This window comes from Cellulomonas sp. P2_F12, from assembly GCF_056403775.1.
The window spans coordinates 114,852-335,823 of sequence record NZ_JBFUEV010000004.1; the positions used below are offsets into that span (position 1 = coordinate 114,852).

Genomic DNA, 220,972 nt, shown 5'->3' on the forward strand with positions numbered 1-220,972 from the left:
CGCCAGCAGCGCGAGCGTCCGGTCGGCGTCCGCCAGCGGCAGCCAGTCGGGCAGCGCGACCAGCGCGAGGATCGACGCGCCGCGCAGGTACGGATACGCGTCGAACGTCAGGTCCAGCCCCTCGGCCAGGGCGTCGTCGACCAGCGGTCCCAGGCGTCCGGCGGGCCCGTGGTAGTGCGAGACGTGGGTGCCGACGCCCGTCGCGCGGGCCAGGTCGAGCAGCTCCGCGAGGGCCGCCGGGGCACGGTCCTCGTAGCCCCGCATGTGCGAGACGTGCGGACGGCCCCGGCGCGCGAGCACCTCGCACAGGGCGACGAGCTCGTCCCGGTCGGCCGAGGACGCCGGGGCGTACTCGAGGCCGGTCGACATCCCGCGGGCGCCGTCGTCGAGACCCTGCCCGAGCAGCCGCACCATCGCCGCGACCTCGTCGGGCCGCGCGGGCCGGTTGTCGGCGCCCATGACCGCGTACCGCAGGGTCCCGTGCGGTACCAGGTACGCCGTGTGCACCGTCGTCGTGCGGTCGTAGGTGCCCAGCAGGTCGGACACGGACCCGCCGCGGAACGTCGGGTGGGAGCCGTTGATGGCGGCGAAGTACCGCTCGGCGTACTCCGACGCCCCGGACCCCGCCGGGGAGGGTGCGAACGAGACGCCGTCCTGGCCCAGCACGACCGTGGTCACGCCCTGGTGGGTCAGCGCCGCCTGCACGTCCGGGTCGAGCACGGCCGCGTCGCCGTGCGCGTGCGCGTCGACGAAGCCGGGCAGCACGAGCAGGCCGTCGGCGTCGAGGACGTCGGCACCGTCGACCGGCAGGTCCGGACCGATCTCCGCGATGCGGTCGCCCACCACCCGCAGGTCCGCCCGCACCGGCTCGTCGCCCACCAGCACCCCACCGCGCACCAGGATCACCGGTCGATCATGCCCGCTGGAACGCATCGGGATTGACGATGGATTCGCCGCGGAGCACCGTGATCGTCATGACCGAACCGACGCCCGCCGACGACCCGCAGGCCTTCGCGCGCGCGTTCGAGGCGGCGTTCCAGCAGGCCTACCTGCGCTTCCACCGTCGAGACGGTAAGCGGGCACAGATGTCGGGAGCGTCCCGGGCGGTCCTGCTGCACCTCGCGCACGCCGGTCCGCTCACCGTCGGCGAGGCGGCCAAGCACCTCGACCGCGCGCAGTCGGTGGTCAGCGACATCGTCAGCCAGCTCGAGGCCAAGGACCTGCTCGCCCGCGAGCCCGACCCCGACGACCGCCGCCGGACGCTGGTCTGGCTGACCCCGACCGGGTTCGACGCCCTCGACCGCGAGCGCCAGGTGCTGTCCACCGAGCTGCTGGCCGGTGCGGCGGCGCGCCTCTCCCCCGACCAGCGCGCCGCGCTCGTCGGCGCCCTGGAAGCCCTCAACGAAGGAGCACGACCATGAGCCACGACCTGCACTGCGACAGCTGCGGCATGCCCATCGAGTCGGGCCGGTACTGCGCGTACTGCACGGACGCGGACGGCAACCTGCAGGCCTTCGACGAGCGCTTCGAGCGGATGGTCGGCTGGCAGGCGCGCCACAACCCGTCAGCCCCCCGCGAGCAGCTCGAGGCCGAGACGCTCGCCCACATGGCGACGCTGCCGGCGTGGAAGGACCACCCGCGCGTCGTCGGCCGCTCGGCGTGACCACGGTCGTCGCCCTCACGCCCGAGCTCTGGCCGGTGCTCGAGGAGCTCCTGGACGCGGGCGGACCGGCCGCCCGATGCTGGTGCATGGCGTACCGGATCGGGCCGTCCTACCGCCGCCGGCCCGCGGCGGAGAATCGCGCGGACCTGCGCGAGATCGTCGTCACCGGCCCTCCGCCCGGCCTCCTCGCCTTCCGGGACGACGTCGCGGTGGGCTGGTGCCAGGTCACCCCGCGCGACGACGTCCCCGCGCTCGACCAGCAGTGGCGGGTGCGCCGCGTCGACGAGGTGCCCGTCTGGGCCATCACCTGCTTCTACGTGCGCAAGGGTCACCGCCGCGACGGGGTGATGTCCGCGCTGATCGCCGGGGCGCTCGACCTCGCACGGGCGGCCGGAGCGCCCGCGGTCGAGGCGTACCCGCTCGACGGCTCCGTCTCACCCAGCGCGACCAGCATGGGCTACGCGACGACGTTCGCCGCCGCGGGGTTCGCCGAGGTGGCCAGACGCTCGCCGGAGCGGCCGATCATGCGGTATCTCCTCCTCGGCCCTGGCTAGAGAAGCCAGGTCCCGCCGAGAAACAGGGCCGCCAGGCAGACGAGCAGCAGGATGACCACCCAGACGCCGCCGGGCAGGTGGGTCAGGCGGGCCAGCAGACCGGCGTCGGACGTGTCGGCGACGCCGCGGCGACGGGCCCGGCGGCGCTCCGACTGCATCTCCAGCACCGCGCGCGGCGCGCCGAGCAGCAGGAACCACGTCATCGCGTACGCGGCGATGCCCTGCACGGTCGCCGAGCCCCAGACGGTGATCGCGACCAGCAGCGCGCCGGTCACCAGCACCGCCCACAGGCCGTACCAGTTGCGGATCTGCACCAGCACGAGCACGAGCACCACGAGCAGGATCCAGAGCAGCGCGACCGCGTACCCGCGGGACAGCAGCCACGCCGCGCCGACGCCCAGCACGGCCGGCCCGATGTACCCCGCGGCGGCCGTCGCGACCATGCCGGGACCCCTGGGCTTGCCCACCGAGACCGTGAGGCCCGACGTGTCGGAGTGCACCCGGATGCCGGACAGGCGTCTGCCGACGAGCACCGCCACGCCCGCGTGCGCGGCCTCGTGCACGATCGTCAGCCCGTGCCGGGCGACGTGCCACGCGGTCGGCACCACGAGGACCAGCAGCACCGCCCCGGCCGTGATCAGGACCGTGGTGCTCGAGGGCACCGGCTGCGGCGTCGTGAGGTCGTGCCAGGCGTCGCCGAGCCAGTCCACGGGCACTGTCCTTCGGTCCGTCGTCGTCCGACCGGGCGGTCGGGCTGCACGGACCTTACCCAGCGGGCGGAGCCTCGGCGGGGAGCACCACGTCCGTGCCCGTGGCCGTGATCCGGACGCCGGTGCCCACCACGGTCGCCCCGGACAGCTCCAGGCCCTCGGGCAGCCCGCTGACCGGGATCTCCACGTCGGTGAGCCGCTTGCCGATCGCGTTCGGCAGGTCGTCCACGGACACCGTGAGCCCCGCGATCTGCACGTCCTCGACGTTCACCAGCAGCTTGCCGTCCTCGACCCGCGGCACCAGGTTGGCCGCCAGCGTCAGGCCCAGCACCTTGCCCGACGCCTTGAGCGACGTTCCGTCGACGGCGACGGTGACGTCGAGCTGGGACTTGTCCTTGACGATCTGCTCGATCGACGCCGTCGGCAGAGTCGCCTCGATGGTCGCCGTGCCGAGGGTGTACGGCTCGGACGTGCTCACGTCCTGGGCCTCCACGGTCACGTCGGTGGCCTTGATGCCCTCGAGCGTGACCCCGTCCACCTGGCCGGAGACGTCGTTCAGCGACCCCGACAGCAGCTGGGTGAGGAACGGGAACCCGCCGATCTCGATCGTCGGCGTGCCGACGACGCCGTCGAGGTTCTGCTCGATGGCGTCGGCCACCCGCTGCTCGGCGGTCGCCTCCGTCACCCGGTCGGCGACGAACACGCCGCCCACCAGCACGACGACCGCGACGACCCCCACGACCACACCGCGTCCGCTCACGGGCCTCACGCTAGGGCCTCGCGGCTCACGGGCGCCTCTCGCACCCGATCCCGTCGTTGTCGCGGTCCAGCTTGGGCGCGTAGCCGGGGTCGCCGACGTGCACGGGCGCGGCGCCGGCGGCCCAGGCCTCCGTGCAGTTCTGGAAGGGCCCGGTGACGGCCCCCGGAGCCGCGGGCGGCTGCTCCACGACCGCCGGTGGTGCTGCCGGGGCGACCACCGCGGGCGGCGCGGGCACGACGACGGCCGGCGCCGGCTCGGCCACCGCCGACGGCGGCACCGCCGACCCCACCGGCAACGGCTCGGTCGGGCACGTCGACAGCACCCGGACCATCGCGTCCTGCTCCGCCTGCGTCACCCAGAGCCCGTAGGTGTACTTCACGGCCACCTGGCGCGCCACGTACGGGCAGCGGTAGGCCAGGTTCGGCGGCAGCCACGTCGCCGCGTCCCCGTCGCTCTTCTGCATGTTGAGCGGACCGTCCACGGCGAGCAGGTTCAGCGGGTCGTTGGCGAACGCCTCGCGCTTGCCGGTCTCCCACTGCTGCGCGCCCTTCTGCCACGAGTCCGACAGCGCGACGACGTGGTCGATCTGCACCGCCGTCGAGGTGTCCTGCCCGCGCACGAACGCGATCGCCGTGCCCGAGTACGGGTCCTGCAGCGTCCCCGACGCCACCACGCAGCCGTTGGTCCCGGCCTTGAGCACCTGGTCCGTGAGGTCCCGTCGCAGGATGTCGTTGCGGGTGTCGCAGCCGTTGCGGTCCACGTCCTTCCACGCCTGGCCGTACAGGTCCCGGTCGTACCCGGTCTTCGGCGCGCGGCCCTTGACGGGGAGCAGCGCCACGGTGGCCAGCGCCGTCGGTAACTGCGCGGCGTCGGCGGGCGGAGCAGGCTCGGGCGTGGGCAGGGCGGTGGTCGGGTCCGTGGGGCTCGGGCTCGGGCTGCTGGTCCGGGTGGGACTCGGCCGCTCGGTCGTCGGCGAGGCCGACGCCGTCGGTGCCGCTGCGTCCTTGGCGGGCGGCGCGACGGCGGCGCGGACGACGAACGCCAGGCCGATCAGCGACGCCAGCACCAGGGCGACCACGACCAGGATCCGGACCGGCGCCCGACGCGACCGCGTCGGGGGCTCCTGGGCCGGCGGGTCGACGACGGGGTCGTCGTCCCACCACGCGTCGCCCGTCGGTCCCGTCACCTCCTGAGTATCGGCACGTCGCGGACCACCCGTGACGGACGTAGGTCACGAACGGGACGTGATCCGTCCCACGTGCTGGACACCTCGGGAAGATGCTTGCGCCCCGCAACCTTGGGTCTGGCATGGCCCGGATCCCCGCGACGCGTGTGAGCGTCGGCTTCGTCCTCCTGCTGTCGGCGCTCACGGCCGTCGGCCCCCTGACGTTCGACACGTACCTCGCCGCGTTCCCGCAGATCGCGGCCGACCTGCACGCGCCCGCCGCGGCCGTGCAGCTCACCATCGCCGCCTCCCTCGCGGGCCTCGCCCTGGGTCAGCTGCTGTTCGGCTCGATCTCGGACGCCTTCGGCCGGCGCCGCCCGCTGCTCGGTGCGCTGTCCGTGTACGTGCTCGCCTCCGTCGGCCTCACGCTCGTGCAGAACATCACCGCGTTCACCGCGCTCCGGTTCGTGCAGGGCTTCACCGCGGCGGCCGGCATGGTGATCTCGATGGCGATCGTGCGCGACAAGTACGAGGGCCTCGCCGTGTCCAAGGTTATGGCGCGGCTGATGCTCGTGGTCGGCGTCGCCCCGATCCTCGCGCCCACCATCGGCGCCCAGCTGCTGCTGGTCGGCTCGTGGCGGCTGATCTTCGTGTTCCTCGCCGGCACGGGCGCGACGCTGCTGGTCATCGCCTCGTTCGCGCTGCGCGAGTCGCTCCCGGTCGAGCTCCGCCGGACCGGCGGCACCGGGGCCGCGCTGCGCACGTACCGCGACCTCATCACCGACCTCCCGTTCCTCGGGCTGGCCCTGATGTCCGCGTTCTACCTCTCGGCGATGTTCAGCTACGTCGCGTCGTCCACCTTCGTGTTCCAGGACGGGTACGGCCTGTCGCCGCAGCAGTTCGGCTGGGTGTTCGCCGCCGGCGCCGTCGCGATCACGGCCGGGTCGCAGGTCAACGGCGCGCTCGTCGGCCGGTTCACGCCGGAGCAGGTGCTGTCCGGCGCCGTCGCCGCGGGCCTGGTGCTCAGCCTGTCCCTCTTCGCGACGACCCTGCTCGGTGCCCCGTTCTGGCCCGTGACCGTGCTGCTGGTGCTGACCCTCGGCACCGCCGGCTTCGTGCTGCCGTCCGCGCCGGCCATCGCACTCGCGTCCAACCCGCACCGCGCCGGGTCGGCGGCCGCCCTGCTCGGCGCCCTGCAGTTCGGGCTGGGCGCCCTCATCGCGCCGCTGACCAGCCTCGGCGGCACGCCGACGCCCGTGACCATGGCCGCGGTGATGGCCGGGGTCATCGTCGTCGCCTCGATCCTCCTGGTGGCCGTGCGTCGGTCGTGGGCCCGCGGTCCGGTCGCCGAGGCCGAGCTCGTCGTCGCGGCGGCCTCGGTCACGGGTGCCGTCACCGACCGCGCGCCCGTCCCCTTCGTCGGCGCGGGCGTCGAGTCCGAGGCCCTGGTCCGCGAGCGCGCCGCGGCCGCCTCGGTGCGCGTCCGTGCGGCCGCGCCCAGCGCGAGCCGGGGGGAGCCGGGCCGCGGGCACGAGGTCGAGTCCGATGCGGTGCCCTGCCCCGGCTGACCCGCCGCGTGGCGGGCACGCGTCGGACCTTTTGCGCGCCGTCATCACATCGCAACCAGGCATCGACAGATTGTTGTGGCGTGGGTCACATTCGCGACCTAGCCTGAGCGGTACACGCTCGATGAAGGACGCCCGATGCGCTGGCTGCTGATGTTCGCCATCCTCTTCGTCCCGGCGCTCGTCTTCATGGCGATCTGGCAGCTGTTCCCGTCGCCCGACGATCCGCCGCGGTGGCGCACGTTCGTGGCCGCACGCCTCGAGAGCGTGGCCGCCCACCTGCGTCGGGAGCGCAAGCCCGAGTTCGACCCGTTCATGACGCTCCGCGTGCAGGAGAGGCTCGGGGTCGTCGCCGACCACGTGCGGTCGCTCGAGCTGGATACCCACACCTTCGCCCGGGCGGAGCGGATCATCGCCTCGCAGCTCGCGTACGACCAGCTGCTCGCCGAGGCGTGCCACCTGGCCGGCGTCGAGGTCCAGGTGGTCGCCAAGGGGGACCCGGCCGAGCGCTTCCGCGAAGAGGTCGAGCTGGCCTCCCGCGGCTGGGCCTGGTGACCGCGACGGCTCGCCGCTAGCGGACCGCGCCCGTCGTCCGCTCGGTCGGCCCGATCAGCCCGCGCGCACCGACACGGTGCTCGGACCCTCGGGCGTCGGCCGGACCTCGATGCGGTCGGCGATCGACTGCTTGAGCGCCTCGACGTGCGACACGACCCCCACCACCCGGCCACCGGCGCGCAGGCGACCGAGCTCGGCGAGCACCTGCTCCAGGGTGTGCGGGTCGAGCGAGCCGAAGCCCTCGTCGACGAACAGCGTGCCCAGGTCGATGCCCCCAGCCTCGGCGGTGACGACATCAGCCATGCCGAGCGCGAGGCACAACGACACGTAGAACGTCTCGCCGCCGGACAGCGTCCGCGGGTCGCGCGGGTGCCCGGTCACGTGGTCGACCACGCGCATCGCCAGGCCGGTGTTGCGGGCCCGGACGTCCTCCTTCTCGTCGCTGCGGACCAGCTCGTAGCGGCCGTCCGACATGACGAGCAGGCGGTCGTTGGCGGCCGCGACGACGTCCTCGAAGCGGCGCATCAGCACGAACGTGGCCAACGAGAGGTGGTGCGCGTTGTCCCCGCCGCCCCCGCCCGTCAGGTCGGCCAGGCGGGACACCGGACCCGCGGCCTCGACGGCCTCGGTGAGCGCGGTCGCGGCCGCCAGCACGCCGTCCGCCGCCACCGTCGCGGCGGTCGAGCACTCCTCGGCGACGCGCGCCTCCCCCGCGGCCCGAGCGGCCTCGGCCCGAGCCGTCGCCTCCGCCGTCGTCGCGCCGTCGAGGTCGACCACCAGGTCGTCGTCGAGCGCGGCGATGGCCGGCTCCGCCAGCCCGGCGGTGGCGCGGTCCAGCCGAGTCGCGTAGGCCGTGACGATCCGGTCGAGCTCGGCGAGGACGGCCGCGTCGACCGAGGCCGCGGTCGCAGCCTCCGCGGAGTCGAACCCGTGCTCGGCCAGGCCCTCGGCCAGCTCGGCCTGCCGCCGGGCGACCTCGTCGTGCGCCGCGTCCTGCTCGGCGAGGGCGTCCAGCACCGACGCCGAGGCGGCCGCGCGCTCGAGCAGCTCGGCGTGCCGGGCGGCGACCGTCGGGTGGTCGGCCCGCGCTGTCACGACCTCGGCCTCCGACGCGTCGAGGTCCAGCCGCGTGACCTCGAGCCCCGCGCGGTCCCCGGCGAGGCGCGCGACCGCAGCGGCACGCTCGCCCTCCCGCTCGCGCGTCTGCGCGTCGAACCCGTCGAGGGCGGGTGCCAGTCGGGCGACGTCCGCCTCGGCCGCCCGCGCCTCGGCCAGGGCGGAACGCGCCACCTCGGTGGCCGTCGCGGCCGCCTCGGCGGTGATCGTCCCGACGCGGGCACGCAGTGCGTCGGCACGCTCGGTCAGCACGCTGCACCGCTCGGCGGCGGCGGCCAGCCCTGCCTCGGCCGCCGCGCGCTCCGCTTCGGCGCGCTCGACACGCTCGGCGGACACGTGGTCGGCGTCCAGGACGGCCTTGGCCGGGTGCTCTGCCGAGCCGCAGACCGGGCACGGGTCGCCGTCGTCGAGCCGGGCGGCGATCTCCCCCGCGAGGCCGGCGATCCGGGCGGCGCGCAGGTCGCGCTCGACGCCCAGCGCACGGGTCGCGGCGGCCCCTGCGGCCGCCCGCGCGTCGACGGCCTCGGCGCGAGAGTGCTCGGCCGCGGCCAGGTCGGCGTGCGCGGTGACGATCTCGAGGGCGGCCGCCAGCGTCGACTCGCGGTCACCCCTCGACGCCGCGCGCTCCCGGGCGGCTTCCAGCTGGGCGAGCAGGTCGGCACGAGCGGCCGGGCGGGCGGCGAGCCACGTGTCGTCGGCCGCGATCGCCGCGACGAGGTCGTCGATCGCGTGCCCGGTCTGGCGCACTGCCCGCCGACGCCCCTCGAGGCCGGCCTCGACCTCGACCAGCCGGCCGAGCGCCGCGGACGTCTCGACCGCCGAGCGCCCCGCGGCCTGCACGTGGACGCGCAGGTCAGAGCCGTTCGCCGGCATGGCGATGTCGTCGGGCGCGCCGTCGAGCGCGGCGGTGAGCGTCTTGCGGGCGGCATCGAGGGCGGTCCCGGCACGCTCGGCGCCCTGCAGCAGCGGACGGACCGCGCGCGCGGCACGGGCCGCCGTGAGCTGCAGCACCGCCTCGGTGTTCATCTCGGCGGCGGCGTCCAGCGCCGCGCGCTCGGCCCGCAGGGTGTCGCGGCGGCGCAGCAGCGCGTCGGTGGCGGTCACCTGGTCGAGGTGCTCGCGGGCCGACTGCCGTGCCGCCTCCGCCGACAGCGCCGCGGCGCGCGCGGTCGCCGCCAGGCCGTCGAGCAGGTCGGTCCGCTCGGTGACCGCGTCCCGCACGGCGGACACCAGCCCGTCGTTGCGCAGGATCGCCGCCTCGATGGTCGAGCGGAGCTCCGCGGCCTCCTCGTCGGTCAGCCGCATGGCTCCGACCAGCCGAGACGTCCCGGACGTCAGCGCGGCCCGAGCGGCCTCGCTGGCGCGGTCGCCCTCGCGCCGCATCTCGGCCAGCCGCTGCTGCAGCCGCTCGTACACCTCGGTGCCGAAGATCTTCTGCAGCAGGCCGCGGCGCTCCTCGGGCTTGGCCCGCAGGAAGTGCGCGAACTCGCCCTGCGGCAGGACGATCGTCTGCACGAACTGGGTCCGGTCGAGCCCGACGGCCTTCTGGATCTCGGCGCCGATCTCGTCCAGCCGGTTGCCCAGCGGGACTCCGACGGCATCGAGACCGGCCGGGTCCAGCTCCGCGCCCGCGGGGAGGCGCCAGGCCTTGACGGTCGCGTTCGCCGTGGTGGTGCCGGCCCCGCGCCGCTTCGCCCGCTGGTACGCGGGCGTGCGCCGGACCCGATAGACGCCGGACGGGACCTCGAACACCAGGTCCACGACGCTCTCGGTGTCGTCCGGTGCGTACGCCGACCGCAGGCGCTCCTCGGAGGCCTCGCTGGACGCGACCTTGCCGTAGAGCGCGAAGACGATCGCGTCGATGAGCGTCGACTTGCCCGACCCGGTGGGGCCCTCCAGCAGGAAGAGCCCGGCCTGACCGAGCGCGTCGAAGTCGACCGTGTGGCGGCCGGCGAACGGTCCGATCGCCTGGACCGTCAGGGAGCGCAGGTGCATCAGGCGCTCCGCTCGATCGCCGCGACGTCCTCGTACGCGCGCCGCAGCACGTCGACCTCGGCCGCCGAGGGCCGGTGGCCGGTGACGTGGGCGAGGAAGTCGGCCGCCACGTCGAGCGGGTCGTGCGCCGCCGTGATGACCGCGGCACGAGGCGTGGTCGCCGACTCCGCCGCGCGGTGCTGCACGACGAGCGCGTGCGGGAAGCGCTGCTTGACACGGCGGTAGAGGTCCTCGGGCCGGTGCGCGTCGGTGACGGTCACCCGGGCCCACGAGTCGACGTGCTTCTCCCCCGCCGCACCGAGGAGCTCCTCGAGCGTGCCGGTGACGTCGGCCAGCCGCCGGGGGACGGGCGCGGCGATCATCGACGTGCGGACGGCGGACCCGGACAGGTCCACCAGGACCGTCGACTTGGCGTGGTGCTGCTCGGAGAACGAGTAGGCCAGCGGCGAACCGCTGTAGCGCAGGGTGGTCCCCTCCGGACCCGTGAGGCCCTGGGGGCCGTGCAGGTGGCCGAGGGCGACGTAGTCGGCGCCCGCGAACACCCCGGCCGGCACCTGGTCGACCCCGCCGACCCGGATGTCCCGCTCGGACTCGGTGGGGGCGCCGCCGATCACGAACGCGTGCGCGGCGACGACCGACCGCGGCCGTGCGGACCCGCCGCGAGCCGCCAGGTCGGCGCGGATCCGCCGCATCGCCGCGGCGGCCACGGCCTCGTGCGAGCGGGCCAGCGGCTCGGGCCCGTCGGCCAGCTGGACCCGGGCGAAGTCGGGGTCCAGGTAGGGGATCCCGTAGACGAGCACGTCGCCGTCATCGTCGGCAAGCACCACCGGCGCCGCCAGCCCGGCGACCTGCGTGCGGAGCCGGACCCGGTCCCGCATGAGCGCCGAGCCGAAGCCCAGGCGGGTGGCCGAGTCGTGGTTGCCCGACGTGACGACCACGGTCGTGTGCTCGGCCAGCCGCGCGAGTGTCTCGGACAGCAGGGTCACGGCCTCGACCGGCGGGATCGCCCGGTCGTACACGTCCCCCGCGACGACCACCGCGTCCACGTCCTCGGCGCGCACGACGTCGACCAGGTGCTCGAGGTACGCCGCCTGGTGGTCGAGCAGATCGACCCCGTGCAGCGTCCGGCCCAGGTGCCAGTCCGACGTGTGCAACAACCGCATGCCGCGAACGTAAACCAGGCCACTGACACACCGTCCGACGCGGGCGGGGTGTCGGTCACACCCGTCGATGGTCAGACCGTCGAGGGCAGCTCCCCGGACAGCCCGACCATGTCGAGCACGTCGCGCAGCACCCGGTGCGGGTCGCGCAGGGAGACCGGGATGCCGGCCTCGGCGGCGGCGAGGTGCAGCTGCAGCACGAAGGCGATGCCCGACGAGTCGATGAAGGTGGCCCGCGTGGAGTCGACGACCACGGGGTTGCCGTTCACCAGGGCCAGGCCCATGCACGCGCTGGCCTCGTCACGCAGCGCGGCGTCGATCTCCCCCATGAGGACGATCACCGTGCGGTCGTCCTGGGCCTCGACCTGGATGGTCCCGGCCGCGGCCGAGTGCTCGAACAGGTCCATCGCTCCTCAGTTCCGTTCCCCCGCCGATGCCGGAGCTGCATTCCGGCGCGATGACGTTACCTGCCCGCGCGGGCCTCGCCATCCGAGATGTGAAACGGACACCCCCTCGCCCAGGTTCCCGTCCGGGCTCCGGGCTAGCCTCGGCGCATGGCCACCACCGAGCTCCCCGCCAGCCACGCCGACCTGCTCGAACGCCCCCTGTTCGGGCACCTCGCGACGGTCGCGCCCGACGGGTCCCCGCACAGCAGCGTCATGTGGTTCGTCTGGGACGGCGAGGTGCTGCGGTTCACGCACACGTCGACCCGGCAGAAGTTCAAGAACCTCCAGGTCGAGCCCCGCATCGCCCTCTCGATCCACGACCCGGAGGACGGGTACCGGTCGCTCGAGGTGCGCGGTGTCGTCGAGTCGACGGTGCCCGACGACGAGGTGGCCAGCTTCTACAAGTCCCTGCAGGAGCGGTACGGCGAGGACTACGAGATCAAGGACGCGTACAAGCGCGTCATCCTCACGGTCCGGCCGACGACCTTCGTCGTGAAGTAGCCCTCAGGCCTCGGGGTCGGTGACGTCCGAGACCGTCGCGACGAGCGCACGCACCAGCTCGGCCCCGTCCACGTTCGCGGCGACCCCGTGCGCGCCGGCCCCGATGGACACGGTGCGCGACGGCACCCGCGAGTCGGCGACCACGGGCCACTCGACCAGCGAGCCGAACGGCGTGATCGTCCCGCGCTCGTAGCCGGTGACCTCCTTGGCGGTCTCCGCGTCCGGCATCGACAGCCGCGTCACACCGAGCAGCGCGCGCAGCTTGGGCCAGGAGATGGTCCGGTCGCCCGGCACCAGCACGAACAGGAAGTCGTCGTCCCCGCGGCGCACCACGATGGTCTTCACGATGCCGGCGGGGTCGATGCCGCGCGCCTCGGCCGCCTCGGCCAGGGACCGGACGGGTCCGTGCCGGGTCACGTCGAACTCGATGCCCGAGGCCTCGAGGCCCGCGATCGCGCGCCGCTCCCCCTCGCTCGGTGCGGCTGCGTCGCTCATGCGGGCCACTGTAGGACCAGGGTGGCGCGCCGCATCGTGGGCGCTCCGACGAATCAGGAAGCGTCCCGCGCCACCGACCTGGGAGACTGGACCGTCGTGAGCACGCCGTCCCCCGCCCCCGCCGACCCGCACGGGTCCGGAGACGGGCGACCCCGCGGGGGCTCCCGACGCGGCCGCGGCCGCCGCAAGCCCCCGGCGCGGACGGGGGCCGAGGGTCAGACGGCCGGTCGACGGTCGTCGGGTCGCGACGACGCGGGCCGCATCGCCGCACGCCGCGCGCGGGCCGCCGAGATCCGCCGTGCCGTCGAGCTCCCGCCGATCGTCTACCCCGAGCAGCTCCCGGTCAGCGCGCGCCGCGACGAGATCGCCGACGCGCTGCGCGACCACCAGGTCGTCGTCGTGGCGGGCGAGACGGGGTCCGGCAAGACGACCCAGATCCCGAAGATCGCCCTCGAGCTGGGCCGGGGTCGTGCCGGCCAGATCGGCCACACGCAGCCCCGCCGGATCGCCGCACGCAGCGTCGCGGAGCGCATCAACGAGGAGCTGGTCGGCGATCAGCCGCTGGGCGGGGTCGTCGGCTACCAGGTGCGGTTCACCGACGAGTCGAGCGAGTCGACGCTGGTCAAGGTCATGACCGACGGCATCCTGCTGGCGCAGATCCAGCGCGACCCGATGCTGTGGGCCTACGACACGCTCATCATCGACGAGGCCCACGAGCGGTCCCTGAACATCGACTTCATCCTCGGGTACCTCACCCGGCTGCTCCCCCAGCGACCGGACCTCAAGGTCGTCATCACGTCCGCCACGATCGACTCGGACCGGTTCGCGCGGCACTTCGCCTCCGCGGACGGCGCGCCCGCCCCGGTCGTGGAGGTCACCGGCCGCACGTACCCGGTCGAGATCCGCTACCGCCCGTTGTCTCCCGACGTGGAGGAGGGCGCGCCCGCTCCCAAGAAGCGCGGCGCCGAGGACCGCGACCCGATGACCGCCATCTGCGAGGCCGTCGACGAGCTGTGCCTCGAGGGCCCCGGCGACATCCTCGTGTTCCTCTCGGGCGAGCGCGAGATCCGGGATGCCGAGGACGCCCTGCGGGGCTCGCTCGGTCCGCGCGTGTCCGATCCCCGCACGCCGGGCGCCGTCGAGCTGCTCCCCCTGTACAGCCGGCTGTCGGCCGCCGAGCAGCACCGGGTGTTCGAGCGGCACCAGAACCGGCGGGTGGTCCTGTCCACCAACGTCGCCGAGACCTCCCTGACCGTCCCCGGCATCCGGTACGTCATCGACCCCGGGACCGCACGCATCTCGCGGTACTCCAAGGCCACGAAGGTCCAGCGGCTGCCCATCGAGCCCATCTCGCAGGCGTCGGCCAACCAGCGGTCCGGGCGCTGCGGGCGCGTGGCCGACGGCATCGCGATCCGGCTCTACTCGCAGGACGACTTCGACGCGCGCCCTCTGTACACCGAGCCGGAGATCCTCCGTACATCGCTGGCGTCGGTGATCCTGCAGATGATCGCGGTGGGCGTCGCGACCACGCCCGAGGACATCGGCGAGTTCCCGTTCGTCGACCCGCCCGACACCCGCGCGGTCCGTGACGGCGTCCAGCTGTTGACCGAGCTGGGCGCGCTGGGCGACGGCCGGCTGACCGAGACGGGCCGCGCGCTCGCGCAGCTGCCCATGGATCCCCGGCTCGCGCGGATGATCGTCGAGGGCGGCCGTCGCCAGGTCGCGCGCGAGGTCATGATCATCGCCGCCGCCCTCTCGATCCAGGACCCGCGGGAGCGGCCGGTGGAGGACCGCGAGAAGGCCGACCTGTCGCACGCCCGGTTCGCCGATCCCACCTCCGACCTGCTCACCTACCTCAACCTCTGGCACTACCTGCGCGACCAGCAGCGCGACCTCTCGGGGTCGGCGTTCCGGCGGATGTGCCGGTCAGAGCACCTCAACTACCTGCGCATCCGCGAGTGGCAGGACGTGGTCACGCAGCTGCGCGAGCTGGCCAAGCCGCTGGGCATCGTGGTGAACGCCCCGAAGCAGACGGAGCACGACGAGGGCCTGCGGCTCGAGTGGGACGGCGACCGGATCCACGTCGCGATCCTCGCCGGGCTGCTCTCGCAGATCGGGATGCAGGAGGCCACCGAGGTCTCGACGCGCGCGAAGACTCCCGGCCGGCCCGACCGGCGCGGGCGCAACGAGTACCTCGGCGCGCGCGGGGCGCGGTTCGCGATCTTCCCCGGGTCCGGGCTGGCCCGGAAGCCGCCCGCCTGGGTCATGGCCGCGGAGCTGGTGGAGACGTCCCGCCTGTGGGGCCGCGACGTCGCGCGCATCCAGCCGGAGTGGGCCGAGGAGGTGGGCGCGCACCTGGTGAAGCGGACCTGGTCGGAGCCCGCGTGGTCGACCCGGCAGGGCGCGGCGACGGCCTTCGAGAAGGTGCTGCTCTACGGCGTCCCCATCGTCAACCAGCGCCGCGTGCTCTACGCCACGGTCGATCCCGAGCACGCCCGGGAGCTGTTCGTCCGGCACGCGCTGGTGCAGGGCGAGTGGACCACCCACCACGCGTTCTTCCACGAGAACCGCCGCCTGCTCGCGGAGGCCGAGGGGCTCGAGGCCCGCGCCCGGCGCCGCGACCTGGTGGTCGACGACGACACCCTCTTCGCGTTCTACGACGAGCGGATCCCCGACGACGTCGTCTCGAGCCGGCACTTCGACCAGTGGTGGAAGACCGCGCGCCGCGAGCATCCGGACCTGCTGACCTTCACGCGCGAGCTGCTGGTGGGCGAGGCCGGGGCGATCGACGAGGGTGCGTTCCCGTCGCGCTGGCCGCAGGGCGACCTGCGGCTGCCGCTGACCTACCAGTTCGAGCCTGGTACAGAAGCCGACGGCGTCACCGTACACATCCCGCTGTCCACCCTCGCGCGGCTCACGCCGGACGGCTTCGGCTGGATGGTGCCGGGCCTGCGCGAGGAGCTGATCACCGCGACCATCCGTGCGCTGCCCAAGCCCGTGCGCGTGCAGCTGGTCCCCGCGCCCGACGTCGCCCGTGGCGTCGGGGCCTGGATCGCGCAGAACACGGCGGACTGGGAGGACACCGTCCGCGCGGGGGACGCGGCGCCGTCGTTCCGCGAGGTGTTCCGTCGTGCGGTGCGCGAGCTGCGGGACGTCGACGTGCCGGACGACGCATTCGACGACGACCGGCTGCCGCCCCACCTGCGCATGACGTTCCGGGTGGTCGGCGACCGCGGGGGAGTGGTCGACGAGGGCAAGGACCTGCTCGTCCTGCAGCGACGCCTGGCCGACCGCACGCAGAAGGCGGTCGACGACGCCGTCCGCACGGCGGTCCGGGCGGCGATGGAGGAGGCGCGTGCGGCGGGGGCGGGCGGTGCCGCCACGTCGGAGGCCGCTCCGGGTGCGTCCCCCGAGCCGACGAGCCGGCCCGCGCCACCGGCACCGCGCGTCGACGTCGTCCGCACGGGCCTCACCACCTGGCCCGCCGACCTGCCGGAGCTGCCCGAGGTCGTCGAGGTCGGACGCGTCCGTGCCTTCCCGTCGCTGGTCGAGGAGAAGGGGACCGTCGCCGTGCGCGCGCTGGCCGACGAGTCCGCCCGCCCGGACGCGGCCCGCCGAGGCCTGCGGCGGCTGCTGCTGCTCGACGTCGGCCTGACCACCGGCCGCATCACGTCCCGCTGGACGGGCACGCAGGCCCTCACGCTGGCCGCCAGCCCCTACCCGAGCACGGACGCGCTGGTCACGGACGTGCAGCTGGCCGTGATCGAGGGCCTGCTCACCGCGCCCGCGTGGACGGTACGCACGCTCGACGCGTACACCGCGCTGCGCACCGCCACCCGCGGCCGGCTCGAGGACTCCGTGCACGCGGTCGTCGGCGACCTGGTCGCGGTGCTGACCGCCTGGCGGGAGCTGGACGGCGAGATCCGCGACCGGTCCAGCCTGGCGCTGCTGGCCACCGCCCAGGACATCCGGTCCCAGGCGGCCCGCCTGGTCCACGACGGGTTCGTGAGCGAGGTGGGCACCGCCCGCCTGCCCCACCTCGCCCGCTACCTGCGCGCGGCCCGGCACCGGCTGGTCAAGGCCGCCGAGAACCCGCAGCGCGACGCGGACCTCGCCTGGCAGGTGCAGGACGTCGAGGCGCTCTACGACGACGTCGTCGCCAAGCACCCGCGGGACCCCGAGCTGCGGGAGCTGCGCTGGATGCTCGAGGAGCTGCGTGTCAGCCTGTTCGCGCAGCAGCTGGGCACGCCGACGCCGGTGTCGACCACCCGCATCAAGAAGGCCCTCGCCGCCTACTGAGGCTCGACGGGTCCGTCCTCGCCGGCCACGAGGTCGCCGCAGGTGACCTGCTGCGCGGTCGTGACCACGGGTTCGTCGGCGGCCGCACCGACCGCCACCTGCTCCGGGGCCGCGTTGGTGGCGTGCCGGCCGTCCGCGTCGAGGTCCACGAACGTCCTGGTCACCGTGTAGTTCTGGTCGGCGTCCTGCACCGCGTTGAGCCCCGCGAGCCGCAGCGCGCCCCCGCTCTGGGTGCAGCCCACTCCGGTGCCGGCGCCGGCGAAGCCGAGGTCGAACGTGTACGGCTGACCCTGCGCGTTGGCGACGGGCGTCACGGCGCACCCGGCCAGCGAGTAGAGGAGCGCCTCGCGGCTGAGGTCGACGAGCGCGATCGGGATGCCGTCGCTCTGCACGCGGTTGACGATCGCGGAGGCGGGGACGGGGGACCCGGAGTTGATCGTCGCGGAGAAGGTCGCGCCGGACGCCGTGGTGATGCCGAACTCGCGACCGGCGCCGGGGCTGAGCCACGCCTGGTCGGGGCGGCCGTCGCCGTCCACGTCGATCACCGTCACGACGTCCGCGCCGGCGGGAGCGGTGGCGCTGTTCGGTGCACAACCGGCGGAGGGCGACGATGCCGTGGGCTCCGGCGCCGCGGAGGTCGCCGTGGGAGTCGGAGCCGCCGAGCTCTCCGAGGCGCTCGGCGACGTCACGGGCGGCGGCGTCTCGTCGTCCCCGTTCAGGACGAGCGCCACGATCACGACGATCGCGACAGCCAGCAGCACGGCGAGCGCGATGATCCAGCCCCGGCGGGACGGCGTCGTCGGGTCGGTCGGCTCCGGGGCACCGGTGGGCGGGAACGGGGACGGATCGGTCATAGGACCGGTCTACAACAGGAATGCCGCGGGCCGCGACGACCCGCGGCAATCCGGCCGATCAGTCCCGGCGACGGAACAGCAGCGCGGCCCCGACGCGGCCGGCCAGGAAGATCCCGACGCACCAGAGGATGGCCGACGGGGCCGAGTCGCCGACGGGCGTCCCGAGCAGCAGCCCGCGCACCGTGTCGGTGATCGGCGTGATCGGGTTGTAGGTCGCGATCGTCTCCAGCGCCGACGGCATCGACTCGGTGGGCACGAAGGCGCTCGACACGTAGGGGACGAACAGGATCGCGAACGTGAACCCGCTCGCCGCCTCGGGCCCGGACGCCACCAGGCCGATCGCGACGGCCACCCACGTGAGCGCCAGGACGTACAGCGCGATGAGCCCGATCGCCGCGGCCCACTCCAGCGCCGTCGCGTCGGGGTCGAACCCGACCAGGAAGGCGACGCCGATGACCAGCGCGGTCGACACTGCGTTGCGCACCATGCTGGCCACGACGTGCCCGGTGAGCACCCCGGTGGGCCGGATGGGCAGGGACCGGAACCGGTCGATGATGCCGCCGGTCATGTCGTTGGCCACGTCCACGGCGGTGTTCGCCGACCCGTACCCGGCCGTCAGCAGGATGATCCCGGGGACGACGAAGTCGACGTACCCGCCCCCGCTGTCGATCGCGCCGCCGAACACGTAGACGAACATGAGCAGCAGGGACACGGGCAGGATCACGGCGAGCAGGATCGTGTCCATCTGGCGCAGCGAGCGGCGCAGGCACCGGTCGATCAGCGCGGTCGAGTCGTGCAGGGACCAGCCGAGGGCGGGGGGCTGCGGGGCGAGCGTGGTCATCAGGACTCCCGGGCGGTGACGAGGGCGGGTGCGGGCTCGGGCTCGGTGGGCCGGCCCGTCAGCGTGAGGAAGACGTCGTCGAGCGTGGGGGAGCGGATCTCCCAGGTGTCGACGGCGACGCCGCGGCGCTCGATGTCGGCGAGGATCCGCCGCACGTCCGGCACGGAGCCGTCGGTGAGGATGCGCTCCTCGGCACCGTCGGCCAGGCGCAGCTCGACGTGCGCCGACCCGACCGCCCGCTTGAGCTCGGGTGCCGTGCCGTTCGCGATGACCCGGCCGTTGTCCATGACGGCGACCCGGTCGGCCAGCTGGTCGGCCTCCTCCAGGTACTGCGTGGTCAGCAGGACGGTGGTGCCCTCGGCGACGACGTCCCGGATGACGTCCCAGAGATCGTTCCGGCTGCGCGGGTCGAGCCCGGTGGTGGGCTCGTCGAGGAACACCACCTGCGGCCGGGCCAGCAGGCCCACCGCGAGGTCGAGCCGGCGGCGCATCCCGCCCGAGTAGGTCTTCACCACGCGGCCGGCGGCGTCCGTGAGGTCGAACAGCTCGAGCAGCTCGGCGCTGCGGGTGCGCACCTCCGCCCGGCCCAGGTGCGCCAGCCGGGCCATGAGGTGCATGTTCTCGACGCCCGTGAGCAGGTCGTCGACGGCGGCGAACTGCCCCGTGAGGCTGATCGCCGCCCGCACCTCGGCGGGCTGGCGCACCACGTCCTTGCCGGCGACGTGCGCGGAGCCGCCGTCGGGCCGCAGCAGCGTGGCCAGGATGCGCACGGTCGTGGTCTTCCCGGCGCCGTTGGGACCCAGGAGGGCGAGCACCTCCCCCCGGGCGACATCGAGGTCGACGCCGTCGAGCACGGTCAGGTCGCCGTAGGACTTGCGGAGCCCCCGGGCGACGACGACAGGAGCAGTCATCGCGATCTCGCTTTCTGTGTATGGCGTAAACTGTGTGTGTACTTCATACACACTTGTAGGATCGACCGTCAAGGAGGTGCCGTGGCGCACGACGAGGACGTAGTGGCCGACGAGGGCCGTCGCGAGGCCGACGCCCTGCGTCGCGACCGGGAGAAGGCGGCGCGCGCGGAGGCGAAGGAGGCCGACCGGCTGCGTCGCGACCTCGAGCGCGCCGACCGCGACGCCGAGCGGGAGGCGCAGAAGGAGGCCGACCGGGTCCGCAAGGAGGCCGAACGGGTCGAGCGCGACCGCCTCAAGGCCGAGCAGGAGCTGGCCCGTGAGGCGGAACGCCGGCGGACCGAGCGCGAGCGGGAGGCGCAGCAGGCGGTCCGGGAGGCCGCCAAGCAGCTGCGCGAGGCCGAGAAGGCGCAGCGCGCCGCCGCCCTCGCCCAGCAGCAGGCGGCTCGGGTGGCCGAGAAGGCGCGGCGGCAGGCCGTGCGGGTGGCCGGCAGCGGGGCCGCCGCTCCCGTCGAGCTGCCGCCCGGGATCGCGGTCCTGTGGCGCACCCCGACCGAGGGGCGGCCCGGGCCTCGACCCGGCCTGACCCTGGAGCAGATCGCCGATGCCGGGATCGCGCTCGCCGACGCCGAGGGGATCGACTCGGTCTCCATGGCCCGGCTGGCCGAGTCGCTGGGCTTCACGACGATGTCGCTGTACCGCTACGTCTCGTCCAAGGACGAGGTGCTGAGCCTCATGTCCGACCGCGCTGCCGGGCGCCCACCGGTCCTGGGTCCCGAGGTGGGCGGCTGGCGCGAGCAGCTCGAGCTGATCCTCGCCGTGCAGCAGCCGATCCTGCACGCGCACCCGTGGCTGGCCCGGACGACGACCGTGCTGCACGCCGTCGGACCGGGTCGGCTGGCGTGGATGGAGGGCATGCTCGCCGCGCTCGCGGGCACGCCGCTGTCCGAGCGGCAGAAGGTCGGCGCGATCGGCCTGCTGGCCACGCACTCCCTGGACCAGCTGCGCGTCACCGAGGAGCTGACCGGGAGCAGGCGCACCGCAGCGATCGGCACGGCCGAGGGCGCCGACGAGTCCCCGGACCTGGGCGACCTCATCGGCGCGCTCGCCTCTCCGACCTCCCACCCCGCGCTGCTGCAGGCGGCCGCCGCGGGCGCCTTCTCGTTCGGTCCCGACGACCGGGCCGCCGATGCGGACGCCCTGGACTTCGGGACCACCCTGATCCTCGACGGCATCGAGCGGCTCATCGCGCTGGCGACCCCCACGGACTGAGCCGCCCACAGCCCCGGCCGTCCACTCGGGTCGGGATCGGTGTCGGGGGCGCGGGGCAGACTCGGCGCATGACCTCGCCCGACGTCCCGATCACCGGCCGCTGCTTCGGCGACGGCACCCCGCTCTACGAGCAGTACCACGACGAGGAGTGGGGCCGGCCCGTGCACGACGAGCACGCGCTCTTCGAACGGATCGCGCTCGAGGGCTTCCAGTCCGGCCTCGCGTGGATCACGGTGCTCCGCAAGCGACCCGCGTTCCGGACCGCGTTCGCGGGCTTCGACCCCGAGCTGGTCGCGGAGTTCGGCGACGACGACGTCGCCCGGCTGATGGCCGACGCGGGCATCGTGCGCAACCGCGCCAAGATCGAGGCGGCCATCGCCAACGGGCGCGCGCTGCGCGGTCTGCACGCCGCAGGACGCACTCTGGACGCGGTCCTCTGGTCGCACGCGCCCGACCGCACCGGGTACGTCAGGCCTCTGACCTGGGCCGGCGTCCCGGCGCAGACCGACGAGTCGCGCGCGCTCGCCAAGGAGCTGAAGTCGCTCGGCTTCCGGTTCGTCGGACCGATCACGGCGTACGCGGCGATGCAGGCCTGCGGGGTCGTCGACGACCATCTGGCGACCTGCCCGTCGGCCGCCTCGACTCACCCGTCGGAGTGACCATTACTCCTGCCGGGTGACGCTGCCGCGGGGGTCTCGGAACCGAGTGTGACGCGGACTACAGTGCCGCCCATGACGGAGATCCCCGACCACGACGCTCGGCGTGATGCCGTGCGCGCGGCGGCCGAGGCTCTGACGGACAACGTCGTCCCCGACGCCGGGATCCTCGCGGCGGTCCAGGACGGGCTGCTGTCCGTCCCCGCCGGCTCCCCCAACTCCTGGTTCGACGTGCCGTCGCAGCGCAGCCGCATGCAGACCGGCACCCTTTCCCCTCGCCGCCCGCACTGACCGACCACTCGCGGCGAGCCCCCTCGGCTCCGCGCTGCCCTCAGCGCGATCCCGGCGTCGACGCCGGGCAGTCGAGCGACGGACGCGGTCGTCTCACAGGTCGAGCACGGTTGCCCACCATGTGATCGGCGGTCTAGCATCGCGCCTACCATCCAGAGCGGCCGAGAGACCTGGCTCGACGACGCCGCAGCAACCCCCCTCCCCGCCGAGGGTGTGGGTGCTTCCGCCAGGGACGATGGAGTGAGCAATGTCCCCGCAGACCACGTGTCCCCGCACCGCACCGGTGCAGACCACGCCACGGATCGCGCCGTGAGCGCCGCCGCCGTGGAGCCGCGCACGCCCGGACTGCACGCCGCACCGGCCGCGCGTGCGCACACCGCGAACGACCGCCCGACCATCTCGTTCGAGCTGTTCCCGCCGCGAAACCCCGACGCCGCGCCCCGCCTGTGGGCCACCATCCGCGCACTCGAGGCCGTCCACCCGGACTTCGTGTCCGTGACCTACGGCGCCTCGGGCAAGACCCGGGTCACCACGCGCGCGCTGGTCCGCCGGCTGCTGCGTGAGACGACGCTCAACCCGATCGCGCACCTGACCTGCGTCGGGACCTCGCGCGCGGAGATCACTGAGATCGTCGAGGAGTTCCTCGACGAAGGCCTCCGCTCGTTCCTCGCGCTGCGCGGCGACCCGCCGTCCGACCAGAGCGGCTGGGAGGCCCACCCCGACGGCCTGCAGACGGCCGGCGAGCTGGTCGAGCTGCTGCGCGACATCGAGGCCCAGCGCTGCGCGGACAGCCCCTCGCAGGCGGTCCGGGCGCGCGTGCGTCCGTTGTCGGTCGCCGTGGCGGCGTTCCCGCGCGGCAACCACGCCACGGGGGGCACCCGCGCGCAGGACGTCGCGTCGCTCCTGGCCAAGCAGCAGGCCGGCGCCGACTTCGCGATCACGCAGGTCTTCTTCGACGCGGACGACTACCTGGGTATCGTGGCGGAGGCCCGCGAGGCCGGGGTGACCATCCCGATCATCCCGGGCATCATCCCGACCACGGACCCCGCCCGCCTGCTGCGGGTGCAGGAGCTGACCGGCGTCCCCGTGCCGGAGAGCCTCCTGGACCTGCTCGGCTCCGCCGACGACGAGCTCGACCGCCACCGCCGGGGAATCCGCGCCAGCGTCGACCTGGTCAACGGCGTCCTGGACGGCGGAGCGCCCGGCGTCCACCTGTACACGTTCAACCAGCACCATGCCGCACTTGACCTGCTCGAGGGTGCACACCTCGACGGCGGAGCTCGGACAGCTCCCGACCTGGCCGGATGGCCGCAGGACACGGCACCCGCCCGACCCCCGAGGGACTGAGAACCAGATGAGCACTGCAACCTTCCCCGCCAGCTCCGTGCTCGGCTACCCCCGCATCGGCCCGCGCCGCGAGCTCAAGAAGGCCCTCGAGGCGTTCTGGGCCGGCCGCACCACCGCCGACGAGGTCGAGGCCACCGCCGCGGACCTGCGCAAGCGCACCCGCACCCGCCTGGCCGAGCTGGGCCTGGCCACCGACGTGCCGGCCATCCCGAGCGCGTTCTCTTTCTACGACCACGTGCTCGACGCGACGGCCGTCGTCGGTGCCGTCCCGGCCCGCTTCGCGGACGTCGTCGGCGCCGACGGTGCGCTGGACCTCGCCGGGTACTCGACGGTGGCCCGCGGCCGCGGCGACGACCTCCCGCTCGAGATGACCAAGTGGTTCGACACCAACTACCACTACCTGGTCCCCGAGATCGGTCCGGAGACCGAGTTCCGGTATGCCAGCAACCGCCCCGTGCGGGAGTTCCAGGAGGCCCTGGCCGACGGCGTGCTCACGCGCCCGGTCATCGTCGGCCCCGTCACCTATCTCGCCCTGGCCAAGGCCACCGAGGACGCCCCCGAGGGCTTCGCGCCCATCGACCGCCTGGCCGACCTGCTGCCTGTCTACGCCGCGCTGCTGACGGACCTCGCGGCCGCCGGCGCCACGTGGGTGCAGCTCGAGGAGCCCGCGCTGGTCTCCGACTCGATCGCCGTGCCGGCCGAGCAGCTGCTCGCGTCCGTCATCGAGGCGTACCGCGCGCTCGCCACCGACCTGGCCCGCCCGGAGCGTCCGGCCATCCTCATCGCGGCGCCGTACGGCGACCTCGGCGCGGCGTTCCCGGTGCTCGCCGCCACGGACATCGAGGCCATCGGCATCGACCTGGTCCGCGGCCACGCGCCGACGGAGTCCGTCCCCGGCCTGGAGACCAAGACGCTGGTCGCCGGCGTGATCGACGGCCACAACATCTGGCGCGCCGACCTGGACGCCAAGCTGGCCGTCCTCGAGCAGCTCGAGGGCCTCGGCGCCGCCGCGGTGACCGTCGGAACCTCGACGTCGCTGTTCCACGTCCCGCACACCACGGGCGACGAGCCCAACCTCGACGCCACGCTCACGACCTGGCTCGCCTTCGCCGACGAGAAGGTCGTCGAGGTCGTCACGCTGGCCGAGGGCCTGACGGAGGGCCGCGAGGCCATCCACGAGCAGCTGCTCGCGGCGACCGACGCGGTCAACTCGCGCCGCACGGCGCCCGGCGTCGTCAACCCGGCCGTCCGCGACCGCGTGGCCGCCCTCGACGAGGCCGCATTCAGCCGCGGTCCGTTCGACGAGCGCAAGGTCGCCCAGGCGGCCCGCCTCAACCTGCCGCCGCTGCCGACGACGTCCATCGGCTCGTTCCCGCAGACCACCGAGATCCGCACGGCCCGCGCCGCCTTCGGCAAGGGCGAGCTGACCGAGGAGCAGTACGACGACGAGATGAAGGCGGAGATCCGCCGCGTCGTCGAGCTGCAGGAGAAGATCGGCTTCGACGTGCTGGTGCACGGCGAGCCCGAGCGCAACGACATGGTCCAGTACTTCGCGGAGAACCTCGACGGGTTCGCCGTGACGCAGAACGGCTGGGTCCAGTCCTACGGCTCGCGCTGCACGCGCCCGTCGATCCTGTGGGGCGACGTCTCGCGGCCGAAGCCGATCACGGTCGAGTGGTCGTCCTACACGCAGTCGCTGACCGAGAAGCCGGTCAAGGGCATGCTCACGGGTCCGGTCACCATCCTCGCGTGGTCGTTCGTCCGCGACGACCAGCCGCTGGGTGACACCGCCAACCAGGTCGGCCTGGCCCTGCGCGACGAGATCGCCGACCTCGAGGCCGCCGGCATCGCCGTCATCCAGGTGGACGAGCCCGCGCTGCGCGAGCTGCTTCCCCTGCGCGTCGAGGACCACCCGGCGTACCTCGACTGGTCGGTCCGGTCGTTCCGCCTGTCCACGGCCGGCGTCCGGCCCGACACGCAGATCCACACGCACCTGTGCTACTCGGAGTTCGGCGAGATCATCGGTGCGATCGACGGTCTCGACGCCGACGTGACGTCCATCGAGGCCGCCCGCTCGAAGATGGAGATCCTCGGCGACATCTCGGCGGCCGGCTACCCGCGCGGCATCGGCCCGGGCGTCTACGACATCCACTCGCCCCGCGTGCCCAGCGAGGCCGAGGTCGAGGAGCTGCTCACCGAGGCGGTCAAGGCCATCGCGGTCGACCAGCTCTGGGTCAACCCGGACTGCGGCCTGAAGACCCGCCGGTACGAGGAGGTCGCCCCGTCCCTGGAGCACATCCTCGCGGCGACCCGGACGGTCCGCGCGACCCTCTGACCCGACTCGGCGGCCCCGGACACCCTCGGCGGTGTCCGGGGCCGTCGTGCGTCCTAGGGTCGGACGGGTGACGATCTTCGACACCGTCCCCCTCGACCAGCTCCGCCGCCGGACCAGCGAGAAGTGGCGGGCCTACCCTCCCGACGTCCTGCCGCTGTTCGTTGCGGAGATGGACGTCCCGCAGCCCGAGCCGGTGATCCGGGCCGTGCACGACGCCGTGCGAACCGGTGACACCGGGTACCCGCACGGCCGCGCCTTCGCCCAGGTCCTGGCCGACTTCGCGCGGGAGCGGTGGGGCTGGGAGATCGACGCGGTGGCCTGCCGGCTGGCGTCCGACGTCATGGTCGGCGCGGTCGAGGCGCTGCGGCTGGTGACCGACCCGGGCGACGCCGTCGTCATCAACCCGCCGGTGTACCCGCCGTTCCGCGCGTTCGTCGAGCACGCCGGGCGCGGCGTCGTCGCTGCACCGCTCGGCCCGGACGGACGGCTCGACCTCGACGTGCTCGACCGCGCGTTCGCCGTGGCCCGCGCGCACGGCCCACGGCCCGCGTACCTGCTGTGCCACCCGCACAACCCCACCGGCACCCTGCACACGGCGGCGGAGCTCCGGGTGGTCGGCGAGCTCGCCAGGCGGCACGGGGTGCGCGTGGTCGCCGACGAGATCCACGCCCCGCTGGTCCCGACGCGCGCCGACGGCACCCGCCCGCCGTTCGTGCCCACGACCACGGTGATCCCGGACGCCCTGGCGCTGCACTCGGCATCCAAGGCGTTCAACCTCGCGGGTCTGCGGGTCGCCGTGATCGTGCCCGGCCCCGATGCCGTGGCCGACCTGGCCCGGCAGTCCTGGGTCGTCGGCGACGGCGTGATGCACCTGGGCGTGGTCGCCGAGTCGGCCGCCTACCGCGAGTGCGGTGCATGGCTCGACGAGGTGGTGGACGGCCTCGGGCAGAACCAGCGGCTCCTCGCCGCGCTGCTCGCCGAGCGCGTCCCGGACGCGATCTGGTCGCCGCCCGAGGCGACCTACCTCGCGTGGATCGACCTCCGCGCGGTCCCGGCGGTCCGGGCGGGCGAGGATCCGGCCCGACGCGCCCTGGACCGGGGCCGTCTCGCCCTCAACTCGGGCCCGACGTTCGGCGACGAGGGAGCCGGCTTCGTGCGGCTCAACCTCGCGGCGTCGACGTCGACGCTCACCGACGCCGTCGACCGGATGGCCCTCGCGCTGCCCGACTGAGATCGATTCGTGACCATCCGTCCGTCGTCGGGGCTCATGTCCACCCCACGCACGTGCCGATCTGACGGGAGCGAGCCCACGAGGCCCGCACCTACGACGATGTAGTGGAGACACACGTGACGAAGTGCGACGAGTGCAGCTCTGCTGTGCAGGTGTGCGAGCGGTGCGACGGAGCCGGCAAGAAGCGCTGGTCGGGGGAGTGCAGCTACTGCCGCGGGACGGGCAATCTCTGCATGAAGAACTCGAACCACCGCTGGTGAGCTGACGGCGAAAGCCCCTCTGTCCGGAGGGGCCGGGGCTCAGCCGCTCTGACCGAGCCGGACGTACGTGCCCGTGAGGTGATCGACGATGCGGACGTCGGCGTCGAGCCACGGGACGTCGTGCCACTGGTGCAGGGCCAGCCACCGCAGCTCGTCGTGCTCGACGAGCGGTTCGGCCGTGCCCTCGACGACCTCCGCCAGCCAGATGCGCATCACGTACTCGTCGGACAGCCGCCACATGCCGTCGTCGGGGCCGACGAGCTCCTCGCCGAGGCCGATCCGTACACCGAGCTCCTCGCGGATCTCGCGGTGCAGGGCGTCTTCCGGCGACTCGTCTCCGTCCACCTTGCCGCCGGGGAACTCCCAGCGGCCGGCCAGGCGCGCCGGCACTGCTCGGCGTGCGGCCAACAGCTCACGAGGGTCGTCCAGGTCGTCCACGATCGCGGCGGCCACGACGAGCACAGGTGAGGTCATGCGGTGAGTCTGCCAGGCCCGCGTCGAGCGCGGCCGGCGACCCGGGGACGGCCCGGTGTCTTGAGCCGTCGGGTCACGATCAGCGAATGCCGTGCGCGACGGCCCAGGCGACGGCCTCGGCCCGCGTGGAGACGCCGATCTTGCGGTAGACACTGCGCACCTGCGACTTCACGGTGTTGCGGGTCACGAAGAGCCGCGTGGCGATCTCCTCGAGGGTGACGTCCTCGGCGAGCTCCGCCAGCACCACCCGCTCGCGGCGCGTCAGTGCGTCGTTCGAGAGACCGACGGTCCTGCTCGTCTCCAACATGCTCATGGTGTGTCCTCCGGTGTGCTGCGTGACCCGGGGGGTCCGGGTCGTCACGCTCTGGGCTGCGTACCGGATGAGAGAGGGCTGGTGGTGAGCCATGACGCCACTTCCAGCAATCTCCTCATGCGCGGGTTCCCCCCCGCCATGCGCCCGATCGCGCCTGCCACCCACAATGAACGCCGCCTGCGTCTGCTGATACGCCGAACGTGTGAGCACCGACGGGTTTTCACCCGGACGGCTGATCAGCATGGCGGACGAAGCGTACGAATGAGTAACGGATGCGTTACCGCTGAGGTTCACCCCGCGTTCTGCGCGGTGTACTCCTCGGCGGTGAGCAGCGGACCGGTCGACGTCACGTCGACCTTGAGGAGCCAGCCCTCTCCGAACGGGTCTGAGTTGACCACCGACGGGTCGTCGACGGCGGCCTGGTTGATCGCGACGACCGTGCCGGAGACCGGGGAGTACAGCTCGGAGACCGACTTTGTCGACTCGATCTCGCCGACGACCGCGCCGGCGTTGATCTCCTCGCCGACGGCGGGGAGCTCGAGGTAGACGATGTCGCCGAGCGCGTCTGCCGCGATCCCGGTGATGCCGACGGTCGCGGGGGCGCCGTCATCCAGCCATTCGTGCTCGACCGTGTAGTGCAGGTGGGTGGGCAGCTCCGCGGACATGTGAGGCTCCTGTCGGTACTTCTCTAGGGCTTGGTCTACCGGGGTCGGCGGTAGAAGGGAAGAGGGACCACCCGGACGGGTTCGAAGCGTCCGCGCACGTCAACCGCGAGCCCGGTGCCGGGAGCACTGAGCTCGGGGGTCACATAGGCCATCGCCACGGGGTGCCCGAGGGTCGGAGACGGTGCTCCGGAGGTGACGGTACCGACCGCGACGGCGTCGGCGGACGTCCCGCTCATCACCGGGTAGCCGTGCCGGGCGGCGCGGCGACCGAGCCCCTCGAGCCCGACGAGCACGCGTGCCGGCTCGGAGTCGGCGCGGCCCGCGAGGGCGTCCCGGCCCACGAACGGGAGCGGCCGGCCCTCGTCGTCGACCTTGTCCAGCTTCACCACGCGACCCAGGCCGGCGTCGTGCGGCGTGGTCGAGCGGTCGAGCTCGTTGCCGTACAGCGGCATGCCGGCCTCGAGGCGGAGGCTGTCGCGCGCGGACAGGCCGGCGGGGACCAGCCCGAACGGCTCGCCGGCCGCGAGGAACGCCTGCCACAGGGCGGGGGCGAGCGCGGCGTCGAGGAAGAACTCGAAGCCGTCCTCGCCCGTGTAGCCGGTGCGGGCGACGAAGACCGGCTTGCCCTCGAACGTCATCGGGATCGCCGCGTAGTACTTCAGCGTCTCGGCGTCGTGCCCGGCCTCGGCCAGCCCCTCGGTGGCGCGCAGGATCTCCAGAGCGCGAGGCCCCTGCACGGCGATGAGCGCGGTCTGCGGGGAGCGGTCCTCGACCACGACGTCGAACCCGTCGGTCCGCTCCGCGAAGGCCGCGAGGACGGTGGCGTGGTTCGATGCGTTGGCGACGACCATGAAGGTGTCCTCGGTGTCGCGGTAGACGATCAGGTCGTCGACGACCCCGCCGTCCTCCGCGCAGATCATCGTGTAGCGCGCGCCGAGCAGGCGCAGGGCGGAGAGGTTGCCGACGAGCGCGTAGTCGAGGAACGCGCCGGCGTCGGGACCGCTCACCGCGATCTCGCCCATGTGCGACAGGTCGAACAGGCCCGCCGCCGTCCGGACCGCTGTGTGCTCGGCGATGTCGGACGTGTAGCGCAGCGGCATCTGCCAGCCGGCAAAGCTGGTGAGGGCGGCGCCCAGGGCGACGTGCTCGTCGTTGAGCGGGCTGTGCCTGTCGACGATGCTGGTGTCCATGTCCTTGGTCTCTCTCACTCGGCGTAGGCCTCGATGGGCGGGCAGGAGCAGACCAGGTTGCGGTCGCCGTGCGCGCCGTCGATCCGGCGGACCGGCGGCCAGTACTTGCCCTCACGCAGCGCGGCGACCGGGAAGGCGGCGAGCTCGCGCGGGTAGGCGTGGTCCCACACGTCGGCGCTGAGGGCCGCCGCGGTGTGCGGCGCGTGCCGCAGCGGGGAGTCCGCGACGGGCCAGCGACCGGCCTCGACGGCGTCGATCTCGCCGCGGATGGCGACGAGGGCGTCGACGAACCGGTCGAGCTCGGCCAGGTCCTCCGACTCGGTGGGCTCCACCATGAGCGTCCCCGCGACCGGGAACGACAGCGTCGGCGCGTGGAACCCGTAGTCCATGAGCCGCTTGGCGACGTCCTCGGCGGTCACCCCGGTGTCCTTGGTGATGTCCCGCAGGTCGAGGATGCACTCGTGCGCGACCAGGCCGTTAGGCCCCGTGTAGAGGACCGGGAAGTGCCCCGACAGGCGCGTGGCCAGGTAGTTCGCCGCGAGGACGGCGGTCTCGGTGGCCGATGTGAGGCCGTCGGGACCCATGAGCGCGACGTAGGCCCAGGAGATCGGGAGGATGCCGGCAGAGCCCCAGGGGGCCGCGCTGACCGGCGCCACGGTGTTCTGCGCGGCCGTCGCCGGCGTCGGGTCGCCCGGCAGGAACGGCGCGAGGTGGGCCGCGACCGCGACCGGGCCGACGCCGGGGCCGCCGCCACCGTGCGGGATGCAGAACGTCTTGTGCAGGTTCAGGTGGCTCACGTCGCCGCCGATCTCGCCCGGTCGGGCCAGGCCGACGAGGGCGTTGAGGTTGGCGCCATCGATGTACACCTGGCCACCGGCCTCGTGTACGAGCTCGCAGACCGTGCGCACACCCTCCTCGTAGACGCCGTGCGTCGAGGGGTAGGTGATCATGATCGCGGCGACCTGGGGGCCGTGCTGGTCGAGCTTGGCGCGCAGGTCGCCGAGGTCGATCGAGCCGTCGTCGGCGGTCGCGACCACCACGACGCGCATGCCCGCGAGCGCCGCGGACGCCGCGTTGGTGCCGTGCGCCGAGGCGGGGATGAGGCAGACGTCGCGCGTGTCGCCGCGGCTCGCGTGGTACCCGTGGATGGCCAGCAGGCCGGCCAGCTCGCCCTGCGACCCCGCGTTCGGCTGCACCGAGACGGCCGCGTAGCCGGTGATCTCGGCCAGCCAGTCCTGCAGCTCGGTGACCAGCTCGGCGTAGCCCGTGGTCTGGTCGGTGGGGGCGTACGGGTGGATGGTGGCGAACTCGGGCCACGAGATCGGCTCCATCTCCGCCGTCGCGTTGAGCTTCATGGTGCACGAGCCCAGCGGGATCATCGTGCGGTCCAGCGCCAGGTCCTTGTCCGACAGGCGGCGCAGGTAGCGCAGCATCGCGGTCTCGGACCGGTGCAGGTGGAAGACCGGGTGCTGCAGGTACGCGGTGGTCCGGCGCAGGTTCGCGGGCAGCGCGTCCCCGTCGCCGAGCCCGACGAACCCGAACGCGTAGGCGCCGTCCTCGTCGGCGTCGAGCGTCGTCACTCCGGCCGCCGCGAAGGCGAGCACGATCCGCAGCAGGTGGTCGCTGCTGGTCCGCTCGTCACACGCGATCTGCACGTGGTCGGCGTCGGGCGCCCAGAGGTTCACACCGGCCTGCGCGGCCTGCGCGACGACCTCGCGGGCCTTGCCCGGGACGACCGTGCGGACGGTGTCGAAGAAGGTCTCGTGCTCGACCGTGACGCCGACGCCCGCGAGCAGCTCGGCCAGGCCGGCGGCGTGCGCGTGCACGGTCGACGCGATCGCTCGCAGCCCGTCGGGCCCGTGGTAGACCGCGTACATCGACGCGACGATGGCCAGCAGCGCCTGCGCCGTGCAGATGTTGCTGGTGGCCTTCTCGCGGCGGATGTGCTGCTCGCGCGTCTGCAGCGCGAGGCGATAGGCACGGGCGCCGTCGGCGTCGATCGAGACCCCGACCAGCCGTCCGGGGAGCATCCGCTCGAGGCCGTTGCGGACCGCCATGAACGCCGCGTGAGGGCCGCCGCCGAAGAGCGGGACCCCGAAGCGCTGGGCCGAGCCGACGGACACGTCGGCGCCGAGCTCGCCGGGGGAGGTGAGCAGCGTGAGCGCGAGCAGGTCCGCGGCCACGGTGACCAGGCCCCCGCGCGCCTTGGTGGCCTCGATGACGGGTCGCAGGTCGCGGACGTTGCCCGACGCCCCCACCTGCTGGACGACGACGCCGATGAGGTCACCCTCGAGCTCGGGCAGCCCGTCGGTCAGGTCCGCGACGACGACCGGCAGGCCGATGGCCTCCGCGCGGCCGACCGTGACGGCGAGCGACTGGCCGAACAGGTCGGCGTCGAGGACGACCGTGCCGGCCTTGCCGCGGGCCGCGCGCCACATCAGGGCGACGGCCTCGGCGACGGCGGTGGCCTCGTCGAGGAGCGAGGCGTTGGCCAGGTCCAGTCCCGTGAGGTCGGTGACCATCGTCTGGAAGTTGAGCAGCGCCTCGAGCCGGCCCTGCGAGATCTCCGGCTGGTACGGCGTGTAGGCGGTGTACCAGGCGGGGGACTCGAGCACGTTGCGGCGGATGACGGCCGGCGTGATCGTGTCGGAGTACCCCTGGCCGATCATCTGCGTCATCACGCGGTTCTTGCCGGCGATCGTGCGCAGCGCGGCCAGCACCTCCTCCTCGGAGCGCGCGGCCGGCAGGTCGAGCGGCCGGTCCGTGCGGATGCTGGCGGGGACGGCGGCGTCGATCAGCTCGTCGAGGGACTGGTAGCCGACGACGGAGAGCATGTGGGCCGTCTCGCCGCCGCGGGGGCCGATGTGCCGGTCCGCGAAGTTCTCGGCCGCCGGCGTGTGCTCCACGCTGGTGAACGCGACGGAGTCGTGCGAGGGGTCCAGGTGGACCGCAGGGACGCCGTTCACGACGGCGGTGGCCAACGAGCTGAGATCGGTCACGAGCTGCTCCGCAGGGGTCGTCCGGACATGCCGGGACGGTGGGTGGGCTCCCCGCTCTGTCACCTGCACCCGTGCGTGCGTGCACGCACGTGCAGACCTGAGAGTTTTGCCGGTCCGCCTGTCGGGGCGCGCCGGCTTGCACCGTCGGTGGGACCTGCCCCCCGAGGGAGGGTCGGTCCGCTTTCCAGAGTTGCCTCGCCGTGGCGGTACAGGGGCCTGAGAGATTCCCGGGGAGGATTGCTCCTTCGGCGCCCCGCACGTTCTGCGGGAGCTCTCCCGCCGCGGTTCGAGCAGCATGTGAAGTTGTGCGCCCAGCCTACCCGCCGCTGTCCAGGTGGCCGTCCGTCCGTCCCCGCGCCGTCCCCTCGTGCGTACATTGGCCCGGTGCAGCAGAGCCACGCGAGAGCCGTGATCGCCGCCGTCATCGTCGTGTCCGACCGCTCCGCCTCGGGTGAGCGTCCCGACGCGTCCGGGCCGGCGGCCGTGTCCCGGTTGCTCGCGGCCGGGTACAGCGCGGCAGACCTCTCGGTGGTGCCCGACGGCGCGCGCTCGGTCGAAGAGGCGCTGCGCGCGGCGATCGACGGTGGTGCCCGGCTCGTCGTCACGTCCGGTGGCACCGGCGTGGGGCCGCGGGACCGTACGCCCGAGGGCACCCGCCCGGTCATCGACCGCGAGCTGCCGGGGATCGGCGAGCTGCTGCGTCGCGACGGTTCACGGACCGTGCCGACGGCCGTCCTGTCGCGCGGCATCGCGGGCGTGACGGACGGCGGCGCCCTCATCGTCAACCTGCCCGGCTCACCGGTCGGGGTCACCGAGGGCCTCGACGTGCTGCTGCCCCTGGTGGACCACGTGCTCGACCAGCTGGCGGGCGGGGACCACCGATGATCGCCCGCGTCGTCGACGAGCCTCTCGACCTGCAGTTTCACGTGGAACACGTGAGCGGCCCGCGGGTCGGCGCGGTCGCCACGTTCGTCGGGCTGGTGCGCGACCACGACCCGTCCGTCGAGGGACGCGTGGTCGGTCTCGACTACTCGGCGCACCCGTCGGCCGCCGACGTGCTGGAGCGGATCGCACGCGCCGCCCTCACCGACGACGTCCTCGGCATCGCCGTCAGCCACCGGGTCGGCCACCTGGCCGTCGGCGAGGCCGCCATCGTCGCCGCCGTCGCCACGAGCCACCGGGCGGAGGCGTTCGACGTCTGCCGCGCGCTGGTCGAGACGGTCAAGGCCGAGCTGCCGGTGTGGAAGCGTGAGGTGCTGGAGGACGGTTCGCACGTGTGGGTGGGGATGGCATGACGGAGCAGCTGGTCGACCGGTTCGGGCGCGTACACCGCGACCTGCGGATCTCGCTGACCGACCGCTGCTCGCTGCGCTGCACCTACTGCATGCCGGCCGACGGCGTCCCGTGGCTGGCGCGGTCGACCATGCTCAGCACCGACGAGATCGTGCACGTGGCGCGCGTGGGCGTGGAGCTGGGCATCGAGGAGATCCGGCTGACCGGCGGCGAGCCGCTGCTGCGCGTGGACATCGTCGACGTCGTGCGGCGGCTCACCGCGCTGACCGGCCCCGGGGGGAGCCCCGAGGTGTCGCTGACGACGAACGCGCTGCGCCTGCCCGGGCTCGCCTCCGAGCTCAAGGACGCCGGGCTGTCCCGCGTGAACATCAGCCTGGACACGCTGGACCGGCAGAAGTTCCAGCAGCTGACCCGCCGCGACAAGCTGGTCGAGACGCTGGCCGGCGTCGCCGCCGCCGACGCCGCGGGGCTGCACCCCGTGAAGATCAACGCGGTGGCCATGCGCGGGGTGAACGACGACGAGGTGGTCGCTCTGACGCGGTTCGCCGTCGATCGCGGGTACCAGATGCGATTCATCGAGCAGATGCCGCTGGACGCCGGGCACACCTGGGACCGGACCGAGATGGTCACGCAGGCGGAGATCCTCTCGCGACTGACCGCCGAGTTCGAGCTGACCGAGGTGCCCGGACGCGGGGCTGCGCCGGCCGAGCTCTGGTACGTCGACGGCGGCCCGGCCACCGTCGGCGTCATCGCCTCGGTCACCGCACCCTTCTGCGGGGCGTGCGACCGGCTGCGGCTCACGGCCGACGGGCAGCTGCGTGCGTGCCTGTTCTCGCAGACGGAGACGAACGTGCGGGACCTGCTCCGGGGGGAGACGCCGACGGTCGACGGCGGCGCCCTGGGGATCGGCCCGGGGCAGGCGACCCGGATCGGGACCACGGCGCCCGCCCGGCCCGCACCGACCCCGACGGACGTCGACACGGCGCTGGCCGACGCGTACCGCCGGTGCCTGGCGGGCAAGAAGGCCGGCCACGACATCGACGACCCGAGCTTCCTGCAGCCCGACCGCCCGATGAGCGCGATCGGCGGCTGAGGGGCTCAGCCGCCCGCGAAGGGCGGGAGGACGTCGAGCGTCGCGCCGACAGGAATCGGGTCGTCGGCCTCGACGCGGGCGCCGTCCGCCAGCAGCGCGCACCGTCCGAGGACCTTGGCGAGTGCCGTGCCGTGCGCGGCGACCATCGCCGCCCGCACCTGCGCGGCCGAGCCGGCCGGCAGCTGCTCGATGTCGACGCCGGCCGCCTCGGCCGCGGCGGCGAAGTAGCGGACCGTGATCACGACGCGGAGGTCCAGCCCTGGGTCTTCGCCTCGATCACGGCGAGGATCGCGGTCGGGTCGGCCCCGGCGGCAGCGAGGCCGGCGATGAACATCGTGATCGGCACGGCGGGGCGGGCGACCTGGTGGGCGACGTCGGCCGCGACCCCCAGGAGTCGGTCCACGTCGACGAGCGACGGGTCGACCCCGAGCTCGTCGGTGAGGCTCGCGATCCACGAGGGCAGGTCCGCCCCCGGCGCGCGTCGCGGGTCGTCGGTCATGGCCAGGCTCCGTCCGTCGGTCCTGCGATCCTGCCACCGTTCGGGTGCAGAGACGGCGCCGCACGACCGGAGTACCCGGTCGTGCGGCGCCGTGCGAGAGTCCCTGAGGTCAGCCGACGTTGATGGCGTCGCGGTGCAGGAAGGCCGCCATGGCCTGACGGGTGACCGACTCGAGCGGGTGAAAGTCCCAGCCGCCATCGGCCTCGTAACCCTGGGCGATCTCCTGGTCAGCGAGCCACGCGATCTCCTTGGAGAAGCTGTTGGCCGACGTCACGTCGAGGAACGGGTCCTCGGCGACCGTGTACTCCGGCGAGCCGGCGGCACGGTACAGGAACGCCGCCATCGCCTGGCGAGAGACGTCCTCGAGCGGGTGGAACTCCCAGCCGCCGTCGACCTGGTAGCCGCGCGCGATCCCCTGGTCGGCCAGCCACGCGATCTCCTTGTAGAAGGTGTGCGTGGTCGGGACGTCGAGGAACGGGGAGACCTCGGGCACGTCGAACTCCGGCGAGCCGGCCGCGCGGTAGAGGAACGCCGCCATCGCCTCACGGGAGACATTCTCGAGGGGGTGGAAGTTCCGGACGCCGCCGTCGACGTAGCCGTTGGTGATCCGCTGCTCGCGGAGCCACGCGATGTCGCGGGCGAAGGTGTTGTTGTCGAGCGTGACGTCGGCAAAGCCGGTCTCCCACGCACCGAAGACGTAGCGGGTGTTGTTCGCCGTGACGGAGTTCAGCACACCGGAGGCGTAGACGCCGGAGCCGAGCGAGTAGCCGACGCCCGTGACGGTCGCGTCGCCGAACAGGGCGAGCCACTGGTCGATCGTGCCGTTGTACGGGTCCGTGCCGCCCGGGGCGGGCTCGGTGGGAGCGACGTTGGCGAGCGTCGAGGTGCGCAGGAAGGCGGAGAGCGTCCTGTTCGCCCACCAGTTGCCGCCGTAGATGCTCTCGCCGACGAGGATGCCGTCGTCGGTACCGTCGTGGTCGACGTCGACGACCACCTGGACGCCCGGCGTCCCGCCGAACTCTGCGGTGTAGTCGAGGCCGACCTCACCCAGGCCCGAGAGAGGGAAGTCCGTGGCAACCAGCCCGGCGACCTTGTCGCTCGACGTCGCTGCCTCGGTCCACGTCTTCAGGCCGCCCTCGACCTGGAACTCGTAGTGGCCGGTGGCCCGCGTGTCCCAGTCGAGGTTGAAGCCCTGCTTCTCGATGTTCGTCACGGTGATGTCGCTGGTCTCGCCGCCGACCTCGTTCGACAGACCGTCGAACGAGTAGGTGACGCAGTTCGCGGTGATCGAGTTGATGACGCCGTCACCGATCGCGTTGCCACCCAGCGAGAACCCGACGGCGATAACCCGGATGTCGTGGCCGGCCGAACCCTGAAGGATCTCGTCGAGGGTGCCGTAGCTCGCCTGATAGTTGGGGTTGGTGGCGGACCAGTTCGGACCGTGCGTGTCAACACCGGGAATCGGGCGGGTGCTCCACCACTTGTCGAACAAGGGCTCGTAGACGAGGTTGCCGCTCCACGCCGCACCGTCGATGGAGAGCGTCAGGTTCATGCCCGGGGCCTCACCGGAAGTCGGCGCGTAGGCCATGCTGGCGTCGCCGGTGGCCGCGAGCGGGAAGTCCACCGGGATGTAGCCGGCGACCTTGCTGAGGCTGCCCTGGGGCTCGGTCGTCCAGATGTGGAGACCGTCCTCGACCAGAGCGGCGTGGCCGCCCGACTTCGTGTCTGCCCAGTTGAACGCGCCGAGCGAGGAGATCGGCGTCGACGTGTAGCCGGCGCACTCCTGGTTCGTCGGCGCGCCCGCGACTGCGCCCGTAGCGCCGGCGACGACGGTGACGCCTGCGATCGCGAGGCCCGCGACGGAGGCTGTGACGCGCGCCCTCGTCTGAGTCATGAAGCTGTTCATGGTGTGATTCCTGCCGTGTCCGTCGCGCCCGTCTTGGGTGGCCGTCCAGGCGGACGGATGGCACGACGGATGAGACGGTACGGGCAGACAGGGGGGGCAATATGGACGAAGGTCCAACTTCATCCCCCGGGAATCCTGACATAACACCTATGGTCGGACCTACCGATGGGTGATGTTCGTCACATTCGAGCGTCCGGTCGACGGCGACGCCTGATTGCGCCGTCCGGATGAACGGTTCCCCGGATCAATCGGTTGGTCTCGCTGACCCCAGCTCGACGTCGAGCCGCGCTACCTCGGCCCAGGTATCGACATCGGCCGCCGCGCCCTCACGGTCCGGCACGTCGACCAGGCGCATGTTCGCCACGAGCCGGTGCACCGCGGCGCCGCGCACAGTGGGGAGCGCGTCGACTGCTGCCTGCAAGGCGCTCCGCCGGTAGACGGCCACCAGGTGCTGCGGGCGGCCGTCGGCACTGACCAGTCGGGCGCCGTCGACGCCGTCGCCCCCCGCAGCGGCGAGCAGTCCCGGCAGGGCCGACCCGGCGCGCGGCACGTCGCAGGGCAGCACGGCGACGAGGTCCGCGGGGCCCTCGGCGGCGAGGAACGCGAGCCCCGCGGCCAGACCCGCCACCGGGCCGCCGTCGGGCGGGTCCTCCAGCGCGGTGGGGATGCCGGGACGGGCGAGCTCCGCGGGTCCGACGACGACGATCCGGTCCGCCGCCCCGACGGCCAGGAGCGCGTGGTCCAGCAGGGCCCGACCACCCACGACGACCTCCGGCTTGCTGGCGCCGCCCAGGCGCCGACCGCGCCCTCCCGCGAGGACGACGGCATCGAACGAGCCCGCGGGGGGGCCGCCGCTGCCCTCCGCGGTCATGCCCCGCGTCGCCAGTCGCCCGACCGGCCGCCGGACTTCGCCTCGAGCTGCACGTCGGTGATGCGCACGGACTTGTCGAGGCCCTTGACCATGTCGACCACCGCGAGCGCGGCGACGGCGACCGCCGTGAGCGCCTCCATCTCCACGCCGGTGCGGTCCGCCGTGCGGACGGTCGCGGTGATCGAGACCCCGTCGTCGGTGAGCTCGAGGTCCACGACGACCCCGTGCACGCCGATCACGTGCGCGAGGGGCAGCAGCTCGGGGGTGCGCTTGGCGGCGGCGATGCCCGCGATGCGCGCGACCGCGAGGACGTCGCCCTTGGGCACGGTGCCGTCGCGCAGCGCCGCGACGACCCCGGGTCCACAGGTCACCCGGCCGGTCGCCGTGGCCGAGCGGACCGTCGGCTGCTTCGCGGTGACGTCGACCATGCGGGCGTGCCCGGCGGCGTCGAGGTGCGTGAACTGCTCGGTCATGGGCTCACCTTCAGGACGGTCACGCGGTCGCCGGGGGCGACCCGGTCGACCTCGGCGGGGATCACGGCGAGGCCCTCGGCCTGCACCAGGCGCGCGACGAGGTGCGACCCGGAGCCGGCCGCGGTCGCGCGGACCACCCGGTCGGCGGCGACCCAGCGCACGGGCATCAGCTGCGCGCGGCCGGGCGGGGTGGTCCAACCCTCGTCGGCCACCACCGAGACCGTGGCGCGCTCGACGTCGACCAGCCCGCGCATCCGCTGCAGGGCGGGCCGCACGAACATCTCGAACGAGGCGAACGAGCTCACCGGGTTGCCCGGCAGCGTGACGATCGGGGTGCCGCCGGGCAGTCGGCCGAGGCCCTGGGGCTTGCCGGGCTGCACGGCGACAGCGACGAACTCGACGTCCGGCTCGTCGGCCAGCGCCGCCTTGACCACGTCGTACGCGCCGACGCTGACGCCGCCCGACGTGACGATCATGTCGACCTCGTCGTCCGTGTCGAGGCTGTGCAGCAGCGTGCGCAGGGTCGGGACGTCGTCCGGCACCGGGCCCAGGCGCAGCGCGACGCCGCCGGCCTCCCGGACCGCGGCGGCGAGGAGCCAGGAGTTCGAGTCGGGCAGCTGACCGCGGTGCAGGGGGTTGCCGGGCGCGACGAGCTCGTCGCCGGTCGAGATCACCGCGACGCGGGGTCGCCGGTGCACGCGCACCGTGGGGTGGCCGAGCGAGGCGACGGCAGCGATCGCGGCGGGCCCGAGCCGGGTGCCGGCCGTCACGACGACGTCCCCCGGCACGGCGTCCTCGCCCGCCCGGCGGACGTGCACCCCGGCGGCCGGCGCGTCCCGGACCAGCACGGTCACGGTCCCGGCGTCGGTGAGCTCGACGGGGACGATGGTGTCGGCGCCGGGAGGGACGGGCGCCCCGGTCATGATGCGGGCGGCCGTGCCGGCGGAGACGACGGGCTCGTCGGCGGTCCCGGCCGGCAGGTCCGCGACGACGCGCAGCGTGACCGGCAGCTCCCCGACGTCGACGTGCCGGACCGCGTAGCCGTCCATCGCCGAGTTGTCCCAGCGCGGCAGCGGCCCGTCGGTGCGCAGGTCCTCGGCGAGCACCATGCCGTCGGCGTCGTCGAGCGGGACCTCGATCGCCGGGAGCGGTGCGCCGAGCGCGAGCGTCGCCAGGCGGTGGTCCGTCAGGGTGCGCACGCGGCTGATCCTCCCAGAGACCGGTGAGTCAGCGGACGGCCATCCAGGCGAGGATCCCGCCCTCCAGGTTGGTCGCCTCGAAGCCGGCGTTCTGCAGGATCCGCGCCGCGGTCAGCGAGCGGCCGCCCACCTGGCACTGCACGACGATCTCCACGTCGTGCGGCAGGTCGGCCAGCGCGGAGCCGTCGAACACGGTGCCCAGGGGCATGAGCACCGCGCCGGGGATCGACGCCTCGGCCCACTCGGACGGCTCGCGCACGTCGATGAGCAGGAAGTCGTCGGTGCCGGCCTCGCGGGCGGCCAGTCGCTGCACCAGCTCGGGCGCGGTGATGACGGGGACGTCGGACATGGCGGATGCCTCCTGGGTGGTGGTCCTCCGGCCGGCGAGCAGGGGGACCTCGGTCCACCGGCCACGGAGGGCGTCGACGACGAGCACGCGGCCGAGCAGCGTCTCGCCGGTGCCGGTGATGAGCTTGACCACCTCGGTGGCCATGACGGAGCCGATCTGACCGCACAGCGCGCCGAGCACGCCGGCCTCGGCGCAGGACGGGACCTCGTCGGGACGCGGGGGCTCCGGGAACAGGTCGCGGAGCTGCGGGCCCTGCTGAGCCCAGAACACGGTCGTCTGCGCGTCGAACCGCAGCACCGAGCCCCACACCTCCGGCAGACCCAGGCGCGCGCACGCGTCGTTGACCAGGTAGCGGGTGGGGAAGTTGTCGGTGCCGTCGACGACGACGTCGTAGTCCCGCAGGATCTGGTCGGCGTTCTCGATGGTCAGCCGGGTGCGATGGGCGATCACGCGGACGTCGGGGTCCAGCGCCCCGATGGCCTCGCGCGCGCTGTCGACCTTCGGCCGGCCGACGTCGGCGGTCCCGTGGATGACCTGGCGCTGGAGGTTGCTCACGTCGACCACGTCGTCGTCGACGATGCCGATGGTGCCGACGCCCGCCGCGGCGAGGTACTGCAGCACCGGGGCCCCGAGCCCACCTGCTCCGACGACGAGGACGCGTGCGTTCCGCAGGCGACGCTGGCCGTCGACGCCGAGCTCGGCGAGCAGCAGGTGCCGCGACCCGCGCTGGACCTGCGCGGGGGTCAGAGGCGGTCCCGGCGGGACCAGCGGGGGCAGAGGCACGGGTCCAACCTACGTCGCCACGGGACCGCTACAGAGCGCCCTGCCACCTGACGATCCGGTCCACGGCCTCGCGCACCACGTCGACCGACGACGCGAACGAGAGCCGGACCCACCGGTGCCCGTCGACCGGGTCGAAGTCGGTGCCGGGCGTGAGCGCCACGCCGGCCTCGTCGAGGAGCCGCGCGCACCAGGTGATCGCGTCGAGGCCGCTCGCGGAGATGTCGGCGTACAGGTAGAAGGCGCCGTCGGCGGGGGCGACGCGCGACCAGCCGAGCTCGGGCAGGCGCTCGAGCAGGTGCGTCCGGGCCGCCGCGTAGCGCTCGACGTTCTCCCGGGCGGCGGCATACCCGTCGGCGCTGAACGCGGCGACGCCGGCGTGCTGGGCGAGCGCCGGCGGGCAGAGGGCGACGTTGCCCGCGAGCGCGTCGACGGCGGTCACCAGGTCGTCCGGGAGGATCAGCCAGCCGAGCCGCCAGCCCGTCATGGCCCAGTACTTGGAGAACGAGTTCACGACGACCGCGCCGTGGGACAGGTAGTGCGCGGCCGTGGTCGTCGCCGCGGAGCCGTAGGTGATGCCGTGGTAGATCTCGTCGCTGATCAGCCGGACGTCGTGGTCCGCGCACCAGTCCGCGAGCGCGGCGAGCTCGTCGGGGGCGATCATCGTGCCGGTCGGGTTGGCGGGGCTGGCGATCACCAGGCCCTCGATCGGGCCGTCGAGCGCCTCGAGCTGCGCGACCGTCGGCTGGTACCGCGTCTCCGGGCCGCACGGGATGACGACGACCTCGCACCCGAGGGCCGCCAGGATGTTCGCGTAGGCCGGGTACCCGGGGACCGCGAGCGCCACCCGGTCGCCCACGTCGAACGCCGCGAGGAACGCGAGGAGGAAGCCGCCGGACGAGCCGGTGGTCACCGCCACCCGTCCCGGGTCGACCGCGACGTCGTACCAGTCGCGGTAGTGCTGGGCGATCGCCGCCCGCATGCCCGGCGCCCCCAACGACTCGGTGTACCCGAGGTCGCCGGCGGTGAGCAGGTCGATCGCGCGGCGCCGGACCACCTCCGAGGCGCCGGTCGACGGCTCGCCCGCGCAGAGGTTGAGCACATCCTCGCCCGCGGCCTTCCGGGCGTTCGCGGCGGCGAGGATCTCCATCACGGCGAACGGGGGGACGTGGGCTCGCGCGGCGACCTTCATGGAGCCATCGTGGCGTACGGACCCGGCGGCGGTGCCGGGTCCGTACGCACGGCGGGTCAGCTGTTGTCGACGACCGCGGCTCCTGCCGCGTCCGACTTGATGCGGTCGACGGCGCCCTGGGCGGACGCCTTCGCCGTGTAGCCCTCGCTGCTCGCGAGGACGTTGCCGTTGGTGGCGACGATCCGGAACCGGAACTCGCCCGCCTTGTCCTTGTAGATCTCGAACTTCACGCCAGCCTCCGAGGGTCCTTCCACGGTGCCGTCGGCGTGCGTCGACGGTGCTGCCAGTCTGTCGCGGGGCGCAGGAGGCTGCCCGGTCTAGCCTTCGACTCGTGATCGTGGACTGCGCCCTCTACTCCGCCGGCCGTCGTCGCCACCGGATCGACGACCTGCGGCTCGCGCTGCGGGAGGCCGAGAAGGAGGACGGCTTCGTCTGGATCGGCCTCGTCGCGCCCACGGCGGACGAGTTCGACCTGCTCGCCGAGGGGTTCGACCTGCCCGAGCTCGCCATCGAGGACGCCATCGCGTCCCACCAGCGACCCAAGCTCGAGCGGTACGGCAGCGTCACGTTCGCCGTCGTGAAGCCGGTGCACTACGTCGACCACGTCGAGGTGGTCGAGGTCAGCGAGCTGGCGATCTTCCTGGGCGACCGCTTCGTCATCGTCGTGCGGCACGGCGACACGACGATCCCCGCGCAGGTCCGGGCCGCGCTCGAGGCCGACCCCGAGATGCTCCAGCACGGACCTCCGGCGGTGCTGCACGGGATCCTCGACAAGGCCGTCGACCAGTACCTCGACGTCACCGCGGCGATCGACGAGGACCTCGACCAGATCGAGGACCAGGTGTTCGGCGACGACCCGGGCAGCGACCACGCCGAGCGGATCTACAAGCTCAAGCGCGAGCTGCAGCAGTTCCGCCGGGCCGTCGTGCCGCTGGTCCAGCCGCTGACCCGCCTGGCGGAGGAGGAGGTGCCCTGCATCCCCGCCTACTCCCGGCCGTACTTCCGCGACGTCCAGGACCACGTGCTACGGGCCGCGGAGCTCATCGAGGCCGCGGACGCGCTGCTCACGGGCGTGATGCAGGCGGACCTGGCGCAGGTGACCGTCGAGCAGAACCGGGTGACGGTCCAGCAGAACTCCGACATGCGCAAGATCTCCGCGTGGGCCGCGATCGCACTGGTACCCACCGCGATCACCGGGCTCTACGGCATGAACTTCGACAACATCCCCGCCCTGCACACGCGGTTCGGGTTCTGGGTGGTGCTCGCCGGCATCGGCGTCGTCTGCGTGGGGCTGTACCGCGCGTTCCGTCGCAACCTCTGGCTCTGACCGATCGGGTGGTTCTGACTCGTTCGCCTGCGGGACCGTGGTGGTGCTCGATACCGTCTCGCCATCCCAGCGACCGGAGGACCGATGCTGCGCCGACTCGCCACCCTTGCCGTCACGACAGTGCTCGCGATCGGGCTCGGCACCGCGCCCGCCTCCGCGTACACCGCGCCGCCGCGGACGCCACCCACGTTCTACTCGCTCCCGTACACGTCCGAGCTGTACACGTACAGCGCGGAGGTCGGCGTCAGTCCGGTGTCGTTCGACAACTGGCTCGCCTGGGGGGCAGGGCGTCCCGTCCCGGTGACGACGGAGTTCCTGCACTACACGTGGGCGCCCGACATCTTGGCGGTGTCGCACTTCAGCGCCACGAAGTCCCTCTGGCACCACGTCACCGGTGCCGAGTGGGCGCACGCGGGGTACCCGGCCCCCGGGACCGCCAGCTCGCTGCCGGGGACCTTCTACGTCCAGTACGCGTCGTCGTCGGACATCATCGCGATGTTCGGCGACACCGACGCGCGACACCACGTGACCTTCGCCGAGTGGCAGGCCGCCGGGTTCCCCACCCCCGTCCAGGATCCGGGCGGGTACCTCAAGCTCTCGTGGGACGCCAGCATCACCTCGGTCGGTGACGTCGAGCACCCGGGTCGGACGCTCCCGCTCACCTACCAGCAGTGGGGTGCTCTCGGGTTCCCGACGCCGCGGGTGCGCGACACGTTCCCAGGGGACACCTGGTGCTGGATGCCGCCCGAGTGGATGGTCAACGACCAGAGCCCGGTGCCGCACTACCAGGAGGGCGGGATCTTCTACGACGGCATGACCTACCAGGGGTACGTGCGACGTGAGGTCTGGCCGCTCATCGGCGTCGACCTCGCCACGGCGAGCGAGTGCGGCTAGGTGGTCACGGCGTCGGCAGTGACGCCTCGATCAGCTCGACGATCTCGGGGGCGTCCGGCTCGGTCTTCGGGCGGAACCGGTGCACCGAGCCGTCCGGGGTGACGACGAACTTCTCGAAGTTCCATGTGATCCGGCCGGCCTTGCCGTCGGCGTCCGGCGCCTTGGTCAGCTCGGTGTAGAGCGGGTGCTGGGAGCGGCCGTTGACCTTCGTCTTCTCGAACATCGGGAACGTGACGCCCCAGGTGGTCGAGCAGTACTCGGCGATGGCCTCCTCGGAGCCGAGCTCCTGCAGGAACTGGTTGCTGGGGAAGCCGAGCACGGTGAACCCGCGGTCGCCGTAGGTCTTCTGGAGCTCTTCGAGCTTCTCGTACTGCGGCGCCAGGCCGCACCGCGAGGCGACGTTGACCACGAGCTTCACCTTGTCCGCGTACGCGCCGAACGTGGTGGGGTCGCCGTGCAGCGTGGTGAGCGGGATCTCGTTGAGGGACATGCCTCGGTCAACCATCATGTGTGACCTGCGCATTCCCTCAGGTGTGGCGGACGTGCTCGACGATGCCGTCGGCTGCCGCCTCGATCTGCGCCAGGCAGTCCTCGAAGTCCTGCCGGCCGCCGTACCAGGGGTCGGCGACGTCGAGGTCACCGACGGCGTCCGGGTCGAAGGATCGGAAGAGCAGGGGCTCGATCCCGAGCCGTCGCAGTGCGCGCGCGTGCGCGTTCGTCATCGCCAGGACGAGGTCCCGCTGGTCACCGGCCTGCACCTGCCGCGCCCGGTGTCCCTCACCGGTCGGGTAGCCGTGGGCCTCCAGGACGGACCGGGCGCGGCGGTCGACCGGGTTGCCGTGCTCCTCGTCGCTGGTCCCGGACGAGTCGACCACCACGCGGTCGGCCAGGCCCGCGGCGGCGAGCCGCCGGCGGAGCACGATCTCGGCCATCGGGGAGCGGCAGATGTTGCCGGTGCAGACGACCATGACGGTGTAGGGGTGCGGCACCCGCTCATGATCTGCGACGGACGTCACGAAACACCACTCGTCGGGCGCGGGTTGTGCGAAGCATGCGAGCCATCACCTACTCCCGCTACGGCGGCCCCGACGTCCTCGAGCTCACCGAGCTGCCGACCCCCAAGGTCGGTCCCGACAGCGTCCTCGTGCGCGTCCGGGCCGCATCCGTGAACCCGGTCGACTGGAAGGTCCGCGCGGGGTACCTCGACCCGATCATGGACATCGGCTTCCCCGCGGTCCCGGGCTGGGACGTCGCCGGCGTGGTCGAGCGGGTCGGCCTGGACACCCCGGAGCTGGCCGTCGGCGACGAGGTCTACGGCTACGTCCGCCGCGACTGGCTGCACGGCGGCACGTTCGCCGAGTTCGTGGCCGCCCCGGTCCGGACCCTCGCGCGCAAGCCCGCGAACCTCACCTTCGAGGAGGCCGCCGCCGTGCCGCTCGCCGGCCTGACCGCCTACCAGACCATCCGCCGCGCGGGCGTGACCGCCGGTCAGACGGTCCTCGTGCACGCCGCCGCCGGCGGGGTCGGCGCCTTTGCCGTGCAGATCGCGCAGTCGCTCGGCGCCCGGGTCATCGGCACGGCGTCCGCGCGCAACCACGAGTACCTGCGCGGCCTGGGGGCGTCGCCCGTGGAGTACGGCGACGGGCTCGTCGGCCGGGTCCGGGCTCTGGCCCCCGAGGGCGTCGACGTCGTGCTCGACTACGGCGGCGACGACCTGGTCGGGACGACTCGCGCGCTCCTGGCCGACGGCGGCATCGTGGCGTCGATCGTCGACGCCGCCGCGCGCGACGAGCTGGGCGGCCACTACGTCTGGGTCCGACCGAGCACCGAGGACCTCGAGGCCCTCACTGCTCTGATCGAGGCCGGCACGGTGTCCGTCGACGTGACCGAGGTGTTCGAGCTCGCCGACGCGGCCGCCGCGCACGAGGCCAGCCAGACCGGTCACGTCCGCGGCAAGGTCGTCGTCCGCGTCCACTGACCTGCCCGCCCCCCACGGCCCGCGTCCTCTCGGAGGCCGCGGGCCGTCGTGCTTGGCAAACGCGTAATAGTCGAGATATATTCTGATTCGAACATTCGACGTCGGACCCAGGAGGAGCCATGGCAGCGCGCAGCCGCAGCAACCCGCTGGCCCTCGCCGTGCTCGCGCTGCTGTGGGAACGCCCGATGCATCCCTACGAGATGTCGATGACGCTGCGCGAGCGGCGCAAGGACGAGTCGGTGCGGCTGAACTTCGGCTCGCTCTACTCGGTGGTCGACTCGCTGGTGAAGCACGGGCTGATCGAGGCGGCGTCGACCGAGCGCGACGGCAACCGCCCCACGCGCACGATCTACCGGATCACGGAGGCCGGGGCGACGGAGGCCATCGACTGGCTGACCGACCTGGTGCGCACGCCGGTCAAGGAGTTCCCGCAGTTCGAGGCGGCGCTGTCGTTCCTGCCTCTGCTGGGGCCCGACGACGTGGTCCGGCTCCTCCGCCTGCGCCTGGCCTCGCTCGAGCGGCAGGTCGCCGGGCTCGAGGCGACGCTGGCCGACGCGGCGGCGATGGGCCTGCCGGCGATCTTCTCGCTGGAGAGCGAGTACGAGGCCGCGATGGTCCGCGCCGAGCTGGCCTTCGTCACCACGCTGGCGACGAGCATCGCGGACGGCTCGTTCGAGGGCGTCGACCTCTGGCGCGACCTGCACGCGCGCGCCGCTGCGCACGGCGGACTCGACCCCGACGATCTGGCGGAGGTGCTCGGTCCCTATCTGAGCGCTCCGTAACAAGGTCGGCCCAGGTGCTGGAACACCCGGGCCGACCACCACGAACCGACCGGGACCCGTGAGGGCACCTGCGCGATCCGCCGCACGAATCAGCATAGGTGGCAGCTCGGTCGGACCTTCCGCCGTCCTTCGTGAAGGAACGGACGGCACGACCGAGAGAAGGCACCACCATGCCTGCAGCACCCGTGGTCGAGGCACTCGACCTCGTGAAGACGTACCGGGGCGGCCGCGGCCGGCCCGACGTCCAGGCCCTCGACGGCCTCACGCTCAGCATCCCCGGCGGCACCGTCCACGGGCTGCTCGGCCCCAACGGCGCCGGCAAGTCCACCACGACGAAGGTGCTCACCACCCTCGCGCGGGCGACCTCCGGCACCGCCCGCGTGGCCGGTCACGACGTCGTCCGCGAGGCCGACGCCGTCCGCCGCCGCATCGGCTACGTGTCCCAGGGCACCGGCGCCGACCCGCTGCTGAGCCCGCGCGAGAACCTCGTGATGGCCGCGCGCCTGCGGGGGCTGTCCCGGTCCGCGTCGACGGACCGGGCGGCCGCACTGATCGACCGGTTCGGGCTCGCCGAGGCCGCCGACCGCGGTGCCGGCAAGCTCTCCGGCGGCACGCGCCGCAAGCTCGACGTCGCGCTCGGCCTTGTCGGCACCCCGCAGGTCCTGTTCCTCGACGAGCCCACCACCGGGCTCGACCCTGAGGCGCGGGCGGCCATGTGGGAGGAGATCCGGCGTCTGGCCGGCGAGGACGCGCTGACCGTCGTGCTCACCACGCACTACCTGGAGGAGGCGGACCGGCTCGCCGACGGGCTCACCATCGTCGACCGCGGGCGCGTCGTCGCCGAGGGCTCGCCCGAGTCGCTGAAGGCCACGCTCGAGGGGGACACCCTCACGGTCGAGCTGGTCGAGCCCGTGGAGCCGGCCGTGCGGTCCGCCGTCGGGTCCATCACCGCGCTGCGCGACGTCGTCGTGCACGTCGAGGGGCCCACGGGCCGGCTCGTCGCGCGGACCACCGACGGGCCGGCCGTCGTCGGCACCGTCATCGCCGCCCTGCAGGCGGCCGGCGTGCAGCACGGCGCCGTGGCCGTCTCCCGTCCCACCCTCGACGACGTCTACCTGCGCCACGCGGGGCGCTCGTGGACGTCGGCCGAGGCCCGCCAGCTGGAGGTCGTCCGATGAGCACCACCACCCTCGACCGCGCCCCGTGGGTCGTCCAGACCTCCGAGGTCACCCGCCGCTGGACCGTGGACGCGATCCGCCAGCCGTGGGGCCTCGGCGTCGCGATCATCCAGCCCGTCGTCTGGCTGGTCCTGTTCGGCAACGTGTTCTCGTCGGTCGCCACCGTGCCCGGCTTCGGGGCCGACGACTACATGACGTTCCTGGTCCCCGGCATCCTCATGATGACCGTCCTGTACTCGGGGGCCTGGGCGGGCACCGGCTTCATCGACGACATCACCAGCGGCGTCATGGACCGGATGCTCACCTCGCCGGTGTCCCGGTCGTCGCTGGTGGCCGGGCAGCTGGTGCAGCAGCTGCTCGTCTGCGTGGTCCAGGGGGTCTGCGTCATCGGGATCGGCGCCCTGGCCGGCGCCCGGTACGACGGCGGGATCGGCGCGATGGCGCTCGCGATCGGGGCGTCCCTGCTGCTCGCGGCCGCGTTCTGCTCGCTGTCCGCCGCCGTCGCGCTGCTGGCCCGCGACCAGACCGCGCTCATCGGCATCTCGACCATCATCGTGCTGCCGGCGACGTTCCTCTCGACCGCGCTCATGCCCGCCGCGCTGCTGCCCGACTGGGTGCAGACGGTCGCGCGCTACAACCCGCTGACGTGGGCCACGGAGATCGCCCGGACCGCGATGTCATCGTCGGTGGACTGGTCCGTGGTGGCCAGCCGCGGCGCCCTGCTGCTGGCCCTGGCGGCCGTGGTGGCGTGGTGGTCGGTCCGCGCGATGCGCACGTACCAGCGCTCGCTCTGACCACACCTGCAACGTCCGCACTCGAGGGGGTTCGGACCCACTCGAGTGCGGACGTCGTCGATCCACCACGCCCGACGTCCGCACTCCATCGGGCTCCGGCCCCATCGAGTGCGGACGTTGTGCGTCAGTGGCGTCAGTGGCTGGTCGTGCGGCCGAAGTGGAACTTGGCCGTCGCCGGGCTGCTCGGCCAGCGGCTGGTGACCACCTTGCCGCGCGTGTAGAACCGGACCGACTCGGGGCCGTAGATGTGGCTCTCGCCGAACAGCGAGTTCTTCCAGCCGCCGAAGGAGTGCCAGCCGACGGGCACGGGGATCGGCACGTTGATGCCGATCATGCCGACCGTGACGGCCCGCTGGAACGTCCGGGCCGCGTCGCCGGAGGACGTGAACAGCGCGGTGCCGTTGCCGTACGGGTTGGCGTTGACCAGGGCGATCGCCTCGGCCAGGTCGGCCACCCGTATGACGACCAGCACCGGCCCGAAGATCTCCTCGGCGTACGCCCGCATGTCCGTGGTGACACCGTCGAGCACCGTGGGGCCGACGAAGAACCCGTTCTCGTGACCGGCGACCGTGTGCCCGCGGCCGTCGAACCGCGCGGACGCGCCGTTGTCGACCGCGTCGGTGACGATCTCCTCGATCCGCAGCTGCGACGCCTTGGTGATCACGGGGCCCATGTCGCTGTCCGGGTCGGTGCCGGGTGCCACGCGGACCTTCGCCGCAGCGGCGGTGAGCCGCTCGATCAGCGCGTCGGCGATCTCGTCGACCACGACCGCCACCGAGATCGCCATGCACCGCTCGCCGGCCGCGCCGAACGCCGCGCCGGTCAGGTGGGTCGCCGCGAGGTCGAGGTCCGCGTCGGCCAGCACGACCGCGTGGTTCTTGGCGCCGCCGAGCGCCTGCACCCGCTTGCCGTGCGCGGTCGCGGTCGCGTGCACGTGCTGCGCGATGGGCGTCGAGCCGACGAACGACACCGCGTCGATGTCGGGGTGCGTGAGCAGCGCGTCGACGGCCACCCGGTCGCCCTGCACCACGGAGAAGACGCCGTCGGGAAGCCCGGCCGCCTTCCACAGCTTGGCCAGGAACAGCGACGACGACGGATCGCGCTCGGACGGCTTGAGCACGAACGCGTTGCCCGTGGCGATGGCCATCGGCGACATCCACAGCGGCACCATCGCCGGGAAGTTGAACGGCGTGATCCCGGCGACGACACCCAGCGGCTCCCGGAACGAGAACACGTCGACGCCGGTGGCAGCCTGGTCCGTGTACTCGCCCTTGAGCAGCTGCGGGATGCCGCAGGCGTACTCGATGACCTCGAGGCCGCGCGCGATCTCCCCGTGCGAGTCCGCCAGCACCTTGCCGTGCTCCGCCGTGATGATCGCGGCGAGCTCGTCGGTGTGCTGGATGATCTGCTCGCGCAGCGCGAACAGCACCGCGGCGCGCTTGGCCACCGGTTCCTGCGACCACGTCTGCGCCGCCGTCACCGCCGCCGCGACGGCCGCGTCGACGTCGGCCTGCTCCGCGAGGAGCACCCGGCCCGACACCTCCCCGGTCGCGGGGTCGTACACGTCCTGGGTCCGGGACCCGTCGGGCGTCGTCACCTGGCCCCCGACGACGTGACCGATGAGCGGAGCAGTATCGACGAGCGCGGACATCAGGGGCCTCTTTCGTGCCGGATCCGACGGCGTTGCCGGACCGGGCCAATCTAAGTCCGCCGTCAAGAACGTGGGGTCGGTCGCGGCTGTTCGGACGGCGGCAGACCGTCGCACCCTCGTCGAGAACAACATGAGACGCGCCATGGAGGGCCATCACACTGTTCATGTTGTTCTGAATGGTTCCAGCACCCCGGCGGCGCATCGCGCGTCAGGGGCGCAACGTCCGCACTCCTGCGGGTCGGCGGCCGGTCGAGGGCGGACGTCCCGGGGCGGGTCAGTCGCGGGCCGTGAGGACCAGGGGGCCGTCCGGGGTGATCGCGATCGTGTGCTCGGCGTGGGCGGCCAGCGAGCCGTCGCCGGTGCGGATGGTCCAGCCGTCGGGGTCGATCGTGTACTCGTCGCCACCGGCCATGAACCACGGCTCGATGGCGATGACCAGGCCCGGCTTGAGCTTCAGGCCCGTGCCGGGCCGGCCGAGGTTGGGCACGTGCGGATCCTCGTGCATGGTCCGGCCGACGCCGTGGCCGCCGAAGTCGGCGTTGATCCCGTACCCGCCGGCGCGGCCGATGGTGCCGATGGCCGACGAGATGTCGCCCATCCGCGCGCCGGCGCGTGCCTTCGCGATCCCGGCGTCGAGCGCGCGCTCCGTGGTCTCGATGAGCGCGGTCACGGCCGGGTCCTGCGTGCCGATCTGGAACGTCAGCGCGGAGTCGGCCACCCAGCCCTGCAGCTGCGCGGCGAAGTCGATGCTCAGCACGTCGCCGTCGGCGAGCACGTAGTCGGACGGCAGCCCGTGCAGGGCGGCGTCGTTGACGGAGGTGCACAGCACCCCGGGGTACGGCATCGCGCCGAAGGACGGGTGGTAGCCCAGGTATACCGAGTGGGCGCCGGCCGCGTCGATCATCCGGTGCGCGTGGGTGTCCAGCTGCTTGAGGCTCATCCCCTCGCGGGCGACGTCACGCAAGGAGGAGAGCACGCCGGCGACGAACTTGCCGGCAGGACGCATCTGGTTGATCTGAGCAGGGTTCTTGAGGGCCACGGGCTCCACCCTGCCACGAAGCGGGCAGGCAACAGCCCGTGGGCCGGACCTCCGAGGAGGCCCTGCCGCGAAGGACGAGGTCGCGGCTCCCACGGGCTGCGGTGACTGCCATGGATTCGCTCGCCGGCCCGATGGACCTGCGGGCGGATCGTCTGTGCAATCCGTCCGAGTACTGATCGGGCGACTAGCGGACAGTCACCTCACGCGTCCTGGAATCGAACATGTCCTGGACCACCTCCTTCCCGTGTCCGACGAACGTACGTCCGGAATCGGCGGACGCCAAGGGGTTTTCCCGGTGGCGAACTCGGGAACACGTGGCGACGCTGGACCGATGATCTCCGCACTGCACGTGCTGCTGGCCAGCTCCGACCCGGCAGCCGACCGGGCGTTCCTGCGCGACGTGCTCGGGTGGTCGTCGGTCGAGGACGCGACCTCGGGTGACGGGTGGCTGATCTTCGCGCTGCCGCCGACGGAGCTGGGCGTGCATCCGGGCGACAGTGCCGACGGCGCGACGCTCCACCTCATGTGCGACGACCTCGACAACACCCTCGCCGCGCTCGCCGCCCAGGGGGTCCGACCGCTCGACCACCCGCGCACCGAGGACTGGGGTGTCGTCACCCGGATCCCGCTGCCCAGCGGCGGCGCGCTCGGGCTGTACGAGCCGCGGCACCCGTCGCCCCTCACGGTCTTCGGCGGACCCGCCGTGCGTGAGCCCGTCACCCGCCACGCGGGCCTCGAGCTCTCGCTGTCGACGACGGTGCTCGAGGCGCGCGACGCCAACGCGCTGGCCGACTTCTACCGCCGGCTGCTCGGCTGGCGCGTGATGGGCGAGGAGCCCGGCTGGGCCCTGCTCCGGCCGCCCGCGGGCGGGACCGGCGTCGCGTTCAGCTCGGACCCCCTCTACGAGCGCCCGGTCTGGCCGGCGACGACCGACCACCAGCAGATGATGGAGCACCTCGACATCTGGGTGAACGACATGGCCCGGGGCGTCGAGCACGCGCTGGCCGAGGGTGCGACGCTCGCCGGCTTCCAGCCCCAGGACGAGGTCCGCGTCATGCTCGACCCTTCCGGCCACCCGTTCTGCCTGTTCGAGAGCTAGAGACGTCGAGAACTAGCGCCGAGCCACTCCGCGAAGGTGACGCGGCCGTCGGCGTGCTCCGGTGTCAGGTGCCCCCCGTCGCGGAACCCGCGCAGCCGGCCGGGCACCGGGACCGACCACACGGGCCGCCGGCGGCCGGTCGCGTCGAGGAACGTGCGCATGAGCTCGGCGACGTCCAGGATCTGCGGCCCGCCCAGGTCGGCGACCCTGCCCGAGGGTCCCGCCTCGACCAGCTCCAGCAGCCGCGCCGCCACCTCGCGGACGTCGACCGGTTGGTCCTGCAGGTCCGTCGGCAGCACGGCGACCGGACCGCGCGAGAGGCTGTCCAGCAGGTTCGCGACGAAGTCGTGGAACTGGGTCGCCCGCAGGATCGTCCAAGGGATCCCGCCGTCCTCGACGAACTCCTCGACGCGGCGCTTCACGCCGTACAGCGCGAGCTCGACGGCATCGACGCCGACGATCGAGATGTAGACCAGGTGCTCGACGTGCGCGGCCCGGCAGGCGACGAGCAGCTGGACGGCGGCGTCGAGGTCGTGGTCCGGCTTGCGCGGGTCGCTCGCGCAGTGCACCACCGTGCGGACGCCGGCCAGGGACTCGGGCAGCCCGTGGCCTGTGAGCAGGTCGCCGACCACCCACTCGACCGCGTCCGGCACGGCCGGCGTGCGCGGACGGCGGCTCAGCACCCGGACCGGGCGGCCCGCATCGAGCAACGTGTGGACCAGGGCGCGGCCCAGGGTCCCGGTGCCGCCCGTGACCAGGATCGGGGGTTCGTCGTCGGCCATGCCCGCCATCCTGACCCACGGCAGGCCGCCGACGAACCCCCCACCCCGCCGCTCGTGCGACGTCGGCTCACACGAGCGGCGGGGCGTCGATCACTCGTGGGCGACCAGGAACTGCGTGTACGCGGGCACCGTGAGGAACGTCGGGAAGTCCTCGGCGAGGGCGACCTGCCGGAACAGGTCGGCCGCGTCCTCGAAGCGGTCCCCGTCCCACCGCGGCAGCTCGGCCAGCACCTGTGCGAGCACCTGCTCGACCCGCGCGGCGTCGATCCGCGTGCCCTCGGCCGTGACGACCTCCTGGTGCACCCACTGCCAGACCTGCGAGCGCGAGATCTCGGCGGTCGCCGCGTCCTCCATGAGGTGGTCGATGGCGACGGCGCCGATGCCCCGCAGCCACGCCTCGAGGTACCGGACGCCCACCGAGATGTTGCCGCGCAGCCCGCCGTCGGTGACGGCCCCGGGCTCGCCGCCGCCGGCCGACGGGATGTCGAGCAGGTCCGCGGCGGTCACGTGCACGTCGGCACGCAGGAGGTGGCGCTGGTCGATGCGGTGGCCCAGGGCCTCGTCGAACACCTCGCGCGCGACGGGCACGAGGTCGGGGTGGGCGACCCAGGTGCCGTCGTACCCCTGCCCGGCCTCGCGCTGCTTGTCGGCCCTGACCTGCGCCAACGCCCGCTCGGTGACCTCCGGGTCGCGACGGTCCGGGATGAACGCGCTCATGCCGCCGATGGCCTGCGCGCCCCGCTTGTGGCAGGTGGCGACGAGCAGCTCGGTGTACGCCTTCATGAACGGGACCGTCATCGTCACGCTGCCCCGGTCGGGCAGGACGAACCGCGGTCCGCGAGCGCGGAAGTTCTTGATGACGCTGAAGATGTAGTCCCAGCGCCCCGCGTTGAGCCCCGCGCAGTGGTCGCGCAGCTCGTAGAGGATCTCCTCCATCTCGAACGCGGCCGTGATGGTCTCGATGAGGACCGTCGCGCGGATCGTGCCGTAGCGCAGGCCCAGATAGGCCTCGGTGAAGCGGAAGACCTCGTCCCACAGCCGCGCCTCCAGGTGCCCCTCGAGCTTGGGCAGGTAGAGGTACGGTCCGCGGCCGGAGTCGATCAGGGCCTGCGCGTTGTGGAACAGGTACAGGCCGGCGTCGACGAGGCTCGCCGACGCCGCGCACGTCTGACCCGCACGGTCCGTGAACTCGAGGTGCTTCTCGGTCAGGTGCCAGCCGCGGGGCCGGAACACGATCGTGGGAGTCACCGGGCCGACCGTGTACTCCTTGCCCTCGGGCGACGTGAAGTCGATCTGCCCTCGGATCGCGTCGAAGAGCGACGCCTGCCCGCCGACGACGTTGGTCCACGTGGGGCTGGTGGCGTCCTCCATGTCCGCCAGCCAGACCTTGGCGCCGCTGTTCAGCGCGTTGATCGTCATCTTGCGGTCGGTGGGGCCGGTGATCTCGACGCGACGGTCCTCCAGGCCGGGCCCGGGACCAGCGACGCGCCAGCTCGGGTCCGCCCGGATCCCCGCCGTGAGCGGCAGGAAGTCGGGGTCGGCACCGTTGGAGAACCTGGTGCGGCGGTGCTGGCGGCCGAGCAGCAGGTCGTGGCGTCGGCCCGAGAACCGGATGTGCAGGTCGGTGAGGAAGTCGATGGCCTCGGAGGTGAGGATCTGGTCGGACCCGGCGACGGCCGGCCCGGCGAGCGAGAGGTGGGCGCGGATCAGCGGCGGGGGGATGGTGATGGTCATGGTCGTGCTCCTGGTCTTCGTGCAGGTCAGTGGGTGAACTGGGCCGTCTCGGTGCTGCCCGCGAGCGCGAGGGTGGCGCTCTCCGGGGAGATCGCCGTGGCGACGCGGTCGAAGTAGCCGGTGCCGACCTCGCGCTGGTGGCGCGTGGCGGTGTAGCCGTCGGTCTCGGAGGCGATCTCGGCCTCCTGCAGCTCGACGTACGCGCTCATGCCGCGCTCGGCGTAGCCGCGGGCAAGCGAGAACATCGAGTGGTTGAGGGCGTGGAACCCGGCCAGGGTGATGAACTGGAAGACGTACCCGTGGCCGGCCAGCTCCCGCTGGAACCGCGCGATCTGCAGGTCGTCCAGCTGCGAGCGCCAGTGGAACGACGGCGAGCAGTTGTAGGCCAGCAGCTTGCCGGGGAAGCGGTCGTGGATCCGCTCGGCGAACTCGATGGCCAGCGCCGCGTCCGGCGTCGACGTCTCCACCCAGATGAGGTCGGAGTGCGGCGCGTAGGCCTCGGCGCGTGCGACGACGGGATCGAGGCCCGGGCGGACCCGGTAGTAGCCCTCGGCCGTCCGCTCCCCGGTGAGGAACGGCTCGTCGCGGGGGTCGACGTCCGAGGTCAGCAGGTCGGCTCCGAGGGCGTCGGTGCGGGCGACGACGACGGTCGGCACCCCGGCGACGTCGGCCGCGAGCCGCGCCGCGGACAGGGTCCGCACGTGCTGCGACGTCGGCACCAGCACCTTGCCGCCCAGGTGGCCGCACTTCTTCTCGGCCGCGAGCTGGTCCTCCCAGTGCACGCCGGCCGCGCCCGCGGAGATCATCGAGTGCATCAGCTCGTAGGCGTTGAGCGGCCCACCGAAGCCCGCCTCGGCGTCCGCGACGATCGGCGCCAGCCACTCCCGGGTCCGACGGCCGTTCTCGGCGAACTCGATCTGGTCAGCACGCAGCAGCGCGTTGTTGATCCGGCGCACGACGGACGGCACCGAGTTGGCCGGGTACAGCGACTGGTCCGGGTAGGTCTGGCCCGACAGGTTGGCGTCGGCGGCCACCTGCCAGCCGGACAGGTAGATCGCCTCGAGGCCGGCGCGGACCTGCTGCACGGCCTGGTTGCCGGTCAGCGCACCCAGCGCCGGCAGCAGGGTGCGGGAGTGCAGGAGCTCCCAGAGGCGCTCGGCCCCCCGGCGGGCGAGCGTGCTCTCCTCGCGGACGGAACCGCGGAGGGCGACGACGTCCTCGGCCGTGTGGGTGCGGCGGATGCCGGCCCAGCGCGGGTCGAGGTCCCAGCTCGCCGCGAGCTCGGCCGCGGTCTGCGTCTGGTCGCCGTGCCTGGTGGTGCTCATGGTGTCCTCCGTCATTGGGGCGTTCTTCTCGGCCCTTCGGCCTGACCTCGACTTTCCTCGGTAGTCAGCAGTTCTTCCCCGGCAATGTCCGCAGAAGATCGGCGTTCCTTCTCCTGGACAGAAGCGCAGACGCCGGGCGATGGTGGACGGCATGACGACGACGGCCAACGGCGGCCTCGACACGCTGGTGCTGGGACGACGGATCCGGCACCTGCGCACGGGCCGGAACATGACGCTCGACGACCTCGGCACGGCCATCGGCCGCGCGCCCTCGCAGGTCTCGATGCTGGAGAACGGTCACCGCGAGCCCAAGCTCTCGCTGCTTGCGCAGGTGGCTGAGGCGCTCGACGTCCCGCTGTCCGAGCTGCTGCGCACCGAGCCGCCCACCCGACGGGCCGCCCTGGAGGTCGAGCTCGAGCGGGCGCAGCGCGGTCCGCTGTTCGCATCGCTCGGGGTCTCACCGGTGAAGGTCGGCCGGTCCCTGCCCGCCGACGCCCTCGAGGCGCTGGTCCGCCTGCAGGCCGAGATCCAGCGCCTGCTCACCGAGAACGCGGCCACACCGGAAGAGGCCCGCCGCGCGAACGCAGAGCTGCGGATCCGGATGCGCGCGCAGGACAACTACTTCCCCGAGCTCGAGGACCACGCCCGCCGCCTGCTCGCCGCGATCGACCATCCCGGCGGGCCTCTGTCGCAGCGGGCCACGGCCGACATCGCCGCGCACCTGGGCTTCGCGCTGCACTACGTGCCCGACCTGCCGCACTCGACCCGGTCGGTCACGGACCTGGCGAACGGCCGCATCTACCTGCCCCAGGGCAACCCCGGCACCAGCGACGCCCGCTCACCGCTGCTGCAGGCCATCGCGAGCCACGTGCTGGGCCACGCGGAGCCCAAGGACTACGGCGACTTCCTGCGGCAGCGCGTCGAGGCCAACTACCTCGCGGCCGCGCTGATGCTGCCCGAGGACGGCGCCGTCCCGTTCCTGCAGGAGGCGAAGGCCGAGCGCCGGCTGTCGGTGGAGGACCTTCGCGACGCCTTCGCCGTGCCCTACGAGACCGCCGCCCACCGCTTCACCAACCTGGCGACGCGTCACCTGGGCATCCCGGTGCACTTCATGAAGGTCCACGAGGGCGGCACGCTGCACAAGGCCTACGAGAACGACGGCGTGAAGTTCCCGGCCGACCCGCTGGGCGCCATCGAGGGGCAGCCCGTCTGCCGGCAGTGGACGGCCCGTGTGGTCTTCACGCTGCCCGACCGGTTCTCGCCGTACTACCAGTACACCGACACGTCGTCGGGAACGTACTGGTGCACGTCTCGCGTGCAGACGTCGTCGCAGGGCGCGTTCTCGGTGTCCGTCGGGGTGCCGTTCGCGCACGTCCGATGGTTCCGCGGCCGCGAGACCACGGAGCGTGCCGCGTCGAGGTGCCCGGACCCGATGTGCTGCCGGCAGCCCCCGACCGACCTGGCCGAGCGCTGGTCCGACAAGTCCTGGCCGAGCGCCCGCCCGCACGCGTCCCTGCTGGCCGCGCTGCCCGTCGGGGTGTTCCCGGGGGTGGACACGACCGAGGTCTACCGGTTCCTGGACCGGCACGCGCCGCAGGCGTGACGCGAGCTCACGCCGCGGCGGTCGAACCGACGACGACGCGCTCCGCCGCCCACTGCGCGACCTCGGCCGGGAAGAGGTCGCCGGGGAGCCCCGGGATCGTCGCCCACACGGTCGTGCCGTAGCGGGCGTTCGCCCACATGATCGCGTCGAGGAGCATCTCGTCCTGGTCCGCGGCGTCCTCGACGGGGAACCGTCGGGCCTTCGACACGTGCGAGACGTCCGCGACGGTCCAGCCGGACGCGCGCCAGTCGCGAGCGGCCGCTTTGGTGCGATGGGCGAGGTAGACGCCGGCACCCACGCCCGCGGCCTTGGCCTTGGCGACGAGGTGCCAGGAGTTGACCAGACCGACGTCGAGGAGCGCGTCGTGCGCCTTGCCCATGCTGAACCTCCGAGAGCGATTTCCGTCCGACGCCCTCGCGCCTTTTCCAGCATGGCGGACCCGAACGGTGCTCGCGGAGGGCTGAAGTCCCAGAGAGCGTCTCGTCAGGCGACGGCGGGGTGTCGGGCGTCGGGGGCCAGGGCCGAGGCCAGCCCAAACCGTGCGGCGAGCACGTCGACCCGCACGATCCCCTCGACGCCGAGCTCGCGGTGCACGCCGAGAAGTGCGGGCATGAGGTTCTCGTGCGGCACCGGCACGGTCGCCTCGAGGAGGGTCTCGGTGCCCTCGGTCACCACGTACGACATCGCAGGCCCGAACTCGTCGGCCGGCGCGACGCGGAACCGCACCGACCCGACCTCGACCGGCGACGGGATCGGCTGGCCGGCCACGTGCCCGATCTCGAGCAGCGCGCGGATCGCCCGGGCACCGTCCGCGTCCAGCCCGGCCGACGCGTCGAGCGAGTCCAGGTCCGCGAGCACCACGCAGGACTCCGTCGGCTCGTCGGACCCCGGGTGCCACGACGCGTCGACCTCGAGGGCGAGGAAGCCGCCGCTCACCGAGAACGCCTGACGGATGAGCGCCGCCCGCTCGTCGGCGGACAGACCGCGCATGGGGTGCCGACGGGTGGTGCCGGCAGATCCGCAGGAGCACGAGAGAGTGATCATGCGCCCAGCGTGCAGGCGACCACTGACACTCAGGTGCCGAGCGCCAGGAACTGGTGCACGAACGCGATCGCCATGCCGCCCTCGCCCACCCCGGCCGCCACCCGCTTCACGGATCCCGACCGCACGTCGCCGGCGGCGAAGATGCCCGGCACCGTCGTCTCGAGCGCGAACGGCTCCCGCTCCTGCGCCCAGCCGCCCGACACGCGGGCCGCGGGGCCGGTCAGCACGTAGCCGTGGTCGTCGCGCGCCACGTCGGCGGGCAGCCACGACGTGACCGCGTCGGCACCGATCATCACGAACAGCACCTCGGCCTCACGTTCGACGACCGCGCCCGCCCGGCGGTCGGCGACGTCGATCTGCTCGAGGTAGTCGCCGCCACGCAGCCCGACGACCTCGGACCGGGTCTCGACGGTGATGTGGCGGCTCGAGGCGATCTGGTCGATCAGGTACTGCGACATGCTCGCGGCGAGCGACTCCCCCCGGACCACCAGCGTCACGCTCCGCGAGAACCGTGAGAAGAACAGGGCCGCCTGCCCCGCGGAGTTGCCGGCGCCGATGATGAAGACGTCCTTGCCGTGCGCGAGGCCCGAGTCGCTGCGTGCAGCTCCGTAGTACACGCCCTTGCCGACGAAGCGGTCGATGGCCTCGAGCTCGACGTGACGCCACTCGACCCCCGACGTCAGCAGCACGACCTTGGCGCCGATCCGGGCGCCGCCGTCGAGCGTGAGGGTCCGGGACGCGGGGTCGACCGCCTCGACCTCCCGGGTGACGACGATCTCGGCGCCCAGCCGCTTGGCCTGGCGCATCGCCTTCGCCGCGAGCTCGTCGCCCGAGACCCCGAACGGGAACCCGGTGTAGTTCTCGATCCGCGTCGAGGTGCCCGCCTGGCCGCCCGGGGCGAACTTCTCGATGACGAGCGTGCGCAGCCCCTCGGCGGCACCGTTCACGGCAGCCGTCAGCCCGGTGGGCCCGCCGCCGATGATCACCACGTCGTACTCGTCGTGGACCGGGAAGACCGGCAGCCCCGCCGCGAGCGCGACGGCCCGCACGGTCGGGTCGACCAGCCGTCGGCCGTCGGCCAGCTCCACGACGACCGTCCCGTCCGCGTTCACCGTGTCGAACGAGATGCGGTTCCGATTGAGGAACGTCCGCAGCTCGTGCACCCGCGGGTCGACCAGGGGGCCGATCACGACCACGTCCGGCGTGGGCTTCTCGGACGCGAGCTCCTTGAGCCCCTCCATCCGGCCCTTGGCCAGGGCACCCACCGTGGCGACCACCTGCGGAGCCATGCCCGCCAGCGTGAAGAACGTCCCGACGTCCACCTTGAGCATCCGCGACGGCTCGACCGCCACGCAGCTAGCCGGCATCGCCATGCTGAGCATCACCGGCACCTCGCCGTACAGCTCGCCGGGGCCGCGCGGACCGATCACCCGCTCGACGCCGTTGACCTCCTTGGTGAGCTCGACGCGACCCTCGACCACGACGAACAGCGCGCGCTCGTCGCCCTCGTGCACCGCGTACTCGCCAGGCACCAGCGCGATGTCCTCGACGGCCCGGGTCAGGAAGTCGAGCTGGTCCGACGTGAGGTCGGCGAACAGCGGGATGGCGGAGAGCTCGGCGGCGCTGATCACGGGACCTCATGGTGGCGAGGGGACTCAGAACCACCGCATCGTCGCAGATGAGCAGGCGGCATACTCGCAACCGTGGGAGTCGACGAGGGTGCCGTGACCGAGCTCCTGCACCTCGCTCACCGCGACGAGTGGGAGGCAGCCCTGCGCGCCGGCTCCTACCGCGTCTCCACCCGCGGCCGCACCCTCGACGACGTCTGCTTCGTCCACGCCTCCCGGCCGAACCAGGTCGCGCGCGTCGCCGAGGCCTTCTACGCCGACGACCCGGCCGACCTGGTCGTGCTGGTCCTCGACGAGTCGGCGATCAGGCGCGCGGGTGTCGCCGTGGTCGAGGAGGACGGCGGCACGGGCGAGCTGTTTCCCCATGTGTACGGCGCGATCGACCCCGCGTGGGTGGTCGAGGTCCGACCGGCCTGGTTCGACGACGAGGGCCGGTTCCGCACCTGACGCCTGCGACGGCGGTCAGGCCGACGCCTGTCGACGTGCTCGGACGATCAGCGGGATCCCGACACCGAGACCGACGACGAGCAGCGCGACGAGCCACCAGACCCACGCCGGCGTTCCGCCGGTGTCGGACTCCGCCGCGTCGTCGACCGACGGGGACGGGGACGGCGTGGGTGTGCTCGTCGGAGTCGGAGTCGGAGTCGGCGTGGGCGTCGGGGTCGGGGTCGGCGTGGGTGTCGGCGTGGGTGTCGGCGTCGGCGTGGGCTCAGGAGCCACCGCCGTCTCGGTCGGCGGGGTGGTCGGCACGGGGGCGACGACCGTCTCCGTCGGCGTCGGCACCGGAGCGGGCTCCTCGGTGGCGGTCGGCTCCGGCGTCACGGTCGGGGTGGGCCGAGACGGGAGCGTGGGCGTCGGCAGCGACGGGATCGTGACGGTCGGCGTCGGCAGCGACGGGATCGTGACCGTGGGCGTGGGCACCGTGAACGTCGGGGTGGGGAGGCTGATCCCCCCGCCGTCGCACGACGCGACCAGCAGAACGGCGAGCAGCACGCCGACCGCCCCGGAGAGCCGACGGGCGAACTTCTGCGGTGCGGTCACGGCACGCCCCTCTCGGCGACACATCCCACGGCACGCGATGCCGGGGGTCCGGAAGGCGTGGCCCGACCGTACCGATGAGCGGGGGGCGCTGGAAAGGGGCCGGGACCAGGCAGTTTGTCCAGGTCCCGTCGGATCTGCGAGGCGACGTCGCCCGCGGCGGTGCGGACCAAAGGCCCTACGCCGGCTGCGGGCAGCGCGAGCAGCATCGGGAACGAGGCACGCGTGAGAAGAGAAGAAGGAAGGGCACCATGTCTGACATCAGGGACGCCGTCAGCTCTGCGACCGCGGGCGAGTGGGACGAGGTCGTGGTCCCGGCCCGGTTCGCCGGCAGGACCGTCGTCGTCACCGGCGCGGGCTCCGGGATCGGCCGCGCCACCGCGCTCCGCGTCGCCCGGGAGGGCGGCCGGGTCATCGCCAGCGACATCAGCTCCACGCGCCTCGAGGAGCTCGTGGCGGAGAACCCTGACCTCGACATCGTCACGGTGGTCGGCGACGTCAGCGACGAGGGCGACGTCGCCCGGATCGTCGACGCGACCGGCGGCACCGTGCACGGCCTGGCGAACGTCGCCGGGATCATGGACGACTTCACCCCCGTGCACGAGGTCACGGACGCGGTGTGGGATCGCGTCTTCCGCGTCAACGTGCTCGGCACCGTGCGACTCACGCGAGCGATCGTCCCCCTGATGCTCGCCGCCGGGTCCGGCTCGGTCGTGCACGTCGCCTCCGAGGCGGGCCTGCGCGGTTCGGCCGCCGGCGTCGCCTACACCGCGTCGAAGCACGCGATCGTCGGTGTCACCAAGAACTCGGCCGTGATGTACGGACCGCTCGGCATCCGCACCAACGCGGTCGCGCCCGGCGCCACGATCACGAACATCGAAGCCTCGTTCGCCTCCGAGATCGCCATGGGGCGGCTCGCGCCCCTGATGCAGGTCGTGATCCCGACCCCGGCGCAGGCGGCTCAGGTGGCCGCGTCGATCACCTTCCTGCTGAGCGACGACGGCACCAACGTCAACGGTGTCGTGCTCGCCTCCGACGGCGGCTGGTCGGCGATCTGAGGGCGGTACCGCGACGTCCGCCAACGACGAAGCTCCCGGTCAGAGAACCCTGACCGGGAGCTTCGTCACTGCTCAGGCAGTTCCTTCCGGACCTACCCACGTGTGCGCGAGGGGGGATTTGAACCCCCACGCCCTTTCGGACACTGGCACCTGAAGCCAGCGCGTCTGCCGTTCCGCCACTCGCGCGCGCCGCAGAACATTAGCACGGAGATGAGGTAGCTCTGGAACCGAGGTCCGCGACGGCGGGAGCGGCCGCGGGGACGCCGCGCGCACATCACCCGGCATCCGGGCCCGTACCCACGGGTCACGGATACGATCAGGGCGGATCGTCGGCACGACACGTGCAGGTGGACGCGCGAGAGGCACGGGGAGGTGGCTGTGGGCATCCTCGACAGGTTCGAGAACGGCGTCGAGCGCGTCGTCAACAACGCCATCGCCAAGGCCTTCAAGAGCGAGCTCAAGCCGCTCGACCTCTCCAGCGCGCTGCGGCGCGAGGTGGACGACCGGGCGGCCGTCGTCGGGCGCGACCGGACTGTCGTCCCCAACGAGTTCACGATCGAGCTGGCATCTGCCGACTACGACCAGGTGGAGTCGTGGGGTGCCGAGGCGTTGGCGGACGAGTTCGCCAACAACGTCACCGACTACGCGGCGAGCCAGCGCTACGCGTTCGTCGGGCCGGTGACCGTGTCGTTCAGCGAGGACGCCGAGCTCGAGGCCGCACGGTTCCGGGTGCACAGTGCGACGGTCCGCGGGGCGGTGGCGCCGGCCGGCGCCGGCTCGGCCCCCAGCGCCCGCCACCCGCTGGTCGACATCGACGGTCAGCGCTACATCCTCACCGGGCCGGTCACGGTCATCGGTCGCGGGTCGGAGGCGGACATCATCGTCGACGACCCGGGCGTCTCGCGGCGCCACCTCGAGATCCGCGTGACGTCCGACGGCGTGGTCGCGACGGACATGGGATCCACCAACGGACTCTTCGTCGAGGGCCACCAGGTTCCGGCCGCGACCCTGCTGGACGGCAACACGCTGACCATCGGGCGCACCCGGATCCTGTTCTGGACAGGCGGCGAGCCGGACCTGGACGAGTGACGCCGGCACATGAGTGAGCTGACGATCACCCTGCTGCGGCTGGGCTACCTGGCGCTGCTGTGGGTGCTCGTGCTCTTCGCCATCGGTGTGCTGCGCCGCGACCTGTACGGCACGCGGATCACGGACCGTCGTCGCCGCAAGGTGCCCGTCGCGGCGGCAGCCGTGGCCACGGAACCCGCCAAGCCGGAGACGGCCCCCACCCGCACACCCCGTTCCGCGCGCAGCGGGACGGGCCCGAGCCGGCTCGTCGTGACCGAGGGCCCGCTGCGCGGCACGATCGTCCCCCTGGGGTCGTCGGCGGTGCTCATCGGCCGCGCCCCCGGCTGCACGCTCGTCCTGGACGACGACTACTCGTCGTCGCGGCACGCCCGGATCTTCCCGCAGGGTGGCCAGTGGTTCGTCGAGGACCTCGGATCGACGAACGGGACATTCGTGGCCGACCAGCGCGTCGAGGCGCCGACCGCCGTCCCGACGGGTACACCCGTCCGCGTGGGACAGAGCATCCTCGAGCTGCAGAGGTAGACCCGGTGACCGTCGCACTCAGGTATGCGGCGCGGTCCGACGTCGGACTCGTGCGCTCCAACAACCAGGACTCGGCCTACGCCGGGCCCCACCTGCTCATGGTCGCGGACGGCATGGGCGGGCACGCCGGCGGGGATGTCGCCTCGTCGGTCGCCGTCGCCGCGTTCGCGCCGCTGGACGGGGAGTCGCACGGCCCCGACGACGCGCTGGACCAGCTGGAGACTGCGCTGGCCGACGCCCGCGACGAGATCATCGCCCGCACCGACGCCGACCCCGAGCTCACGGGCATGGGGACGACGGTGCTGGCGATCCTGCGGGCCGGCAACAAGCTCGCGATGGTGCACCTGGGCGACTCGCGCGGCTACCTGATGCGCGACGGCGTGCTCACGCAGGTCACCACCGACCACACGTTCGTGCAGCACCTGGTCGACATCGGCCGCATCACGCCCGAGGAGGCCGAGCACCACCCGCAGCGCTCGGTCGTCATGCGCGTGCTCGGCGACTTCGACCCGGAGGTCACGCCGGACCTCTCGGTCCGCGAGGCTCGGCCCGGCGACCGCTGGCTGCTGTGCTCCGACGGCCTGTCCGGCTTCGTCAGCGCGGACACCATCGAGGAGACGATGGCGACGATCGCCGACGTCGACGCCTGCGCGGACCGCCTGGTCCAGCTCGCGCTGCGCGCCGGGGGCGGCGACAACATCACCGTGGTGCTGGCCGACGTCATCGAGCTCGACCAGGTGGCCGACGGTGCGGGGCCGACGACGAACGCGACGATCGTCGGCGCCGCGGCCCTCAGCCGCAACGACCCGACGTCCGCCGCCGACGGCCCCGCGGCCCGTGCGGCGACCCTGACGCGCACCGCCAAGGAGCCGCCGGAGCCCGACGGAGCCGCCGAGCCGCCGACGCCCGCCGACGACGAGGACGAGCCCGCGCCCACCCCTCGCCGGTGGCGCACGATCGTCGCCTGGGTGGTCGGTGCCGTCGTCGTGATCGCCGGCGCCGCGATCGCGTACGGCTGGACGCAGACGCAGTACTACGTGGGCGTCGACGCCGGCGAGGTCGTGATCTTCCGCGGCCTGCCGCAGACGCTCGGCCCGGTGGCGCTGTCGTCGGTGGTCGAGCGCACCGGCACCGACGTCGAGGACCTGGGCTCGGGCTACCTCCGCGAGCGCGTCGAGCAGACCATCCACGCCGACTCCCTCGACGACGCCCGTGGGCTCGTCGTGATGCTGCAGGAAGACACGTCGGAACCGCAGCCGAGCCCGGGCCCGACCGCCACCCCGGCGCCGACCCCGTCGGGGACGGCCACACCGTGAGCCGCGCGTGATGGCTACCGTCCAGCCGCACCGGGTGCGGGCCGGCCGGGGCGTCGAGCTCGGCCTGCTGCTGCTCGCGCTCGCCATCGGCGTCGCGTCGTACGCGCTCGCCGGCATCGGCACCTCGGACAAGGTGCCGCCCGACGTCATCGGCTACGGCCTCGGCCTGACGGCGCTGGCGATCGGCGTGCACCTGGTCCTGCGCTGGCGCGCCCCGTTCGCGGACCCGGTGATCCTGCCGATCACGGTCGCGCTGAACGGCATCGGCCTCGCGATGATCTACCGGATCGACTTCGCGTACACGGCCCGCGGGCGCGACGACACCTTCGCCCAGCGGCAGCTGGTGTGGACGGCGATCTCCGTGGTGCTGGCGGCCCTGGTGCTCGTGCTCCTGCGCGACCACCGGACGCTGCGGCGCTACACGTACACCGCGATGGTCGCCGGTCTCGTGCTGGTCCTGCTGCCGCTGGTGCCGGGACTCGGCGTGCTGATCAACGGCGCCCGGATCTGGGTGCGCATCGGCGGGGTCGGGTTCCAGCCGGCGGAATTCGCCAAGATCGCGTTCGCCATCTTCTTCGCGGGCTACCTGGTCACGCACCGCGACACCCTCGCGCTCGCCGGGCCGAAGGTGCTGGGCCTCCAGCTGCCCCGGCCCAGGGACCTGGGCCCGATCCTCATCGTCTGGGGCGCCTCGGTCGCGGTGCTCGTGCTCGAGCGGGACCTGGGGACGTCGCTGCTGTTCTTCGGGCTGTTCGTCGCGATGCTCTACCTCGCCACCGAACGGTTGAGCTGGGTGGTCATCGGCCTGCTCCTGTTCGTCGTCGGCGCAGTCCTGGCCGCGAGCGCGTTCGCGCACGTCGGAGCACGTTTCGACGCCTGGCTGCACGCGTTCGACCCCGCCGTCTTCGACCAGAGCCCCGGCGGCTCCGGGCAGCTGGTGCGCGGGTTGTTCGGCATGGCCAGCGGCGGGCTGTTCGGCACCGGGTGGGGCCAGGGCCGGCCGGACCTCGTGCCGTTCGCGGAGTCGGACTTCATCGTCGCGTCCCTGGGCGAGGAGCTCGGCCTCACGGGGCTGCTGGCGATCCTGCTCTTCTACGCCATCCTCACCGAGCGCGGCATGCGGACGGCGATCGGCGTGCGCGACGGGTTCGGCAAGCTGCTCGCCGGCGGCCTCGCGTTCATCGTCGCGCTGCAGACCTTCGTCGTCGTCGGCGGCGTCACGCGGCTCATCCCGCTCACCGGCCTGACGACGCCGTTCCTGGCCTACGGCGGCTCGTCGCTGGTGGCCAACTGGGTCATCGTCGCGCTGCTGCTGCGGATCTCCGACGAGGCCCGTCGCCCAGCACCGTCGATGAAGCAGGTGCTGACGCCGATCGCGGGCACCCCGGTGGTCGTCGGCGGCGGCAGCAGCGGCAGCGGGGACGACGACCAGCCGACCGAAGTCATCGGCGGTGTCCGATGAACACGCCGCTGCGCCGCCTGGCCACCGTCGTCCTCATCATGTTCGTCGGCCTCATGGCCAGCGCCACCTGGGTGCAGTACTTCCAGGCGGAGAAGCTCAACAACGACAGCCGCAACGTCCGGACCTTGTACCGCGAGTTCGGCAACGCCCGCGGGCCCATCGTCGTGGCCGGCGAGGCGATCGCGCAGTCGACCAAGGTCGAGGACTCGTACGGGTACCAGCGCTCGTACACCAACGGCGAGCTGTACTCGGCGATGACCGGCTTCTACTCGGTGGTCAACGGCCGCACGCAGCTGGAGAACGCGGCGAACGACGAGCTCACGGGCCGCAGCGACCAGCTGTTCTTCTCCCGCATCCGGGACCTGCTCACGGGCCGCCAGCCCGAGGGCGCGGCGGTCGAGACGACGATCAACCCCGCCGCCCAGCAGGCCGCGCTCGACGGGCTGGCCGGGCAGCAGGGCGCCGTCGTCGCGCTCGAGCCGTCGACCGGCCGGATCCTGGCGCTCGTCTCGACCCCCGGATTCGACCCCAACCTGCTCGCGTCGCACGACACCAAGGCGGCCGGCGCCGCCTACAACCAGCTCGCGTCCGCCCCCGGCAACCCGCTGCGCAGCAACGCGACGCTCGAGCGGTACGCCCCGGGCTCGACGTTCAAGCTGGTCACGGCCGCGGCCGCCCTCGAGAGCGGGCAGTACACGCCCGAGAGCACCCTGCCCGCGCCCGTCCAGCTCTCCCTGCCGCAGACCACCGCGACCATCGGCAACTTCGGCGGCGGCGGCTGCGGCAGCGACCCGATCACGCTGGCCGACGCCCTGCGGGTCTCCTGCAACACGGCCTTCGGGCAGCTCGGGCTCAACGTCGGCGCGGACGCCCTGCAGGCGCAGGCGGAGCGGTTCGGCTTCAACGACCCCGGCCTGACCATCCCGATGAAGGTCGTCGAGAGCGTGTTCCCCGACGACATGAACGCGCCGGTCACGGCCCAGTCGGCCATCGGCCAGCGCGACGTGCAGGCCACCCCGATGCAGATGGCGATGGTCTCCGCGGCGATCGCCAACGGTGGCCGGCTGATGACGCCGTACGTGGTGCAGACCGTCCGCTCGGCCGACCTGCGCAAGGTCCACGAGACGGAGCCGACGCTCTACTCGACGGCGGTGTCGCCCGGCACGGCCGCGGCGCTGCGCGACATGATGGTCGGCGTCGTGCAGAGCGGCTCCGGCACCGCCGCCCAGATCCCCGGGGTCCAGGTGGCCGGCAAGACGGGCACCGCGCAGACGTCCGACGGGCAGGCGCCGCACGCCTGGTTCACGGCCTTCGCGCCGGCGGACGCGCCGCGCGTCGCGGTGGCGGTCCTGGTCGAGCACGGCGGCAGCGCGGGCAACGAGGCGACGGGCGGCAAGGTCGCGGCGCCGATCGCGAAGGCCGTCATCGAGGCGGTGCTGGGATCGTGAAGACGGCATCGGGAGTCCTGCTCGGCGAGCGCTACCGGCTGGTCCGGCAGATCGCCGTCGGCGGCATGGGCGAGGTCTGGGAGGGGTACGACGACGCCCTGGCCCGCCCGGTCGCGGTCAAGGTGCTGCGCTCGGAGTTCGCCGGCGACCGCGGGTTCCTCGAGCGGTTCCGCACCGAGGCGCGCAACTCGGCCTCCCTGTCCCACCCGAACATCGCACAGCTCTTCGACTACGGCGAGCAGGAGGGCTCCGGCTTCCTCGTCATGGAGCTGGTGGTCGGGGAGCCCCTGTCCGACCTGCTCGAGCGCGAGCCCGTGCTGCCCACCCGCCGGCTGCTGCCGATCCTCGCCCAGACCGCACGGGCGCTGCACGCCGCGCACCTGGCCGGCGTCGTGCACCGGGACGTCAAGCCCGGCAACATCCTGCTGGGCCGCGGCGGGCGCGTGAAGATCACCGACTTCGGCGTCTCGCTGGCCCGCAACCAGGTGACGATGACCGCGACCGGCATGGTCATGGGCACCGCCCAGTACCTCTCGCCGGAGCAGGCCGTCGGCAAGCCCGCGACGCCGCTGTCCGACCTGTACTCGCTGGGGATCATCGCGTACGAGGCGCTGGTAGGGCACCGGCCCTTCACCGGTCCGACGGCGGTCGACATCGCCGTCGCGCACGTGAACAACCCGGTGCCCCCGTTGCCGGCGAGCGTCGACAAGGAGCTCGCCGCCCTCGTGATCCGCCTGCTCTCCAAGGAGCCGAGCGCACGTCCGGCCTCGGGCGAGGAGCTCGCGCAGCTGCTGGACAAGCTGGTGCCGCGCACGCCGCCGTCGGGCGTCCCCGTGCTGGTCAGCACCCAGCAGCGCACCCCCGACACGTTCGCGACGGCCGCCATCTCGCCTCCCGCTGTCCCGCCGCCCTCGTACCCGCCGCGCCGCACGCGCCGTGCGGACGAGCCGACGACGCGCGCCGCGGCCCGCAAGGGCTCGACGACGACGGGCGTCCGGCTGGGCCGCTCGGCGCGGCTCTCGTGGCCCCTGCTCGCGCTGGTGCTGCTGCTCGTGGGCCTCCTGGGCGCCGCGCTGGCGGCCCAGCTGACCAAGGCGGACGGCCCGCCCGGCAGCCAGACCCGGCTGTCGGCCACGGCCGCCCATTACCCTCGTGGCGACACCCTCGATGGGATGATCACCGAGAACGGGTCCGCAGCGCTCGCCGCAGACCCGGCATCGACGGAAGCAAAGGACGCCTAGTGGTGGACGACGGATCCCGCATCCTCGCCGGACGGTACGAGGTCGGCGAGCTCATCGGCCGTGGTGGCATGGCCGAGGTGCACATCGGCCACGACACCCGGCTCGGTCGCACGGTGGCCATCAAGATCCTGCGCTCGGACCTCGCGCGCGACCCGAGCTTCCAGAACAGGTTCCGCCGCGAGGCCCAGTCCGCCGCGGCCCTGAACCACCCCGCCATCGTCTCGGTCTACGACACCGGCGAGGACGTCTTCACCGAGCCCACCGGCGTCGTCGCGCACGTGCCGTTCATCGTCATGGAGTACGTCGAGGGCCACACGGTCAGGGACATCCTTCGCGACGGGCACGCGGTGCCCATCGAGGAGGCGGTGGAGATCACGGCCGGCGTGCTGTCGGCCCTGGAGTACTCCCACCACGCCGGCATCGTGCACCGCGACATCAAGCCCGCGAACGTCATGCTCACCCCCACGGGCGCGGTCAAGGTCATGGACTTCGGCATCGCGCGCGCGGTCGCCGACTCGGCCGCGACCATGACGCAGACGCAGGCCGTCATCGGCACCGCGCAGTACCTCTCGCCCGAGCAGGCGCGCGGCGAGACCGTCGACGCCCGCTCGGACCTCTACTCCACGGGCTGCCTGCTGTTCGAGCTGCTCACCGGCCGTCCGCCGTTCATGGGCGACTCGCCCGTCGCCGTGGCCTACCAGCACGTCCGCGAGGCCGCGCCGGTGCCCAGCACCTTCGCGTCCGACGTGCCGGACACCCTCGACCGCATCACGCTCAAGGCCCTGGCCAAGGAGCGCGACTCGCGCTACTCCACGGCCGCCGAGTTCCGCTCCGACCTCGAGGCTGCCGTCCGCGGCGGCGCCGTCGGTGCGCCGGCCGTCGGTGCGCTCGCCGCCGCTGCCCTGGTCGCCACGCCGGCCACCGAGGCCACGCAGCTCATGGCCCCGCCGGTCGCGACCACGCAGGCCATGCCGCCGGCCAGCCCGCCGTGGGCCTCGACCGGCGCCGCAGTCGCGACCGCCGGCTACGACGAGGACGACGAGGGCCGTCGGCGCCCGTGGCTGCTGCCGCTCCTCATCGCGATCGCCGTGCTCGCCGTCGCGGGCATCGTCGCGCTGCTCGTGGCCAACGCGAACAAGAACGCGCCCTCGGACACTGTGAAGGTCCCCGACGTCTCGAACATGACGGAGGCCGACGCCAAGTCGACGATCGAGGCCGCGAACCTGCTGTTCGTCCGCCAGGAGGAACCGTCCGACACGATCGAGCCCGGGCACGTCACCAAGACCGATCCCGGCAAGGACGCCGAGGTAGCGCCAGAGTCCGAGGTGAAGGTCTTCATCTCGACCGGGCCGTCCAGCCTGGCCGTCCCCTCGGTCGCGGGGAAGACCGAGCAGGAGGCGGTCGACACCCTCACGGCGGCGGGCCTCAAGGTCTCCGCCAACCGGCAGGACGACGACAATCCCGAGTACCCGCAGGGGCAGGTCACCAAGACCGACCCGCCCGAGGGCCAGTCGGTCAACGCGGGCACCGAGGTCACGCTGTTCGTCTCCACCGGGAACGTGCAGGTGCCGGACGTCGTCGGCAAGAGCAAGTCGGACGCGACGGCGCTGCTCAACGCGGCCAAGCTGCAGGTCAACACGTCGACCGTCGAGTCCGACGCGACGCCCGACCAGGTCGTCGCGCAGGACGTCGCGGCCGGCACCCTGGTCAAGCAGGGTCGGGTCATCAACCTGCAGGTCGCCATCGCGCGCACCACGGCGACCATCCCGAACGACCTCGTCGGCAAGTCCTACGACCAGGTCGTCGCGGAGCTGCAGGCCCTCGGGCTGAACAACTTCAACCGCATCGACGAGGCGTCCGACCAGCCGAGCGGCACCGTGCTGCGGACCGACCCGACGGCCGGCGACGAGGTCCCGCTGGACCAGCAGATCGACGTCCACACGTCGAAGGGCCCGACGGGGACCGGTGCGAGCGCAGCGCCGACCACCAAGCCCTAGCCAACAGACGACGAAGGGGCCGTCCCGGCGGGGCGGCCCCTTCGTCGTGCGTGGTCAGAGGCGGACGAGCGGGTGCAGGCCCTCGGACCGGGCCACGGCCTGGTCGTCGCCGCAGATCTCGAGCCAGTTGGCCAGCAGCCGATGGCCGCCCTCGGTGAGCACCGACTCGGGGTGGAACTGGACCCCGTGCAGGGGGAGCGACACGTGCTGCAGGCCCATGATGATGCCGTGCGCCGTGGCAGTGACCTCGAGCTCGTCGGAGATCGTCCCGTTGACCACCGCCAGGGAGTGGTACCGCGTGGCGGTGAACGGGTCGGGCAACCCGGCCAGCACGCCGGTGCCCTTGTGCTCGACCTGGCTGGTCTTGCCGTGCATGAGCTCGGGCGCGTGCGTGACCGTGCCGCCGAACACCTCGCCCAGGGCCTGGTGGCCGAGGCACACGCCGAGCATGGGGAGCCCGGCGGCGGCGCAGTCGCGGATGACCTGCATGCTCTGGCCGGCGTCGGCGGGGGTGCCCGGTCCGGGCGAGACGAGCACGCCGTCGAACCCGGTCCGCTCCTCGACGGGCGGGACGGCGTCGTTGCGCACGACCACGGTCTCGGCGCCCAGCTGGTTGAGGTAGCCGACGATCGTGTAGACGAACGAGTCGTAGTTGTCGATCACGAGGATCCGCGTCATCTCACTCACCCACCGTCGTCTGGTTGAAGGGCATGTGCGGGGAGATGGCGGGGAAGACCCACGCGAAGCAGACCACCAGCACCGCGGCCGCGGCGAGCGTCAGCAGCAGGACGCGCACGGCCACGGGCCCGGGGGTGTGCCGCCACAGCCATCCGTACATCAGCGTCCTCCGACGAGTTCGAGGGTGACCATCATGCGCCACCGGCCAGCTCGGCCGGTATGCCGTCCGCGACCGGGGCCCAGTAGTCGAGCACGCCGTGGACGATGTAGCGCTCGCGCGCCGAGAACATCGGGTGGCAGGTGGTGAGCGTGATCATGCGTTCCGTCGGCACCGCACCCGGGTCGTTGGGGACGGGCGCGATGACGCCGACGTTCGTCGGCGCGACGATCTCCGTCGAGGTCACGCGGTAGACGTACCAGATGTTGTCGGTGGTGCGGATGACGAGCGGGTCGCCCACCTGCAGCTCCGCGATCCGGTTGAACGGCTTGGCGTAGGTGGTGCGGTGGCCCGCCACGGCGAAGTTGCCGACGCCGCCCGGCATCGCGGTGCCCTCGTAGTGGCCGATGCCGAGCACGTCGAGCACCGTCGCCCGGTCCGTCCCCTGGCTGATCGGGCGCTCGGGCTCGCCCTCCCAGCGTGGCACCTGGATCGTCGCGAACGTCGTCGCGTGCGGCGGCTCGGCCATGACCGGCGGCTCGTCGCGGCGCGGCGGCGCGATGACCGGACCCGTGGGCGCACCCACCGTCGGGGTGGGCACCGGCTCGAACGGCAGCTCGCGCACGATCTCGGCCTGCGCGCGGTTGCCGATGACGTCGGTCCACCACAGCTGCCAGACCAGGAACGCGAAGAGCAGGACCCCGAGCGTGATGAGGATCTCGCCGATCACGCCGATGATCCCGTAGGTCACGTGGCGGACCCGGCCGCCCTTGCTCGGCGGCGCCGGCGTCTGCTCGGTCGTCGTCTGGCCGGTCACCGTGTGCCCCCGATGGTCTCGCTGTCCTCAGCCTTGCGCGCGCGGGCCTCGTCCTCGGCCGCCTCCAGCCCGGGCAGGATCTCGACGCCGTCGGGCACCGTGGCCGACGACAGCTCCGTGGTGCCCGAGTAGGCGGGCAGCTCCAGCGGGTCCTGCGCGTCGGTGACGGACCAGCCGAGCCCGACGTCGGCAGCATCGCGGAGGTAGGACTGGACCGCCGGCGAGGCGTTGAGCGCCTTGCGCAGGTCGGCGGGGTTGCCGATGGCCCGCACGATGTACGGCGGCGAGTACAGCCGGCCGTGCAGGCGCAGCACGTTGCCCACGCACCGGACCGCGCTGGTGGAGATCACCCGCTGGTCCATGAGCTCCATGGCCTCGGCGCCACCGGCCCACAGCGCGTTCATCACGGCCTGGAGGTCCTGCTGGTGCACCACCAGCACGTCGGGACTGACGTCCTCGCGCCGCGGGGAGTCGGCCGGGGCGTCGTCGAGCTGGACCGTGACGCCCGGCCCGGTCACGGGCACCAGCCCGCCCTCGACGACGTAGCCCACGCTCGGGGTGCCCACCTGGGTCCCGGTCGCCGAGTTCTCGGTCGTGGTCAGGGCGTCGACCTCGGTGCGCAGCCCGTCGACCTCGGTGGACAGCTGCGTGACCCGCTCGGTCTCGACCAGCGCGAGCTCGCGCAGGTCCTGCGGGTGCCGCTCGCCGGACGCCCGGGCGAACTTGGCGTTGGCCGCGAAGAGGGCCCCGGACAGCGCCAGTACCAGCGCGACCGACAGCGTCCCGCGCGCGACGACGCGACGCGCGCGGTGCGGGTGGTCGGTCACGAACGGCTCCTCGGGTGGGCTGCCCTGCGACGGGCGGTGCAAGCGGGCACTACGCTAGGTCACGATGCGATGAGTCCGTGACGATGCGGCCCCTTGCACCACGATCGACCGCCATCCGACCGCGACCTCACCCGCGTGGTCCCCCGCGGCCCCCGCGCCGCACAGCCGCAGGACAGGAGCACCGGACGTGCCTGAGTCGAAGTCGCGCAAGAAGGCGACATACACACCGCCGCCCGTGAAGTCGGCGCCCAAGGTCAACCCGCCCTGGTTCCTGCCGGTGATGCTCGGGCTCATGCTGCTCGGACTGGTCTGGATCGTCGTCACGTACCTGACCCGGTCGCAGTACCCGATCCCGGGCATCGACCAGTGGAACCTGCTCATCGGGTTCGTCCTCATCATCGCCGGCTTCGGCATGACGACCCGCTGGCGCTGACCGGTTCCTCCCAGCCTGACCCAGGCGCCGTCCGCACCGCGGGCGGCGCCTTCGTCGTCCCCACCCTCGCCCCCACCGGCGAGGCGTCGGCTCCGTCCACACCCACAGCTGCTGACCTGCGGAAACGCGTCGACTGTCCCCAGCGGTGCACAACTCTGTGGATAACTACAGCGGTGTAGTTCCACAGGTGTGAGTAACTGTGGGGACAGTGCCGAAGGGCCGAAAACCCGCTGTGGGAGCCGCTCAGAGCGACCGTGGGCCGCGGGCCGACGGACCGGGCGCGCGCAGTCTGTCAGGAGAAGGCGCCCACGGACGCGTACGCCGCCAGCGTGGCGCCGAGCAGGATCGCGCCCAGCACGACCGGGGCGAGGACGGCGACGACCCGTCGCCTCTCGACGGGCGCGTACGCGTAGGCCGCGGTCAGCAGCGCGCCGGTGACCAGGCCGCCGACGTGGGCCTGCCAGGCGATGTTCGCCATGACGAACCCGAGCGCCAGGTTGATGCCGATCAGCACGAGGATCCCGCGGACGTCGCCGCCCAGCCGCTTGCTGACCACGAGCATCGCGCCGAACAGCCCGAAGACCGCGCCGGACGCCCCGACACTGGCCGTCGACCAGCTGTGGGTGGCGCCGGCCAACAGGACCGAGCCGACGGAGCCGCCGATGGCGGACATCAGGTAGAGCGTGATGTAGCGCGCGCGGCCCAGGGCGGTCTCGAGCGCGGGCCCGACGAACCACAGGGCCACCATGTTGAACAGGATGTGCACGTACTGGCCGGGCGAGTGCAGGAACGCCGCGGTGAGGAAGCGCCACGGCTCGTAGTACCCGGCGATCGGCGAGAACAACCACCGCGCGGTCCACGTCGGCACCACCAGCTGCAGGATGAAGCTGACGACGCAGAGCCCGATGAGGGTGATCGTCACGACGGGTCGTCCGGCGTGGCGCACGCCGCCCAGCGCGGTCCGGGTGGTGGGCAGGGCGCGCGCGGCCTCGGCGACGCAGTCGACGCAGTGGATGCCGACGGCCGCCTGCCGCTGGCAGTCCGGGCAGGTGGGCCGGCCGCACCGCTGGCACCGCACGTACGACACCCGGTCGGGGTGCCGAGGGCAGACCGGCGGCGCGACCGGCGCGCCGGCGTCGTAGAGCTCGCTGATGGTGGTCTCAGTCCTCGATGGTGATCGAGTTGATGACGATGTCCTCGACCGGACGGTCGCCGGGGCGGACCCGGGTGCTCTCGATCGCGTCGACCACGGCGCGGCTCTCGTCGTCGGCGACCTTGCCGAAGATCGTGTGCTTGCCGTTGAGCCACTCGGTCGGGGCGACCGAGATGAAGAACTGCGAGCCGTTGGTGCCGCCGACCTTGCCGGTGGTCGGGTCGAGGCGCTTGCCGGCGTTGGCCATGGCGAGCAGGTAGGGCTCGTTGAACGACAGCTCGGGGTGGATCTCGTCGTCGAACGTGTAGCCCGGGCCGCCGCGACCGGTGCCCAGAGGGTCACCGCCCTGGATCATGAAACCGGAGATGACGCGGTGGAAGACGACGCCGGCGTACAGCGGGTCGGTCCGCTCCTCGCCCGTGGTCGGGTCCGTCCACGGGATCGTCCCGGTGGCCAGCCCCGAGAAGTTCTGCACCGTGCGGGGCGCGTGGTTGGGGTAGAGCTCGATCCGGATGTCTCCGGCGGTCGTGTGCAGGGTCGCAAACATGCGAGAAGTCTCGCACGCGAGCCTGGAGCACACCGGTGAAAGTACGGTTGCGCAGGCCACGGGCACTGTTCCGGACAAAGACCATCCTGCGCTGCCGCTCCCGCGGTGGCAGAGTGGGAGGCCAGTGCAGCCGAACGAGCCGGGAGCCGAGATGCCGTTCACGAAGAGCCCGAAGATCGACGTCGACACGGAGAAGCTGAAGGACCAGGCGGCCGACCTGGGTGCCACCCTCGCCGACGCCGCCAAGAGCGCCAAGGAGAGCGCGGGGAGCGCGACTGAGTCGTTGAAGGACGCCGCCGCGAAGGCGGGCGACGCCGCGTCGTCGGCGAAGGACTGGACCACCCCGAAGGTCGAGGCGTTCATCGACTGGCTGCTGCCGCGGGCGGAGCACCTGTACCACGAGAGCGTGAAGGCGGCCGCGCCGAAGGTCGAGAGCGCGGCGGAGAAGGTCTCGCCGGCCATCGACACGGCGCACGACCGGATCGTCGAGGACTTCCTGCCCAAGCTCGTCGCCGCCATGAACGAGGCCGCGGTGAAGGCCGGCGCGGCCGTCGAGAAGGCCGCCGACGCGGCCTCCGACAACGCGAAGGGCGCGGCGGCGGCCGTCGCTGCTGCCGCGGCAGCCCAGGAGAAGAAGAAGCACACGGGCGCCAAGGTCTTCTGGCTGCTCGCCGCGCTCATCGGCCTGGGCGCCGCCGCCGCCGCGTGGACCCGGTCGCGCTCGAGCGTCGACCCGTGGGCCGAGCCGTGGGAGCCGACGGACACCGGGACGGCGCACGCGCGGGTCGCCGAGGCCGCGGACGCCGTCGGGGAGGCCGCGGGCAGCGCCGTCGCCAAGGGCCGCGACGCGACCCGCAAGGCCGCGGAGAAGGTCAGCGCCGCGACCGAGAGCCTCACCGAGAAGGTCTCGGAGGCGAAGGACGACCTCACGGACAAGGTCGCCGAGGCCACCGAGGCGGCGAAGAAGGCCACCACCCGCCGTACGACGAAGGCCCCGGCCGAGACGCCGTCCGAGACCACGACGGAGATCCCGACCGAGGGCGACGCCCCCGCCGTCTGACCGTTCGTACCCCGCGACCCCCGAGCCCCTGCGGCCCGGGGGTCGCGTGCTGTCCGAAACGTTTTGGCCGTTGACCCTCCGAAGGTCCGCTCTGCACGATGCGCGAGGCGCGTCGTGCCGGGGCCGCAGCGAGGCGACGCCGGGGCCGCCCGCCGACCCCCACCGTCTCCAGTGCCGTGGAAGAGGACCCCATGCACCGCCCCAGAACCCGCGGTCGCGTCGCGATGGCGTGCAGCACCGTGCTCACCGTCGCCGCCGGCCTGCTCGTCGCGCCGCTCGCCGGTGCGGCCACCGCCGCCGACCCGACCTACAACTACGCAGAAGCCCTGCAGAAGTCGATGTTCTTCTACGAGGCCCAGCGTTCCGGCGACCTCCCGGCCGACAACCCCGTGTCCTGGCGGGGCGACTCCGGGATGACCGACGGGGCCGACGTGGGCAAGGACCTCACGGGCGGCTGGTACGACGCCGGCGACCACGTGAAGTTCGGCCTGCCGATGGCGTTCAGCACCACGATGCTGGCGTGGGGTGCCATCGCGTCGCCGCAGGGCTACACCAGGGCCGGCCAGCTGGACGAGCTCAAGGGCAACCTGCGCTGGGTGGACGACTACTTCGTCAAGGCGCACACCGCTCCCAACGAGCTGTACGTGCAGGTGGGCGACGGCGAGGCTGACCACAAGTGGTGGGGACCCGCCGAGGTCATGACGATGGCGCGGCCGTCGTTCAAGATCAGCGCGTCCTGCCCGGGGTCCGACGTCGCCGGCGAGACGGCCGCCGCGCTGGCCTCGTCGGCGATCGTGTTCAAGACCGACGACCCCACCTACTCGGCGAAGCTGCTCGCGCACGCCAAGCAGCTGTACACGTTCGCGGACACCTACCGCGGTGCGTACTCCGACTGCGTGACGGCCGCGTCCGCGTACTACAAGTCGTGGTCCGGCTACCAGGACGAGCTGGTGTGGGGCGCCTACTGGCTCTACAAGGCGACCGGCGACGCCACGTACCTGGCGAAGGCCGAGTCCGAGTACACCAAGCTGAGCGTCGAGAACCAGACGACCACCCACTCGTACAAGTGGACGGTCGCGTGGGACGACAAGACCTACGCCATGTACGCGCTGCTGGCCATGGAGACGGGCAAGCAGCAGTACATCGACGACGCCAACCGGTGGCTGGACTACTGGACCGTCGGGGTCAACGGCCAGAGGGTGCCGTACTCGCCGGGCGGCGAGGCCGTCCTCGACTCGTGGGGTTCCCTGCGGTACGCCGCCAACACCTCGTTCGTCGCGCTCGTCTACTCCGACTGGCTCACGGACGCCACGCGCAAGGCCAGGTACCACGACTTCGGCGTCCGGCAGATCAACTACGCGCTCGGCGACAACCCCCGCAAGTCGAGCTTCGTCGTCGGCTTCGGCGCCAACCCGCCGCAGAGCCCGCACCACCGGACCGCGCACGGCTCGTGGCTCGACTCGATCACGGACCCGGTGAAGACCCGGCACGTCCTGTACGGCGCGCTGGTCGGCGGTCCCTCGAGCGCCAACGACGCGTACACCGACAGCCGGTCCGACTACACCTCCAACGAGGTGGCCACCGACTACAACGCCGGCTTCTCCAGCGCGCTCGCCCGGCTCACCCAGGAGTACGGCGGGACGGCACTCGCGAGCTTCCCGGTGGCCGAGCAGCCCGACGGCGACGAGATCTTCATCGAGGCCATGCTGAACCAGCCGGCGGGCGGAACGTTCACCGAGGTCAAGGCCATGATCCGCAACCAGTCGGCGTTCCCGGCCCGGTCGCTGACCAACGGCACGCTGCGCTACTGGTTCACGCTCGACGCCGGTGACTCGGCCGCGAACCTCATCGTGTCGGCCAACTACAGCGAGTGCGGACCGCAGACCGCCAAGCCGGTCAGCGCGGGTGGCTCGCTCTACTACGCCGAGATCAGCTGCGTCGGGCAGAACATCTACCCCGGTGGCCAGTCCCAGCACCGCCGCGAGATCCAGTTCCGGATCACCGGTGGTTCCACGTGGAACGCGTCCAACGACGCCTCGTTCGTCGGCCTCACCACCACCGCGCCGGCCAAGACCAAGGCGATCACCCTCTACGACGGCGGCAAGCTCATCTGGGGCACGGAGCCGACCGGCACAGTCACGGACACCACGGCGCCGACCGTGCCGGGCACCCCGACGGCGTCGGGGATCACCTCGACGGGCGCGTCGCTCAGCTGGACGGCGTCCACGGACGCCGGCAGCGGGCTCGCGGGCTACGACGTCTACCGGGTGCAGGGCAGCACCTCGACGCTGGTCGCCTCGACCACCACGGCGTCGACCGTGCTCTCGGGCCTCACGCCGAGCACCGCGTACTCGTACGCGGTGCGGGCCAAGGACGTCGCCGGGAACGAGTCGGCGGCCTCGGCCACCGGGACGTTCACCACCTCGACGCCGCCCGTCGACGTCGTGCTGCCCGGCAAGCCCGGGACGCCCGCCGCCTCCGGGATCACCTCGACCGGGGCGACTCTCACCTGGACCGCCTCGACGCCCGGCACGTACGCGCTGGCCGGGTACGACGTGCTGCGGATCAGCGGCACGACGTCCACGGTGGTCGGCACCGCGACCGGTCTGTCCTCCACGCTCACCGGTCTCACTCCCGGTACCGCGTACACCTACGCGGTCCGGGCCAAGGACTCGGCGGGCAACGTCTCGGCCACGTCCACCTCGGTCGCCTTCACCACCACCGCCGCGACCGACACCACCGCCCCGACCGTCCCGGGCACTCCGACGGCGTCGGCGATCACGCAGACCGCGGCCACGCTGACGTGGGCGGCGTCGACCGACGCCGGAGGCGTTGCCGGCTACGACGTGTACCGGGTCCAGGGCGCCACCTCGACCCTGGTGGCCTCTCCGACGACGGCGTCGACGACCCTCACCGGTCTCACGGCGAGCACCGCGTTCACCTACGCGGTCCGCGCCAGGGACGCAGCCGGCAACGTCTCGGCGGCGAGCCCGTCGGTGACGTTCACGACCCTGCCGACGACGACCGCGAGCAGCTGCGCGGTGAAGTACACCGCCAACAGCTGGAACGTGGGCTTCACCGGGAGCGTGAGGATCACCAACACGTCGACGTCCCCGCTGACCTGGACCCTCGGGTTCACGTTCCCCTCGGGTCAGCAGGTGACCCAGGGCTGGAGCGCGACCTGGTCCCAGACGGGCAGCGCTGTCACCGCGGTCGGCCTCGGATGGAACGCCACCCTGGCTCCGGGCGCCGGCACGGACATCGGGTTCAACGGCTCCCACTCGGGTACCAACACCGCGCCGACGGCCTTCACGGTCAACGGGGTCGCCTGCACGGCGTCCTAGCAGCGTGACTGGGGGCGTCGCCGGGTGCGGCGCCCTCAGTCCGCGCTGTGCACCGGGCGGACGCGCTCGCCCAGCTCGCCCAGCTGCGCCTTCATCTCCTCCACCGAGAGCGTGTGCTCCACGCGCGGCGAGTAGAGCATCGAGCTGACGATGGCACCGGTGGCGCCGATGGCGAACGCGTCGCTGACGTGGCTGACCAGCCCGGCCCCGCCGGAGGCGATCACAGGCAGCTGGACGGCGTCGGTGATCATCCCCGTGATGTCGAGGTCGTAGCCGGTCCCCGTGCCGTCGCGGTCGATGCTGTTCACGACGATCTCGCCGGCGCCGAGGTCCTGCCCCCGCTTGGCCCACTCGACCGCGTCCATGCCGGTGTAGGTCCGCGCGCCGTCGATCGCGATCTCGTACCCGCTCGGGATCGTCGCCGTCTTGTCCACACGCTTGACCTGCATGCTCAGCACGATGCACTGCCGGCCGAACTCGACCGAGCCCTGCGTGATGATCTCAGGCTTGCGCACGGCCATCGAGTCGATGCTGATCTTCTCCGCCCCGGCGCGCAGCACGTCGTGCATGTCCTGCAGGTGGCGGATCCCGCCGCCCACGGTCAGCGGCACGAACGTCCGGTGCGCGGCCTTGCGGACCATGGCGAGGTCGATCTGGCGCTTCTGGGCGCTGGCCATGATGTCGTAGATGACGATCTCGTCGACGTCCTCGTGGTACAGCCGGTCGGCCAGCTCGGCCGGGTCGCCCACGTCGATGTTGTCCTGGAACTGCTGGGCCTTGGTGACGCGGCCGTCCTTCACGTCGAAGCAGGCGATCAGCCGGTTAGCGAGCATCGAGATCCTCCAGGTCCGTGAGGTCGAGGTCGCAGAACGCCTTGAGCACCTGCAGGCCGGCGCGCGCGCTCTTCTCGGTGTGGAACTGCGTCGCCATGATGTTCTTCTGCGCCACCGCGGCGGCGAATTCCTGGCCATAGGTGGTGACCCCGACCAGCGTGGATTCGTCGGTCGGGCGCGCATAGAAGGAATTCACGAAATAGTAGAAGCCGCCCGGCGTGAATGACCGCGAGAACGGGTGGTCGCCGCGGACCTCGACGTTGTTCCAGCCCATGTGCGGCACGCGGACCTCGGACCGGTCGAACTCGTGGACGCTGCCCTCGAGCCACCCGAGGCACTCGACGTCACCCTCGGCCGAGTGCTCGAAGAGCACCTGCAGACCGACACACACGCCGAGAAACCCCTGGCCATCGCCCCGGACCTTCTCGTTCAGGTGATCGATCCACCCCTCCTGGGCGAGCGACTCCATGGTCACGCCGGCCGCGCCGACCCCGGGGAGGATGTACCTGTCGACCTCGTCGCACTCGCTCGGCTTGACCACGAGCGCGTGCGGGACACCGAGATGTTCGAGCGCATAAGAAATGCTCTGCGAATTACCGGTGCGGTAGTCGATGATCCCGATCACTTGCCCAATCCTACACGGGACGCTTGTCTCATATGTCGGACGTCAGTCGAGGAACAAGGCGCGCAGCCGCACGGTCGTGAACGACAGCCCGAGCCCGATCATGACGACGAAGTACGCGACGTGGACCAGCATCGAGCCGTCGAGCACCCCCAGGGTGAGCCCGCGCACCAGCTCCACGGCATGCCACAGCGGCAGCGCCTTGATGACCCCCTGCAGCCAGCCCGGGTACACAGTGATCGGGTAGAAGGTCGCGGAGAACAGGAACATCGGCAGCATCACGAAGTTGATCCAGTCCATCTGCTGGAAGGTCTTCATGTAGCTGGTCACCGCCATGCCGACGCTGGCGAACCCGAACGCCACGAGCAGCACGGCGGGGATGGCCAGCGCCGCCGACCACGCCAGGTTCAGGCCCATGACCTGCATGACCGTGAGGAACCCGAGGGCGTACACGCCGCCGCGCAGGAGGGCGTACGTGATCTCGCCGAACGCCACGTCGAGCGGCCCCAGCGACGTCGCGAGCATGGCGTCGTAGAGCTTGCCGAAGTGCATCTTGAAGAAGACGTTCCACGTCGAGTCGTAGACGGCGCCGTTCATGGCGGACACCGCGAGCAGTGCCGGCGCGATGAAGGCCGCGTAGGAGACGGTGGCGCCGGACGGCAGCTCGACGTCGCCGATGTACGACCCCAGGCCGACCCCCATGGCGAACAGGAAGAACACCGGCTCGAAAAAGCCCGACAGGACGACGATCCCGCTGGAGCTCTTGGTCGCCTTGAGCCCGCGCGCGACGACGGACCGCGAGTTGCGCGCGTACAGCGCGCTGACGGCGGTGCTGCGGGACGGTGCGGTGGTCGTGGTCATCCGCGCAGCCTCCTGACGAAGACCCGGCGCGCGAGCACCCAGCCGACCGCCGCCATCGCGAGCAGGATCGCGAGGTGCCAGCCGACCGGCCACGCCCCCGGGGGCGACCCGTACGAGAGGGACCGGCCGATCTCGCTCGCGTGCCACAGCGGCGAGATCCACCCGACCCACTGCAGCCACACCGGCAGGGTGGCCAACGGGTAGAACGTGCCGGAGAACAGGAACAGGGGCGTGAAGACGAACCGCTGCACCAGCGCGAACTGGCCCTTGTCCTCGGTGAGGCTGGCCGAGAACGCCATCAGCGGGAGACCGAACGCCAGCCCGGCCAGCACGCCGACCAGGGGCATGAGGGCACCCCGGACCGGGTCGCCCACGGCGCCGAACGCGACGATGAGCAGGTAGTAGATCGTCGTGGTGAAGAGCATCCGGAGCACCACCGACAGCACCAGCCCCGCCATGATCTGCGGCGGGGCGATCGGCGAGGCGTTCATGCCCCAGAAGATCCGTCGCCACTTGAACCCGGCCATGATGACGAACGTGAACTCGTCGGTCGCCACCGTCACGCCAGCGGTGGCCAGCAGCGCGGGGGCGACGAACCACACGTAGCTGACGGGCCCGTCCGCGCCCGACGCCACCGACTGGTCGAGGAACGTCGCCAGCCCCAGCCCGATGCCGAGCAGGTAGAGCAGCGGGTTGCCGACGGACCCCACGACGATGGTCCAGCCGTAGGCCTTCATGCCCCGCAGCTGGTGCTCGGCGACGTACCACGCGCCGAACTTGCGGGGCCGTACCGCGGCGGCGACCGCGGCATCGGGAAGCGTCGTCGTCATTCGATCAGGCTCCGCCCGGTGAGCCGCAGGAACACGTCCTCGAGGCTGGACCGCCGCACCAGCGACGTGGTCGGGTGCAGGCCGAGGTCGACGACGCGCTCGAGCGCCGCCTCGCCGTCGTCGGCGTACAGCAGCACGCGGTCCGGAAGCACCTCGATCCGCTCGACCAGCCCCGCCATCCGCACGGCCGCGTCGGCGTTGCGTTCCGAGCCGAACCGCAGCTCCACCACCTCACGCGTCGAGTACTGGCGGATCAGGCTGGACGGGCTGCCCTCGGCCATGATCGTGCCCTTGTCGACGACCACCAGGCGGTCGCACAGCTGCTCCGCCTCGTCCATGTAGTGCGTGGTGAGCACCAGCGTGGTGCCACGCTCCTTGAGCCGGAACAGCCGGTCCCACAGGACGTGGCGTGCCTGCGGGTCGAGGCCGGTGGTCGGCTCGTCGAGCATGAGGATGCGCGGCTCGTTGATCAGCGCGCGGGCGATGGTCAGCCGCCGCTTCATGCCGCCCGACAGGTCGTCGACCTTGGCGTTGCGCTTCTCCTCCAGCTGCGCGAAGCCGAGCAGCTCGTCCGCACGCGTGGCGCACACCGACCGCGGGATGCCGAAGTAGCGGCCGTAGACGATGAGGTTGTCCCGCACGCGCAGCTCGGTGTCGAGGTTGTCCTCCTGCGGCACGACGCCCAGCAGCGACCGGATCTCGGGCCCGTGCGTGTCGGGGTCGAGGCCGAGCACCCGCAGGTCCCCGGCCGACCGCGACGACACGGCGCCGATCATCCGCATCGTGGTGGACTTGCCGGCCCCGTTGGGGCCCAGCAGCCCGAACGACTCGCCCGGCGGCACCTCGAAGTCGATGCTGTCGACGGCGGTGAAGTCGCCGAAACGCTTGGTGAGGCCGTGGGCGGCGATGACGGGAGCGGTCACAGCGGACCAACCTAGACGAGGGGTCCCACACCTGCCGACCGCATTCGCGTTGACGCCGGGCGCCCGACGACGGAAGCCTGCAGCGATGACCTCCCTCGTCGACCTCTGGCCGCTGGCCGGCCTACACGTGACCTGCGGCGACCTCGAGCTGCGCTACCTCGACGAGCCGACGCTCGTCGGCCTCGCGCGGGTCGGGTCCGAGGGGATCCACGATCCGGCCGTGATGCCGTTCTCGGGGACGTGGTCGCGTGGCACCCCGCAGGAGGTCGCCCGCAGCATCCTCACGTACCAGTGGGGCAAGCGCGCCGCGACGACGCCGGACGACTGGCACCTCGACCTCGCCGTGGTGCGCGACGGTGTCGTGCTCGGGGTGCAGGGCGCGATGGCGACCGCGTTCCCCGTCACGCGGGTGGCGGAGACCGGTTCGTGGCTCGGGCGGACCCACCAGGGCCAGGGCGTCGGCACCCGGATGCGCCTGATGATCCTGCACCTGCTCTTCGACGGCCTCGGGGCGCGGGCGGCCACCACCTCGGCCTTCGCCGACAACCCGGCGTCGAACGGCGTCACGCGCCGGCTCGGGTACGCGCCCAACGGCGTCGACACCATCCCCCGCGAGGGTGTCGCGACGACCAGCAACCGGTACGTCCTGGACCGCGCGGCCTGGGAGTCACGTCCCGACGACCTGCGGCCGGAGGTCACGCTCGTCGGCGTCGCCGCGGCGCGCGAGCAGCTCGGGATCTGAGCCCTCCGGACGCACGAGTGCCCCCGTCGAGACATCGACGGGGGCACTCGTGTGCATGGGTGGAGCCAAGGGGACTCGAACCCCTAACCCCCTGCTTGCAAAGCAGGTGCGCTACCAATTGCGCCATGGCCCCGTGCGAGCCCGGCGGGCGAGCTCACTCGAAGGTGTCGGTGACCTCTGCCCACAGGTCTCGCTCGTCGCGATCCTGCGCGTACTTCTGCCACACGACGAATCCGAGAGCGGCAATGGCCACCAGGAGCAGGAGCTTCTTCATCGGTTCCCCCACGGGTCGGGAGTGGGCCTAACAGGACTTGAACCTGTGACCTCTTCCTTATCAGGGAAGCGCTCTAACCGTCTGAGCTATAGGCCCGTGCACTGCATGCGCCGCAGTGGCGCCGGACGAGACTACCCCAGGGCGGGGGTGCCACCAAAACCGACGACGATCACTCGTCCGTCATGGTCACGTGCACGCCGCCGACGAGGGCCGCCACGATGTTGTAGAGGAACGCCCCGATGGTCGACAGGGCGGTGAGCAGGAAGACGTCGACCACCGCGATGAGCGTGGCGCCCGAGATGACCCGGGAGAACTCGACGTACTGCAGGATGTTGATCCCGCTCTCCGTGCCGGTGATCTGGGTGACCAGGTTGTCGGCCTTGGTGAACACCTGCAGCCCGTTCAGCGTGAACCAGACCACGGCTGCGGCGACGACGATCATCACGCCGATCGCCACGGACAGCAGGAACGACAGCTTCATGACCGACCACGGGTCGACGCGCGAGATCGCGAGCCGGACGCGGCGGGGGGCGCCGTGCTGGCCCACCGTCGGGATGCGTCCCGTGCTCGGCCGGGCGCCCGTGAGGTTCTCGGTCGAGCTCGCCGTCCGGGGGGCACTCGTGGTGGCCGCCGGGGCGGGTGCCGGGGTGGTCGTCATGGTCGGATCCTTGGGACGGGGGCGGGTGGCCGCAGCGAACGCGGCGGACGTGGCGACGCCGGCCTTCTTGAACCAGACCGTGGCCGTGTCCACCGCCACCATCATCGGGGACGGCGGGTCGTGCTCGTCGCCGACCGCCGAGTCGGTGGTGTCACGATCCTGTGGAGATATCGAGGTGGCCGTGGCGCCGGCCTCCGCCGGAGCCGACCGCTCGGGGGCCTCCGAGCGCGTTGAGGACTCCGCACGCGTCGAGGGTTCCGTGCGCGTGGACGACTCCGTGCGCTTGGAGGACTCCGTGCGCGTCGAGGACTCCGTGCGCGTCGACGTCCGCACCGGGGTGACCGTCGGCGGCATCACGCTGGCCGGCACCGTGAACGCCGTGGTGCCGTTCGAGCCGTTCAGGCTCGGCACGTGCGTCGCCGCGTCGTCGGTGTCCGGCTCGTTCCACGCCGAGGTCGATCCCGTGCGTGGCGTGGACGTCGTCGTGCGACCCGCGGTCGTCGGCGTCGTCGGGCGCTTGCGCGGCGGGATCGAGGGGGGCGTGGAATCGGTCATGCGTCCTCCGCTGACTGGTCGGTCACGGCCTGATCGGCGGTCGTCCCGGCGTCACCGACACCCTCCGGGGCGTCCGTTCCGTCGGAAACCTGGCCATTCTCAGCGCCCACGGTACCTGCCTCGTCGGCCAGGTGTCGCTCAGTGTTGCGCGCGACCGCGATGATCCGGTCCCCGTTGTCGGGCTTGGCGAAGATGACGCCCTGCGTGGTGCGACCGGTCGCATTGACCTCTGACGTGGCCGAACGCACGATCTTGCCGCGCTCCATGATGACCAGGACCTCGTCCTCGGGGTCGACCACGAGCGCCCCGACCAGGTCGCCGTTGGCCTCGGGCAGGTTGGCCACCTTGATGCCCAGCCCGCCGCGGCCCTGCTGCCGGTAGTTCTCCACCGTCAGTGCGGTGCGCTTCGCGATGCCGCCCTCGGTCACCGTGAACAGGAACGCGTCCTCGCGCACGACGTCCATGGCCAGCAGCTCGTCGTCGTCGCGGAACTTCATGCCCGTGACGCCCGAGGTGGCCCGGCCCATCGGCCGCAGCGACTCGTCGGACGCGGTGAAGCGAACCGACTGGCCCTTGCGGCTCACCAGGATGAGGTCCTCGTGGGAGTCGACCAGGCGCGCGGAGACCAGCTCGTCCGGCAGACCCTCCTCGTCCTCGCGCAGGTTGATCGCGATGACGCCGCCCGAGCGGTTGGAGTCGTAGTCGGCCAGCCGCGTCTTCTTCACCAGGCCGCGCTGCGTGGCCAGGACCAGGTACTCGGCCTTGGTGTAGTCGCGGATGTCGAGCACCTGCGCGATCTTCTCGCCCGGCTGGAACGCCAGCAGGTTGGCGACGTGCTGGCCCTTCGCGTCGCGACCGCCCTCGGGCAGCTCGTACGCCTTCGCGCGGTACACGCGGCCCAGGTTGGTGAAGAAGAGCAGCCAGTGGTGCGTCGTCGTGACGAAGAAGTGGTCGACCAGGTCGTCCTCGCGCAGCTGCGCCCCGCGCACGCCCTTGCCGCCGCGGCGCTGGGCCCGGTAGTTGTCGGAGCGCGTGCGCTTGGCGTACCCGCCGCGGGTGATGGTGACGACCATCTCCTCCTCGGCGATGAGGTCCTCGACGCTGACCTCGCCGTCGAACGGCAGGATCGTCGTGCGCCGCTCGTCGCCGTACTTGGCGACGATCTCGCCCAGCTCGTCGGACACGATGTCGCGCTGGCGCTGCTCGGAGTCGAGGATTGCCTGGTACTCGGCGATCTCCGCCTCGAGCTTGGCGTAGCGCTCGAGGATCTCCTGGCGCTGCAGGGCCGCGAGCCGGCGCAGCTGCAGGTTGAGGATCGCGTTGGCCTGGAGCTCGTCGATGTCGAGCATCGCCATCAGGCCCGAGCGGGCGTCGTCCGCGTCGGGGGAGCGGCGGATGAGCGCGATGACCTCGTCCAGCGCGTCGAGCGCCTTGAGGTATCCACGGTAGATGTGGATGTCGGCCTCGGCCTCGCGCAGCTTGAACGCGGTGCGGCGGACGACGACCTCGAGCTGGTGCGTCACCCAGTGGCGGACGAACGCGTCGATGCTCAGCGTGCGCGGGACGTCGTCGACGAGCGCGAGCATGTTCGCGCCGAACGTGTCCTGCAGCTGCGTGTGCTTGTAGAGGTTGTTCAGCACCACCTTGGCGACGGCGTCGCGCTTGAGCACGATGACCAGGCGCTGGCCGGCGCGGCCGCTCGTCTCGTCGCGGATGTCCGCGATGCCGGTGACCTTGTTGTCCTTGACCAGGTCGGCGATCTTCTTGGCCAGCGTGTCGGGGTTCACCTGGTAGGGGAGCTCGGTGACCACCAGGCAGATGCGGCCCTGGATCTCCTCGACCTGCACGATCGCGCGCATCGTGATCGAGCCGCGGCCCGTCCGGTACGCCTCCTCGATGCCCTTGTGGCCCAGGATCGTCGCGCCGGTGGGGAAGTCCGGGCCCTTGATGCGCAGCAGGAGGGCCGCGAGCAGCTCCTCGCGGGACGCGTCCGGGTGGTCGAGGTGCCACTGCACGCCCTCGGCGACCTCGCGCAGGTTGTGCGGCGGGATGTTGGTGGCCATACCGACCGCGATGCCCGCCGAGCCGTTGACCAGCAGGTTCGGGAACCGCGACGGCAGGACCGTGGGCTCCTGGGTCCGGCCGTCGTAGTTGTCCTGGAAGTCGACGGTGTCCTTGTCGATGTCCCGGACCATCTCCATGGACAGCGGCGCCATCTTGCACTCGGTGTACCGCGGGGCGGCCGCCGGGTCGTCGCCCGGGGAGCCGAAGTTCCCCTGGCCGGCCACCAGCGGGTACCGCAGCGACCAGTCCTGGACCAGGCGGACCAGGGCGTCGTAGATCGCCGTGTCACCGTGCGGGTGGTACTTGCCCATGACGTCGCCGACGACGCGCGAGCACTTGGAGAACTGGCGGTCCGGGCGGTAGCCGCCGTCGTACATCGCGTAGAGCACGCGGCGGTGCACCGGCTTCAGGCCGTCGCGGACGTCCGGCAGGGCGCGGCCGACGATGACGGACATGGCGTAGTCGAGGTACGAGCGCTGCATCTCGAGCTGCAGGTCGACCTGGTCGATGCGGCCGTGCTCGATCTCGTTGCCGGTGGTCTCGCTCAACGTGTTTCCTTACGTTCGGTGCGTTGCTGGTGGCCCGTGCGGTCTCCTGACTAGATGTCGAGGAACCTCACGTCCTTCGCGTTGCGCTGGATGAACGAGCGACGGGACTCGACGTCCTCACCCATGAGGACCGAGAAGATCTCGTCGGCCGCCGCGGCCTCGTCGAGCGTGACCTGCAGCAGCGTGCGGTGCTCGGGCGACATCGTCGTCTCCCACAGCTCCTGGTAGTCCATCTCGCCCAGACCCTTGTAGCGCTGCACCGAGTTCTCCTTGGGCAGCCGCTTGCCGCTCGCCTGCCCGTCGGTGATCACGGCGTCCCGCTCGCGGTCCGAGTAGACGTAGTCGTGCTCGGCGTTCGCCCACTTGATCCGGTACAGCGGCGGCTGCGCCAGGTACACGTGGCCGTGGGTGATGAGGTTCGGCATGTACCGGAACAGCAGCGTCAGCAGCAGGGTCCGGATGTGCTGACCGTCGACGTCGGCGTCGGCCATGATCACGATCTTGTGGTACCTCAGCTTGGACAGGTCGAAGTCCTCGCCGATGCCGGTGCCGAACGCCGTGATCAGCGCCTGGACCTCCTGGTTGCCCAGCGCCCGGTCCAGTCGGGCACGCTCGACGTTGAGGATCTTCCCGCGGATGGGGAGGATCGCCTGCGTCCGCGGGTTGCGCCCGCGCACGGCGGAACCGCCGGCCGAGTCGCCCTCGACGATGAAGACCTCGCACTCCTCGGCGCGGTTCGACTGGCAGTCGCGCAGCTTGCCCGGCATGCCGCCGGACTCGAGCAGGCCCTTGCGGCGCGTGGCCTCGCGAGCCTTGCGGGCGGCCATGCGGGCGGCGGCCGCCTGGATCGACTTGCGGATCACGTCGCGCGCCTCGGTCGGGTGCGAGTCCAGCCAGTCGCCCAGCTGCTCGTTGACCACGCGCTGCACGAACGTCTTGGCCTCGGTGTTGCCCAGCTTGGTCTTGGTCTGGCCCTCGAACTGCGGCTCGCCCAGCTTGATCGAGATGACGGCGGTGAGGCCCTCGCGGATGTCGTCGCCCGTGAGGTTCTCGTCCTTCTCCTTGAGGATGCCCTTGTCCCGCGCGTAGCGGTTGATCAGCGAGGTCATCGCCGCACGGAAGCCCTCCTCGTGCGTGCCACCCTCGGTGGTCGAGATGGTGTTCGCGTACGTGTGGACCGACTCGGAGTACGCGTTGGTCCACTGCAGGGCGATCTCGACGGCGATCCGGCGCTCGGTGTCCTCGGACTCGAAGTCGATGATCTCCGGGTGGACGACCTCCACCTTCTTCGCGCTGTTCAGGTGCTTGACGTAGTCGACCAGGCCGCCGTCGTACTTGTACGTGACGGTCCGGAAGGGTGCCGGGGCGCCCTCCTCCTTCTCGTCCTCGCCGGCGACCTCGTCGCCCGTGTCCAGGTGGGCCGGGCGCTCGTCGGTGAGCGAGATCTGGAGGCCCTTGTTGAGGAACGCGTACTGCTGGAACCGCGCACGCAGCGTCTCGAAGTCGTACTCGGTGGTCTCGAAGATCGACGGGTCGGCCCAGAACGTCTGCGACGTGCCGGTCTCGTCGGTCGGCTCGCCCTTCTGCAGCTCGCCCAGCGGCTTGCCGCCGTCGGAGAAGTTCTGCTGCCAGGTGTGCTCGTCGCGCTTGACCACGGTCTCCACGCGCGTGGACAGCGCGTTGACCACGGAGATGCCGACGCCGTGCAGGCCGCCGGAGACCGCGTAGCCCGCGCCGCCGAACTTGCCGCCCGCGTGCAGGATCGTCATGACGACCTCGACGGTCGGCCGGCCCTCGGTGGGGTGGATGGCGACCGGGATGCCGCGACCGTTGTCGACGACACGGACACCGCCGTCGGGCAGGAGCGTGACCTCGATGTGGTCGCAGTAGCCGGCCAGTGCCTCGTCGACCGAGTTGTCGACAACCTCGTAGACCAGGTGGTGCAGGCCGCGCTCGCCGGTGGAGCCGATGTACATGCCGGGGCGCTTGCGCACCGCCTCGAGCCCCTCGAGCACCGTGATCGCGCTGGCGTCGTACCCGCCGTTGCCGTCCTTGGTCGTCTTCGTCGTGCTGGACGGGGGGGTGCTCTGCTCGGCCACGGGCGGTGGTGCTCCTCAAGCTCTCACACGCGACGGAGGGCGCCGACCGAACTTCGCCGGGTCGGATCACTCCATGACGCTGGAGTTCCAGGCACAGATGCGCCAGGAATGACCTTCACAGTCTACCTGGTGGACGGGCCTGGACCCTCTTTTCCCACAGGTGTCCCCTCCGGTCTTCCTCGGTCAGCGGAACGTGTCCCGCTCACCCCGGCCCGCCACGCGCTTCGGGCCGGTCTTGAACCGCGGTCCGCCGGGGTTCAGCACGGTGATCTCGAGGACGATCCCCTCACCGAGGTCCGCCGCGAACCGCCCGAGCATCGCCGGCGCCAGGAACTTCAGCTGCGTGGCCCACGACGTCGAGTGCGCCCGCAGCGTCAGGGCCCCGCCCTCGAACGAGACGTACTCGCAGTGCTCGGCCACCTGGGGGCCGACCAGCTCCGACCACCGGTGCTTGAGCACGCCGGCGACCTGGTCAGAGGAGCCGCCGAGCTGGTCCAGCAGGCCGCTCACCGTCGACCCGATGAGCTGCGGGTCGCGCGCACCCGGGCCGGCCGTGCCCACCGCCACCTGGACGAGCGGCCGCCGCCGGGCCGGGTCGCCCGGCCGGAACCCGCGCTGCGCGGCCGCGGCCTTCGCCCGCCCCAGGGCCCCGAGCGCCACCTGCCGCGGCGGTGTGAGCTCGACGAGCTCGCGCAGCGGCGTCCCGTCGAGCGGCTTGTTCTTCGGCGTCGCGAAGAGGCCCTCCTCAGAGGACACGGGCCACCTCCCCACCCATCACGTCGACCCTGGCACCGGCCAGGGGCGCCGGGACGTCGTCGGCCACCGCCGCCGTGATGAGGACCTGCCGGGCCGGCGCCACCAGCTCCGCCAGCCGGTCCCGCCGGCGCGCGTCGAGCTCGGCGAACACGTCGTCGAGGATCAGCACGGGCTCGCCGTCGGGACCCCAGTCCCCACCGGCCCACCCGTCGACCTCGTCGCCGTCCTTCAGCAGCTGGTACGACGCGAGCCGCAGAGCCAGCGCGAACGACCACGACTCGCCGTGGCTGGCGTAGCCCTTGGCCGGCAGCCCGCCGAGCGTGAGCACGAGGTCGTCACGGTGCGGGCCGACCAGGCTGACCCCGCGCTCGATCTCCTTGGTGCGCAGGCGACCCATCGCCTCGAGCAGCTGCGCCTCGACCAGCTCCGCCGCCGCGTCGTCGTCGTCGATCTCCAGGACGGCGTCCAGGGACGCCCGGTACGTGACGATCGCGTCACCCTGCCCGGCGCTGACCTGCGCATATGCCCGTTCGATGTGCGGCGCGAGCGACCGCACCAGGTGTCGCCGGGCGACGATGATCTGCGCGCCCGTCTGCGCCAGCTTGGCGTCCCACACGTCGAGCGTGCGCAGGTCGGCCCCGGCTCCGCGCCGCGCCGCGCCCGCCGACTTCAGCAGCGCCGACCGTTGCCGCAGCACGCGGTCGTAGTCCGTGATCACGCCGGCGACCCTCGGTGTGAGCTGGACCAGCAGGTCGTCCAGGAACCGTCGACGGCCGTCCGGGTCGCCCTTGACCAGCGACAGGTCCTCGGGTGCGAACAGCACGGCGCGCAGGATCCCGAGCACGTCGCGCGCCCTCGTCGGCGAGCCGCCGTTCACCCGCGCCCGGTTCGCCTTGCCGGGCGTCACCTCGATCTCGACCAGCGACGAGCGAGGGCGGCCGGGCTCGAGCTCGCGGACCACCTTCGCCCGGACCACCGCCCGTGTCGTCCCCGCCCGCACGAGCGCGGCGTCGGTCGGCACCCGGTGACTGCCCAGGGTCGCGATGTAGCCGAGCGCCTCGATCAGGTTGGTCTTGCCCTGCCCGTTGGGGCCGACGAGCGCGGTGATGCCGGGCTCCAGCGGCAGCTCGACCTGCGCGTACGAGCGGAAGTCCGTCAGGGAAAGGTGCGCGACGTACATCGACTGGTCAGGCGGACGGCGGCGCGGGCTTCACGGCGTGCCCGCCGAACTGCTGGCGCAGCGCCGCGACGGCCTTCATCGCGGGCGACTCCTCCTGGCGGGAGGCGAAGCGTGCGAACAGGGAGGCGGAGATGACCGGAGCCGGCACGGCGAGGTCGATCGCCTCGTCGACGGTCCACCGGCCCTCGCCGGAGTCCTCGACCCAGTCGTCGATCTCGCCCAGGCCCGGGTCCTGCTCCAGCGCCTTGACCAGCAGCTCCAGCAGCCAGGACCGTACGACGGTGCCCCGCTGCCACGCACGCATGGTGCCGTGCACGTCCGTGACCAGGTCCTTCGCCGCGAGGAGCTCGTAACCCTCGGCGTACGCCTGCATCAGCCCGTACTCGATGCCGTTGTGCACCATCTTCGAGAAGTGGCCCGCGCCGACGGTGCCGGCGTGGACGAAGCCCTCTTCGCGCGGACCCTCGGGACGCAGCGCGTCGAACACCGGCATCGCCTTGGCGACGAGGTCCGGCTCGCCGCCGACCATGAGGCCGTACCCGTTGGCCAAGCCCCAGACCCCGCCGGAGACGCCGGCATCGATGAACCCGATGCCCTTGGCGGCCAGCCGCTCCGCGTGCGGCAGGTCGTCCTGGTAGTACGAGTTGCCGCCGTCGATGAGGACGTCGCCGGCCGTGAGCAGGCCCGCCAGCTCGGTCACCACGGCATCCGTGATCTCGCCAGACGGCACCATCACCCACACGATGCGCTCGCCGGCCGGGAGCGCCTCGACGAGGGCCTCCAGCGAGGGGACGTCGGTGACGTCCGGGTTGCGGTCGTACCCCGTGACGTCGATACCCGCGGCACGGATGCGCGTCCGCATGTTCGCGCCCATCTTGCCCAGACCCACCAGACCGATGTGCATGCCGTCTGCCTCTTCTTCGGTTCGCGTCCTGCGTGTCTCGCTCACTCTGCCCCAGAGGGGCGCGGTGCGCCGGGCAGCCGTCCCGGCCGTCTGCAGCTCCGCTGGTCAGCTGGCGAAACGGATGGGGACCAGCAGGTAGCGGTACTCGGGGTTGTCCTCGCCGTCCAGCGACTCCTGGCCGGTGAACTCGACCGGCTTGTTGGGGTGCGTGAACGACAGCCGGACGAACGTCGTGCTCAGCGCGCCGAGCCCGTCGAGCAGGAACTGGGGGTTGAACGCCACCGAGATGTCGTCGCCGACCAGCGTGGCCTCGAGCGCCTCGGAGGCCTGCGCGTCGTCGCCCTGACCGGCGTCGAGGACGACCTGGCCCTCGCTGAACGACAGCCGGATCGGGGTGTTCCGCTCGGCGACCAGCGCGACGCGCTTGGCGGCGTCGGCCAGGGCGTGCGTGCCGACGACGGCGTGGATGGGCGTCTCGTCCGGGAACAGCCGGCGCACCGCGGGGTAGTCGCCGTCGACCAGGAGGCTCGTGGTCTGCCGACCGGCGGCCTCGAAGCCGATCATGTCGACGCCCGAGCCGGTGGACAGCGCCACCGTCACGGAGCCCGCACTGCCCAGGGACTTCGCGGCGTCGGACAGCGTCCGCGCCCGGACCAGAGCGACCGTCGAGATGTCCGGCGACGACGGCTTCCACGTGAGCTCACGCAGCGCGAGCCGGTAGCGGTCCGTGGCGAGGAGGGTGACCTTCTCGCCCTCGATCTCCACTCGCACGCCCGTGAGCAGCGGCAACGTGTCGTCCCGGCTCGCGGCGACGGAGACCTGGGCGACCGCGTGGGTCAGCTCGTCGCCGTCGACGGTGCCCGTGGTGGGCGGCATGACCGGGAGGTTCGGGTAGTCCTCGACCGGCATGGTCAGGAGCGTGAAGCGGCTGGCGCCACACGTCACGACGACCTTGGTGCCCTCGAGCACCACGTCGACCGGCTTGTCGGGCAGCGACCGGGAGATCTCCGCGAGGAGGCGGCCGGAGACCAGCACGGAGCCGGCCTCGGTCACGTCCGCCGGGATCTGCGACCGGGCGGAGACCTCATAGTCGAAGCTCGAGAGCTGCACGGTGCCTGTGGTGTCGGCCTCGAGGCGCACACCCGCCAGGACGGGGACGGGGGGCCGCGTGGGCAGGCTGCGCGCCGTCCATGTGACGGCGTCCGCGAGAACGTCGCGGTCGACCCGGAACCTCATGCCTCAAACCTCTCGTCGTGCGGCCCTGCCGGCGTGCCGTCACAGGTTGTGAGGAGGTCCGGTCGGAAGGCGTCAGGCGAACACTACGCGAGTGGTCCGACGCTCGGTACGGGCATGCGGATGACAACCACACCCGTGTCGTTCGTCGACCCGTCCAGCCCTTTGGCGGTGTGTGGATCCATCAGAGAGAGAAGTGTCGTCATCGTCATCGGTCCTGTGCACTGTGTGGATGGTGGACGTCCGTGCAGGTCAACCCCCGATCAGGGTGTGTACGCCGGTTGTGGGCCGGATCGGACACCCCGTGGACAGCCGTGGAGAGCTGTGTCCGGGCCGTCCTGCGTCCACCGCGACGCCCCTTCCCGTCCACATCGCACAGTGGGGTCATCCACCGTCGTCCACAGGTGTACCCACAGGTGTGGAGATTCGTCCCATGCATGTCTCATCCGCAGGGTGAAGGTTGGGGTCAAGACGGCTGCAACGTTTCGACGGTGAGAGTTGTCTCATGCCCGGACGCGCCGAATGACCGTTTGTGAACGCGCACATTGCCGGGTTTGCCGTATTGCTGCAGGTCAGCGACATGGAGGTTCGTGCGCCAGGCTCGAGTGAGCCGAACGGGTGAATCAGGTCACAAGCATCCCCAGGGTCCTGTGGACAGCTGTGGATAACTGTGGGGAGACGACCGGGCAGAACAGGCTGAACTGGGCTTCTGGTCAGCCGCGGTTCTGCTGCTTGATCCGGTTGGTGAGCTCGGTGACCTGGTTGTAGATGGACCGGCGCTCCGCCATCAGCTCGCGGATCTTGCGGTTCGCGTGCATGACGGTGGTGTGGTCCCGCCCGCCGAACGCCTGACCGATCTTCGGCAGGGACAGGTCGGTGAGCTCACGGCACAGGTACATGGCGATCTGGCGGGCCGTGACCAGCACGCGGGAACGGCTCGAGCCGCACAGGTCGTCGATGCTGAGCCCGAAGTAGGCGGCCGTCTGGCCGATGACCTGCGTCGCCGTGATCTCGGTCGTCTGGTCGTCCGTGATCAGGTCCTTGAGGACGATCTCCGCGAGCGACAGGTCCACCTGCTGGCGGTTGAGGTTGGCGAACGCCGTGACCCGGATCAGCGCACCCTCGAGCTCGCGGATGTTGGTGGAGATCTTCGAGGCGATGTACTCCAGGACGTCCGGCGGCGCCTGGAGCCGCTCGCTGCCGGCCTTCTTGCGCAGGATCGCGATGCGGGTCTCGAGGTCCGGCGGCTGGACGTCGGTGATCAGGCCCCACTCGAAGCGCGACCGCATGCGGTCCTCGAAGCCGTTCAGCTGCTTCGGCGGCAGGTCGGACGTGATCACGACCTGCTTGTTCGCGTTGTGCAGGGTGTTGAACGTGTGGAAGAACTCCTCCATCGTCTGTTCCTTGCCCTGCAGGAACTGGATGTCGTCGATGAGGAGCACATCAACCTCGCGGTAGCGGCGCTGGAACGCGCCGGCCTTGCCCTCGGAGATCGAGTTGATGAAGTCGTTGGTGAACTCCTCGGAGTTCACGTACCGCACGCGGACGCTCGGGTAGAGGTTCTGCGCGTAGTGGCCGATCGCGTGCAGCAGGTGCGTCTTGCCCAGACCCGAGTCGCCGTAGATGAACAGCGGGTTGTAGGCCTTGGCCGGTGCCTCAGCCACGGCGACCGCCGCGGCGTGCGCGAAGCGGTTCGAGCTGCCGATGACGAACGTCTCGAAGAGGTACTTGGGGTTCAGCCGGGCCGGCTCGGCAGGCTGGCGACGGTTGGCGGGCGACGGACGGTCGTCGTCCCGGCCGCCGTAGCGACGCGTGTGCTGCGAGCCGTTGTCCGACGCGTCCTCGTCGCTGACCAGCGACAGGTCGGGGCGCGCCTCGCGCCGGGCGTCGGCCTCGTCCGCCTCGCGCTCGTCGCGCGAAGGGCTGTACGGCTCGTGCCGCTGCTCCGCGCCGACGACCCGCAGCGCGGGGGGCGCGTCCTCGGCCAGATCGGGATCGACCGTGATGGCGAACCGCGCCTCGCGGTCGAGGGCTGCGCTCAGCGCGATCGTGACCTCGCCGCGGACCCGGGACTCGAGGTAGTCCTTGGTCAGGTCGTTGCCGACGGCCAGGAGCAGGGTGCCGTCGAGGAGCCCGAGCGGACGTGCGAGTCGGACGAAGGCGATCTGGCGCGGGGTGATGTCCGGACTCGACTCGAGGGTCGACACCACGTGCCCCCAGACCCGGGAGAGCTCTTCGTCCTGTGACACGTGCTACCTCGGCTGTTCGTTCGCGTGGGTGGTCGAGTCTCGCACGACCCCGCGTTGTCCACACAGTTGTCCACACCTGTGAGCAGATGATCGCGGTGGCCTCGGAGGCCCCGACACACGGTGAGGACGGGCGAGCGGGGCGCACCTGTCGGCGTCGTTCTCGTGGCGTTCAGGCCCTGTCCACCACGGTGTGGTCCACAGGCTGCTCGCCCCAGCGACGATGATCGATCGTAGTGGCAGCCCCGAGGTGCGGGCAGTGCCCCAGCGGGTGACGTCGGACGGGCTGTGGCAGGATCGGTGCGGCGAGTCGCGCGCATTTGACCGGCCAGTACGGCGGGAAGTACGGTATTGCAGCCTTATCGATGGCTCCCTCCTGGCGCGCCCTGACGCCGCACGCGTGCATGCAAGCTCGCTCGTGTGTCCCGGAGCATTCGATCTCGGCAGCCTGAACCTGGTCGCGCGGCACCTGCGAGGCCCACCCGATGTAGTTGGAGAATCTCGTGACCAAGCGCACCTTCCAGCCGAACAACCGGCGCCGGGCCAAGACCCACGGCTTCCGTCTGCGCATGCGCACGCGCGCCGGCCGCGCGATCCTGGCGGCCCGTCGCCGCAAGGGTCGCTCGGAGCTCTCGGCCTGACACAGACGTCGGTGCTGTCCGCCGCGCACCGGATGCGCCGCGCTGCCGACTTCGAGCAGGCGGTGCGCCGAGGCGCGCGCGGCGGACGGGACACCCTCGTGGTGCATCTGACGACACGGACCGATCACTCGCCCGATGGGCCGGTGATCGGTCTTGTCGTGTCCAAGGCCGTCGGGACCGCCGTCACGCGCAACCTCGTGAAGCGTCGCCTGCGCGAGCTCGTCCGGCCCCGGCTGGCCGGCCTCCCGAACGACGCAGGCATCGTCATCCGAGCACTGCCGGCGTCGGCCGGTCGGCCGTTCGCCCTCCTGGGCGCGGACCTGGACGCCGCACTCGAGACGGCGACCCGTCGGGCCCGACGCCGGACCGAGGCGTAGTCATCCCATGACCATGCACTCGGTGATGCACGCCCCCGCGCGGGTGGTCGTCCTGCTCCTTCGGGGCTACCAGCGGTTCATCTCCCCGATGACGCCGCCCACCTGCAAGTTCTACCCGTCGTGCTCGCAGTACGCCGTGATCGCTGTGCAGCGCCACGGTGTCCTGCGCGGGACGCGGCTGGCTGTCTGGCGGTTGCTCCGCTGCAACCCGTGGAACCTGGGTGGCGTGGACGACGTTCCACCTGCGCGGTCCGCTCACCGTCATTCCCACGTGGCTGCTGCCACGCACTGACCCCAACGAGGAGTTCTGCCACATGTCGTGGTTCGACGGTCTGCTCAAACCCATCATGGTCGTCGTGGCCTGGATCATGGTCCAGTTCCACGCGCTCCTCTCTGCGATCGGTCTCGACCCCGCCAGCGGCGCCGCCTGGGGGCTCTCCATCGTGGGGCTCGTGATCGTCATCCGGATCGCGCTGATCCCGCTGTTCTTCCGCCAGATCAAGGCGTCGCGCGGCATGCAGCTGATCGCTCCGCAGATGCAGGCGATCCAGAAGAAGTACAAGGGGAAGACCGACCCCGCGTCCCGTGAAGCGCTGCAGCGCGAGACCATGGCGCTCTACCGGGAGAACGGCACGAACCCGTTCGCGTCCTGCCTGCCGATCCTGCTGCAGTCCCCCATCTTCTTCGCGCTCTTCCGCGTGCTCATCGAGCTCCCCGGCATCGCCTCCGGCCAGTACCCGCCGATCGGCCCGATGACCCCCGAGCTCGCCGCCCAGGCCGAGGCCGCCACGATCTTCGGCGCCCCGCTGTCTGGCACGTTCATGCAGGCCGGCGACAACTGGCACATCCGCGTGGTCAGCGCCGTCCTGATCGTGGCGATGTCCGCGACGACCTTCCTCACGCAGCGCCAGCTGACCATGAAGAACATGCCGCCGGCCGCGCTCCAGGGCCCGATGGCTCAGCAGCAGAAGGTCCTGCTCTACGTCCTGCCGCTGATCTTCGCCTTCTCCGGCGTCAACTTCCCCATCGGTGTCCTCATCTACTGGACCACCACGAACCTCTGGTCGATGGGCCAGCAGTTCTACACGATCCGTCGCATGCCGGCCCCTGGCTCGCAGGCCGAGCTCGCCATGAAGGAGCGCAAGGCCCGCAAGGCTGCCGCGCACGGATCCCTCATCGAGGACGCGCCCACGACGACCACCCTGGTCATCGAGGAGAAGCCGCGCAGCGGGCAGCGCGAGCAGCCGAAGCGCAAGGACCGCAACAAGCCTCGTGCCGCCAACGAAGGCGTCACCGGCAAGCCGACCGCGTCGACCGACGACGAACCCGACGGGCCCAGCACGCCGGCGCCAGCCGCCCCCACCAAGCCTAAGAAGTAGCGCACCCGCGCGACGTTGATCGGAGAGAGACTCCATGACTTCGACCCAGCCCGACGCTCCCGTCGAGACCGTCAGCACCAAGCGCCTCGAGGAAGAGGGCGAGATCGCCGCTGACTACCTCGAGGAGCTGCTCGACATCGCCGACCTCGACGGTGACATCGACATCGACATCGACCACGGCCGTGCCGCCGTGGAGATCGTCTCCGAGGACCCCGCGGACCGTTCGCTCTCGCGCCTGGCCGGTCCCGACGGAGAGGTGCTGGATGCTCTCCAGGAGCTGACCCGCCTCGCCGTGCAGGCGAAGACCGGCGAGCGCAGCCGGCTCATGCTCGACGTCGCCGGCTACCGCGCCGGTCGTCGTGCCGAGCTGGTGACCGTCGCCAACGACGCGATCGCCCGCGTGAAGGAGTCCGGCGTCGCCGTGGCCCTCGACGCGATGAACCCGTTCGAGCGCAAGGTCGTCCACGACACCGTTGCTGCCGCTGGCATGTCGAGCGACTCCGACGGCGTCGAGCCGAACCGGCACGTGGTGATCCGTCCGGCGTGATGTGACCGCGGTCTTCGGACCGGCGGGATGAAGGGGTGGGCCCGCGGGTCCACCCCTTCGTCGTTGGACGATGTTTCACGTGGAACCGATGCGTCATTCGGGTCTGGCCGGCGACGTCTCCGACGTGCGCTCGCGTGGTTCCGCGGTGTGGACGCGGCGGACGCCGGGGGTGTCGAGCTGTGCCGACGTGGTGGCCAGCGCGTCGAGGTCGAAGTTGAGCGACGGGGTCGCCGTCGAGCGCGGTTGCCGTGTCGGTGCAAGCGGCACGCTGGCCGCAGGCCGGCCTACACGCACGCGATCGTTGGCCGCGCCGCCGGTTCCGCCACGTCTCACATCGATGGGCGGTTGGCTGTGCTCTCTCGAGCCCGTCACAAGGGGCCGAGCCGTCGGGATTGCCGGGACGTCGCGTGTCTCGCTCGTGGATCGGGCTGAACCCTCGAGTCGGCGTCCGTCCGTGGGATGGGATCCTCGGCGCGCACGAAGGCGTCTAGCGATGACTGATGTGCCGTAGGCCCCACAGGCAGCTCCAGGGGAGACGTCGTTTCACGTGAAACGTCTCTACGGATGCGCCACTTCACGGCGATGGCCGTGGTCGGTTTCACATGAAACAGCCGGCGGCCAGCTCGCCTCGGGCAGAGCCATTCAACAGTTCGCGCTACGGGGGTCGGTCCGACGACCCGTGCCTGCCGCGTGCGCCTGGCGCCGGGTGCTCGCTGCTTGTTGCGTCGGGTCTCCACGTATAGGCGCCGACCTGTGATCCGTTCGGGGAGCTGTGCGACTCGTCTGCTCTGTGCACGATGGGACGAGGGGTCTGGGCGTCTGGTCGGGGGTCGGTCGGGCGAGGGCGACGGGCTGACTCGCCGCGGTACGGCATGAGCGATCACCGGCGTGGGGAAGGCCCGGATCCCCTGGGGCGTCCGGAACTGTTTCACGTGAAACAACGGACGACCCCGGATCGCAGGAAGGCGGGGAGCGCTGCCGCTCAGATCGCCGGCGACGCCGAGGCGACCTGTTTCACGTGAAACAGGCGTGACTAGGGCCCGAGGTGGAGTGCAGGGACTGGGCGCCGTGGCGGATTGGATGCCGATGCCGAAGTGACTCGCGTGTGGCGCCCCGCGGGGCCGCTGCGAACGTGTGACCTGGTTCGCTGGGGTGCCGTGTCGCATCAGCGCGAAGGTCCGACGGGCGACAGGAGTTGGACATTGTGCCTACCGCCACCGGGACCCCTCACCAGGCCCCTCGGGCCCCGGTCGGTGCATACGGCGCTCGGAAGCTCACTACGGCCGTCCGGGAGTGTCGAAAGCGCGCGCCAAGGGACCCGCAGGGCCGTCCGCGGGATTTCCAGCGGCAGGTGTGCTCGCCGCTCGACCTCGAGTGGCCCGTCCCGCGGACCGCAAGCGGCAGGTCGTGCTCGCCGCTCGCCCCTCGCGCCTCGCACGGCACGCCGCGGGGACTGCCAGCGGCAGGCCGTGCTCGCCACTCGCCCCTCGCGCCTCGCACGGCACGCCACGGGGACTGCCAATGGCGGGCCGTGCTCGCCCGGAGCGGCTTGGGCGGCCAGCGGACCTCGGTGACCTGAGCGAGCTTGCCCCGGCCGGCCCCACAGGGTGATGGCCGGGGCACCGACGGGGCTGCCGACCGGGCGGGACCGAGGACATGGTCAACGGCCCGAAGTCTTGGTTCGCGACCCTCGGCTTGTCCCCGTGTTGGCTGCATCTGCCCCTGGAGCCGAGCCACCTAGTCCAAGGAGCGGCTCTGTCGATCACACGTCCCCGGGGAGTCGGCAAGCGCCCCCGGGTCGCCTGCTCAGGATCGTGAGCCGCGGATGTCACCGACCCTCATGGCGAGTTGTTCGCGCCGCCAGGACCGGCTCTTCGAGAGCGGGCACGCGAGTTCTTTGGCGCGTGTCAACCTCCGGGATCCGGACCGTCCACATCCGGGCGCGGTGGCGGGAGAGAGAGTGTCCGCGCGCGGTACGGTAGGGCGGCGCCGAGGGGTCCGAACGTTCGCGATCCATGTGATCGACGGATCTCAGTGGCAGGTACGACAGCTTGTTTCACGTGAAACCAAGGGGATCTGACGGTGACGGAAGCTCGGTCGACGGACGTCGACGGAGCCGACCCCCTGGACGGCGACTCCAGGCTGCAGCCCTACTTCGGGCGGGCCTGGCCCCAGGTTCTCGGCTTTCACGACCTGCTCGTCAAGGAAGGCGAGCTGCGTGGCTTGGTCGGGCCGAGGGAGTTCTCTCGGCTCTGGGAGCGGCACATTCTCAACTCCGCGGCGGTGGTGCCCTTCCTGCCGACCTCGGGGCGCATCATCGATCTCGGCAGCGGCGCGGGGTTGCCCGGCATCGTGGTGGCCGCGATGCTCCCTGAGGCTGAGGTCGTGCTGCTCGAGCCGATGGAGCGCCGGACCGACTGGTTGAGCGAGGTCGCCGAGTCGCTCGGGCTGGGCAATGTAGTGGTGCTGCGTGGCCGTGCGCAGGATGAGCACGGACGGCTCACCGGTGACGCCGTGACGGTTCGGGCGGTGGCGTCGCTCGACAAGCTGTATCGGTGGGCCCTCCCGCTCCTTCGAGCCGGTGGATCACTCGTCGCCCTCAAGGGTGGGCGAGCGGAGGAGGAGATCGAGGCGGCGAAGCACGTGGGTCGCAAGCTCGGCGCAGGGGTCGCCTCTGTGCAGGACGCGCCCACGATCGAAGGGGTTGACGTGACGAGAGTTGTTCGAGTCGTTCGGGAGGCAGTTCCTGGTGTTCGGTAGGAAGAAGAGGCGTCACGAAGACGACCCGACGACCGACGACGCTGCTCCGGGAGAGCTCACGTCCGCTGGCTCTGGGGCGAACGGCATCCCAGCGTGGGCGCCGGACCCCACGGTCGAGCAGAGCAGTGGCCAGCGAGCGGCGGCTCTGAGCGAGAGTGCCCGTGCGCTGCACAGTGCCGGTGGGGTCGGGAGTGCCGGTGGCGTCGAGAGTGCCGGTGGCGTCGGGAGTGCCGGTGGGTCCGACGGTTCCGCAGATCTGCAGGTCAGCGAGCGGGGCACCGCGCCGGGCGACACCCAGAACGCCGAGCCGGACGACTCGAGGAGCGCCGAACCCGCCGACACGCAACGCGCGGAGCAGCACGCCGGGTTCCTCCCGAGAGTGTTCGAGCCGGGGGCTGTGCCTCACCCGTCCGACCAGCAGCCAGTGCCCCACGCGACTGCCGTTGACCGGGGTGCTTTCGACGGCCTCGAGAGGTCGCCCGGCACGGACGCTGTCGTAGCCAGCGGCGCGGGGGCTGTCGAGCGACCTGCATCGGAGACGGCTGTTTCACGTGAAACAGAGAGCCCCCACGACAGCCCACCCACTCAGGCCATCTCCGGGAGCACGGCGTCCGCCTGGGACGAGCGGGCAGAGCACACGGTGGCGGAGAGCGCATCGGAATCAGTCACACGTCCGGGAGAGAGGGAGGCGTTCGTCACGCCGGCCGACGCCGACGACGTCCCGACGAGCGCTGCAGAGACCGACGCGTTGGGCGACAACACCGTCGATGGCGCCGAGGAGGCGTTCGACCGTGACACCATTCCGCCCATGACACCGCGGCACGAGCTCGACCCCGACGAGAGTCGGCGTGCTGCGTTGGTGGAGAGCCTCCCTGCCGTCACCGACGACACGCCGCTGATGGCCGAGCTCAAGCAGGACGCCCGGCGTCGGATTGAGCTCCGCGGTCGACGGTTCCCGCGGCCGCCGCAGACTCGCGTCATCACGGTGGCGAACCAGAAGGGCGGCGTCGGCAAGACGACGACCACGGTCAACCTCGCCGCTGCGCTCGCGCAGTCGGGCCTGAACGTCCTCGTCCTGGACAACGACCCGCAGGGGAATGCGTCCACCGCGCTGGGGATCGAGCACCGCGCCGGCACACCGTCGATCTACGAGGTGCTGGTCGATGGAGCTCCGATCGCGGAGGCCGTGCAGGAGAGCCCCGACGTCCCGAACCTGTGGTGCCTGCCCGCCACGATCGACCTGTCCGGCGCCGAGATCGAGCTGGTGTCGATGGTGGCCCGCGAGACCCGGCTGCGGAACGCTCTCGACGCATACCTCGAGTGGCGGGTGGCCAACGGGCAGGAGCGCATCGACTACGTGTTCGTCGACTGCCCGCCGAGCCTCGGGCTGCTGACGGTCAACGCGTTCGTGGTCGCACGCGAGGTGCTCATCCCGATCCAGTGCGAGTACTACGCGCTCGAGGGTCTCAGTCAGCTGCTGAAGACCATCCAGCTGATCCAGGCGCACCTGAACCCGCAGCTCCACGTCTCGACGATCCTGCTGACCATGTACGACGCGAGGACGAACCTCGCGCAGCAGGTGGCGACCGAGGTCAGGACGCACTTCCCCGAGCGGACGCTTCGCACGACGGTGCCGCGCTCGGTGCGGATCTCCGAGGCGCCGAGCTACGGCCAGACGGTGATGACGTACGACCCGGGCTCGTCCGGTGCGCTCGCCTACCTCGAGGCTTCCCGAGAGGTCGCGGAGCGAGGTGCGGCCGGCGTCGTCGACGGCGCCGCGCAGGCGCCACACACGAATGGGCAGTCGGCCGACGTGCCCGCACAGCAGAACCACCACGAACACCAGCCGGCTTCGGTCGTGCTTCAGGAGGAACAGTGAGCGAGAAGCGACGTGGCTTGGGCCGGGGCCTCGGAGCCCTCATCCCGACGGGCCTCGACGGCCAGCGCCCGACGGGAGCCGAGAGGCCGGTCGACGTGTTCTTCCCGGACCCCAAGCGTGACAACGGCGAGGCGGCCGCCGCGCAGGGTGCGACCGCCACGGCAGTCCTGACGGAGGACCCGCCGGTCGAGGCCGACACTTCCTTGGTCGACGGCACCGTGACGACCGACGCGCCGAGCGCGAACGATGCCACTCCGCGGGCGACCGAGCTCGTCGTCGAGCCGCAGTCCGTCCCCAGAGACGCCGACGCTGCCGGGGCCGACGGCCTCGTTCCGGTGCCGGGTGCCCGGTTCGCGGAGCTGCCGGTCGGCTCGATCCGGCCGAACCCGAAGCAGCCTCGCACCGTGTTCGACGAGGATGCCCTCGACGAGCTGGTCGGCTCGATCCGCGAGGTCGGCGTGCTCCAGCCGATCGTCGTCCGGGACGCCGGCGACGGCTACGAGCTGATCATGGGAGAGCGCCGCTGGCGCGCCACCCAGGCCGCCGGCCTGGCGACGATTCCCGCGATCATCCGGGACACCGAGGACGGCGACCTGCTGCGCGACGCGCTGCTGGAGAACCTCCACCGGTCCGAGCTGAACCCGCTCGAGGAGGCAGCCGCCTACCAGCAGCTGCTCGATGACTTCGGCTGCACCCACGAGCAGCTGGCCACCCGCATCCAGCGGTCGCGTCCGCAGATCTCCAACACGCTGCGTCTGCTCAAGCTGCCGCCGCTGGTGCAGCGGCGGGTCGCCGCGGGCGTGCTGTCGGCCGGTCACGCCCGTGCGCTGCTGGGGCTGAACGACGGTGCCGCGATCGAGCGTCTCGCGCAGCGGATCGTCGCCGAGGGCCTGTCGGTCCGTGCGGTCGAGGAGATCGTGTCGCTCGGCGGCGACGGCGAGCCTGCCGTGCGCCGTGCGGCTCCGCGTGCCGGGGTCAAGAACGAGGCACTCGACCACCTTGCGGCGCGGCTGTCGGACCGGTTCGACACCCGGGTCAAGGTCTCCCTCGGGAAGTCGCGAGGTCGGCTGACGGTCGAGTTCGCGTCGGTGCAGGACCTCAACCGGATCCTGGCCAGCCTCGCACCGGAGGACCCGGGCCTGCTCAAGGGCTGATCCACCGACGATCTCGTACGTCGCGCCGTGGTGCGAACGTACAAATTAGGCCGAACCGACCCATATCGGCAGGTCAGCGAGTTAGCGCGGCCATCACGAGATCGCGGTAGAGCTGCCCGAGCGGCAGTCCCGCGGCCTCGGCCGCCTGCGGGAGCAGGGACGTCTCGGTCATGCCCGGCGCCACGTTGACCTCGAGGAACCAGACCGTTCCGTCGTCGTCGACGATGAGGTCGGTGCGGGAGAGGCCGTCGAGGCCGAGGGCCACGTGCGCGGCGACTGCGACCTGGCCGACCCGTTCGGTGAGGTCGGGAGACAGGCGGGCCGGGGCGAAGTACTCGGTGCGGCCGGGGTTGTAGCGAGCGTCGAAGTCGTACGGCCCGTCCGTGACGATCTCCACGGCGGGGAGCGCGACGGGGCCGTGGCCGGTGTCGACGACGCTCACGGCCACCTCGGTCCCGATGACCGCCCGCTCGACGAGGGCCGTGTCGCTGTAGGCGAAGCAGTCGACCATCGCCTGCGGCAGCGCCTCGGGGGTGGTCACGAGGGTGACTCCGAGCGCCGACCCTCCCCGGGACGGCTTGACGACGACCGGCAGCCCGAGCCGACGGACGATCGAGTCGAGCACCTGACGGGCGCCCAGCTCACGGAAGAGCGACTGCGGCAAGGTGACGAAGTCGGGGGTGGAGAGGCCCGCCCGCACCGCGACGGTCTTGGCGATGGGCTTGCTCCACGCGATCCGGCTCTCTCGCGGGCCCGTGCCCAGGAGCCGCAGGCCGAGCATCTGCACGATGTCCCGGACCGAGCCGTCCTCGCCGCTGGTGCCGTGCAGGAGCGGCCAGACGACGTCGGGCTGCAGCTGGAGCAGCGCGGGCACGAGGTCGGCGTCGACGTCGTGGACCGAGACGTCGACACCGACGGAGCGCAGCGCGTCGGCGACCCGCCGGCCGGAGCGCAGGGAGACGTCGCGCTCGTGGGAGAGGCCCCCGGCCAGGACGACGACGCGGGGCGACGGTGTGGTGGTCACGGCTGGACGACTCCGATGGCAGGACGGACGGACGGCGCAGGACAAGAAGGCGACACGCGGCGAACCAACGACGACGGGCGAACGAGCGACGAACGGCGACCCGACGACGAACAGCGGACGAGCGACGAACGAACCGCACCACGACGAGCCGACGAGCTCCAGCGCCCGTCCAGCGTGATCACAAGGCCACGAAATCGATGAACGTGCAGGTCAGACGGCATCTGGCGCGGGTGACTGGACGTCCTGGGCGCCGGCGGACCCAGTGGTGCCGAAGAGCTCGACGAGCTCCCGCTCGCCGGCGACGACACCGGCGAGGCGACGTACGCCCTCGCGGATCCGATCGGGCGTGGGGTAGCAGAACGAGAGCCGCATGTGGTCGGCGCCGGAGCCGTCGAAGTAGAAGGCGGTGCCGGGGACGTAGGCGACCCGGGCGGTGACGGCGCGCGGCAGCATGTCCTTGGCGTCGAGCCCGTCGGGGAGCCGCACCCAGGTGTAGAAACCACCGTCGGGCACGTTCCAGGAGGCCTCGGGGAGGTGCTCGGTGAGCGCGGAGATCATCGCGTCGCGCCGCTCGCGGTACTGCTCGCGGTAGGACTTGATCTGGCCCTGCCAGTCGCACGTGGCCAGGTAGGTCGAGATGGCGATCTGCGAGGCGTTGGACGGGCACAGGATCGCGGACTCGCTGGCGAGGACCAGCTTCTCGCGCACGGCGTGGGGGGCGACCACCCAGCCGACCCGGTAGCCGGGGGCGAAGGTCTTGGAGAACGAGCCGAGGTAGAGCACGCCGTCGTCGTCGAGCGAGCGCATCGCGGGGCGCGGCTCGCCGGAGAAGCCGAGCAGGCCGTAGGGGTTGTCCTCCAGGACGAGGACGCCGTAGCGCTGCGCGATCGCCAGGATCGCGGGGCGTCGGGCGACGGAGAGCGAGACACCGGCCGGGTTGTGGAAGTTGGGGACCGTGTAGAGCAGCTTGACCCGGCGGCCCTCGGCGGCGAGCGACGCGAGGGTCTGCTCGAGCGCCGCGGGGATGAGCCCGTCGGCGTCGATGGGCACGTGCACGACGTCGGCCTGGTAGGCACGGAACACGCCGAGGGCACCGACGTAGGACGGGGCCTCCGCGACGACGACGTCACCCGGGTCGACGAATATGCGCGTGACCAGGTCGAGCGCCTGCTGCGAGCCCGTCGTGACGACGACGTCGTCGGGGTGCGCATCGATGCTCTCGAGGGCCATCACGTCGAGGATCTGCTCGCGCAGCGTCTCGTCGCCCTGGCCCGACCCGTACTGGAGCGCCTGGAGGCCGCGGGTGGCGACGACACGCTGGGCGAGGTCGCCGAGGATGTCGAGCGGCAGCCCCTCGAGGAACGGCATGCCACCGGCGAGCGAGACGACCTCGGGGCGGTTGGCGACGGCGAACAGCGCCCGGATCTCGCTGGAACGCATGCCGTGCGTGCGTTCGGCGTAGGAGCCGAGCCAGCGGTCGAGACGCGTCCCGGCGCCGGCGGCGGAGGACGTGGGGGGGCCCGACGTCTCGCCGTCGGGAACAGGGTGCGCAGTCATGCACCCGAGTTTCGCACGCGACGGGCGATGGTCCGCGCACCGTCCCCGCGACACGGGGACGGCGGCGAGAGGTCAGACGGCGGCGAGGACGCCCTCGATCTCCTCGGTGATCATCGTCTTGGGCCGCGCGCCGATGACGGACTTCACCAGCTCACCGCCCGAGAAGAAGTTGAGGGTCGGGATCGAGACGATGCCGTAGTCGCCGACGGTGCCGGGGTTCTCGTCGGAGTTGATCTTGAGCACCTTGACGCGACCCTCGTACTGGGTGGCGACCTCCTCGAGCACCGGACCGACCATCCGGCACGGCCCGCACCAGGGCGCCCAGAAGTAGACGACGACCGGGAGGTCCGACTCGAGGACGTCGGCCTGGAACGTGGCGTCGGTGACGGGGGTGGTGCCGCTCATCAGTGCTCCTCGACCTGGTGGACGGCGTCGCCGAGCGACGCCAGGAAGTTCTGGGCGTCCAGGGCCGCCGCGCAGCCGGAGCCGGCGGCGGTGATCGCCTGGCGGTACGTGTGGTCGACCAGGTCGCCGCACGCGAAGACGCCGGTCAGGTTGGTGGCCGTCGTGCGACCGATCACCTGCACGTAGCCCTCGTCGTCCAGGTCGACCTGGCCCTTGACCAGCTCGGAGCGCGGGACGTGGCCGATGGCGACGAACACGCCGGTGGCCGGGTGCTCCCGGGTCTCGCCGGTCACGGTGTCGCGCAGGGTCACGCCGCTGACCTTGGCGTCGCCGTGGATCGCGACCACCTCGCTGTTCCAGGCGAACTCGATCTTCGGGTCGTTGGCGGCGCGGTCGGCCATGATCTTGGAGGCGCGCAGGTGGTCGCGGCGGTGCACGAGCGTGACGCGCTTGCCGAACCGCGTGAGGAAGGTGGCCTCCTCGACGGCGGAGTCGCCGCCGCCGACCACGATGATCTCCTGGTCGCGGAAGAAGAAGCCGTCGCAGGTGGCGCACCACGAGACGCCGCGGCCCGACATGCGCTTCTCGTCGTCGAGCCCGAGCTCACGGTAGGCGGACCCGGTGGCCAGGATGACGGACCGGGCCTGGAAGGTCTCGCCGCCGAGGGTCTCGATGGTCTTGATCTCGCCGGTGAGGTCGAGCGAGGAGGCGTCGTCCCACAGCACCTCGGCACCGAACTTCTCGGCCTGCTTCTGCAGGCCCTCCATCAGCTCGGGGCCCTGGACGCCGTCGGGGAAGCCCGGGAAGTTCTCCACTTCGGTGGTGTTCATCAGCGCGCCGCCGGCGGTGACCGAGCCGGCGATCACCAGGGGGGCCAGGCCCGCGCGGGCCGCGTAGATCGCGGCGGTGTAGCCGGCCGGGCCCGAGCCGACGATGACGAGATCGCGGATGGTGGTGGACTGCTCGGTCACGGCGACTTCCTTGCGGTTCGGCGCGCCGGAGACGTTCCGGCGGGGGCTGACGGGATCAACCGATCCTAGGCGGGATCTGTTCCGGAACCCGTGTCGCAGCGCCTCAGGAGAGCGAGATCTCCGTGAGCTCGAGCCGGAACGACCCGTCGGGCATGGTGGGCAGCTCGGTGATCCACAGCACCAGGGACTGCGTCTCGGTGGCCGGGTTCAGCGTGAAGACGGAGTCGGCACCGAACGGTCCGGACGCGAGCACCGCACCGGTGGTCGGGGCCGCCGCGTCGGTGGCGCGGATCTCGACGTTGCCGCCCGTGCTGTTGGAGTGCAGCGTCACCGTGGTGACCGTCGTCTTGGCGGTGAGCGTGATCGCGTAGCCGACGGCGGGCTTGAAGCCGGCGAAGTCGGCACGCTTGTACGTCTGGGTGTACCAGAACGTCGACGGGTCGCCGTCGAACGCCTTGGCGACGTCCTCCTGGTGCTCGCCGTCGCCGTCGGACGGGTCGATGGTGGTCGCCGACGCGATGACGGGAGGGCCGCCGGCCGGTGCGGCGGGTGCCGAGGGCGCGGCGGAGGCGTCGGACGGCGCGGCGGAGGCGGAGGGGGCCGCGGCGCTCTGCGACGCCGAGTGGTCCGGCGATCCCGTGCTGTCGACGGATGAGAACAGCGCCTTGAACGCGAGGACGACGCCGATGATCACGACGATCGCGACGATGATCAGCACCAGCGCCGTCGGGTCGAACCGGAGCCTGGTGGGTCGTCCGGCCTCCTCCGCGCCGATGACGTCGCCGAAGTCGAACGCGGACGTCGGCTGGGGCGGAGGTGGCATCGGCGCGGACGTGACCGGCGGGGGCGTCGCGGGGGGCACCGAGGGCGGGTTGCCGGACCCGGTGGTCTGCGCGACGGGGCGACGGATCACCGTGGGGAGCACCGGAGGCTCCGGCGCCGGGGGTGCGGGCAGCGGCGCCGCGGGCGGCACGGGCGGTGACGCGAGGGCGGCCGCCAGCGGGATGGTGGCCGCGACCGGGGGTTCGGGCGGAACCGAGGCAGGCGGGCCGGGCGGGCCCGGCGGTGGCGGGACAGGCATGCCCGTCGACGGAGTGACCGTGTCGGCGGCGGCCGCGGTGGCGCCGAGGGAGCCGGCGCGGGCGGGGGTGGCCGGCGGCGGCGTGCCGGGCCGGTTCGCACCGTGGGGGTCCTGCTGCTGGAACGCCGCCCGCACGGACTGCCGCTGTACGACGACGGGCGTCGGGTCCTGGGGGTCGTCATCGTCGGGGACGGGGACACCGCCGCCGGGCGCGGCGGCGCCGGTGGGCGGGAACTGCGCGGCCGCGACAGCTCCGCCCACGGGCGCGACGTCGCTGACGGACGCCCGGATCTCCCCCCACGGCTCGAGCTCGCGGACCAGCTCGCCGGGGCTGTGCGGACCGTCGTCGTTCGGGCCGAGCGTGACGACGCAGAGCGTGTCGAGGTCGTTGGGCACACCGGGGACCAGGTCCGCCGGGGCGACCGGAGAACCGTCGACGACGGGCGCCGGCGGCAGCGTCTCGCCGCCGGGCGTCTGCGGGGCGCGCGGATCGGCCGGCCACAGCCCGGTGAGGGCCGCGTAGAGGAGCCGGACGAGGCCGACGGCGTCGGCCCGGGTGGTCGAGCGGGCATCACCACCCGAGTCGCCGAGCAGTGCCGCGTCGAGCGCGAGACCGCCGAGCAGGACCCGGCCGTCGGGGCTGACGTGGAGCACGGACGGCCGCAGGGCGAGGTGGTGGACACCGCGACGTCGAGCGACCTCGAGCGCCGAGGCCGCCTCGCCGACGACCGCGCGGGCCTGGTCGGCGTTCAGTGGACCGTTGGCCACCAGCCGCGCGAGCGACGGGCCGACCAGCTGCTCGGACACGACGTAGCCGTAGCCCTCGTGCGTCCCGACGTCCAGCACGCGCACGAGACGGGAGTCCGTGACCAGGGCCGCCCGGCGCGCGGCGTCGAGGGCGGGAGCGACGGCTCCGTGCTCGAGGATGCGCACCCGGACGGGCCGGTCGAGGATCTGGTCGGTGGCCTGCCAGGCGCTGGCGCCCTCGAGGTCGGACTCCACAGGGGCGAGCACGCGATAGCGGCCCGCGAGCACCGTGCCTCGTCCGACGACCTCGCTCACCAGCACCTCCGTGTCGACCACCTGCCCTGCCACCGGCACGACACCCTGCATGCTAGACGTGCGGGATCAGCGGCGTCCTCCGCGGATGCGCCGGAGGACGGGCAGGAGCAGGCTGTCGAGCTCGTCCACCCGCAGCAGCCGCAGCCCGCCGACGTAGACCAGGCCCATCACGGTGCCGACGACGGCGCACTCGATCACCGACGCCACGAACCCGGTGGACAGGACGAGCCCGAGCAGCTCGAGGACGCCGAACCCCACGCCGGCGGTGACGAGGGCCACGAGGCTCGCCCGGGCCAGGACCCGCAGCACCCGCGTTCCGTCGATGCCCCCGAGCCGACGCCGGAGCCGCCACTGCGCGATCCACGCGCCGACGAGGTAGGAGACGGTCATGCCGGCGCCGGCGCCGGCGACCCAGTACGTCGGGTCCAGGACCGCCCGCGACAGGACGGCGCCGACGACCACGACGCCCGCCATCACCACCTGGATGGGGACCATGGAGCGGGCGTCCTCGTACGCGTAGTAGGCGCGTTGGAACATCGACCAGGCACCGAACGCGGGCAGCCCGATGATCATCGTCAGCACCACGGTCGCGACGGCGTCGGCGGACCCGGCGGACGCGGTCGCCAGCACGACCCGCGTGAGGGGGAGGGCCAGCACCGCGATGGCGACCGTCGCGAACACGGTGAACACGCCGACCACGCGCAGCCCCGAGGAGAGCGTCGACCGCACGCCGGCGACGTCCTTGTCGTGGGCCTGCCCGGACAGCCGGGTGAACAGGGCGGTCGCGAGGGAGACCGTGACCAGCGAATGGGGGAGCATGAAGATGAGGAACGCGACGTCGTACGCGGCGGGGCCGGCGACGGCGGTGGCGGAGGCGCCCTGCGCGACGGCGGCGGCCGGGGCGGCGGAGGCGACGCGGGAGACGACGAGGTAGCCCAGCTGCCCCACCGTCAGGCCCAGGAGCGTCCAGGTGGCGACGCCGCCGGCGGCGCTGAGGCCGGAACCGCGCAGCCCCCAGCGCGGCCGGTAGTGCACGCCGGCCCGGCGCAGCGCGGGGAACAGCACGGCCGCCTGCGCGACCACCCCGAGCGTCGCGGCGGCGGCCAGCAGCGTGGTCTGCCCGGTGGTCCACGACGAGGCGTCCACGACGCCCGAGCTCTTCCAGCCGCCGAAGAGCACGATGAACACGGCGAACCCGGCGATGGCGACGATGTTGTTGACCGCCGGCGCCCACATGTACGGACCGAACGACCCGCGCGCGTTGAGCACCTGCCCGAGCAGGGCGTAGGCGCCGTAGAAGAAGAGCTGCGGGATGCACCAGTACGCGAACGTCGTCGCCAGCTCGTTCTGCGCCGCGTTGCCGAAGTTCGAGTAGAGACCCACCAGCCACGGCGCGAGCAGCGTGAGGACCAGCGTCGCCGCGGCCAGCAGCACGAAACCGAGCGTGAGCAGGCGGTCGACGTACTCCTGGCCCGCCTTGCGCTTGTAGGCGCGCACGACCTGCGGCACGAGGATCGCGTTGAGCACGCCGCCCGCGAGCAGCATGTAGAGGACGTTGGGCAGCTTGTTGGCGACCGCGAACGCGTCGGCCGCCTGCCCCGTGGCGCCGATCGCGGTGGCCAGCACCATGCCGCGCAGCAGGCCGAGAACGCGCGAGGCGGCCGTGCCCGACGCCATCAGGGCCGCGCCGCGGCGGATCCCGTCGTCGCTCATCGGGGCTCCTGCTCGTCCTCGGGTGTACCGCCCAGCACGGGCAGCGACGTCGGCGCGCCGGACTCCGACTCGGTGCGGGCGCCGCGTCGGGCGCTCTGCCCGCGGCGTACCGTCCGGACGATCCCGAGCACCAGGCCGAGCGCGAGCAGGACGCCGACGACGATGGTGCCGATGCTCTCGATCGTGGGTGCGACCTGCGCGGTGAACCGCACGGTGGGCGACACCGACAGGCCGTCGGTCGCGGTCAGCCGGGCAGCGACGACGACGGAGCAGTTGGCGCGCGCGTGCAGGGGGATCCGGACGCTGACCTCGCTCTGCGCGTCGACGTCGACGGGGTCGAGCTCGCCGACCTCGAGGCACGGCTTGCGCGGGGTGACCTGCAGCAGGACGGTCGCGGGGACGGTCAGGGTGTTGCGCACGATGATCGGCAGCTCGCTGTCGGCGGCGACGACGCGCACGTCGCTGACCCGGGCGATCGACAGCCCCGTCGTGCGGGCGTCGACGTCCGCGACGGCCGTCGTCACCAGCGCGTCGCGGCCGGCGGGGTTGGTGCGCCAGGCGACCGCGAGCGGTGCGAGCACCTCGGTGTCCACGCCGTCCAGGAGGATCGCCGGCTCGCTGGTCACGCTGGCGAAGGCGACCGCGCGCCCGCGGGCGTCGGCCAGGGCGTCGACGCTCGTGGGCGCCAGCTCGGCGGCATCGACGGCGCTGGTCGGCAGGGTCGTGCGCGGCGGGTCGCTGGTGGCGCCGAGGAGCGTGGAGACCGGATCGAGCCGGACCCAGGGGGTGTTCGCCATCGCGGTGACCAGGGCACCCACGTTCGCCTGCTCGGGGACCCAGGCGCGGCCCGGCGCGATGAGCATGCGGGGCGGGTCGGACGACTGCTGGCTGATCACGGCCAGCTCCGCGAGGGTCCGCTGGACCGTGGTGGTCGGCGTCGCTCCCGGCTCGACCTTCTGCGGCGTGGCGAACAGCTGGGTCAGCGTCGCGTCCGGCCCGAGCGTCGCCACCGTGCCCACGGTCGTGTGCACCTCGCCGCGGGCGTCGGGCGCCTGCTTGGCGTCGACGTCCGTGCGGGGCGGCAGCACGAGCAGGTCGGCGCCCGCCTGCGAGGTCACCGCGGCGGTCGTCTGGTCGGGGAGATCGGCGCCCGGCGACCAGAGCAGGCCCGACGTCGTCGTGAGGCCCGGGACGCCCAGCTGCGCGGTCCGGTCGACGGCGAGCTGGACGAGGTCGGCGTGGCCCGCGTGCGCGGCCGCGGCGATGTCGGGGTCCGTCCAGGGCAAGGTGGCGACGTCGTGCGAACCCAGGGTCTCGGTGAGCGTCGTCGCCCAGGCGCGAGTGCGCAGGGTGCCCGCGGAGGCCGCGGCGACGAGGGAGGGGTCGACGGCCACGCCGATGTCCGGGTCGGTCGCGATCGCCGTCGACAGGTCGTGCAGCCGCCCACCGGGGGCCGTGAGCCGGTCGAGCTCCGCGATGGTCTGCTCGTCGGCACCCGTGACCTCGCCCTCCTGCGGGGGCGCCGGGGCGGACGGGGGGCCCACCGCAGGGACCAGGACGGACACGGGTGCCTGCGCGACGTCGTCGGTGGTGAGCCAGAGCAGGAACGTGCGCTGCAGCCCGACGCGGTCCGACCCGTCGAGGGCCTCGACGACCAGCCCACGGGGACCCCACGTGTCGGCGCCGTCGCGCAGCCGGATGTCCGACGCCGGGACGACGAGCTCCACGCCGACGCTGGCCCCCGGCAGCAACGGTGCGGCGACCGGCGTCGTGGCCACACGGGACGTGCGGCTCAGCCCGTCGGTCCCGGCGGACGCCCAGGCGTCCACCTCGGCGCGCGTGCCGATGCGGAACCGGCTGAGCCGCAGGGCGGCGGTGGGCGCGGTGATCTCGGTGTCGCCGTCGTTGCGCAGGACGGCCCGCACGTGCAGGTCCTCGCCGGGGCGAAGCACGCTCGGCGTGACCTCGGTGATCTGCACGGAGACGGGCAGGTCCGGGTCGGCCGGGGCCGCGGCGGCCGGCAGGGCGACGGCCGCGAGCGCACCCGCGACGGCCAGGGCCGCGCACAGCACCCGGCGTCGCAGCGAGCGGGCGCTCATGCCTCGCCGACGAGCACGAGGAGTGCTGCCTCGGCGAGCCGGCGTTCGTTCGGGTACGCGAGGATCCCGTGCAGCTCCGCGACCGGGACCCACGCGGCGTCCTCCGCCTCGCTGTCCGGGTCGCCCTCGACGGTGAGGTAGCCACCGGTGGCGCCGAGCAGGAAGTGGTGGACCACCTTGTGCACGCGGCGGTCGTCCCCGCTGAACCAGTAGTCGATGACACCGAGCCGGCGCAGGACCTGACCGGTGATGCCCGTCTCCTCCGCGATCTCCCGGACCGCGGCCTCCTCGGGCGTCTCGTCGCCCTCGAGGTGTCCCTTGGGCAGGCACCACTCGAGGCGGCCGGCCCGGTTGCGGCGGGCGATGACCGCGGCGTGGTCGACGCCCTCGCGGCGGCTGACGACGATGCCGCCGGCCGAGGTCTCGTCGACCACGGGCAGGGGCGCGGCCGGGACCCGGGCGATCGCGTGGCGCGGATCGATGCGCAGCGGATGACCGCCCGGTGGCGACGGCACGCCCCCGGGAACGGGTGGGTGCGCCGGGCTCGACATATCGACACTGTAACGACTTGGCACCCGGGGTCCCGTCCGCATCGCGGCAGACGTCTGGCAGGCTTGGACGAGTGCCGCCCCTCGATCAGTCCGACGACCCCGAGACGCCCGACCTGGGCGCCGCGCTCGCGGCCCTGCAGAAGCGTGCGCTCGGCGTGCTCGCGGCTCTGCCCGCCGACGCCCTCGAGCTGGGCTCGCTCTTCCGCGCGGCGGGCCACGAGCTCGCACTCGTCGGCGGCCCCGTGCGCGACGCCTTCCTCGGCCGGGTGTCGGCCGACCTCGACTTCACGACGTCGGCGTCGCCGGACCAGACCGAGGCGATCCTCGCGCGCTGGGGCGACGCGCACTGGGACATCGGCAAGGAGTTCGGCACCATCGGGGCCCGCAGGTTCGCCGGCCGCCGCTCCTCGCTGGCGCAGGACGTCGTCGTCGAGGTCACCACGTACCGGACCGACGAGTACGACCCCGCGAGCCGCAAGCCGCAGGTCGCGTTCGGCGACTCGCTCGAGGGCGACCTGTCTCGCCGCGACTTCACCGTCAACTCGATGGCCGTCCGCGTGCCGGAGCTGACGTTCGTCGACCCCTTCGACGGCCTGACGGACCTCGCCGCCGGGATCCTGCGCACGCCGGTGGACCCCCGGCAGTCGTTCGACGACGACCCGCTGCGGATGATGCGCGCCGCCCGGTTCGCGGCCCAGCTGGGGTTCGCGGTCGACCCAGCGGCGCGCGCGGCGATCGTCGACATGGCCGACCGCATCGCGATCGTGTCGGCCGAGCGGGTGCGCGACGAGCTGAGCAAGCTGCTGGTCTCGGCGCAGCCGCGCGCGGGCCTCGAGGTGCTGGTCGACACGGGGCTGGCCGAGCACGTGCTGCCCGAGCTGCCCGCGCTGCGCCTGGAGATCGACGAGCACCACCGGCACAAGGACGTGTACGAGCACTCGCTGATGGTCCTCGAGCGGGCGATCGCGCTGGAGACCGGTCCCGACGGCGCGGTTCCCGGGCCCGACCTGGTGCTGCGGCTGGCGGCGCTGCTGCACGACATCGGCAAGCCCCGCACCCGGCGGTTCGAGGAGGGCGGCGGCGTCAGCTTCCACCACCACGAGATGGTCGGCGCGAAGCTCGTCGCCAAGCGCCTGAAGGAGCTGCGCTTCGACAAGGCGACCGTGCAGGCCGTGGCGCGCCTGACCGAGCTGCACCTGCGGTTCCACGGGTACGGCGAGGGCGGGTGGACCGACTCGGCCGTCCGGCGCTACGTGACCGACGCGGGTCCGCTGCTGGAGCGGCTGCACCGGCTGACCCGGTCCGACTGCACCACGCGGAACCTGCGCAAGGCGGCCCGGCTGTCCGCGGCGTACGACGACCTCGAGGAGCGGATCGCGCGCCTGCAGGAGCAGGAGGAGCTCGACTCGGTCCGGCCCGACCTCGACGGCACGCAGATCATGGAGATCCTTGGGCTGGCGCCGGGGCGCGAGGTGGGCGAGGCCTACCGGTACCTGCTGGAGCTGCGGATGGAGCGCGGACCGCTGGGTCCGGACGTCGCGCGCGAGGAGCTGCTCAGCTGGTGGGCTGCGCGCGCCTGACCACGAGCAGGCACACGTCGTCCTCCTGGTGCTGCCCGACGAACGCCTCGACCAGCCGGTCCTTCACGGTGGTCGAGTCGGCACCGTCGGGCAGTGCCGACAGCGCCGCGGTGAGGGCGGCGATCCCCTCGCGCAGCCCGCGGTCCCGCCGCTCGACCAGCCCGTCGGTGTAGAGGACGAGGGTGGCGCCCGCGGGGACGTCGATCTTCGCCTCGGCGCCGCCGGGTCCGGCCAGCCCGATCGGCGTCGACAGCCCCTCGTCGAGCGCGAGCACCTCGCCGCCCGCCAGCCGGAGCAGGGGCGGCGGGTGGCCGGCGCGCGCGTAGGTGACGTGCGCTCCCGCGTCGGACGACTCCCAGCGCAGGTAGGCGCAGGTGGCGATGTCCGCGAGGTCGAGCCCGCGCACCAGCTCGTCGGCACGGGCCAGGACCTGGCCCGGTGAGGACCCTTCCCACGCATACGACCGCAGCAGCGAGCGCAGCTGGCCCATCGCGGCGGCGGCACGCAGGTCGTGGCCGACCACGTCTCCGACCGCCAGGCCGATCGCGCCGTCCGGCAGGGGGAGGACATCGAACCAGTCGCCACCGACCTCGGTCCGTCGCGTCGAGGGGACGTAGGCGGCGGCGACGTCGAGCCCGGCGATGTGCGGGATCTCGGGCAGCAGGCTGTGCTGGAGGGTCAGCGCGGCGTTGCGCTCGGCGAGGAACAGCCGGACGTTGTCCAGGGCCAAGCCCGCGCGGCGCCCGAGGTGGGCCGCCGTGACGGCCGCGTCCGGGCGGAACCCGTCGACGGCGACCAGGCAGAGCACCCCGATCACCCGGTCGCGGGCACGCAGGGGCACGATCATCGCGCTGCCGAGCCCGAGCCGGCGCAGGAGGTCGAGCTGGACGGACGTGGTGCGCCCCGGGAGGCCCGGCACGTCCACCTGGTACGGCGTCGCGACGAATCCCGGGCTGCTGGTCAGCGCCTCCGTGATCTTGGGTGCCCGCGTGAGCCAGCTGAGGTCCTCGTTGGCCAGGGCGCGGGCGGTCTCGCGGTCGTCGGGGTCGCCCGCGACGAGGTGGACCCGGGTGAACCGGCCGCGATCGTCGGTCACCGCGACGAACCCCCAGGTCGCCAGCGCGGGCACCGCCATGTCCCCGAGCGCGTCGACGGCGTCGTCGTACTCGAGGTGCCGGGCCATCTCGTCGCTGATCCGCGCGAGCAGGTCGAGCCGCGCCGTCGACTGCTCGACCGAGTCCACCTCCAGGTTGCGGACGCGCTCGGCGTCCACCCGGTCCGTGACGTCGGCCTGGATGCCGATGTGGTGCGTGACGGTCCCGGCCTCGTCGACCACGGGACTGATGACCACCTGGTTCCAGAACGGCGAGCCGTCACGCCGGTAGTTGCGGATCACCGACGCGCTCGCGTGGCCCTTGTCCAGGGCGGTCCGGATCCGGCCCACGACCAGCGGGTCGGTGTCGGCGCCCTGCAGGAACCGGCAGTTGCGTCCCAGGACCTCGTCGGCCGGGTAGCCGGTGAGGCGGGTGAACGCGGCGTTGACCCAGACGAGGGGGGCATCGCTCTGCCGCGCGTCCGAGATGGACAGTGCCAGGTCGCTGCTGAGGACCGCGTGCAGCGGGAGGTCGTCCATCACCCCGTCGTCGCTGCTCACGAGGCCAATCGTGCCTCGGCGACGTCCGCCGCCGGTACCCCCCGGGAGGCGGACCCGTAGAGGGCCGCGAACCCGGCGTACGCGAGCGCGAGGACGAAGAACAGCCCGCGGGAGTAGCCGGTGTCCGGCAGGGTCAGGGCGCCGAGCGCGGCGGCGCCGACGAAGGCTGCGTTGTAGAGGACGTCGTAGAGCGCGAACGCCCGGCCCCGGAACGCGTCGTCGGTGTCCCGCTGCACGATCGTGTCGACCGAGATCTTCGCGCCCTGCGCGGCCAGGCCCAGCGCGCCGGCGGCGACGAGCACGGCCGTCCGGCCGGCGGAGGCGACCAGCAGCAGCTGGCTGACCGCGGCCAGCAGGAGGCAGAGCACGATCCACACGTGCGGGCCCGTGCGCCGGGAGAACACCGGCGTGAGCACGACGGCCAGCACGAACCCCGCCGCCGACGCCCCCAGGACCAGGCCGAACGTACGCAGCCCCGCGCTCGCGTCCGCGGGGTCGGACAGCAGGTTGCGGGCGATGAGGATGCTGGCGATGAACGTGACGCCGTACAGGAACCGGTGCGCGGCCATGATCCCGAGAGCCCGCGCGGGGGTCCGCCGCGCGATCAGGTGCTTGGCCCCGGCGACCAGGCCGTGGGCGAGCAGGCCGAGCTCGGCGCGCATCTGACGGGCGTCGGCGCGCTCGTCGGGACCCAGCCGGTCCTTGCCCAGCCGCGTGGCCAGGCCGGCCGCGACCGCCATGACGGCCGCCGCGACGAACAGCGCGGCCGCGTCCTTGCCCCGCCCGGCCGGCAGCACCAGGCCCAGCACGAACCCGACGAGCCCGCCGACGCCCGCGGCCACCGCCCCGAGCGTCGGGGTCAGGGAGTTGGCCGTGAGCAGCAGCGGGCCGTCGACCGTCCGCGGCAGCGAGGCGCTCAGCGCCGACAGCAGGAACCGGTTGATCGACAGGTTCACCAGCGCGAGGACGTACACGGCCGGACCGACGCCGTCGGTCACCATGATCACGGCGATGAGCAGCGTGATCGCGACGCGGACCAGGTTGCCGACGAACAGCACCTGCCGGCGGCGCCACCGGTCGAGCAGCACCCCGGCCCACGGCCCGACGATGGTGAACGGCAGCAGGAGCACCGCGAACGCCGTCGCGACCCCCACCGCCGTGCTCGCGTTCTCCGGCGAGAAGAAGAACAGCGTGGCCAGCCCGACCTGGAACATGCCGTCGGCCGTCTGGCTCGTGAGCCGGACGGCGAAGAGCTTGCGGAAGTCCCGGAGCGGCCAGAGGGCCCTGAGGTCGGCGATCACCTGCACCGGGTCATCCTCCCACCCGGTCCTCCGGGCGCTGACGACACGAGCTCACGGGACTCACTGCACCCACAACCTCCTGGCGCCCACGCTCGTTGTCTTGGTAGGACGGCGTGAGGAGGCGCGATGAGCGGGCACTGGGAGCCGATGCTCGAGCAGGTCGTCGCCGAGCGCTACGCCCGACTGGTCGCCCGCGCGATGCTGCTGGTCCGGTCGCGCGCCGATGCCGAGGACCTGGTGCAGGACGCCCTCGTGTCGACGTTCGGCGGGCGGGCGCGGTTCCGCTCCGTCGAGCAGGCCGAGCAGTACGTCCGGCGCGCGATCGTGTCCCGGTTCATCGACCGCACCCGGCACGACGCCGTGGAGCACGCCGCGATCGAGCGGGCCTCGGCGCTCGTGGACCCCGTGGCGGGGGACGCGCCGGCGCGCGGGCTGCCCGACGAGCTCCGCGCCGCCCTGGCCCGGCTCAGTCCCCGCCAGCGCGCCTGCGTCGTCCTGCGGCACGTCGACGACCTGTCCGTCCGCGAGACCGCGACCCTGCTCGGCCTGAGCGAGGGCGCCGTGAAGCGCTACGTGGCCGACGGCGTCGGCACCCTGAACGCCCTGCTCGGTACGACGAGCACGACCAGCGACGGCGAGCCCGTCCGCCTGGTCCCCACCCCGGAGGTGCGCCATGACGCGTGACCTGAGCGACCTGATGGCCGACGCCCTCGACGCGCAGGAGCGTGAGATCGCCGGGATCACCCCCGCGTCCGCGGCCCTCGCCCGGACCGTCCGCCGCGTCCGGCACCGCAGGATCGTCCGGCACTCCGCCGAGTCGTCCGTCGCCGTGGCGGCCGTCGCCGGCATCGTCACCGCAGGCTGGCTGGGCACGCGCGGCACGCAGAACCCGCCGCCGCCCGCGCAGACGCCGTCGCCCACGGTCGTGACACCGTCACCGACCCCCACGCCGACCCCTGCCCCGTCGCCGATCACCGCCCCCGGCATGCCGTCGGCGCTGCCCCTGCCGACGGGTCTGCTCGGCACGCCGACCCCGGGCTGGGTGCTCACCACCTACCGCCCGGCGTCCTCCGCCGACGGTGCGGTCGCGGGGCAGTACGTGCTGCTCGTGTCCCCGTCGGGCGAGCGCTACCTGGTGGCGGACCTGTCGACGGCCGCTGCCGTGCAGCTGGTCTCGTGGCAGTCCGGCGCGACGACCGCGCGGGTGCTGACCGACGGCGCCCCTGCCACCCTCGACCTGGCGACCGGCACGCTCACCCCGGACCCGCGCCGGCTCCCGGCCGGAGCCACCTTCGTGACGGCCGCGGCCGGCGGGGCCGAGGTCTGGATCACCCCGGTCGACGGACCCGCCGCGCCCGACACCTACGTGCTCCCCACCGAGGGGGACGTCCGGTCGATCGCTTCGCTCGGGTCGTCGGCCGCGCGCCCGAGCGTGAGCCCCGACGGCCGGCTGGTCGCCACCGACACGGCGTCGGCCGACGAGGTGGTCGTCGTCGACGTGGTCGACGGCACCCGGACCGCGATCCCGTACGGGCAGCCGAACGCGCAGTGCAGCACCGTGGCCTGGATCGACGCGACCGGCCTGCTGGCCCAGTGCTTCGACTTCACGGGCGGCGGCGGCCCGCTCGAGTGGAACCCGCGTCTGGTGCGCGCCGGGCTGGACGGCACCGTGACGACCGTGCGGCAGCAGGTCGAGGGCGACCCGTTCACGTCGGCCGGTGCCGGGACGTTCGTGAGCGACGGCGTCGTGGCGTTCGCCGGGGTCCCGCTCACGCCCGGGCTCGCGACGGCGAACGCGTGCCCCGAGGGCGTGTACCTGACGGACGGGACGCCCGTGCAGCTCGCCACGGGCACCGTCGGGCTCGCCGCAGCCGACGGGTCCGTCTACGTGGCGGAGACGCCGGGCTGCGAGGCGACGAGCCTGCCGACGGAGCTCACGCTGCACGGCGCCGCAGGCACCCCGGTGGTGCTGGGACCGGTGCCGCCCGGCGAGGGATGGGCCGTGGGCCTGTCGTCGTGGGTGGTCGCCGCGCGATGATCCACCCCAACCACCCCCGACGGCCCGGCTCGTTCACAGCGCGCACGTCGGCGAGCAGCGGGTCGCGCCTCCGGTCCAGCCGCGGGCGCGCAGGGCGGACGCCACCTGACCGGCCGTCGCGCACGGCTCCACCGCCACGTGCCGCCACCGGTAGCGGAGCGTGACCTCGGACCGCTCGATGACGACGGAGTTGTCCCGCCAGGTGTCGTCGTCCGTCCGCCCGGTCGGGTGCGCGAGCCGGCCGTCCAGCTCGACCCGGACACCGAGCCCCTCGTACACCCGGTCGGCCCGGATCCACCGCCCGCCCACCCGGTCGCGAACCTGCGCACGAGCTCGCGGCAGCCCGTGGCGCCGTTCGACGTCTCGGGCGTACCGGTGCTCGAGCGGGGACTCGATGCCCGGCTCGGCCTCGCCGAGGAGCTCGAGCAGCAGCGCCCGTCCGTGAAACGACGTCGTGCACGAACGCTGCCGACCGGTGGGACAGTGCGGAACCCTCGCCGGCGTAGAGCAGCGCACCGCGTGCCTTCTGGTGCCAGGTGATCGTCGCCGAGTGCAGCACGACCACACCTCGGAACAGGTGCTGCCACTCGCCCGTGGCGACCCGCCGGGCGATCAGGGCGCGGTGGACCCCCCACGCCTGGAGCTGCGCGGTGGTCGCGACCGCGTCCTGATGCGCGATCACCTCCCGCGCACGACTACCAAGCTGCGCCGGCAGACGGCCGCCGATCGACCCCCCGCCGCGCACGCCCGCCACCCAAGCAGCCTGCAGCACGTGTCGGGCCACCTGTGCACCCCATCCACAGCCCGCCTAGCTGAAGACTTTGTCGCACCCAGCGCGACAAAGTCTTCATCTAGTGGTGCCGGGCACGACGAAGGCGCGCACCCCCGAGGGGACGCGCGCCTTCGTCGTCAGGTCAGCGGGTGGTTCGAGCTCAGCGCTCGTTCTCCCCGCGGATGAAGGACTCCAGCTGGGCGCGGCCCAGGGTGTCCTCCATCTGGACCGGCGGGGACTTCATGAAGTACGTCGACGCCGACAGGATGGGGCCGCCGATGCCGCGGTCCTTGGCGATCTTCGCGGCGCGCAGGGCGTCGATGATGATGCCGGCCGAGTTGGGCGAGTCCCAGACCTCGAGCTTGTACTCGAGGTTCAGGGGGACCTCACCGAAGGCGCGACCCTCGAGGCGGACGTACGCCCACTTGCGGTCGTCGAGCCAGGCGACGTAGTCCGACGGGCCGATGTGGACGTTGCGGTCCTCCTTCTTGCCGCCCAGGGGGCCGGTCAGGTTGGAGGTCACGGCCTGCGTCTTGGAGAGCTTCTTGGACTCCAGGCGCTCGCGCTCGAGCATGTTCTTGAAGTCCATGTTGCCGCCGACGTTCAGCTGGTACGTGCGGTCCAGCACGACGCCGCGGTCCTCGAAGAGCTTCGCGAGAACGCGGTGCGTGATGGTGGCGCCGACCTGCGACTTGATGTCGTCGCCGACGATCGGGACACCGGCGGCCTCGAACTTCGCGGCCCACACCGGGTCGGACGCGATGAAGACGGGCAGGGCGTTGACGAACGCGACACCGGCGTCGATCGCGCACTGGGCGTAGTACTTCGCGGCGATCTCGGACCCGACGGGCAGGTAGCAGATCAGGACGTCGGCCTGGACCTCGCGCAGGGCGGCGACGATGTCGACCGGCTCCGCGTCCGACTCGGTGATCGTCTCGCGGTAGTACTTGCCGAGACCGTCGTTGGTCACGCCGCGCTGCACGGTCACGCCGAGCGGCGGGACGTCGGCGATCTTGATGGTGTTGTTCTCGGAGGCGACGATGGCCTCGGAGAGGTCGAAGCCGACCTTCTTCGCGTCCACGTCGAACGCGGCGACGAACTCGATGTCGCGCACGTGGTAGTCGCCGAACTGCACGTGCATGAGACCCGGCACGGTGCTGTTGGCGTCTGCGTCGGCGTAGTAGTGCACGCCCTGGACAAGCGACGCGGCGCAGTTGCCGACGCCGACGATGGCGACGCGGATGGAGGTCATCCTCGCTCCTTCTCGGTGGTTCGCGCGGGGGCGACGTCGTCGTCCCCAGCGGGTGTGTCAGCAACGGCCGGACGACCGGTGCCTGCAGGACGGGTGCGACGGAGGCCGCGCTCGTTGTCGATCAGCCCGTCGAGCCAGCGGACCTCACGCTCGACCTGTTCGAGGCCGTGCCGCTGGAGCTCGAGGGTGTACTCGTCCATGCGCTCGCGGGTGCGGGCGAAGGACAGGCGGACCGTCTCGAGCCGTTCGGTCAGGCGCGTGCGCCGACCCTCGAGGATCCGAAGACGGGTCTCGGCGTCGGTCTGCCCGAAGAAGGCGAACCGGACGTCGAAGTTCTCGTCCTCCCAGGTGGCCGGCCCGGACGACGCGAGCACCTCCTGGAGGTGCTCCTTGCCGTCGGCGGTCAGCTGGTAGACGATGCGGGCGCGCTTGGACGCCACGGTGTGCGGCGCGACGATCGACTCCGTGCCCTGGATCCACCCACGGTCGACCAGCGACTTCAGGCAGGGGTACAGCGAGCCGTACGACAGCGCGCGGAACGACCCCAGCACGAGGTTGAGCCGCTTGCGCAGCTCGTAGCCGTGCATCGGGGACTCGTGCAGCAGCCCGAGGATGGCCGGCTCGAGCACGTCGGAACGACCGCGCACGGGGGCACCTCCTCAGGATGTTGGTGGAGTCGATGTATCAACTCGATACATCCGGAGAGTATGTCGAGAACGACGGACCGAGCAAGTCCGACCCGCCGCCGGTGACCGCGGTCACGTTCCCGGGCCCTGTCTGAGGTGGGCGTTCGCGGGCGCCGTGCCGATCGTGTGAAGGACCGCCGAAACCGGCCGTGGGTCCCCTGACCAGCACAGAGCGGTCCCCCATACTGGCTCAGCGGCTGACGCCTGCCCGGAAACGGGCGGGCTCGCCCATCCCCAGTCGTCGGACGGAAGGCAGCGCGTTGGCAGGCACGAATCGGAGGGCTCCCGCCCGGGGCAAGCGCAGTGCGCCCCGCGGCTCGACGTCCTCGTCGCGCAGCAGCGCCCCCAAGCGTCGCCTCGTCGACTACCCGCGCACGGGCTTCCACGGCCTGCACCGCTGGTTGCCGTCGTGGCGCGTCGTCATCGGCACCTTCATCGTCATCGGGTTCCTCGGCGTCGGTGCCGTCGTCGCGGCGTACGCGTCGACGACGATCCCCGACCCCGCCGACGACACGCGCGCGCAGACCTCCACCGTCTACTACGCCAACACCGACGGCAGCCAGGGCCCCGTGATGGGCACGTTCTCCGCGCAGAAGCGTCAGATCGTCGAGTACTCCTCGCTCCCCGAGTACGTCGGCCAGTCGGTCGCCGCGGCGGAGGACAAGACGTTCTTCACCAACAACAGCGGCATCTCGGTCACGGGCATGGGCCGCGCGTTCCTCAACAACATCCGCGGCGGCAAGACGCAGGGCGGGTCCACGCTCACGCAGCAGTACGTGGAGCGGTACTACGTCGACAAGACGACGACGGACTACGTCGGCAAGTTCAAGGAGGCGCTGCTGGCGGTCAAGATCGCCAAGTCGCAGTCGAAGCCCGAGATCATGGGCGCCTACCTGAACACCATCTACTTCGGCCGTGACTCGTACGGCATCCAGGCCGCCGCGCAGGCGTACTTCGGTGTCGATGCCGCCGCGCTGACCCGCGAGCAGGCCGCGCTCCTGGCCGGCATCATCCCGTCGCCCAACAACTGGGACCCGGCGAAGAGCCCGGCCAAGGCCGAGGCCCGCTGGAACATCGTCCTCGACTCCATGGAGAGCCAGGGCTGGCTGTCGGCCACCGACCGCGCGGCCATGGTGTTCCCGGCGACGGTCGAGTACAAGCGCTCGAACACGATGAAGGGCCCGGACGGCTTCCTCCTCGAGATGGTCCGCGACGAGCTGGGCAGCGGCCCCATGGGCCTGTCCGACGACGAGATCAACCGGGGCGGCTTCGCCATCCAGACGACGATCCAGAAGCCCATCCAGGACTCGGCGGTCGCCGCGGCGAACGGCTTCCTCGACGGGACCCTGCCCGACCAGGACGGCGAGAAGCCGGCGAGCGACCGCCTGCGCGTCTCGATCTCGTCGGTCGATCCCAAGGACGGCGCGATCGTCGCGCTGTACGGCGGGCGCGACTACCTCGCCGACCAGCGCAACGCGGCCACGTACGACACCGTGCAGGCGGGCTCGACGTTCAAGCCCTTCACGCTGCTCGCGGCGCTCGGTGACGGCGTCCCGCTGACCACGCGGTTCAGCGGCCGCGACGACCAGAAGCTGGCCGGCTGGGACTCGCCGTCGAAGATGGTCGGCAACTTCGGCAACGAGTCGTTCGGCAAGATCGACCTCGTCGAGGCGACCGCGCAGTCCGTCAACACGGTCTACGCCCAGCTCAACCTCCAGATCGGTCCCGAGAAGACGGCCGCGGCGGCGAAGGCGGCCGGCGTCGTGACGCCGGTCGAGTCGAACCCCGCCAACGTGCTGGGCACCACCTCGGTCCACCCGCTCGAGATGGCCACGGCCTACGCGACGATCGCCTCCGGGGGCACCCGCCACGACGCGTTCATCGTCCGGTCCGTGAAGAACCCCGACGGCTCGGTCGCGTACCAGCACCCGGACACGTCGGCGACGGCATTCGCGCCCGACGTCGTCGCCGATGCGACGTACGCGATGACCCAGGTGGTCCAGAAGGGTTCCGGCAAGGACTGGATCCAGCCCCTCGACCGACCGATCGCGGGCAAGACCGGTACGTCGCAGGAGAACAAGTCGGCGTGGTTCGTCGGCTTCACGCCGAGCATCGTCACCGAGGTGTCGCTGAGCCAGACCGGCGAGGACGGCAAGGCGCAGGACACCATCACCGCGTGGGGCCACAAGAAGAACGGCAGGTCTGTCGACTTCGTGACCGGTGCGACCTGGCCGGCGTTCCTGTGGCAGTCGTACATGTCCGCCGTGTTCGCCCAGGCGCCGTACTCGACGGTCCAGGACTTCCCGGAGCGTGCGAACGTCGGCCCCAAGCCGACGACGTCGGCGACGCCCGCGCCCACGCAGACCGAGACGGCCGCGCCTGAGCCGACGCAGGAGGCGCCGACCCAGATCGCCGTCCCGAGCGGGCTCGAGGGCAAGCTCGAGGCCGACGCGACCGCCGCGGTCATGAACGCGGGGCTCTCGCCGTCCGTCGCGTCCGAGTCCTCGGACACCGTGACGTCCGGCCGGGTCATCCGCGTCGACCCCGGCGGCGGCACCGTCGTCGCGGCCGGCAGCGGGGTGACGCTCGTCATCTCGACCGGCCCGAAGGCACCGGCGACACCGACGCCGACGCCGACCCCCTAGCTTCCGGGCTCCCGGTCGTCCACAGCCGATTTCGGCCGTGGCCTCCGGCCGGGTAGCCTTGGAGATTGCTGTGCCCGGAGAGGCCGTCGTCATGGACGGAGCTCGCGGCTCAGCGACGCACACACCCTCCTGCCACGGATCGACCGTGGCCGCTGAGACCAGAGGAGGTGGGTATGAGCCTGCGTCAGTACGAACTCATGATCATCCTTGACCCCGAGATCGAGGAGCGCACCGTTGCTCCGTCGCTCGACAAGTACCTGACGGTCGTCAAGACCGACGGTGGCACTGTCGACAAGGTCGACATCTGGGGTCGTCGTCGGCTTGCCTACGACATCCAGAAGAAGTCCGAGGGCATCTACGCCGTCATCGACTTCCACGCGACGCCCGCGACCGCCAAGGAGCTCGACCGCCAGCTCGGCCTCAACGAGGTCGTCCTGCGGACCAAGGTCCTTCGCGCCGACGCCTGATCTCGTGTGGGTGGCTGCACGTAGCGTGCGGCTCCACATCAACCGACTGATCGAACGAACGAGGAGCTGGGCATGAGCGGTGAGACCGTCATCACGGTGATCGGGAACCTGACCGGGGATCCCGAGCTGCGCTTCACCCCCACGGGGGCTGCGGTCGCGAACTTCACCGTCGCGTCCACCCCCCGTACGTTCGACCGCCAGAGCAACGAGTGGAAGGACGGCGACACGCTGTTCCTCCGCTGCTCGATCTGGCGGGAGGCGGCCGAGTCGGTCGCCGAGTCGCTCACCAAGGGCACCCGCGTCATCGTGACCGGTCGGCTCGTGCAGCGCTCCTACGAGACCCGCGAGGGCGAGAAGCGCACCGTGTACGAGCTCCAGGTCGACGAGGTCGGCCCGTCCCTGCGCTACGCCACGGCCAAGGTCACCCGGACCCAGCGTTCGGGTGGCGGCGGCGGTGGCTTCGGCGGCGGGGGCGGCGGCGGCTTCAGCAACGGTGGCGGCGGCGGCGGATTCGGTGGCTCCGGCGGCGGCAGCAGCCAGCAGGACGACCCGTGGGCGACGCCCGCAGGTGGTTCCGGTGGCGGCTACTCCGACGAGCCCCCGTTCTGATCGGCGCCTGACACTCAGACATTCCCCATCCCTGGGCACGGCAACGCCCAGGGCTCCAGCAGACAAGGAGCACCACGATGGCCAAGGCCGTGGTCCGAAAGCCGAAGAAGAAGCAGAACCCGCTCAAGGCGGCGAAGATCGACGTCGTCGACTACAAGGACACTGCGCTGCTGCGCAAGTTCATCTCCGACCGCGGGAAGATCCGCGCTCGCCGGGTGACCGGTGTGTCCGTCCAGGAGCAGCGCGCGATCGCGCGTGCCGTCAAGAACGCCCGCGAGATGGCACTCCTGCCGTACTCGTCGTCGGCGCGCTGAGAAAGGAGACCATCATGGCGAAGATCATCCTGACCCACGAGGTCACCGGCCTCGGTGCCCCCGGCGACGTGGTCGAGGTGAAGGACGGGTACGCCCGGAACTTCCTCGTCCCGCGCAACCTTGCGACGGCCTGGACCAAGGGCGCCGAGAAGGACATCACCGCGATCCGCAAGGCCCGCAAGGCCCGCGAGATCGCGACGCTCGACGACGCCAAGGCGATCCGCGACTCGCTGCAGAGCAAGCCGGTCGTCGTGTCGGCCAAGGCCGGCGAGTCGGGCCGTCTGTTCGGTGCCGTCACGACTGCCGAGATCGCTGACGCGGTCAAGAAGTCGGGCGCGCCGCAGATCGACAAGCGGAAGGTCGAGATCGGTCAGCCGATCAAGGCCCTCGGCGAGTACCAGGTGTCGGTCCGTCTGCACGCAGACGTGTCCGCGACGGTGACCGTCAAGGTCGTCGCAGCCTGAGCTGAGCTGCACGGAAGCGCCCCGTTCCCCTCGTGGGAGCGGGGCGCTTCTATGCCCCCGTGACCATCCAGGCGGTGCCGCGGGCGCGCCAGCCCGTGGTCGCCGCGCGGGCCAGCATGAAGACGCCGGCGAACGCCGCCCACAGCCACGCCAGCCCCGCCGCGCCCGGCGGGGCCGCGGCGCGGACGGCCAGTGCGAACGGCACGTAGACCACCAGCGTGGCCATGCCGGCCCAGGCGAGGAACCGGCCGTCGCTGGCGCCGATGAGGACGCCGTCGAGCACGAACACCCACCCGGCCATCGGCATGGTCACCGCGGCGACGACGAGCGCGGCGACGGCGGCCCGGCGCACGTCGTCGTCGGCGGTGAAGAGCGGCACGTAGGCCCACGAGAGCCCGCCGATGACGAGCCCGAGCGCGGCGCCGGCCCCGACGCCCCACTGCAGGGTCCGGCGCAGGACCGCACGGACGCGCGGCACGTCGGCGGAGCCGAGGCCGTGCCCGACCAGGGCCTGCGCGGCGATGGCCAGGGCGTCGAGCGCGAACGCGGCGAGCCCCCAGACGGCGGCGACCACCTGGTGCCCCGCCAGCTCGACGGCGCCGAGGCCGGTGGCCACCCAGACCGTGAGCAGGATCGCGAGGCGCAGGGACAGGGTGCGCACGAACAGCGGGGTGCCCGCACGCGCGTTGGCCCAGATGCCCCCGGCCGCCGGTCGCAGGTGCGCGCCCACGCCACGGGCGCCGCGGACCACGACGAGGGTGAGCGCGACGGCCATGGCGATCTGGGTCAGCGCGGTGCCCAGCCCGGAGCCGGCGATGCCCATGCCCGCGCCGTAGACGAGCACGATGTTGAGCACCGCGTTGACGACGGCGCCGACCGACGCGACGACCAGCGGTGTGCGGGTGTCGAGCATCCCGCGCAGCGCGCCCGTCGACGCGAGGACCAGCAGCATCCCGGGCAGGCCCGGCGACGACCAGCGCAGGTAGATGACGGCCTGCTCGGCCACCTCGCCGGTTGCACCGAGGGCTCCCACCAGCCACGGCGCGCTGAGCCACGTCGCGGCGGCGAGGACGACTCCGAGGCCGAGCGCGAGCCACATGCCGTCGACGCCGACCTGCAGCGCACCGGTCCGGTCGCCGGCGCCGAGGCGTCGCGCGACGGCCGCGGTGGTGGCGTAGGCGAGGAAGACGCAGAGGCCGACGACCGTCACCAGGACCGTCGAGGCGAGCGCCAGACCGGCCAGCGGGGCGGTGCCCAGGTGGCCGACGACGGCGGAGTCGACCAGGACGAAGAGGGGCTCGGCGACCAGGGCGCCGAGCGCCGGGAGGGCGAGCGCGAGTATCTGCCGGTCCAAGCCCGGGGATCGGTGTCCGACAGATGAAATCTCGGCCAACCCTTCTCGCGTCCACAGCACGTGCACAGCGTTTGCGCGGGTGAGGCGCAGATCCGTGCCCAGATTCGTCTGGTCGTCCACACCACTGTCCACGGCCTGTGGATAAATTCGGTCCCGATCCACAGGCTCCCTCACAGTAGGCGAGCGGTCCTCCACAGTTCTCGGCAGGTGTCCTCACAGATGTGCCGGGGGTTCCCCACAGGCGGATTCCTGCGTTTGGAGGAGTGGCGCAGGACCCCTAACGTCGCGTGTGCGAGCTCCCGATCTGTGCTCGGGGACCTGCGTGGGCGTGGATGTCAGACCCCCCATGGAACATGTGTACGACGACGACGATGGGGATCAGGTGACGATCGAGGAGCTCGAGTACGGCATGCCGTCCGGCGGCAGCCGTGGGGGCAACGCCGGCTACGACCGCACCCCGCCGCAGGACCTCGACGCCGAGCGCAGCGTCCTCGGCGGCATGATGATCTCGAAGGACGCGATCGCCGACGTCGTCGAGCAGATCCGCGGCACCGACTTCTACCGCCCGGCGCACGAGGTCGTGTACGACGCGATCATCGACCTGTACGGCCGCGGCGAACCCGCCGACGCCATCACGGTCGCGGACGAGCTGACCAAGCGCGGCGAGATCCAGCGCATCGGCGGCGCCCCGTACCTGCACACCCTCATCTCCTCGGTCCCCACCGCCGCCAACGCCGGCTACTACGCGCGGATCGTGCGGGAGCGCTCGGTGCTCCGCAAGCTGGTCGAGGCCGGCACACGCATCGTCCAGCTGGGCTACGGCACCGACGGCGGCGACGTCGACGAGATCGTCAACAACGCCCAGGCCGAGGTCTACGCGGTCACCGAGCGGCGCTCGTCGGAGGACTACCTGATCCTCGGCGACATCATCGGCGGCGCCGTCGACGAGATCGAGGCGGCCGGCCACCGCGGCGAGGGCATGATCGGCGTCCCCACGGGGTTCTCGGACCTCGACCGGCTCACCAACGGCCTGCACCCGGGCCAGATGATCGTGCTCGCCGCGCGCCCCGCCATCGGCAAGTCGACCATGGGCATCGACATCGTCCGGTCGGCGTCGATCAAGCACGGGCTCACGTCCGTCGTGTTCTCGCTCGAGATGAGCCGCAACGAGATCACCATGCGTCTGCTGTCGGCCGAGGCGCGCGTGCACCTGCAGAAGCTGCGCAACGGCCAGATGGGCGAGGACGACTGGGCCAAGATCGCCGCGACCATGGGCAAGATCTCCGAGGCGCCGCTGTTCATCGACGACTCGCCCAACATGTCGCTCATGGAGATCCGGGCCAAGTGCCGGCGGCTCAAGCAGAAGCACGACCTCAAGCTCGTGGTCATCGACTACCTGCAGCTGATGTCGTCCGGCAAGCGCGTCGAGTCCCGCCAGCAGGAGGTCTCGGAGTTCTCCCGGGCCCTGAAGCTGCTGGCCAAGGAGCTCGAGGTCCCGGTTATCGCCATCTCCCAGCTGAACCGTGGCGCCGAGCAGCGCACCGACAAGCGGCCGCAGATGAGCGACCTGCGTGAGTCGGGCTCGATCGAGCAGGACGCCGACATCGTGATCCTGCTGCACCGCGAGGACGCCTACGAGAAGGAGTCCCCCCGCGCGGGCGAGGCCGACGTCATCGTCGCCAAGCACCGAAACGGGCCGACCGACACGCTGGTCGTGGCATTCCAGGGGCACTACTCGCGCTTCGTGGACATGCAGGCCTGACGAGTTCCCAGGAGCGCGCCGTGAAGTTTCGCACCGTCGTCGAGCCACCCGAGCCCATGCGGGGGCTGGAAGTTCCGCCCGAGGTGGCAGCGGCGCTCGGCGGGGGCGCGCGGCCGCCTGTGACGATCACGGTCAACGGGCATTCCTGGAAGAGCCGCGTCGCCATCATGCGGGGCCGCCACCTGCTCGGCCTCAGCAACGCCAACCGACGGGCCGCGGGTGTCACGATCGGCGAGGAGGTCGAGGTCGAGCTGGAGCTGGACACCGAGCCCCGCGTCGTCGTCGAGCCGGAGGACTTCGCGCGAGCCCTGGACGACGACCCCGTCGCCCGTGCCGCGTACGACTCCCTGACCGACAGCCGCAAGCGCGAGCATGTGCGCGCCATCGAGAGCGCCAAGAAGCCTGAGACGCGCCGACGGCGTATCGACACAGCCATCGCCACCCTGCGGGGCTGACCCCGAGAGCAAAGCCTCCGGCGGCGATGTCATCGCCGCCGGACGCATCACGCTGCCCGACTCCTCGGCCCCACGTGGTGACCTGCATCGGTTGCTGAGCCCGTCTCTGTCACACCGTGCCGACGGCGAACGTCAGGGTGATGACAGCTCCCCAGGGAAGGAACCACCATGACCACCACGACCGAGACCACCGAAGGCTTCTCCGCCGCCGAGCGCGCCGCCATCAAGGACCGCGCCAAGGAAGTGCGCGCGACGGGCAAGAAGGCCGACGGGCTGAACGACCTGCTCGCGAAGGTCGCCGAGATGGAGGACGCGGACCGGGCCATGGCGGAGCGGCTGCACGTCCTCGTCACGGACGTCGCGCCGGACCTCGAGCCGAGGACCTGGTACGGCATGCCGGCCTACGCCAAGGACGGCAAGGTCCTGCTGTTCTTCAAGCCGGCGGCAAAGTTCAAGAACCGGTACTCGACGCTCGGCTTCAGCGACGTGGCGGCCCTCGACGACGGCCCGATGTGGCCTGCGGAGTTCGCCCTGGCCCGGCTGACCCCCGCCGCGGAGAAGCAGATCACGGCGCTCGTGACCCGCGCGATCGGATGAGCTCCGGACGCCGGGCGCCCGACGCTTCGCGGGCGCTCCGGGGGTGCGGTGAGTCAGCGGTGGCCGCCGCCGCACCACCGACCATCTGGATCGTGCGGTCGGCGGACGCGGTCGATGCCGTCCGCGGTTCGAGATCCGGGGCCGCATGCCGAACGGCGGGAGTCTTCCTGCTGCACCGCGAGGACGCCGACGAGATGGAGTGCTGCGTCATCTCCTTCGGATGATGACCTGCGCGCCCTGCGCCAGGCAGTCTGTCGGGCATGAGCCGTCGATCCCGAGTTCCGCGGACGCGTCCGGTCGACGGGAGGGCGTGAGATGGGTGCCGAGCGCGAGCGGGTGATGGCCTTCGGTCGGCTGGAGGACGGCTTGCTGCAGGCCAGCGACTGGTACCTGTGGGGGCCCTACCTGAGCGAGCGGCAGTGGGGCACTGTCCGTGAGGACTACAGCGCGGACGGCGAGGCCTGGGACCACTTCCCGCACGACCACGCGCGCTCGCGGGCGTACCGGTGGGGCGAGGACGGCATGGCCGGCTTCTGCGACGTCCAGCAGAGGCTCTGCCTGTCGCTGGCGCTCTGGAACGGTCGCGACCCGATCCTCAAGGAGCGGATGTTCGGCCTGACGGGGAACGAGGGCAACCACGGCGAGGACGTCAAGGAGTATTGGTGGTTCACCGACGCGCTGCCGAGCCACGCGCTCAATCGGTGGCGGTACCACTATCCGCAGCGGGGGTTCCCGTACGCCGACCTGGTGACGGAGAACGGCCGCCGGGGCAAGCACGAGCCCGAGTACGAGCTGCTGGACACCGGCGCGTTCGACGAGGACCGGTTCTGGGTGGTCGAGGTGGAGTACACCAAGGACGGCCCGCACGACGTTCTCATGACGGTCCAGGTCACCAATGCCGGTCCGGACACCGAGGTGCTGCACGTGCTGCCGACTGTCTGGTTCCGCAACACCTGGTCGTGGGAGCTGGACCAGCCTCGTCCTGGGCTGCGCGCCGGCGCCGGCGCGACGATCGAGATCGACCACCCCGAGTTCGGGGACCTGGAGCTCGTCGTCGGGCCGGGTCCCGACGGCTCCGCCCCGCCGCTGCTCTTCTGCGACAACGACACGAACGCGGCCATGCTCTTCGGTGCCGACGAGTCCCCGGCGTACCCGAAGGACGGCATCAACGACCACGTGCTGCACGGCGCGTCGACGGTCAACCCGGACGGAGCGGGGACCAAGGCGTCCGCGTGGTACCAGGTGGAGGTCCGGTCCCAGGACACCGTGGAGCTGCGTCTGCGCCTGCGCCCGCGTGGCGGTCCTGCCGGGGCCTTGGGCGCGTCGTTCGACCGGGTCACCGCGCTCCGCCGTGCGGAGGCCGACGAGTTCTACGCCGAGCTGACGCCCGCGGGAACCACCGCCGACGAGGCCCTCGTGATGCGCCAGGCATTCGCGGGCATGCTCTGGTCCAAGCAGCTGTACAACTACGACGTCGCGCGCTGGCTCGACGGGGACCCCGGGCAGCCACCGCCGCCGGAGTCGCGCAAGACCGGCCGCAACAGCCGGTGGCGCAACTTCGATGCTTTCGACATCTTGTCGATGCCCGACACGTGGGAGTACCCGTGGTTCGCGGCCTGGGACCTCGCGTTCCACTGCGTCGCGCTCGCGCACGTCGATCCGGCCTTCGCCAAGTACCAGCTGATCCTCATCTGCCGTGAGTGGTTCCAGCACCCCAGCGGCGCGCTGCCCGCGTACGAGTGGTCGTTCGACGACCTCAACCCGCCCGTCCAGGCGTGGGCAGCGCTCGAGGTGTTCTCCGTCGACGGCGGGACGGACCTCGACTTCCTCCGCCGCGTGTTCGACAAGCTGCTGGTCAACTTCACGTGGTGGATCAATCGTGAGGACTCCGACGGCTCCAACCTGTTCGAGGGAGGCTTCCTCGGTCTGGACAACATCGGTCCCATCGACCGCGACAAGCTGCCGGTGGCGGGCACGCTCGAGCAGTCCGACGCGACGGCCTGGATGGCCCTCTACTCGCTGCACATGGCCACGATGGCGCTGGTCCTGCACCGGCAGGGTGGCCAGCCGACGCAGGACCTCACCATCAAGTTCCTCGAGCACTACGCACTGATCAAGAACGCGCTCGACGACCAAGGGCTGTGGGACGAGACCGACGGGTTCTTCTACGACCGCATCGAGCTCGACGACGGCGAGCGCATCCCTGTGAAGGTGCGCTCGATGGTCGGTGTGCTGCCGGTGCTCGCGGGGGTCGTGATCGACGAGCCGCTGATCCGCCGCCTCGAGCTCCTCGGCAAGAGCTTCGCCGACCTGCTGGGCTCCGAGCCTCATCTCGCACCCGACGCCGGCATGATCCGCGGCACCCCGGGCGATCGTCGGATGCTGATCGGCGTGGTCGGCGTCGAGCGGATCGAGCGCCTGTTCCGGCGACTTTTCGACGAGGCGGAGTTCCTGTCGCCGTACGGCCTGCGTGCGGTCTCAGCCGCCCACCGGGAGCATCCGTACGTCCTCGACATCGGCGAGCTCAGGGCGAGCATCGACTACGAGCCCGCGGAGTCGACGACGGCGATGTTCGGCGGCAACTCGAACTGGCGAGGCCCGATCTGGTTCCCCCTGAACTACCTGCTGGTCAGCTCGATCGGCGTCTACGGCACGTTCTTCGGCGACGAGGTCCAGATCGAGTACCCGACCGGGTCCGGAGATCGCACGGGCCTCACGGAGATCGCCGACGACCTGCGGAGGCGGCTGATCTCGCTCTTCACCCTCGACGGCGACGGCCGACGACCCTGCTACGGGTACGTGAGCCAGTTCCGCGACAACCCCCGCTGGCAAGGGCTCGTGCAGTTCAACGAGTACTTCCACGGGGACGACGGCGCGGGCCTCGGAGCCACGCACCAGACCGGGTGGACGGGGGTCGTCGCGGACCTGATCCGCCGCCGGCCGGGCTCGGGCGTCGCCTCGCTGAGCGACCTCCTGCACAACATCGGGCTGGTGCCCGTCGACGACCGGCCCACGGGCGGCCTCCCGCCGGCCTGAGACCTCGAGAGCTCAGGCCCGACCCGACCGCTCGGCCAAGACCGTCGCGCGCGACTCCGGAACCCCCAGCATCAGCAGGCTCGTCAGGATCACCGCGGAGACGTCGAGCTCCGCCCCGGACAGGTCGTCGTCGTCGGCGATGGTGAACACCGCCGACCAGGCCGCCTGGCTGAGGACGCCCGCGGGGAGGTGTCGCCCGAACACCCCACTGTCCTGACCCCGTTCGACCAGGTCGGCAAGTGACTGCTCGACCTCTCCGAGAAGGGCGTGGATGCCCTCCCCGAACTCGCCGCGCCGGAGGACCACGAGCACCCGGTAGCGGTGGGTCAGCGGCCAGAGGCGGGCGATGAAGTCGGCCCACGCCACGTCGGCCGCCTTGCCGACCGGGGCATCATCGGCGAGGACCGCCGCGATCTCGCTCGCGGCGCGTCGCGCGAGTGCCACCAGGAGGTCGGACCGGGACGGGAAGTAGCCGTAGACGGTCCGTCGGACCACCCCGGCTGCCGAGGCCACGTCGCCCATGCTCGCGTCCGGGGTCGTCCCGAGGACCTCGATTGCCACGTCGAGGAGTCGCTCCCGGGTGTCGCCGCCGCGAGGCCCTGCGGTCTCGTTCTGCACAGTCCTGATGATTGCACACTGGTGTGCAATCGCCTATGTTGCACACCAGTGTGCAATTCGTGCACCGGAGCCGAAGGGGAGCGCACCATGACCGCATCCAGTCCTGCATCCGCCGACATCCGACCGTTCCGCGTCACGATCCCGGACGCGGAGGTCGACGACCTCAAGGAACGGCTTGCCAGGACCCGCTGGCCCGACCGGGAGACCGTCCGCGACTGGTCGCAGGGCGTCCCCGTGGAGAACGCCAGGTCCCTCGTCTCGTACTGGGAGCACGAGTACGACTGGCGTCGCTTCGAGTCCGGGCTCAACTCCTTCCCGCAGTTCCTGACCACGATCGACGGGCTCGACATCCACTTCCTCCACGTCAGGTCCCCGAACCCTGACGCTCTGCCCCTGGTCCTGACGCACGGATGGCCGACATCGATCGCCGACTTCCTGAGGTTGATCGGGCCGCTCACGGATCCGGTGGCGTTCGGAGGGGATGCCGCCGACTCCTTCGACGTCGTCATCCCGTCCCTCCCGGGATTCGGGTTCTCCGGCAAGCCGACCGACGCGGGATGGGACGTCACCCGCATCGCCCTGGCGTGGACGGAGCTCGTGCGCCGACTCGGCTACCGGTCCTGGTCGGCCCACGGCGGCGACTGGGGGGCGGCCGTCACCACGGCTCTCGGCGCGATGCAGCCCCAGGGTCTCCTCGGGATTCACCTGAGCACGCCGTACGCGTTCCCGGAGCACATCCCCGACACGCTGACTCCCGACGAGCGCGGCGCGGTGGACGGTCTCGCCCTCTACTCCGGCCCGCTCGGCGGGTCCAACCACCTGCAGGGCACGAAGCCGGAGACCGTCGGGTTCGCCCTGGCCGACTCGCCGGCCGGCCAGGCGGCCTGGATCTACGAGAAGTTCCAGTCCAAGACGGACAACCGCGGCCTCGCCGAGGACGCCCTCAGCACCGACACCATGCTGGACGCGATCTCGCTCGCCTGGTTCACCAACAGTGCTGCCTCGTCCGCCCGGATCTACTGGGAGAACCGCTCGGCGACCATGGCCGGTCCGACGCTCACGCTGCCGGTCGCCGTGACCGTCTTCCCGCGAGACATCCCCCGGTTGCCGAGAAGCTGGATCGAGGCCGCCTACAGCAACCTGATGCACGTCGGCGTCGCCGACAGGGGCGGACACTTCGCCGCTCTCGAGCAACCCGAGATCCTCGTCGACGAGCTCCGCACCGGCCTGCGGGGCCTCCGCGCGTGACGACACGGTTGGCTCCGGATGCAGGATTCTGCGTGGACTGCCGCAGCGGGGTCACCTCAGCAGAGAGGCGGTCAATCCGTCGACGAGGAACGCGCCGTAGTGCCGGACCGTCCACCCGCGCCGCAGAACGAGCAGCTCGTAGAGCTCGGGTGAGCTGTACGTCCACAGGACGTCGGCGGCAGTCTCCTGGTCGAGGCCCAGGCGCAGGTGCCCTGTCAGGCTCGCTGCGTTGTGGGTCATCCGTGCGAGGCGGGATCGATCCAGCTCCGCGCGGAGCTCGGCCATCGCCGGGTCGCCCGTCGACGCGTCCCGGACCAGCAGCAGGACGGGCGCGATTCGCGGTGCGACCTCGACCGTCAGCTCGCCCCAGCCCTGGATGATCGCGCGCGGGTCCTGCTCGGTCCTCTGCAGCTCGTCGGAGCGTTGCTCGGCGGGGACGGGTCCCGCGCCGGCGAGCGCCTGGTCGCACACGGCCCGCACGAGACCAGGCTTGCCGCCGAAGGCCTTGTAGATCGTCTCGGCCGACACGCCGGCCCGCGCCGCGATCGACGCGATGGTGGATCCCGCGTAGCCCGTCGACAGGAAGAGGTCGCGTGCGGCATCGACGATGGCCGACCGTGACCGGGCGGCCTGCGCCCGACGGCCGCTGGCGTCGTACCGGCGGGAGGTGGTGTTGACGGCTCAGTCCTTTCGTTCCATAGTGGTGTATCGAATATTCCGCACTGTAGTGGAACGCGGGCCCCAGCGCGCAGGACTGACCGTCACCCGCCAGACGCCCCTGAAAGCCGGACACGATGGAGTCTCAGACCCAGGTCCACGACGGAGCTGTCGAGTTCGTCCGTCGACTCTGTGCGGCCACCAACGCGCACGACGTCGAGGCGGTGGTCGACTGTTTCGCCGCCGACTATCGCAACGAGACACCGGCGCATCCCGAGCGCGGGTTCGTCGGTAGGGAGCAGGTCAGCAGGAACTGGTCACAGATCTTCGCCGCCGTCCCCGATGTCCACGCCCAGGTCCTGCGGCTCTCCGTCAGCGGCGACGTCATATGGACCGAGTGGGAGCACACCGGGACGCGGGTGGACGGCTCGCCTCATCTGATGCGCGGCGTGATCATCTTCGGAGTAACGGACGGGTGCGCGGGCTGGGCGCGGTTCTACCTCGAGCCGGTCCACGAGGGTCCGGGCGATGCCGACGAGGCCGTACGGCGACAGGTCCTCCCCGGAGTGTCGCGGTGATCCTGGTCGTCGGCGGCACAGGGAGGCTCGGCCGGCTCGTCGTGGATCGCCTGGTCGCGCGCGGTCTGCCCGTACGTGTCATGACCCGTGATCTTGCCCGGGCCCCGAAGACCACGGGCCGACCGGTCGAGCTCGTGCGTGGCGACGTCCGGGACCGGTCCTCACTGCATCGGGCCGTCGACGGCGCGAGCGTCGTGGTCTCGGCGATGCACGGCTTCCCCGGGACGCGTGATGCCGACCCGACCGCGATCGACCGCGACGGCAACATCGCCCTCGCCGACGTCGCACGGTCCGCCGACGCCGACCTCGTCCTGATGTCGGTGGTGGGCGCCTCGGCCGACCACCCGATGGAGCTGTTCCGCATGAAGCACGCTGCAGAGGCACATGCATCCTCCCTGGGAGCACCCGTGACGATCCTGCGGTCCACCGCCTTCCTCGAGCTGTGGATCGACATCCTGCGGCGGACGGCGAGCCGGTCCGGTCGACCGGTCGTCTTCGGCCGCGGAGCCAACCCGATCGGCTTCGTCTCCGTCGTCGATGTCGCGTCGATCGTGGACCGTGCGGTGACTGACGCCTCCGTCCGCGGCCGCACGCTGGAGATCGTCGGCCCGGAGTGCTTGACCATGAACGAGCTCGCCGCCCTCATCCAGTCCGCGGACGGACGTGCACGCCCACCGCGGCACGCTCCCCGGGCGACGCTCGCCTTCGCCGCGGGAACGTTGGGCAGGGTCCGACCGTCCATCGGGCGGCAGCTGCGAGCGGCCCTGGCCATGGACGAGCTCGATCTGGGCACCGCGCCCAGCGCCCTTCCCCCTGGGTACCCCTCGCCTGCCACGACGGCAGCCATCTGCCTGACCGGACCGTCCGTAGCCGGGCGCGACCGCCCGAGCCCGGTGGGCGGCGACGCCCGACCGCAGGTGTAGCCGGCGGGTGCGGCCGAGCTCACGCGCGGTGCGTGGCCAGACCGACGACGGAGGTGGCGGCGGGCGTCGGACGCCCCGTGTGGACGCCTCGCGGAGCGCGTGCAAGCGTCGGAGCCATGAATGACCAGCCGGTCGCTGCGGCCCTGTACGGCTACCTCAGCTATCAGGACGCTCCCGGAGCCATCACGTGGCTCGAGGCACTCGGCTTCCGGGTCGTCAGTCGCCAGGACGGGAGTGACGGCACGGTGCAGCACGCCGAGCTGCGGCTCGATCGTGCGATCGTGATGGTGGCGAGCTTCGACCAGAGCTACGAGACACCAGGGCTGCACGACAGATCGGTGGGGCGCGGCTTCTACCTGCACACCGATCGAGTGGACGACCTGTACGACAGGGCGCTCGCGGCGGGCGGCCGGCCGGTGTTCCCCCCCGAGGACACCGAGTGGGGTTCGCGCCGCGCGCGGGTGCTCGACCCCGGCGGACACGAGTGGTCGTTCGGCACCTACGAGCCCGGACTCGCCTGGTAGCGGAGCGCGGCGAGGGGCACTGGCTCGAGCACGTCGCCCACCGTGGCCCGGTAGGCCCGGGCCGGGCCCGGGTCCTGCTGCAGTCCGGTCCGGACCGTCCTCAGCACCTCGCGTCCGGGGCCGGTCAGCCCGAGCAGCCGCTCGACGGCCGCCCCGATCTGCGCGACGGACGCGTCGTTCGGGTCGAGCGCCTCGCCGACGCCGGCGCGCTCGATCGCCGCAGCGCCGGCGAACTGGTCGGTGGAGAAGGGCAGGACCAGCATCGGGGTGGCGGTGGCCGCGGCCTCGGTGACGGAGTTGTTGCCGCCGTGGGTCACGGCGAGGACGGCGTCGTGCAGCAGGCGCACCTGAGGGAGGTACTCCCGGACCAGCCAGCTCGCCGGCACGTCGCCCAGGTCCGCGACCGGAGTCACGCCGGTGGCGACGGCCGCCCGCAGGCCCGCGCCACGCAGGGCGGCGGTCACCCGGGCCAGGACGTCCCCGCGGACCGACAGGAAGCTGCCGAAGCTCACGTAGACGAAGGGCTCGGGGTCGCGGAGCCAGGCCTCGACCTGGGGGTCGACCGGTTCCCGGCGCAGTGCGGCACCCAGGTACCGGTGCGGCGGCAGCGACCGGCCCGGCGTGGCGAGCTCGGCGGGGTAGTTGTAGAGCACGAGCGGCCCGTGCAGCGCGAAGGCGTCGGCGACGGCGGGCGCACCCCGGTCGAGCACCTCGGCGGCCTCGTTCCACTGGGCCGTGAAGCGGTCGGCGACCTGCCTGCACAGCAGCTCGAGACGGTCGAGCTCGGCCGGGTCGGGACGGAACGCGGCGGGCCACAGCGGCGGGCGGCCGTACACCTCGTCGCCGACCGGCAGCGCCGTCGGGTGCCCGAGCACCACGTCCGCGTGGGCGACCCCGCCGGTCGTCAGCGCCAGCCGTGCGCTGTAGGCCAGGTGGTCGACGACGACGTGGTCCGGACGGACGCTGTCGATCACCGCGAGCGTGGCGCGTGCCTTCTCGACGGGCTGCCACATCAGGTCGACCAGGCGTTCGCTCGCCTGGTAGGTCAGGGTCGGGATCATCCCCCGGCGTGTGGCGTCGAAGAAGCCCTGGAGAGAGGCGCCCTCGTCCGGGGGCTGCTCGCCGGCCCGGATCACGCCGGGGTTCGACCCGCGGCCGAGCGGGAGCTCGACCCGCTCGAAGCCGAACGAGTCCACCAGCCCGGCGGTGGCGCGTCCGGAGGCCACGACCACCCGCTCGCCCGCCTCCCGCCACGCGGTGGCGAGGGTGGCGAGCGGGAGCAGGTGCGACGCGTAGTCCGGCGCGATGACGAGCAGGGTCATCCGGCGGCGGCCAGGTCCGAGCGTGCCGCGCGCTCGTCGTCGGCGACCGTCGTGTAGATCTCCGCCAGCGTCGTCGCCATGCGGCCGATCGTGAATCGCGTCTCGACCGTGCGCCGGGAGCGCTCTGCCCGGCGGTCGTCCGTCTCGGCGAGCGACGAGTCCAACGCGGCCGACGCCGCCGACGCCAGGCGGTCGGCGTCGACGGTGCGCGTGAGGTACCCGGTCACGCCGTCCTCGACGTAGGTCGCCGGGCCGCCCGTGTCGGGTGCGACGACGAGCAGACCTGCGCCCATCGCCTCGAGGAGCGCGATCCCGAACTCCTCCTTGAGGCTCGCACACACGTAGATCCCGCCCGGCGCGCTCAACCCGGGCAGTCCGGCCCGGGTCGATGCCAGCCAACGGGCGACCACGTCGTTGGGGCGGTGGCCGGTAAGGAGAAGCCCGGCTGCGGGCCGTCGGTCGGCGGGGACCTGGGCGTCGATCCGGTCCAGCTGGTCGCGTTCGTCGGCGGACGGGTGGTCGAGCGCGCCGCCCACGATCACCAGGTTCGCGCGTTCGCGGAGCCCGTCCGTCGCCCACGCCTCGACGAGGGTTGCCATGCCCTTGACGCGGTGGAGGCGGCCGACGCTGACGATCAGCGGCAGCTCGCGACGCTCGACCGGCAGCGTCCCGACCAGCCTGCGCAGCTCGGCGACGGCCTCCGACGGCGCCGCGCCTCCGGCGTGCGCCACCGCGTCGGCCGTCGCGGCGTCGATGACCGTGAGGTCGACGCCCTCGGGGACGATCGTGTGCCGTTCGGGATGGGCCGTGATGTCGATGCCGACGAGCGTGCGCAGGTCACGCCCGAGGTCGGGCCGGGGGAAGAGGACGGTGTGCGACGCGTTGGCGGCGAGCCGCTGCACGAGCCGGGACCGGAACCAGTAGTGCTCGCGCTCGTCGGCCTCGCCGAAGTTCTCCCGGGTCAGCTGCCCCGCCAGGTCGAGGGACTGGATCCCCGCCTGCGGGTCGGGTGCCACGCTGAAGACGACCGGGATGTCGAGCTCGCGGGCGATGTCGGCGGCGGCCAGGCTGCCCACGTCCGCCATGCGCAGGTGCAGGGCGTCCACGCCGCCCGCGGCCCGCAGGAGCCGCCGGATGCCGCGACGGGCCGCGACCCGCGCGGGCCATGCCGACGCCGCGGGGACCGGCTCCGGGAGCAGGGGGACACGGCCGTAGCGGTGGCCGTCGCGGTCCAGGCCGTCGAGGTCGGCGAGCGCCTCCGCCTCCGAGCCGCGGGACATCGTCAGGACGCGGTCCACGCGGGTGCCACCGGGTGCGACGAGCGCGTCACCCAGCCGGACCAGCAGCGTGGCGATCCCGCCGTTGTCCCCGGCGCCCGCCGCCGTGAGCCGTGCGTCGATGTCGGCGTGGAGGAACAGCTGACCGATCGTCAGCCCGGACCTCGAGCGGCGTCGCCGACCGGAGGCCGCCAGGTCGAGGTCGGCGATGGCGAGCCGGGCGACCTGGGCGAGGTGACCGTCGCCCCAGGACAGGCGGCCGAGGAGGTCCAGCGCCGCGCCGGTCGCCGGTCGCTCGCCCAGGGCGGCCACTGCCGCGGCGCGCACCCCGAGGTCCTCGCCGTCGTCGGCCGCGACGGCGAGCAGGGGTCGGCCGGCGATCGGGTGCTGGACCAGCCCGAGGGTCTCGACGAGCCGGGTGCGCGCACCTCGGTCGGAGGCGCCGACCAGGGCGCCCTCGACCCCGACGGCGAGGAGCTCCGGGCTGCGGGAACCCCACTGCTCGAGCGTGCGCTGCGCCAGCATCCCGCCGAACCCTCCGTCGGCGACCATCGTGACGAGCCTGCCGACGGCGCCCGCCCGCGGCAGCCCCGCTCCGAGCACCCACGCGGCGTGCTCACGCACGAACCGCCGGTCGTCGGAGAGGCTGCCCTCGAGGGCCCGCGCCGCCTCGTCGTCGACGACCGTGCCGAGCGCGTGCAGCGCCGCGACGACCACCAGCTGATCGGCGTCCTCGACGGCGCCTCGCAGCACCCGGACGGTGCGGATACCGGGGTCGCGGCTGCTCTCGAAGGTCAGGGCGTCGGCGCGCTGCAGGGCGTCGACGATCCGTTCGGCCGAACGCACGGCGTCCAGCGAGGTCTGGATTCCCACGCAGGTCTCCCTCGATCCCTCGGGTGCGGCGGTAGCGACGCCGTCGCCCCTCCTTCGGGGTGAGTGGCGTCCGTGGATGCACCTGGTCCGACCGCGTCGTCGACTGGTGGTGCCCGGGCTGCCGCCAAGATGCTCAGCATGCTGAGGGTAGGCATGCTGGAGCCATGTCAGCGACCGGAGCGATCCTTTCCGACCGACCCAGGACGGCCGACCGCACCCGGCAGGTCTGCGTGCTGGTCGGCGCGGTGGTGGCCGTCGTGGGTGCCGCGGCGGGCTCCGGGGCCTTCGGGGGCCAGGCCGTCGCGGACGCGGCCGGCGGAGCCCTGTCGGCGACCGCGACACCCGTGGCGCCGGCCACGCCGGCCTTCTCCATCTGGTCGGTGATCTATCTGGGCCTGGCCGTCGTCGCGGTCGCCCAGGCCGTGCCCCGGCAGGCGACCAACCCTCGTCTGCGAGCCACCGCATGGTGGGTGCTCGCCTCGATGCTCCTCAACGCGCTCTGGATCGGTGTGGTGCAGCGCGGATCGCTCGTCGGCTCGGTCCTGGTCATCGTCGGCCTGCTCGCGGTCCTCTGCGTCCTGTTCGTCGCGCTGGTCGCCGCCCCTCCGCGCGGGGTCGTCGACGTGACGACCGACGTGACGGTCGGCCTGTACCTGGGGTGGGTGAGCGTCGCCGCGCTGGCCAACGTCGCGGCGTTCCTGGCGCACGCCGGCGTCGGTGACCTGGTGCTGGGTGCCACGGCGTGGTCGGTGGTCCTGCTCGCCGGCGCGGCGGCCCTCTCCCTCGCGTACGCCACGTACGGCCGTGGCCGCCCGACGGTGATCGTGCCGGTGGGGTTGGCGATGGCGTGGGGCCTGGCCTGGATCAGCATCGGGCGTTCTCAGGGACCGTTGGAGAACGGTACGGTCGCGCTCGCGGCCGGCGTCGCGAGCGGCGTGGCGCTCATCGGCTGCGTCGTGGCCGCGGCCCTCGGTCGGCGCTCCCGCGGCTGACGCGGCCGAGGCTCGTGCTCGGACCTTCGTCGAGAGCGCGCGCCGCGGGACGTTTGCCCACCGGGCGGCGCCGATCGGCCTAGCCTGCGGGGGGATGTCGTCCGACGGAGGGAGCGCCCGTGTCCGAGAGCACGCTCGAGGCCCTGGGCGGGGGTGCGAAGGCCCCCGCGCAGTTCGGTCACGACGCCCTCGTCGTCTGCGACAACGTCGTGCGGATCTTCCAGTCGGGCAGCGTCGAGGTGCAGGCCCTGCAAGGGCTGGACCTGTTGGTCGACGAGGGCGAGATGGTGGCGGTCGTCGGAGCCAGCGGCTCGGGGAAGTCGACGCTCCTGGCGGTGCTGTCCGGGATGGACGCACCGACCGCGGGACGCGTGCGGGTGGGGCGCTGGGACCTGATGGCGATGACCGCACGTGACCGGGTCGCCTACCGCCGGCAGATGGTCGGCTTCGTGTGGCAGCAGACCTCGCGCAACCTTCTGCCGTACCTGACCGCCCTGCAGAACGTCGCGACGCCGATGACAGGGCCGCGGCGGCACCGGTCGGCGCGGGCCGCGGAGCTGCTCGACCTCGTCGGCGTGGGACACGTCGCCGGCCGGCAGCCGCGGGAGATGTCCGGAGGCGAGCAGCAGCGCGTCGCCATCGCGACGGCCCTGGCGAACGAGCCCCAGCTGCTGCTGGCCGATGAGCCGACGGGCGAGCTCGACACCGCCACGGCGCGCGAGGTGTTCGACGCCCTGCGCACCGTCAACCGGGAGTCCGGCACCACCGTGGTCGTGGTCACGCACGACTCGGCTGTCAGCGGGCTGGTGGAGCGCACCGTCGCGATCAGGGACGGGCGGACGAGCAGCGAGGTGCTGCGTCGGGACGCCGGCGGCGACGTCACGCACGACGAGTACGCGGTGATGGACCGGGCCGGGCGGTTGCAGGTGCCGCGCGAGTACCGCGAGGCGCTCGCGCTGACCCGCCGCGTGCGCCTGGCGCTCGAGGCCGACCACCTGGGCGTGTGGCCCGACGGCAGCGCCAGGTGAGCACGGGCGTGGGCGCGGCGGTGCGCGTGCGGGACGTGCACCGCACCTTCGGGAGCGGCCGCTCGGCCGTGCACGCCCTGCGCGGGGTCGACCTCGACGTGGAGCCGGGCGAGCTCGTGGCGCTCGTCGGGCGCTCCGGGTCGGGCAAGACGTCGCTCCTCAACGTCGTCGGCGGGCTCGACCGCCCCGACCAGGGGAGCGTGCTGGTCGACGGCGTCGACGTGGCCGCCCTCAGCGACGACGACCAGGCGCTGCTGCGCCGCGACCGGGTCGCCTTCGTCTTCCAGACCTTCGGTCTGATACCCGTGCTGACGGCAGCCGAGAACGTCGGTGTGCCGATGCGGCTGCGCGAGGCACCCGTGCCGGAGCGCGAACGCCGCGTCGAGATGCTCCTCGACCTCGTCGGGCTCGCCCCGCACGCGCTGCAGCGCCCCGACGAGCTGTCCGGCGGTCAGCAGCAGCGGGTCGCCATCGCACGGGCTCTGGCCGGCTCGCCCCGGCTGCTGGTCGCCGACGAGCCCACCGGGCAGCTCGACAGCGAGACCGGGCTGTCCGTGATGGCGCTGATCCGCGGTGTCGTCGAGGCGGAGCGGATGACGGCGCTCGTCGCCACGCACGACCCGGTGATGATCGCGCTCGCGGACCGCGCGGTGCACCTTGTCGACGGTCGACTCGTGGATGCTGCCGAGCGTGGGTGAGCTCCTGTGGCGGCGCGGGCGCGCCCAGGTGGCGGTGCTGGCGACGGTGCTCGCGGTCATGATCGCGGGTGCGAGCCTGGTCGGGACGTGCGTGCTGCTCCTGACGGCCTCCCCCCAGCGGGCGCTGCAGCTCTCGATGGTCCACGCCCCCGGCGAGGATGTCGCGGTGGGGGTTGCGCTCGGCTTCCCTGAGGACCCCGACGACCCGGACGTGAGCGAGCGCGTCGCCGCCACCGCGCGCGACGCCTCCGGAGCGGTCGCGGAGGCGTCGGCCATGCTCACGGGAGCCTTCGGCGGCCTCCCGACCACCGAGACCGCCTGGGTCTCGACCGTCATGAGGTACCTGCCGCCCGACGGCGGGCCGCTGCGCCTCGGCTACCTCGCGGAGCTCGACGACCGCGACGCCCGCGGGACGCTCGAGACGGGGCGCTGGCCGACGGCGACGGGCGAGGTCGCCATGCCGACGTCCGCGGCACGAGCGCTCGACCTGGACGTCGGGAGCGTGACCACGCTCGCCGGAGCGCCGGGAGGCGGTGGCACCGAGCTGACGGTCGTCGGGACGTTCGTGCCCCGACCCGACCCGGCGTGGGCCGAGGACCCGCTGGGCGGGACCGGGGTGAGCCCGAACTACCGCGGCTACATCACGGCCTACGGCCCGTTCGTCGTCGCACCCGGCGGGCTCGCCGCGAGCGAGGTCCCGCTGCGTCGGGTCACCCTGCGGGTGCAACCCGACCTGACGGGTGCAGACGCCGGCGACCTGACCCAGGCAGGTGCGCGCGTCGACGCCCTGAAGGGGGAGCTCGGCAGCGCGCTGGGCGACCGCACCCAGAACCTCGTGGTGGACCTGCCCTACGCGCGCACGGTGCACGCGGCCCGAGAGCAGCGCGGGGTGACCGGCTCGGGCGTGCTCGCCGTGGCGCTGCTGGGCGCCGCGCTGGCAGCGACCACGGTCGTGCTGGCCGCCCGGCTCGTCGCAGGTCGGCGCGCACCCGAGGCGGCGCTGCTCAGCGCCCGTGGAACCGGCCGCGGCCGACTCGTCGGCCAGGCCGCTGCCGAGGCCGGTGTCCTCGCGATCCTCGCGGTGGTCCCGGCGACGGCGTTGGCGCTCGGACTGTACGGCGTGCTGGCGGGGGCGGTCGGCCTCGATCCGGGGGGAGTCCCCGAGGGCGGACTGCTCCCGCTCGTCGCGAGCGTCGGCGCCGTCACGCTGACACTCGGCGCCCTGCTCGTGCTGCCCTGGCTGGCCGCCGGCACGCCGCGCGGCGTCCGCGACGACCGCGTGGGCGTGGTGGCCCGCTCGGGCGCCGACCTTCTGCTCCTGGCTCTGGCGGCGCTCGCCTATCTGCAGCTGCGCGAGCACCGGGTGACCGGCGGCGCCACGGCAGACCCGGTGCTCGTCGTCGCTCCGGTGCTGTGCCTCCTGGCGGGGGCGGCCCTCGTCCTGCGCCCCCTCGCGCTGATCGCCCGCAGCGCCGACGCGCGCGCCGCGTCGGCCCGTTCGCTGACCCTGCCGCTCGCCGCCTGGGGGGTGGCGCGTCGCCCGCAGGGCGCCGCGGCGGCGTTCCTGGTCGTTCTGGCGACGGCGTGCGCGACCTTCGGGATCGGGTTCGCCGCGACGTGGTCGCAGTCCCAGCGCGACCAGGCGGCGGCCACGGTCGGCACCGACCTCTCGGTGCCCGCGCAGCTGGACGCGCTCGGCACGGGCGCCACGCTGCGCACAGCCACGGGCGGTCGGGTCAGCCCTGCCACGAGCAGGCCGATCACCCTCGGTTCGCGCGCGCAGGGTGGCGACGAAGCCGTGCACCTGGTCGCGGTCGACACGCGGGACGCCGACGGGCTGCTGCGCGGCCGCCTGCCGTCCGGCGGTTGGGACGATGCGGCAGCGGGACTGGCGCCGACCGGGTCGGTCGGGGGCGTGCGGCTGCCCGGCACGAGCGCCGACCTGGTGGTGACGGGGCACGTCGAGGACGAGCTCGCGATGAGCGCCACCCTCAGCATCGTCGTGGAGGACGCCGAGGGGGCGCGCGCGGCGCTGCCTGCGGGGGCCGTGCCGCTGGACGGCGCTCCGCACGACCTCGCCGTGGCCGTGCCGCCCGACGTCCGGCTGGTGGCCGTGGACACCCGGCTCACCGCGTACGGCGACGCCGCCGACCCCGACCAGCAGAGCCAGGTCGGGTTCGACATCGAGGTGGCGCTGCGCGACGCGACCCTGCAATCCGACGACGGGTGGTTCCCCGCGCACCCGCCGACGAGCGACTACGTCGTGGCGGCGCTCGACCGCATCACGGCGGCCGAGGAGCCCGACGGGGTGCGGCTGACGCTGGCGGGCACCGCCTATCTGCCGGGGCTGTTCTGGTCCGAGGGCACCCTCACCGCTCTCGCGTTCCACCCGGTCGACGACGTGCCGGTGGTGGTCTCCGCACAGCTGGCGGACGAGCTCGGGCTCAAGGTCGGCGACGGCGTACAGCTCGCTCTCGGTCTGACCCCGGTCCGCGCGAAGGTGGCCGGTGTCGCGGCCTACATCCCCTCGCAGCCGCGCGCCCTGGCGCTGCTGGCCGACGTGGACTCGTTGTCGCGCGCCACCCTCAGCCAGGGCGACCTCGACACCCTGACCGACGCGTGGTGGGTCGGCGGCGTGATGCAACCCGGCGCTGCGGCGACACTCGCCGCCCAGGGGATCGGCCCGGTGACCGACCGCACCGCCGTGGCCCACGAGAGCGCGGAGGGTCCCCTGCGGGCGGCGCAACGGGCAGCCGCCGCGCTGCTGGTCGTGGCGGCCTTCGTGCTCACGTTCGTCGGGACGGCGATCTACACCACGACCGCGCTCGAGGCGCGCGAGGCCGACGTGGCCCGCCTGCGGGGCCTCGGAGCGCTGCGACGCTCGGTGCTGAACTCCGTCCTCGCCGAGCAGGCCGTCCTGGTCGGGCTCCCGGTGCTCGCCGGAGCGCTTCTCGGTGCGCTCGCCTGCTGGACCATCGGCCCGCTCCTGGCTGTCTCGTCGCAGGGGCTGCCACCCGTGCCGGGCGCCGTCGTGACGTGGCCGTGGGAGGTGCAGGTGGCGACGGTGCTCGTGCTCCTGCTCGGGTGCGCGGCGGTGGTCGTCCCCCTGGCGGCCCGGACGGTACGCCGGTCGACGATCGGCCGGCTGCGCATGGAGCCGGGAGCATGAGAGCCGCCTGGCGCCGGTCCCGCGCCGACCTGTGGCCTCTGGTCGTCACGCTGATCGTCGTCGCGCTGACCGTCGGCGTCACGGATGCCGTGCCCCGCCTGCTGAGCAGCCGCGCCGACACCGCCGTCCGGATGGCTGTCGCGCGCGCGGACCCGCCCACCGACGTCGTCGTCACCAGCACGTACGGCGCCGGTGCGTCCGACCCGACCGTCGGTGAGCTCGAGACCAGGGCGGGCGTCGACGATGCGGCCGGCACGATCGACCGTGCCCTGCCGCCGTCGCTGCACCGTGTTCTCGGGCCACCCGTCGCCGCCGCCACCAGCACCGACCTGACGATCAGCACACCGGGGATGCCGACCGGCGGGGTGCTGTGGATGACGTACCTGTGGGCGGGGCACGACCCCGCCGTTCGCTGGCTCAGCGGGGGTGCACCCGGGGGCCCCGGGCCCGACGGTGCTGTGCAGCTCGCGCTCTCGGACGCGGTGGCGCGTCTGCTCGACGTCAGTGCGGGTGACACCTTCCAGGCCGTGAAGCCCGACCACACGGTCGTGCCCGTGCAGGTCACCGGGGTGTTCGACGCGAACGACCCGCAGGACAGCGTGTGGACGGCGCGGCCCGAGGTCCTCCGGCCGCGCGTGGTGGGGCAGAGCAACGCGCCGACCACCGTCGTGGGCGGCCTGCTGTCCGCGGCGTCGCTCCCCGCTGCGCGCGCCGCGCTCGAGCCGGACGGGGTGACCCGGACGTTCCGGTTCCCGGTGGAGCCTCAGGCGCTGGACTACGCCGGGTCGGACGCCCTGGCCAAGCAGGTCGCCGCGCTGGAGGCGTCGCCGGACCTGGTGCTGGCTCCCGGACCGGGGCCATCGGTGACGTCCCGGCTCGACCTCGTGCTCACGCAGGCGCGCGCCGGGGTGGCGGCGACCTGGTCGCAGGCGACCGTGGTGCTGGCCGGCCTGGCAGGCGGCGCCGTGCTGGTCCTGCTGGTCGCAGCCGACCTTCTTGCGCGCCGGCGCTCCGCCGCGCTGCGCACGCTGCGCGCCCGCGGGGCCTCCCTCCCGGACGTCGCCCGAGGCGCCGGCGCCGAGGCCGCCGTGGTCGTCGGCGTCGGGGCGGCGGTCGGCCTGGTGCTCGGGCAGGCGGCGGCACCGGGCGCGGTGGCCTGGCCCTGGGTCGTCGTGGTCATGACCGTGGGACTGGTCGCGCCGCCGGCGTTCGCCATGGTGACCACGGCGCGCAGCGACGCACGTCGAGTCCCGACCGACCGGCACCGTCGACGCCTGGCACAGCGCGTGCGCACCGTGCGGCGGGTGTCGCTCGAGGCCGCCGTCCTCCTGGTCGCGGCCGGGGCCCTGGTCGCGCTGCGTCGGCGGGGAGCGGTGTCGATGTCCGGCGTGGCGGACCTGGTGCTCGCCGCCGCGCCGGTGCTCGTCGCGGCCGCGGGTGCCCTGCTGCTGTGGCACGCCGTCCCCCTGCTGCTGGGAGGAGCGCTGCGTGTCGCGCGCCGGTCCCGCAAGGCGCCGGGGCTGCTCGCGGCGGCGCGAGCCGGCTCCACCGGGGCGATGCTGCCCTTCGTCGCTCTCGTCGTCGTCACGACGCTCGTCGGGCTGTGCGGTGCGCTCGCCGGCACCGCACGTGCCGGTCAGGCGGACGGCGCGTGGGACAGGCTCGGCGCCGACGTCGTCCTGCGCACGACGTCGCAGGACGCCTCGTTGCAGGACGTCGCGGACCGGATGGCCGCCGCCGAGGGCGTCGACGCGGTGGCCGTCGGGCGGGTGCAGGCCCGGGCCCAGGTCTTCGGCGTGCGGGGCGTCGACGAGGTGCGTGTGCTGGCGGTCGACCCGGTGCCGTTCGGAGAGTTCCTCGCGCGCACGCCGTTCGGGGCCGCCCCGGCGCTCGCGGCGCTGGCGGACGCGTCCGGCGCCGCGACCACCCGCGTCGCACCAGGTCCGCTCCCCGCCCTGGTGCCGGGCGTCCTGCTGGGCACCCGGCCGTCGCTGCGCTGGGGGAGCGTGACGGTCGACCTCGAGCCGATGGGTGAGGTCCCCGCGCTGCCCGCGCAGCAGCCCGACGGGACACCGGGCGGCCCCACGGTCGTGGTCGACCGTGACGCGCTGGCCGCCGTCGTCAGGGCCGTCGCGACCGCGCGAGCCGAGCGCACCGGGTCTCGGCCCGCCGGTGCCGAGCAGGACGCGGTGGGTCTGGACACGGTGTGGGCGGTCGGCCCGACGTCGTCCGAGGTGGCGCGCGCGGCCGCCCCGGCCGTCGAGGGGCATGTGCTCGACCGCGCGCAGCTGCTCGCCGAGCGCCGGTCCGACCCGCTGGCCGGGGGGCTGCTGACCCTCGTCGCCCTCGTCGCGGTCCTGTGCGCCGGGTACGCGATGACCATCGTCGTCCTGGCTGCAGCCGCCTCCGCTCCGGGGCGTGCCAGATCCCTCGCGACGGCGCGGGTGCTAGGCCTGCGACCACGGGACACGGCACGGGTCGCGGCCGGAGAGCTGTTGCCGTCGACCCTGGTGGCCGCGGCAGGGGGCGTGCTGCTCGCCATCGCCCTCGTCGGCGCGCTCGTGGCGCCTCTCGCGCTGCGGCTCGTCACCGGGCAGTCGACCGATCCGGGGGTGGTGCTGCCGTGGTGGACGGTGCTGCCGGTCGTGCTCCTCGGGGCGACCGTGCTGGCGGTGGTGGCGGTCGAGTCGTCCGCCCGCCGGCGTGAGCGGCTGGGCCAGGTGCTGCGGGTGCGCTGACGACGGGTCGACGGGGCAGCTGGTGGGCGCACGAGAATTCGCCCGGTTCACTGCTCACGTAGCCGCCCCACGGCGTCGATGAAGAAGAGACGCCACAGGCGACCAAGGAAGCTGGCTATGGCACACGCGCTGAACGACGCAGACCTGCCCGCAGCGCCCCCGCAGGTGGCGGGCGAGGCGGTGAAGCTGCGCGACGAGATCCACCGGCTCTCGCAGCGACTGCTGCGCGCCCGGGAGTCCTACGACCAGGACCTCTTCGGCGGCGACGCCGAGGTGCCCCTCGACGTGCAGCTCGGGGTGATCGAGGCCTACACGGCCAGGCTCGACGGTCTCACCGAGCAGCTCCGCCAGCTGAACGCCGGGATGCTGGCGCCCGGGGTCCCCGAGCAGGCGCGGCGGACCGATGCGCCGCCGCCGCCGGAAGCCCCTGCCTACACAGTGCCGGAGCCCCGCGAGGCACCGGCCGTCGCCGCCCCACCTCCGGGCGCCCAGGCCGGTCCGGGGATCGCGAACCCGGACGGCAGCCCGCTCGTCTGCGACGGCAGCCTCATCCGGACGGAGCAGGCCGCGGTCAGCGAGTACGTGCGGTACGCCGCCGAGCAGCGCTGGGTGGCGACGACCCGCCCCTCGCTCGTCGCCGAGTACGCCGAGGTCTGCGACGCCATCCTGGCGGCCCTCGCGCACAAGCACGGGGTGACGGTCGAGGCCGAGCGCGAGTCGCAGGCCCGGCACGTCGAGGCCCGCTACCGCCGCGACTACGGCTGAGCGGTCGCGAGCTCCTCGGCGAGCATCACGAGGATGCCGCTGGGACCGCGGACGTAGGTGAGCTTGTAGATGTCCTCGTACGTCGCCACGCCGCGCAGCGGGTAGCAGCCGTGCCTCGCGGCGATCGCCAGGGCCTCGTCGATATCGTCGACCGAGAAGGCGACGCGGTGCATGCCGATCTCGTGCGGACGGGTGGGCTCCGTCTCGATCGCGTCGGGGTGGATGTACTCGAAGAGCTCGAGGCGACCGTGACCGTCGGGCGTCTGGAGCATCGCGATCCTGGCGTGGTTGCCGTCGAGGCCGACTGCCGTGTCGGCCCACTCACCGCTGACCGTGTCGCGGCCGACGACCGTGAGTCCGAGGTCCGTGAAGAAGGCGATCGTCGCGTCGAGGTCGCGCACCGCGATGCCGACGTTCTCGAGGGTGATGGGCATGCGATCGATGCTAGCCAGCGTGGCCGGGGACCCGAGCGGCTCGACGGCGCTCGAGTCTGCTCGTCGGACTCCCGAACTAGCCGAGCCTCGGCCCGCGGTGTGACGCTGTCGAGCATGAACGACGACTTCGCCAAGGCGTACCTTCACGACGACCTTCGATGGACCCGGCACTCACTGCTGGGCACGCTGGACGGCCTGTCCGAGTACGACGCCCGCCGTCCATTGACCAGGACCGGTACCAACCTGCTCGGTCTGATCAAGCACCTGACGATCGCGGAGGCGTGCTACCTGGGGTCGATCTTCGGTCGTCCGCTCTCCGATCGGCTTCCTCGATTCGACGATCCCGGCTACCAGAACCGCGACAGCCTGTGGGTCCACGAGTGGGAGTCGCGCGCCGACGTCATCGACGGGTACCAGCGCGCGTGCCGCCATGCGGATGCCACCGTCGATGCGCTGCAGATCGACGCCCCGGGGCATGTCCCGTGGTGGCCGCAGCCGAACGTGACGCTGTTCAACGCGATGGTCCACGTCCTGACCGAGAGCAACCGGCACGCCGGCCACGCGGACATCTTGCGCGAGCAGCTGGACATCGGGAGCGCCGCGAACGACGCCGCCGACTGGGCCGCCCACTGCGCGAGGATCGAGACCGCGGCGCGGGCAGCAGCTGATCTGGCGCGCACGAACTCGGAGGCATCGTGAAGCTGTTGCTCACGTCCGGCGGCGTGACGAACGCCAGCATCCACGCGGCGCTCGTGCGGCTGCTCGGCAAGCCGGTCTCCGAGTCGCACGCGCTGGTGGTCCCGACCGCCCAGTGGGGCCATCCGATGTGCGGGCCGGCGTCGGTGCGGGGGCTGGTGGCGGCGGAGCCCCACTTCCGGCACCTCTCCGGCCTGGGGTGGGCGTCGCTGGGTGTCCTCGAGCTCACGGCACTGCCGACCATCGGCGCGGAACGCTGGGTCCCGTGGGTCAGGGCGGCCGACGTGCTCCTGGTCGACGGCGGCGACGCGACGTACCTGTGCCACTGGGTGCGGGAGTCCGGGCTGGCCGAGCTGCTGCCGTCGCTGCTCGACACCGTCTGGGTCGGGGTGAGCGCCGGGAGCATGGTGATGACACCCCGGATCGGGCTGTCCTTCGTCGAGTGGCGGGCCGCGCCGGACGACCGGACCCTCGGGGTGGTCGACTTCTCGATCTTCCCGCACCTGGACGCCTTCCCGACGAACACCCTGGCGGACGCGGAGCGGTGGGCCGCCGACCTGGGCGCGCCGGCCTACGCGATCGACGAGCAGACGGCCATCACGGTCGTCGACGGCGCCGTCGATGTGGTCTCGGAGGGGCGATGGAGGGCGTTCGGGTCATAGCTGCTCCGTGGCGGCGGCGTAGGCGGCGTCGAGGCGTTCGAGCGGGCCCGGCCCGTCGCGCGGCGTCGGTGGGGCGCCGAGGTGGCGGACCCGCAGCTCGTCCATGAGCTCCTGGACGAACGCCGGACCCTCGTCGCGCATGAGCTGCTGCCGGGCCCGGAGCTCGGCGCTCCCCGAGCGCCAGTCGAGGCCCCAGGTGCCCAGGGCGTCGATGATCGGGAGGGTCTGGATGCCGGCCTCGGTCAGGCTGTAGCGCGCACGCTGCCCGCGAGCGGCCGTCCCTCGGGTGAGGATGCCGGCCTCGACCAGCCGCACCAGGCGGTCGGCGAGGATGTTCGACGCGATGCCCTCGATCGACCCGGTGAGGAGCGCCCGGAAGTAGCGGCGGTCGCCGAAGATGACGTCTCGCAGCACGATGAGGGACCAGCGGTCTCCGAGCACCTCGACGGCGGCGTTGATCGGACATCCGGACCGTGGCTCCACGACTCCTCCTTGACACCCTTTACGTCCTCAATATAGTGGTTGCAAAGCGCAATCACTATCGGGAAGAGAACACGATGGGCCGCTTCGTCTACAGCATGAACGTGTCCCTCGACCTGCGGATCGAGCAGGTCCCCGGCGACAACGGCGCGGGCGAGTGGCTGCGCATCGACGAGGAGCTGCACCGCGAGTTCAACGCGCAGACGCGGGAGGTCGCGCTCATCGTCCACGGCCGGGTGTTCTACGAGCTCATGGAGGAGTACTGGCCGCGAGCGCGGGAGGACGCGTCCCTGCCGGACTACATGCGGGAGTACGGCGAGATCTGGACCGCGAAGCCGAAGGTGCTGGTCTCCCGCACCCGGCACACCGCCGAGCACGACACGCGGGTCGTCGGCGGGGACGACGCGATCGAGCAGCTCGCCGCCCTGCGGGCCCGGACCGACGGCGCCATCGGCGTGGGCGGGGCCGCGCTCGCCACCCAGCTGCTCCGGGCGGGCCTGCTCGACGAGCTGCTGCTCACCACCCATCCCACGATCCTCGGCTTCGGCCGGCCGCTGTTCGACGACTACGACCGGCCGATCGACCTCGACCCGCTCGAGCAGCGATCGTTCGAGTCCGGCGTCACGCAGCGCCGCTACGCCATCCGCCAGGAGAGTGAGAGCTGATGCTGCAGCAGATCGCGCAGGGCGTGCTCGTCCACGTGAGCGAGTTCATGCAGAGCAACGCCGTGGTCGTGGAGGGCGAGGCGGGCGTGCTGCTCGTGGACCCCGGGGTGCTCGGCGACGAGCTGGCCGGCATTGCGGCCGACCTGCGCGAGCGGGGCCGGCCCGTGGCGGCGGGCTTCTCGACGCACCCGCACTGGGACCACCTGCTCTGGCACGCCGAGCTCGGTGAGCCGCCGCGCTACGGCACGGCCCGGTGCGCGGCCGCCATCCAGGCACGGCTCGCGGACCCGGGCTGGGCGTCCTTCGTGGCCGGGATGATCCCGTCGGACATCGTCGACCAGGTCCCGCTCGACGGCGTGTTCGGCCGGATCGCCGGGCTGCCCCCCGAGACGACGCGCGTGCCGTGGGCCGGACCCGAGGTCCGGGTCATCGAGCACCAGGCGCACGCCCCGGGCCACGCGGCGCTGCTGGTCGAGGAGCGCGGCGTGCTCGTCGCCGGCGACATGCTCTCCGACCTCCTCGTGCCCATCCTCAGCCCGTTCGCGCAGGACCCGGTCGAGGACTACCTCGCGGCGCTGCGGCTGCTCGAGGGCGCGGCCGGCGCCATCGACGTCGTCGTCCCCGGCCACGGGTCCGTCGGCGATGCTGACGAGCTCCGCGCCCGGGTCGACCTGGAGCGGGCCTACCTGGACGCGCTGCGCCACGGCCGCGTTCCCGACGACCCCCGGCTCGACCCGTCGGCCCCGTACGGCGAGGAGATGACCGGCATCGCCACCTGGCAGCTCGAGCAGCTCGCGCAGTGACGCGCCCTGTCGGTCAGGCGCCGCGGGAGCGGTCCAGCCGCTCGGGAAGTCGCTCGAACCCGGCGGACTGGTAGGTGGCGATGGCCGGGGCAAGGGAGCTCGGGGTGCAGACCACGACGCTCGACGAACCGAGCGTCCTCAGCTCGGCCGCCGCGGCGACGCAGATCATCCGTCCGTAGCCGCGCCCCCGATGCTCGGCGTGGACTCCCAGGGGCTCGAGCAGCCCCGGCCGTCCCGGGCCGGCCGACCACACCGTGACCCCCGCCACCGCCACGCCTCGGTCGTCGTACGCGAGCAGGCACCGCGCGTCGGCGGCGGGCAGCCCGGCCGCCATCGTGCGCCACAGCTCGTCGGTGAACCGAGGGCTGTCCCACGCCGACCGGTGGACGGCCGTGAACTCGGACTCCTGCCCGGGCCCGACGACCTCGGTCCGCACCCCGGGTTCCTCCACCGGCCCCGCGAGGTCGCGGCGGAGCGGCGTCCACGGCTCGCCGGTGGCCCAGCCGACCTCGGACAACAGGCCCTGCACCCGGGTGCCGTCCGGCGCCTCGACGGACACCGCGCCCGCCGGCAGGACGCCACGCTCCAGTTCGGACAGGTCCGAGACCACCTGGTGAGCCAGCTCCTCCTCTCCGTAGACGTCGGGCGCCACGGTCATCCGCAGGACCTCGGGTCCGTCCAGGAACCCGACGGCGAGGAGCCGTCCGTACCGGCTCCAGGTCCGGACCGCCGCCGCCGTCGCCTCCGCGCCGAACCGCCAGTACCAGCCCAGGTCGCCGGGGTGCAGCTGCATCGGCGAGGCGTCGGACTGCCAGTCCCGCAGCGCGCGGACGACGTCGCCGAGCCGGTCGACGCCCGGTGTGCTCAGCTCGATGGCCACGTGGCGATCAGACACCGTCCCACCGGGGAGCGCACGCGAATTGCCGACGCCCCGCTCCCTCAGGCGCTCGCGGCCGAGGCGGTCACCAGGTCGGCGCCGCGGCGGACACCCCGGACGAGCAGGTAGGTCAGAAGGGTGAGCTCGGCGACCGTCGCGGTCACGGTGGGGACGGCGGACACGAGCGCCGGCAGGTCGACCGCGGCGGAGACGAGCACGGTGTCCAGCAGCCAGGCGGCCGACCCGGCGGCGACGAGCGGCGCCAGGAACCGCGGGAACATCCCCGACCGGGCGATGAGGAACGCGGCGGACGCCATCCACAGCGAGAAGAAGACGCCGGCGAGCGTGTAGGCCGCGGACTGCAGGTCGAGCAGCAGCAGGGCGATCCCGTCGGCGTCCGTGACCGCCGACGACACGGCGGGGTCGGTGACGACGACCAGCGCCCCCACGTGGAACGTCAGCATGACCAGCCCCATCGCGGCGCTGAGCCATGTGCCGAGCACGAGCGCGGCGGCCGCGCGGGCGTGCACGTGGTGCAGCAGCCGCTGCATCGCCAGGCCGAACAGCGCGAAGGCGGTGGCGTCGAGCACGTCCGCGCCGACGGCCAGCCGCATGGCGCCGGCGTGGTCGGCGATCGCCTGGGCCGTGGCGGCGGCGTCGTCGGGCACGAGCACCTGCGTGCGGGTGAGCTGGGCCCATCCGCCGAGGACGGCGACGACGAGATAGAGCAGGCCGGCGAGGCGGGCGGTACGGCGGACAGACATGACGGGCTCCTTCGGGAGGGCGCGCGAGGGTGTGCGAGGGGGAGGCCACGTGCCTGTGGCACGCGGTCCGGTGAGGGCGAGCGATCTCTAGCGGTCCTCGTCGTCGGGGTACTGGAAGACCTCGTCGAGCGGGACCCCGAACACCCGCGCGATCTGGAAGGCCATCTCGAGGGACGGCGAGTACCGGCCTTGCTCGATGGCGATGACGGTCTGACGGGTGACGCCGATGCGGGTCGCGAGCTCGGCCTGCGTCATCTCGCCGTGCGTGAACCGCAGCGTGCGGACGGTGTTGGTGACGCGCGTGGTCCTACCCAACGAAGGTCCCCCGGTGGGCGCGGATCTGGGTGATCGCGCCCCAGGTGGAGCCGACCGCCGCCAGGACGAACAGGGTGCTGCCGATCCAGAACCAGTCGACCTCGAGCATCGCCAGGGGCAGCGCGACGATGGCGCCGCCGGCGGTGAACCACAGCGCGATGCGGTCGCCGTAGCGCTCGATCTGGGTGTCGCGCACGTCCAGCCGGCCTTCGTGGTCCCGCACGACGATGGCGAAGACGATCGCGCCGACGATGCTCGCCACGATCGACAGGCCCATCGCCCAGAGCATCGGCCCGGCCCACGCGACGTCCGCGACGGGCTGGGTGAGCACGCGCGGGACGACGACCGCGAGGTAGGCGAGGGTGCCCGCCGGGATGACGACCGCATACGTCCAGGCCGTGCGCTCGCCGTAGGAGAGGGGGACGTGGTCGTCGTCCGTGGTCATGGGGTCTCCGATCGGTCGGCTGTCCCGACGAATGTAAGACAGACCGGACACCATGTCTAGTTTTCTTTACATCACGGCCCCGATGAGCTGCGCCCGGCCCGGGCGAGCAGGTGCGCGCGCTCGGCCTCGTTCGACGTGAGCCGGGCGGCCTGCTCGAACTCGGCCCGTGCCTCCGCCGAGCGCCCGAGCTTGGCCAGCAGGTCGCCGCGCACGCTCGGCAGCAGGTGGTAGCCGCGCAGCGCCGCGACGTCGAGCAGCCCGTCGGTCACGGCGAGCCCGGCGGCCGGCCCGTCGGCCATCGACACGGCGACCGCGCGGTTCAGCTCGACGACCGGCGAGCGGGTCAGGGCCACGAGGTCGCCGTAGAGCGAGGCGATGCGCGCCCAGTCGGTGTCCTCGGCGTGCGCTGCCCGGGCGTGGCAGGCCGCGATCGTCGCCTGGATCGCGTACGAGCCGGTGCCGCCGAGCGCCTCGGCCCGGTCCAGCGCCGCGAGACCGTGCGTGATCAGCAGCCGGTCCCAGTGCGCACGGTCCTGCTTGTCCAGCGTGACGATCCGACCGTCGGGCCCGGTGCGGGCGCGCAGGCGGGACGCCTGGATCTCCATCAATGCCACCAGGGCATGGGTCTCGGACTCGCCGGGTGCCAGCGCGGCGAGCATGCGGCCGAGGCGCATCGCCTCCTGGCACAGGTCGGCGCGGGCCCACTGCGCGCCGACGGTCGCCGTGTAGCCCTCGTTGAAGACCAGGTACACGGCCTCGAGCACGGAGCTCAGCCGGTCGTCGAGCTCCTCGCCCACCGGGACCTCGAAGGGCACGTCGGCCGCGGTGAGCGCCTTCTTCGCCCGGGTGATGCGCGCCGCCATGGTGGTCGGCTGCACCAGGAACGCGCGGGCGATCTCCTCGGTCGACAGTCCGGCGACCATCTTCAGGGTCAGCGCGACGCGGGCGTCGACCGACAGCACCGGGTGGCACGCGGTGAACATGAGTCGGAGCACGTCGTCCTCGACGTGGGTGTCGAGCTCGAGGTCGTCGATCGGGGTCTGGTGATCACGCAGCTCGCGACCCAGCAGCTCGACGTTCCTCCGCAGGGTCACGGCTCGCCGGATCGCGTCGACGCCGCGGCGTCGGGCGACGGCCATGAGCCAGGCGCCCGGGACGTCCGGGACGCCCGACCGGGGCCACTGCTCGAGCGCCGCGACGAGAGCGTCCTGCGCAAGGTCCTCCGCCAGCCCGACGTCGCGGACGAGGCGGGCCAGGCCGGCGATCAGCCTGGCGGACTCGATCCGCCAGACCGCCTCGATCGCCTGCTGGGTCGCCGAGGTCACTGCTACGTGTCGGCGCGCGCCCGCTCCTCGGCGGCCGCGAGCTCGGCCGGGAAGGAGTCGGCGAAGTCCTCGGGGCCCAGGATCTTGCGGAGCTCGACCTGACCCTCGCGCAGCGGTGAGCGCTTGACCCACTCGACGGCCTCCTCCATGGAGGCGACCTCCCAGATCGAGAACCCGGCGACGAGCTCCTTGGTCTCGGCGAACGGTCCGTCGATCACCGTGGGGCTCCCGCTGGAGTCGAAGGTGATCCGCTTGCCCTTGCTCGAGGGCTGGAGCCCGTCGGCGGCCAGCACGACGCCGGCCTCCACGAGCTGCTCGTTGAACTTGTCCATCGCCACGAAGTCCTCGGGGGAACCGAGCTCGCCGGACTCGGACTGCTCCGTCGCCTTGCCCAGAACCAAGACCTTCATCGTCGACTCCTTCGTTCCGCCCGGGACCGGCCCCGTCGGCCGGTCCCACTCTGGCTCGCCGATGCGTCGAACGGGAAGGGCCGGAATCGACACCGCCTACTCGAACGCCCCGACTGGATCGTGCCGGGCCGCCCGACGTGCCTGGAACCGGTGCAGGCTGCGCCCGATCGGCGGCAGCATCTGGAACACGCACAACGTGGCGAACATCAAGGTGTTCACGCCGACGAACAGGCTCAGCGCCTCGAACCACGTCGTCTGCAGGATCGAGGACGGCAACGGGTTCCAGCGACCGAGCGTCGGCAGGGCGAGCATCACCGGCAGAGCGAGCGCGGCGGCGGTGGCCGTCGGCCGCGGGACGTAGTTCCAGCCCGACTTCTTCCGGGTGGCGATCTGCGCCAGCGACACGATGAACGTCCACTGCAGGAACAGCGAGTACCCCAGCTCGATCACCAACGGTGCCGCCAGCACACGCCCGCGCCACCCTTCCGCCCACGCGGTCACCACGCGCTCCAGCAGGAAGATCAACCCGACGGCCGTCCACAGCGCCGACCAGCGGAACCCGTCCGCCGCCAGCAGCGCGATCGCCATGAGCAGCAGGTAGGTGTGGAGGGCGATGACGCCGTAGGCGAGCCCGACCTGCTGCCACCAGTAGCGGACGGTCGTGCGCGTGAGCCCGTACGCGCCGATGTTCTCCAGCGCGCCGCGCTGCCAGCGGTTGCGCTGCTTGCGCAGGTCACGCCACGTCGGCATGACCTCGGTGACGACGCGGCACTCCGACGGGGACGTCAGCTGCGCCCCGAGCGACTTCAACGCCAGGGTGAGCTCGTTGTCCTCCGTCATGGCCAGCGTGTCGTAGACGTCGCCGAACCTGCCGGGGATGAGGGAGCCCCTGGACTCCGCGATCGCGCGCATCGCGTACGCGCGGATCACCGACGCGGTGCCGGTGAGGACGAACACGTGGCCCTCGCGGCGGTCCAGCACGCGCTGGTAGCGGGCGAACTCGTTGCGCTGCATCTGCCCGAGGACCCGGCCGCCGTCCTCACCCGAGAACAGGCCACCCACCGCCATCAGGTCGGGGTCGTCGTCCAGCCGGCCCAGGGCGACCTCGAGGAAGTCGGACGTGATCGTCGAGTCGGCGTCCATCACCAGCACGACGTCCTGCGCGCCGGCCGTCGGCAGCAACCCGGCCAGCACCTGGTTGAGCGCGCCGGCCTTGGCCTCGGTGTTGCCGACGGTCTCGACGACCTCGACGCCGCGGCCCCGGGCGATCTGCACGGTCGCGTCGGTGCAGTTGTCCGCGACGACGATGATCCGTCCCGGCGGGCGGCGCTGGTCGATCAGCGACACGAGGGTCCGATCGATCACGGCCTCCTCGTTGTGCGCCGGGATCAGGACCGTGCACCGCACGAGGCCGGCGGCGTCCGCCTCGGCGGGGATGGCGGACAGCGGCCAGTCCGGCGGAGCGTCCAGGCCGAGCCTGCGCACGGCGGCAGTACCGAGGATGCGACGCCTCAGCTTCGCCGTGGCCATCGGCACCGGCTGCGCCAGGCCCCGACCGCGGGACAGCACGCGCATCGCGACGGCGGTCTGCTGGGCTGCCATCGCCACCAGGAACGAGGCGACCGCCAGGCCCACGCCCACGACGATGGTCGGTCGCGGTGCGGTCAGCCGGACGTCGACGGGGAGGATGGCGATCGCGAGCTCGGCGTCGGGGACGATCGGCGGCGAGCTGGTCGCGATCAGCCAGACCGCGCCGCCCAGGAGCAGCGCCGAGGCCAGCGCGAGCGCGGCCGAGGCCCACCCGAGCCGGGCGGCTCGGCGGTGCAAGGACTGCGCCGGCTGCTGTGTCATCGACCGTTCTGCCGCTCCGCCACCAGGACCAGGGTCGGCCCCTGCCCTCTTTTCCGGCAGCGTACAGCCGCGCCTCCCCGGCGAACCGGCAGTTCAGGGCCGACGTCAGGCGTGCCGCGCCCCACCCTCGACGTGGATCGTCTCGCCGGAGACGAACCCGGCGCCGAGCAGCCAGACGGCCGCCTCGGCGATGTCCGCACGCTGCCCGACCCGCCCGGCGAGGTTCGCCGAGGCTGCCGAGCCGAGGACCGCCTCCTTGGCGCCCGGCCCCAGACGGTCCCACGTGCCGGAGTCGACGATGCCGGGCGAGACGGCGTTGACCCGGATCGGCGCGAGCTCCGTGGCCAGGTGGGACGCCAGGAACGACACGGCGCCGTTGGCCACGCCCATGACGGTGTACCCGGGTGCGGGGTTCCACGCGGCCACGCCGGAGAACAGCAGGAACGACCCGGTCGACGGCATGGTCGGGGCGAAGTGCTTGGCGAGCAGGAACGGGCCGATCACCTTGGCCTCGAGGGCGGCGAGGATCCCCGCGCGCTCCAGGTCCGCGACGGGAACGTTGTGGCTCGCGGTGGCCGTGACGACGACGTGGTCGATCGGACCGAGCTCGGCGGCGGCCGCGCGGATGGTCGCCTCGTCGGTGACGTCGATGCGCACCGCGATCGCGTCCGGCAGCCCGGCTGCCACCTGCGTGGCCCGCTCGAGGTCGCGTGCCCCGATCACGACGGCGGCGCCGGCCTCCGCTGCACGGCGGGCCACCGCCTCGCCCAGGTGCTTCGCTCCGCCGATCACCAGGACGCGCTGCCCGGTCAGGTCCGTGCTCATGTCCGCTCCTCCGCGCGGCGGGGGTCGGGATCGCCGCGGGCGTCACGGTATGGTCTTGATACCGGTACCTTCAACGAAACCGCGGGAGCGTGGATGGGCACGGCGTACGACGTCATGGCGGCCACCTGCCCCAGCCGCACCGTGCTCCACCGCATCGGCGCGCGGTGGACGGTGTTCGTCGTCACCGCCCTCGCCGACGGGCCGCGACGGTTCACCCAGCTCAAAACGCACATCCAGGGCATCACGCCGAAGGTGCTCACCGAGACCCTGCGAGCGCTCGAGACCGACGGCCTCGTCGCCCGCGCCCAGTACGACGAGCACCCGCCCCGGGTCGAGTACTCGCTCACGCCGCTGGGCCGGTCGTTGTGCGGGCCCCTGCAGGCCGTGCGCGACTGGGCGGAGTCCCACGTGCCCGAGATCCTCGAGGCTCAGGGCCGCGCGGACGCCTCCTAGGCCGCGGCGAGAACCTCGTCGGCGCGCTCCGGGCTGCCCTCGGCCAGGCCCCGGTCGATCGCGCGACGGGACGCGAGCCACATCACGACGCCGACCACCAGCACCGCACCCTCGGTGAGGGTAAGCGCCCAGATGATCCCGGCCAGCCCGAACCAGAGGTTGCCCAGCAGCACGACGGGGATGAACAGCACGCCCTGCGTCACCGACATGACGGTCGCCGGCACCGCCCGCCCGGTGGCCTGGAAGAAGGAGGTGAGCAGCCCGGCGAACCCGTTGGCGATCATCGCGACGAGCTGGGCGGCGAGGATGGTGACGCCGACCGTGAGGACCGAGGGGTCGGCGACGAAGGCCGAGAACACCTGGTCGCGGAAGACGAAGACCGCCGTCGCGAAGAAGAGCGTGATGCCACCGACCGCGATCGCGGACACGCGCAGGGCCGACATCAGCCGCTGCCGGTCGCCTTTGCCGAACGCGTAGGCGAGCAGCGGCAGGACGCCGAGCGTGATGCCCATGACCAGGAACTCCGGGATCTGCGCGATGCGGACCGCGACGCCCATGGCCGCGAGCGCGCCGTCGCCGTACGCGACGGCGAGGTTGTTGAGCACCAGCGACGTGACGATGAGGAAGCCGGCCTGCAGCAGCTCGCCGATGCCCACCCCGAACACGGGCTTGAGCACGGCGGGCGACAGGGTGAACCACCGCGGCGCGAGGTCGACGTGCTCGCTGTGGCGCTGGAGCCAGACGACGAAGTAGACGACGACGCCGAGGTTGGCCAGGCCCATCGCGAGCGCCGCGCCGGCGACGCCCCAGTGCAGCCCGAGGATGAACACGACGTCGAGGACCAGGTTCGCGACGGTGGAGCCGATGAGCCCGACCATCACCTGGCGCGCCGCGCCCTCCGCCCGCACCAGCTGCTCGAGGCAGAAGGCGGCGGCGAGCACGGGGACGAACGCGAGCATGACGCCGACGAAGGCGCCGGTGGCCGGCACCGCCGGGGCGTCCGCGCCGAGCAACGACACGAGCGGGTCCAGGAACAGCAGCCCGAGGGCGCCGAGGACGGCCCCGGAGATGACCGCGCCCCACACGGAGAACGACGAGACGCGCTTGATCTCGCCGGCCTGCGCGGGGTCGTGCTCGGCCGCACCGAGCAGTCGGGAGATGAGCGCGCCACCGCCGACGCCGAACACGCCGCCCACCGCCATGACCAGGCCGAGGATCGGCGCGCCGAACGTGATCGCGGCGAGCAGCGTGGAGTCGTGCAGCGAGCCGATGAAGCCGGCGTTGATGAGGTTGTAGACGGCGCCGACGATCATCGCGGCGGCCATCGGCACGCACAGGTGCACGAGGGCGCGGACGATCGGTGCGGCGGAGAGGTACCAGCGGTTGGTGCCGACGGCGTCGGCCGTCACGGGGGGTTCGATGTCGACGGTGGTCATGGTTGCTCCTTGTCCGGGCAGGGTGGAGCGCACGCCGACTGACGTCGGCGCCGCGAGGTGGTCTGTGGGGGGCGCGTGCCCGGCTGTTACCGGGTCGGGCGCGGAAGCTGTGCGGTGATCTTGCTGAGCAGGGCGTGGAGAGCGGCTCGCTCGGTGTCGTCCAGCGGGGCCAGGATCGACTCGTCGACCTCGGCCATCGCGGAGTCGAAGCCTGCGATGAGCTGGGCGCCCTCGGGTGTGGCGTAGACGCGCTTGCTGCGCTCGTTGCCGGCATCGGTGCGGCGCTCGACCAGGCCGCGCCGCTCGAGTCCCTGCAGGAGGCTCGAGACGCTCGCCGGGCTGGTGCGCGTCATCTCGGCGATGTCGCGCTGGATGGCGCCGGGGTTCTGCACCAGGTACCCGAGCGCGAAGGCCTGCTCGTGGCTGAGCTCGCGCGCCCGGATCCAGTCGTCGCCGGCCTTGCGCTGGGCCCAGCCGATCCAGCGGACCAGCCCGAGGCTGGTGCTGAGGGTGTTGTCCGGTGCATCCATGGTCAGAAATCTAACTGTTCGATCTCTAACTGTCAACCCTCAAACTGTTTCAGCGCGGCCGAGGGCGTCGTCGGACGTCAGGAGGACCACGTTCCCGTCGGGGTCGTCGACCATCGCGGCGTAGGGGCCGGACGTCTGCTCCGGCGCCATCCGCCCGTGGTAGCCGGCGGCCGTGAGCTCCGTGTACTTGGCGTCCACCGCGGCGTCGTCACCGAGGTAGAACTCGAACAGCGTCCTGTACCCGCCGCCGGTGGGCAGGGCATGGTCGGCGTCGTACCGGGCCGCGAACACGGTGTCGAAGAAGATCGTCACGCCGCTCGCCATGCGGTGCAGGACGAACGGCTTCTCGTCCTCGCCCGGCGGGATGTCGAGCCCCAGGAGCCGGTAGAACCGCAGCGCTGCGGGCATGTCGCTGACGATCACCCCGAGCATGCTCAGCTGGATCTCCACGTCGCTCCCCTCGCAGACCGGGGGCGGAGAGCCCATGGGAAAGGGAGGGCACCGACTGCCCTCCCTTCTCAAGGTATAGAGCACAGGGGGGCTTGCGGCAAGGCCCCCGTCGCCGCGCAGAATCTCCGACCGTGACTCCCGTGACCACCAGTGCGTTCGACCTTCCCGACCACCTCGCCCGCAAAGCCGACCCGGCGTCGATCGGCCGCGACGAGCTGCACTTCGCCGCCATCGCGGCGAGCCTCGAGCAGCAGACCGCCGAGCTGTCCGACCGGCTCGACGCCGAGCGCAGGGCCCCGGGCCGCTCGGGCACGGCGGCGGTCGAGCGGGACCAGGAGATCCGTCGGCTCACCGCTCGCCTGCGCACGCTGCGGCGGTTCGGCCTCGACCTCTGCCTCGGCCGAATCGTCAGCGCCGACGGAGGCGAGCCCGTGTACATCGGCCGGCTGGGGCTCACGAACCGCGACGGGCGTCGGCTGCTGCTCGACTGGCGCTCCCCCGCGGCGGAGCCCTTCTTCGGGGCGACGCACGCGAACCCGATGGGGCTGGCGAGCCGCCGCCGCTACCGCTGGACCGGCGGACGTGTCGACGACTACTGGGACGAGGTGTTCACCGCCGACGGGTTCGACGGGAACGCCGCGCTCGACGACCAGTCCGCCTTCATCGCCAGCCTGGGCACCGACCGGTCGGACCGGATGCGCGACGTGCTCGGCACCATCGCGGCCGACCAGGACGCGATCATCCGCGCGGGGTCACGCGGCGCGCTCGTCGTCGACGGCGGCCCGGGCACCGGCAAGACCGTCGTCGCCCTGCACCGCACCGCCTACCTGCTCTACTCCGACCCGCGCCTCGGTCACCGCCGCGGCGGCGTGCTGTTCGTCGGTCCGCACCAGCCGTACCTCGACTACGTGTCCGACGTGCTGCCCAGCCTCGGCGAGGAGGGCGTGCGGACCTGCACCCTGCGCGAGCTCGTCCCCGAGGGGGCCGCGGCGACGGCCGAGACGGACCCGGAGGTGGCGCGCCTGAAGTCGACCGTGGAGATGGTCGCGGCCATCGAGCCGGCGGTCCGGTTCTACGAGAGGCCGCCGACGACGGGGACGGAGGTCGAGACCGCCTGGGTCGACCTCTGGGTCAGCGCCGACGACTGGGCCGAGGCGTTCGAGGCCCCGGAGCCGGGCACCCCGCACAACGAGGCGCGCGACCAGGTCCGGGACGCGCTGCTGGAGATCCTCCTGGACAAGGTCGACGACGACGACATCGAGCCCGAGCTGCTCCGCCGCGCGCTCCTGACCAGCAAGGACCTCAACACCACCCTCGACCGCGCGTGGCCGCTGCTCGAACCGACCGACCTCGTCGGCGACCTGTGGTCGGTGCCCGCCTACCTCCGTCTGTGCGCTCCCGGGCTCACGCGGGAGGAGATCCGCACGCTGCAGCGGGCCGACGCCCAGGCGTGGACCGTGTCCGACCTCCCGCTGCTGGACGCGGCGCGGCACCGGCTGGGCGACCCGGAGGCGTCCCGGCGACGTCGCCGGCAGGAGGCCACCCTCGCCGCCGAGCGGGAGTACATGAGCCAGATCGTCGACCAGCTGATCGAGAACGACGACACCGAGCTGCGCGTGATGCAGATGCTCCGCGGGGACGACATGCGCGACAAGCTGGTCGACGTGGCCGCGCTGCCGGCGGCCGACCCGGACGCGCTCGCGGGCCCGTTCGCGCACATCGTGGTGGACGAGGCCCAGGAGCTGACCGACGCCCAGTGGCGGATGCTGCTGGCGCGGTGCCCGTCCCGGAGCTTCACGATCGTCGGCGACCGCGCGCAGGCCCGGCACGGGTTCACGGAGTCGTGGCGGGAGCGCCTCGAGCGGGTCGGGCTCGACGGGATCGAGCTGACGTCCCTGAGCATCAACTACCGGACGCCCGAGGAGGTCATGGCGGAGGCGGAGCCGGTCATCCGCGCGGTGCTCCCGGACGTCAACGTGCCGACCTCGATCCGTGGCAGCGGCGTCCCGGTGGTCCACGGGCCGGTGGCCGACCGGGACGCGATCCTCGGCGCCTGGCTGGCGGACCACGCGACGGGTGTCGCGTGCGTCATCGGCGACCCGGACTACCGCGGGACGGCCCGCGTCCGGTCGCTGACCCCGGAGCTGGCGAAGGGCCTCGAGTTCGACCTGGTGGTCCTCGTCGACCCGGAGGCGTTCGGCACGGGGATCGAGGGCGCGGTCGACCGTTACGTCGCGATGACCCGGGCGACCCAGGAGCTGGTCGTCCTGACCAGCGCCTGACCTGCGCAGGAACGAGACGCGGTGCCGTGGCACCATCGCAGGATGACCGCCTCCCGGCATCTCAGCGTCCACATCGACCGACCCGTGGCCGAGGTGTACGCCTTCGCGTCCGAACCGGCCAACCTGCCCCGGTGGGCACCCGGCCTGGGTACCTCGGTGGTGCAGGACGACGGCACCTGGTTCGTCGAGACGTCGGAGGGTCGGGCACGGGTCACGTTCGCCCCGCGCAACGAGTTCGGCGTGCTCGACCACGAGGTGCTGACGCCGTCGGGCGAGGCGGTCTACGTGCCGATGCGGGCGCTCGCGGACGGCGGCGCCACCGAGGTCGTCTTCACGTTGCGCCGCTCTCCCGGGATGACCGACGACGAGCTCGAGCGCGACACCGGGTTGGTGACCCGCGACCTGGCCCGCCTGAAGGCCGTGCTCGAGGGCACCGAGCACGACGGCTGACCGGGTCAGCCGGTCGGCAGCACGGCCGCGATCGCGCTGACCTCGATGAGCGCTCCCGGCACGCCGAGCCCGGCGACCCGGGCGGCGGTGACGAGCGGCGGGGCGCCGTCGACGGCGAGCCGGGGACCGATGGCCCCGTAGGCCGCCGCGAGGTCGGCGTCCTGCGCGAGGAGCACGGTCCACTGCACGACGTCAGCCAGCGTCGCGCCGGCGGCCCGCAGCGCGATCTCCGCGTTGTCGATGGTGCGGACGGACTGCTCGGCGACGTCGTCCGAGACGATCGCACCGGTGTCGTCGACGCCGTTCTGGCCGCCGACGTAGATGGTGGTCGCGCCCGCAGGCACGACGGCGACGTGGCTGAACGCCGGGCTCCGGACGAGGCCGGCCGGTTGCAGGCGGGTGATCTCCATGCGATCCACCGTGGCACGCACCTCTGACACGCGCACCGAGGCTCAGCCCTGGGACGGAGCCCGCTCCGTCCCGGGGACCAGGTCCGGGGCCGCAGGAAGGGTTCCCAGGCCGACGCCGTGCGGCACGTCCGCGTCGCACGGTGGGTGCGTGACTCTCTACATCGGCCGGCTCCCCGAGCGCGTCCGCCGTCGCCGCGCCCGGCGGACCGGCATCGCTGTCGTGGCCGTGCTGTGCGCCGCGCTCGCGGTGAGCGCCTACGCCGTCGTCAGGTCCGTCGCACCGCCCCACGGTCTGGACCCGGAGCTCGCGCGGCGGTTCGAGGCGGCGCAGGAGGCGGCGGCTCGCGACGGCGTGGAGCTGACCCTGACGTCGGGCTGGCGTTCCGCGCAGGAGCAGCAGGAGCTCGTCGACGCGGCGGTCGCCCGCTACGGGTCGCTGGAGGAGGCGCACCGGTGGGTGCTCCCGCCGGGGGCGTCCGCGCACGTGCAGGGCCTGGCGGTCGACGTCGGGCCGACGGCCGGGGCCCTCTGGCTCGAGCAGCACGGCGTCGAGCTCGGCCTGTGCCGGGCGTACGCGAACGAGGCCTGGCACTTCGAGATGCTCCCCGCCGGCGCGACGGCGTGCCCACCGATGCACGCGGACTCGTCGGGCGGCTGGGTCAGCGGCTGAGCGCCGTCTCCTCGGCCAGCCGCGTCATCTTGTGCGGGTTGCGGACCGCGTAGATGCGCGCGATCCGGCCGTCCTCGATCACCAGGCTCATCACCGTGTTGAGCTCGCCTCCGACGTGGACCTGGGCCGCGGGACCGCCGTTGACCCAGGCGGGCGTCGACACGAAGTCGCCCGTGATCGTCGCCAGGCCGGCCAGGAACGCGGCCACCTTGTCAGCACCCGTCACGGGGCGCCGTGTCGCGTCGACCACGCCGCCGCCGTCGGCCACCACGACCACGTCCGGCGCGAGCACGTCCAGCAGCCCCTGCAGGTCACCGTCGCGGACTGCGGCGAGGAACCGCTCGACGACGGCCGACTGCTCGGCCCGGCTCACCTGCTGCCGGGGTCGTCGCGCGGCCACGTGCTCCCGGGAGCGGTGGGCGATCTGGCGCACGGCGGCGGGGGTCCTGCCGACGGCGTCGGCGATCTCGTCGTACGGGGTGTCGAACACCTCGCGCAGCACGAACACCGCCCGGCCGGTGGGGTCGAGCGTCTCCAGCACGGTGAGCATCGCGAACGAGACGCTCTCCGCCAGCTCGACGTCCTCGGCGACGTCGGGGCTGGTCAGGAGCGGTTCGGGCAGCCACTCGCCGACGTAGTCCTCGCGCCGGCGCGCGAGCGTGCGCATCCGGTTCAGCGACTGCCGGGTGACGATCCGGACGAGGTACGCCCGCGCGTCGCGCACCTCTGCCCTCGCCCCGGGGGAGAGGTCCGCCCACCGCAGCCAGGTCTCCTGCACGACGTCCTCGGCGTCGGCGGCGGAGCCGAGCATCTCGTAGGCCACCGTGAACAGCAGGCTGCGGTGCGCGACGAACGGGTCCTCGCTCATGACCGGGACGCTACGCGGCTCGGCGGGGCCAGCGGCGGGAGGTCGCAGGAGGCGGCGAACCCCTCCGCCTCGATCCCCAGGGCGGAGTTGGTCCGGGAGTAGAGGTTGGCCAGTGCGACCCACGAGGTGAGCTCCACCAGGCCGGGCGCCCCGAGCTGGTCGAGCAGCCGCGCGGAGAGCTCGTCGGTGACGGTCGGCGGCGTCAGGGTCATCGACTCGGCGTACCCCAGCACGTCGCGCTCGAGCGGCGTGAACACGGTCGACTCCCGCCAGCGCGGAACCTGCTGAGCCTTGACGAGGTCGAGTCCCTCGTTGTGCGCCTGGAAGTACCCCAGGTCGAGGCACCACGAGCAGCCGACCAGGGAGGCGACGGCCATGTGGGCGTACGACTTCAGGTCCTCGGGGCAGGCGTGCCACCTCGCCGACTTCTGGCCCAGCCCCAGGCTGAACTTCAGGACGGCAGGGTTGTTGCCCATCACCCCGAGGGCCTCGGGCACCTTGCCGAACATCTTGGTGCTGAACCTCTTCACCAGGGCCCCGTACAGACCGGTGATCTCGGTGGCGGGGACCCGCGTCGTGCTGGTCATGGTTCCTCCTCGTGCGCTGGTGTCGGACACAAGACACCGGCCGCGGAGGATCTGTGACAGCTACCGCACGACGTCGTAGAACAGGTGCGCGGCGTTGCGGGTGATCACGGTCGCGGACTCGTCGAGGAGCAGGGTCACGCGCGTCCCGGGGGACAACGGCGATCCCGCGCCGAGGAACAGCGGGGCGACGTGCAGGTGGAGCCGGTCGACGAGGCCGTCGCGCAGGGCGGACGCCCCCAGCTCGCCGCCGCCCATGATGACGACGGCCTTGTCGCCCGCCACGGCCGCCGCCTGGTCGACGGCGTCGCGCAGACCCGTGGTCACGATGGTCATCCGGTCGGTGAGCCGGACGTGGTCGGGGGCGTGATGGGTCACGACGAAGCACGGCAGCGGCGCGGCCGGGTCGCCCTTGTCGGCCCCGTAGTGCCGCTCGTCGTTCCAGCCGTCCGGGGCGTCGACCACGTCGAAGGTGTGCCGGCCCATGACGACGGCGCCGGTGACGGCCTCGCCCCGGGTGAGCAGCTGCTCGTCCTGCGCGGTCCGGTCGCCGATGGCCCACTCGTGCAGGACCAGACCGTCGTCGCCGAGCCCGTTGCCCGGCCCCGCGTTCGGGGCCGTGACGAAGCCGTCGAGCGAGATCGTGATGTCGAGGATCACCGCCATGAGCGGGTTGCCTCAGCCGCGCAACGGCCGGCCGCGGGCGTCCCGGGCGAACCGGCCCCGCCGCATCGACAGGTACAGCAACCCCTCGACGAACCCGCACACGGCCATGACCAGCGCCGCCAGCCCGAGCGTGAAGAACCCGGCGACGACGGTGATGGCCAGCATGCTCAGGCCGCGCCGCCAGTAGCCGAGGTACATCCGGTGCAGGCCCAGGCCGCCGAAGAACACGCCGAGCAGCCCGGCGGCGACGCGCGACCGCTGCCACGTCGGGAGCACGATCCGCCTGCCCTGCCACGGTGTCTGCCGGCTCTGCCACCGCCACTGCTGCCCGTGCCACGGCCACTGCGTGCCCTGCCAGGGCCACTGCCACGGGACCGGCTCGCGGACCGGCGGCGGCACGGCGTCCTGCACGTCCGGGATCGGACCGGGCGGGTAGCGCACGGTGCTGGAGAGCGGCTGGAACAGCGGGTCGGGCGCGCGCTGCGGTCGACGGGTGACGACGGGGCGTTCGAGCAGGTCGTCGATCGTGTCGGTCACCAGGACCCCCGCTGGTCGCGCGCCACGGGTTGCGGCGGTTGGTTCGAGCGTAAGCCCGCGACCCGGTGACGTCGACGGGGCGGCCGTCCTAGGGTGATCGTGCAGCGCTAGCGAGGGAGCCGCCATGTCGTCCAAGGGGTCGGGCGCCGGGGGCGGTGCCGTCTACGGCCTGGGGCTCATCGGCGCGGCTGTCTTCTACTTCGCGCAGGCCGACACCTTCTGGATGTTCGTGCTGGCCATCCCGAAGGCCCTGATCTGGCCGGCGATCGTGGTGTACGAGCTGCTCAAGAGCTTCTACGGGGTGTAGGGCTCGGGCCGCGACGCGAACAGGTTGAGCCCGAGCGCGCCGGAGAGGTACCGCGTGGCCAACGTGCCGCGGACGCTGTTACCGGCCGCGTCGAGCCGGGGCGAGAAGGTGCTCAGGCTGCCCTTGCCCGGCGCCACCGTCACGATGCCGCCCGAGACCCCGCTCTTGCCGGGCAGCCCGATGGTGAACAGCCACTCGCCGGACCGCTCGTACAGACCGCTCGTGGCCAGGGCGGCGAGCACGTACCGACACACCGACGGGTCGACGACGCGCTCGCCGGTCACGGGGTTGACGCCGCCGTCGGCCAGGGTGGCGCCCATGACGGCCAGGTCCTGGGCGGACACCAGCAGCGAGCACTGCCGCGTGTAGACGTCGGTGGTCTCGAGGGGGTCGCGCGCCATGCGGCCGTAGCTCTGCAGGAGCCGCGCGATGGCCTGGTTGCGGCGGTTGTGCGCGGCCTCGGAGGCGTACACGTCGTCGTCGAGGGTGAGCGGGTGGCCGGCGAACGCCGACATGCCGGCCTGCACGAACGCCCACTGCTCCTCGGCCGTCGCACCCGGCACCAGGCTCGTGGTGGCCAGGGCGCCCGCGTTGACCAGCGGGTTCATGGGGCTTCCGCCGTTCAGCTCGAGCGCCATCACCGAGTTGAAGGGCAGGCCCGTGTTGTTCACGCCGACGGCGTCGAGCACGGCCTCGGGGCCCAGCGCGTCGCAGACGAGCGCGAAGACGAACGCCTTGGAGATGGACTGGATGGAGAACTCGTGCCGGAAGTCCCCGACGCTGTGGGAGGCGCCCGTCACCGACACGATGCTCAGCCCGAACAGCTCGGGGTCGGCGTCGGCGAGCGCGGGGATGTAGTCGGCCACGGCGCCGTCGTCGACCCCGGCGTACCGGTCGTGCGCGTCCTGCATGAGCCGCTCCACCAGCTCCTCCCGGGGCAGGCGTCCGGTGGAGATCAGCTCGGTGTCGTGGAAGTCGTCGCTCACGTGCTCATATCAGCACACACGGGGCGCTCCTACGGTCGCCGGGCGACCGCGATCAGGTGCGAGCTCAGGCCGAGCAGGCTCGGCTCCGACTCGATCGTCCGCGCGGCCTCGACGACGACGTCCCGGTCGGCCGGGCGGCCGTCGTCGTCGAACACCGGCGCCAACGACCTGATCCACGCGCCCATGCCCTCGACGCCGACGGTCTCCCGGTGGTCCAGGCCGGCCTCGGTCGCCTCGCCGGCCAGCTCCTCGGGCCGGTGGAAGTACGCGGTGGTGAACCAGCGCGGGTCCGCGGTCGGGTTCTCGTGCGCGCCGGTGGCCAGGTCCTGCGCGACGATCGCCCGGAACGCGGGCTCGAACAGGTAGGCCTGCGCGAGGCCGTCGAACAGGGACGCGAAGCGCGAGATCCCCATGGCGACCACGACGCCGCCGGGCACGACGACCCGCGCCGCCTCGCGCCAGGTGGCGAGCCGGTCGGCGTGGTCGGGGAGGTGGTAGAGCGGGCCGAGCAGCAGGACGGCGTCGACGGACGCGTCGGGCACCGCCAGCGCCCTGGCGTCGCCGACCGACGCCGTGAACCCCGCGCGGCCGCCCAGGCTCTCGGTCGCCCGGGCGACGTGGCCGGGGAGCAGGTCGACCAGGTGCACCGTGTGGCCGTCGTCGAGCAACCATTCCGCGTGCACGCCAGTCGCCCCACCGACGTCGAGCACCCGCGAGCCCGGCGCGAGGTGCCGCCGGACGATCTCCTGCACCCGGGCCAGCTCGAGGCGGCCGAGCCCGCGACGGAGTCGCTGGTCCTCGTCGATGTCGGTCTCGTAGTGCTCGTGGATCCGTGGCTCCTCCATCGCGACAACCTACGAGCCGGTCTCCCGTCGCTGCACCCGGATATCCTCGCGACCATCGACGAGAGGCGAGGTGCCGTGGAGGACGACGGGCTGAGCGAGGGCGATCTCGCACCCACACCGCTCCAGCAGGTGCGCCGCTGGGTCGCCGACGCGGAGGCCCGGCAGGCCGAGCACGGCGACGTCGCCGAGCCCACCGCCCTGTCGGTCGCGACGGTCGATGCCGACGGCCGGCCGAACGTGCGGACCGTCCTCATGCGCTTCCTCGACGCGCGGGGACCGGGGTTCGTCACGAACCTGGGGTCGACGAAGAGCCGGGAGATCGGCGCGACGGGCTCCGTGGCCGCCGCGCTGACGTGGGCGGCGATGTACCGGGCGATCCGGTTCCGCGGGCGCGCGGTCCCCGTGGGCCGGGACGAGGTCGCCGCCTACTTCGTGTCCCGCGCCTGGGGTTCCCGGATCAGCGCGTGGGCCTCCGACCAGTCGCAGCCGATCGCCGACCGCGCGGCGCTGGTCGCCCGGTACGAGCGGTACGCGGCGCTCTACCCGGACACCGGCTCTCCCGACGACGTCCCCGTCCCCGACGGCTGGGGCGGGTGGCGGATCGACTGCGACGAGGTCGAGCTGTGGGCCGGGCGGCGCGACCGGCTGCACGACCGGCTGGTCTTCACGCGGGTCGCCGCCGGTGACCTCGACGCTCCCGACGCCTGGGCGGTGCACCGGCGCCAGCCCTGATATCCGGTCGACGGCACCGGTTCACGCTGCCATCGTCGGCGGGATGGACCAGGAGCAGCTGTGGGACGCCGAGACCGCGCGCGAGTACGACACGCCCGGCACCGGCATGTTCGCGCCCGAGGTGCTGGGCCCGACAGTGGACCGGCTGGCCGCGCTCGCGGACGGCGGGCGGGCGCTCGAGCTCGCCATCGGGACCGGCCGCGTCGCCGTGCCGCTCGCCGAGCGCGGGGTGCCCGTCGTCGGTATCGAGCTGTCGCGACCGATGGTCGACCAGCTCCGCACCAAGGTCGACGAGGCGACGATCCCGGTGGTGGTCGGCGACATGGCGACCGCGACCGCGCCGGGCGAGTTCCGCCTCGTCTACCTCGTCTTCAACACCATCGCGAACCTGCTCACGCAGGACGAGCAGGTCGCGTGCTTCCGCAACGCCGCGCGCCACCTCGTCCCCGGCGGCCGGTTCGTCATCGAGCTGTGGGTCCCCGAGCTCCGGAAGCTCCCGCCGGGCGTGCAGGCGACGGTCTGGAACGTCGAGCCCGGCTACATCGGCCTCGACACGTATGACGTCCTGCACCAAAGGGTCGTCTCGCACCACTTCCGGTTCGGCGACGGCCGCGAGGCGCGACTCGGCCGCACGCCGCACCGCTACATCTGGCCCTCGGAGCTCGATCTCATGGCGCAGCTGGCCGGGTTCACGCGGGAGAGCCGGCACGCGGACTGGTCGGGCGAGGAGTTCACGGCCGACTCGCGTTCCCACGTGTCGGTCTACCGGCTGCCGGGCTGATCGGGCGGCGGCGCCGTCGAGCCCCGCACGACCAGCTCGGTGGCCAGCTCCATGTGCAGCGCCTCGACCTTGTCCCCGGCCATGAGGCGCGCGAGCAGCGTGACCGCCGTGCGGCCCATCTCCTCGAGCGGCTGGCGCACGGTGGTGAGCTCGGGGGTGGTGGCGCGGCTGACGTCGATGTCGTCGAACCCCGTGATCGACAGGTCCCCCGGCACGTCGAGACCCCGAGCCTGAGCGGCCCGCAGCGCGCCGACGGCGATCTTGTCGTTGAAGCAGACGAGTGCGGTCGGCCGGTCGGGCAGGTCGAGCAGGTGGCCGGCGGCCTCCAGCCCCTCCTCGAGGGTGGGCGGGACCAGCCGGATCAGCGCCGGGTCGGACAGGATGCCCGCCTGACCCATGGCGGCGTGGTGGCCCGCGAGGCGGTCGCTGCCGGCCAGCCACTCCTGAGGCCCCGCGATGACGCCGATCCGGCGGTGGCCCAGCTCCAGCAGGTGGGCCGTGACGCGGCGGGCGCCGGTGACGTGCGCGGCCGAGACCGACGCGAGGTCGTGGGGTGGCCGGGTGCGCGGGTCGACGACGACGAACGGGAAGCCCCGCCGGCGCAGCGCGAGCAGCTCTGCCGGATCCTCGGGGGGCAGGACCAGGATCGCGCCCGCGGCCCGGCCCGACAGGGATGCCAGCGGGTGGCTGTGCTGCGAGGCCTCGCCGGCGTCGAGGTGGACGACGCGGTCGTGCAGCCGCAGGGTCTCGGTCACCGAGGAGACGATCAGCCCGAAGTAGTCGCTGAGCACGTACGGGCACCGGACGAACACGGGCCCGGTGCGGGTGGCGGTCCGGCGGGGCATCACCACGGCCGGGGCGCGGGCGGCGATCGCGGCCTCGACCGTGGCGCGGGTCCCGGGCGCGACGCTCGGGTGGCCGTTGAGCACGCGGGAGACGGTCGCGATCGAGACCCCGGAGTCGGCCGCGATCTGCCGGACCGTGCTGTGCGTCGGCGTCGTCGCCACCTGTTACATCCTGTTCCATCGCCGCGAGCGGTTGACAGCCTGCTGCGGGCGGCACATGGTGAGTGCGGATACGTGCGGATCGTCCGGTTGTTACAGAGTGTTACACGGCAGCGTCGCCGTGGACAAGACGCTCGACGAGGAGCTCGCGATGAGAAGAACAGCACTCTCCCTGGTGGCGGTCGCCGGCCTGGTGGTCGGCCTGGCGGGACCCGCGTCGGCTGGGGACGCCGATCGTGGCGGAGCCGTCCAGGCGCAGGTCTGGGTCACGACGCCCGACCGCGCGGAGCTGCTCCAGCAGCGCGACCCGGTGACCTTCGAGAGCGGCGGCAGCGACCTCACGACGATCGTCGTCGACCCCACGCAGCGCTTCCAGACCATGGACGGGTTCGGCGCCTCGATCACCGACTCCTCGGCCAGCCTGCTGTCGGCACTCACGCCGGCGCAGCGTGACCAGGCGATGCGCTCGCTGTTCGACCCGACGGACGGGATCGGCGTGAGCTTCCTGCGGCAGCCGGTCGGCTCGTCGGACTTCACCGCGGAGGCCGCGCACTACACGTTCGACGACGTGGCGCCGGGCGCCACGGACTTCCCGCTCGAGCACTTCTCGATCGCGCACGACGAGGCGCAGATCCTGCCGCTGCTGCGCGAGGCCAAGCGGCTCGACCCGGAGCTGAAGGTGATGGCCACGCCGTGGAGCCCGCCGGCGTGGATGAAGACCGGCGACTCCCTCGTCGGCGGCCGGCTGAAGGACGACCCGGCCGTCTACGACGCCTACGCGCGCTACCTGGTGAAGTTCGTGCAGGCGTACACCGCGGCCGGCGTCCCGATCGACTTCCTCAGCGTGCAGAACGAGCCGCAGAACCGCACGCCGGACGCCTACCCCGGCACGGACATGCCCGTCGCCCAGCAGGAGAAGGTCATCCTCGCGCTGGGACCGATCCTGAAGAAGGCCAGCCCGCGCACGCAGATCCTCGGGTACGACCACAACTGGCAGACGCACCCGAACGACGCCGCGAACACGCCGCCGGGCGAGGACCCCGCCACGGACTACCCGTACCAGCTGCTGTCCGGCCCGGCCGCCAAGTGGATCGCCGGCACCGCGTACCACTGCTACTACGGCGACCCGAGCGACCAGACCGCGCTGCACGAGGCGTTCCCGAAGAAGGGCATCTGGTTCACCGAGTGCTCCGGCTCGCACGGTCCCACGGACACCCCGGAGCAGATCTTCCGCGGCACGCTCACCTGGCACGCCCGCACGATCGCCATCGGCACCACCCGGAACTGGGCGCAGTCGGTGGTCAACTGGAACATCGCCCTGCGCGAGGACGGCACCCCGCACCTCGGCGGCTGCGGGACCTGCACCGGGCTGCTGACCATCGGCGACGACGGCACCGTCCGCACCGACGCCGAGTACTACACGATCGGCCACCTGGCGAAGTTCGTCCGGCCCGGCGCCCAGCGCATCGCCTCGACCAGCTTCGGCACCACCGGCTGGAACGGGCAGATCATGGACGTCGCGTTCCGGAACCCGGACGGCTCCACGGCACTCGTCGTGCACAACGAGAACGACGACCCCCGCAGCTTCGCCGTGGCGGTCGGCGACCGGTCGTTCGAGTACACGCTGCCCGGCGGTGCCCTGGCCACGTTCACGTGGCCGGACTCCCGGTCGCTGCGGGACGTCCCGCGCCAGCTGGACCTGTCCGGGGCGACCGCCACGGCCAGCCTCGCGACCGCCGACGCGGGCCTCGCGGTCGACGGCGACGCCTCCACGCGCTGGTCGAGCGGGGCCGCGCAGGCGCCGGGCCAGTCGCTGACCGTCGACCTCGGGCGGCCCACGCTGTTCCGGCAGGTGGCCGTCGACTCCGGCGACAACCTCGGCGACTTCGCGCAGGGGTACCTGCTGGAGACCAGCCGGGACGGGCAACGGTGGACCACGGCCGCGGAGGGTCAGGCGACCGGTCAGCTGACCACCGTGACCGTGCGCCCGACGCTCGCCCGCTACGTGCGGATCACCTCGACCGCGAGCGCGGGCAGCTGGTGGAGCCTGGCGGACGTGCGGCTCTACCGGTAGGCACTCCCGGGCCTCGGTGGCCAGACTTGGCGCATGCGATCACGGATCGACGGCATGTGGTGGGGGCTGGCCATCGAGGCACCGGACCCCGAGGCCCTGGCGGGGTTCTACTCGGCGCTGCTCGACTGGCCGATCGGCCACCAGGAACCGGGCACCTCGATCCTGCAGGCGCCGGGTGGGGCGACGTTCATGGTCGTCCAGCAGGCCGACGGGTACCGGGCGCCCGTCTGGCCGCCGGTCGAGGGTGAGCAGCGGCCGATGATGCACCTCGACTTCCAGGTGGGCGACCTCGCGTCGGCCGTCGAGGACGCGGTCGCGCTGGGCGCACGCGTGGCCGACGCCCAGTTCCAGCCGAACGTCCGCGTGATGATCGACCCCGCCGGGCACCCGTTCTGCCTCTGCCTCGACGAGGACTGAGCCTTCTCGACCCTCAGACCTCGTAGCTGGCGAGGATCGAGCCGTTCGGCCCGACCTCGACGTGGGTGGAGGTCAGGGTGACCGGGCGCAGGGGCGACCCGTCGACGATCGACGGCGTGCCCAGCCCGCCGACCAGCGCCGGGATGGTCAGGACGTGCAGCTCGTCCACCAGGCCGGCGCCGAGCAGCGCGGCGTTGAGCCCGCCGCCGCCCTCGGACACGACGCACTCCGCGCCGAGCACCTCGCGCAGCCTGACCAGGGCGGCCGCCAGGTCGACGCGCTGCTCCCCGGCGACGAGATACGGGATGGCGCGGCGTTGCAGGTCGGCGAGGTAGGCCGCGGGGGTCGCCCGGCACACCAGGACCAGCAGGCTGGTCTCGTCGTCGCCGGTGAACGTCCACGGCACCCGACCCCGGCCGTCCACCACCGCGAACCACCGCGGCGTGCGCCGCGGCACGAAGTCGGACCAGAGGTCCTCGTCGGACGCGGGCAGGTCCACCGGGACCGGCGTCGTCGGGGACGAATGTGCCGCTGCCCTCGAGGACCACGGTCGGACGGTGCCGCTCGATCGCCGCGGCCCGACGTGCGACGAGCGCGTCGGCGTCGGCGGGCCAGAGGGCCTTCCAGCGCCGGTCCACCTCGTCGTCCAGCAACCGCTCGTCGCGGCTGAGGGTGATCCGGCCGTCGACCGTCGCGGTGACGGACACGATGACGCGCGGGCGGGTGGCCATCCCGGGACGGTACGGCCACCCGCCCACACGGCTCAGAGCTCGCGCAGGACCTCGCGGGCGAACTTCGCGGTGTGCTCGTGCAGGTCCTCGATGCGGCGCTGCACGAAGCCGGCGGGGTCGTCGCCGCCCTCGATGATGGTCGGCTTGCGCCGGACGTTGCTCGAGCAGTCGAAGCGGGTGCAGATCAGGGTGCCGATGGTGTCGCCGTTGCGTCCGGGGGAGCCGGCGCGGCGGGCGACGTACATCGAGACGTCCTCGGTGGCGTAGACGTCCTCGCACCAGGCGCACACGGCTCGCCGGCGCTTCGCGGCACCTTCGGGCGACCGCAGGGTGACGCCGACCAGCGAGTCCTCGACGGGGAGGACGACATACGCGCGCAGGGGCGCCTTGCGGTCGATCCACCCGAGGTAGTCCAGACGGTCCCAGCGCAGGTCCGCCAGGTCGGGGGGCAGGGTCAGCTGGGCGGCCTCACGCTTCGAGCAGTTCACGAAGGAGGCGCGGACGATCTTCTCGGTCAGGGGGTTCATGGGTTCGGCTCTCGTGCGACGTGGGAAGGGGATCGGTCCCCGCGCAGGCATGCCGAAGGAGTCGCCGTGAGGCGTCAGGCGTGCCGAGCGGGCGTCCGGTGCATGCCTGAGCAGGCCTGGACGGCCGCCCCGCTTCCCCGCTGCATCGTGGTGCGCTCCGTGGTCGACGGCCGGGGGCTCGTCCCGCGGCACAGCTCGACCCGATGGTGCGCTCCCGCCGACTCCGGAGTCAAAGCGATACGAGGTGGACTGCAACCGACGAGTTGCGCGTGCTCTTCGGTTGTGCAACTCTCGTGTTGCATCGCCGGAGCGAACCGAAGGACAGACCATGACCCAGCAGCCCGCCGTCGTCGACACCGAGACCTACACCGTCTCGCGCACCGTCCACATCAAGGCGTCGCCGGACCGGGTCTGGGCGGCGCTCACCCGCGACGACCTGATCACCCAGTGGTTCGGCAGCATGGCCACGCTGCCCGACCTGCGGGTGGGCGGCGAGGGCACGTTCGGGTTCGAGGGCTACGGCGAGTTCCCCGTGCGCATCGAGGAGTACGACGAGCCCGCCGTCTTCGCCTTCACGTGGGGCACGCCCGACCAGCCGCTGCGCCCCGACAACTCCACCCTGGTCCGGTTCACGCTCGTGGCGGACGGGGGCGCCACCGTGCTGAGCGTCGTCGAGTCGGGCTTCGGCCTGCTGGGTCGCGACCCGCTGGAGGCCATGAGCTCGAACCGCGAGGGGTGGACCAGCGAGCTGGACGAGCTGGTCGCCTTCCTGGAGGGATCCGCGTGACCTCGACCCTGGTCCCCGTGTTCGCCGCGCTCGCGGACGACACCCGCTGGGCCGTCCTGCAGGTGCTGGGGCGCGAGGAGCTGTCGGCGTCCGCCCTGGCCACCCGGTTCCCGGTGTCCCGGCAGGCCATCGCCAAGCACCTCGCCGTCCTGGCCGACGCCGGCCTGGTGGAACCCGTCCGGGCCGGGCGGGAGATCCGGTACCGCGCGCTGGGCTCACGCCTGAACCAGACGGCTCGCGCGCTCGAGGCGATCGGCGCGGAGTGGGACCGCCGGCTGGACGCGATCACCCGCATCGCGGAGTCCTTGGAGGGCCCTACGCCTCAGCCGTGACCTCGCGGATCACGTGCCGGGCGTTCGCCGCCAGCACGGGGTTGGTGTCGCGGTAGTACGGCAGCTGGACGAGGGCCTGCGCGAGGGCCCGCGCGCGTGCCCTCGTCCAGGACACGTCGTCGACCTCGAGCGCGGCCCGGAACTGCGCCCGCGCGGGCGGTGGCAGCAGGTTCCAGGCGACACCGAGGTCCACGGTGGGGTCGCCGACGCCGATGCCCGCGAAGTCGATGAGCCCCGTGAGCCGGTGGTCGTCGTCGAGCAGCAGGTTGCCGGGCGCGATGTCGCCGTGCACCCAGGTGGCGTCCCCGGCCCACTCGGCGGTCGCGAGCGCGTGCTCCCAGATCGCGGTGACGGCGGCGGTGTCGATGTCGTCGGCCAGCGCCGCGATGTCCGTGCGCACCTGCGCGTCCCTCGCCGCCAGCGTGCCGGGCCTGGCGACGCCACCGTCGAGGTCGATCGCGCGCACGGCCCGCACGAGCGCCGCGAGCTCGCGGGCCAGTCCCGCCGCGTCGTGCAGGTGGCCGAGTCGCGGGTTCTCGCCGGGGACCCAGGACAGGACCGACCACGTCCAGGGGTACGCGGGACCGGGGCTCCCGACGGCGACCAGCCGGGGAGTCGTCACCGGCAGCAGCCCCTCGACCAGCGGCAGCCACTGCGCCTCGTGGTCGACGCCGCCGCGCGCCCAGTGGATGCGGGGCATCCGGACCACGAGGTCGTCGCCCAGCCGGAACATCGCGTTGTCCGTGCCGCTCGAGGACACGCGGTGGACGGGCAGGTCCGCCCACTGCGGCAGCTGCTCGGCGAGGAGGCGGCGGACGAGCTCGACGGGCAGGTCGAGCTCGTCGGCGTGCATTCCCGTGGTGGTCATCGCGACCAGTCGAGCAGGCCGCGACCGACGCGGCCAACAGGTTTTCTCATGCCATGCCCGCCCGGCGACGGGCTGCGCCCGCGCGCGCACGTGCGCCATCCTGGGTCGATGGAGCTGGAGTTCAGCGGCGAGATCATCTACTGGCGAGGTCCGTCGCCGTACCACTACGTCCCGGTGCCCGAGGCGGAGAGCGCCAGCATCAAGGCCGTGTCCTCGATGGTCACCTACGGCTGGGGCGTCATCCCCGTGCTCGCGCGCATCGACGACACCGAGTGGGAGACGTCCCTGTTCCCCAAGGACGGCCGCTACCTGGTCCCCGTGAAGGGCATGGTGCGCAAGGCCGAGTACCTCGACGTCGGCGACACGGTCACCGTGCGACTGATCCTGGGTGGCCCCCGCTGACCTGATCGCGCAAACCCTGCGTCGGTGCGCCGGTGACGGGAATATGGTCGGACGCATGCCTGCGCAGCCGCCGACCTCGTTCCCCACCGACGCCGCCGCCTGGCCGGCCTTCCTCGCGACGACCGTCGACGCGTCCCTCGACGACGCCCGCGCCCTCGTCGCCCGGCTGAAGGACGGGACCCCGCGGTCGACCGCCGAGGTCCTCGGCCTGTGGAACGACACGGACATCGCGCTCGGGTCGGCGTCGTCGGCGGCCCACCTGCTCGCCGAGGTGCACCCCGACGCGGACCTGCGGGCGGCCGCCGAGGAGCGCGCGCAGGCGGCGGAGGACCTGGGCACAGAGCGCGAGCTGGACCACGAGCTGTGGCAGGTGCTGGCGGCGACGTCGGCGGACGGGCTCGAGCCCGGGGCGGCCCGGGTCCGGGAGCACGTGCTCCGCGACTTCCGTCGCGCGGGCGTCGACCGCTCGCCCGAGGACCGCGACCGGCTGCGGGCTCTCGCGCAGCGGTGCACCGAGATCGGGCTGGAGTTCTCGCGGAACATCCGCGACGGCGTGCGCAGCGTCAAGGTCCCGCCCGAGCAGCTGGACGGGCTGCCCGACGACTTCCGGGCCGAGCACCCCGCCGACGCCGACGGGCTGGTCACGCTGACCACCGAGTACCCCGACCTGCTCCCCGTCCGCACGTACGCGACCGACCCGGCCGTCCGGCTCGCGCTCACCAGCGAGTACCAGTCGCTCGGCTGGCCGGCCAACGAGCCGCTGCTCGCGGAGCTGCTCCGGCTCCGGGCCGAGCGCGCCACGCTGCTGGGCTACCCGGACTGGCCCACGTACGACGCCGAGCCCCGGATGATCGGCACCGGCCAGGCGATCGCCGACCTGATCGAGCGGCTCGACGCCCTCACCGCGGCGCCGGCGGCCCGGGACGTCGAGGTCATGCTCGCCCGGTACCGCGAGGACGTCCCCGACGCCGTCGCGGTCACGCCCGCCGACAACCTGTACTACGAGCAGGTCATCAAGAACGAGCAGTACGACGTCGACGCCCGAGCGGTCCGCGAGTACTTCCGCTACGAGGCCGTGCTGCCGGGGATCCTCGACGTGGTGCAGCGGTTGTTCGACATCGCCCTGCAACCCGTGGACGTCCCTACGTGGCACGACGACGTCCAGGTCTACGACGTCGCGGTCGACGGGTCGCTGATCGGACGCGTGTACCTCGACATGCACCCTCGGGCCGGCAAGTTCAACCACGCCGCCCAGTTCGGGCTGGTGCCGGGCATCGCGGGGCGGTCGCTGCCGGAGGGCGTGCTCGTCTGCAACTTCCCCACCGGGCTGATGGAGCACGACGACGTGCTGACGTTCTTCCACGAGCTGGGGCACCTGGTCCACGAGGTGCTCGGCGGGCAGCAGCCCTGGGCGATGTTCACCGGCGTCGCCACCGAGTGGGACTTCGTCGAGGCGCCCAGCCAGCTGCTCGAGGAGTGGGGCTGGGACGCGGGCGTGCTCGGGTCCTTCGCGACGAACGCCGCGGGTGAGGCGATCCCGGCGGAGCTGGTCGCGGCGATGCGGCGGGCCGACGGGTTCGCGCGCGGCGCCTGGACCCGGCGCCAGCTCAACTTCACGGCCCTCTCCTACGGCCTGCACGCCGACCCGCCGGCCGACCTCGCGGCCTACACCGCCGAGATCGACGCGAGGTTCGGCCCCTACACACCGATCCCGGACACCCACCAGTACGCCGGGTTCGGGCACCTCGAGGGCTACGGCTCCGCGTACTACACGTACCTCTGGAGCCTGATCATCGCGAAGGACCTGCGCACCGCGTTCACCGACGGCCTGATGGACCCCGTGGTCGGCCGCCGCTACCGCGAGGCGATCCTGGCGCCCGGTGGGTCGGCCGACGCCGCCGACCTGGTGCAGGACTTCCTCGGCCGGCCGTCGTCGTTCGACGCCTTCGAGGCGTGGCTGACGGCCGGCACGGACTGACGCCGCACTGACCTGCCTGCACCGGCCCGCCCGTACTGGCCTGGCTGCACCGTCGATCGAGAGGACCGCACGTGACCCGGACCGTCCAGCTCCGCCGCTACAACCTCAAGCCCGACCTGGTCGAGGACTTCCTCACCTGGTGGCCCAGCCGGCTGGTACCCGCGCGTGCCGCGTTCGGCTTCACCGTGGAGTCCGCCTACCTCAACCGTGAGGCGGCCGAGTTCACGTGGGCCGTGTCCGCGGAGGGCGACGCAGACGAGTTCGTGCGCCTCGAGCAGGCCTGGATGGCCTCGCCCGAGCGGGCGGACGTGTTCGGGGGCATCGACGGCTGGAACGACTCGGTCGTCATCGCCTTCGTCGAGCGGTTCGTCTGAGGGCGTCCGGCGGTCAGTCGCCCTCGTACCGGCGCAGGCGCTCCTGGGCCTGCGCGTACGACGTCGCCCCCGGGAGCGTCCGACCGTCGCGTGCGGCGGTGGCCACCTCGACCGCCGCGTCGACCGCGGCCCGGTAGGGCAGCGAGCCCGTGCTCACGCGGCGGATGCCCAGGTCACCGAGCTGGAGCACGCTCCAGCCCGGGATGAGCAGCACGTTGAGCGGCACGGGGATCTCGCGCGCCAGCGTGCGCAGGTCGTCCAGGTCCGTCGCGCCGGGCAGGAAGATGCCGTGCGCTCCTGCGGCGACGTACGTCAGCGCACGGGCGACGGTGGCGGCGACGGTCGCGTCCTGCCGGAACCAGTAGGTGTCGACCCGCGCGTTGATGAACACGCCCGGACTGGCCTGGGCGATCGCCTCGATCTTGGCGGCGTGCCGCTCGGGAGCGACCAGCCGGCTGTCGATGCTGTCCTCGATGTTGATGCCGGCCACGGGCAGGCTCGCGACGTAGGCGGCCACCACGTCCGGGTCGTCGTCGTACCCGTCCTCGACGTCCGCCGACACGTGCACCGGGAGGTGCGCGAGCCGTCGGACGAGCTCGCGCGTGGCGTCCCGCGTGGCCCGGCCGCCGTCCGCACGGCCCAGGGCCGCGCCCACGCCGAAGCTCGTGGTGCCGACCGCCGGGAATCCCGCGTCGACAAACGCCAGGGCCGAGCCGACGTCCCAGGCGTTCGGCAGCAGCAGCGGCCCGTCGCCCAGGTGCAGCTGGTGGAATGTCGTCGTCACGCTGCGAACACCGCCTGCCAGAAGTCGGTGAAGATCGGCGTCGGCTGGCCGGACGCCCACGCGTCCGTCGTCAGCAGCACGGCGATCGTGTCCGTCACCGGGTCGGTCCACCACGTCGACCCTAGACCGCCGTCCCAGCCGTAGGTCCCGGCGTGCCGGCCGTCGGGAGCGTCGGACAGGAGCACGCCGAGACCCAGCCCCCAGCCCTCGTGCCCGGCCGGGTCGTGCGCCCCGACGTGCGCGGACGTCATCGCGGTCACCGCCTGCGGGCTCAGCACGGTCGACCCGCGGCCGCGCAGCATCGTCGCGAACGTGTGCAGGTCGGCGACGGTCGAGACCAGCCCGGCGCCGGCGTCGGCGAACGCGGGCGGCCGGGACCACTGGCCGTCGGGCTCGTCGTAGACATCGTCGCCCGTCCAGTGCCGGTCCAGCCGCGCGAGGTGCTGTGCGGGGACGTGGAACCCGGTGTCGCGCATGCCGAGCGGGTCGAGCAGCCGGCCGGCGAGCAGCTCGGGCAGCGGCCGACCCGCGGCGCGGGCCAGGAGCACGCCGAGCACCTGCGCGCTCGTGTTGTAGAGCCAGCGGGTCCCCGGCTGGGCGGAGAGCGGCACGCCCCCGACGATCCGCATCCACTCGTCGGGCGGCGGCGCGTCCTGCGGCGCGGGCGGTCCGACGGGCAGTCCTGCCTCGGCCAGCGCGCCGAGCACCGTGCCCGGGAAGGGGCCGGCGAAGTCCATGCCGATGCCGAGCCGGAACTCCAGCAGGTCGCGGACGGTGACCGCGCGGTCGGCCGGGACCGTGTCGTCGAGCGGGCTTCCCGGGGAGCGCAGCACGCGCCGGTCCGCCAGCTCCGGGAGCCACCGGTCGACCTCGTCGTCGAGAGCCAGCACGCCGTCGTCGACCAGCGCCATGGCGAGCGCCGCGACCACCGGCTTGGTCACCGACGAGATCCGGAAGACCGAGTCCGGCCTGGCGATGCCCGCGATCCCGCTGGTCACCGACCCGCCCCGGTCCACCAGCCACGCCGCGCCGTGCACCTCGCCCGAGGTCACCCGCGCCTCGACCACCTGCGTCACGTCCATGCGTCCACCCTGCACCGGAGGTCCCACATCGGCGCTCGGAGGGCGCACTAGGTTCGGCTCATGGCGACAGCCGCTGCCCCTCGACCACGGGTGCCGCGTGGCGTGCGCCTCGTGCTCGGGCTGGGCTGCGTCCTGCTCGGTGCCGTGCTCGTGCTCCGGCCGTTCTCGTCGCTCGCGGTCCTTCTCGTCCTCGTCGTGACCGGCCTCGCCGTCGCCGGGATCGCCGGGCTGGTCGTCGGCGACCATGCGCGCACGACCGTGCTGCGCGGCATCGTGCTCCTGGTCGCCGCGATCGCGGTCGCCGTGTGGCCGGGGGCGACGCTCGGGATCCTCACCGTGGTGCTCGCGCTCGCGCTGGTCGTCGGCGGAGCGATCGACGTCGCGCACGCCCCCGGCGTCAGGGGCGCCGCACGCGTGGACGCGGCGGTCGGCGGCGTCACGTCGATCGCGTTCGGCGTGCTCGCGCTGGCGTGGCCGGACATCACCGTGCTCGTGCTCGCCGTGGCTTTCGGGGCATGGCTCGTGGTCGTCGGGGTGACCGAGCTCGTCGGGTTCGTCCGCGGCGGGAACGTGCCGGTCCCACGGCCGGGTCGGCGTCGCCGCGCTGCCCGCGTCGGTGGCTGGCGGCTCGCCGGGACGGTGCTGGGCGCGTTCGTCGCCGTGGTCCTCGTGGTCCTGAGCCTCGCCCTGCAGCGGGGTGCGCCGTCTCCGGACGCCTTCTACGATCCGCCGGCCGACGCCCCGTCGGCACCCGGACAGCTGCTGCGCAGCGAACCGTTCCGCAGCGACGAGATCCCCGCCGGCGCCTCCGCGTGGAAGATCCTCTACACGACCACCAGGGACGAGGGGGAGCCCGCGACCGGCAGCGGGATCGTCATCGCCCCGACGTCGGCAGGTCCGAGCCCCGTGGTCGCGTGGGCCCACGGGACCACCGGCGCCTCACCGGGCTGCGCCCCGTCCGTGCTCGAGGAGGGGCTCCGGGCCGGCGCGATGGTCGTCCAGGATCGGGTGATCGAGCAGGGCTGGGCCATGGTCACCGCCGACTACATCGGGCTCGGCACGTCGGGGCAGCACCCGTACCTTATCGGGCAGGGCGAGGGCAGGTCCGTCCTCGACGCCGTCCGCGCGGCGCACCAGCTGACCGCGGCGCACCTGGCCGACCAGACGGTGGTGTGGGGTCACTCGCAGGGTGGGCACGCGGCGCTCTGGGCCGGGATGCTCGCGCCGACGTACGCCCCGGAGCTCGAGATCGACGGTGTCGCGGCCCTGGCGCCGGCGAGCAACCTGCCCGGCCTCGTCGATGCCATGGGTGGCGTGACCGGCGGCGAGCTCTTCGCGTCGTACGTCGTCGACGCCTACACCGCCACCTACCCGGACGTCCGGTACGACGACCTGGTCCGGCCCGGTGCGCGGATCATCGTGCGGGAGATGGCCCAGCGGTGCCTGTCCGAGCCGGGCATCCTCGTCTCGGCGGTGACCTCGGTGTTCCTGGACAAGCCGATCTGGTCCGGCGACCCGAGCAGCGGCCCGTTCCTGGCGCGGCTCACCGAGAACGTCCCGTCGGGGCCGATCCCGGCGCCGGTGCTCGTGGCGCAGGGTGCCGACGACCGCCTCGTGGTCCCGTCGGCGCAGGACGCCTACGTCGACGCCCGATGCGCCGCCGGGTACGCCGTCGACTACCGGACCTACGCCGGCCTGGACCACGTCGGGCTCGTCGCGGCCGACTCACCCCTGGTCCCGGACCTGCTCACGTGGACGGCGGACCGCTTCGCGGGGGCGCCGGCCGCGGACACGTGCCGCTGAGGCGCCGCCGTCGCCGTCAGTCGAAGAGGTCGCCGAGGAAGCTGCTCGGGCGCCGCTTCTTCGTGCTCGAGTAGTGGTCGTCCCGGTCGCCGCGGTACTGATCCTCGGGGTAGCGCGCGGGAGGCGCCGCCGCCTGCCGGGAGCCGTAGTAGGCCGACTCGGCGTCCGTGAGGCGCTCGAGCTCGCCGCGGTCGAGGAAGATCCCGCGGCAGCCGGTGCACTGGTCGATGGTCACGCCGTTGCGCTCGTAGGCGCGCATGTCGGAGCCGCACTTGGGGCAGATAAGCGTCATGGGTGTCTCCGTCCGTGGCTCGGCCGACGGGCGCGCCGGCTGCCCGGTGAACGACCGGGCGCGCCGGAGGGTTTCCTCCGCCCGGCGCCGGGGCCGGGGCCACATCGGCCGGACGGACGATCCGCGCGACCTGCTCTTCGGCCGATGAATCCGCGGCACGCAGTCGCCAGGCTCGTCCCAGGACGTTCGCGACCCGACCGAGGAGGACCCCGTGCCCCGTCACGCGTGGCGCATACCCGCCGGCCTGATCCTGCTGAGCCTGGTGCCGATGCTCGCCGGAGCCCTGCGGCTGGCCGAGCTGAGCAGCGGCCCGGAGGTCACCCCGGACAACGAGCGGTTCGTGACGATGCCGGCGCCCGTTGTGGTGCACATCGTGTGCGCGACCACGTTCCTGCTGCTCGGCGCGTTCCAGTTCCACCCCGGCCTGCGCCGACGCCGACCGCGGTGGCACCGCATGGCCGGACGCGTCGTCGCGCCCGCCGGGATCCTCGCCGCGCTCGCGGGGCTGTGGATGGCGGTGTTCACCGACCTGCCCGCTGGCGACGGGCCGCTGCTCGAGGTCTTCCGCCTGGTGTTCGGATCCGCGATGGTCGTGTTCCTCGTGCTCGGCGTCGTCTTCATCCGGCGGGGTGACGTCGTGACGCACAGCGCCTGGATGACCCGCGGCTACGCGCTCGGCCTGGGCGCCGGGACGCAGGCGGTCATCTTCGCGCCGTGGACCCTGGTGCTCGGCGCGCCCAGCGAGACGGCCCGCGCGCTGCTCATGGGCGCGGCGTGGGTGATCGACCTGGCGATCGCCGAGTGGATCATTCGTCGACGCCGCCGCCCGCCCGTCCGCGCGCCGCGCGCCGGTGCCCTCGTCGCGACCTGACTCGTGTGCTTTCGGGAGGCTCACGTGCTCGCGCGAGGCGCTCGTGCTCGCAGGAGGCTCACTTGCTTGCGGGACGTCCCGCAGCGCAGGGTGACGACCATGACCGAGCACACCCACGGCGAGAACTACTGGGAAGAGCACTACGCGACCGTCGAGCCGTCCTGGGGCACCCGACCGAACGCCGTCCTCGTCGACGTCGTCACGGCCTTGCTCCCGGAGCCCGGGCGCGCGGTCGACCTCGGCTGCGGGCACGGCGGCGACGCGCTCTGGCTCGCGTCGCTGGGCTGGCAGGTCACCGCGGTCGACGTCGCGCCGACCGCACTCGCCCGGGTGGCGCAGGACGCCGCCGACGCCGGCCTCGCCGAGCGGGTGGCCGTGGAGCACCACGACCTGCGGCACTCGATGCCGTCCGGCGTGTTCGACCTGGTCACCGCGAGCTACTTCCACGTCCCCGCCGACGTCGCCCGCTCCGAGGTGCTCCACCGCGCCGCGGCTCTCGTCGCCCCCGGCGGAATGCTGCTGGTGACCGAGCACGCGTCGGTGTCGCCGTGGTCCTGGGACAAGGACGCGACCTTCCCGACGCCCGCCGAGTCGCTCGAGTCCTTCGACCTCGGCGACGGGTGGGACATCGTCCGGCTCGATGCCCCGCAGCGCACCGCGACCGGCCCGGGCGGCCAGGTCGCGGAGGTCACCGACAACGTGATCGCGGTCCGCCGCGTGCGCTGACCCCGTTCCCCGGCATCGCGGCGACAAGACCCCGATCGACCGGGCGAGTGACGTGGATCGTCGGCGGGTCCGTCGGACGATTGCGCCCCCTGGCGTTCCGGCATGACCTCGCGCCGATGGGCCCTGCTCGCCGTCGTCGGCGTCAGCCTGCTGGTCGTCGCACCCATGTCCGGGTTCCTCTGGTTCATCGGGCTGCTGATGGGGTCGCCGTTCATGGCGTCGATGCCCAGCCATGCCGACGTCGTGGAGGGCGGTGCGCTGCGGGCGATCGCCGTGCTCGTCTGGGCCGTCCCGATCGCGGTCGCGTGGCAGCAGCTCGGCGTGAGGGCCGCGCGGACGGCCGCCGTGGTCGTGGGAACGGTGGTCGCAGTCAGCCTCGCCGTGTGTGCGCTGACCGGGCTGTGGTGACCTGGGGATCTGGCTGCTGAGCTGGGCAGGCCTGGCGGGCCGCCTTGAGCGAGGCCCGGAGCGAAGAGTCAGTCGCCGCTCCGCCAGTCTCGCGGGGGCCGGAGCGGGCCAGGTGGCCGGGTCGCGAACGCCAGGGAGGTCCGTTCGGCAGTGGGGTCGCGGCACTGGGAGCGCTCGATATCGGACGACTGTGTCAGAAGGGTGGGTCGCCGAGTGGGACGGGTGTGGGTGGGGGTGGTCGGTGGGTGTGGAGGTCGGGGGTGGTGTGGATGAGGGCGGGGTGGCGGGCGTAGGTCAGGCCGTGTCGGTCGGTCCAGGTGGAGACCCCGGTGGCGGGGTTGTAGGTGACGTTCCACCAGCCTTCGGTCTTGGCTTGGTGGTGGTGTTTGCACAACGCGTGCAGGTTCGCCTCGCACGTCTGCAGCTTGTGCGGGTCGTCGCCGCGGTCGTGGTTGTAGGGGGTGCGGTGGTCGATCTCGCAGCGGGTGGCGGGTTGTCGGCAGCCGGGGAAGGTGCAGGTCACGTCCCGGGCTTGCACGGTCCGGGTCAGGTCCGCCCCGGGGCGGTAGGTCTGGGTGCCGACGGCGCAGACCTGCCCGGTGGTGTCGGTCAGGACGCGGCGCCAGGTGCCGTCCTGGGCGAGCTCGCGGGCGACCTGCGCCGGCACCGGACCGTAGGACCCGAGGAACCCGGGCGCGTCGTCCAGGCCGAGCAGCGTGGTGGCGGCCACGGACAGTTGCACCGCGACGCGTTGCCCGTGCTTGCGCGGCAGGGGGGTGCCGTCGGGGGTGGCTTGGCGGTCCAGGATGGCGGTGAACACATCCGCGAACGCGTCCGCCCGCCGCTGATCCACGGTGCGCTGGTCCCCGTCGAGGGCGGCGTGCCCGGCCAGGGCGTCGATCGCGGTGAACGCCGCCGTGGCCTCGGCGGCGGGTAGGTAGGCGACCAGGCGGGCCATCGCGTCGGGGGCCAGGATGAGGTCGATGCCGCGGCGGTCACGTTCGGCGAGGCGACACTTCTCCACCAGGGCGGGGTTCAGCGCGATCAAGGTGGCGCGTACGTGCCGGGCCAGCTGCGGCGCCGTCAGCTCCGAGGACCGGGCGATCGCGTCGTCGATCACGGCCCGCACCGCGCCCGCCTCGAGCCCAGACCCGCCCTTGGTGACCTCGTCCAGGATGATGTCGATCTTGCGGGCCTCGATCGCACCGGCCGCCCACGCGTCGCCCAGGGCGGGGTGCTGGGCGGTGCCCCAGGCGCGCAGGAACACCATCTCCGCGGCCCGCCTCGTGCACACCAGCGCACACGCCAGCTCGTCCGGGACATGCCGCAACGCGTCCGTGGTGCGGGCTTCGATCTCGCGGACCACGACGGCCTGGGCGGCCTGCAGCATCGCGATCGCCTGCGCCATCCCCGTGACCGTGTTCACCAACGCCACATCCGAGACCTCCGCCACCGGCACCGACGTCAACAACGCCACCAGGTCACCGAGATCGACCCCGGGCAGGGGGAAGTCTTCGACCGCACCAAGGTCGATCACCCGCACACCCGGGCCGGGCACGGGCGTGACACCCGGGCGCGCGCCGTGACCCGAGTCCGCCCACACCAACCCAGCGGCGGCTGCAGCCACGGGCAGCGCAGCCGTGGTGGTGGATGACGAGGCGGGCGCAGCTGGCGTGGTGGAGGAGCTGGGCGCGGGCCTTGCGGCGGTGCATGCGGATGCCCACGAGGCTGCAGACCCGGCCGTGGCCGTGGAGGGTGCGGACGAGCCGGAGTCAGGTCTAGCGGCAGCGCGCGCAGCCGGGCGGGCGACCTCGACCGTCTCCATCACCGCCGTCACCACGCCACCTCCACCCGCACCAACCGCCCGATCCGGGCATAGAACAACTGTACGACCGACCGCTGACATTCACCCCTGACCAGCACACACGCGGCGCAACCTCGCGCAGCGCCGGGCGGGAGCGGGGGGTCCGTGCGAGATCTACGCCTCCGGCCCGTCGGTCGAGTGGCAGAAGGCCGCGCCGGAGCCAGGGAGTGGCTGCGCGGCGCGAGCGAGCGAAGGCGACCGCAGGGGAGCCGCGCCGGCGAAGCGGACCGGCTGAGCCCGCAGAAGGGCGTCGGCAGCGTGAGCGCCAGCCGCCCCTACGCCCCGCGCGGCTCGTCGACCGACCGCAGCACCCGGCACGGCGCACCGACGGCGACGACGCGCGGCGGGATGTCGCGCGTGACCACGCTGCCGGCGCCGATCACGGAGCCCGCGCCGATGGTGACGCCGGGCAGGATCGTGACGTTCGACCCGATCCACACGTCGTCCTCGATGCGCACGGGCAGGGAGAACTGCCAGCCGCCGACGCGCTCCTCGGGGACGGTCGGGTGGCCGGCGGTCGAGATGGTGACGTTCGGCGCGAGCATGACGCGGTCGCCGATGACGATGTCGGCGTCGTCGACGAGCACGAGGTTGAAGTTCGCGTAGAAATGGGCGCCGACGTGCACGTGCGAGCCGTACGACACGTGGAACGGCGGCTCGATCCACGCCTCGGGACCCACGGAGCCGAGCAGCTTCTGCAGGATCGACGCCCGCAGGGCCGACTCACCGGGCCGCGAGTGGTTGTAGTCGTAGGCCAGCTCCTTGCCGGCGACCCGCTCGGCCTCGAGCGTCTCCAGCCCGGGGCCGAAGTCCACGTAGAGCCCGCCGTTGTTCATCACGGCCCGCACGGCGTCGTACTCGTCGGTCATCACACGCTCCTCTAGGGTGTTCCGCAGCCCATCATGCTCGAAACGATCCGATCAGGACGCCTCATGACCGCGCCGTACCAGGACCCCACCCGACCCGTCGCGGACCGCGTCGCCGACCTCGTCGGGCGCATGACGCTCGAGGAGAAGGTCGGGCAGATGATGCAGCTCAACGCCAAGGACGGCGTCGAGGACCTGGTCCTGAACCTGCACGTCGGGTCGATCCTGCACACCTCCCCGGAGCGGGTGCGCGAGGCGCACGAGCTCACCGCGCGGACGCGCCTGCAGATCCCGCTGCTCATCGCGGAGGACTGCATCCACGGCCACTCCTTCTGGGAGGGCGCCACGATCTTCCCGACGCAGCTCGGCATGGCAGCCACCTGGGACGCCGACCTGCTGGAGAGGGCGGCCCGTGCGACGGCGGTCGAGGTGGCGGCCACCGGCATCCACTGGACGTTCTCGCCGGTGCTCTGCATCGCGCGCGACCTGCGCTGGGGCCGCGTGAGCGAGACGTTCGGGGAGGACCCGTTCCTCATCGGCGAGCTGTCGTCGGCCATGGTCCGGGGCTACCAGGGCGACGGCCTCGACGACCCGACCGCGATCCTGGCCACGGCCAAGCACTTCGCCGGGTACTCCGAGACGCAGGGCGGGCGCGACGCCAGCGAGGCCGACATCAGCCGCCGCAAGCTGCGCTCGTGGTTCCTGCCGCCGTTCGAGCGGGTCGCGAGAGAGGGCTGCCGGACGTTCATGCTCGGCTACCAGTCGATGGACGGCGTGCCGATCACCATCAACGACTGGCTGCTCAACGAGGTGCTGCGCGGCGAGTGGGGTTACACCGGCACGCTGATCACGGACTGGGACAACGTCGGCCGGATGGTCTGGGAGCAGCACATCCAGCCCGACTACGCGCACGCGTCGGCGGCGGCGGTGCGGGCCGGGAACGACATGGTGATGACGACGCCCGGGTTCTTCGAGGGCGCCCAGGAGGCCGTGCGCAGCGGGATGCTCGACGAGACCGCGCTCGACGCTGCGGTCGGCCGGATCCTCACGCTGAAGTTCGAGCTCGGGCTGTTCGAGGACGCCCGCCACCCGAGCGTGGAGCGCCAGCAGGCCGTGATCGGGTCCGCGGAGCACGTCGCGCTCAACCTCGAGGTGGCCCGGCGCTCGCTCGTGCTGCTGACCAACGACGGGACGCTCCCGCTCACGGACAGCCCGAAGACGATCGCCGTCATCGGCCCGAACGCCGACGACCAGCACACGCAGCTGGGCGACTGGGCGGGCGCCTCGGGCCAGGCGGACTGGCTCCCCGACGGCCACCCGCGCGAGATGACGCAGACGGTCCTCGACGGCTTCCGTGCGCACGCACCCGACGGCTGGACCGTCACGCACGCCCGCGGCGCGGACATCCTCACGCTGGGCGCCGACCCCGAGGGCGAGTTCTTCCCCGACGGCCAGCCCCGCCCGCAGGTCGTCATCCCGGTCGAACCGGACGCCTCCCTGATCGCCGCGGCCGTGGAAGCGGCCAAAGACGCCGACGTCGTGGTCGCCGTCGTCGGCGACCGGATCGAGCTGGTCGGCGAGGGCCGCTCCACCGCCACGCTGGAGCTCGTCGGCGGCCAGGTCGCCCTGCTCGACGCCCTCGCCGCGACCGGCAAGCCGTTGGTCGTCGTCGTCATCGCGAGCAAGCCCCACGTCCTGCCCCCGAGCGCGATGTCTGCACAAGCGATCGTCTGGGCCGCCAACCCGGGCATGCGCGGTGGTCGGGCGATCGCCGAGCTCGTGCTGGGCCAGATCGAGCCGTCGGGTCGCCTGCCGATCACGTTCGCCGAGCACGTCGGCCAGCTGCCCGTCTACTACAACCAGCTGCCCGCCCAGCACGGCACGCGGTACGCGGACCTCACGCAGCGGGTGCCGTTCGCGTTCGGCGAGGGCCTCTCGTACACGACCGTCGAGTACGACGACCTGCGGGTGCTGGAGCCGGCGCTCGGCGTCGACGGGACCCTCCGTGCGCAGGTCACGCTGCACAACGTGGGCGACCGGCCCGCGCTCGAGACCGTCCAGGTCTACGTCCGCGACGTCGTCACCACGGTGACCTGGGCGGAGAAGGAGCTCAAGACGTACCGGCAGGTGACCGTCGAGCCGGGGGCACGGGTGACCGTCGACCTCGAGCTCCCTGTCGCGGACTGCACGATCGTCGACGCCGCGGGCCACCGCATCGTCGAGCCGGGCACGTTCGAGCTGCTGGTCGGCCCGTCGTCGCGGGACGAGGTGCTGCTGCGCGCCGGCTTCCTGGTCACCGCCTGATGGGCGACAACCTCGCCGCCACCCGCGCGATGTACGACACGGTGGCGGTCGCGTACGGCGAGCTGGTCACGGGGCTGAACCCGGAGTCGGGTCTCGAGGGCGCCATGCTCGCGGCCTTCGCCGACCGGGTCCGCGGCACCGGCAGGGTGCTCGACGCCGGCTGCGGCACGGGCCGGATGACCGCGTGGCTGGCGTCCGTCGGGATCGTCGCGGACGGGGTCGACCTGTCGCCCGGCATGATCGAGGTCGCCCGGCGCACCTACCCCGACCTGTCGTTCGACGTCGGGTCGATGACGGCACTGGATCTCCCTGACGAGTGCGTCAGCGGGATCCTGGCCTGGTACTCGATCATCCACACGTCGCCGGCGGACCTGCCCGCGGTCGTCGCCGAGCTGGCCCGCGTCCTCGCGCCGGGCGGCCACCTGCTGCTCGGGTGGCACGCCGGCGACGACGCCGCCCGCACGATGACCCACGCCTACGGGCACGACGTGTCGGCGGACGCCTACCGGCACGCCCCCGAGTCGGTCGCCGCCGCCGTGCACGCCGCAGGCCTCGTCGTCAGCGCCCGGCTGCTCCGCGAGCCGCAGCCCGACCGCGAGAAGTGCGCGCAGGCCTCGCTACTGGCACGCCGGCCCGGCTAGGCGCAGCATGGCCCCGTGAAGACCTTCACCCTGCCCGGGACAGACATCGCGGTGCCCAACGTCGTGCTCGGCCTGATGCGGATCGCGGACAAGTCCGACGAGCAGATCCGGGAGCTGGTCGGCGCCGGTCGCGACGCCGGCATCACGATGGTCGACCACGCCGACATCTACGGCGGCACCATGCACGCGTGCGAGCGGCGGTTCGCCGAGGCGATGCGGCTGACGCCCGCCGACCGCGCCGAGCTGGTGATCCAGACCAAGTGCGGCATCGTGCCGCCCGACGGCTTCGACTTCTCCTACGAGCACATCATCGAGTCGGTCGACGGGTCGCTCGCGGCGCTCGACACCGAGTACCTCGACATCCTGCTGCTGCACCGCCCCGACGCGCTGGTGGAGCCCGAGGAGGTGGCCCGCGCGTTCGACGAGCTCGAGGCCGCGGGCAAGGTCCGCGCGTTCGGCGTCTCCAACCAGACGCCCGGCCAGATCGCCCTGCTCACGAAGTTCGTGACGCAGCCCATCGTCGCCAACCAGCTGCAGCTGTCGATCACGCACTCGTCGATCATCGCGCGGGGTGTCGCGGCGAACATGCAGGCGGAGGACCAGTCGATCGACCGCGACGGCGGGATCCTCGACTACTGCCGCCTGCACGACATCACCATCCAGGCGTGGTCCCCGTTCCAGGCGGGGTTCTTCACCGGCGTCTTCCTGGGCAACCCGCAGTACGTCGAGCTCAACGTGGTGATCGACCGGTTGGCGCACAAGTACGACGTCCCGCCCATCGCCATCGCGACCGCCTGGATCACCCGCCACCCGGCGCAGATGCAGGTGGTGCTGGGGACCACGAGCCCGGACCGCGTCGCCGGTGCGGCCCAGGGGTCGGACGTCCCGCTGACCCGCGCGGAGTGGTACGAGCTGTTCCGGGCGGCCGGTTACATCGTCCCGTAGCGGTCAGGTGGTCCGCTCGAGCAGGTGCACCTCGACCAGCTCGCCCGCGGCGTCCTTGCCGATGAGCGTGCACAGCGCCTTGCGCAGCGGCAGCCAGTGAGGTCCCGTGCCGGACGGCATGAGCGTCGCCGCGAACGGGTGCCCGTCGAGCGTCCCGCTGACCTTGACCGCTTTGCCGGTGCCCAGCAGCTCCTTCGAGCCGGTCAGCTCCAGGAACGTCGGGAAGGCGCCGTCCTTCTCGATGGGGACGGTGAAGGTGACATCCAGGGGCTGGCTCATGCGCCGATCATGCCGTCGTCCTCGGTCGCGTGCTCCCCTCGACGCCGCCGGGCGGGCCGCGGGGGCGGTTCGCCCTCCCGCTTCTCCAGCGCGAGCCAGACGACGACGGCCACCAGCAGCCACACCAGCGTGCCGACCGACAGGGACTCGCCGAGGAACAGCAGCGCCACCGGCACGACGACGCTCGGGATGCCGCGCACCAGCAGCCACCCCCGCGTCGTCCCCACGAGCGCGGCGGTCGCGACGCCGATCGCGCAGTAGACGGCGATCGCCGCGCACAGCAGCGCCCGGGCGTCGAGCTCGAGGGCACCGTGCGTGTGCGCGACCGCGATGCCGAGGGCGGCGGCCAGAGCGGCCAGCGCGCCGGTGAGCAGCGCGTGCAGCAGCATCACGATCCGTGGCGCGACGACGTGCGGCTTGAGCTGGGGGATCCCCGCCGTGCCGTGCAGCAGGCCGGCGGTCCACACCGAGGCGAGAAGCGCGAACGCGCCGAGCCCGACGACGACCGTGCTGCGGTCCCATTCCGACGTGTCGGCGGCGGCGTCGATGATCTGGATGAGCCCCTCGCCCAGCACGATGATGACGAACAGGCCCAACCGCTCGGCCAGGTGCTCCTCGTCGGCGTGCGTGCCCTCGAGCACGAACGGCTCGCCACCGCCGGGGCCACCGCGCGCCCGCCGCGAGCCCTGCACCCGCTCGAGCTTCTCCTCGGCGTCCTGCATCGTGCGCTCGGACGACGCCGTGAGCAGCACGAACAGGTCGATGACGATGCCGAGGGCCCACAGCCAGTACCGCCCGGGCGCGTGCACCCACAGCGACACCAGCCAGGGGACGGCCCCCAGCCCGTACTGCGCGAGCGGCCAGTCGAGCAGCACCTTGCCGCGCGAGAAGACGGCCCCGGCGAGCCAGCGGAGGGCCACGTACGCGATGACGAAGGCGTTCGCGCGTTGCCCGTGGATGCCCGGCACCGACGCCGCCATGACCGCGAGGCCGAGCATCGCCGTGATGAGCACGGTCGTCCGGGCGTCGTCCCCGGCGATGTTGCCGTAGACCGCGAAGCCCGCCCAGGAGATCCAGAACGCCAGGAACAGCACCGCGTAGAGGCCGACGGTCGTCGGGTCGGACTCCTCGTGCAGCAGGTGCGCCAGCTGGCCGATGCCGGCGACGACGACCAGGTCGAAGAACAGCTCCTTCCAGGACGCGTGCCGCTCGACGACGGTCTCTGCTGGCATCCGGTCAGTATCCGCAGTGCGTCAGCAGCCAGTCCAGGGCGGCGGGCGCAGCGCTGAGCACGGAGACGTGCCCGTCACCGGGCCGCAGCCAGAGCTCGGCCGACGGGATCCGCTCGGCCAGCCACTCGCTGTGGCTCGCGGGTACCACCCGGTCGGCGTCGCCGTGCAGCACCAGCACGGGCACCCGGATGTCGGCCGGGTCGAAGCCCCAGTCGGCGACGTAGGCGAGGTCGTCGTCGACCATCCCGCCGATGCCGCCCCGCTGCGCCTCGCCCGCGATCCGCCCCAGCCAGCCCCACGGGCCGTCGAGGGCCTCGTGGTCCGCGGGCGTGAACATCTCGGGGTCGTACTCGGAGCCGGACAGCTCGTGCTCGAGGGCCGCGCGCCCGGCCACGGCCGCGCGCAGCTCGCGCGTCCCGGCGGGGTTGATGCCGGCGAACCAGTCGAGGTCGTCCGCGCCGAACGGAGCCGTCCCGGACCCGTCGACGGCCGCGAGCACCCGGTCCGGCAGCAGCGCCGCGCAGGCCAGGGCGTGCGGGCCGCCCCCGGAGTGGCCCAGCACCGCGAACCGGTCGATGCCGAGGGCGTCGGCGATCGCCGCGACGTCGCCGGCCGCCGACGCCACCGACCGGCCGGGGTGCGGGGTCGACCCGCCGTACCCGGGCCGGTCGTAGGAGACCCACCGGATGCTCGGGTCCAGCGGGAGCAGCGGCTCCGGCGGCGTGCCGACGTTCGGGGTGCCGTGATGCCAGAAGACGGTCAGCCGGGGCCGGTCGACGGGCACGACGTACGAGCGCAGGGTCCGGCCGTCGGACAGCTCGACGAGCGTGGGGGCGACGGTCACCCGACGGCGTCGATCGCCTGCTGGATCAGGGCGGTGACCTCGTCGGGGTGGCTGATCATGGCGACGTGCGAGCTGTCGATCTCCACGACGGTCGCCCCGGCCCGCGCGCCCATGACCCGCTCCGCGGCGGGGGGGATGACCCGGTCCCCGGACGCGACCAGGTACCAGGACGGCAGGGACTTCCAGGCGGGCGCCCCGGACGGCTCCACGAGCGTCGCGAGGCTGGCGGGCCGCTGGCTGACGGCCATCGCCGCGGCGAGCTCGGCGGGCAGGTCCTGGCAGAACACCTGGGGGAAGATCTCGACCTTGAGGTAGGCGTCGCCGTTGCCCTCGCCCGCGTCGGGGAACGGGCGGATGTCCACCACCTGCGTGAGGTCCGGGGGCGGTCCGTCGCTGCCGAGGGCCGTGGCCGCACCGGCGGACTCGCCCTGCTCGAGCGCGAAGGCCGCGATGTAGACGAGCGCCTTGACGTTCGGCGCGCCGACCGCCGCGTTGGTGATGACCGCGCCGCCGTACGAGTGCCCGACGAGGACGACGTCGCCCTCGATCGTCGACAGGAACGAGCGGACGTACGCGGCGTCGCCCGAGACGCTGCGCAGCGGGTTGGCGGGAGCGTAGGAGGCGTACCCGGCCGCCGTCAGGCGGGTGATGACACCGCCCCAGCCGGAGGCGTCGGCAAATGCTCCGTGGATCAGGACGACGGTGGGGCTCATAGGTCGGTTCCCTTCGCGCGACGGCACGTGTCCGGCCCAGTGTTCCGAACGCGGACCCCGGCGCGAAAGGTGCATGTCCGTGACGCCTTCGGTCGGAAGGAGCACGCCGCGCGCTATCTTGCGTGCACCGGACCCTCGTCGAAGGAGCACGTGCGCTCGATGGCTTCGCCCCAGGGACTCGCGCCCTCCACCCGCACGCTCCTGTTCTTCTCGGCCGCGATCGTCACGCTCGCCGGGCTGCACGCCGCCCGGGACGTGCTCGCTCCTCTGTTCCTGGCGGCGGTGCTCGTCATCATCGTGCACCCCATCCGGCACCCGCTGGAGCGGCGTGGCTGGCACCGCGCGGCCGCCACCACGATGGTCATCGTCGTCGTGTACCTGATCCTGCTCGCGCTGATCGCCATGCTGGTGTTCGCCGGCATCCAGTTCGGCGGGCTCGTCCAGGACTACCTGACGGAGCTGCAGTCGTCGATCACCGACGCCACCGCGTGGCTCGCGTCGATCGGTGTGGACCAGGACGCGGTCAACTCCATCACGGACGCCCTGCAGCCGTCGCAGCTGCTCGGGGTCGCGACGAAGTTCGGCGGGGCCGTGGTCGGCGTCCTGACGACCCTGTTCGTCGTCGTGACGTACGTGATCTTCACGTCCGTCGACGCGGCCCGCTACGACGGGGCGCACGTGCAGTTCGGCGACACGCAGGCCGGCGTGCTCGGGCGGGCCACCACGTTCAACATCGGCGTCCGCCGCTACTTCGTCGTCAGCGCGTCCTTCGGTGCGGTCGTCGCCGTCGTCGACGGGCTCGCGCTCTGGGCGCTCGGGGTCCCCGCGCCGGCCGTCTGGGCGATCCTCGCGTTCGTCACCAACTTCATCCCGAACATCGGGTTCGTCATCGGCGTCATCCCACCGACCCTGCTCGCCTTCGTGGTGGGCGGCTGGCCGCTGGCGCTCGCGGTGGTCGCGATCTACAGCGCCGTCAACGTGACGCTGCAGGTGCTGATCCAGCCGAAGTTCGTGGCTGACGCCGTGAACATCACCCTGACGCTGAGCTTCGTGTCGGTGCTGTTCTGGACCTTCATCATCGGGCCGCTCGGCGCGATCCTCGCCGTGCCGCTCACGCTCCTGACCCGGGCCGTCCTGCTGCAGGGCGGTCCGCAGACCGCCTGGTACTCGTGGCTGTCCGGCGAGGACCTGCCGAAGGCCGTGGAGCCGGCGGTCGAGGTGCCGGCGGTCGAGGAACCCGAGCCGGAGCCCGTCGCCGGCTGAGCCGCGTGTGGGTGTTCGGGCCTAGCGTTCTGGCCATGGCCTCCGACGTCGTCGAGATCCCCCTGCACGGTCGGTTCGACCTTGCGCAGAGCATCCGGTTCGGGTTCGGCCAGCGCGACGCCGCCGACGGGTCCGTGATGAGGCTCGCGTTCTGCCTCGACGGGTATCGCACGCAGGTCGCCGCCGCGGTCACGCAGCCCTCCGCGGCGGTCCTGCGCTGCGAGGTCCAGGGCGAGGCCGACCCCGCCCTCGTGGCGGCGCACGTCGCGCGGGTGCTCTCCGTGGACGTCGGCGCGACGGGGTACGACGAGCTGGGCGCGCGAGACCCGCTGGTCGGCTCGGTCCAGTCCCGCCGGCCGGGTCTGCGTCCGCCCCTGTTCTACTCGGCCTACGAGGCGCTGCTGTGGTCGGTCCTGTCCGCACGTCGACCCCTGCGCCAGATGATCGCGGTCCGCGCGGCGCTGTCGCAGGCGCACGGGCGGGTGTTCGACGTGGCCGGCGAGCAGCTGGCCGCCGTCCCGCTGCCCGAGGCCGTGCTCGCGCTGGCCGAGTTCCCCGGCATCCCGGAGCCCAAGCTGCACCGGATGCGCGGCGTCGCGCAGGCTGCGCTCGACGGTCGGCTCGACACCGCGACCCTCCGCGCCCAGGACCCGGCCGACACCGCGACCGAGCTGCAGCGGCTGGAGGGGATCGGCCCGTTCTACTCCGAGCTGGTCACGGTCCGAGCCCTCGGGCACACCGACGAGCTTCCGGTGAACGAGCCGATGGTCCGGGCCGCCGTGGCGCGCGCGCTCGGCGAGGAGGAGCCCCTGTCTCCCGAGCGGTTGGCGGAGGTGGCGCAGGCGTGGCGGCCCTGGCGGACCTGGGTCGCGGTCGCGATGCGCGCGTCCGGGGTCTGACCGGCTACGGCTGCGCCGGGAACGCCCGCTGGGACACCAGGATGACGACGAGGCTCGCGGCTACCAGGCCGGCGCCGACGTAGGGCAGGGCGCCGAGCCCGGGTCCGACGAGCACGAGGGCGCCGAGGGCCGCGCCGCCGCCGATGCCGATGTTCGCGGTCGAGTTCACCAGCGCGCCGATGATGTCGGGCGAGCCGCCGCGGGTACGGATCGCGGCCGTCTGGAACACCGAGGCCATCGCGCCGAACGACCCGCACCAGACCGCCGCGGCGACGAGCACCCAGGCGGTCGTCGGGAACGCCAGGCCGAGCGCGACCAGGCCGAGGGCCATGCCCGCGTGGACGACGACGGTGCCGCGCCGGGGGTGCCGGTCCAGGGCCGTGGCGGCGTACGCGGTGCCCAGCAGCCCGACGGCCCCGAGGCCGAGCAGCACCGGGCCGACCGCCGTCTCGCGCAGGCCGGTGGCCAGCAGGATCACCGAGATGTACGTGTAGACCACGTACTGGCCGAGGTAGGTGAGCGTGTTGGACGCGGAGACGATCCCGAGCCGGGCGCGGCGCGCGGTCTGCGTGTCGTCGGCGTGCGGGGCGTCGTCGGACGAGACCCCGGGCAGCAGGGTGGCGACGAGGACCGTGGCGATCCCGCAGGCCGCGGCCAGGACCAGGAACCCGTTGCGCCACCCGACGGCGATGCCCAGGGCGGTGGACAGCGGCACGCCGAGCACGAGACCCGCCGACGCCCCGGCCGTCACGAGCGCGAGCGCCCGGCCCGTGACCTGCGGCGACACCAGCCGGGACGCGTAGCCGATGCTCAGAGAGAAGAAGAGCGCGTGCGCGATGCCGCCCAGCGCGCGCCCGGCGGCGACGACGCCGAACGTGGGTGCGACGCCGACGAGCACGTTGCTGGCCGTGTAGGCGGCGAGCGTCACCAGCAGCAGCCCCTTGCGCGGCAGCCGCCGGGTGCCCAGCGTCAGGGGGATCGCGAGCACCGCGACCATGAACGCGTAGACGGTGACCAGCAGGCCGGCGATCGACTCGGTCACGCCGAGGTCGGCGCTCATCTGCGGCAGCAGCCCGACGGGCACCAGCTCCGTGGTGATGGCCACGAAGGTGGCCAGCGTCAGCGCGACCAGCCCCCCGGTCGCGGCGCGCAGCGACCCGGGCTGCCACGTGGTCTGGTCCGTCCGGGTCACGTCCAGATGCTCGCACGAGCCTGTGACGCCGTCAGAGCGGTCGCTGCCACTCGGCGTCGACGCTCGCCTGGCGGAACCCGAGCGCCACGTTGATGGCGAGCATGTGCCGGTTCTCCTGCGCGTTCCAGGTGTGGATGCGGGCCGCCTGCGGGCGCTCAGCCGGGAGGGCGTCGAGGACCGCGATCTTCGCGAGCATGCCGAGCCCGTGGCCGCGGTGCTCGCGCAGCACGAGGGTGTCGCCCTGGAAGACGACCGCCGGCTTGCCCACGGGGTACTCGACCTCGGAGAACCCGGCCAGCGTGCCGCTGGGGACGTGCTCGACGACCGCCGAGAGGAACCCTTGCCCGCGCTCGTGCACGGCGTCGGCGGCGGCCCGGACCCGATCGGCGTCCCAGGGGTCCTCGGTCAGCTCGAGCCCGGCGTGCGGCGCGTCGGTGCTCATCCGCGTCCGCAGGACGGCGAGCTGGTCGAGCCAGCGCTCGTCGTAGGCGTCCCGCATGGTGTGCACGCGGTAGTCGGCGCCGGGGTTCTGTCGCAGCGGGTCGAGGACCGCCGCGGGGACCGGGAGGTCGAGCACGGAGTGCCGGACCACCTGCTCCAGGGTGAAGCCGCGGGACAGCGCGAACCGGGTCGCGTCGTGGTCGGCCGGGATGCGGCCGCTGCCGGTCGGCGCCGCGATCGCGTCCGGTCCCGGCGGGGGCTCGACGGCGTAGGACGAGTCCGACAGGACGACCCGACGGCCGGCCTCGCGTGCGAGCTGCAGCCCCGCGTCGAACAGCGCGGACCCGATGCCCTGACGTCGCCACGCCGGGTGCACCCCGACGTAGACGACGGCGACGTGCGCGTTGCCCACCAGCGGCAGGCCGACCATCGCGCGGCCGACGACGTCGGTGGAGCCGCGGGGGACCGCGACGAGCCGGTGGACCTTGCGGTGGGGCTCGAGCAGCGTCGCGCGCGTGGTCGGGACGTCGAGCGCGAAGTCCGTCGTGCCGTGGATCTCAGCGTCGATGGCGTCGCCGACGAGGACCGACCCCTCGACGGTCCACGCGTCGGGGTGGTCGGGGTCGGCGGGGACGGCGACGATGTCGATCATCCGGTCAGCCTCGTCGGAGCCCCCGCCCAGCGGCAACGTGAATGCGTCAGCCCCGCACCAGGAACGCCGCGATGCGGTCGAACGCGCCGTTCCAGGCGTGCTCGGCGAAGAAGTCGCGCACCTCGACGGACGGGAACCCGGTCTGCACGACGCTCATCAGGGTGCCGCCGTCGACCGCCTCGAACGTGACCTCGATGTGCGTGGTCATGGTCATGCCGTCGGGGCTGCTGCCGGACGACTCGGTGACCAGGCGGTGCGGGCGGTCGATGACGAGGAACGTCTGGGTCTCGCGGAACAGGCTGTCGGCGTCCCGGCCCCAGACGGCGGTCTGCCGGCCGCCGACCCTCAGGTCCACGGTGATCTCGACGATGCCGGGTGTGGTGTCGAGGATCGAGAACCAGATCGTCTGCTTCTCCTGGTCGGTGTAGGCGTCGAACACCTCCTCCGGCGTCGCGGGAAGGACGCGGGTGGTGCGCAGCTCGAGGGTGTCGGTGGTGGTCATCGGTCCGTGCCTCTCTGGAGGGTGAAGTAGGCCTCGAGACCGTCGAGCCGACGCTCCCAGAGCCGCTGGTAGAAGGAGATCCATGCCATGGCGTCGTCCAGTCGCTCCTCCCCGAGCCGGCACTGCCGCGAACGGCCGACCTTCTCGGTGGTGACCAGGCCGGCGTCCTCGAGGACCTGGACGTGCTTCTTCATGCCGGTGAGGCTCATCCCGTGCGGGCCGGCGAGCTCCCCGATGCTGGCGGGTCCCTGCCCGAGCCGGGTGAGGATGTCGCGCCGGGTCCCGTCGGCGAGGGCCGAGTAGATCCGGTCGAGAGTCTCATGCTGAACCATGTGGTTCACCATACGACACTGAACCGAATGGTGCAATGACTAGGATCAGCTCATGCGTGCGGTGCGAGGAAGGCTCGGGGCCGTCGTCGCGCTGCTCGTCGCCATCGGCCTCGGCCTGTCCGCGCTCGCGGGGCTCGGCTCGCGCCCGGCGGCGATCCCGGCGGAAGGTCCCTGGATCGTGACCCTCCAGTACCCCGACGGCGACTGGAGCGGCTGCCTGGACGACCCGGCGCTGACCGAGGGGATCATGACGGCCGACCTGCCCGTCTCCCACGTCTCGGCGCAGACGGTCCCCGAGGCCACGCCGGTGGACCTACGCCGGGTCCTCGACTGCCTCTCCGGCGCGATGACCGGCGGCAGTGTCTCCGTCTCGACGGTCACGGGCTAGCCGGAGCGCCCGCTCTCGCTCGCACCTCGTCGAGCACGGTCCGCAGCCGCTCGGCGAAGTCCTCGGGCGTGCCGGCCGGCAGGTCGTCGACGTCGAACCAGGCCACCTGCTCGCTCTCGTCGCTGACCACGGGTGCCGACGACGCCGGTGCGTAGGCGACGAACCCGACGTCCCAGTGCACCCGGCAGGACCCGAACGCCGCCGCCAGCTCGTGGCGGTGCAGGTCGGCGGGGAGCCGGCTCTCGAGCTGCGCATCGATCCCGCCCTCCTCGCGCGCCTCGCGTATCGCGGCGGCCGCCAACGACGCGTCGTCCGGCTCGAGGTGCCCGCCCAGCTGCACCCAGAACTGGCCCTTGCGGTGGAAGCAGAGCAGGACGCGCGCGTGGTCGGGCGTGAGCACGAAGCAGCTGGCGGTGAGGTGCTCGGGTGCCAGCGACCGGTAGACCGCGGCGGTGCCGGAGGCGGCGACGAAGGCCCGGTACTCGTCCAGCAGCACGCGCTGCGCGGCCGACGAGGGCGTCCAGGCGTCGAGCACGGCGGCGATCACCGGGGCAGCGTACGGTGCCTGGGGTGACGCTCGAACATCGCACCGAACGCCTGATCCTGCGCCGCTGGCGGCAGGAGGACAGGGAGCCGTTCGCGGAGCTGAACGCCGACCCCGAGGTGATGCGGTACTTCCCGGCGACGCTGTCGCGAGCCGAGAGCGACGCGATGGCGGACCGGATCGACCAGCGGATGCGCGAGAACGGCTGGGGCCTGTGGGCGCTGGAGGTCACGGCCGGTGAGCACGCCGGCCGGTTCGCGGGGTTCACCGGGCTGGCGCGGCCGGTGTGGGACATGTCGCTGACGGAGGTCGGCTGGCGGCTGCCGCGCTGGGCGTGGGGGTACGGGTACGCGACCGAGGCGGCACGGGAGGCGGTGCGGGTGGGTTTCGAGGAGTTCGGGCTCGACGAGATCGCCTCCTTCACGGTCCCGACGAATCTGCGCTCGCAGGCCGTGATGCGCCGGCTCGGGATGACCCGGGACCCCGCCGACGACTTCGACTGGCCGACGATCGCGGAGGGCCATCCCCTGCGGCGCACCGTCTACTACCGCCTGCGCCGGCAGGACTGGGTCTCGAGTGGCCGGTCGACAGACCCCGGGGGAGACTCACCGACGTGACGACCCCCAGCACGACGCCCGCCGAGCACCGCCTCGACCACGCCCCGCTCACGTCGACGGTGATCGTCAACGCCAACCGCGTCGAGGGTCTCGACGAGCTCCGCTCGCAGATCCGGGACCAGCTGGCCGACGCCGGGTGGCCCGAGCCGGGGTGGCTGGAGACGACCGCCGAGGACCCCGGCACAGGCCAGGCCCGGCAGGCGGTGGCCGACGGCGCGGACGTGGTGTTCGTGGCCGGCGGCGACGGCACGGTCCGTGCCGCCATCGAGGGCCTGTCCGGCAGCGACTCCGCGCTCGCCGTCCTGCCCGGAGGCACCGGCAACCTGCTGGCGGCGAACCTGGAGATCCCGTCGGACCCGGTCGAGGGCGTGCGCCTGGCGCTGGAGCGCGGCCGTCGGACCATCGACCTCGGGTACGTCGGCGACCAGGCGTTCGCGGTGATGGCCGGCATGGGCCTGGACGCGGCGATGGTCGACGACGCCCCGACCAAGCTCAAGGCCGTGCTCGGCCCGGTCGCCTACGTCTACTCGGCGCTCAAGCACCTGAACGACGCGGAGATGAAGGTCGAGGTCCAGGTCGACGACTACCCCGTCCTGCGCCGCCGGGCCCGCACGGTGGTCGTCGGCAACGTCGGACGCCTGCAGGGCGGCGTCAACCTGCTGCCCGACGCCGAGCCCGACAACGGCCAGATGGACGTCGCGGTGCTCGCGCCGCGCAACCTCGGCCACTGGATCCAGCTGGCGTTCGGCGTCCTGCGTCCGGGCCGCCACCGCGTGCCCAACATGGAGGTTCTGCGGGGGTCGCGGATCACCGTGACCAGCGACCGCCCCCAGCCCCGCCAGCTGGACGGTGACGTCATCGAGCCGTCCGACACCCTCGACGTGACCGTCCGGCCCGACGCCCTGTGGGTGTGCGTGGCCGAGCCGGACGGGAAGGCCGCCGAGGACGCCTAGCCCTGGGCCAGCTGCGCCACGTCGTCCCACTGCTCCCACGTGGCGATCCGCGAGGCGTAGTCGGCCTTCGCGGTGCCGAGCGGCGAGGCGCCGAAGAACACCCGCAGCGGCGGCTGCTCGGCGTCGACGACCCGCAGGATCGCCGCGGCCGACGACGTCGGGTCGCCGGGCGTCCCGATGCGCTTCGCGCGCGCCTCGGCCATCGCCGCCCGGGCCTCGTCGTAGGCCGCGATCGGGGTCGCATGGCGGGCCGACGAGCCGCCCCAGTCCGTCGAGAAGCCGCCGGGCTCGACGAGGGTGACGTGGATGCCGAAGCCGCCGACCTCCTGGGCCAGTGCCTGGCTGAACCCCTCGAGCGCCCACTTCGACGCGTGGTAGGCGCCGATGTTGGGGAACGCGGAGATCCCGCCGATCGACGAGACCTGGATGATGTGCCCGCTGCCCTGCGCGCGCAGGAACGGCAGCGCGGCCTGGGTGACCCAGAAGGCGCCGAACAGGTTGGTCTCCATCTGGTCGCGCAGCTCCGCCTCGGAGAGCTCCTCGGTGAAGCCGAACTGGCCGTAGCCGGCGTTGTTGACGACGACGTCGAGCCGCCCGAAGTGGTCGTGCGCCTGCGCCACGGCCGCGAAGTCGGCGGCGCGGTCCGTGACGTCGAGAGCGATCGGCAGGACGGCGTCGCCGAACCGCTCGACCAGCCCGTCGAGCGAGGAGACGTCCCGCGCGGTGGCAGCCACGCGGTCGCCGCGCTCGAGGGCGGCGGTCGCCCACTCCAGGCCGAAGCCGCGGGACGTGCCGGTGAGGAACCAGGTCTTCTGTGTCATGACGACGACGCTAGGACTTCGAGTGCGCTCGAACGCAAGTCAGAGCTCGTCGTGCGGCACGACGAGCACCGGGACCGGCGAGTGCCGGATGATCTTCGTCGCGTTGGTGCCCAGGAAGACCCGGCGCAGGGCGCTCGCGCTGGACGAGCCGAGGACGAGCAGCTCGTTGGGGGTCCAGTCGACCGAGGTGAGCGCCTCGGACCAGCTCGTGCCGGTGGCGACCACGAGGGCGACGTCGTCGTCGAGCGCGTCACCGAGCCGGGCCCGCAGCGCGGCCTGCGCCTCGACCATCTGCGCGCGCCACTGCTCGTTCACCTCGGACTCGATGTCGGTGCCGATCTCGGGCGGGTACATCGTCGCGGACCGGACGCCGAACGAGCAGACCCGCAGCTGCACGTCGATCTCGCGCGTCAGGCGGGCGGCCCAGCGGACGGCCGCGCCGGCGAGGTGGGAGCCGCTGAACGAGCAGGTGAGACGGTGCGCGGCGACGCCTGTCGGGCCCGGGACGCAACGGTAGGACTTCGGGGCGATCGCCAGCGGGACCGGTGACGAGTGCAGCAGGTAGTCGGCCGTCGACCCCACCACGACCCGGCCCTCGGGCCCGTCCGGCGACGAGCCGAGCACCAGGGCGGTCGCGTCCCGGGACTCCGCGAGGGCGGCGAGCGACCGGGGCGTCGAGCGCTCGTGGAGCCGGACGAACTCGATGGTCAGACCCTCGGCGCGGTCCTCGAGGAACTCCAGCGCTGCGGCCTCGGCCTCGTCGGCACGCGCCTGGACCCACTCCTGCATCTCGCCGTCCACCTTGGCCATGGACGGGAACACCCACCCGGGCGGCACGACGGTGGCGATGACGAGGACGTTCGCGCCCGTGGCCTCCGGCAGCGTGCGCGCGAGCGTGACCCCCAGGTCGATCGCGCCGTGGGCGTCCCCGAACGGGTTGGCGCCGACGACGATCGTCACCGCACGTCCTCGTCCTGCAGGATCCCCAGCTCGATCGCACGCTCCAGCACGGAGTGCCGTCGGCCCCACAGGAAGTAGAACGCCAGCACGACGCTGAGCCAGAGCAGGAACCACGCGTAGGTGTACCAGTGCAGGCCGGACAGGATGTAGAGGCAGGCGGCGATGGCGAGCACCGGCGTGACCGGGTAGCCGGGGACCTTGAAGCCGCGGGGCAGGTCGGGCCGGGTCCGGCGCAGGATGAGCACGCCGAGGGACACCACGATGAACGCGGCCAGGGTGCCGATGGACACGAGGTCCCAGAGGTAGTCGAGGGGGATGAACGCGGCGAGCAGGCCGACGACGATCGCGACGATCACCGTGTTGTTGACCGGCGTGTGGGTGCGGGGGCTGACCTTGGCGAACTGCTTGGGCAGCAGCCCGTCGCGACCGATCGCGAACAGGATGCGCGTCTGCCCGTACATCGTCACCAGGGTGACGGAGAAGATCGAGATGACCGCGCCGGCGGACAGGATCGTCCCCGGCCAGCTCGCGCCGACGACGTCCTGCAGGATCTTGGCCAGCCCGGCCTCGCCCTGCGCGGCGTCGCCGAACTCCTGCCAGGGCTGGGTGCCCAGGGCGGACACGGCGACGAGGACGTAGATGGTGGTGACGATCGCCAGGGCCCCGAGGATCGCGCGCGGCATCGTCCTCTGCGGGTCCCGGACCTCGTCCCCGGCGGTCGAGACGGCGTCGAGGCCGATGAACGTGAAGAAGATCGTGCCCGCCGCGGCGGTGATCCCGGCGACGCCCTTGGGGGCGAAGTCCGAGAAGTTGTCGGCGTTGAAGCCGGTGAACGCGATCGCCACGAACATCACCAGGACGGCCAGCTTGATCACGACCATCGTGGCGTTGACCTTGGCGGACTCGGACGCACCCCTGATCAGCAGCAGCGCGCACATCGCGACCAGGAACAGCGCCGGCAGGTTGATGATCCCGGGGTCGGAGTCCCACGGTGCGGCCGAGAGCACGTTCGGGATCTGCCACCCGACGAGGTTGTGCAGCAGCTGATTGAGGTAGCCGCTCCACCCGACCGCGACCGCCGCGGTCGAGACGCCGTACTCGAGGAGCAGGCAGGCCGCGACGCCCATCGCCACCACCTCGCCGAGCGTCGCGTACGCGTAGGAGTAGGTGGAGCCGGAGACGGGGACCGCCGACGCCATCTCCGCGTAGGACAGCGCCGACAGCCCGGCCGCCAGCCCCGCGAGCAGGAACGAGATGATCACCGCCGGCCCGGCGTCGGGGACCGCCTCGTGCATGACGAAGAACACGCCCGTGCCGACGGTCGAGCCGACGCCGAACATCATGAGCGTGAACGTGCCGAGCGACCGTTCGAGGCCCTCGCTCGACGTCGCCGTCGCCGCGGTGATCGGCTTCTTGCGCCAGATCTGTGCTCTGAGGGACACCTGCGGAACGCTCATGGGGCGGGCCTCTCCGAGGGGGCCCACGTGCCCGGGCCGTCGCCGTGTGTCCTGGCAACCGTAAGAGGAGCACGTACCGGGAGCAATCTGACAGCCGAGACGCTCGCCCAAACCCCCCACGACGGGGCAGGTTCCTCGCTACTGTCCGCGCATGATCACTTCACTCGCCACCGAGGTGGCCACCACGACGACGTCCGCCGGGAACCTCATCGGCGTGTACGTCGGGGCCATCATCGTCAGCTACCTGCTCTACTCCTTCGCGCTCCTCGGCGTCTTCAAGAAGGCGGACGAGCCCGTGTGGCAGGCGTTCATCCCGATCTGGTCCACGATCGTCCTGATCAAGGTCTCGGGTCGCCCGATCTGGTGGATCATCCTGCTCCTGATCCCGATCGTGAACATCGTCATCGCGGTCCTGATCTACCACGGCCTGTCGACCTCGTTCGGCCACGGCGCCGGCTTCACGGTCGGGCTGCTCTTCCTCAGCATCATCTTCCTGTACATCCTCGGCTACGACTCGAAGCCGTACGTCGGTTCCACCGGCGGCGAGCCCTTCGCCGGCTACGCCACCGCCTGAGCGTGTCCTGAGACGGCCGCACCCTCCACGGGGTGCGGCCGTCTCGTGCGTGGGTGACCATCGCGCATGACGACTTTCGACGCCCTCGCCGACGAGGGGTTCATCTCCCTGACCACGTACCGCAAGTCCGGGGTCGGGGTCCCGACGACCGTGTGGGTGGGTCAGGACGGCGACGCGCTCCTGGTCACCACGCCGCGGGGCAGCGGCAAGGTCAAGCGCTTGCGCCACGACGCCCGCGTCGAGCTGACGCCCAGCAGCCGGTTCGGGAAGGTCGACGACGACGCCCCCGTGCTGACCGGGGTGGCCGAGGTGCTCGACGACGACGCCGCCCGGGAGCGGTGCAACGCGGTCATGCAGGAGAAGTACGGCCTGGAGTACCGCGTGATGATGGGCATCGAGAAGCTGGGCCGCAAGGACTCCGACAACCGCGTCATCCTGCGGATCACCGCGGAGTAGCGTGCCCGGGTGACGCCGACCCACGCCGAGATCACCGCGACGCTGCGGGCCGCCGGGTGCGTGTTCGCGGAGGACGAGGCGTCGATCCTGCTCGCGACGGGCGCCGACGACGTGGCCTCGCTGGTCGCGCGGCGGGTCGCCGGGGAGCCGCTCGAGGTCGTCGTCGGGTGGGCGGAGTTCTGCGGGCTGCGGATCGAGATCGACCCCGGGGTTTTCGTGCCGCGCCGCCGCACCGAGCTGCTGGTCCGGGAGGCGGCCCGGCTGGCGCCTTCGGGTCGTGCCGTGGTGGTGGACCTCTGCTGCGGTTCCGGGGCGCTGGGGGTCGCGCTCGCGCACCTCGTCCCCGTCGAGCTGTACGCCGCGGACATCGAGCCGGCGGCAGTCCGGTGCGCGCGGCGCAACGTGGGGACGGTCGGCGGCGAGGTGTTCGAGGGGGACCTCGACCAGCCGCTCCCGGCGGCCCTGCGCGGGCGGGTGGACCTGCTCGTCGCCAACGTGCCGTACGTGCCGACCGACGCCATCGGCACGATGCCGCCCGAGGCGCGGCTGCACGAGCCGCTGGTGACCGCCGACGGCGGCCCCGACGGCCTCGACGTGCTGCGCCGCGTGGCCGCGGTCGCACCGCGGTGGCTGCGACCCGGCGGGCACCTGCTGGTGGAGACCAGCGAGGCGCAGGTGCCCGCGGCGTCGGCGGCGTTCGAGGACGCCGGCCTGTCGGTGCGCGTGGTCAGCGACGACGAGTCGGGCGGCACCACGCTCGTCGGGACGCTGGGCGTCGCATGAGCCCGCCCGTAGTGGACCGGCTCGTGGCGCTCGCGGACCCCGAGCGTGCCGCGGGGATGGCGCGGTTCTTCAAGACCGGCGCCGGCGAGTACGGCGAGGGGGACGTCTTCCTCGGGCTGACCGTGCCGCAGGTGGTCGCGGTGGCCCGGTCGGCCCTCGGTCTCCCGGTCGACTCCCTGGAGGAGTTGCTCGAGGACGAGCGGCACGAGGTGCGGCTGCTCGCGCTCAAGGTGATGGCGCTCGAGTGCGCGGCGCGGCGGACCACCGAGCCGCGCCGGCGGGAGCTGCTCGACCTCTACCTGCGGCGGACCGACCGCGTGAACAACTGGGACCTCGTCGACGCCAGCGCCCCCGACGTCCTCGGTCGCGCAGTGCTGTCCGGAACCCCGGCGGACGTGCTCTACCGGCTCGCCGGGTCGGAGTCGCTCTGGGAGCGGCGCATCGCCGTCGTCGCGACCCTGGCGCTGGTCCGTGCCGGGTCGCTCGACGACACGTTCGCGCTGGCCGCGCTGCTGGAGGGCGACCAGCACGACCTCATGCACAAGGCCGTCGGGTGGCTGCTGCGGGAAGCGGGCAAGAAGGACGAGGCGCGGCTGCTCGCGTTCCTCGACGAGCACGCGGCGACGCTGCCCCGGACCGCCCTGCGGTACTCGCTGGAGCGGCTGTCCCCGGAGCTGCGGGCGCACTACATGGCGGCGCGCTCGGCCCAGTTCGGGTTGGTCATCACGCCGACCACGTTGCCGAAGGGGTCCACCGCGGACGCGGTCGCGAAGCCGTGACCCCGCTCGCGGGGACCGTCCAGGGCGGTGGCGCCCAGCTCGAGGAGGCGCTGCCAGGTGCCGTCGAGGTCGTCGACGTGCCAGTAGACGATGGCGCCCGACGGGCCGCCGGACGCCGGGGCGAAGCGGCGGTCGACGATGCCGAGCTCGTCGTGGTGGTCGCCGAGGCGGAACTCGACGTAGCCGTCGCGGACAAAGTACGGCTCGAGGCCCAGCAGGTCCGTGTACCAGGAGCGGGCGGCGTCGAGGTCGTCGGCGAAGATCGAGACGTTGGCGAGGCCGCGGAAGGTGTGCTGTGTCGTGGTCATGTGTCTCACCCTTCCGATTGAAGTGCTCACCTCCTGATCACTTTGTCTGCGAGTGTTCTGGGGTGCGCGCGGACCGGTTGGTGGCCACCCTCCTGCTGATGCAGTCGCGCGGGCGGGTCACGGCCGCCGAGGTCGCCGCCGAGCTCGAGGTGTCCGTGGCGACCGCGCGGCGCGACCTCTCTGCGCTGTCGACCGCCGGCATCCCCGTCTACCCGCAGCCGGGCCGCGGCGGCGGGTGGTCGCTGGTCGGCGGCGCGCGGACGGACCTCACGGGCCTGACGTCGTCGGAGGCCCAGGCGCTGTTCCTGCTGCTCGGACCCGTCGCGGACCGCTCCGCCTCCGCCGCGTCCGCCCTGCGCAAGCTCGTCCGCGCGCTGCCGGCCACCTTCCGTGCCGACGCCGAGGCCGCCGGTCGAGCCGTGCTGGTGGACCCGGTCGGATGGGGCGCGGCCGCCCGCGAGCGGCCTCCGTGGGTCGACGAGCTCCAGGACGCGGTCGTCCGCCGTCGGCAGGTGTCGCTGGTGTACTCGAGCGGGTCGTCGGCGCGGACCGTGGACCCCTGGGCGCTGGTCGACAAGGGGTCGGTCTGGTACCTCGTCGCCGGCACGCCCGCCGGGCGGCGGACCTTCCGGCTCGACCGCGTGCGCTCGCTGACCGTCCTCGAGATCTCCGCCGAGCGGCCCGACGACCTCGACGTCGCGGGCATCTGGTCGTCCGTCGTGGACGACATCGAGGAGCGCCGGTCGCGGGTCTCGGCCACCGTGCTCTGCGCGCCCTTCCTGGTCTCCGTGCTGCGCGGGCAGCTCGGCCGGCACGTCACGGACCTGGGCCTTGCCGACGACGGCCGCGCCCGCGTCGAGGTCTCCTCGCACACCGCGCGCTCGGTCGCCGAGCACCTCGCCGGGTTCGGGTCGTCCGTCGAGGTGCTCGAGCCGGCGTCCGTCCGGGCCGAGCTGGCCGCCCTCGGCGCCGAGCTGGTGGCGCGGTACGGGGCTGGGGAGTCGTCGTGACCCGCCGTCGGTGACCTCGGGCCGCGCCGCTTGTGTCGCGTTTGTGCTGGTCAGGGGTGAATGTCAGTGGTCGATCGTACAGTTGTTCTATGCCCGGATCGGGCGGTTGGTGCGGTGGAGGTGGCGTGGTGACGGCGGTGATGGAGACGGTCGAGGTCGCCAGTACTGCTGCGCACGCTGTCGGTCGACCTGACGCCGGCTCGCCTTCCCTTGCCCCGACCACGGCTCAGGCCGGGGCTGCAGCTTGGTCTGCCTCCGACGATTCCGAGGCTTGGCCCTCGCCCAGGTCCGCCGCCAAGCCAGCTGCGGCCGCCTCGTCTCCGACCACAGCGGCTGCGGCGCCCGCGTTCGCGCCCACCTCCGACACCGGGTCGTCCCCGGGTGCGCCCGGGTCCGTGTCCTCGGCCGTGTCGGGGTTGGTGTGGGCGGATACGGGTCACGGCGCGCGCCCGGGGGCGGCACCGGTGGCGGGTCCGGGGGTACGGGTGATCGACCTGGGCGCGATCGAAGACTTCCCGCTGCCCGGCGTGAACGTCGGTGAGCTGGTCGCGTTGTTGACGTCGGTGCCGGTGGCGGAGGTCTCGGATGTGGCGTTGGTGAACACGGTGACGGGGATGGCGCAGGCGATCGCGATGCTGCAGGCCGCCCAAGCCGTCGTGGTCCGCGAGATCGAGGCGCGCACCACGGATGCGTTGCGGCATGTCCCGGACGAGCTGGCGTGCGCGCTGGTGTGCACGAGGCGGTCGGCGGAGATGGTGTTCCTGCGCGCCTGGGGCACCGGCCAGCACCCGGCCCTGGGCGACGCGTGGGCGGCCGGGGCGATCGAGGCCCGCAAGATCGACATCATCCTCGACGAAGTCACCAAGGCCGGATCCGGGCTCGAGGCGGGCGCGGTGCGGGCCGTGATCGACGACGCCATCGCCCGGTCCTCCGAGTTGACGGCGCCGCAGCTGGCGCGGCACGTGCGCGCCACCCTGATCGCGCTGAACCCCGCCCTGGTGGAGAAGCGTCGCCTCGCCGAACGTGACCGCCGCGGCATCGACCTCATCCTGGCCCCCGACGCGATGGCCCGACTGGTCGCCTACCTACCCGCCGCCGAGGCCACGGCGG

At 72.5% G+C, this 220,972-nt stretch carries 220 protein-coding genes, 3 tRNA genes and 2 riboswitches (2 of these 225 only partly in view); of the genes, 104 read left to right on the forward strand and 119 right to left on the reverse strand.

The window, feature by feature from the left end; all coding sequences use genetic code 11:
- A protein-coding gene (locus tag AC1DWH_RS11095) for an N-acyl-D-amino-acid deacylase family protein (RefSeq protein WP_477093722.1) crosses the window boundary here: on the reverse strand, window positions 1-906 show its 5' portion. It extends 609 nt beyond the left edge of the window; the window shows 906 of its 1,515 coding nt (coding positions 1-906); its start codon is at window positions 904-906; its stop codon lies beyond the left edge, outside the window.
- A 68-nt stretch (window positions 907-974) separates the two neighbouring features.
- Here AC1DWH_RS11095 and AC1DWH_RS11100 point away from each other — a divergent pair, with 68 nt between their 5' ends.
- From AC1DWH_RS11100 to AC1DWH_RS11110, 3 genes are read left to right on the forward strand one after another with little or no spacing between them, the layout of a single operon-like run.
- Window positions 975-1,421: a MarR family winged helix-turn-helix transcriptional regulator gene (locus AC1DWH_RS11100; protein WP_477093723.1), complete on the forward strand. Its 447-nt coding sequence runs from the start codon at window positions 975-977 to the stop codon at window positions 1,419-1,421.
- Window positions 1,418-1,663 carry a zinc ribbon domain-containing protein gene (locus AC1DWH_RS11105; RefSeq protein WP_477093724.1) on the forward strand — a complete coding sequence of 82 codons (246 nt, stop codon included), beginning with the start codon at window positions 1,418-1,420 and terminating at the stop codon, window positions 1,661-1,663. Before AC1DWH_RS11100 ends, AC1DWH_RS11105 begins: the two co-directional genes overlap by 4 nt.
- Window positions 1,624-2,217: a GNAT family N-acetyltransferase gene (locus AC1DWH_RS11110; protein ID WP_477093725.1), complete on the forward strand. Its 594-nt coding sequence runs from the start codon at window positions 1,624-1,626 to the stop codon at window positions 2,215-2,217. The genes AC1DWH_RS11105 and AC1DWH_RS11110 overlap by 40 nt, the downstream gene beginning before the upstream one ends.
- On the opposite strand, the gene AC1DWH_RS11115 is transcribed toward AC1DWH_RS11110, so the two are convergent.
- From AC1DWH_RS11115 to AC1DWH_RS11125, 3 genes are read right to left on the reverse strand one after another with little or no spacing between them, the layout of a single operon-like run.
- Complete coding sequence (locus tag AC1DWH_RS11115; RefSeq protein WP_477093726.1) at window positions 2,214-2,927, reverse strand: M50 family metallopeptidase; 714 nt, start codon at window positions 2,925-2,927, stop codon at window positions 2,214-2,216. The genes AC1DWH_RS11110 and AC1DWH_RS11115 overlap by 4 nt on opposite strands.
- A gap of 55 nt (window positions 2,928-2,982) precedes the next feature.
- Window positions 2,983-3,687 (reverse strand): LmeA family phospholipid-binding protein, encoded by a 705-nt coding sequence (locus AC1DWH_RS11120; protein ID WP_456845452.1) that lies wholly within the window; start codon window positions 3,685-3,687, stop codon window positions 2,983-2,985.
- Window positions 3,688-3,712: 25 nt separating this feature from the next.
- Entirely contained in the window at window positions 3,713-4,873 is a 1,161-nt protein-coding gene (locus AC1DWH_RS11125) for a GmrSD restriction endonuclease domain-containing protein (RefSeq protein ID WP_477093727.1), read from the reverse strand.
- 122 nt (window positions 4,874-4,995) lie between these two features.
- Here AC1DWH_RS11125 and AC1DWH_RS11130 point away from each other — a divergent pair, with 122 nt between their 5' ends.
- Together AC1DWH_RS11130 and AC1DWH_RS11135 are read left to right on the forward strand one after the other, a co-directional pair.
- Window positions 4,996-6,420: a multidrug effflux MFS transporter gene (locus AC1DWH_RS11130; protein WP_477093728.1), complete on the forward strand. Its 1,425-nt coding sequence runs from the start codon at window positions 4,996-4,998 to the stop codon at window positions 6,418-6,420.
- 135 nt (window positions 6,421-6,555) lie between these two features.
- Window positions 6,556-6,972 carry a hypothetical protein gene (locus AC1DWH_RS11135; protein WP_477093729.1) on the forward strand — a complete coding sequence of 139 codons (417 nt, stop codon included), beginning with the start codon at window positions 6,556-6,558 and terminating at the stop codon, window positions 6,970-6,972.
- Between the two features lie 54 nt (window positions 6,973-7,026).
- On the opposite strand, the gene AC1DWH_RS11140 is transcribed toward AC1DWH_RS11135, so the two are convergent.
- From AC1DWH_RS11140 to AC1DWH_RS11150, 3 genes are all read right to left on the reverse strand, one after another.
- The gene (locus AC1DWH_RS11140) at window positions 7,027-10,083 is read right to left on the reverse strand and encodes an AAA family ATPase (RefSeq protein WP_477093730.1); all 3,057 of its coding nucleotides are present in this window, start codon (window positions 10,081-10,083) and stop codon (window positions 7,027-7,029) included.
- Window positions 10,083-11,246, reverse strand: coding sequence for an exonuclease SbcCD subunit D (locus AC1DWH_RS11145; protein ID WP_477093731.1), 1,164 nt, complete (start codon window positions 11,244-11,246; stop codon window positions 10,083-10,085). The genes AC1DWH_RS11140 and AC1DWH_RS11145 overlap by 1 nt, the downstream gene beginning before the upstream one ends.
- Before the next feature lie 71 nt (window positions 11,247-11,317).
- Window positions 11,318-11,650, reverse strand: coding sequence for an STAS domain-containing protein (locus AC1DWH_RS11150; RefSeq protein ID WP_456846417.1), 333 nt, complete (start codon window positions 11,648-11,650; stop codon window positions 11,318-11,320).
- A 147-nt stretch (window positions 11,651-11,797) separates the two neighbouring features.
- Between AC1DWH_RS11150 and AC1DWH_RS11155 the strand changes: the two genes are divergently transcribed.
- Window positions 11,798-12,190: a PPOX class F420-dependent oxidoreductase gene (locus AC1DWH_RS11155; protein ID WP_456846416.1), complete on the forward strand. Its 393-nt coding sequence runs from the start codon at window positions 11,798-11,800 to the stop codon at window positions 12,188-12,190.
- Window positions 12,191-12,193: 3 nt separating this feature from the next.
- On the opposite strand, the gene AC1DWH_RS11160 is transcribed toward AC1DWH_RS11155, so the two are convergent.
- Window positions 12,194-12,685, reverse strand: coding sequence for an aminoacyl-tRNA deacylase (locus tag AC1DWH_RS11160; protein WP_456846415.1), 492 nt, complete (start codon window positions 12,683-12,685; stop codon window positions 12,194-12,196).
- 96 nt (window positions 12,686-12,781) lie between these two features.
- On the opposite strand from AC1DWH_RS11160, the gene hrpA reads away from it, so the two are divergent.
- On the forward strand, window positions 12,782-16,984 hold the full coding sequence (gene hrpA, locus AC1DWH_RS11165) for an ATP-dependent RNA helicase HrpA (RefSeq protein ID WP_477093732.1): 4,203 nt from the start codon (window positions 12,782-12,784) through the stop codon (window positions 16,982-16,984).
- On the opposite strand, the gene AC1DWH_RS11170 is transcribed toward hrpA, so the two are convergent.
- From AC1DWH_RS11170 to AC1DWH_RS11180, 3 genes are read right to left on the reverse strand one after another with little or no spacing between them, the layout of a single operon-like run.
- Window positions 16,978-17,838 (reverse strand): hypothetical protein, encoded by an 861-nt coding sequence (locus AC1DWH_RS11170; protein ID WP_477093733.1) that lies wholly within the window; start codon window positions 17,836-17,838, stop codon window positions 16,978-16,980. The two genes, hrpA and AC1DWH_RS11170, sit on opposite strands and share 7 nt — an antisense overlap.
- A 58-nt stretch (window positions 17,839-17,896) precedes the next feature.
- Window positions 17,897-18,679, reverse strand: coding sequence for an ABC transporter permease (locus AC1DWH_RS11175; RefSeq protein WP_477093734.1), 783 nt, complete (start codon window positions 18,677-18,679; stop codon window positions 17,897-17,899).
- Window positions 18,679-19,590: an ATP-binding cassette domain-containing protein gene (locus AC1DWH_RS11180; RefSeq protein WP_456846411.1), complete on the reverse strand. Its 912-nt coding sequence runs from the start codon at window positions 19,588-19,590 to the stop codon at window positions 18,679-18,681. The genes AC1DWH_RS11175 and AC1DWH_RS11180 overlap by 1 nt, the downstream gene beginning before the upstream one ends.
- Window positions 19,591-19,671: 81 nt before the next feature.
- Here AC1DWH_RS11180 and AC1DWH_RS11185 point away from each other — a divergent pair, with 81 nt between their 5' ends.
- The 6 genes from AC1DWH_RS11185 to AC1DWH_RS11210 all read left to right on the forward strand — a co-directional run bounded on the left by AC1DWH_RS11185 (window position 19,672) and on the right by AC1DWH_RS11210 (window position 26,719).
- Window positions 19,672-20,859, forward strand: coding sequence for a TetR/AcrR family transcriptional regulator (locus AC1DWH_RS11185; RefSeq protein WP_477093735.1), 1,188 nt, complete (start codon window positions 19,672-19,674; stop codon window positions 20,857-20,859).
- A gap of 68 nt (window positions 20,860-20,927) precedes the next feature.
- Window positions 20,928-21,518, forward strand: coding sequence for a DNA-3-methyladenine glycosylase I (locus tag AC1DWH_RS11190; RefSeq protein ID WP_477093736.1), 591 nt, complete (start codon window positions 20,928-20,930; stop codon window positions 21,516-21,518).
- Between the two features lie 72 nt (window positions 21,519-21,590).
- On the forward strand, window positions 21,591-21,806 hold the full coding sequence (locus AC1DWH_RS11195) for a hypothetical protein (RefSeq protein WP_456844914.1): 216 nt from the start codon (window positions 21,591-21,593) through the stop codon (window positions 21,804-21,806).
- Window positions 21,807-21,951: 145 nt separating this feature from the next.
- A riboswitch (SAM riboswitch) is annotated at window positions 21,952-22,048 on the forward strand.
- A gap of 67 nt (window positions 22,049-22,115) precedes the next feature.
- Window positions 22,116-23,153, forward strand: coding sequence for a methylenetetrahydrofolate reductase (locus AC1DWH_RS11200; protein WP_477093737.1), 1,038 nt, complete (start codon window positions 22,116-22,118; stop codon window positions 23,151-23,153).
- Window positions 23,154-23,160: 7 nt separating this feature from the next.
- Window positions 23,161-25,488, forward strand: coding sequence for a 5-methyltetrahydropteroyltriglutamate--homocysteine S-methyltransferase (gene metE / locus AC1DWH_RS11205; RefSeq protein WP_477093738.1), 2,328 nt, complete (start codon window positions 23,161-23,163; stop codon window positions 25,486-25,488).
- A 67-nt stretch (window positions 25,489-25,555) separates the two neighbouring features.
- A complete protein-coding gene (locus tag AC1DWH_RS11210; RefSeq protein ID WP_477093739.1) occupies window positions 25,556-26,719 on the forward strand; it encodes a MalY/PatB family protein in 1,164 nt (387 codons plus the stop codon).
- Window positions 26,720-27,018: 299 nt separating this feature from the next.
- Here the strand turns inward: AC1DWH_RS11210 and AC1DWH_RS11215 are convergent, their stop codons facing one another.
- From AC1DWH_RS11215 to gcvP, 5 genes are all read right to left on the reverse strand, one after another.
- Window positions 27,019-27,453 (reverse strand): (deoxy)nucleoside triphosphate pyrophosphohydrolase, encoded by a 435-nt coding sequence (locus tag AC1DWH_RS11215; protein WP_477093740.1) that lies wholly within the window; start codon window positions 27,451-27,453, stop codon window positions 27,019-27,021.
- Between the two features lie 79 nt (window positions 27,454-27,532).
- Window positions 27,533-27,766: a LuxR C-terminal-related transcriptional regulator gene (locus AC1DWH_RS11220; RefSeq protein ID WP_456844919.1), complete on the reverse strand. Its 234-nt coding sequence runs from the start codon at window positions 27,764-27,766 to the stop codon at window positions 27,533-27,535.
- 290 nt (window positions 27,767-28,056) lie between these two features.
- Window positions 28,057-28,431: a glycine cleavage system protein GcvH gene (gcvH, locus tag AC1DWH_RS11225; RefSeq protein ID WP_477093741.1), complete on the reverse strand. Its 375-nt coding sequence runs from the start codon at window positions 28,429-28,431 to the stop codon at window positions 28,057-28,059.
- Between the two features lie 35 nt (window positions 28,432-28,466).
- Window positions 28,467-29,621 carry a glycine cleavage system aminomethyltransferase GcvT gene (gcvT, locus tag AC1DWH_RS11230; RefSeq protein ID WP_477093742.1) on the reverse strand — a complete coding sequence of 385 codons (1,155 nt, stop codon included), beginning with the start codon at window positions 29,619-29,621 and terminating at the stop codon, window positions 28,467-28,469.
- 14 nt (window positions 29,622-29,635) lie between these two features.
- Window positions 29,636-32,527, reverse strand: a complete 2,892-nt coding sequence (gene gcvP, locus AC1DWH_RS11235; RefSeq protein ID WP_477093964.1) for an aminomethyl-transferring glycine dehydrogenase — start codon at window positions 32,525-32,527, stop codon at window positions 29,636-29,638.
- 287 nt (window positions 32,528-32,814) lie between these two features.
- A riboswitch (glycine riboswitch) is annotated at window positions 32,815-32,909 on the reverse strand.
- 95 nt (window positions 32,910-33,004) lie between these two features.
- On the opposite strand from gcvP, the gene AC1DWH_RS11240 reads away from it, so the two are divergent.
- From AC1DWH_RS11240 to moaA, 3 genes are read left to right on the forward strand one after another with little or no spacing between them, the layout of a single operon-like run.
- Window positions 33,005-33,505 carry a MogA/MoaB family molybdenum cofactor biosynthesis protein gene (locus AC1DWH_RS11240; RefSeq protein ID WP_477093743.1) on the forward strand — a complete coding sequence of 167 codons (501 nt, stop codon included), beginning with the start codon at window positions 33,005-33,007 and terminating at the stop codon, window positions 33,503-33,505.
- Window positions 33,502-33,915, forward strand: a complete 414-nt coding sequence (locus AC1DWH_RS11245) for a molybdenum cofactor biosynthesis protein MoaE (RefSeq protein ID WP_456844923.1) — start codon at window positions 33,502-33,504, stop codon at window positions 33,913-33,915. Before AC1DWH_RS11240 ends, AC1DWH_RS11245 begins: the two co-directional genes overlap by 4 nt.
- Window positions 33,912-35,006, forward strand: coding sequence for a GTP 3',8-cyclase MoaA (gene moaA, locus AC1DWH_RS11250; RefSeq protein WP_477093744.1), 1,095 nt, complete (start codon window positions 33,912-33,914; stop codon window positions 35,004-35,006). Before AC1DWH_RS11245 ends, moaA begins: the two co-directional genes overlap by 4 nt.
- A 5-nt stretch (window positions 35,007-35,011) precedes the next feature.
- On the opposite strand, the gene AC1DWH_RS11255 is transcribed toward moaA, so the two are convergent.
- The 9 genes from AC1DWH_RS11255 to AC1DWH_RS11295 form a co-directional block, all read right to left on the reverse strand.
- Window positions 35,012-35,248: a MoaD/ThiS family protein gene (locus tag AC1DWH_RS11255; protein WP_477093745.1), complete on the reverse strand. Its 237-nt coding sequence runs from the start codon at window positions 35,246-35,248 to the stop codon at window positions 35,012-35,014.
- Entirely contained in the window at window positions 35,245-35,505 is a 261-nt protein-coding gene (locus AC1DWH_RS11260) for a DUF6457 domain-containing protein (protein ID WP_477093746.1), read from the reverse strand. The genes AC1DWH_RS11255 and AC1DWH_RS11260 overlap by 4 nt, the downstream gene beginning before the upstream one ends.
- A 109-nt stretch (window positions 35,506-35,614) precedes the next feature.
- Window positions 35,615-37,399, reverse strand: a complete 1,785-nt coding sequence (locus tag AC1DWH_RS11265) for an S-layer homology domain-containing protein (RefSeq protein ID WP_477093747.1) — start codon at window positions 37,397-37,399, stop codon at window positions 35,615-35,617.
- Window positions 37,400-37,655: 256 nt separating this feature from the next.
- Window positions 37,656-38,282, reverse strand: a complete 627-nt coding sequence (gene mobA / locus AC1DWH_RS11270; RefSeq protein ID WP_477093748.1) for a molybdenum cofactor guanylyltransferase — start codon at window positions 38,280-38,282, stop codon at window positions 37,656-37,658.
- Window positions 38,279-38,755: a cyclic pyranopterin monophosphate synthase MoaC gene (gene moaC, locus AC1DWH_RS11275; protein WP_477093749.1), complete on the reverse strand. Its 477-nt coding sequence runs from the start codon at window positions 38,753-38,755 to the stop codon at window positions 38,279-38,281. The genes mobA and moaC overlap by 4 nt, the downstream gene beginning before the upstream one ends.
- Window positions 38,752-39,954, reverse strand: a complete 1,203-nt coding sequence (locus AC1DWH_RS11280) for a molybdopterin molybdotransferase MoeA (protein WP_477093750.1) — start codon at window positions 39,952-39,954, stop codon at window positions 38,752-38,754. Before AC1DWH_RS11280 ends, moaC begins: the two co-directional genes overlap by 4 nt.
- A 28-nt stretch (window positions 39,955-39,982) precedes the next feature.
- Window positions 39,983-41,086 carry a molybdopterin-synthase adenylyltransferase MoeB gene (gene moeB, locus AC1DWH_RS11285; RefSeq protein ID WP_477093751.1) on the reverse strand — a complete coding sequence of 368 codons (1,104 nt, stop codon included), beginning with the start codon at window positions 41,084-41,086 and terminating at the stop codon, window positions 39,983-39,985.
- A gap of 28 nt (window positions 41,087-41,114) precedes the next feature.
- A complete protein-coding gene (locus AC1DWH_RS11290; protein ID WP_477093752.1) occupies window positions 41,115-42,275 on the reverse strand; it encodes a pyridoxal phosphate-dependent aminotransferase in 1,161 nt (386 codons plus the stop codon).
- 56 nt (window positions 42,276-42,331) lie between these two features.
- A complete protein-coding gene (locus AC1DWH_RS11295) occupies window positions 42,332-42,505 on the reverse strand; it encodes a YegP family protein (RefSeq protein ID WP_477093753.1) in 174 nt (57 codons plus the stop codon).
- A gap of 101 nt (window positions 42,506-42,606) precedes the next feature.
- On the opposite strand from AC1DWH_RS11295, the gene AC1DWH_RS11300 reads away from it, so the two are divergent.
- Window positions 42,607-43,602: a magnesium and cobalt transport protein CorA gene (locus tag AC1DWH_RS11300; protein ID WP_456844932.1), complete on the forward strand. Its 996-nt coding sequence runs from the start codon at window positions 42,607-42,609 to the stop codon at window positions 43,600-43,602.
- Window positions 43,603-43,686: 84 nt separating this feature from the next.
- Entirely contained in the window at window positions 43,687-44,496 is an 810-nt protein-coding gene (locus AC1DWH_RS11305) for a hypothetical protein (RefSeq protein ID WP_477093754.1), read from the forward strand.
- 4 nt (window positions 44,497-44,500) lie between these two features.
- Here the strand turns inward: AC1DWH_RS11305 and AC1DWH_RS11310 are convergent, their stop codons facing one another.
- Both AC1DWH_RS11310 and AC1DWH_RS11315 read right to left on the reverse strand, forming a co-directional pair.
- Window positions 44,501-44,986, reverse strand: a complete 486-nt coding sequence (locus tag AC1DWH_RS11310; protein ID WP_477093755.1) for a glutathione peroxidase — start codon at window positions 44,984-44,986, stop codon at window positions 44,501-44,503.
- Between the two features lie 37 nt (window positions 44,987-45,023).
- Window positions 45,024-45,464, reverse strand: coding sequence for a low molecular weight protein-tyrosine-phosphatase (locus AC1DWH_RS11315; protein WP_477093965.1), 441 nt, complete (start codon window positions 45,462-45,464; stop codon window positions 45,024-45,026).
- A gap of 83 nt (window positions 45,465-45,547) precedes the next feature.
- Here AC1DWH_RS11315 and AC1DWH_RS11320 point away from each other — a divergent pair, with 83 nt between their 5' ends.
- The 4 genes from AC1DWH_RS11320 (at window position 45,548) to AC1DWH_RS11335 (ending at window position 49,228) form a co-directional block, all read left to right on the forward strand.
- Complete coding sequence (locus AC1DWH_RS11320; protein ID WP_477093756.1) at window positions 45,548-46,474, forward strand: NADP-dependent oxidoreductase; 927 nt, start codon at window positions 45,548-45,550, stop codon at window positions 46,472-46,474.
- Window positions 46,475-46,593: 119 nt separating this feature from the next.
- Entirely contained in the window at window positions 46,594-47,256 is a 663-nt protein-coding gene (locus tag AC1DWH_RS11325; RefSeq protein ID WP_456844936.1) for a PadR family transcriptional regulator, read from the forward strand.
- 170 nt (window positions 47,257-47,426) lie between these two features.
- A complete protein-coding gene (locus AC1DWH_RS11330) occupies window positions 47,427-48,434 on the forward strand; it encodes an ABC transporter ATP-binding protein (protein WP_477093757.1) in 1,008 nt (335 codons plus the stop codon).
- On the forward strand, window positions 48,431-49,228 hold the full coding sequence (locus AC1DWH_RS11335; protein WP_477093758.1) for an ABC transporter permease: 798 nt from the start codon (window positions 48,431-48,433) through the stop codon (window positions 49,226-49,228). The genes AC1DWH_RS11330 and AC1DWH_RS11335 overlap by 4 nt, the downstream gene beginning before the upstream one ends.
- A 133-nt stretch (window positions 49,229-49,361) precedes the next feature.
- Here the strand turns inward: AC1DWH_RS11335 and AC1DWH_RS11340 are convergent, their stop codons facing one another.
- Both AC1DWH_RS11340 and map read right to left on the reverse strand, forming a co-directional pair.
- Window positions 49,362-50,879 carry a CoA-acylating methylmalonate-semialdehyde dehydrogenase gene (locus AC1DWH_RS11340; protein ID WP_477093759.1) on the reverse strand — a complete coding sequence of 506 codons (1,518 nt, stop codon included), beginning with the start codon at window positions 50,877-50,879 and terminating at the stop codon, window positions 49,362-49,364.
- Between the two features lie 274 nt (window positions 50,880-51,153).
- Window positions 51,154-51,918: a type I methionyl aminopeptidase gene (gene map, locus AC1DWH_RS11345; protein WP_456847400.1), complete on the reverse strand. Its 765-nt coding sequence runs from the start codon at window positions 51,916-51,918 to the stop codon at window positions 51,154-51,156.
- Between the two features lie 331 nt (window positions 51,919-52,249).
- On the opposite strand from map, the gene AC1DWH_RS11350 reads away from it, so the two are divergent.
- On the forward strand, window positions 52,250-53,017 hold the full coding sequence (locus AC1DWH_RS11350) for a VOC family protein (protein ID WP_477093760.1): 768 nt from the start codon (window positions 52,250-52,252) through the stop codon (window positions 53,015-53,017).
- On the opposite strand, the gene AC1DWH_RS11355 is transcribed toward AC1DWH_RS11350, so the two are convergent.
- The 3 genes from AC1DWH_RS11355 to aceA form a co-directional block, all read right to left on the reverse strand.
- A complete protein-coding gene (locus tag AC1DWH_RS11355; protein WP_477093761.1) occupies window positions 53,014-53,799 on the reverse strand; it encodes an SDR family oxidoreductase in 786 nt (261 codons plus the stop codon). The genes AC1DWH_RS11350 and AC1DWH_RS11355 overlap by 4 nt on opposite strands.
- Window positions 53,800-53,889: 90 nt before the next feature.
- Complete coding sequence (gene aceB, locus AC1DWH_RS11360; RefSeq protein WP_477093762.1) at window positions 53,890-55,533, reverse strand: malate synthase A; 1,644 nt, start codon at window positions 55,531-55,533, stop codon at window positions 53,890-53,892.
- A gap of 26 nt (window positions 55,534-55,559) precedes the next feature.
- Window positions 55,560-56,858, reverse strand: a complete 1,299-nt coding sequence (gene aceA / locus AC1DWH_RS11365) for an isocitrate lyase (protein ID WP_477093763.1) — start codon at window positions 56,856-56,858, stop codon at window positions 55,560-55,562.
- A 151-nt stretch (window positions 56,859-57,009) separates the two neighbouring features.
- On the opposite strand from aceA, the gene AC1DWH_RS11370 reads away from it, so the two are divergent.
- Complete coding sequence (locus AC1DWH_RS11370) at window positions 57,010-58,461, forward strand: helix-turn-helix domain-containing protein (RefSeq protein WP_477093764.1); 1,452 nt, start codon at window positions 57,010-57,012, stop codon at window positions 58,459-58,461.
- Between the two features lie 7 nt (window positions 58,462-58,468).
- Here AC1DWH_RS11370 and AC1DWH_RS11375 read toward each other — a convergent pair whose 3' ends face one another.
- From AC1DWH_RS11375 to AC1DWH_RS11385, 3 genes are all read right to left on the reverse strand, one after another.
- Complete coding sequence (locus AC1DWH_RS11375; RefSeq protein WP_477093765.1) at window positions 58,469-58,840, reverse strand: hypothetical protein; 372 nt, start codon at window positions 58,838-58,840, stop codon at window positions 58,469-58,471.
- Window positions 58,841-58,944: 104 nt separating this feature from the next.
- Window positions 58,945-59,505: a hypothetical protein gene (locus AC1DWH_RS11380; protein ID WP_477093766.1), complete on the reverse strand. Its 561-nt coding sequence runs from the start codon at window positions 59,503-59,505 to the stop codon at window positions 58,945-58,947.
- Between the two features lie 29 nt (window positions 59,506-59,534).
- Window positions 59,535-61,136 carry an FAD-dependent oxidoreductase gene (locus AC1DWH_RS11385; protein ID WP_477093767.1) on the reverse strand — a complete coding sequence of 534 codons (1,602 nt, stop codon included), beginning with the start codon at window positions 61,134-61,136 and terminating at the stop codon, window positions 59,535-59,537.
- Between the two features lie 72 nt (window positions 61,137-61,208).
- Here AC1DWH_RS11385 and AC1DWH_RS11390 point away from each other — a divergent pair, with 72 nt between their 5' ends.
- Window positions 61,209-61,580 carry a DUF952 domain-containing protein gene (locus AC1DWH_RS11390; RefSeq protein ID WP_477093768.1) on the forward strand — a complete coding sequence of 124 codons (372 nt, stop codon included), beginning with the start codon at window positions 61,209-61,211 and terminating at the stop codon, window positions 61,578-61,580.
- Window positions 61,581-61,595: 15 nt separating this feature from the next.
- Here the strand turns inward: AC1DWH_RS11390 and AC1DWH_RS11395 are convergent, their stop codons facing one another.
- Complete coding sequence (locus tag AC1DWH_RS11395) at window positions 61,596-62,174, reverse strand: hypothetical protein (protein ID WP_477093769.1); 579 nt, start codon at window positions 62,172-62,174, stop codon at window positions 61,596-61,598.
- Between the two features lie 248 nt (window positions 62,175-62,422).
- On the opposite strand from AC1DWH_RS11395, the gene AC1DWH_RS11400 reads away from it, so the two are divergent.
- Window positions 62,423-63,229 carry an SDR family NAD(P)-dependent oxidoreductase gene (locus AC1DWH_RS11400; RefSeq protein ID WP_477093770.1) on the forward strand — a complete coding sequence of 269 codons (807 nt, stop codon included), beginning with the start codon at window positions 62,423-62,425 and terminating at the stop codon, window positions 63,227-63,229.
- A 103-nt stretch (window positions 63,230-63,332) separates the two neighbouring features.
- Here AC1DWH_RS11400 and AC1DWH_RS11405 read toward each other — a convergent pair.
- Window positions 63,333-63,415, reverse strand: a tRNA-Leu gene (locus AC1DWH_RS11405).
- A gap of 192 nt (window positions 63,416-63,607) precedes the next feature.
- On the opposite strand from AC1DWH_RS11405, the gene AC1DWH_RS11410 reads away from it, so the two are divergent.
- The 7 genes from AC1DWH_RS11410 to pknB are packed head-to-tail and all read left to right on the forward strand — an operon-like array spanning window position 63,608 to window position 72,304.
- Window positions 63,608-64,318, forward strand: a complete 711-nt coding sequence (locus AC1DWH_RS11410) for an FhaA domain-containing protein (RefSeq protein WP_477093771.1) — start codon at window positions 63,608-63,610, stop codon at window positions 64,316-64,318.
- Window positions 64,319-64,327: 9 nt separating this feature from the next.
- Window positions 64,328-64,840: an FHA domain-containing protein FhaB/FipA gene (locus AC1DWH_RS11415; RefSeq protein ID WP_477093772.1), complete on the forward strand. Its 513-nt coding sequence runs from the start codon at window positions 64,328-64,330 to the stop codon at window positions 64,838-64,840.
- A gap of 5 nt (window positions 64,841-64,845) precedes the next feature.
- A complete protein-coding gene (locus AC1DWH_RS11420; RefSeq protein ID WP_477093773.1) occupies window positions 64,846-66,156 on the forward strand; it encodes a PP2C family protein-serine/threonine phosphatase in 1,311 nt (436 codons plus the stop codon).
- A gap of 10 nt (window positions 66,157-66,166) precedes the next feature.
- Window positions 66,167-67,618: an FtsW/RodA/SpoVE family cell cycle protein gene (locus AC1DWH_RS11425; protein WP_477093774.1), complete on the forward strand. Its 1,452-nt coding sequence runs from the start codon at window positions 66,167-66,169 to the stop codon at window positions 67,616-67,618.
- Window positions 67,615-69,066, forward strand: a complete 1,452-nt coding sequence (locus tag AC1DWH_RS11430; protein ID WP_477093775.1) for a peptidoglycan D,D-transpeptidase FtsI family protein — start codon at window positions 67,615-67,617, stop codon at window positions 69,064-69,066. The genes AC1DWH_RS11425 and AC1DWH_RS11430 overlap by 4 nt, the downstream gene beginning before the upstream one ends.
- Window positions 69,063-70,307 carry a serine/threonine-protein kinase gene (locus AC1DWH_RS11435; RefSeq protein WP_477093776.1) on the forward strand — a complete coding sequence of 415 codons (1,245 nt, stop codon included), beginning with the start codon at window positions 69,063-69,065 and terminating at the stop codon, window positions 70,305-70,307. Before AC1DWH_RS11430 ends, AC1DWH_RS11435 begins: the two co-directional genes overlap by 4 nt.
- Window positions 70,307-72,304 (forward strand): Stk1 family PASTA domain-containing Ser/Thr kinase, encoded by a 1,998-nt coding sequence (pknB, locus tag AC1DWH_RS11440; protein ID WP_477093777.1) that lies wholly within the window; start codon window positions 70,307-70,309, stop codon window positions 72,302-72,304. Before AC1DWH_RS11435 ends, pknB begins: the two co-directional genes overlap by 1 nt.
- Before the next feature lie 54 nt (window positions 72,305-72,358).
- Here pknB and AC1DWH_RS11445 read toward each other — a convergent pair whose 3' ends face one another.
- Genes AC1DWH_RS11445 through AC1DWH_RS11460 form a run of 4 tightly spaced genes read right to left on the reverse strand, consistent with a single transcriptional unit; the run spans window position 72,359 to window position 74,783 of the window.
- Complete coding sequence (locus AC1DWH_RS11445; RefSeq protein ID WP_477093966.1) at window positions 72,359-72,982, reverse strand: aminodeoxychorismate/anthranilate synthase component II; 624 nt, start codon at window positions 72,980-72,982, stop codon at window positions 72,359-72,361.
- A gap of 1 nt (window position 72,983) precedes the next feature.
- Window positions 72,984-73,142: a hypothetical protein gene (locus AC1DWH_RS11450; protein ID WP_477093778.1), complete on the reverse strand. Its 159-nt coding sequence runs from the start codon at window positions 73,140-73,142 to the stop codon at window positions 72,984-72,986.
- Window positions 73,143-73,173: 31 nt separating this feature from the next.
- Complete coding sequence (locus tag AC1DWH_RS11455) at window positions 73,174-73,956, reverse strand: class E sortase (RefSeq protein ID WP_477093779.1); 783 nt, start codon at window positions 73,954-73,956, stop codon at window positions 73,174-73,176.
- Window positions 73,953-74,783, reverse strand: a complete 831-nt coding sequence (locus AC1DWH_RS11460) for a DUF881 domain-containing protein (RefSeq protein ID WP_477093780.1) — start codon at window positions 74,781-74,783, stop codon at window positions 73,953-73,955. The genes AC1DWH_RS11455 and AC1DWH_RS11460 overlap by 4 nt, the downstream gene beginning before the upstream one ends.
- Window positions 74,784-74,970: 187 nt before the next feature.
- Here AC1DWH_RS11460 and AC1DWH_RS11465 point away from each other — a divergent pair, with 187 nt between their 5' ends.
- Window positions 74,971-75,216, forward strand: coding sequence for a cell division protein CrgA (locus tag AC1DWH_RS11465; protein WP_456843995.1), 246 nt, complete (start codon window positions 74,971-74,973; stop codon window positions 75,214-75,216).
- 292 nt (window positions 75,217-75,508) lie between these two features.
- Here the strand turns inward: AC1DWH_RS11465 and AC1DWH_RS11470 are convergent, their stop codons facing one another.
- Window positions 75,509-76,138 carry a rhomboid family intramembrane serine protease gene (locus AC1DWH_RS11470; RefSeq protein ID WP_477093781.1) on the reverse strand — a complete coding sequence of 210 codons (630 nt, stop codon included), beginning with the start codon at window positions 76,136-76,138 and terminating at the stop codon, window positions 75,509-75,511.
- Here AC1DWH_RS11470 and AC1DWH_RS11475 point away from each other — a divergent pair.
- The gene (locus tag AC1DWH_RS11475; RefSeq protein WP_477093782.1) at window positions 76,122-76,358 is read left to right on the forward strand and encodes a hypothetical protein; all 237 of its coding nucleotides are present in this window, start codon (window positions 76,122-76,124) and stop codon (window positions 76,356-76,358) included. The two genes, AC1DWH_RS11470 and AC1DWH_RS11475, sit on opposite strands and share 17 nt — an antisense overlap.
- Before the next feature lie 18 nt (window positions 76,359-76,376).
- Here AC1DWH_RS11475 and AC1DWH_RS11480 read toward each other — a convergent pair whose 3' ends face one another.
- Window positions 76,377-76,916: a peptidylprolyl isomerase gene (locus AC1DWH_RS11480; protein WP_456843993.1), complete on the reverse strand. Its 540-nt coding sequence runs from the start codon at window positions 76,914-76,916 to the stop codon at window positions 76,377-76,379.
- A 151-nt stretch (window positions 76,917-77,067) separates the two neighbouring features.
- Between AC1DWH_RS11480 and AC1DWH_RS11485 the strand changes: the two genes are divergently transcribed.
- Together AC1DWH_RS11485 and AC1DWH_RS11490 are read left to right on the forward strand one after the other, a co-directional pair.
- On the forward strand, window positions 77,068-77,976 hold the full coding sequence (locus AC1DWH_RS11485) for a hypothetical protein (protein ID WP_477093783.1): 909 nt from the start codon (window positions 77,068-77,070) through the stop codon (window positions 77,974-77,976).
- Window positions 77,977-78,167: 191 nt separating this feature from the next.
- The gene (locus AC1DWH_RS11490) at window positions 78,168-81,320 is read left to right on the forward strand and encodes a glycoside hydrolase family 9 protein (RefSeq protein WP_477093784.1); all 3,153 of its coding nucleotides are present in this window, start codon (window positions 78,168-78,170) and stop codon (window positions 81,318-81,320) included.
- 35 nt (window positions 81,321-81,355) lie between these two features.
- On the opposite strand, the gene hisF is transcribed toward AC1DWH_RS11490, so the two are convergent.
- The 5 genes from hisF to AC1DWH_RS11515 are packed head-to-tail and all read right to left on the reverse strand — an operon-like array spanning window position 81,356 to window position 85,389.
- Window positions 81,356-82,153, reverse strand: a complete 798-nt coding sequence (gene hisF, locus AC1DWH_RS11495; RefSeq protein WP_477093785.1) for an imidazole glycerol phosphate synthase subunit HisF — start codon at window positions 82,151-82,153, stop codon at window positions 81,356-81,358.
- Window positions 82,143-82,778 carry an imidazole glycerol phosphate synthase subunit HisH gene (gene hisH / locus AC1DWH_RS11500; protein ID WP_477093786.1) on the reverse strand — a complete coding sequence of 212 codons (636 nt, stop codon included), beginning with the start codon at window positions 82,776-82,778 and terminating at the stop codon, window positions 82,143-82,145. Before hisH ends, hisF begins: the two co-directional genes overlap by 11 nt.
- Window positions 82,779-82,820: 42 nt before the next feature.
- Complete coding sequence (locus tag AC1DWH_RS11505) at window positions 82,821-83,636, reverse strand: ABC transporter permease (RefSeq protein WP_456843988.1); 816 nt, start codon at window positions 83,634-83,636, stop codon at window positions 82,821-82,823.
- Complete coding sequence (locus tag AC1DWH_RS11510; protein ID WP_477093787.1) at window positions 83,633-84,466, reverse strand: ABC transporter permease; 834 nt, start codon at window positions 84,464-84,466, stop codon at window positions 83,633-83,635. The genes AC1DWH_RS11505 and AC1DWH_RS11510 overlap by 4 nt, the downstream gene beginning before the upstream one ends.
- Entirely contained in the window at window positions 84,463-85,389 is a 927-nt protein-coding gene (locus tag AC1DWH_RS11515; RefSeq protein ID WP_477093788.1) for an ABC transporter ATP-binding protein, read from the reverse strand. The genes AC1DWH_RS11510 and AC1DWH_RS11515 overlap by 4 nt, the downstream gene beginning before the upstream one ends.
- An 85-nt stretch (window positions 85,390-85,474) precedes the next feature.
- On the opposite strand from AC1DWH_RS11515, the gene AC1DWH_RS11520 reads away from it, so the two are divergent.
- The gene (locus tag AC1DWH_RS11520; protein ID WP_477093789.1) at window positions 85,475-86,131 is read left to right on the forward strand and encodes a GNAT family N-acetyltransferase; all 657 of its coding nucleotides are present in this window, start codon (window positions 85,475-85,477) and stop codon (window positions 86,129-86,131) included.
- A 60-nt stretch (window positions 86,132-86,191) separates the two neighbouring features.
- Here the strand turns inward: AC1DWH_RS11520 and AC1DWH_RS11525 are convergent.
- From AC1DWH_RS11525 to dnaA, 11 genes are all read right to left on the reverse strand, one after another.
- Window positions 86,192-86,264 (reverse strand) — tRNA-Ala (locus tag AC1DWH_RS11525).
- Window positions 86,265-86,285: 21 nt separating this feature from the next.
- Complete coding sequence (locus tag AC1DWH_RS11530) at window positions 86,286-86,405, reverse strand: DLW-39 family protein (protein WP_456843984.1); 120 nt, start codon at window positions 86,403-86,405, stop codon at window positions 86,286-86,288.
- A gap of 22 nt (window positions 86,406-86,427) precedes the next feature.
- Window positions 86,428-86,501 (reverse strand) — tRNA-Ile (locus tag AC1DWH_RS11535).
- 73 nt (window positions 86,502-86,574) lie between these two features.
- Window positions 86,575-87,618, reverse strand: a complete 1,044-nt coding sequence (locus AC1DWH_RS11540) for a DUF3566 domain-containing protein (protein ID WP_477093790.1) — start codon at window positions 87,616-87,618, stop codon at window positions 86,575-86,577.
- Window positions 87,615-90,230, reverse strand: a complete 2,616-nt coding sequence (gene gyrA, locus AC1DWH_RS11545; RefSeq protein ID WP_477093791.1) for a DNA gyrase subunit A — start codon at window positions 90,228-90,230, stop codon at window positions 87,615-87,617. Before gyrA ends, AC1DWH_RS11540 begins: the two co-directional genes overlap by 4 nt.
- 50 nt (window positions 90,231-90,280) lie before the next feature.
- Window positions 90,281-92,329, reverse strand: a complete 2,049-nt coding sequence (gene gyrB / locus AC1DWH_RS11550) for a DNA topoisomerase (ATP-hydrolyzing) subunit B (RefSeq protein ID WP_477093792.1) — start codon at window positions 92,327-92,329, stop codon at window positions 90,281-90,283.
- A gap of 183 nt (window positions 92,330-92,512) precedes the next feature.
- Complete coding sequence (locus AC1DWH_RS11555; RefSeq protein ID WP_477093793.1) at window positions 92,513-93,085, reverse strand: DciA family protein; 573 nt, start codon at window positions 93,083-93,085, stop codon at window positions 92,513-92,515.
- The gene (recF, locus tag AC1DWH_RS11560; protein WP_477093794.1) at window positions 93,075-94,265 is read right to left on the reverse strand and encodes a DNA replication/repair protein RecF; all 1,191 of its coding nucleotides are present in this window, start codon (window positions 94,263-94,265) and stop codon (window positions 93,075-93,077) included. The genes AC1DWH_RS11555 and recF overlap by 11 nt, the downstream gene beginning before the upstream one ends.
- A gap of 7 nt (window positions 94,266-94,272) precedes the next feature.
- Window positions 94,273-95,214 carry a phosphogluconate dehydrogenase (NAD(+)-dependent, decarboxylating) gene (gnd, locus tag AC1DWH_RS11565; protein ID WP_477093795.1) on the reverse strand — a complete coding sequence of 314 codons (942 nt, stop codon included), beginning with the start codon at window positions 95,212-95,214 and terminating at the stop codon, window positions 94,273-94,275.
- Between the two features lie 60 nt (window positions 95,215-95,274).
- Entirely contained in the window at window positions 95,275-96,405 is a 1,131-nt protein-coding gene (dnaN, locus tag AC1DWH_RS11570) for a DNA polymerase III subunit beta (protein WP_456843977.1), read from the reverse strand.
- Between the two features lie 710 nt (window positions 96,406-97,115).
- A complete protein-coding gene (gene dnaA / locus AC1DWH_RS11575; RefSeq protein WP_456843976.1) occupies window positions 97,116-98,651 on the reverse strand; it encodes a chromosomal replication initiator protein DnaA in 1,536 nt (511 codons plus the stop codon).
- A 500-nt stretch (window positions 98,652-99,151) separates the two neighbouring features.
- On the opposite strand from dnaA, the gene rpmH reads away from it, so the two are divergent.
- From rpmH to AC1DWH_RS11615, 8 genes are all read left to right on the forward strand, one after another.
- Complete coding sequence (gene rpmH, locus AC1DWH_RS11580) at window positions 99,152-99,289, forward strand: 50S ribosomal protein L34 (RefSeq protein WP_159808264.1); 138 nt, start codon at window positions 99,152-99,154, stop codon at window positions 99,287-99,289.
- Window positions 99,290-99,300: 11 nt separating this feature from the next.
- Entirely contained in the window at window positions 99,301-99,666 is a 366-nt protein-coding gene (gene rnpA / locus AC1DWH_RS11585; RefSeq protein WP_477093796.1) for a ribonuclease P protein component, read from the forward strand.
- 7 nt (window positions 99,667-99,673) lie between these two features.
- Window positions 99,674-99,958, forward strand: coding sequence for a membrane protein insertion efficiency factor YidD (gene yidD, locus AC1DWH_RS11590; protein ID WP_477093797.1), 285 nt, complete (start codon window positions 99,674-99,676; stop codon window positions 99,956-99,958).
- A 22-nt stretch (window positions 99,959-99,980) separates the two neighbouring features.
- Window positions 99,981-101,045, forward strand: a complete 1,065-nt coding sequence (gene yidC / locus AC1DWH_RS11595; RefSeq protein ID WP_477093798.1) for a membrane protein insertase YidC — start codon at window positions 99,981-99,983, stop codon at window positions 101,043-101,045.
- 34 nt (window positions 101,046-101,079) lie between these two features.
- Window positions 101,080-101,592, forward strand: coding sequence for a Jag family protein (locus AC1DWH_RS11600; RefSeq protein ID WP_456843972.1), 513 nt, complete (start codon window positions 101,080-101,082; stop codon window positions 101,590-101,592).
- A gap of 2,082 nt (window positions 101,593-103,674) precedes the next feature.
- The gene (rsmG, locus tag AC1DWH_RS11605; RefSeq protein ID WP_477093799.1) at window positions 103,675-104,352 is read left to right on the forward strand and encodes a 16S rRNA (guanine(527)-N(7))-methyltransferase RsmG; all 678 of its coding nucleotides are present in this window, start codon (window positions 103,675-103,677) and stop codon (window positions 104,350-104,352) included.
- Window positions 104,312-106,231: a ParA family protein gene (locus AC1DWH_RS11610; protein ID WP_477093800.1), complete on the forward strand. Its 1,920-nt coding sequence runs from the start codon at window positions 104,312-104,314 to the stop codon at window positions 106,229-106,231. The genes rsmG and AC1DWH_RS11610 overlap by 41 nt, the downstream gene beginning before the upstream one ends.
- The gene (locus AC1DWH_RS11615; protein WP_477093801.1) at window positions 106,228-107,385 is read left to right on the forward strand and encodes a ParB/RepB/Spo0J family partition protein; all 1,158 of its coding nucleotides are present in this window, start codon (window positions 106,228-106,230) and stop codon (window positions 107,383-107,385) included. Before AC1DWH_RS11610 ends, AC1DWH_RS11615 begins: the two co-directional genes overlap by 4 nt.
- A gap of 73 nt (window positions 107,386-107,458) precedes the next feature.
- Here AC1DWH_RS11615 and AC1DWH_RS11620 read toward each other — a convergent pair whose 3' ends face one another.
- The 8 genes from AC1DWH_RS11620 to AC1DWH_RS11655 form a co-directional block, all read right to left on the reverse strand.
- On the reverse strand, window positions 107,459-108,409 hold the full coding sequence (locus AC1DWH_RS11620) for a D-alanine--D-alanine ligase family protein (protein ID WP_477093802.1): 951 nt from the start codon (window positions 108,407-108,409) through the stop codon (window positions 107,459-107,461).
- 210 nt (window positions 108,410-108,619) lie between these two features.
- Window positions 108,620-109,966: an aminotransferase-like domain-containing protein gene (locus AC1DWH_RS11625; RefSeq protein WP_477093803.1), complete on the reverse strand. Its 1,347-nt coding sequence runs from the start codon at window positions 109,964-109,966 to the stop codon at window positions 108,620-108,622.
- 72 nt (window positions 109,967-110,038) lie between these two features.
- The gene (gene trxA, locus AC1DWH_RS11630; RefSeq protein ID WP_477093804.1) at window positions 110,039-110,371 is read right to left on the reverse strand and encodes a thioredoxin; all 333 of its coding nucleotides are present in this window, start codon (window positions 110,369-110,371) and stop codon (window positions 110,039-110,041) included.
- The gene (gene trxB / locus AC1DWH_RS11635; RefSeq protein ID WP_477093805.1) at window positions 110,371-111,342 is read right to left on the reverse strand and encodes a thioredoxin-disulfide reductase; all 972 of its coding nucleotides are present in this window, start codon (window positions 111,340-111,342) and stop codon (window positions 110,371-110,373) included. Before trxB ends, trxA begins: the two co-directional genes overlap by 1 nt.
- A gap of 103 nt (window positions 111,343-111,445) precedes the next feature.
- Window positions 111,446-113,518: a protein kinase family protein gene (locus tag AC1DWH_RS11640; RefSeq protein ID WP_477093806.1), complete on the reverse strand. Its 2,073-nt coding sequence runs from the start codon at window positions 113,516-113,518 to the stop codon at window positions 111,446-111,448.
- Window positions 113,519-113,551: 33 nt separating this feature from the next.
- A complete protein-coding gene (murJ, locus tag AC1DWH_RS11645) occupies window positions 113,552-115,198 on the reverse strand; it encodes a murein biosynthesis integral membrane protein MurJ (RefSeq protein ID WP_456845199.1) in 1,647 nt (548 codons plus the stop codon).
- Window positions 115,195-117,297: a DUF6049 family protein gene (locus tag AC1DWH_RS11650; RefSeq protein WP_477093807.1), complete on the reverse strand. Its 2,103-nt coding sequence runs from the start codon at window positions 117,295-117,297 to the stop codon at window positions 115,195-115,197. Before AC1DWH_RS11650 ends, murJ begins: the two co-directional genes overlap by 4 nt.
- Window positions 117,294-117,848, reverse strand: a complete 555-nt coding sequence (locus tag AC1DWH_RS11655) for an NUDIX hydrolase (protein ID WP_456845197.1) — start codon at window positions 117,846-117,848, stop codon at window positions 117,294-117,296. Before AC1DWH_RS11655 ends, AC1DWH_RS11650 begins: the two co-directional genes overlap by 4 nt.
- Window positions 117,849-117,919: 71 nt before the next feature.
- Here AC1DWH_RS11655 and AC1DWH_RS11660 point away from each other — a divergent pair, with 71 nt between their 5' ends.
- Window positions 117,920-119,428 (forward strand): CCA tRNA nucleotidyltransferase, encoded by a 1,509-nt coding sequence (locus AC1DWH_RS11660; protein WP_477093808.1) that lies wholly within the window; start codon window positions 117,920-117,922, stop codon window positions 119,426-119,428.
- Here AC1DWH_RS11660 and AC1DWH_RS11665 read toward each other — a convergent pair.
- Together AC1DWH_RS11665 and AC1DWH_RS11670 are read right to left on the reverse strand one after the other, a co-directional pair.
- A complete protein-coding gene (locus AC1DWH_RS11665; RefSeq protein ID WP_456845195.1) occupies window positions 119,403-121,082 on the reverse strand; it encodes a PP2C family protein-serine/threonine phosphatase in 1,680 nt (559 codons plus the stop codon). The genes AC1DWH_RS11660 and AC1DWH_RS11665 overlap by 26 nt on opposite strands.
- Window positions 121,079-122,389: an MFS transporter gene (locus AC1DWH_RS11670; protein WP_477093809.1), complete on the reverse strand. Its 1,311-nt coding sequence runs from the start codon at window positions 122,387-122,389 to the stop codon at window positions 121,079-121,081. Before AC1DWH_RS11670 ends, AC1DWH_RS11665 begins: the two co-directional genes overlap by 4 nt.
- A gap of 120 nt (window positions 122,390-122,509) precedes the next feature.
- Here AC1DWH_RS11670 and AC1DWH_RS11675 point away from each other — a divergent pair, with 120 nt between their 5' ends.
- Together AC1DWH_RS11675 and AC1DWH_RS11680 are read left to right on the forward strand one after the other, a co-directional pair.
- Complete coding sequence (locus AC1DWH_RS11675) at window positions 122,510-123,067, forward strand: sigma-70 family RNA polymerase sigma factor (protein WP_456845193.1); 558 nt, start codon at window positions 122,510-122,512, stop codon at window positions 123,065-123,067.
- Entirely contained in the window at window positions 123,057-124,421 is a 1,365-nt protein-coding gene (locus AC1DWH_RS11680; protein WP_477093810.1) for a TolB-like translocation protein, read from the forward strand. The genes AC1DWH_RS11675 and AC1DWH_RS11680 overlap by 11 nt, the downstream gene beginning before the upstream one ends.
- A 33-nt stretch (window positions 124,422-124,454) precedes the next feature.
- On the opposite strand, the gene AC1DWH_RS11685 is transcribed toward AC1DWH_RS11680, so the two are convergent.
- From AC1DWH_RS11685 to AC1DWH_RS11695, 3 genes are all read right to left on the reverse strand, one after another.
- A complete protein-coding gene (locus AC1DWH_RS11685; RefSeq protein ID WP_477093811.1) occupies window positions 124,455-124,730 on the reverse strand; it encodes a hypothetical protein in 276 nt (91 codons plus the stop codon).
- 623 nt (window positions 124,731-125,353) lie between these two features.
- Window positions 125,354-126,445: an inositol-3-phosphate synthase gene (locus tag AC1DWH_RS11690; protein ID WP_456846273.1), complete on the reverse strand. Its 1,092-nt coding sequence runs from the start codon at window positions 126,443-126,445 to the stop codon at window positions 125,354-125,356.
- The gene (locus AC1DWH_RS11695; RefSeq protein WP_456846272.1) at window positions 126,442-127,092 is read right to left on the reverse strand and encodes a PadR family transcriptional regulator; all 651 of its coding nucleotides are present in this window, start codon (window positions 127,090-127,092) and stop codon (window positions 126,442-126,444) included. The genes AC1DWH_RS11690 and AC1DWH_RS11695 overlap by 4 nt, the downstream gene beginning before the upstream one ends.
- Before the next feature lie 299 nt (window positions 127,093-127,391).
- Here AC1DWH_RS11695 and AC1DWH_RS11700 point away from each other — a divergent pair, with 299 nt between their 5' ends.
- The 5 genes from AC1DWH_RS11700 to rplI all read left to right on the forward strand — a co-directional run bounded on the left by AC1DWH_RS11700 (window position 127,392) and on the right by rplI (window position 131,630).
- Complete coding sequence (locus AC1DWH_RS11700; RefSeq protein WP_477093812.1) at window positions 127,392-129,776, forward strand: transglycosylase domain-containing protein; 2,385 nt, start codon at window positions 127,392-127,394, stop codon at window positions 129,774-129,776.
- A gap of 173 nt (window positions 129,777-129,949) precedes the next feature.
- Window positions 129,950-130,243 (forward strand): 30S ribosomal protein S6, encoded by a 294-nt coding sequence (gene rpsF / locus AC1DWH_RS11705; protein ID WP_034611334.1) that lies wholly within the window; start codon window positions 129,950-129,952, stop codon window positions 130,241-130,243.
- A gap of 72 nt (window positions 130,244-130,315) precedes the next feature.
- On the forward strand, window positions 130,316-130,852 hold the full coding sequence (locus AC1DWH_RS11710) for a single-stranded DNA-binding protein (RefSeq protein ID WP_477093813.1): 537 nt from the start codon (window positions 130,316-130,318) through the stop codon (window positions 130,850-130,852).
- Between the two features lie 77 nt (window positions 130,853-130,929).
- Complete coding sequence (rpsR, locus tag AC1DWH_RS11715) at window positions 130,930-131,166, forward strand: 30S ribosomal protein S18 (protein WP_028051084.1); 237 nt, start codon at window positions 130,930-130,932, stop codon at window positions 131,164-131,166.
- 14 nt (window positions 131,167-131,180) lie between these two features.
- Window positions 131,181-131,630, forward strand: a complete 450-nt coding sequence (gene rplI, locus AC1DWH_RS11720; RefSeq protein WP_456846269.1) for a 50S ribosomal protein L9 — start codon at window positions 131,181-131,183, stop codon at window positions 131,628-131,630.
- A gap of 49 nt (window positions 131,631-131,679) precedes the next feature.
- Here the strand turns inward: rplI and AC1DWH_RS11725 are convergent, their stop codons facing one another.
- On the reverse strand, window positions 131,680-133,041 hold the full coding sequence (locus tag AC1DWH_RS11725) for an MATE family efflux transporter (RefSeq protein WP_477093967.1): 1,362 nt from the start codon (window positions 133,039-133,041) through the stop codon (window positions 131,680-131,682).
- A 325-nt stretch (window positions 133,042-133,366) separates the two neighbouring features.
- Here AC1DWH_RS11725 and dnaB point away from each other — a divergent pair, with 325 nt between their 5' ends.
- The 4 genes from dnaB (at window position 133,367) to AC1DWH_RS11745 (ending at window position 138,834) form a co-directional block, all read left to right on the forward strand.
- On the forward strand, window positions 133,367-134,746 hold the full coding sequence (gene dnaB / locus AC1DWH_RS11730; protein ID WP_477093814.1) for a replicative DNA helicase: 1,380 nt from the start codon (window positions 133,367-133,369) through the stop codon (window positions 134,744-134,746).
- A gap of 20 nt (window positions 134,747-134,766) precedes the next feature.
- On the forward strand, window positions 134,767-135,201 hold the full coding sequence (locus tag AC1DWH_RS11735; protein WP_477093815.1) for a YdeI/OmpD-associated family protein: 435 nt from the start codon (window positions 134,767-134,769) through the stop codon (window positions 135,199-135,201).
- Between the two features lie 168 nt (window positions 135,202-135,369).
- On the forward strand, window positions 135,370-135,798 hold the full coding sequence (locus tag AC1DWH_RS11740) for an iron chaperone (protein ID WP_477093816.1): 429 nt from the start codon (window positions 135,370-135,372) through the stop codon (window positions 135,796-135,798).
- 315 nt (window positions 135,799-136,113) lie between these two features.
- Window positions 136,114-138,834 (forward strand): MGH1-like glycoside hydrolase domain-containing protein, encoded by a 2,721-nt coding sequence (locus tag AC1DWH_RS11745; RefSeq protein ID WP_477093817.1) that lies wholly within the window; start codon window positions 136,114-136,116, stop codon window positions 138,832-138,834.
- Window positions 138,835-138,846: 12 nt separating this feature from the next.
- Here AC1DWH_RS11745 and AC1DWH_RS11750 read toward each other — a convergent pair whose 3' ends face one another.
- The gene (locus tag AC1DWH_RS11750) at window positions 138,847-139,395 is read right to left on the reverse strand and encodes a TetR/AcrR family transcriptional regulator (RefSeq protein ID WP_477093818.1); all 549 of its coding nucleotides are present in this window, start codon (window positions 139,393-139,395) and stop codon (window positions 138,847-138,849) included.
- Window positions 139,396-139,539: 144 nt separating this feature from the next.
- On the opposite strand from AC1DWH_RS11750, the gene AC1DWH_RS11755 reads away from it, so the two are divergent.
- On the forward strand, window positions 139,540-140,700 hold the full coding sequence (locus AC1DWH_RS11755; protein WP_477093819.1) for an epoxide hydrolase family protein: 1,161 nt from the start codon (window positions 139,540-139,542) through the stop codon (window positions 140,698-140,700).
- A gap of 51 nt (window positions 140,701-140,751) precedes the next feature.
- Here AC1DWH_RS11755 and AC1DWH_RS11760 read toward each other — a convergent pair whose 3' ends face one another.
- The gene (locus tag AC1DWH_RS11760; RefSeq protein ID WP_477093968.1) at window positions 140,752-141,309 is read right to left on the reverse strand and encodes a TetR/AcrR family transcriptional regulator; all 558 of its coding nucleotides are present in this window, start codon (window positions 141,307-141,309) and stop codon (window positions 140,752-140,754) included.
- Between the two features lie 185 nt (window positions 141,310-141,494).
- Here AC1DWH_RS11760 and AC1DWH_RS11765 point away from each other — a divergent pair, with 185 nt between their 5' ends.
- The 3 genes from AC1DWH_RS11765 to AC1DWH_RS11775 all read left to right on the forward strand — a co-directional run bounded on the left by AC1DWH_RS11765 (window position 141,495) and on the right by AC1DWH_RS11775 (window position 143,382).
- Window positions 141,495-141,935, forward strand: coding sequence for a nuclear transport factor 2 family protein (locus AC1DWH_RS11765; protein ID WP_477093820.1), 441 nt, complete (start codon window positions 141,495-141,497; stop codon window positions 141,933-141,935).
- Window positions 141,932-142,858 (forward strand): SDR family oxidoreductase, encoded by a 927-nt coding sequence (locus AC1DWH_RS11770; protein ID WP_477093821.1) that lies wholly within the window; start codon window positions 141,932-141,934, stop codon window positions 142,856-142,858. The genes AC1DWH_RS11765 and AC1DWH_RS11770 overlap by 4 nt, the downstream gene beginning before the upstream one ends.
- 116 nt (window positions 142,859-142,974) lie before the next feature.
- Window positions 142,975-143,382 carry a VOC family protein gene (locus tag AC1DWH_RS11775; protein WP_477093822.1) on the forward strand — a complete coding sequence of 136 codons (408 nt, stop codon included), beginning with the start codon at window positions 142,975-142,977 and terminating at the stop codon, window positions 143,380-143,382.
- Here the strand turns inward: AC1DWH_RS11775 and AC1DWH_RS11780 are convergent.
- Window positions 143,358-144,704 carry a nucleotide disphospho-sugar-binding domain-containing protein gene (locus AC1DWH_RS11780; protein WP_477093823.1) on the reverse strand — a complete coding sequence of 449 codons (1,347 nt, stop codon included), beginning with the start codon at window positions 144,702-144,704 and terminating at the stop codon, window positions 143,358-143,360. The two genes, AC1DWH_RS11775 and AC1DWH_RS11780, sit on opposite strands and share 25 nt — an antisense overlap.
- Window positions 144,701-146,854 carry a glycosyltransferase gene (locus AC1DWH_RS11785; protein WP_477093824.1) on the reverse strand — a complete coding sequence of 718 codons (2,154 nt, stop codon included), beginning with the start codon at window positions 146,852-146,854 and terminating at the stop codon, window positions 144,701-144,703. Before AC1DWH_RS11785 ends, AC1DWH_RS11780 begins: the two co-directional genes overlap by 4 nt.
- A 164-nt stretch (window positions 146,855-147,018) precedes the next feature.
- Between AC1DWH_RS11785 and AC1DWH_RS11790 the strand changes: the two genes are divergently transcribed.
- The 6 genes from AC1DWH_RS11790 (at window position 147,019) to AC1DWH_RS11815 (ending at window position 156,244) form a co-directional block, all read left to right on the forward strand.
- Window positions 147,019-147,846, forward strand: coding sequence for a tryptophan-rich sensory protein (locus AC1DWH_RS11790; protein ID WP_477093825.1), 828 nt, complete (start codon window positions 147,019-147,021; stop codon window positions 147,844-147,846).
- Window positions 147,847-147,965: 119 nt separating this feature from the next.
- Window positions 147,966-148,874: an ABC transporter ATP-binding protein gene (locus AC1DWH_RS11795; protein ID WP_477093826.1), complete on the forward strand. Its 909-nt coding sequence runs from the start codon at window positions 147,966-147,968 to the stop codon at window positions 148,872-148,874.
- Entirely contained in the window at window positions 148,871-149,572 is a 702-nt protein-coding gene (locus AC1DWH_RS11800) for an ABC transporter ATP-binding protein (RefSeq protein ID WP_477093827.1), read from the forward strand. Before AC1DWH_RS11795 ends, AC1DWH_RS11800 begins: the two co-directional genes overlap by 4 nt.
- On the forward strand, window positions 149,565-152,741 hold the full coding sequence (locus AC1DWH_RS11805) for an ABC transporter permease family protein (protein ID WP_477093828.1): 3,177 nt from the start codon (window positions 149,565-149,567) through the stop codon (window positions 152,739-152,741). Before AC1DWH_RS11800 ends, AC1DWH_RS11805 begins: the two co-directional genes overlap by 8 nt.
- A complete protein-coding gene (locus tag AC1DWH_RS11810; RefSeq protein ID WP_477093829.1) occupies window positions 152,738-155,479 on the forward strand; it encodes an FtsX-like permease family protein in 2,742 nt (913 codons plus the stop codon). Before AC1DWH_RS11805 ends, AC1DWH_RS11810 begins: the two co-directional genes overlap by 4 nt.
- Before the next feature lie 117 nt (window positions 155,480-155,596).
- Window positions 155,597-156,244, forward strand: coding sequence for a hypothetical protein (locus tag AC1DWH_RS11815; RefSeq protein WP_477093830.1), 648 nt, complete (start codon window positions 155,597-155,599; stop codon window positions 156,242-156,244).
- On the opposite strand, the gene AC1DWH_RS11820 is transcribed toward AC1DWH_RS11815, so the two are convergent.
- A complete protein-coding gene (locus tag AC1DWH_RS11820) occupies window positions 156,235-156,678 on the reverse strand; it encodes a VOC family protein (RefSeq protein ID WP_477093831.1) in 444 nt (147 codons plus the stop codon). The genes AC1DWH_RS11815 and AC1DWH_RS11820 overlap by 10 nt on opposite strands.
- 114 nt (window positions 156,679-156,792) lie before the next feature.
- Between AC1DWH_RS11820 and AC1DWH_RS11825 the strand changes: the two genes are divergently transcribed.
- Together AC1DWH_RS11825 and AC1DWH_RS11830 are read left to right on the forward strand one after the other, a co-directional pair.
- On the forward strand, window positions 156,793-157,377 hold the full coding sequence (locus AC1DWH_RS11825) for a DinB family protein (RefSeq protein ID WP_477093832.1): 585 nt from the start codon (window positions 156,793-156,795) through the stop codon (window positions 157,375-157,377).
- On the forward strand, window positions 157,374-158,036 hold the full coding sequence (locus tag AC1DWH_RS11830) for a Type 1 glutamine amidotransferase-like domain-containing protein (protein ID WP_477093833.1): 663 nt from the start codon (window positions 157,374-157,376) through the stop codon (window positions 158,034-158,036). Before AC1DWH_RS11825 ends, AC1DWH_RS11830 begins: the two co-directional genes overlap by 4 nt.
- Here AC1DWH_RS11830 and AC1DWH_RS11835 read toward each other — a convergent pair.
- Window positions 158,031-158,519 (reverse strand): winged helix-turn-helix transcriptional regulator, encoded by a 489-nt coding sequence (locus AC1DWH_RS11835; protein ID WP_477093834.1) that lies wholly within the window; start codon window positions 158,517-158,519, stop codon window positions 158,031-158,033. The two genes, AC1DWH_RS11830 and AC1DWH_RS11835, sit on opposite strands and share 6 nt — an antisense overlap.
- A gap of 74 nt (window positions 158,520-158,593) precedes the next feature.
- Here AC1DWH_RS11835 and AC1DWH_RS11840 point away from each other — a divergent pair, with 74 nt between their 5' ends.
- A complete protein-coding gene (locus AC1DWH_RS11840; RefSeq protein WP_456846453.1) occupies window positions 158,594-159,181 on the forward strand; it encodes a dihydrofolate reductase family protein in 588 nt (195 codons plus the stop codon).
- A complete protein-coding gene (locus AC1DWH_RS11845) occupies window positions 159,181-159,984 on the forward strand; it encodes an MBL fold metallo-hydrolase (RefSeq protein WP_477093835.1) in 804 nt (267 codons plus the stop codon). Before AC1DWH_RS11840 ends, AC1DWH_RS11845 begins: the two co-directional genes overlap by 1 nt.
- Window positions 159,985-159,997: 13 nt before the next feature.
- Here AC1DWH_RS11845 and AC1DWH_RS11850 read toward each other — a convergent pair whose 3' ends face one another.
- The 8 genes from AC1DWH_RS11850 to AC1DWH_RS11885 all read right to left on the reverse strand — a co-directional run bounded on the left by AC1DWH_RS11850 (window position 159,998) and on the right by AC1DWH_RS11885 (window position 166,796).
- Window positions 159,998-160,879: a GNAT family N-acetyltransferase gene (locus AC1DWH_RS11850; protein ID WP_477093836.1), complete on the reverse strand. Its 882-nt coding sequence runs from the start codon at window positions 160,877-160,879 to the stop codon at window positions 159,998-160,000.
- A gap of 44 nt (window positions 160,880-160,923) precedes the next feature.
- Window positions 160,924-161,625 (reverse strand): DUF4386 domain-containing protein, encoded by a 702-nt coding sequence (locus AC1DWH_RS11855; protein ID WP_477093837.1) that lies wholly within the window; start codon window positions 161,623-161,625, stop codon window positions 160,924-160,926.
- Between the two features lie 87 nt (window positions 161,626-161,712).
- Window positions 161,713-161,940, reverse strand: a complete 228-nt coding sequence (locus AC1DWH_RS11860) for a helix-turn-helix transcriptional regulator (RefSeq protein WP_456846457.1) — start codon at window positions 161,938-161,940, stop codon at window positions 161,713-161,715.
- Window positions 161,933-162,385 (reverse strand): hypothetical protein, encoded by a 453-nt coding sequence (locus AC1DWH_RS11865; protein WP_477093838.1) that lies wholly within the window; start codon window positions 162,383-162,385, stop codon window positions 161,933-161,935. The genes AC1DWH_RS11860 and AC1DWH_RS11865 overlap by 8 nt, the downstream gene beginning before the upstream one ends.
- Window positions 162,386-162,456: 71 nt before the next feature.
- Window positions 162,457-163,710, reverse strand: a complete 1,254-nt coding sequence (locus tag AC1DWH_RS11870; RefSeq protein WP_477093839.1) for an RNA polymerase sigma factor — start codon at window positions 163,708-163,710, stop codon at window positions 162,457-162,459.
- Window positions 163,711-163,712: 2 nt separating this feature from the next.
- A complete protein-coding gene (locus tag AC1DWH_RS11875) occupies window positions 163,713-164,120 on the reverse strand; it encodes a YciI family protein (protein WP_456846460.1) in 408 nt (135 codons plus the stop codon).
- Between the two features lie 96 nt (window positions 164,121-164,216).
- Window positions 164,217-165,971 (reverse strand): glycosyltransferase family 2 protein, encoded by a 1,755-nt coding sequence (locus AC1DWH_RS11880; RefSeq protein ID WP_477093840.1) that lies wholly within the window; start codon window positions 165,969-165,971, stop codon window positions 164,217-164,219.
- A gap of 105 nt (window positions 165,972-166,076) precedes the next feature.
- On the reverse strand, window positions 166,077-166,796 hold the full coding sequence (locus AC1DWH_RS11885) for an SDR family oxidoreductase (protein ID WP_477093841.1): 720 nt from the start codon (window positions 166,794-166,796) through the stop codon (window positions 166,077-166,079).
- Window positions 166,797-166,889: 93 nt separating this feature from the next.
- On the opposite strand from AC1DWH_RS11885, the gene AC1DWH_RS11890 reads away from it, so the two are divergent.
- Window positions 166,890-167,249 carry a winged helix-turn-helix transcriptional regulator gene (locus tag AC1DWH_RS11890; RefSeq protein ID WP_456843831.1) on the forward strand — a complete coding sequence of 120 codons (360 nt, stop codon included), beginning with the start codon at window positions 166,890-166,892 and terminating at the stop codon, window positions 167,247-167,249.
- Here the strand turns inward: AC1DWH_RS11890 and AC1DWH_RS11895 are convergent.
- The 3 genes from AC1DWH_RS11895 to AC1DWH_RS11905 form a co-directional block, all read right to left on the reverse strand.
- Entirely contained in the window at window positions 167,246-168,685 is a 1,440-nt protein-coding gene (locus AC1DWH_RS11895) for an MATE family efflux transporter (RefSeq protein ID WP_477093842.1), read from the reverse strand. The two genes, AC1DWH_RS11890 and AC1DWH_RS11895, sit on opposite strands and share 4 nt — an antisense overlap.
- An 86-nt stretch (window positions 168,686-168,771) precedes the next feature.
- The gene (locus tag AC1DWH_RS11900; RefSeq protein WP_456843829.1) at window positions 168,772-169,215 is read right to left on the reverse strand and encodes a MarR family winged helix-turn-helix transcriptional regulator; all 444 of its coding nucleotides are present in this window, start codon (window positions 169,213-169,215) and stop codon (window positions 168,772-168,774) included.
- Window positions 169,216-169,254: 39 nt separating this feature from the next.
- Window positions 169,255-169,665 carry a VOC family protein gene (locus AC1DWH_RS11905; RefSeq protein WP_477093843.1) on the reverse strand — a complete coding sequence of 137 codons (411 nt, stop codon included), beginning with the start codon at window positions 169,663-169,665 and terminating at the stop codon, window positions 169,255-169,257.
- A 131-nt stretch (window positions 169,666-169,796) separates the two neighbouring features.
- Here AC1DWH_RS11905 and helR point away from each other — a divergent pair, with 131 nt between their 5' ends.
- Entirely contained in the window at window positions 169,797-171,947 is a 2,151-nt protein-coding gene (gene helR / locus AC1DWH_RS11910) for an RNA polymerase recycling motor ATPase HelR (RefSeq protein ID WP_477093844.1), read from the forward strand.
- A 42-nt stretch (window positions 171,948-171,989) separates the two neighbouring features.
- Window positions 171,990-172,397 carry an SRPBCC family protein gene (locus AC1DWH_RS11915; RefSeq protein ID WP_477093845.1) on the forward strand — a complete coding sequence of 136 codons (408 nt, stop codon included), beginning with the start codon at window positions 171,990-171,992 and terminating at the stop codon, window positions 172,395-172,397.
- Between the two features lie 5 nt (window positions 172,398-172,402).
- Here the strand turns inward: AC1DWH_RS11915 and AC1DWH_RS11920 are convergent, their stop codons facing one another.
- A complete protein-coding gene (locus tag AC1DWH_RS11920) occupies window positions 172,403-172,807 on the reverse strand; it encodes a RidA family protein (RefSeq protein ID WP_477093846.1) in 405 nt (134 codons plus the stop codon).
- 148 nt (window positions 172,808-172,955) lie between these two features.
- Between AC1DWH_RS11920 and AC1DWH_RS11925 the strand changes: the two genes are divergently transcribed.
- Window positions 172,956-173,477 carry a M15 family metallopeptidase gene (locus tag AC1DWH_RS11925; RefSeq protein ID WP_477093847.1) on the forward strand — a complete coding sequence of 174 codons (522 nt, stop codon included), beginning with the start codon at window positions 172,956-172,958 and terminating at the stop codon, window positions 173,475-173,477.
- Here AC1DWH_RS11925 and AC1DWH_RS11930 read toward each other — a convergent pair.
- Genes AC1DWH_RS11930 through AC1DWH_RS11945 form a run of 4 tightly spaced genes read right to left on the reverse strand, consistent with a single transcriptional unit; the run spans window position 173,467 to window position 176,132 of the window.
- Window positions 173,467-174,345 (reverse strand): RNA polymerase sigma-70 factor, encoded by an 879-nt coding sequence (locus AC1DWH_RS11930; RefSeq protein ID WP_477093848.1) that lies wholly within the window; start codon window positions 174,343-174,345, stop codon window positions 173,467-173,469. The two genes, AC1DWH_RS11925 and AC1DWH_RS11930, sit on opposite strands and share 11 nt — an antisense overlap.
- Entirely contained in the window at window positions 174,342-174,932 is a 591-nt protein-coding gene (locus AC1DWH_RS11935) for a carboxymuconolactone decarboxylase family protein (RefSeq protein WP_477093849.1), read from the reverse strand. Before AC1DWH_RS11935 ends, AC1DWH_RS11930 begins: the two co-directional genes overlap by 4 nt.
- Window positions 174,933-174,992: 60 nt before the next feature.
- Window positions 174,993-175,595 (reverse strand): dihydrofolate reductase family protein, encoded by a 603-nt coding sequence (locus AC1DWH_RS11940; protein WP_477093850.1) that lies wholly within the window; start codon window positions 175,593-175,595, stop codon window positions 174,993-174,995.
- 12 nt (window positions 175,596-175,607) lie between these two features.
- Entirely contained in the window at window positions 175,608-176,132 is a 525-nt protein-coding gene (locus AC1DWH_RS11945) for a TM2 domain-containing protein (RefSeq protein ID WP_477093851.1), read from the reverse strand.
- Between the two features lie 124 nt (window positions 176,133-176,256).
- On the opposite strand from AC1DWH_RS11945, the gene AC1DWH_RS11950 reads away from it, so the two are divergent.
- Window positions 176,257-176,439 (forward strand): hypothetical protein, encoded by a 183-nt coding sequence (locus tag AC1DWH_RS11950; protein WP_477093852.1) that lies wholly within the window; start codon window positions 176,257-176,259, stop codon window positions 176,437-176,439.
- Here AC1DWH_RS11950 and glsA read toward each other — a convergent pair.
- Together glsA and AC1DWH_RS11960 are read right to left on the reverse strand one after the other, a co-directional pair.
- Window positions 176,427-177,425, reverse strand: a complete 999-nt coding sequence (gene glsA / locus AC1DWH_RS11955) for a glutaminase A (protein WP_477093853.1) — start codon at window positions 177,423-177,425, stop codon at window positions 176,427-176,429. The two genes, AC1DWH_RS11950 and glsA, sit on opposite strands and share 13 nt — an antisense overlap.
- Window positions 177,426-177,454: 29 nt before the next feature.
- Complete coding sequence (locus tag AC1DWH_RS11960) at window positions 177,455-178,270, reverse strand: class I SAM-dependent methyltransferase (protein ID WP_477093854.1); 816 nt, start codon at window positions 178,268-178,270, stop codon at window positions 177,455-177,457.
- 54 nt (window positions 178,271-178,324) lie between these two features.
- Between AC1DWH_RS11960 and pdxH the strand changes: the two genes are divergently transcribed.
- The gene (pdxH, locus tag AC1DWH_RS11965) at window positions 178,325-179,002 is read left to right on the forward strand and encodes a pyridoxamine 5'-phosphate oxidase (RefSeq protein ID WP_477093969.1); all 678 of its coding nucleotides are present in this window, start codon (window positions 178,325-178,327) and stop codon (window positions 179,000-179,002) included.
- Between the two features lie 43 nt (window positions 179,003-179,045).
- Complete coding sequence (locus tag AC1DWH_RS11970) at window positions 179,046-179,783, forward strand: class I SAM-dependent methyltransferase (protein WP_477093855.1); 738 nt, start codon at window positions 179,046-179,048, stop codon at window positions 179,781-179,783.
- On the opposite strand, the gene AC1DWH_RS11975 is transcribed toward AC1DWH_RS11970, so the two are convergent.
- Window positions 179,765-180,790, reverse strand: coding sequence for a LacI family DNA-binding transcriptional regulator (locus AC1DWH_RS11975; RefSeq protein WP_477093856.1), 1,026 nt, complete (start codon window positions 180,788-180,790; stop codon window positions 179,765-179,767). The genes AC1DWH_RS11970 and AC1DWH_RS11975 overlap by 19 nt on opposite strands.
- 118 nt (window positions 180,791-180,908) lie before the next feature.
- Between AC1DWH_RS11975 and AC1DWH_RS11980 the strand changes: the two genes are divergently transcribed.
- A complete protein-coding gene (locus AC1DWH_RS11980) occupies window positions 180,909-182,861 on the forward strand; it encodes a discoidin domain-containing protein (RefSeq protein ID WP_477093857.1) in 1,953 nt (650 codons plus the stop codon).
- A 33-nt stretch (window positions 182,862-182,894) separates the two neighbouring features.
- Window positions 182,895-183,278, forward strand: a complete 384-nt coding sequence (locus AC1DWH_RS11985) for a VOC family protein (protein WP_477093858.1) — start codon at window positions 182,895-182,897, stop codon at window positions 183,276-183,278.
- A gap of 13 nt (window positions 183,279-183,291) precedes the next feature.
- Here AC1DWH_RS11985 and AC1DWH_RS11990 read toward each other — a convergent pair whose 3' ends face one another.
- Complete coding sequence (locus AC1DWH_RS11990; RefSeq protein ID WP_477093859.1) at window positions 183,292-183,777, reverse strand: RibD family protein; 486 nt, start codon at window positions 183,775-183,777, stop codon at window positions 183,292-183,294.
- Window positions 183,778-184,041: 264 nt separating this feature from the next.
- The gene (locus AC1DWH_RS11995; protein ID WP_456843809.1) at window positions 184,042-184,536 is read right to left on the reverse strand and encodes an FBP domain-containing protein; all 495 of its coding nucleotides are present in this window, start codon (window positions 184,534-184,536) and stop codon (window positions 184,042-184,044) included.
- Between the two features lie 328 nt (window positions 184,537-184,864).
- Here AC1DWH_RS11995 and AC1DWH_RS12000 point away from each other — a divergent pair, with 328 nt between their 5' ends.
- Together AC1DWH_RS12000 and AC1DWH_RS12005 are read left to right on the forward strand one after the other, a co-directional pair.
- Window positions 184,865-185,323: an SRPBCC domain-containing protein gene (locus AC1DWH_RS12000; RefSeq protein WP_477093860.1), complete on the forward strand. Its 459-nt coding sequence runs from the start codon at window positions 184,865-184,867 to the stop codon at window positions 185,321-185,323.
- Entirely contained in the window at window positions 185,320-185,655 is a 336-nt protein-coding gene (locus AC1DWH_RS12005) for an ArsR/SmtB family transcription factor (RefSeq protein ID WP_456843807.1), read from the forward strand. Before AC1DWH_RS12000 ends, AC1DWH_RS12005 begins: the two co-directional genes overlap by 4 nt.
- Here the strand turns inward: AC1DWH_RS12005 and AC1DWH_RS12010 are convergent.
- Window positions 185,639-186,523, reverse strand: a complete 885-nt coding sequence (locus AC1DWH_RS12010) for an aminoglycoside phosphotransferase family protein (RefSeq protein ID WP_477093861.1) — start codon at window positions 186,521-186,523, stop codon at window positions 185,639-185,641. The genes AC1DWH_RS12005 and AC1DWH_RS12010 overlap by 17 nt on opposite strands.
- A 108-nt stretch (window positions 186,524-186,631) precedes the next feature.
- Here AC1DWH_RS12010 and AC1DWH_RS12015 point away from each other — a divergent pair, with 108 nt between their 5' ends.
- The 3 genes from AC1DWH_RS12015 (at window position 186,632) to AC1DWH_RS12025 (ending at window position 189,277) form a co-directional block, all read left to right on the forward strand.
- Entirely contained in the window at window positions 186,632-186,925 is a 294-nt protein-coding gene (locus AC1DWH_RS12015) for a DUF1905 domain-containing protein (RefSeq protein ID WP_456843804.1), read from the forward strand.
- Window positions 186,926-186,980: 55 nt separating this feature from the next.
- Window positions 186,981-188,903, forward strand: coding sequence for a M3 family metallopeptidase (locus tag AC1DWH_RS12020; protein ID WP_477093862.1), 1,923 nt, complete (start codon window positions 186,981-186,983; stop codon window positions 188,901-188,903).
- Between the two features lie 71 nt (window positions 188,904-188,974).
- Window positions 188,975-189,277, forward strand: a complete 303-nt coding sequence (locus tag AC1DWH_RS12025; protein ID WP_477093863.1) for a hypothetical protein — start codon at window positions 188,975-188,977, stop codon at window positions 189,275-189,277.
- 13 nt (window positions 189,278-189,290) lie between these two features.
- Here the strand turns inward: AC1DWH_RS12025 and AC1DWH_RS12030 are convergent, their stop codons facing one another.
- Together AC1DWH_RS12030 and AC1DWH_RS12035 are read right to left on the reverse strand one after the other, a co-directional pair.
- The gene (locus AC1DWH_RS12030) at window positions 189,291-190,061 is read right to left on the reverse strand and encodes an isocitrate lyase/PEP mutase family protein (RefSeq protein WP_477093864.1); all 771 of its coding nucleotides are present in this window, start codon (window positions 190,059-190,061) and stop codon (window positions 189,291-189,293) included.
- Window positions 190,058-191,143 carry a serine hydrolase domain-containing protein gene (locus tag AC1DWH_RS12035; RefSeq protein WP_477093865.1) on the reverse strand — a complete coding sequence of 362 codons (1,086 nt, stop codon included), beginning with the start codon at window positions 191,141-191,143 and terminating at the stop codon, window positions 190,058-190,060. Before AC1DWH_RS12035 ends, AC1DWH_RS12030 begins: the two co-directional genes overlap by 4 nt.
- 60 nt (window positions 191,144-191,203) lie before the next feature.
- Between AC1DWH_RS12035 and AC1DWH_RS12040 the strand changes: the two genes are divergently transcribed.
- Window positions 191,204-192,946, forward strand: a complete 1,743-nt coding sequence (locus AC1DWH_RS12040) for an alpha/beta fold hydrolase (protein ID WP_477093866.1) — start codon at window positions 191,204-191,206, stop codon at window positions 192,944-192,946.
- Between the two features lie 16 nt (window positions 192,947-192,962).
- Here AC1DWH_RS12040 and AC1DWH_RS12045 read toward each other — a convergent pair whose 3' ends face one another.
- Complete coding sequence (locus AC1DWH_RS12045; RefSeq protein ID WP_477093867.1) at window positions 192,963-193,238, reverse strand: TFIIB-type zinc ribbon-containing protein; 276 nt, start codon at window positions 193,236-193,238, stop codon at window positions 192,963-192,965.
- 211 nt (window positions 193,239-193,449) lie between these two features.
- On the opposite strand from AC1DWH_RS12045, the gene AC1DWH_RS12050 reads away from it, so the two are divergent.
- The 3 genes from AC1DWH_RS12050 to AC1DWH_RS12060 all read left to right on the forward strand — a co-directional run bounded on the left by AC1DWH_RS12050 (window position 193,450) and on the right by AC1DWH_RS12060 (window position 195,243).
- On the forward strand, window positions 193,450-194,109 hold the full coding sequence (locus AC1DWH_RS12050) for a DUF2306 domain-containing protein (protein WP_477093868.1): 660 nt from the start codon (window positions 193,450-193,452) through the stop codon (window positions 194,107-194,109).
- A gap of 99 nt (window positions 194,110-194,208) precedes the next feature.
- Complete coding sequence (locus tag AC1DWH_RS12055) at window positions 194,209-194,835, forward strand: SAM-dependent methyltransferase (RefSeq protein WP_477093869.1); 627 nt, start codon at window positions 194,209-194,211, stop codon at window positions 194,833-194,835.
- Window positions 194,836-194,937: 102 nt separating this feature from the next.
- A complete protein-coding gene (locus tag AC1DWH_RS12060; RefSeq protein ID WP_477093870.1) occupies window positions 194,938-195,243 on the forward strand; it encodes a hypothetical protein in 306 nt (101 codons plus the stop codon).
- A gap of 193 nt (window positions 195,244-195,436) precedes the next feature.
- On the opposite strand, the gene AC1DWH_RS12065 is transcribed toward AC1DWH_RS12060, so the two are convergent.
- Together AC1DWH_RS12065 and AC1DWH_RS12070 are read right to left on the reverse strand one after the other, a co-directional pair.
- Window positions 195,437-196,780 carry an HNH endonuclease signature motif containing protein gene (locus AC1DWH_RS12065; RefSeq protein WP_477093871.1) on the reverse strand — a complete coding sequence of 448 codons (1,344 nt, stop codon included), beginning with the start codon at window positions 196,778-196,780 and terminating at the stop codon, window positions 195,437-195,439.
- Window positions 196,781-197,382: 602 nt separating this feature from the next.
- Window positions 197,383-197,976, reverse strand: coding sequence for a sugar O-acetyltransferase (locus AC1DWH_RS12070; protein WP_477093872.1), 594 nt, complete (start codon window positions 197,974-197,976; stop codon window positions 197,383-197,385).
- Window positions 197,977-198,039: 63 nt separating this feature from the next.
- Here AC1DWH_RS12070 and AC1DWH_RS12075 point away from each other — a divergent pair, with 63 nt between their 5' ends.
- Genes AC1DWH_RS12075 through AC1DWH_RS12085 form a run of 3 tightly spaced genes read left to right on the forward strand, consistent with a single transcriptional unit; the run spans window position 198,040 to window position 201,863 of the window.
- On the forward strand, window positions 198,040-200,277 hold the full coding sequence (locus AC1DWH_RS12075) for an exo-beta-d-1,3/1,6-glucosidase (RefSeq protein ID WP_477093873.1): 2,238 nt from the start codon (window positions 198,040-198,042) through the stop codon (window positions 200,275-200,277).
- Window positions 200,277-200,918: a class I SAM-dependent DNA methyltransferase gene (locus tag AC1DWH_RS12080; protein WP_477093874.1), complete on the forward strand. Its 642-nt coding sequence runs from the start codon at window positions 200,277-200,279 to the stop codon at window positions 200,916-200,918. The genes AC1DWH_RS12075 and AC1DWH_RS12080 overlap by 1 nt, the downstream gene beginning before the upstream one ends.
- A 15-nt stretch (window positions 200,919-200,933) precedes the next feature.
- A complete protein-coding gene (locus tag AC1DWH_RS12085; RefSeq protein WP_477093875.1) occupies window positions 200,934-201,863 on the forward strand; it encodes an aldo/keto reductase in 930 nt (309 codons plus the stop codon).
- 3 nt (window positions 201,864-201,866) lie between these two features.
- On the opposite strand, the gene AC1DWH_RS12090 is transcribed toward AC1DWH_RS12085, so the two are convergent.
- The 4 genes from AC1DWH_RS12090 to AC1DWH_RS12105 are packed head-to-tail and all read right to left on the reverse strand — an operon-like array spanning window position 201,867 to window position 204,931.
- Window positions 201,867-202,142 carry a DUF1905 domain-containing protein gene (locus AC1DWH_RS12090; RefSeq protein WP_456843789.1) on the reverse strand — a complete coding sequence of 92 codons (276 nt, stop codon included), beginning with the start codon at window positions 202,140-202,142 and terminating at the stop codon, window positions 201,867-201,869.
- Window positions 202,139-203,374 (reverse strand): low temperature requirement protein A, encoded by a 1,236-nt coding sequence (locus AC1DWH_RS12095; protein ID WP_477093876.1) that lies wholly within the window; start codon window positions 203,372-203,374, stop codon window positions 202,139-202,141. Before AC1DWH_RS12095 ends, AC1DWH_RS12090 begins: the two co-directional genes overlap by 4 nt.
- A 4-nt stretch (window positions 203,375-203,378) precedes the next feature.
- Window positions 203,379-204,218: an alpha/beta fold hydrolase gene (locus AC1DWH_RS12100; protein ID WP_477093877.1), complete on the reverse strand. Its 840-nt coding sequence runs from the start codon at window positions 204,216-204,218 to the stop codon at window positions 203,379-203,381.
- Window positions 204,215-204,931 carry an alpha/beta fold hydrolase gene (locus AC1DWH_RS12105; RefSeq protein ID WP_477093878.1) on the reverse strand — a complete coding sequence of 239 codons (717 nt, stop codon included), beginning with the start codon at window positions 204,929-204,931 and terminating at the stop codon, window positions 204,215-204,217. Before AC1DWH_RS12105 ends, AC1DWH_RS12100 begins: the two co-directional genes overlap by 4 nt.
- Before the next feature lie 159 nt (window positions 204,932-205,090).
- On the opposite strand from AC1DWH_RS12105, the gene AC1DWH_RS12110 reads away from it, so the two are divergent.
- Together AC1DWH_RS12110 and AC1DWH_RS12115 are read left to right on the forward strand one after the other, a co-directional pair.
- Window positions 205,091-206,194: an AI-2E family transporter gene (locus AC1DWH_RS12110; RefSeq protein ID WP_477093879.1), complete on the forward strand. Its 1,104-nt coding sequence runs from the start codon at window positions 205,091-205,093 to the stop codon at window positions 206,192-206,194.
- A gap of 35 nt (window positions 206,195-206,229) precedes the next feature.
- Window positions 206,230-207,093 (forward strand): DNA-3-methyladenine glycosylase family protein, encoded by an 864-nt coding sequence (locus tag AC1DWH_RS12115; protein WP_477093880.1) that lies wholly within the window; start codon window positions 206,230-206,232, stop codon window positions 207,091-207,093.
- 4 nt (window positions 207,094-207,097) lie between these two features.
- On the opposite strand, the gene AC1DWH_RS12120 is transcribed toward AC1DWH_RS12115, so the two are convergent.
- From AC1DWH_RS12120 to AC1DWH_RS12135, 4 genes are read right to left on the reverse strand one after another with little or no spacing between them, the layout of a single operon-like run.
- Window positions 207,098-208,285, reverse strand: a complete 1,188-nt coding sequence (locus AC1DWH_RS12120) for an MFS transporter (protein WP_477093881.1) — start codon at window positions 208,283-208,285, stop codon at window positions 207,098-207,100.
- Window positions 208,286-208,316: 31 nt separating this feature from the next.
- On the reverse strand, window positions 208,317-209,378 hold the full coding sequence (locus AC1DWH_RS12125; RefSeq protein WP_477093882.1) for an N-acetyltransferase family protein: 1,062 nt from the start codon (window positions 209,376-209,378) through the stop codon (window positions 208,317-208,319).
- Between the two features lie 46 nt (window positions 209,379-209,424).
- Window positions 209,425-209,880 carry an SRPBCC family protein gene (locus tag AC1DWH_RS12130; protein WP_477093883.1) on the reverse strand — a complete coding sequence of 152 codons (456 nt, stop codon included), beginning with the start codon at window positions 209,878-209,880 and terminating at the stop codon, window positions 209,425-209,427.
- Window positions 209,877-210,212 (reverse strand): ArsR/SmtB family transcription factor, encoded by a 336-nt coding sequence (locus AC1DWH_RS12135; protein ID WP_456843780.1) that lies wholly within the window; start codon window positions 210,210-210,212, stop codon window positions 209,877-209,879. The genes AC1DWH_RS12130 and AC1DWH_RS12135 overlap by 4 nt, the downstream gene beginning before the upstream one ends.
- Before the next feature lie 52 nt (window positions 210,213-210,264).
- Between AC1DWH_RS12135 and AC1DWH_RS12140 the strand changes: the two genes are divergently transcribed.
- Entirely contained in the window at window positions 210,265-210,600 is a 336-nt protein-coding gene (locus AC1DWH_RS12140) for a hypothetical protein (protein ID WP_477093884.1), read from the forward strand.
- Here AC1DWH_RS12140 and AC1DWH_RS12145 read toward each other — a convergent pair.
- Entirely contained in the window at window positions 210,590-211,147 is a 558-nt protein-coding gene (locus AC1DWH_RS12145; RefSeq protein WP_477093885.1) for an NUDIX hydrolase, read from the reverse strand. The genes AC1DWH_RS12140 and AC1DWH_RS12145 overlap by 11 nt on opposite strands.
- Before the next feature lie 23 nt (window positions 211,148-211,170).
- On the opposite strand from AC1DWH_RS12145, the gene AC1DWH_RS12150 reads away from it, so the two are divergent.
- Window positions 211,171-211,761, forward strand: coding sequence for a GNAT family N-acetyltransferase (locus AC1DWH_RS12150; RefSeq protein ID WP_456843777.1), 591 nt, complete (start codon window positions 211,171-211,173; stop codon window positions 211,759-211,761).
- Entirely contained in the window at window positions 211,758-212,714 is a 957-nt protein-coding gene (locus AC1DWH_RS12155) for a diacylglycerol/lipid kinase family protein (protein ID WP_477093886.1), read from the forward strand. The genes AC1DWH_RS12150 and AC1DWH_RS12155 overlap by 4 nt, the downstream gene beginning before the upstream one ends.
- Here AC1DWH_RS12155 and AC1DWH_RS12160 read toward each other — a convergent pair.
- Genes AC1DWH_RS12160 through AC1DWH_RS12170 form a run of 3 tightly spaced genes read right to left on the reverse strand, consistent with a single transcriptional unit; the run spans window position 212,711 to window position 215,952 of the window.
- Entirely contained in the window at window positions 212,711-213,535 is an 825-nt protein-coding gene (locus tag AC1DWH_RS12160) for an SDR family oxidoreductase (RefSeq protein WP_477093887.1), read from the reverse strand. The genes AC1DWH_RS12155 and AC1DWH_RS12160 overlap by 4 nt on opposite strands.
- A gap of 39 nt (window positions 213,536-213,574) precedes the next feature.
- Window positions 213,575-214,495, reverse strand: a complete 921-nt coding sequence (locus tag AC1DWH_RS12165) for a universal stress protein (RefSeq protein WP_456843773.1) — start codon at window positions 214,493-214,495, stop codon at window positions 213,575-213,577.
- On the reverse strand, window positions 214,492-215,952 hold the full coding sequence (locus AC1DWH_RS12170; RefSeq protein ID WP_477093888.1) for an APC family permease: 1,461 nt from the start codon (window positions 215,950-215,952) through the stop codon (window positions 214,492-214,494). The genes AC1DWH_RS12165 and AC1DWH_RS12170 overlap by 4 nt, the downstream gene beginning before the upstream one ends.
- Before the next feature lie 151 nt (window positions 215,953-216,103).
- On the opposite strand from AC1DWH_RS12170, the gene AC1DWH_RS12175 reads away from it, so the two are divergent.
- From AC1DWH_RS12175 to AC1DWH_RS12190, 4 genes are all read left to right on the forward strand, one after another.
- A complete protein-coding gene (locus tag AC1DWH_RS12175) occupies window positions 216,104-216,526 on the forward strand; it encodes a DUF5684 domain-containing protein (protein WP_477093889.1) in 423 nt (140 codons plus the stop codon).
- A 66-nt stretch (window positions 216,527-216,592) separates the two neighbouring features.
- Window positions 216,593-216,982 (forward strand): PPOX class F420-dependent oxidoreductase, encoded by a 390-nt coding sequence (locus AC1DWH_RS12180; RefSeq protein WP_456847490.1) that lies wholly within the window; start codon window positions 216,593-216,595, stop codon window positions 216,980-216,982.
- A gap of 9 nt (window positions 216,983-216,991) precedes the next feature.
- On the forward strand, window positions 216,992-217,765 hold the full coding sequence (locus tag AC1DWH_RS12185; protein ID WP_477093890.1) for a putative protein N(5)-glutamine methyltransferase: 774 nt from the start codon (window positions 216,992-216,994) through the stop codon (window positions 217,763-217,765).
- Window positions 217,762-218,544, forward strand: coding sequence for a DNA alkylation repair protein (locus AC1DWH_RS12190; protein ID WP_477093891.1), 783 nt, complete (start codon window positions 217,762-217,764; stop codon window positions 218,542-218,544). The genes AC1DWH_RS12185 and AC1DWH_RS12190 overlap by 4 nt, the downstream gene beginning before the upstream one ends.
- Here the strand turns inward: AC1DWH_RS12190 and AC1DWH_RS12195 are convergent.
- Window positions 218,451-218,852, reverse strand: coding sequence for a VOC family protein (locus tag AC1DWH_RS12195; RefSeq protein ID WP_477093892.1), 402 nt, complete (start codon window positions 218,850-218,852; stop codon window positions 218,451-218,453). The two genes, AC1DWH_RS12190 and AC1DWH_RS12195, sit on opposite strands and share 94 nt — an antisense overlap.
- A gap of 80 nt (window positions 218,853-218,932) precedes the next feature.
- On the opposite strand from AC1DWH_RS12195, the gene AC1DWH_RS12200 reads away from it, so the two are divergent.
- Together AC1DWH_RS12200 and AC1DWH_RS12205 are read left to right on the forward strand one after the other, a co-directional pair.
- Window positions 218,933-219,862 (forward strand): helix-turn-helix transcriptional regulator, encoded by a 930-nt coding sequence (locus AC1DWH_RS12200; RefSeq protein ID WP_477093893.1) that lies wholly within the window; start codon window positions 218,933-218,935, stop codon window positions 219,860-219,862.
- Between the two features lie 485 nt (window positions 219,863-220,347).
- On the forward strand, window positions 220,348-220,972 hold the 5' end (the start) of the coding sequence (locus tag AC1DWH_RS12205; RefSeq protein WP_477093894.1) for an HNH endonuclease signature motif containing protein. 719 nt of this gene lie beyond the right edge of the window; only the first 625 of its 1,344 coding nucleotides appear in the window; its start codon is at window positions 220,348-220,350; the stop codon falls past the right edge of the window.

Bases quoted from the DNA above. Each gene is read 5' to 3' on its own strand.
- AC1DWH_RS11100 (WP_477093723.1), top strand. From the start codon at position 975: ATGACCGAACCGACGCCCGCCGACGACCCGCAGGCCTTCGCGCGCGCG.
- AC1DWH_RS11105 (WP_477093724.1), top strand. From the start codon at position 1,418: ATGAGCCACGACCTGCACTGCGACAGCTGCGGCATGCCCATCGAGTCG.
- AC1DWH_RS11130 (WP_477093728.1), top strand. From the start codon at position 4,996: ATGGCCCGGATCCCCGCGACGCGTGTGAGCGTCGGCTTCGTCCTCCTG.
- AC1DWH_RS11135 (WP_477093729.1), top strand. From the start codon at position 6,556: ATGCGCTGGCTGCTGATGTTCGCCATCCTCTTCGTCCCGGCGCTCGTC.
- AC1DWH_RS11140 (WP_477093730.1), bottom strand. From the start codon at position 10,083: ATGCACCTGCGCTCCCTGACGGTCCAGGCGATCGGACCGTTCGCCGGC.
- AC1DWH_RS11145 (WP_477093731.1), bottom strand. From the start codon at position 11,246: ATGCGGTTGTTGCACACGTCGGACTGGCACCTGGGCCGGACGCTGCAC.
- AC1DWH_RS11150 (WP_456846417.1), bottom strand. From the start codon at position 11,650: ATGGACCTGTTCGAGCACTCGGCCGCGGCCGGGACCATCCAGGTCGAG.
- AC1DWH_RS11155 (WP_456846416.1), top strand. From the start codon at position 11,798: ATGGCCACCACCGAGCTCCCCGCCAGCCACGCCGACCTGCTCGAACGC.
- AC1DWH_RS11160 (WP_456846415.1), bottom strand. From the start codon at position 12,685: ATGAGCGACGCAGCCGCACCGAGCGAGGGGGAGCGGCGCGCGATCGCG.
- AC1DWH_RS11170 (WP_477093733.1), bottom strand. From the start codon at position 17,838: ATGACCGATCCGTCCCCGTTCCCGCCCACCGGTGCCCCGGAGCCGACC.
- AC1DWH_RS11175 (WP_477093734.1), bottom strand. From the start codon at position 18,679: ATGACCACGCTCGCCCCGCAGCCCCCCGCCCTCGGCTGGTCCCTGCAC.
- AC1DWH_RS11180 (WP_456846411.1), bottom strand. From the start codon at position 19,590: ATGACTGCTCCTGTCGTCGTCGCCCGGGGGCTCCGCAAGTCCTACGGC.
- AC1DWH_RS11190 (WP_477093736.1), top strand. From the start codon at position 20,928: ATGACCTCGCCCGACGTCCCGATCACCGGCCGCTGCTTCGGCGACGGC.
- AC1DWH_RS11195 (WP_456844914.1), top strand. From the start codon at position 21,591: ATGACGGAGATCCCCGACCACGACGCTCGGCGTGATGCCGTGCGCGCG.
- metE (WP_477093738.1), top strand. From the start codon at position 23,161: ATGAGCACTGCAACCTTCCCCGCCAGCTCCGTGCTCGGCTACCCCCGC.
- AC1DWH_RS11215 (WP_477093740.1), bottom strand. From the start codon at position 27,453: ATGACCTCACCTGTGCTCGTCGTGGCCGCCGCGATCGTGGACGACCTG.
- AC1DWH_RS11220 (WP_456844919.1), bottom strand. From the start codon at position 27,766: ATGAGCATGTTGGAGACGAGCAGGACCGTCGGTCTCTCGAACGACGCA.
- gcvH (WP_477093741.1), bottom strand. From the start codon at position 28,431: ATGTCCGCGGAGCTGCCCACCCACCTGCACTACACGGTCGAGCACGAA.
- gcvT (WP_477093742.1), bottom strand. From the start codon at position 29,621: ATGGACACCAGCATCGTCGACAGGCACAGCCCGCTCAACGACGAGCAC.
- AC1DWH_RS11245 (WP_456844923.1), top strand. From the start codon at position 33,502: ATGATCGCCCGCGTCGTCGACGAGCCTCTCGACCTGCAGTTTCACGTG.
- moaA (WP_477093744.1), top strand. From the start codon at position 33,912: ATGACGGAGCAGCTGGTCGACCGGTTCGGGCGCGTACACCGCGACCTG.
- AC1DWH_RS11260 (WP_477093746.1), bottom strand. From the start codon at position 35,505: ATGACCGACGACCCGCGACGCGCGCCGGGGGCGGACCTGCCCTCGTGG.
- AC1DWH_RS11265 (WP_477093747.1), bottom strand. From the start codon at position 37,399: ATGACTCAGACGAGGGCGCGCGTCACAGCCTCCGTCGCGGGCCTCGCG.
- mobA (WP_477093748.1), bottom strand. From the start codon at position 38,282: ATGACCGCGGAGGGCAGCGGCGGCCCCCCCGCGGGCTCGTTCGATGCC.
- moaC (WP_477093749.1), bottom strand. From the start codon at position 38,755: ATGACCGAGCAGTTCACGCACCTCGACGCCGCCGGGCACGCCCGCATG.
- AC1DWH_RS11290 (WP_477093752.1), bottom strand. From the start codon at position 42,275: ATGAAGGTCGCCGCGCGAGCCCACGTCCCCCCGTTCGCCGTGATGGAG.
- AC1DWH_RS11305 (WP_477093754.1), top strand. From the start codon at position 43,687: ATGCTGCGCCGACTCGCCACCCTTGCCGTCACGACAGTGCTCGCGATC.
- AC1DWH_RS11310 (WP_477093755.1), bottom strand. From the start codon at position 44,986: ATGTCCCTCAACGAGATCCCGCTCACCACGCTGCACGGCGACCCCACC.
- AC1DWH_RS11315 (WP_477093965.1), bottom strand. From the start codon at position 45,464: ATGGTCGTCTGCACCGGCAACATCTGCCGCTCCCCGATGGCCGAGATC.
- AC1DWH_RS11320 (WP_477093756.1), top strand. From the start codon at position 45,548: ATGCGAGCCATCACCTACTCCCGCTACGGCGGCCCCGACGTCCTCGAG.
- AC1DWH_RS11325 (WP_456844936.1), top strand. From the start codon at position 46,594: ATGGCAGCGCGCAGCCGCAGCAACCCGCTGGCCCTCGCCGTGCTCGCG.
- AC1DWH_RS11330 (WP_477093757.1), top strand. From the start codon at position 47,427: ATGCCTGCAGCACCCGTGGTCGAGGCACTCGACCTCGTGAAGACGTAC.
- AC1DWH_RS11335 (WP_477093758.1), top strand. From the start codon at position 48,431: ATGAGCACCACCACCCTCGACCGCGCCCCGTGGGTCGTCCAGACCTCC.
- AC1DWH_RS11340 (WP_477093759.1), bottom strand. From the start codon at position 50,879: ATGTCCGCGCTCGTCGATACTGCTCCGCTCATCGGTCACGTCGTCGGG.
- AC1DWH_RS11350 (WP_477093760.1), top strand. From the start codon at position 52,250: ATGATCTCCGCACTGCACGTGCTGCTGGCCAGCTCCGACCCGGCAGCC.
- AC1DWH_RS11355 (WP_477093761.1), bottom strand. From the start codon at position 53,799: ATGGCCGACGACGAACCCCCGATCCTGGTCACGGGCGGCACCGGGACC.
- aceB (WP_477093762.1), bottom strand. From the start codon at position 55,533: ATGACCATCACCATCCCCCCGCCGCTGATCCGCGCCCACCTCTCGCTC.
- aceA (WP_477093763.1), bottom strand. From the start codon at position 56,858: ATGAGCACCACCAGGCACGGCGACCAGACGCAGACCGCGGCCGAGCTC.
- AC1DWH_RS11370 (WP_477093764.1), top strand. From the start codon at position 57,010: ATGACGACGACGGCCAACGGCGGCCTCGACACGCTGGTGCTGGGACGA.
- AC1DWH_RS11375 (WP_477093765.1), bottom strand. From the start codon at position 58,840: ATGGGCAAGGCGCACGACGCGCTCCTCGACGTCGGTCTGGTCAACTCC.
- AC1DWH_RS11380 (WP_477093766.1), bottom strand. From the start codon at position 59,505: ATGATCACTCTCTCGTGCTCCTGCGGATCTGCCGGCACCACCCGTCGG.
- AC1DWH_RS11400 (WP_477093770.1), top strand. From the start codon at position 62,423: ATGTCTGACATCAGGGACGCCGTCAGCTCTGCGACCGCGGGCGAGTGG.
- AC1DWH_RS11415 (WP_477093772.1), top strand. From the start codon at position 64,328: ATGAGTGAGCTGACGATCACCCTGCTGCGGCTGGGCTACCTGGCGCTG.
- AC1DWH_RS11425 (WP_477093774.1), top strand. From the start codon at position 66,167: ATGGCTACCGTCCAGCCGCACCGGGTGCGGGCCGGCCGGGGCGTCGAG.
- AC1DWH_RS11430 (WP_477093775.1), top strand. From the start codon at position 67,615: ATGAACACGCCGCTGCGCCGCCTGGCCACCGTCGTCCTCATCATGTTC.
- AC1DWH_RS11445 (WP_477093966.1), bottom strand. From the start codon at position 72,982: ATGACGCGGATCCTCGTGATCGACAACTACGACTCGTTCGTCTACACG.
- AC1DWH_RS11450 (WP_477093778.1), bottom strand. From the start codon at position 73,142: ATGTACGGATGGCTGTGGCGGCACACCCCCGGGCCCGTGGCCGTGCGC.
- AC1DWH_RS11475 (WP_477093782.1), top strand. From the start codon at position 76,122: ATGAGGGTGATCGTCACGACGGGTCGTCCGGCGTGGCGCACGCCGCCC.
- AC1DWH_RS11480 (WP_456843993.1), bottom strand. From the start codon at position 76,916: ATGTTTGCGACCCTGCACACGACCGCCGGAGACATCCGGATCGAGCTC.
- AC1DWH_RS11485 (WP_477093783.1), top strand. From the start codon at position 77,068: ATGCCGTTCACGAAGAGCCCGAAGATCGACGTCGACACGGAGAAGCTG.
- AC1DWH_RS11490 (WP_477093784.1), top strand. From the start codon at position 78,168: ATGCACCGCCCCAGAACCCGCGGTCGCGTCGCGATGGCGTGCAGCACC.
- hisF (WP_477093785.1), bottom strand. From the start codon at position 82,153: ATGCTCGCTAACCGGCTGATCGCCTGCTTCGACGTGAAGGACGGCCGC.
- AC1DWH_RS11505 (WP_456843988.1), bottom strand. From the start codon at position 83,636: ATGACCACGACCACCGCACCGTCCCGCAGCACCGCCGTCAGCGCGCTG.
- AC1DWH_RS11510 (WP_477093787.1), bottom strand. From the start codon at position 84,466: ATGACGACGACGCTTCCCGATGCCGCGGTCGCCGCCGCGGTACGGCCC.
- AC1DWH_RS11520 (WP_477093789.1), top strand. From the start codon at position 85,475: ATGACCTCCCTCGTCGACCTCTGGCCGCTGGCCGGCCTACACGTGACC.
- AC1DWH_RS11530 (WP_456843984.1), bottom strand. From the start codon at position 86,405: ATGAAGAAGCTCCTGCTCCTGGTGGCCATTGCCGCTCTCGGATTCGTC.
- AC1DWH_RS11540 (WP_477093790.1), bottom strand. From the start codon at position 87,618: ATGACCGATTCCACGCCCCCCTCGATCCCGCCGCGCAAGCGCCCGACG.
- recF (WP_477093794.1), bottom strand. From the start codon at position 94,265: ATGTACGTCGCGCACCTTTCCCTGACGGACTTCCGCTCGTACGCGCAG.
- dnaN (WP_456843977.1), bottom strand. From the start codon at position 96,405: ATGAGGTTCCGGGTCGACCGCGACGTTCTCGCGGACGCCGTCACATGG.
- yidD (WP_477093797.1), top strand. From the start codon at position 99,674: ATGACCATGCACTCGGTGATGCACGCCCCCGCGCGGGTGGTCGTCCTG.
- yidC (WP_477093798.1), top strand. From the start codon at position 99,981: ATGTCGTGGTTCGACGGTCTGCTCAAACCCATCATGGTCGTCGTGGCC.
- AC1DWH_RS11600 (WP_456843972.1), top strand. From the start codon at position 101,080: ATGACTTCGACCCAGCCCGACGCTCCCGTCGAGACCGTCAGCACCAAG.
- AC1DWH_RS11625 (WP_477093803.1), bottom strand. From the start codon at position 109,966: ATGACTGCGCACCCTGTTCCCGACGGCGAGACGTCGGGCCCCCCCACG.
- trxA (WP_477093804.1), bottom strand. From the start codon at position 110,371: ATGAGCGGCACCACCCCCGTCACCGACGCCACGTTCCAGGCCGACGTC.
- murJ (WP_456845199.1), bottom strand. From the start codon at position 115,198: ATGAGCGACGACGGGATCCGCCGCGGCGCGGCCCTGATGGCGTCGGGC.
- AC1DWH_RS11650 (WP_477093807.1), bottom strand. From the start codon at position 117,297: ATGAGCGCCCGCTCGCTGCGACGCCGGGTGCTGTGCGCGGCCCTGGCC.
- AC1DWH_RS11655 (WP_456845197.1), bottom strand. From the start codon at position 117,848: ATGTCGAGCCCGGCGCACCCACCCGTTCCCGGGGGCGTGCCGTCGCCA.
- AC1DWH_RS11675 (WP_456845193.1), top strand. From the start codon at position 122,510: ATGAGCGGGCACTGGGAGCCGATGCTCGAGCAGGTCGTCGCCGAGCGC.
- AC1DWH_RS11680 (WP_477093810.1), top strand. From the start codon at position 123,057: ATGACGCGTGACCTGAGCGACCTGATGGCCGACGCCCTCGACGCGCAG.
- AC1DWH_RS11690 (WP_456846273.1), bottom strand. From the start codon at position 126,445: ATGACCTCCATCCGCGTCGCCATCGTCGGCGTCGGCAACTGCGCCGCG.
- rpsF (WP_034611334.1), top strand. From the start codon at position 129,950: ATGAGCCTGCGTCAGTACGAACTCATGATCATCCTTGACCCCGAGATC.
- AC1DWH_RS11710 (WP_477093813.1), top strand. From the start codon at position 130,316: ATGAGCGGTGAGACCGTCATCACGGTGATCGGGAACCTGACCGGGGAT.
- rpsR (WP_028051084.1), top strand. From the start codon at position 130,930: ATGGCCAAGGCCGTGGTCCGAAAGCCGAAGAAGAAGCAGAACCCGCTC.
- rplI (WP_456846269.1), top strand. From the start codon at position 131,181: ATGGCGAAGATCATCCTGACCCACGAGGTCACCGGCCTCGGTGCCCCC.
- AC1DWH_RS11740 (WP_477093816.1), top strand. From the start codon at position 135,370: ATGACCACCACGACCGAGACCACCGAAGGCTTCTCCGCCGCCGAGCGC.
- AC1DWH_RS11745 (WP_477093817.1), top strand. From the start codon at position 136,114: ATGGGTGCCGAGCGCGAGCGGGTGATGGCCTTCGGTCGGCTGGAGGAC.
- AC1DWH_RS11755 (WP_477093819.1), top strand. From the start codon at position 139,540: ATGACCGCATCCAGTCCTGCATCCGCCGACATCCGACCGTTCCGCGTC.
- AC1DWH_RS11765 (WP_477093820.1), top strand. From the start codon at position 141,495: ATGGAGTCTCAGACCCAGGTCCACGACGGAGCTGTCGAGTTCGTCCGT.
- AC1DWH_RS11775 (WP_477093822.1), top strand. From the start codon at position 142,975: ATGAATGACCAGCCGGTCGCTGCGGCCCTGTACGGCTACCTCAGCTAT.
- AC1DWH_RS11780 (WP_477093823.1), bottom strand. From the start codon at position 144,704: ATGACCCTGCTCGTCATCGCGCCGGACTACGCGTCGCACCTGCTCCCG.
- AC1DWH_RS11790 (WP_477093825.1), top strand. From the start codon at position 147,019: ATGTCAGCGACCGGAGCGATCCTTTCCGACCGACCCAGGACGGCCGAC.
- AC1DWH_RS11810 (WP_477093829.1), top strand. From the start codon at position 152,738: ATGAGAGCCGCCTGGCGCCGGTCCCGCGCCGACCTGTGGCCTCTGGTC.
- AC1DWH_RS11815 (WP_477093830.1), top strand. From the start codon at position 155,597: ATGGCACACGCGCTGAACGACGCAGACCTGCCCGCAGCGCCCCCGCAG.
- AC1DWH_RS11820 (WP_477093831.1), bottom strand. From the start codon at position 156,678: ATGCCCATCACCCTCGAGAACGTCGGCATCGCGGTGCGCGACCTCGAC.
- AC1DWH_RS11825 (WP_477093832.1), top strand. From the start codon at position 156,793: ATGAACGACGACTTCGCCAAGGCGTACCTTCACGACGACCTTCGATGG.
- AC1DWH_RS11840 (WP_456846453.1), top strand. From the start codon at position 158,594: ATGGGCCGCTTCGTCTACAGCATGAACGTGTCCCTCGACCTGCGGATC.
- AC1DWH_RS11845 (WP_477093835.1), top strand. From the start codon at position 159,181: ATGCTGCAGCAGATCGCGCAGGGCGTGCTCGTCCACGTGAGCGAGTTC.
- AC1DWH_RS11855 (WP_477093837.1), bottom strand. From the start codon at position 161,625: ATGTCTGTCCGCCGTACCGCCCGCCTCGCCGGCCTGCTCTATCTCGTC.
- AC1DWH_RS11865 (WP_477093838.1), bottom strand. From the start codon at position 162,385: ATGACCACGGACGACGACCACGTCCCCCTCTCCTACGGCGAGCGCACG.
- AC1DWH_RS11875 (WP_456846460.1), bottom strand. From the start codon at position 164,120: ATGAAGGTCTTGGTTCTGGGCAAGGCGACGGAGCAGTCCGAGTCCGGC.
- AC1DWH_RS11880 (WP_477093840.1), bottom strand. From the start codon at position 165,971: ATGACACAGCAGCCGGCGCAGTCCTTGCACCGCCGAGCCGCCCGGCTC.
- AC1DWH_RS11885 (WP_477093841.1), bottom strand. From the start codon at position 166,796: ATGAGCACGGACCTGACCGGGCAGCGCGTCCTGGTGATCGGCGGAGCG.
- AC1DWH_RS11890 (WP_456843831.1), top strand. From the start codon at position 166,890: ATGGGCACGGCGTACGACGTCATGGCGGCCACCTGCCCCAGCCGCACC.
- AC1DWH_RS11895 (WP_477093842.1), bottom strand. From the start codon at position 168,685: ATGACCACCGTCGACATCGAACCCCCCGTGACGGCCGACGCCGTCGGC.
- AC1DWH_RS11900 (WP_456843829.1), bottom strand. From the start codon at position 169,215: ATGGATGCACCGGACAACACCCTCAGCACCAGCCTCGGGCTGGTCCGC.
- AC1DWH_RS11915 (WP_477093845.1), top strand. From the start codon at position 171,990: ATGACCGCCTCCCGGCATCTCAGCGTCCACATCGACCGACCCGTGGCC.
- AC1DWH_RS11920 (WP_477093846.1), bottom strand. From the start codon at position 172,807: ATGGAGATCACCCGCCTGCAACCGGCCGGCCTCGTCCGGAGCCCGGCG.
- AC1DWH_RS11930 (WP_477093848.1), bottom strand. From the start codon at position 174,345: ATGAGCGAGGACCCGTTCGTCGCGCACCGCAGCCTGCTGTTCACGGTG.
- AC1DWH_RS11935 (WP_477093849.1), bottom strand. From the start codon at position 174,932: ATGACCAGCACGACGCGGGTCCCCGCCACCGAGATCACCGGTCTGTAC.
- AC1DWH_RS11940 (WP_477093850.1), bottom strand. From the start codon at position 175,595: ATGGCGGTGATCCTCGACATCACGATCTCGCTCGACGGCTTCGTCACG.
- AC1DWH_RS11950 (WP_477093852.1), top strand. From the start codon at position 176,257: ATGTCGTCCAAGGGGTCGGGCGCCGGGGGCGGTGCCGTCTACGGCCTG.
- AC1DWH_RS11960 (WP_477093854.1), bottom strand. From the start codon at position 178,270: ATGGAGGAGCCACGGATCCACGAGCACTACGAGACCGACATCGACGAG.
- AC1DWH_RS11970 (WP_477093855.1), top strand. From the start codon at position 179,046: ATGGACCAGGAGCAGCTGTGGGACGCCGAGACCGCGCGCGAGTACGAC.
- AC1DWH_RS11985 (WP_477093858.1), top strand. From the start codon at position 182,895: ATGCGATCACGGATCGACGGCATGTGGTGGGGGCTGGCCATCGAGGCA.
- AC1DWH_RS11995 (WP_456843809.1), bottom strand. From the start codon at position 184,536: ATGAACCCCCTGACCGAGAAGATCGTCCGCGCCTCCTTCGTGAACTGC.
- AC1DWH_RS12000 (WP_477093860.1), top strand. From the start codon at position 184,865: ATGACCCAGCAGCCCGCCGTCGTCGACACCGAGACCTACACCGTCTCG.
- AC1DWH_RS12010 (WP_477093861.1), bottom strand. From the start codon at position 186,523: ATGACCACCACGGGAATGCACGCCGACGAGCTCGACCTGCCCGTCGAG.
- AC1DWH_RS12015 (WP_456843804.1), top strand. From the start codon at position 186,632: ATGGAGCTGGAGTTCAGCGGCGAGATCATCTACTGGCGAGGTCCGTCG.
- AC1DWH_RS12020 (WP_477093862.1), top strand. From the start codon at position 186,981: ATGCCTGCGCAGCCGCCGACCTCGTTCCCCACCGACGCCGCCGCCTGG.
- AC1DWH_RS12035 (WP_477093865.1), bottom strand. From the start codon at position 191,143: ATGGACGTGACGCAGGTGGTCGAGGCGCGGGTGACCTCGGGCGAGGTG.
- AC1DWH_RS12040 (WP_477093866.1), top strand. From the start codon at position 191,204: ATGGCGACAGCCGCTGCCCCTCGACCACGGGTGCCGCGTGGCGTGCGC.
- AC1DWH_RS12045 (WP_477093867.1), bottom strand. From the start codon at position 193,238: ATGACGCTTATCTGCCCCAAGTGCGGCTCCGACATGCGCGCCTACGAG.
- AC1DWH_RS12055 (WP_477093869.1), top strand. From the start codon at position 194,209: ATGACCGAGCACACCCACGGCGAGAACTACTGGGAAGAGCACTACGCG.
- AC1DWH_RS12060 (WP_477093870.1), top strand. From the start codon at position 194,938: ATGACCTCGCGCCGATGGGCCCTGCTCGCCGTCGTCGGCGTCAGCCTG.
- AC1DWH_RS12070 (WP_477093872.1), bottom strand. From the start codon at position 197,976: ATGACCGACGAGTACGACGCCGTGCGGGCCGTGATGAACAACGGCGGG.
- AC1DWH_RS12075 (WP_477093873.1), top strand. From the start codon at position 198,040: ATGACCGCGCCGTACCAGGACCCCACCCGACCCGTCGCGGACCGCGTC.
- AC1DWH_RS12080 (WP_477093874.1), top strand. From the start codon at position 200,277: ATGGGCGACAACCTCGCCGCCACCCGCGCGATGTACGACACGGTGGCG.
- AC1DWH_RS12090 (WP_456843789.1), bottom strand. From the start codon at position 202,142: ATGAGCCAGCCCCTGGATGTCACCTTCACCGTCCCCATCGAGAAGGAC.
- AC1DWH_RS12095 (WP_477093876.1), bottom strand. From the start codon at position 203,374: ATGCCAGCAGAGACCGTCGTCGAGCGGCACGCGTCCTGGAAGGAGCTG.
- AC1DWH_RS12105 (WP_477093878.1), bottom strand. From the start codon at position 204,931: ATGAGCCCCACCGTCGTCCTGATCCACGGAGCATTTGCCGACGCCTCC.
- AC1DWH_RS12110 (WP_477093879.1), top strand. From the start codon at position 205,091: ATGGCTTCGCCCCAGGGACTCGCGCCCTCCACCCGCACGCTCCTGTTC.
- AC1DWH_RS12115 (WP_477093880.1), top strand. From the start codon at position 206,230: ATGGCCTCCGACGTCGTCGAGATCCCCCTGCACGGTCGGTTCGACCTT.
- AC1DWH_RS12125 (WP_477093882.1), bottom strand. From the start codon at position 209,378: ATGATCGACATCGTCGCCGTCCCCGCCGACCCCGACCACCCCGACGCG.
- AC1DWH_RS12130 (WP_477093883.1), bottom strand. From the start codon at position 209,880: ATGACCACCACCGACACCCTCGAGCTGCGCACCACCCGCGTCCTTCCC.
- AC1DWH_RS12135 (WP_456843780.1), bottom strand. From the start codon at position 210,212: ATGGTTCAGCATGAGACTCTCGACCGGATCTACTCGGCCCTCGCCGAC.
- AC1DWH_RS12140 (WP_477093884.1), top strand. From the start codon at position 210,265: ATGCGTGCGGTGCGAGGAAGGCTCGGGGCCGTCGTCGCGCTGCTCGTC.
- AC1DWH_RS12160 (WP_477093887.1), bottom strand. From the start codon at position 213,535: ATGACACAGAAGACCTGGTTCCTCACCGGCACGTCCCGCGGCTTCGGC.
- AC1DWH_RS12170 (WP_477093888.1), bottom strand. From the start codon at position 215,952: ATGAGCGTTCCGCAGGTGTCCCTCAGAGCACAGATCTGGCGCAAGAAG.
- AC1DWH_RS12175 (WP_477093889.1), top strand. From the start codon at position 216,104: ATGATCACTTCACTCGCCACCGAGGTGGCCACCACGACGACGTCCGCC.
- AC1DWH_RS12180 (WP_456847490.1), top strand. From the start codon at position 216,593: ATGACGACTTTCGACGCCCTCGCCGACGAGGGGTTCATCTCCCTGACC.
- AC1DWH_RS12190 (WP_477093891.1), top strand. From the start codon at position 217,762: ATGAGCCCGCCCGTAGTGGACCGGCTCGTGGCGCTCGCGGACCCCGAG.
- AC1DWH_RS12195 (WP_477093892.1), bottom strand. From the start codon at position 218,852: ATGACCACGACACAGCACACCTTCCGCGGCCTCGCCAACGTCTCGATC.